General features: G+C 59.0%; 191 protein-coding genes (2 of these 191 cut by a window edge). 80 read left to right on the plus strand and 111 right to left on the minus strand.

What is annotated here, in order from left to right; genetic code table 11:
• The 3 genes from ubiA to phoR form a co-directional block, all read left to right on the plus strand.
• Positions 1 to 244, plus strand: partial view of a 4-hydroxybenzoate octaprenyltransferase gene (gene ubiA / locus FIV08_RS17590; protein WP_152439271.1) — the end only. Its footprint begins 641 nt before the window's first position; only the last 244 of its 885 coding nucleotides appear in the window; the start codon falls outside the window, past its left edge; the stop codon is at positions 242 to 244.
• A 104-nt stretch (positions 245 to 348) separates the two neighbouring features.
• Positions 349 to 1,041: a phosphate regulon transcriptional regulator PhoB gene (gene phoB / locus FIV08_RS17595; RefSeq protein ID WP_058091532.1), complete on the plus strand. Its 693-nt coding sequence runs from the start codon at positions 349 to 351 to the stop codon at positions 1,039 to 1,041.
• Between the two features lie 52 nt (positions 1,042 to 1,093).
• Positions 1,094 to 2,413 carry a phosphate regulon sensor histidine kinase PhoR gene (phoR, locus tag FIV08_RS17600; protein WP_061330846.1) on the plus strand — a complete coding sequence of 440 codons (1,320 nt, stop codon included), beginning with the start codon at positions 1,094 to 1,096 and terminating at the stop codon, positions 2,411 to 2,413.
• A gap of 28 nt (positions 2,414 to 2,441) precedes the next feature.
• Here phoR and FIV08_RS17605 read toward each other — a convergent pair whose 3' ends face one another.
• Complete coding sequence (locus FIV08_RS17605) at positions 2,442 to 3,332, minus strand: response regulator (RefSeq protein ID WP_152439272.1); 891 nt, start codon at positions 3,330 to 3,332, stop codon at positions 2,442 to 2,444.
• Positions 3,333 to 3,645: 313 nt separating this feature from the next.
• On the opposite strand from FIV08_RS17605, the gene FIV08_RS17610 reads away from it, so the two are divergent.
• From FIV08_RS17610 to FIV08_RS17625, 4 genes are all read left to right on the plus strand, one after another.
• The gene (locus tag FIV08_RS17610) at positions 3,646 to 4,782 is read left to right on the plus strand and encodes a lytic murein transglycosylase (RefSeq protein WP_416376925.1); all 1,137 of its coding nucleotides are present in this window, start codon (positions 3,646 to 3,648) and stop codon (positions 4,780 to 4,782) included.
• 158 nt (positions 4,783 to 4,940) lie between these two features.
• Complete coding sequence (locus FIV08_RS17615; RefSeq protein WP_152439274.1) at positions 4,941 to 5,678, plus strand: THxN family PEP-CTERM protein; 738 nt, start codon at positions 4,941 to 4,943, stop codon at positions 5,676 to 5,678.
• Positions 5,679 to 5,791: 113 nt separating this feature from the next.
• Entirely contained in the window at positions 5,792 to 6,820 is a 1,029-nt protein-coding gene (locus tag FIV08_RS17620) for a metal-dependent hydrolase (RefSeq protein ID WP_152439275.1), read from the plus strand.
• On the plus strand, positions 6,820 to 7,521 hold the full coding sequence (locus FIV08_RS17625) for a pseudouridine synthase (RefSeq protein ID WP_152439276.1): 702 nt from the start codon (positions 6,820 to 6,822) through the stop codon (positions 7,519 to 7,521). The genes FIV08_RS17620 and FIV08_RS17625 overlap by 1 nt, the downstream gene beginning before the upstream one ends.
• Here the strand turns inward: FIV08_RS17625 and FIV08_RS17630 are convergent.
• Both FIV08_RS17630 and pbpG read right to left on the minus strand, forming a co-directional pair.
• Positions 7,518 to 8,006, minus strand: a complete 489-nt coding sequence (locus tag FIV08_RS17630; protein ID WP_138435934.1) for an asparaginase domain-containing protein — start codon at positions 8,004 to 8,006, stop codon at positions 7,518 to 7,520. The genes FIV08_RS17625 and FIV08_RS17630 overlap by 4 nt on opposite strands.
• A 16-nt stretch (positions 8,007 to 8,022) precedes the next feature.
• Positions 8,023 to 8,952, minus strand: a complete 930-nt coding sequence (pbpG, locus tag FIV08_RS17635) for a D-alanyl-D-alanine endopeptidase (RefSeq protein ID WP_228715450.1) — start codon at positions 8,950 to 8,952, stop codon at positions 8,023 to 8,025.
• Between the two features lie 226 nt (positions 8,953 to 9,178).
• Between pbpG and FIV08_RS17640 the strand changes: the two genes are divergently transcribed.
• Positions 9,179 to 11,791: an EAL domain-containing protein gene (locus FIV08_RS17640; protein ID WP_152439277.1), complete on the plus strand. Its 2,613-nt coding sequence runs from the start codon at positions 9,179 to 9,181 to the stop codon at positions 11,789 to 11,791.
• On the opposite strand, the gene FIV08_RS17645 is transcribed toward FIV08_RS17640, so the two are convergent.
• A complete protein-coding gene (locus FIV08_RS17645) occupies positions 11,778 to 12,068 on the minus strand; it encodes a type VI secretion system PAAR protein (RefSeq protein ID WP_152439278.1) in 291 nt (96 codons plus the stop codon). The genes FIV08_RS17640 and FIV08_RS17645 overlap by 14 nt on opposite strands.
• A gap of 194 nt (positions 12,069 to 12,262) precedes the next feature.
• On the opposite strand from FIV08_RS17645, the gene FIV08_RS17650 reads away from it, so the two are divergent.
• Together FIV08_RS17650 and FIV08_RS17655 are read left to right on the plus strand one after the other, a co-directional pair.
• Positions 12,263 to 14,683, plus strand: coding sequence for a xylulose 5-phosphate 3-epimerase (locus tag FIV08_RS17650; RefSeq protein WP_152439279.1), 2,421 nt, complete (start codon positions 12,263 to 12,265; stop codon positions 14,681 to 14,683).
• Positions 14,684 to 14,795: 112 nt separating this feature from the next.
• The gene (locus FIV08_RS17655; RefSeq protein WP_152439280.1) at positions 14,796 to 17,558 is read left to right on the plus strand and encodes a cation-transporting P-type ATPase; all 2,763 of its coding nucleotides are present in this window, start codon (positions 14,796 to 14,798) and stop codon (positions 17,556 to 17,558) included.
• A gap of 34 nt (positions 17,559 to 17,592) precedes the next feature.
• Here the strand turns inward: FIV08_RS17655 and FIV08_RS17660 are convergent, their stop codons facing one another.
• Both FIV08_RS17660 and FIV08_RS17665 read right to left on the minus strand, forming a co-directional pair.
• Positions 17,593 to 19,335: an alkaline phosphatase D family protein gene (locus FIV08_RS17660; protein ID WP_152439281.1), complete on the minus strand. Its 1,743-nt coding sequence runs from the start codon at positions 19,333 to 19,335 to the stop codon at positions 17,593 to 17,595.
• Positions 19,336 to 19,552: 217 nt separating this feature from the next.
• Entirely contained in the window at positions 19,553 to 20,164 is a 612-nt protein-coding gene (locus FIV08_RS17665; protein ID WP_072676108.1) for a Yip1 family protein, read from the minus strand.
• Positions 20,165 to 20,408: 244 nt separating this feature from the next.
• Here FIV08_RS17665 and FIV08_RS17670 point away from each other — a divergent pair, with 244 nt between their 5' ends.
• On the plus strand, positions 20,409 to 21,212 hold the full coding sequence (locus tag FIV08_RS17670) for a dienelactone hydrolase family protein (protein ID WP_152439282.1): 804 nt from the start codon (positions 20,409 to 20,411) through the stop codon (positions 21,210 to 21,212).
• A gap of 90 nt (positions 21,213 to 21,302) precedes the next feature.
• Here FIV08_RS17670 and FIV08_RS17675 read toward each other — a convergent pair whose 3' ends face one another.
• The 5 genes from FIV08_RS17675 to cysZ form a co-directional block, all read right to left on the minus strand.
• The gene (locus tag FIV08_RS17675; RefSeq protein ID WP_152439283.1) at positions 21,303 to 21,509 is read right to left on the minus strand and encodes a cold-shock protein; all 207 of its coding nucleotides are present in this window, start codon (positions 21,507 to 21,509) and stop codon (positions 21,303 to 21,305) included.
• Positions 21,510 to 21,770: 261 nt separating this feature from the next.
• Complete coding sequence (crcB, locus tag FIV08_RS17680) at positions 21,771 to 22,151, minus strand: fluoride efflux transporter CrcB (protein ID WP_061330859.1); 381 nt, start codon at positions 22,149 to 22,151, stop codon at positions 21,771 to 21,773.
• A gap of 14 nt (positions 22,152 to 22,165) precedes the next feature.
• Positions 22,166 to 24,613, minus strand: a complete 2,448-nt coding sequence (locus FIV08_RS17685) for an acyl-CoA dehydrogenase (RefSeq protein ID WP_172972297.1) — start codon at positions 24,611 to 24,613, stop codon at positions 22,166 to 22,168.
• A gap of 137 nt (positions 24,614 to 24,750) precedes the next feature.
• A complete protein-coding gene (gene rapA / locus FIV08_RS17690; protein ID WP_152439285.1) occupies positions 24,751 to 27,612 on the minus strand; it encodes an RNA polymerase-associated protein RapA in 2,862 nt (953 codons plus the stop codon).
• Positions 27,613 to 27,630: 18 nt separating this feature from the next.
• The gene (gene cysZ, locus FIV08_RS17695) at positions 27,631 to 28,380 is read right to left on the minus strand and encodes a sulfate transporter CysZ (RefSeq protein ID WP_072676103.1); all 750 of its coding nucleotides are present in this window, start codon (positions 28,378 to 28,380) and stop codon (positions 27,631 to 27,633) included.
• Positions 28,381 to 28,475: 95 nt separating this feature from the next.
• Here cysZ and FIV08_RS17700 point away from each other — a divergent pair, with 95 nt between their 5' ends.
• Entirely contained in the window at positions 28,476 to 28,880 is a 405-nt protein-coding gene (locus FIV08_RS17700; RefSeq protein WP_152439286.1) for a VanZ family protein, read from the plus strand.
• Positions 28,881 to 29,352: 472 nt separating this feature from the next.
• On the opposite strand, the gene FIV08_RS17705 is transcribed toward FIV08_RS17700, so the two are convergent.
• Positions 29,353 to 30,012 carry a 50S ribosomal protein L11 methyltransferase gene (locus FIV08_RS17705; protein ID WP_152439287.1) on the minus strand — a complete coding sequence of 220 codons (660 nt, stop codon included), beginning with the start codon at positions 30,010 to 30,012 and terminating at the stop codon, positions 29,353 to 29,355.
• Positions 30,013 to 30,118: 106 nt separating this feature from the next.
• Between FIV08_RS17705 and mnmH the strand changes: the two genes are divergently transcribed.
• The 5 genes from mnmH (at position 30,119) to FIV08_RS17730 (ending at position 34,696) form a co-directional block, all read left to right on the plus strand.
• Entirely contained in the window at positions 30,119 to 31,228 is a 1,110-nt protein-coding gene (gene mnmH, locus FIV08_RS17710) for a tRNA 2-selenouridine(34) synthase MnmH (RefSeq protein ID WP_152439288.1), read from the plus strand.
• A gap of 136 nt (positions 31,229 to 31,364) precedes the next feature.
• Positions 31,365 to 32,198, plus strand: a complete 834-nt coding sequence (locus tag FIV08_RS17715) for a mechanosensitive ion channel family protein (RefSeq protein ID WP_072676100.1) — start codon at positions 31,365 to 31,367, stop codon at positions 32,196 to 32,198.
• Between the two features lie 160 nt (positions 32,199 to 32,358).
• Positions 32,359 to 32,916 carry an aminoacyl-tRNA deacylase gene (locus FIV08_RS17720; protein WP_152439289.1) on the plus strand — a complete coding sequence of 186 codons (558 nt, stop codon included), beginning with the start codon at positions 32,359 to 32,361 and terminating at the stop codon, positions 32,914 to 32,916.
• Positions 32,917 to 32,993: 77 nt separating this feature from the next.
• The gene (locus tag FIV08_RS17725) at positions 32,994 to 34,289 is read left to right on the plus strand and encodes an FAD-dependent monooxygenase (RefSeq protein WP_152439290.1); all 1,296 of its coding nucleotides are present in this window, start codon (positions 32,994 to 32,996) and stop codon (positions 34,287 to 34,289) included.
• A gap of 41 nt (positions 34,290 to 34,330) precedes the next feature.
• On the plus strand, positions 34,331 to 34,696 hold the full coding sequence (locus FIV08_RS17730) for a histidine triad nucleotide-binding protein (RefSeq protein ID WP_152439291.1): 366 nt from the start codon (positions 34,331 to 34,333) through the stop codon (positions 34,694 to 34,696).
• A gap of 375 nt (positions 34,697 to 35,071) precedes the next feature.
• Here FIV08_RS17730 and phoU read toward each other — a convergent pair whose 3' ends face one another.
• The 5 genes from phoU to FIV08_RS17755 form a co-directional block, all read right to left on the minus strand.
• Positions 35,072 to 35,794, minus strand: coding sequence for a phosphate signaling complex protein PhoU (gene phoU, locus FIV08_RS17735; protein WP_072676097.1), 723 nt, complete (start codon positions 35,792 to 35,794; stop codon positions 35,072 to 35,074).
• A gap of 30 nt (positions 35,795 to 35,824) precedes the next feature.
• Positions 35,825 to 36,712 (minus strand): phosphate ABC transporter ATP-binding protein PstB, encoded by an 888-nt coding sequence (gene pstB / locus FIV08_RS17740; RefSeq protein ID WP_152439292.1) that lies wholly within the window; start codon positions 36,710 to 36,712, stop codon positions 35,825 to 35,827.
• 11 nt (positions 36,713 to 36,723) lie between these two features.
• A complete protein-coding gene (gene pstA, locus FIV08_RS17745) occupies positions 36,724 to 38,001 on the minus strand; it encodes a phosphate ABC transporter permease PstA (protein WP_152439293.1) in 1,278 nt (425 codons plus the stop codon).
• Positions 37,994 to 39,382, minus strand: a complete 1,389-nt coding sequence (gene pstC, locus FIV08_RS17750) for a phosphate ABC transporter permease subunit PstC (protein ID WP_152439294.1) — start codon at positions 39,380 to 39,382, stop codon at positions 37,994 to 37,996. Before pstC ends, pstA begins: the two co-directional genes overlap by 8 nt.
• Positions 39,383 to 39,525: 143 nt before the next feature.
• A complete protein-coding gene (locus FIV08_RS17755) occupies positions 39,526 to 40,575 on the minus strand; it encodes a substrate-binding domain-containing protein (protein WP_152439295.1) in 1,050 nt (349 codons plus the stop codon).
• A gap of 191 nt (positions 40,576 to 40,766) precedes the next feature.
• On the opposite strand from FIV08_RS17755, the gene FIV08_RS17760 reads away from it, so the two are divergent.
• Positions 40,767 to 41,171, plus strand: coding sequence for an acyl-CoA thioesterase (locus FIV08_RS17760; protein ID WP_138435952.1), 405 nt, complete (start codon positions 40,767 to 40,769; stop codon positions 41,169 to 41,171).
• A 54-nt stretch (positions 41,172 to 41,225) separates the two neighbouring features.
• Here the strand turns inward: FIV08_RS17760 and FIV08_RS17765 are convergent, their stop codons facing one another.
• From FIV08_RS17765 to FIV08_RS17795, 7 genes are all read right to left on the minus strand, one after another.
• Positions 41,226 to 42,227: a dihydroorotate dehydrogenase-like protein gene (locus FIV08_RS17765; RefSeq protein WP_152439296.1), complete on the minus strand. Its 1,002-nt coding sequence runs from the start codon at positions 42,225 to 42,227 to the stop codon at positions 41,226 to 41,228.
• Positions 42,220 to 45,816 (minus strand): pyruvate:ferredoxin (flavodoxin) oxidoreductase, encoded by a 3,597-nt coding sequence (gene nifJ, locus FIV08_RS17770; protein WP_152439297.1) that lies wholly within the window; start codon positions 45,814 to 45,816, stop codon positions 42,220 to 42,222. Before nifJ ends, FIV08_RS17765 begins: the two co-directional genes overlap by 8 nt.
• 82 nt (positions 45,817 to 45,898) lie before the next feature.
• The gene (locus FIV08_RS17775; protein WP_152439298.1) at positions 45,899 to 46,990 is read right to left on the minus strand and encodes a tRNA-queuosine alpha-mannosyltransferase domain-containing protein; all 1,092 of its coding nucleotides are present in this window, start codon (positions 46,988 to 46,990) and stop codon (positions 45,899 to 45,901) included.
• A 43-nt stretch (positions 46,991 to 47,033) separates the two neighbouring features.
• Entirely contained in the window at positions 47,034 to 48,209 is a 1,176-nt protein-coding gene (locus FIV08_RS17780) for an MFS transporter (protein ID WP_152439299.1), read from the minus strand.
• Between the two features lie 78 nt (positions 48,210 to 48,287).
• Positions 48,288 to 49,085, minus strand: a complete 798-nt coding sequence (locus FIV08_RS17785; RefSeq protein WP_152439300.1) for an ABC transporter permease — start codon at positions 49,083 to 49,085, stop codon at positions 48,288 to 48,290.
• Positions 49,072 to 49,680, minus strand: a complete 609-nt coding sequence (locus FIV08_RS17790) for an ABC transporter ATP-binding protein (protein ID WP_152439301.1) — start codon at positions 49,678 to 49,680, stop codon at positions 49,072 to 49,074. The genes FIV08_RS17785 and FIV08_RS17790 overlap by 14 nt, the downstream gene beginning before the upstream one ends.
• A gap of 7 nt (positions 49,681 to 49,687) precedes the next feature.
• Positions 49,688 to 50,359, minus strand: a complete 672-nt coding sequence (locus FIV08_RS17795) for an SDR family oxidoreductase (protein WP_152439302.1) — start codon at positions 50,357 to 50,359, stop codon at positions 49,688 to 49,690.
• A 115-nt stretch (positions 50,360 to 50,474) separates the two neighbouring features.
• On the opposite strand from FIV08_RS17795, the gene FIV08_RS17800 reads away from it, so the two are divergent.
• Positions 50,475 to 51,101 (plus strand): outer membrane beta-barrel protein, encoded by a 627-nt coding sequence (locus tag FIV08_RS17800; protein ID WP_152439303.1) that lies wholly within the window; start codon positions 50,475 to 50,477, stop codon positions 51,099 to 51,101.
• A 7-nt stretch (positions 51,102 to 51,108) separates the two neighbouring features.
• Here FIV08_RS17800 and arsJ read toward each other — a convergent pair whose 3' ends face one another.
• The 3 genes from arsJ to FIV08_RS17815 are packed head-to-tail and all read right to left on the minus strand — an operon-like array spanning position 51,109 to position 54,118.
• Positions 51,109 to 52,302: an organoarsenical effux MFS transporter ArsJ gene (gene arsJ / locus FIV08_RS17805; RefSeq protein ID WP_072676089.1), complete on the minus strand. Its 1,194-nt coding sequence runs from the start codon at positions 52,300 to 52,302 to the stop codon at positions 51,109 to 51,111.
• Between the two features lies 1 nt (position 52,303).
• Entirely contained in the window at positions 52,304 to 53,308 is a 1,005-nt protein-coding gene (locus tag FIV08_RS17810) for an ArsJ-associated glyceraldehyde-3-phosphate dehydrogenase (RefSeq protein WP_152439304.1), read from the minus strand.
• A gap of 45 nt (positions 53,309 to 53,353) precedes the next feature.
• Positions 53,354 to 54,118: a metalloregulator ArsR/SmtB family transcription factor gene (locus tag FIV08_RS17815; RefSeq protein WP_152439305.1), complete on the minus strand. Its 765-nt coding sequence runs from the start codon at positions 54,116 to 54,118 to the stop codon at positions 53,354 to 53,356.
• A gap of 91 nt (positions 54,119 to 54,209) precedes the next feature.
• Between FIV08_RS17815 and arsH the strand changes: the two genes are divergently transcribed.
• The 3 genes from arsH (at position 54,210) to FIV08_RS17830 (ending at position 56,932) form a co-directional block, all read left to right on the plus strand.
• The gene (gene arsH, locus FIV08_RS17820) at positions 54,210 to 54,926 is read left to right on the plus strand and encodes an arsenical resistance protein ArsH (protein WP_152439306.1); all 717 of its coding nucleotides are present in this window, start codon (positions 54,210 to 54,212) and stop codon (positions 54,924 to 54,926) included.
• A gap of 9 nt (positions 54,927 to 54,935) precedes the next feature.
• Entirely contained in the window at positions 54,936 to 56,000 is a 1,065-nt protein-coding gene (arsB, locus tag FIV08_RS17825; protein ID WP_152439307.1) for an ACR3 family arsenite efflux transporter, read from the plus strand.
• Positions 56,001 to 56,134: 134 nt separating this feature from the next.
• On the plus strand, positions 56,135 to 56,932 hold the full coding sequence (locus tag FIV08_RS17830; protein ID WP_152439308.1) for an undecaprenyl-diphosphate phosphatase: 798 nt from the start codon (positions 56,135 to 56,137) through the stop codon (positions 56,930 to 56,932).
• 150 nt (positions 56,933 to 57,082) lie between these two features.
• Here FIV08_RS17830 and uvrD read toward each other — a convergent pair whose 3' ends face one another.
• A complete protein-coding gene (uvrD, locus tag FIV08_RS17835) occupies positions 57,083 to 59,248 on the minus strand; it encodes a DNA helicase II (protein WP_152439309.1) in 2,166 nt (721 codons plus the stop codon).
• A 254-nt stretch (positions 59,249 to 59,502) separates the two neighbouring features.
• On the opposite strand from uvrD, the gene FIV08_RS17840 reads away from it, so the two are divergent.
• The 3 genes from FIV08_RS17840 to FIV08_RS17850 are packed head-to-tail and all read left to right on the plus strand — an operon-like array spanning position 59,503 to position 62,773.
• Positions 59,503 to 61,116 (plus strand): methyl-accepting chemotaxis protein, encoded by a 1,614-nt coding sequence (locus FIV08_RS17840; protein WP_172972298.1) that lies wholly within the window; start codon positions 59,503 to 59,505, stop codon positions 61,114 to 61,116.
• Positions 61,117 to 61,144: 28 nt separating this feature from the next.
• Positions 61,145 to 62,350 carry a hypothetical protein gene (locus FIV08_RS17845; protein WP_152439310.1) on the plus strand — a complete coding sequence of 402 codons (1,206 nt, stop codon included), beginning with the start codon at positions 61,145 to 61,147 and terminating at the stop codon, positions 62,348 to 62,350.
• Positions 62,351 to 62,359: 9 nt separating this feature from the next.
• Complete coding sequence (locus tag FIV08_RS17850) at positions 62,360 to 62,773, plus strand: substrate-binding domain-containing protein (protein ID WP_152439311.1); 414 nt, start codon at positions 62,360 to 62,362, stop codon at positions 62,771 to 62,773.
• Between the two features lie 65 nt (positions 62,774 to 62,838).
• On the opposite strand, the gene FIV08_RS17855 is transcribed toward FIV08_RS17850, so the two are convergent.
• Positions 62,839 to 64,287 carry an NAD-dependent succinate-semialdehyde dehydrogenase gene (locus tag FIV08_RS17855; RefSeq protein ID WP_152439312.1) on the minus strand — a complete coding sequence of 483 codons (1,449 nt, stop codon included), beginning with the start codon at positions 64,285 to 64,287 and terminating at the stop codon, positions 62,839 to 62,841.
• A gap of 195 nt (positions 64,288 to 64,482) precedes the next feature.
• On the opposite strand from FIV08_RS17855, the gene FIV08_RS17860 reads away from it, so the two are divergent.
• Complete coding sequence (locus FIV08_RS17860; protein ID WP_152439313.1) at positions 64,483 to 65,496, plus strand: histone deacetylase family protein; 1,014 nt, start codon at positions 64,483 to 64,485, stop codon at positions 65,494 to 65,496.
• A 1-nt stretch (position 65,497) separates the two neighbouring features.
• Here the strand turns inward: FIV08_RS17860 and thiI are convergent, their stop codons facing one another.
• Positions 65,498 to 66,952, minus strand: a complete 1,455-nt coding sequence (gene thiI / locus FIV08_RS17865; RefSeq protein WP_152439314.1) for a tRNA uracil 4-sulfurtransferase ThiI — start codon at positions 66,950 to 66,952, stop codon at positions 65,498 to 65,500.
• Between the two features lie 121 nt (positions 66,953 to 67,073).
• Between thiI and ppnN the strand changes: the two genes are divergently transcribed.
• Positions 67,074 to 68,456, plus strand: a complete 1,383-nt coding sequence (gene ppnN, locus FIV08_RS17870) for a nucleotide 5'-monophosphate nucleosidase PpnN (protein ID WP_072676079.1) — start codon at positions 67,074 to 67,076, stop codon at positions 68,454 to 68,456.
• Between the two features lie 27 nt (positions 68,457 to 68,483).
• On the opposite strand, the gene FIV08_RS17875 is transcribed toward ppnN, so the two are convergent.
• The gene (locus tag FIV08_RS17875; protein WP_061330892.1) at positions 68,484 to 68,819 is read right to left on the minus strand and encodes a c-type cytochrome; all 336 of its coding nucleotides are present in this window, start codon (positions 68,817 to 68,819) and stop codon (positions 68,484 to 68,486) included.
• 225 nt (positions 68,820 to 69,044) lie between these two features.
• On the opposite strand from FIV08_RS17875, the gene FIV08_RS17880 reads away from it, so the two are divergent.
• A complete protein-coding gene (locus tag FIV08_RS17880) occupies positions 69,045 to 70,148 on the plus strand; it encodes an enoyl-CoA hydratase/isomerase family protein (RefSeq protein WP_152439315.1) in 1,104 nt (367 codons plus the stop codon).
• A 10-nt stretch (positions 70,149 to 70,158) separates the two neighbouring features.
• Here the strand turns inward: FIV08_RS17880 and FIV08_RS17885 are convergent, their stop codons facing one another.
• From FIV08_RS17885 to FIV08_RS17895, 3 genes are all read right to left on the minus strand, one after another.
• Entirely contained in the window at positions 70,159 to 70,746 is a 588-nt protein-coding gene (locus FIV08_RS17885) for an ankyrin repeat domain-containing protein (protein WP_152439316.1), read from the minus strand.
• 70 nt (positions 70,747 to 70,816) lie between these two features.
• The gene (locus FIV08_RS17890; protein ID WP_152439317.1) at positions 70,817 to 72,961 is read right to left on the minus strand and encodes a tRNA(Met) cytidine acetyltransferase TmcA; all 2,145 of its coding nucleotides are present in this window, start codon (positions 72,959 to 72,961) and stop codon (positions 70,817 to 70,819) included.
• Complete coding sequence (locus FIV08_RS17895; RefSeq protein WP_152439318.1) at positions 72,962 to 73,339, minus strand: DUF2237 family protein; 378 nt, start codon at positions 73,337 to 73,339, stop codon at positions 72,962 to 72,964. It abuts the gene before it with no gap.
• 190 nt (positions 73,340 to 73,529) lie between these two features.
• Here FIV08_RS17895 and FIV08_RS17900 point away from each other — a divergent pair, with 190 nt between their 5' ends.
• On the plus strand, positions 73,530 to 75,854 hold the full coding sequence (locus FIV08_RS17900; protein ID WP_152439319.1) for an ATP-dependent helicase: 2,325 nt from the start codon (positions 73,530 to 73,532) through the stop codon (positions 75,852 to 75,854).
• A 164-nt stretch (positions 75,855 to 76,018) separates the two neighbouring features.
• A complete protein-coding gene (locus FIV08_RS17905; RefSeq protein ID WP_106694031.1) occupies positions 76,019 to 77,155 on the plus strand; it encodes an OmpA family protein in 1,137 nt (378 codons plus the stop codon).
• 81 nt (positions 77,156 to 77,236) lie between these two features.
• Here the strand turns inward: FIV08_RS17905 and FIV08_RS17910 are convergent, their stop codons facing one another.
• On the minus strand, positions 77,237 to 78,481 hold the full coding sequence (locus FIV08_RS17910) for a methyltransferase (RefSeq protein WP_152439320.1): 1,245 nt from the start codon (positions 78,479 to 78,481) through the stop codon (positions 77,237 to 77,239).
• On the opposite strand from FIV08_RS17910, the gene FIV08_RS17915 reads away from it, so the two are divergent.
• Positions 78,480 to 79,160 (plus strand): tRNA/rRNA methyltransferase, encoded by a 681-nt coding sequence (locus tag FIV08_RS17915; RefSeq protein ID WP_152439321.1) that lies wholly within the window; start codon positions 78,480 to 78,482, stop codon positions 79,158 to 79,160. The two genes, FIV08_RS17910 and FIV08_RS17915, sit on opposite strands and share 2 nt — an antisense overlap.
• Before the next feature lie 2 nt (positions 79,161 to 79,162).
• Here FIV08_RS17915 and FIV08_RS17920 read toward each other — a convergent pair whose 3' ends face one another.
• Together FIV08_RS17920 and FIV08_RS17925 are read right to left on the minus strand one after the other, a co-directional pair.
• A complete protein-coding gene (locus FIV08_RS17920) occupies positions 79,163 to 80,434 on the minus strand; it encodes a D-amino acid dehydrogenase (protein ID WP_152439322.1) in 1,272 nt (423 codons plus the stop codon).
• Positions 80,435 to 80,446: 12 nt separating this feature from the next.
• Positions 80,447 to 81,277: a polyphosphate kinase 2 family protein gene (locus tag FIV08_RS17925; protein ID WP_152439323.1), complete on the minus strand. Its 831-nt coding sequence runs from the start codon at positions 81,275 to 81,277 to the stop codon at positions 80,447 to 80,449.
• A 119-nt stretch (positions 81,278 to 81,396) separates the two neighbouring features.
• Here FIV08_RS17925 and FIV08_RS17930 point away from each other — a divergent pair, with 119 nt between their 5' ends.
• From FIV08_RS17930 to FIV08_RS17940, 3 genes are all read left to right on the plus strand, one after another.
• Positions 81,397 to 82,206, plus strand: a complete 810-nt coding sequence (locus FIV08_RS17930; RefSeq protein WP_058091589.1) for a TatD family hydrolase — start codon at positions 81,397 to 81,399, stop codon at positions 82,204 to 82,206.
• Complete coding sequence (locus tag FIV08_RS17935) at positions 82,203 to 83,411, plus strand: HD-GYP domain-containing protein (protein ID WP_152439324.1); 1,209 nt, start codon at positions 82,203 to 82,205, stop codon at positions 83,409 to 83,411. The genes FIV08_RS17930 and FIV08_RS17935 overlap by 4 nt, the downstream gene beginning before the upstream one ends.
• Positions 83,412 to 83,477: 66 nt before the next feature.
• On the plus strand, positions 83,478 to 85,097 hold the full coding sequence (locus FIV08_RS17940; RefSeq protein ID WP_152439325.1) for a Na/Pi cotransporter family protein: 1,620 nt from the start codon (positions 83,478 to 83,480) through the stop codon (positions 85,095 to 85,097).
• Here FIV08_RS17940 and FIV08_RS17945 read toward each other — a convergent pair.
• The 7 genes from FIV08_RS17945 to FIV08_RS17975 form a co-directional block, all read right to left on the minus strand.
• Complete coding sequence (locus FIV08_RS17945; RefSeq protein ID WP_152439326.1) at positions 85,067 to 87,346, minus strand: diguanylate cyclase domain-containing protein; 2,280 nt, start codon at positions 87,344 to 87,346, stop codon at positions 85,067 to 85,069. The two genes, FIV08_RS17940 and FIV08_RS17945, sit on opposite strands and share 31 nt — an antisense overlap.
• On the minus strand, positions 87,343 to 88,299 hold the full coding sequence (locus FIV08_RS17950; RefSeq protein WP_152439327.1) for an ABC transporter substrate-binding protein: 957 nt from the start codon (positions 88,297 to 88,299) through the stop codon (positions 87,343 to 87,345). The genes FIV08_RS17945 and FIV08_RS17950 overlap by 4 nt, the downstream gene beginning before the upstream one ends.
• 121 nt (positions 88,300 to 88,420) lie before the next feature.
• Positions 88,421 to 89,329, minus strand: coding sequence for a lysine exporter LysO family protein (locus tag FIV08_RS17955; protein WP_152439328.1), 909 nt, complete (start codon positions 89,327 to 89,329; stop codon positions 88,421 to 88,423).
• A gap of 65 nt (positions 89,330 to 89,394) precedes the next feature.
• A complete protein-coding gene (locus FIV08_RS17960) occupies positions 89,395 to 89,715 on the minus strand; it encodes a DUF2288 domain-containing protein (RefSeq protein ID WP_061330908.1) in 321 nt (106 codons plus the stop codon).
• 86 nt (positions 89,716 to 89,801) lie between these two features.
• The gene (locus tag FIV08_RS17965; protein ID WP_152439329.1) at positions 89,802 to 90,209 is read right to left on the minus strand and encodes a response regulator; all 408 of its coding nucleotides are present in this window, start codon (positions 90,207 to 90,209) and stop codon (positions 89,802 to 89,804) included.
• Entirely contained in the window at positions 90,193 to 91,347 is a 1,155-nt protein-coding gene (locus tag FIV08_RS17970) for an HDOD domain-containing protein (RefSeq protein ID WP_152439330.1), read from the minus strand. The genes FIV08_RS17965 and FIV08_RS17970 overlap by 17 nt, the downstream gene beginning before the upstream one ends.
• A gap of 10 nt (positions 91,348 to 91,357) precedes the next feature.
• A complete protein-coding gene (locus tag FIV08_RS17975) occupies positions 91,358 to 93,076 on the minus strand; it encodes a diguanylate cyclase (RefSeq protein WP_152439331.1) in 1,719 nt (572 codons plus the stop codon).
• Between the two features lie 94 nt (positions 93,077 to 93,170).
• On the opposite strand from FIV08_RS17975, the gene FIV08_RS17980 reads away from it, so the two are divergent.
• Positions 93,171 to 94,946, plus strand: a complete 1,776-nt coding sequence (locus tag FIV08_RS17980; protein ID WP_152439332.1) for a sensor histidine kinase — start codon at positions 93,171 to 93,173, stop codon at positions 94,944 to 94,946.
• Positions 94,943 to 97,000 (plus strand): GAF domain-containing protein, encoded by a 2,058-nt coding sequence (locus FIV08_RS17985; protein WP_152439333.1) that lies wholly within the window; start codon positions 94,943 to 94,945, stop codon positions 96,998 to 97,000. Before FIV08_RS17980 ends, FIV08_RS17985 begins: the two co-directional genes overlap by 4 nt.
• 77 nt (positions 97,001 to 97,077) lie before the next feature.
• On the opposite strand, the gene acnA is transcribed toward FIV08_RS17985, so the two are convergent.
• The gene (gene acnA, locus FIV08_RS17990) at positions 97,078 to 99,840 is read right to left on the minus strand and encodes an aconitate hydratase AcnA (protein WP_152439334.1); all 2,763 of its coding nucleotides are present in this window, start codon (positions 99,838 to 99,840) and stop codon (positions 97,078 to 97,080) included.
• A 229-nt stretch (positions 99,841 to 100,069) separates the two neighbouring features.
• On the opposite strand from acnA, the gene FIV08_RS17995 reads away from it, so the two are divergent.
• Both FIV08_RS17995 and FIV08_RS18000 read left to right on the plus strand, forming a co-directional pair.
• A complete protein-coding gene (locus FIV08_RS17995) occupies positions 100,070 to 102,976 on the plus strand; it encodes an MHYT domain-containing protein (protein ID WP_152439335.1) in 2,907 nt (968 codons plus the stop codon).
• Entirely contained in the window at positions 102,973 to 103,968 is a 996-nt protein-coding gene (locus FIV08_RS18000) for a response regulator (protein WP_152439336.1), read from the plus strand. Before FIV08_RS17995 ends, FIV08_RS18000 begins: the two co-directional genes overlap by 4 nt.
• Before the next feature lie 36 nt (positions 103,969 to 104,004).
• Here FIV08_RS18000 and FIV08_RS18005 read toward each other — a convergent pair whose 3' ends face one another.
• The gene (locus FIV08_RS18005) at positions 104,005 to 105,528 is read right to left on the minus strand and encodes a methyl-accepting chemotaxis protein (RefSeq protein ID WP_152439337.1); all 1,524 of its coding nucleotides are present in this window, start codon (positions 105,526 to 105,528) and stop codon (positions 104,005 to 104,007) included.
• A 240-nt stretch (positions 105,529 to 105,768) separates the two neighbouring features.
• Between FIV08_RS18005 and FIV08_RS18010 the strand changes: the two genes are divergently transcribed.
• Positions 105,769 to 107,223: a hypothetical protein gene (locus FIV08_RS18010; protein ID WP_152439338.1), complete on the plus strand. Its 1,455-nt coding sequence runs from the start codon at positions 105,769 to 105,771 to the stop codon at positions 107,221 to 107,223.
• A gap of 50 nt (positions 107,224 to 107,273) precedes the next feature.
• On the opposite strand, the gene FIV08_RS18015 is transcribed toward FIV08_RS18010, so the two are convergent.
• Positions 107,274 to 108,725, minus strand: coding sequence for a rhomboid family intramembrane serine protease (locus tag FIV08_RS18015; RefSeq protein ID WP_152439339.1), 1,452 nt, complete (start codon positions 108,723 to 108,725; stop codon positions 107,274 to 107,276).
• Positions 108,726 to 109,020: 295 nt separating this feature from the next.
• Between FIV08_RS18015 and FIV08_RS18020 the strand changes: the two genes are divergently transcribed.
• Positions 109,021 to 109,461 carry an OmpA family protein gene (locus tag FIV08_RS18020; protein ID WP_058091607.1) on the plus strand — a complete coding sequence of 147 codons (441 nt, stop codon included), beginning with the start codon at positions 109,021 to 109,023 and terminating at the stop codon, positions 109,459 to 109,461.
• 64 nt (positions 109,462 to 109,525) lie between these two features.
• Here the strand turns inward: FIV08_RS18020 and FIV08_RS18025 are convergent, their stop codons facing one another.
• The 5 genes from FIV08_RS18025 to FIV08_RS18045 form a co-directional block, all read right to left on the minus strand.
• Positions 109,526 to 109,927 carry an MAPEG family protein gene (locus tag FIV08_RS18025; protein WP_058091608.1) on the minus strand — a complete coding sequence of 134 codons (402 nt, stop codon included), beginning with the start codon at positions 109,925 to 109,927 and terminating at the stop codon, positions 109,526 to 109,528.
• A gap of 1 nt (position 109,928) precedes the next feature.
• The gene (locus FIV08_RS18030) at positions 109,929 to 110,171 is read right to left on the minus strand and encodes a GlsB/YeaQ/YmgE family stress response membrane protein (RefSeq protein ID WP_061330921.1); all 243 of its coding nucleotides are present in this window, start codon (positions 110,169 to 110,171) and stop codon (positions 109,929 to 109,931) included.
• A gap of 74 nt (positions 110,172 to 110,245) precedes the next feature.
• Positions 110,246 to 110,965, minus strand: coding sequence for a lysophospholipid acyltransferase family protein (locus tag FIV08_RS18035; protein ID WP_152439340.1), 720 nt, complete (start codon positions 110,963 to 110,965; stop codon positions 110,246 to 110,248).
• Positions 110,966 to 111,012: 47 nt separating this feature from the next.
• Positions 111,013 to 111,594 carry a class GN sortase gene (locus tag FIV08_RS18040; protein WP_152439341.1) on the minus strand — a complete coding sequence of 194 codons (582 nt, stop codon included), beginning with the start codon at positions 111,592 to 111,594 and terminating at the stop codon, positions 111,013 to 111,015.
• Positions 111,591 to 113,630, minus strand: coding sequence for a marine proteobacterial sortase target protein (locus FIV08_RS18045; protein ID WP_228715452.1), 2,040 nt, complete (start codon positions 113,628 to 113,630; stop codon positions 111,591 to 111,593). The genes FIV08_RS18040 and FIV08_RS18045 overlap by 4 nt, the downstream gene beginning before the upstream one ends.
• Positions 113,631 to 113,910: 280 nt before the next feature.
• On the opposite strand from FIV08_RS18045, the gene pdsR reads away from it, so the two are divergent.
• Genes pdsR through FIV08_RS18060 form a run of 3 tightly spaced genes read left to right on the plus strand, consistent with a single transcriptional unit; the run spans position 113,911 to position 117,970 of the window.
• The gene (gene pdsR / locus FIV08_RS18050; protein ID WP_152439343.1) at positions 113,911 to 114,612 is read left to right on the plus strand and encodes a proteobacterial dedicated sortase system response regulator; all 702 of its coding nucleotides are present in this window, start codon (positions 113,911 to 113,913) and stop codon (positions 114,610 to 114,612) included.
• Between the two features lie 2 nt (positions 114,613 to 114,614).
• Positions 114,615 to 116,666 carry an ATP-binding protein gene (locus tag FIV08_RS18055; protein WP_152439344.1) on the plus strand — a complete coding sequence of 684 codons (2,052 nt, stop codon included), beginning with the start codon at positions 114,615 to 114,617 and terminating at the stop codon, positions 116,664 to 116,666.
• On the plus strand, positions 116,663 to 117,970 hold the full coding sequence (locus FIV08_RS18060) for a DUF3422 family protein (protein WP_152439345.1): 1,308 nt from the start codon (positions 116,663 to 116,665) through the stop codon (positions 117,968 to 117,970). The genes FIV08_RS18055 and FIV08_RS18060 overlap by 4 nt, the downstream gene beginning before the upstream one ends.
• A 6-nt stretch (positions 117,971 to 117,976) precedes the next feature.
• On the opposite strand, the gene FIV08_RS18065 is transcribed toward FIV08_RS18060, so the two are convergent.
• Positions 117,977 to 118,756: an ATP-binding protein gene (locus FIV08_RS18065; protein WP_152439346.1), complete on the minus strand. Its 780-nt coding sequence runs from the start codon at positions 118,754 to 118,756 to the stop codon at positions 117,977 to 117,979.
• A gap of 125 nt (positions 118,757 to 118,881) precedes the next feature.
• Here FIV08_RS18065 and FIV08_RS18070 point away from each other — a divergent pair, with 125 nt between their 5' ends.
• A complete protein-coding gene (locus FIV08_RS18070) occupies positions 118,882 to 121,845 on the plus strand; it encodes a transporter substrate-binding domain-containing protein (protein ID WP_228715453.1) in 2,964 nt (987 codons plus the stop codon).
• A 49-nt stretch (positions 121,846 to 121,894) separates the two neighbouring features.
• On the opposite strand, the gene FIV08_RS18075 is transcribed toward FIV08_RS18070, so the two are convergent.
• The 3 genes from FIV08_RS18075 to FIV08_RS18085 all read right to left on the minus strand — a co-directional run bounded on the left by FIV08_RS18075 (position 121,895) and on the right by FIV08_RS18085 (position 123,814).
• The gene (locus FIV08_RS18075) at positions 121,895 to 122,473 is read right to left on the minus strand and encodes an outer membrane beta-barrel protein (RefSeq protein WP_106694054.1); all 579 of its coding nucleotides are present in this window, start codon (positions 122,471 to 122,473) and stop codon (positions 121,895 to 121,897) included.
• A 130-nt stretch (positions 122,474 to 122,603) separates the two neighbouring features.
• Positions 122,604 to 122,906, minus strand: coding sequence for a hypothetical protein (locus FIV08_RS18080; protein WP_152439347.1), 303 nt, complete (start codon positions 122,904 to 122,906; stop codon positions 122,604 to 122,606).
• Positions 122,903 to 123,814 (minus strand): esterase/lipase family protein, encoded by a 912-nt coding sequence (locus FIV08_RS18085; protein WP_152439348.1) that lies wholly within the window; start codon positions 123,812 to 123,814, stop codon positions 122,903 to 122,905. The genes FIV08_RS18080 and FIV08_RS18085 overlap by 4 nt, the downstream gene beginning before the upstream one ends.
• A 234-nt stretch (positions 123,815 to 124,048) precedes the next feature.
• On the opposite strand from FIV08_RS18085, the gene FIV08_RS18090 reads away from it, so the two are divergent.
• Positions 124,049 to 124,642: an ATP-dependent zinc protease gene (locus tag FIV08_RS18090; protein ID WP_061330931.1), complete on the plus strand. Its 594-nt coding sequence runs from the start codon at positions 124,049 to 124,051 to the stop codon at positions 124,640 to 124,642.
• On the opposite strand, the gene FIV08_RS18095 is transcribed toward FIV08_RS18090, so the two are convergent.
• The 9 genes from FIV08_RS18095 to FIV08_RS18135 all read right to left on the minus strand — a co-directional run bounded on the left by FIV08_RS18095 (position 124,639) and on the right by FIV08_RS18135 (position 140,879).
• Positions 124,639 to 125,529 carry a DNA ligase gene (locus FIV08_RS18095; protein ID WP_152439349.1) on the minus strand — a complete coding sequence of 297 codons (891 nt, stop codon included), beginning with the start codon at positions 125,527 to 125,529 and terminating at the stop codon, positions 124,639 to 124,641. The genes FIV08_RS18090 and FIV08_RS18095 overlap by 4 nt on opposite strands.
• 52 nt (positions 125,530 to 125,581) lie before the next feature.
• Entirely contained in the window at positions 125,582 to 126,019 is a 438-nt protein-coding gene (locus FIV08_RS18100) for a YtoQ family protein (RefSeq protein WP_058091620.1), read from the minus strand.
• A gap of 113 nt (positions 126,020 to 126,132) precedes the next feature.
• Positions 126,133 to 127,452: a glycerophosphodiester phosphodiesterase family protein gene (locus FIV08_RS18105; RefSeq protein ID WP_152439350.1), complete on the minus strand. Its 1,320-nt coding sequence runs from the start codon at positions 127,450 to 127,452 to the stop codon at positions 126,133 to 126,135.
• A 166-nt stretch (positions 127,453 to 127,618) separates the two neighbouring features.
• Positions 127,619 to 129,310: an Hsp70 family protein gene (locus tag FIV08_RS18110; RefSeq protein WP_152439351.1), complete on the minus strand. Its 1,692-nt coding sequence runs from the start codon at positions 129,308 to 129,310 to the stop codon at positions 127,619 to 127,621.
• A 17-nt stretch (positions 129,311 to 129,327) separates the two neighbouring features.
• Positions 129,328 to 132,015, minus strand: coding sequence for a DUF805 domain-containing protein (locus FIV08_RS18115; RefSeq protein WP_152439352.1), 2,688 nt, complete (start codon positions 132,013 to 132,015; stop codon positions 129,328 to 129,330).
• A 50-nt stretch (positions 132,016 to 132,065) separates the two neighbouring features.
• Positions 132,066 to 132,806: a DUF1266 domain-containing protein gene (locus FIV08_RS18120; protein ID WP_152439353.1), complete on the minus strand. Its 741-nt coding sequence runs from the start codon at positions 132,804 to 132,806 to the stop codon at positions 132,066 to 132,068.
• 71 nt (positions 132,807 to 132,877) lie between these two features.
• Positions 132,878 to 138,127, minus strand: a complete 5,250-nt coding sequence (locus FIV08_RS18125) for a DNA repair ATPase (RefSeq protein ID WP_152439354.1) — start codon at positions 138,125 to 138,127, stop codon at positions 132,878 to 132,880.
• A 78-nt stretch (positions 138,128 to 138,205) separates the two neighbouring features.
• Positions 138,206 to 140,209 (minus strand): flotillin family protein, encoded by a 2,004-nt coding sequence (locus FIV08_RS18130; RefSeq protein WP_152439355.1) that lies wholly within the window; start codon positions 140,207 to 140,209, stop codon positions 138,206 to 138,208.
• 43 nt (positions 140,210 to 140,252) lie between these two features.
• Complete coding sequence (locus FIV08_RS18135) at positions 140,253 to 140,879, minus strand: hypothetical protein (protein ID WP_152439356.1); 627 nt, start codon at positions 140,877 to 140,879, stop codon at positions 140,253 to 140,255.
• 206 nt (positions 140,880 to 141,085) lie between these two features.
• Between FIV08_RS18135 and FIV08_RS18140 the strand changes: the two genes are divergently transcribed.
• From FIV08_RS18140 to FIV08_RS18150, 3 genes are read left to right on the plus strand one after another with little or no spacing between them, the layout of a single operon-like run.
• Positions 141,086 to 141,490 carry a YjfI family protein gene (locus FIV08_RS18140; RefSeq protein ID WP_058091627.1) on the plus strand — a complete coding sequence of 135 codons (405 nt, stop codon included), beginning with the start codon at positions 141,086 to 141,088 and terminating at the stop codon, positions 141,488 to 141,490.
• 14 nt (positions 141,491 to 141,504) lie between these two features.
• Positions 141,505 to 142,200, plus strand: coding sequence for a PspA/IM30 family protein (locus tag FIV08_RS18145; protein WP_152439357.1), 696 nt, complete (start codon positions 141,505 to 141,507; stop codon positions 142,198 to 142,200).
• Between the two features lie 46 nt (positions 142,201 to 142,246).
• The gene (locus FIV08_RS18150; protein ID WP_152439358.1) at positions 142,247 to 142,570 is read left to right on the plus strand and encodes a hypothetical protein; all 324 of its coding nucleotides are present in this window, start codon (positions 142,247 to 142,249) and stop codon (positions 142,568 to 142,570) included.
• Positions 142,571 to 142,579: 9 nt separating this feature from the next.
• On the opposite strand, the gene FIV08_RS18155 is transcribed toward FIV08_RS18150, so the two are convergent.
• On the minus strand, positions 142,580 to 143,743 hold the full coding sequence (locus tag FIV08_RS18155; protein WP_152439359.1) for a glutathionylspermidine synthase family protein: 1,164 nt from the start codon (positions 143,741 to 143,743) through the stop codon (positions 142,580 to 142,582).
• Positions 143,744 to 143,906: 163 nt separating this feature from the next.
• Here FIV08_RS18155 and FIV08_RS18160 point away from each other — a divergent pair, with 163 nt between their 5' ends.
• Genes FIV08_RS18160 through FIV08_RS18175 form a run of 4 tightly spaced genes read left to right on the plus strand, consistent with a single transcriptional unit; the run spans position 143,907 to position 147,370 of the window.
• The gene (locus FIV08_RS18160) at positions 143,907 to 144,641 is read left to right on the plus strand and encodes a DUF1190 domain-containing protein (protein WP_172972299.1); all 735 of its coding nucleotides are present in this window, start codon (positions 143,907 to 143,909) and stop codon (positions 144,639 to 144,641) included.
• A gap of 6 nt (positions 144,642 to 144,647) precedes the next feature.
• Positions 144,648 to 145,556, plus strand: a complete 909-nt coding sequence (locus FIV08_RS18165; RefSeq protein ID WP_152439361.1) for a hypothetical protein — start codon at positions 144,648 to 144,650, stop codon at positions 145,554 to 145,556.
• Positions 145,557 to 145,559: 3 nt separating this feature from the next.
• Positions 145,560 to 146,285 carry a hypothetical protein gene (locus FIV08_RS18170; RefSeq protein ID WP_152439362.1) on the plus strand — a complete coding sequence of 242 codons (726 nt, stop codon included), beginning with the start codon at positions 145,560 to 145,562 and terminating at the stop codon, positions 146,283 to 146,285.
• The gene (locus FIV08_RS18175) at positions 146,282 to 147,370 is read left to right on the plus strand and encodes a rhomboid family intramembrane serine protease (protein ID WP_152439363.1); all 1,089 of its coding nucleotides are present in this window, start codon (positions 146,282 to 146,284) and stop codon (positions 147,368 to 147,370) included. The genes FIV08_RS18170 and FIV08_RS18175 overlap by 4 nt, the downstream gene beginning before the upstream one ends.
• 51 nt (positions 147,371 to 147,421) lie before the next feature.
• On the opposite strand, the gene FIV08_RS18180 is transcribed toward FIV08_RS18175, so the two are convergent.
• From FIV08_RS18180 to tssB, 22 genes are all read right to left on the minus strand, one after another.
• Positions 147,422 to 149,071, minus strand: a complete 1,650-nt coding sequence (locus FIV08_RS18180; protein WP_152439364.1) for a hypothetical protein — start codon at positions 149,069 to 149,071, stop codon at positions 147,422 to 147,424.
• Positions 149,072 to 149,116: 45 nt separating this feature from the next.
• Positions 149,117 to 149,572 (minus strand): hypothetical protein, encoded by a 456-nt coding sequence (locus tag FIV08_RS18185; protein WP_152439365.1) that lies wholly within the window; start codon positions 149,570 to 149,572, stop codon positions 149,117 to 149,119.
• A gap of 121 nt (positions 149,573 to 149,693) precedes the next feature.
• Positions 149,694 to 149,936 (minus strand): hypothetical protein, encoded by a 243-nt coding sequence (locus tag FIV08_RS18190; protein WP_152439366.1) that lies wholly within the window; start codon positions 149,934 to 149,936, stop codon positions 149,694 to 149,696.
• A 122-nt stretch (positions 149,937 to 150,058) separates the two neighbouring features.
• Entirely contained in the window at positions 150,059 to 150,604 is a 546-nt protein-coding gene (locus tag FIV08_RS18195) for a hypothetical protein (RefSeq protein WP_152439367.1), read from the minus strand.
• 66 nt (positions 150,605 to 150,670) lie between these two features.
• Complete coding sequence (locus FIV08_RS18200) at positions 150,671 to 151,834, minus strand: hypothetical protein (protein ID WP_152439368.1); 1,164 nt, start codon at positions 151,832 to 151,834, stop codon at positions 150,671 to 150,673.
• A complete protein-coding gene (locus FIV08_RS18205) occupies positions 151,827 to 155,945 on the minus strand; it encodes a hypothetical protein (protein WP_152439369.1) in 4,119 nt (1,372 codons plus the stop codon). The genes FIV08_RS18200 and FIV08_RS18205 overlap by 8 nt, the downstream gene beginning before the upstream one ends.
• A gap of 39 nt (positions 155,946 to 155,984) precedes the next feature.
• Positions 155,985 to 156,524: a DUF4123 domain-containing protein gene (locus FIV08_RS18210; RefSeq protein ID WP_152439370.1), complete on the minus strand. Its 540-nt coding sequence runs from the start codon at positions 156,522 to 156,524 to the stop codon at positions 155,985 to 155,987.
• Positions 156,525 to 156,541: 17 nt separating this feature from the next.
• Positions 156,542 to 158,665 carry a type VI secretion system Vgr family protein gene (locus FIV08_RS18215; protein WP_152439371.1) on the minus strand — a complete coding sequence of 708 codons (2,124 nt, stop codon included), beginning with the start codon at positions 158,663 to 158,665 and terminating at the stop codon, positions 156,542 to 156,544.
• A 102-nt stretch (positions 158,666 to 158,767) separates the two neighbouring features.
• Positions 158,768 to 162,361: a type VI secretion system membrane subunit TssM gene (gene tssM / locus FIV08_RS18220; protein ID WP_152439372.1), complete on the minus strand. Its 3,594-nt coding sequence runs from the start codon at positions 162,359 to 162,361 to the stop codon at positions 158,768 to 158,770.
• Positions 162,362 to 162,385: 24 nt separating this feature from the next.
• Positions 162,386 to 163,828, minus strand: coding sequence for a type VI secretion system protein TssA (tssA, locus tag FIV08_RS18225; RefSeq protein WP_152439373.1), 1,443 nt, complete (start codon positions 163,826 to 163,828; stop codon positions 162,386 to 162,388).
• A gap of 10 nt (positions 163,829 to 163,838) precedes the next feature.
• A complete protein-coding gene (gene vasI / locus FIV08_RS18230) occupies positions 163,839 to 164,480 on the minus strand; it encodes a type VI secretion system-associated protein VasI (protein WP_152439374.1) in 642 nt (213 codons plus the stop codon).
• Positions 164,477 to 166,042, minus strand: a complete 1,566-nt coding sequence (locus tag FIV08_RS18235; protein WP_152439705.1) for a sigma-54 interaction domain-containing protein — start codon at positions 166,040 to 166,042, stop codon at positions 164,477 to 164,479. The genes vasI and FIV08_RS18235 overlap by 4 nt, the downstream gene beginning before the upstream one ends.
• Before the next feature lie 177 nt (positions 166,043 to 166,219).
• Positions 166,220 to 168,907 (minus strand): type VI secretion system ATPase TssH, encoded by a 2,688-nt coding sequence (tssH, locus tag FIV08_RS18240; RefSeq protein ID WP_152439375.1) that lies wholly within the window; start codon positions 168,905 to 168,907, stop codon positions 166,220 to 166,222.
• The gene (gene icmH, locus FIV08_RS18245) at positions 168,873 to 169,694 is read right to left on the minus strand and encodes a type IVB secretion system protein IcmH/DotU (RefSeq protein WP_058090740.1); all 822 of its coding nucleotides are present in this window, start codon (positions 169,692 to 169,694) and stop codon (positions 168,873 to 168,875) included. Before icmH ends, tssH begins: the two co-directional genes overlap by 35 nt.
• A 3-nt stretch (positions 169,695 to 169,697) precedes the next feature.
• The gene (gene tssK, locus FIV08_RS18250; RefSeq protein ID WP_061331933.1) at positions 169,698 to 171,032 is read right to left on the minus strand and encodes a type VI secretion system baseplate subunit TssK; all 1,335 of its coding nucleotides are present in this window, start codon (positions 171,030 to 171,032) and stop codon (positions 169,698 to 169,700) included.
• Entirely contained in the window at positions 171,032 to 171,565 is a 534-nt protein-coding gene (gene tssJ / locus FIV08_RS18255; protein ID WP_072676015.1) for a type VI secretion system lipoprotein TssJ, read from the minus strand. The genes tssK and tssJ overlap by 1 nt, the downstream gene beginning before the upstream one ends.
• Entirely contained in the window at positions 171,562 to 172,896 is a 1,335-nt protein-coding gene (gene tagH / locus FIV08_RS18260; RefSeq protein WP_152439376.1) for a type VI secretion system-associated FHA domain protein TagH, read from the minus strand. Before tagH ends, tssJ begins: the two co-directional genes overlap by 4 nt.
• 17 nt (positions 172,897 to 172,913) lie before the next feature.
• Positions 172,914 to 173,930 carry a type VI secretion system baseplate subunit TssG gene (gene tssG / locus FIV08_RS18265; protein WP_152439377.1) on the minus strand — a complete coding sequence of 339 codons (1,017 nt, stop codon included), beginning with the start codon at positions 173,928 to 173,930 and terminating at the stop codon, positions 172,914 to 172,916.
• Positions 173,894 to 175,666, minus strand: coding sequence for a type VI secretion system baseplate subunit TssF (gene tssF / locus FIV08_RS18270; protein WP_152439378.1), 1,773 nt, complete (start codon positions 175,664 to 175,666; stop codon positions 173,894 to 173,896). Before tssF ends, tssG begins: the two co-directional genes overlap by 37 nt.
• A 308-nt stretch (positions 175,667 to 175,974) precedes the next feature.
• Entirely contained in the window at positions 175,975 to 176,412 is a 438-nt protein-coding gene (gene tssE / locus FIV08_RS18275; RefSeq protein ID WP_152439379.1) for a type VI secretion system baseplate subunit TssE, read from the minus strand.
• A 3-nt stretch (positions 176,413 to 176,415) separates the two neighbouring features.
• A complete protein-coding gene (tssC, locus tag FIV08_RS18280; protein ID WP_058090747.1) occupies positions 176,416 to 177,897 on the minus strand; it encodes a type VI secretion system contractile sheath large subunit in 1,482 nt (493 codons plus the stop codon).
• Between the two features lie 61 nt (positions 177,898 to 177,958).
• Complete coding sequence (gene tssB, locus FIV08_RS18285) at positions 177,959 to 178,456, minus strand: type VI secretion system contractile sheath small subunit (RefSeq protein WP_058090748.1); 498 nt, start codon at positions 178,454 to 178,456, stop codon at positions 177,959 to 177,961.
• A gap of 271 nt (positions 178,457 to 178,727) precedes the next feature.
• Here tssB and FIV08_RS18290 point away from each other — a divergent pair, with 271 nt between their 5' ends.
• Positions 178,728 to 178,988: an acyl-CoA-binding protein gene (locus FIV08_RS18290; RefSeq protein ID WP_061331939.1), complete on the plus strand. Its 261-nt coding sequence runs from the start codon at positions 178,728 to 178,730 to the stop codon at positions 178,986 to 178,988.
• 141 nt (positions 178,989 to 179,129) lie between these two features.
• Complete coding sequence (locus FIV08_RS18295; protein WP_061331940.1) at positions 179,130 to 179,441, plus strand: site-specific integrase; 312 nt, start codon at positions 179,130 to 179,132, stop codon at positions 179,439 to 179,441.
• A gap of 26 nt (positions 179,442 to 179,467) precedes the next feature.
• On the opposite strand, the gene FIV08_RS18300 is transcribed toward FIV08_RS18295, so the two are convergent.
• Both FIV08_RS18300 and greB read right to left on the minus strand, forming a co-directional pair.
• A complete protein-coding gene (locus FIV08_RS18300; RefSeq protein ID WP_416376900.1) occupies positions 179,468 to 179,929 on the minus strand; it encodes a hypothetical protein in 462 nt (153 codons plus the stop codon).
• Positions 179,930 to 180,038: 109 nt separating this feature from the next.
• Positions 180,039 to 180,554, minus strand: a complete 516-nt coding sequence (gene greB / locus FIV08_RS18305; protein WP_152439380.1) for a transcription elongation factor GreB — start codon at positions 180,552 to 180,554, stop codon at positions 180,039 to 180,041.
• A 287-nt stretch (positions 180,555 to 180,841) separates the two neighbouring features.
• Between greB and FIV08_RS18310 the strand changes: the two genes are divergently transcribed.
• On the plus strand, positions 180,842 to 181,114 hold the full coding sequence (locus FIV08_RS18310; RefSeq protein ID WP_058090754.1) for a hypothetical protein: 273 nt from the start codon (positions 180,842 to 180,844) through the stop codon (positions 181,112 to 181,114).
• A 3-nt stretch (positions 181,115 to 181,117) separates the two neighbouring features.
• Here the strand turns inward: FIV08_RS18310 and FIV08_RS18315 are convergent, their stop codons facing one another.
• The 8 genes from FIV08_RS18315 to ftsY all read right to left on the minus strand — a co-directional run bounded on the left by FIV08_RS18315 (position 181,118) and on the right by ftsY (position 189,320).
• Positions 181,118 to 182,599 (minus strand): HAMP domain-containing sensor histidine kinase, encoded by a 1,482-nt coding sequence (locus FIV08_RS18315; RefSeq protein WP_152439381.1) that lies wholly within the window; start codon positions 182,597 to 182,599, stop codon positions 181,118 to 181,120.
• Positions 182,586 to 183,266 carry a response regulator transcription factor gene (locus FIV08_RS18320; protein ID WP_011787144.1) on the minus strand — a complete coding sequence of 227 codons (681 nt, stop codon included), beginning with the start codon at positions 183,264 to 183,266 and terminating at the stop codon, positions 182,586 to 182,588. Before FIV08_RS18320 ends, FIV08_RS18315 begins: the two co-directional genes overlap by 14 nt.
• Positions 183,267 to 183,369: 103 nt before the next feature.
• Complete coding sequence (hyi, locus tag FIV08_RS18325; protein WP_152439382.1) at positions 183,370 to 184,149, minus strand: hydroxypyruvate isomerase; 780 nt, start codon at positions 184,147 to 184,149, stop codon at positions 183,370 to 183,372.
• A gap of 10 nt (positions 184,150 to 184,159) precedes the next feature.
• The gene (locus tag FIV08_RS18330) at positions 184,160 to 185,092 is read right to left on the minus strand and encodes an NAD(P)-dependent oxidoreductase (protein ID WP_152439383.1); all 933 of its coding nucleotides are present in this window, start codon (positions 185,090 to 185,092) and stop codon (positions 184,160 to 184,162) included.
• Between the two features lie 233 nt (positions 185,093 to 185,325).
• Complete coding sequence (gene rpoH / locus FIV08_RS18335; protein ID WP_072676002.1) at positions 185,326 to 186,186, minus strand: RNA polymerase sigma factor RpoH; 861 nt, start codon at positions 186,184 to 186,186, stop codon at positions 185,326 to 185,328.
• Positions 186,187 to 186,378: 192 nt separating this feature from the next.
• Positions 186,379 to 187,386: a permease-like cell division protein FtsX gene (ftsX, locus tag FIV08_RS18340; RefSeq protein WP_072678098.1), complete on the minus strand. Its 1,008-nt coding sequence runs from the start codon at positions 187,384 to 187,386 to the stop codon at positions 186,379 to 186,381.
• Complete coding sequence (gene ftsE, locus FIV08_RS18345) at positions 187,376 to 188,068, minus strand: cell division ATP-binding protein FtsE (protein ID WP_058090759.1); 693 nt, start codon at positions 188,066 to 188,068, stop codon at positions 187,376 to 187,378. The genes ftsX and ftsE overlap by 11 nt, the downstream gene beginning before the upstream one ends.
• A gap of 28 nt (positions 188,069 to 188,096) precedes the next feature.
• Positions 188,097 to 189,320, minus strand: coding sequence for a signal recognition particle-docking protein FtsY (ftsY, locus tag FIV08_RS18350; RefSeq protein ID WP_072676000.1), 1,224 nt, complete (start codon positions 189,318 to 189,320; stop codon positions 188,097 to 188,099).
• Positions 189,321 to 189,479: 159 nt separating this feature from the next.
• Here ftsY and rsmD point away from each other — a divergent pair, with 159 nt between their 5' ends.
• On the plus strand, positions 189,480 to 190,112 hold the full coding sequence (rsmD, locus tag FIV08_RS18355) for a 16S rRNA (guanine(966)-N(2))-methyltransferase RsmD (protein ID WP_072675999.1): 633 nt from the start codon (positions 189,480 to 189,482) through the stop codon (positions 190,110 to 190,112).
• Between the two features lie 76 nt (positions 190,113 to 190,188).
• Here rsmD and FIV08_RS18360 read toward each other — a convergent pair whose 3' ends face one another.
• Positions 190,189 to 191,367, minus strand: a complete 1,179-nt coding sequence (locus FIV08_RS18360) for a fatty acid desaturase (RefSeq protein WP_152439384.1) — start codon at positions 191,365 to 191,367, stop codon at positions 190,189 to 190,191.
• Between the two features lie 185 nt (positions 191,368 to 191,552).
• Between FIV08_RS18360 and mutM the strand changes: the two genes are divergently transcribed.
• The 6 genes from mutM (at position 191,553) to FIV08_RS18390 (ending at position 196,713) form a co-directional block, all read left to right on the plus strand.
• The gene (gene mutM, locus FIV08_RS18365; protein ID WP_152439385.1) at positions 191,553 to 192,365 is read left to right on the plus strand and encodes a bifunctional DNA-formamidopyrimidine glycosylase/DNA-(apurinic or apyrimidinic site) lyase; all 813 of its coding nucleotides are present in this window, start codon (positions 191,553 to 191,555) and stop codon (positions 192,363 to 192,365) included.
• Positions 192,366 to 192,470: 105 nt separating this feature from the next.
• Entirely contained in the window at positions 192,471 to 192,803 is a 333-nt protein-coding gene (locus tag FIV08_RS18370) for a hypothetical protein (RefSeq protein ID WP_061331952.1), read from the plus strand.
• Positions 192,804 to 192,891: 88 nt separating this feature from the next.
• The gene (yrfG, locus tag FIV08_RS18375; protein ID WP_152439386.1) at positions 192,892 to 193,578 is read left to right on the plus strand and encodes a GMP/IMP nucleotidase; all 687 of its coding nucleotides are present in this window, start codon (positions 192,892 to 192,894) and stop codon (positions 193,576 to 193,578) included.
• 62 nt (positions 193,579 to 193,640) lie between these two features.
• Positions 193,641 to 194,048: a ribosome-associated heat shock protein Hsp15 gene (gene hslR / locus FIV08_RS18380; protein WP_058090766.1), complete on the plus strand. Its 408-nt coding sequence runs from the start codon at positions 193,641 to 193,643 to the stop codon at positions 194,046 to 194,048.
• 97 nt (positions 194,049 to 194,145) lie between these two features.
• Positions 194,146 to 195,000, plus strand: a complete 855-nt coding sequence (hslO, locus tag FIV08_RS18385) for an Hsp33 family molecular chaperone HslO (protein ID WP_072675993.1) — start codon at positions 194,146 to 194,148, stop codon at positions 194,998 to 195,000.
• A gap of 177 nt (positions 195,001 to 195,177) precedes the next feature.
• Positions 195,178 to 196,713 (plus strand): phosphoenolpyruvate carboxykinase, encoded by a 1,536-nt coding sequence (locus tag FIV08_RS18390; protein WP_152439387.1) that lies wholly within the window; start codon positions 195,178 to 195,180, stop codon positions 196,711 to 196,713.
• Positions 196,714 to 196,798: 85 nt separating this feature from the next.
• Here FIV08_RS18390 and FIV08_RS18395 read toward each other — a convergent pair whose 3' ends face one another.
• Together FIV08_RS18395 and FIV08_RS18400 are read right to left on the minus strand one after the other, a co-directional pair.
• Positions 196,799 to 198,865, minus strand: a complete 2,067-nt coding sequence (locus FIV08_RS18395; protein ID WP_152439388.1) for a TRAP transporter large permease subunit — start codon at positions 198,863 to 198,865, stop codon at positions 196,799 to 196,801.
• A 26-nt stretch (positions 198,866 to 198,891) separates the two neighbouring features.
• Entirely contained in the window at positions 198,892 to 199,935 is a 1,044-nt protein-coding gene (locus FIV08_RS18400) for a hypothetical protein (protein WP_152439389.1), read from the minus strand.
• A 273-nt stretch (positions 199,936 to 200,208) separates the two neighbouring features.
• On the opposite strand from FIV08_RS18400, the gene FIV08_RS18405 reads away from it, so the two are divergent.
• Entirely contained in the window at positions 200,209 to 200,481 is a 273-nt protein-coding gene (locus FIV08_RS18405; RefSeq protein ID WP_058090771.1) for an HU family DNA-binding protein, read from the plus strand.
• A gap of 65 nt (positions 200,482 to 200,546) precedes the next feature.
• Here the strand turns inward: FIV08_RS18405 and FIV08_RS18410 are convergent, their stop codons facing one another.
• The 8 genes from FIV08_RS18410 to gshB all read right to left on the minus strand — a co-directional run bounded on the left by FIV08_RS18410 (position 200,547) and on the right by gshB (position 207,492).
• The gene (locus tag FIV08_RS18410) at positions 200,547 to 201,566 is read right to left on the minus strand and encodes a putative solute-binding protein (protein ID WP_106696068.1); all 1,020 of its coding nucleotides are present in this window, start codon (positions 201,564 to 201,566) and stop codon (positions 200,547 to 200,549) included.
• Between the two features lie 206 nt (positions 201,567 to 201,772).
• Positions 201,773 to 203,068, minus strand: coding sequence for a dihydroorotase (locus tag FIV08_RS18415; protein ID WP_152439390.1), 1,296 nt, complete (start codon positions 203,066 to 203,068; stop codon positions 201,773 to 201,775).
• Positions 203,065 to 204,084 carry an aspartate carbamoyltransferase catalytic subunit gene (locus tag FIV08_RS18420; protein WP_061331960.1) on the minus strand — a complete coding sequence of 340 codons (1,020 nt, stop codon included), beginning with the start codon at positions 204,082 to 204,084 and terminating at the stop codon, positions 203,065 to 203,067. The genes FIV08_RS18415 and FIV08_RS18420 overlap by 4 nt, the downstream gene beginning before the upstream one ends.
• Before the next feature lie 25 nt (positions 204,085 to 204,109).
• On the minus strand, positions 204,110 to 204,619 hold the full coding sequence (gene pyrR / locus FIV08_RS18425) for a bifunctional pyr operon transcriptional regulator/uracil phosphoribosyltransferase PyrR (protein WP_152439391.1): 510 nt from the start codon (positions 204,617 to 204,619) through the stop codon (positions 204,110 to 204,112).
• A 19-nt stretch (positions 204,620 to 204,638) separates the two neighbouring features.
• Positions 204,639 to 205,070, minus strand: coding sequence for a Holliday junction resolvase RuvX (gene ruvX / locus FIV08_RS18430; protein WP_061331962.1), 432 nt, complete (start codon positions 205,068 to 205,070; stop codon positions 204,639 to 204,641).
• Positions 205,063 to 205,629, minus strand: a complete 567-nt coding sequence (locus FIV08_RS18435) for a YqgE/AlgH family protein (RefSeq protein WP_152439392.1) — start codon at positions 205,627 to 205,629, stop codon at positions 205,063 to 205,065. Before FIV08_RS18435 ends, ruvX begins: the two co-directional genes overlap by 8 nt.
• Positions 205,626 to 206,492: an energy transducer TonB gene (locus FIV08_RS18440; RefSeq protein ID WP_152439393.1), complete on the minus strand. Its 867-nt coding sequence runs from the start codon at positions 206,490 to 206,492 to the stop codon at positions 205,626 to 205,628. Before FIV08_RS18440 ends, FIV08_RS18435 begins: the two co-directional genes overlap by 4 nt.
• 46 nt (positions 206,493 to 206,538) lie before the next feature.
• Entirely contained in the window at positions 206,539 to 207,492 is a 954-nt protein-coding gene (gene gshB / locus FIV08_RS18445) for a glutathione synthase (protein ID WP_152439394.1), read from the minus strand.
• A gap of 291 nt (positions 207,493 to 207,783) precedes the next feature.
• Between gshB and pilG the strand changes: the two genes are divergently transcribed.
• The 12 genes from pilG to FIV08_RS18505 all read left to right on the plus strand — a co-directional run bounded on the left by pilG (position 207,784) and on the right by FIV08_RS18505 (position 224,608).
• Positions 207,784 to 208,176, plus strand: a complete 393-nt coding sequence (pilG, locus tag FIV08_RS18450) for a twitching motility response regulator PilG (protein ID WP_044388924.1) — start codon at positions 207,784 to 207,786, stop codon at positions 208,174 to 208,176.
• A 32-nt stretch (positions 208,177 to 208,208) separates the two neighbouring features.
• Positions 208,209 to 208,571: a twitching motility response regulator PilH gene (gene pilH / locus FIV08_RS18455; RefSeq protein ID WP_011787171.1), complete on the plus strand. Its 363-nt coding sequence runs from the start codon at positions 208,209 to 208,211 to the stop codon at positions 208,569 to 208,571.
• Positions 208,572 to 208,591: 20 nt separating this feature from the next.
• Positions 208,592 to 209,137, plus strand: coding sequence for a chemotaxis protein CheW (locus FIV08_RS18460; RefSeq protein WP_152439395.1), 546 nt, complete (start codon positions 208,592 to 208,594; stop codon positions 209,135 to 209,137).
• 94 nt (positions 209,138 to 209,231) lie between these two features.
• Entirely contained in the window at positions 209,232 to 211,307 is a 2,076-nt protein-coding gene (locus tag FIV08_RS18465; protein ID WP_172972302.1) for a methyl-accepting chemotaxis protein, read from the plus strand.
• A gap of 27 nt (positions 211,308 to 211,334) precedes the next feature.
• A complete protein-coding gene (locus tag FIV08_RS18470; RefSeq protein ID WP_152439396.1) occupies positions 211,335 to 212,234 on the plus strand; it encodes a CheR family methyltransferase in 900 nt (299 codons plus the stop codon).
• A gap of 11 nt (positions 212,235 to 212,245) precedes the next feature.
• Positions 212,246 to 219,853 carry an Hpt domain-containing protein gene (locus FIV08_RS18475; RefSeq protein WP_152439397.1) on the plus strand — a complete coding sequence of 2,536 codons (7,608 nt, stop codon included), beginning with the start codon at positions 212,246 to 212,248 and terminating at the stop codon, positions 219,851 to 219,853.
• Positions 219,853 to 220,905: a chemotaxis protein CheB gene (locus FIV08_RS18480; protein ID WP_152439398.1), complete on the plus strand. Its 1,053-nt coding sequence runs from the start codon at positions 219,853 to 219,855 to the stop codon at positions 220,903 to 220,905. Before FIV08_RS18475 ends, FIV08_RS18480 begins: the two co-directional genes overlap by 1 nt.
• Before the next feature lie 11 nt (positions 220,906 to 220,916).
• The gene (locus tag FIV08_RS18485) at positions 220,917 to 221,378 is read left to right on the plus strand and encodes a chemotaxis protein CheW (protein ID WP_152439399.1); all 462 of its coding nucleotides are present in this window, start codon (positions 220,917 to 220,919) and stop codon (positions 221,376 to 221,378) included.
• 74 nt (positions 221,379 to 221,452) lie between these two features.
• Positions 221,453 to 221,944 carry a Fur family transcriptional regulator gene (locus tag FIV08_RS18490; RefSeq protein WP_072675977.1) on the plus strand — a complete coding sequence of 164 codons (492 nt, stop codon included), beginning with the start codon at positions 221,453 to 221,455 and terminating at the stop codon, positions 221,942 to 221,944.
• Positions 221,937 to 222,710 (plus strand): zinc ABC transporter ATP-binding protein ZnuC, encoded by a 774-nt coding sequence (znuC, locus tag FIV08_RS18495; protein WP_072675976.1) that lies wholly within the window; start codon positions 221,937 to 221,939, stop codon positions 222,708 to 222,710. The genes FIV08_RS18490 and znuC overlap by 8 nt, the downstream gene beginning before the upstream one ends.
• Positions 222,697 to 223,509 carry a zinc ABC transporter permease subunit ZnuB gene (gene znuB / locus FIV08_RS18500; protein WP_152439400.1) on the plus strand — a complete coding sequence of 271 codons (813 nt, stop codon included), beginning with the start codon at positions 222,697 to 222,699 and terminating at the stop codon, positions 223,507 to 223,509. Before znuC ends, znuB begins: the two co-directional genes overlap by 14 nt.
• Positions 223,510 to 223,591: 82 nt before the next feature.
• Entirely contained in the window at positions 223,592 to 224,608 is a 1,017-nt protein-coding gene (locus FIV08_RS18505; protein ID WP_152439401.1) for a PAS domain-containing protein, read from the plus strand.
• Here FIV08_RS18505 and FIV08_RS18510 read toward each other — a convergent pair.
• A complete protein-coding gene (locus FIV08_RS18510; RefSeq protein WP_152439402.1) occupies positions 224,596 to 225,678 on the minus strand; it encodes a patatin-like phospholipase family protein in 1,083 nt (360 codons plus the stop codon). The two genes, FIV08_RS18505 and FIV08_RS18510, sit on opposite strands and share 13 nt — an antisense overlap.
• A 139-nt stretch (positions 225,679 to 225,817) precedes the next feature.
• Between FIV08_RS18510 and FIV08_RS18515 the strand changes: the two genes are divergently transcribed.
• Positions 225,818 to 226,897, plus strand: a complete 1,080-nt coding sequence (locus FIV08_RS18515) for a GGDEF domain-containing protein (protein ID WP_227513146.1) — start codon at positions 225,818 to 225,820, stop codon at positions 226,895 to 226,897.
• A gap of 6 nt (positions 226,898 to 226,903) precedes the next feature.
• Here FIV08_RS18515 and FIV08_RS18520 read toward each other — a convergent pair whose 3' ends face one another.
• On the minus strand, positions 226,904 to 227,824 hold the full coding sequence (locus tag FIV08_RS18520; protein ID WP_152439403.1) for an alpha/beta fold hydrolase: 921 nt from the start codon (positions 227,822 to 227,824) through the stop codon (positions 226,904 to 226,906).
• Positions 227,825 to 228,002: 178 nt separating this feature from the next.
• On the opposite strand from FIV08_RS18520, the gene folE reads away from it, so the two are divergent.
• From folE to FIV08_RS18540, 4 genes are all read left to right on the plus strand, one after another.
• Complete coding sequence (folE, locus tag FIV08_RS18525; protein WP_058090792.1) at positions 228,003 to 228,572, plus strand: GTP cyclohydrolase I FolE; 570 nt, start codon at positions 228,003 to 228,005, stop codon at positions 228,570 to 228,572.
• 25 nt (positions 228,573 to 228,597) lie between these two features.
• A complete protein-coding gene (folX, locus tag FIV08_RS18530; RefSeq protein WP_152439404.1) occupies positions 228,598 to 228,972 on the plus strand; it encodes a dihydroneopterin triphosphate 2'-epimerase in 375 nt (124 codons plus the stop codon).
• Between the two features lie 19 nt (positions 228,973 to 228,991).
• Positions 228,992 to 229,429 carry a CoA-binding protein gene (locus tag FIV08_RS18535; RefSeq protein ID WP_152439405.1) on the plus strand — a complete coding sequence of 146 codons (438 nt, stop codon included), beginning with the start codon at positions 228,992 to 228,994 and terminating at the stop codon, positions 229,427 to 229,429.
• 196 nt (positions 229,430 to 229,625) lie between these two features.
• On the plus strand, positions 229,626 to 230,686 hold the 5' end (the start) of the coding sequence (locus FIV08_RS18540) for an EAL domain-containing protein (protein WP_152439708.1). The gene runs 1,153 nt beyond the window's last position; the window shows 1,061 of its 2,214 coding nt (coding positions 1–1,061); the start codon lies at positions 229,626 to 229,628; the stop codon falls past the right edge of the window.

Genomic DNA, 230,686 nt, shown 5'->3' on the forward strand with positions numbered 1-230,686 from the left:
GGCCGACCGGGTCATTATCGGTGCCTTGCAGGCGATGGTGATTGTCATCCTGATCATGGTGGGCAACCAGGCCGAACTCGGCACCTTCTACTACCTGGGCGTTACGGCTATGGCCAGCCTGTTTGTCTACCACCAGTACCTGGCACGGGAACGCTCCCGGGACGGCTGCTTCAGGGCCTTTCTCAACAACAACTGGGCCGGCTTTGCGGTGTTCGCCGGTCTGGCCCTGGATTTGATGCTCTGACCATCCAGCCATGTCATATACTTGTAACAAAGACGCGTTGTAATGACCCAGCAACATTACTGGGGAGCCATTTTGCTCCCGGGGTCTGACACAGGTTAATGCTCATGACTGGAAAAACTGTCCTGATCGTCGATGACGAAGCACCTATCCGCGAGATGATCGCGGTCGCGCTCGAAATGGCTGATTATGACTATCTAGAGGCAGCGGATGCCCGCGAAGCGCATGCCCTGATCGTTGATAAACAGCCCGACCTGATTCTGCTGGACTGGATGCTGCCTGGCACCAGTGGCGTTGAACTGGCTCGAAGACTGAAAAAAGAAGAGGCCACGGCGGACATTCCGATCATCATGCTGACCGCCAAGGTTGAGGAAGACAACAAGATCCAGGGCCTTGAAGTGGGTGCCGACGATTACATCACCAAGCCTTTCAGCCCAAGGGAACTGGTGGCACGTCTGAAGGCCGTACTCCGCCGCGCAACGCCAGCCGGCGTCGACAGCCCTATTGAAGTGGAGGGCCTGACCCTGGACCCGGTCGGCCATCGGGTCACTTCCCCCGAGGGCGCACTGACCATGGGACCAACCGAATACCGGCTGCTGCAGTTTTTCATGACTCACCAGGAAAGGGTGTACACCCGCTCCCAATTACTGGACCAGGTCTGGGGCGGCAATGTGTATGTTGAGGAACGCACCGTTGACGTGCACATACGGCGCTTGCGCAAGGCGCTCGGCGACAAGTACGATCATCTGATTCAGACGGTACGGGGCACCGGTTACCGTTTCTCAACACGGGCCGCCTGATCCACACCGGCCGTCACGCATCAGCGCCGGACACACAACAAGGCAGACTTTGATGCAACACAACTGGTCAAGATATCTGCGGCTGATCATCGCCGGCCTTGCTGGCACCACCCTGGTGGGCTGGTATTTCGGCTACCCATTGTATGGCCTGCTTGCGGGACTGATGGCCTACCTCTGGTGGACGCTGGGCCAGGCACGCCACCTCTACCAATGGCTGGCCAACCCCAGCGCCACCGGCGAGCCACCCAAAAGTATCGGCCTGTGGGGTGACATCTTTGACAACCTGCACAAACTTCACCAGGGCCACCTGCTAACCCAGGACCGGCTGCGTGCCCGGATCAACCGGGTGCAGGAATCCACCAACGCCATGCGCGACGGGGTCATCATGACCGACGCCCGGGGCGCCATGGAGTGGTGGAACGGCTCAGCGGAATACCTGCTCGGTTTCAGGCGCAGCACCGACCAGGGGCAATACATCCACAACCTGATTCGCACACCGGCCTTCAAAGCCTACTTCGACGCCCGGGATTACCGGGAGCCGCTGGAAATTCACTCGCCTGCCCGGCCCCACATCCACCTGCAAATACAGATCAGCCTGTTCGGCGATGACGACCGGCTGATCGTCGCCAAGGACGTCACCCGGCTTTATCAACTGGAACAGATGCGCAGGGATTTTGTCGGCAACGTTTCCCATGAAATGCGCACCCCCCTGACCGTCATCAGCGGTTATCTGGAAACCCTGGTTGATCACGGTGACGAACTGCCCCCGAAGTGGCGACGGGCCATCAACACCATGGCGGCGCAGTCCTCACGCATGGAAGCCCTGATAACCGACTTGATCCTGCTGTCAAAGATTGAGACCGGAGAACACACCGGCGACGATGCCCTGACCGATGTCGAACATCTAATCAATCAAATCTGCCACGATGCCAGGGCGCTCAGTGGCGACAGAAATCACAAAATTCTGGTAGAGGTCACCGACCACCGGCTGTTACGGGGCGATGAGAGTCAGCTCAGAAGTGCCTTTTCAAACCTGATTTTCAATGCCGTGAAATACACCCCGGCCAACGGCAGCATCGAAGTCTCCTGGAGTACCAACCGGGACGGCGCGCACCTGCGGGTAAAGGACACAGGTATCGGCATTGACCCGGTTCATATTCCCCGACTGACCGAGCGCTTTTACCGGGCAGACCCGAGCCGACACAAAGATACTGGCGGTACTGGCCTGGGGCTGGCCATCGTCAAGCATGTACTGATCAATCACGACGGCAATCTCGAGATTCGCAGTAAGGTTGGCGAAGGCAGCGAATTTATTTGTCATTTCCCCAGGGAACGACTGGTGGAGCGGGTTCCGGAAACCAACGACAGCTGATTCGCCAGGCACCAGGATGCGCGAGCGACTACCTGCCGGCGCGGAACCGCGCCACAAACCGTGACAGATCTTCCAGTTTTTTCGGGTCCTCATCGACAAACCGGATGGTGACGCTGACAAAGTCGGTATCCTGGCGTTTATCGACTGCCTGCAACTGGTGCACATAACCATTCAGCCGAGCCATCTGCCCGTCGCCAATATCAATATCCACCACCGCCTGATCCAGAATGCCGGGAAACTCCTGGTCCCGCTTGGCAATCACCCGAACTTCCGTCAAGTTGACATCTTTCACCACAGATTTCAGCGTGCTGTCGGAAAACCTGACCGAGGCCAGGCTCATGGGCCCGCGAGCAGCCGGTCTGGACGAGGCTTCTCGCCGCCCCCCCGCCAACAGCGGGTTGTCCTGTTCCGCGGCAGCAGCGGCCGGGTCTTTTCGAGGCTCCGGAGCATCCCGTTTCTGGGTTAGCAGCGCCGCGGATTCCTTGAAGGCATCCGCCGGCCCCTCCATGGATTTGCCGCCTTTCTCCATGGCGTCTTTCAGGCGCCGCCCCATAACCTTGATAATCTTCTTGCTCAACCCTTCGGGACTGAACGGCTTGCCCAGGTACTCGGACACCCCTTCCTTGACCGCCTCAATCACATGGTCCTTATCGCCCCGGCTGGTAATCATGATGAATGGCACTTTCTCGTACTGAGGCTGCTGGCGCATCCACTGCAGCAGTTCCAGCCCGGACATCTCGGGCATTTCCCAGTCACACAGAACCAGATCAAAATTGCTCCGGGACATCAGCGACTGGGCCCGGCGACCATTCTGGGCGTCGGTAGTCTCGATCACCGGGAATCGCTGGCGTACGGTGCGCTTTACCAGATCCCTTACAAAACTGGCGTCGTCCACCACCAGCGCTTTCAGTGTTGCCATAAAACCATCCACTCCGGGCTTGCGTGCATCCGTAAACTATAGAACATCACGGGCTCAGCGTGACCCACCCGCAACAAAAAGACGACAAACACGACAGATGCCATCAGGCATTAAAGAATTGTCACACACCTGGCCCTCAGGCAGTGTTTTCCCGGCTGGAAAACAGGCTAACATGGCGACATCGATCGCTTACCTTCGTCCCGAGAGGTTTACTGTGGCTCATCTGATTACACGGCCGAACATCCGCCGTACCCTGGCTGCCCTGTCACTGTCGGCCCTGGCCTTTGGCGCTCAGGGCCAGAGCATACCGGTTATGACCGACGAGCAATTTGCCGAGTGCAAACAAACCCTCGAGGCCAAGGCCGTCGGTGCCGGCGTCAGCGAGGCTACCGCCCGGAACGTTCTGGCCAACGTTAACTATATTGAGCGGGTGATTGAGCTCGACCGTCGGCAACCGGAGTTCACCACCACGTTTGCCGATTACTTCAACCGCCGCGTGAATGAGTCCCGTATTACCAAAGGCCGGGAGTTACTCGAAACGCATCGGGATCTGCTCGACCGGGTTACCCGGGAAACCGGAGTTCCGGCGCCCTACCTGCTGGCGTTCTGGGGTCTTGAGACCAACTATGGCAGCTACTTCGGCAAGATGCCGGTGCCCAGCTCGCTGGCAACCCTGGCCTGCGACCAGCGTCGCAGCACATTTTTCACCGAGCAGTTCGTTGCGGCCCTGAAGATCATTGACGAAGGGGCCATTCCCGCGGAGCAGATGGAAGGCTCATGGGCCGGCGCCATGGGCCACGTCCAGTTCATGCCCACCGTGTTCCTGCAACATGCGGTCGATGCCGATGGCGACGGCCGCCGGGACCTATGGAACAGCCTGCCGGACGCCATGATGTCTGCGGGTAAGTTCCTCCAGTCCATGGGCTGGGACGGCGAGTATCGCTGGGGCCGGGAAGTCCTTCTGCCAGCCAACTTTGACTTCAGCCTGTCCGATGGCCGCCGCTTACCATTGGCTGAATGGCGTGGCATGGGCATCACCGATGCCTTTGGCAACGCCCTGGCAAGCGAACCGATTGAGGCGGCACTGGTGGTGCCCAGCGGCCATCGGGGCCCGGCGTTCCTGGTTTACAGCAACTTCCGGGTCATCATGGGCTGGAACCGTTCGGAGTTCTATGCCGTTTCCGTTGGCCACCTGGCCGATCGAATTGCTGGCGCCGGCGGGCTTCAGAATCCGCCGCCGGAAGATCAGCCCACCCTGTCCCGTGACCAGATCATCCAGCTTCAGGAGAACCTCAACACCAAGGGCTTTGCCAGCGGTAACCCTGATGGCATCCTCGGCTCAAACACCCGCAAGGCCATTCGCGAGTTCCAGAAATCCCAGGGCCTGATTGCCGACGGCATGCCGTCGGAACTCCTGCTCGAGAAACTGAACATGACCAGTGGAAGCTGACGCCCATTGCGTCGGCTTTTTTTACACACTCTTCATTAGCCAGACTACTAATCCTTTATTAACAGCCAGTTATACATCTGGCACAGATCTGGCTACATGTTCCAGCGATTCCCGGAGCCAACGGGAGAAACTGATTAGCTGGTAACAAGGTGAAGATCATGAACACATTGATGAAAGGACTCGTTGCAACTGCAGCCATGGGCTTTGCGGCGACAGCAGCAGCATTCCCGGTTGACCTGGAAAACGTAACCGGTGCCTGGGGAAGCCCCACTGGCGGCAGCAATATCCAGGGCGTGGGAACTGATAATTTGCGCTGGGGTGAAGGTCTGGTTACCTGTTCCGGCAAACTTTGGTGGAAAGAATGTTCACAAGGGCCGCAAAGCGGGTATGGGTTTGAGGGTGCCACCAACCTGCCTGAAACCATTACTTCCAGCGACCCGTTTGTTCTTGGCAGCTTCACCCACTTCAACAACCGGATTACCGGCGACAGCATCACTGCCGTAGATCTGGATGTTTACGCAACCTTCTCGACAACCCCGGATAACGGCACTGTCACTGGCCCCTATACGTTCCAGTTTTCCCATAACGAAACGCCCAATGTCTATTGTGGCCCACTGTCCTTTATCTTCGGTTGTTCAACCAAAGACGTTGATGACATTGTGCGCCTGGACAACATGATTGAAAGTTCAGAGTTCCAGTTCGGCTCCAGCATCTACTCGCTGACCCTGCTGGGCTTTGAGGGTGGCGTTGATGAGATTTATACCGCAGAAGGCAAGGCTACCTCGGTTAACCTGCTGGCGAAACTGAACGTTCGCTCCGTGCCAGAGCCCGGCACCCTCGCCTTACTCGGCCTTGGTCTGGCTGGTCTTGGCCTGGCCCGTCGCCGTAAAGTCTGATGCTCCCACACCGGCGGCCTGCCCGCCGGTGTCTTTCCTCCCAACCAGTGATCTGATTCCGGAATCAGCGCATAATATCTGCCATATCCCTCACGATATTGTCGCGGAGATTCATGGATTCCATTACCCAAGCCGCTCTCGGCGCCTCCATTGCCGGTGCGGTTGCCGGCAAGACACTCGGTCGCTCTGCCCTGCTCACCGGCGCACTGCTGGGCACCCTGCCTGACCTGGACGTGGTCATCGACTACGGCAGCGCTGTGGCCAATTTCACCCAGCACCGGGGCTTCAGCCATTCCCTGTTTATCCTTATCCCGCTGTCGTTTCTGATTGCCTGGGGCTTGTGGCGCTGGAAACCGCAGCTTTCCTATCAACGGTGGCTGGCCCTGGCAGGTTTGATTCTGGTCACTCACCCGCTGCTGGATGCCTTTACCACCTATGGCACCCAATTGTTCTGGCCCCTGGGAGACCCGGTTGCCCTCAACAGCATTTTTATCATTGACCCTTTGTATACCCTGCCCTTGTTGGCGGGTTGTCTGGTGTTCCTGATTCGCCCCCCGGCAACCAATGCCGTTGCCAGCGGCCTGGTGCTATCGACCCTGTACCTGGGCTGGACCCTGGTTGCCCAGCAGTGGATCACCGACAGGGTTCAACCCGCTCTGGCGGAGGTCGGTATGAACGAGGCATCCTTGCTGGTTCAGCCGATGCCATTCAACACGATTTTATGGCGGGTAACTGCCATCACTGACGAACACAGGGTTGAAATAGTAACCGGGTTTCTCGATGGCAGCGATGAACTGAATCTGGAGCATTTCCCCCGCCGGCCCGATCTGGCGCAATCGGTTGCCTCCTTGCCGGAGGCCCGACGTCTTGAATGGTTTACCCGAGGCTTTCTGGACTACCGGCTAGCCGGCAACCAGATCACCGCCACAGACATTCGCCTGGGCATTCCCGGTGCTCACCCCTTTACCTTCATTCTGGCGGAGACCTCCGAATCGGGTGTTACTCCCATCCCCAGCGGCCGGCTGCCGCGGCCATCGGTTAACCGGGACGCCCTGCCGCTGCTCTGGTCAAGACTGACAGGACGAACGCCGGTGCTGTGCCTGGCAACCCTGTCTGCACCTCCGCAAGGACACGGTTGCTGATGCGCCTGGATCAGTTTGTCGCCAACAGCAGCGGGCTTTCCCGCAAGGACAGCAAGCGAGCAATTTCCGCTGGGCGAGTGCAGGTGGATGGTAAAATGACCAAGGGTGCCAACAGCCAGGTTCCGGAGCACGCAAAGGTGACATTGGACAACCAGGCGCTGGCCCTGCCCGGTGGCCTGTACCTGATGATGAACAAGCCGGCCGGGGTTATCAGTGCCACCAACGACAGCAACCAGCCTACCGCTGTTGATCTTCTGCCACCTGAACTGGCCCGACAGGTTCATATCGCTGGCCGGCTCGACAAAGACACCACCGGATTGCTACTTCTGACCAGCGACGGCCAATGGTCTCATCAGATAACGTCACCACGCCGGGCTTGCCCGAAAACCTACCGGGTCACCCTGGCCGAACCGCTGGACGAACATGCCTGCCAGGCACTTGAGCAAGGTATTGAACTGAAGGGCGAGCAAAAACCGACGCTACCCGCCCAGGTGCTGCAACACTCGGCAACCGAGATCGAACTGATCATCCGCGAAGGCAAGTACCATCAGGTAAAGCGCATGCTGGCCGCGGTGGGCAACCACGTAAAGGCACTGCACCGGCAGAGCATTGGCGATATCGTTCTCGACCCGGCCCTGGCGCCCGGGCACTACCGCTCATTGACCGCGCAGGAAATCCAGTCCGTGGCAGAGCCCGATTAGTCAGTGGCAATACGCTCGAACTTCTGGGCTTCCAGGTTTTTGCGCACCGCGCCCGCCTCAAAGACTTCACCGTTCATGGCAATATAGACACCCGGTGGCAGAAGCTGTGCCGCCGCCCAGGCAAAACCGATGTTGAAGGTGGCATCGCTGCGGCGCATACGGGCGGGCTGCATGGCACCGGTCAGCACAATGGTGCGATCCGCCAGCGGCTTCAGCACCTGGGCGGTTTGGGCCATGGTATCGGTACCATGGGTAATCAGGATTCTGGAACAGTCCGAGGTACGAACAGCCTCCAGAATGGTCGCCCGGTCATCGTCAGTGAGTTCCAGGCTGTCCTTGCGCATCAGCTCGCGGATGATGTAGCCATCGTGGATATTGGACTCCCGGAGCAACTCCGGGAGCAGGCTCTCACCAATTTCAAACTTGCTGTTGGCATCAAAGTACACCTTGTCGATGGTGCCGCCGGTCGTCAGTATCTGGATCATCGTCAGCTGAAACCTGTTATTGGTTGATACGCGCGGTCTGGCTTCCCTCGGTCGCCGTCCAGGCCGCGTTTTTCTCCTGCTCGTAGCGTTTTGCCGCAGCCGCCACAGACCCGGGGTCGCCACTCGCCAGCCAACGTTTGATTCGGCCGGCATCGCCCATCGGCGATCGGGTGCCCAACGAATCCAGCAGCACCGTAATCACCGGCTTGCTGTCCATTTCGGACACCATGATCAGGCACCGGCCAGCCTCCGTCAGGTAGCCCGTCTTGCTCAGCCCTACTCCCCAGCTTTGACGATGCACCAAGGCGTTGGTGTTACCAAACGACAGGCTGTACCTGGGCCCCCTGAATTCAGCACGGTAATAGCCAGTGGTCGAGTATTCGCCAATCAGTGGATGCGCCAGTGCCGCATTGGCAAGCCGTACCAGATCAGAGGCGCTGGACACATTCTCGACAGACAGCCCGGTAGGATCAACAAACCGGGTGTTATCCATACCCAGTTCGACTGCCTTGGCGTTCATCGCCGCGACAAAGCCATCGAAACCATTGGGATAGGATCGCGCCAGGGTGTAGGCGGCAAAATTCTCTGACGACATCAGGGCAATTCTCAGCACGTCACTCCGCTTCAATCGCGAGCCCACGCGAATACGGGTCCAGGCATTTGCCGCTGCAGGCACGTGGCGCTCTTCGAAGGTCAGCCATTCATTCATGTCCTGGCCGGATTCCACAACCACCAGGGCAGTCATCAGCTTGGTGATTGACGCAATCGGAACCGGCCGATCGGCATTCTTGCCAAACAGCAGCGCGTCGTCTCCAGCAACCGCGGCGGCGGCATTGACCGATGCCAGTGCCGGCATTCCCTGACTGCTCGCCAGTACCGGGTTTGCCGACAACAACGTGACCGCCAGCAGCACCGGCATGATGAATAACCGCTTGATGAAAATCATACTGCGTTGCACTCCCGAACCTTATCCTGTCGCCTCGCCGAAACGCCTACTATACCAGCGCCAACCATCTGTTGCGCAGGTCTCATTTTAATCATGCGTTTTAAACAGCAAATGCAAAATACGATCAAATACATTAAAATTTGTTGAAATTCATATTGTTACAACGCGTTAACGGTTGTAATTTTAGGTAATCTTCAGCCGACCACGTTGCCAGGATGTTCACCGAATGGATTCCGAACCCGCAAACCAGACCAGCCGCCCCCCGCTGACCAGGCTGCCTTTTTTGCAATCACTGAATCGCTGGCTCCCCTTCCTCATCCTGTTTCTGGCCGCCGGCTACGGCCTAACCGCTGCGCTCCTCAATACACCTTCCGCCGCCCCCGACCAGACCCTGACGGCAACCATTGGCAGTGCTTCTCCAGTCAGGTTGCACCCGCAGTCCCACTACCTGCTCGCCCCACTGGCCGAGGTACTTGAACAGCAACGCTGGCATTCCGGGGACTGGGAACCACTGTCAAAGGACCGTGCCGGCATCGGCTATCCGAGAATGCCCGCCACTTTCCGGATGACACTGACAACCGAGGGACAAGAACCGGTCGACAGCCAACTGGTGGTACCGGCTCCCTATCTGGACCACCTCCAGCCGGCTCTGATTCATCCGGACGGTACCATCGAGACGCTCCCGGTGATGGGTGACCAATACCCGTTTGACAACCGCTATGTGGCGCTGCCCCAGTGGATCTGGCCAGTCACTCTTCAGCCCGGCGAAACCGTGTTGCTGATGGAGGTAAGGAACAGCGGCCCGGTGATGTTGCCGCTGTCTGTTGCAGGAGGCAATGAGGTCGTCAGCGAAGGTACCTTCAGCACCGCGTGGAAATCGTTTGTTACCGGATTACTGGTGTTCGCCCTTTTACTCAACCTAAGCATCGTCGCCAAGCTGAAACGCCCCGGGCTTGCCTGGCTCAGTGTGCTGATGATCGGCGTAATTTACAGCCAGCTGGTTATGGATGGCCTCGGGCTATGGTTATTCTGGCCAGGCATGCCAGAGCTCAACTCACTGCTCTCCGTCAGCCTGTCGCTGTGCCTGATCGCGCTGTGCGAATTCACCCCCCATTTCATGGCCATCCACCGCACGGGCCGCCGAATTCTCCGGGGCTTCAGCATGGCTGCCGGGCTGCATTTGCTGGCCGCCCCTTTACCACTGCCATTACTCGGACAGGACGTTTTTCTGATCATCAGCGCCGCCGGTGGCGCCTTCATCCTGGCCCTGGTCCTCAGCCAGCTTCGCAAACACGTTTACGCCCGCTATTACGCACTGTCGGTGCTTGCCATTGTCCTGGGTGCCGCCATTAGTTCACTGCGGACCATCGGCTGGTTCCCGGTCACACCGCTGACCGACTCCGCCTTCTTTTTGGGGGCAGCCGCCGGATCGCTGATACTGACCAGCGGTGTTGGCCGTCTGCTGCTGGAAGAGCGTAAGCGTCGCCTGAGTTCGGATATTCGGGTGCAGGAGGAACAGAAACTGCGCGCCCGCATCGAGCGGGATTATGACCGGGTACTGAAAACCCACCGGGTTACCGGCAAACCGAACCGGCCGATGCTGGAAGAAACCCTGGGCAACATCGACTGTCAGCAAACCCCCTACACGTTGTGTCTGATCCGCCTGGCGCGGTTCAACGAACTGGAACAGGCCCTGGGCTACCGGACAGCCGAAGACCTGCTCAAACAATACCTGCGTCGTTTGAACCGCTACCTCAAACGCACTCTCGGTGATCGGCTGATCATGATCAATGGCTACGGCATCGCCACACTCGACACCGTCAACCATGCCTTCGCCATGGTTCGCGGCAGTGACCCGGCACAGGACCGCGAATTACTGGAGACCGTCAGTCACTGGCTGTCAGAGAACTTCCGTGAGGGGCGATTTTCGTTCTCCTGGGCGGCATCGATGGGGGTTGCCTACGCTCCCGAGCATGGCACTGATGCCGCCAGTGTGCTCTCCTCCGCTGGCTTTGCATCACTGGATGAAACCCGCCCGATGGCGATCTACGACCCAGCCATTGCCGACTGGCAGTACCAACAGCAAATCCTGATGCTGGATGTTGAAGATGCCCTGCGCTGCGGCGACATGTGGCTGGAATACCAGCCCAAGGTGAGCATTCGGGATGGCAAGGTGCGCTCAACCGAGGCGCTGATTCGCTGGCAGCATCCGGAATTTGGCCGGATTCCCCCGGATCACTGGATTCCCCTGGCCGAACAGGTGGGCATCATCCATTCCGTGACCTTGTGGGTACTGGACCAGGCCTGCCAGGATTTTGCCCCATTGCAGCAGCGCTACGGGGAAAGCATCGGTGTTGCCGTCAACATCTCTGCCAAAGACGTTGCCCATCCATTGTTCCATGAGGAAGCCGGCGCCATCACCCGCCGGCACGGGGTCAGCCCGGACCGGGTCATTCTGGAAATCACAGAAACCGCCGCCATGGCCGACCCGGAAGTTGCCCGGCGCGCCATCCGGACCCTGAGCAGCATGGGGTTCCGCATTGCTCTGGACGACTTTGGTTCCGGGCACTCATCCCTGGGCAACCTGGCCAGCTTCCCGCTGGATGAACTGAAGATTGACCGCAGTTTCCTGCAAGACGTACTGCTCTACCCGGTCCGCCAGAAAATTCTGCGGGCAGCCCTGGAGCTAGGCGAGGCACTGGACCTTGATGTGGTTGTTGAAGGGGTAGAGGATGAAGCCATCGCCCTGTGGCTGCAGCAGTTCCCCGGCCTGCACGGCCAGGGTTACTACTGGGCACGACCCGAAAGGGTCAGAGCAGCGCTGGTCAGCCCCCGATAACAACAGAGCCGCTACCGATCGTCACCCCGCCGCAGGATACAGCGCTGCCAGTGATGGCAGCCGGCTTGCCATTGATCATTACCGAAGGTGACCCTTCTGCAATCACTCTGGGGTGGCTGGAGTGCTTGGGCTTGGAATGGGGCGCAAGGGGGTCGCCCAGACGGGCAACTGGCTTGCCATCCACGAGTACATCGGGAGAACCGGCGAGAACCGGGGTGGGCGGGAAACCCTGATGGTCTGAACCAAGATCTCCCAACAGCACAATAGCTTTACTCATTGTCTGATTCCTTTCAGGACAAGTTTGGAAAAAACATCCTATAACGTTTCTACCGATAACCCAACCCATCGGTCGCGGCTTTGTGACGCTTCCGAAAAGATGCAATTACGACTGACCTGAATCAAGGGCTCCCCGGGCCGGGCGTTTTACACTTCTTTCACACTCTCAAGCTCGAAAGCCATGGAGGCCGCACCATGCCATCGCCCAACGTACAAGCTCCATCGCCGGCTGCTGCATGCAACAGTGCAGCCTACCAACGCTGGCAGCAGGGCTATGGTGTTATCCGCCACTCGGAAGACACCGAAGCCAGGGTTCAGGTCCTGGCCCGAAAACTGGTGGCGGATGGCCTCCAGCCCGATACCGATACCGTCTACCAGAAACTAGCGTACCTCGACCGGCTAACCAGCGCAGGGCTCTGGTTGGTGGTGCACATGACCTACTGCAACCGGGTAGACATTTCCGGGGCGCCATTGGCTGCCCAGGATTTCAAAGCATCACCTGAGGGCCATACCGGTGGCGCCCTCAATATGGTGCCGGCCTACGCCGCTTATCTGGCCTTGAACAACCTGACCGGGCAAACCCGGAGCTGGCTGATGGGCCAGGGCCATTGCGTTGCCGCCGTCGACGCCCTCAACGTGTTGACGGGCAACCTGCATCCGGAACAGCGGGCGCGCTACCTGGCACCTGAAGGTTTGTCGCGGCTTGCCGCTGACTTCTACAGCTACCGCCAGAAGCCCGACGGTGCCATGGCCTCCCCCCTCGGCAGCCACGTCAATCCGCATACCGCCGGGGGCATCCTGGAGGGCGGCTACCTGGGCTTTGCCGAACTGCAGTACGCCCACATGCCGCTGCCGGGCGAATCGCTGGTGGCCTTCCTCTCGGATGGCGCCGCCGAGGAACAGAGAGGCAGCGACTGGATTCCGCGCTGGTGGCGGGCAGACGATTGCGGGCAGGTTCTGCCGATCATGATTGCCAATGGCCGAAGAATTGAACAGCGCACCGAGCTGGGCACCCGGGAAGGGCTGGAGCGCTTCGCCGAACTGCTTGAAGCACACGGATTTGAGCCAGTACGTTTCGATGGCAAAGATCCGGCGGCGTTCGTCTGCACTTTATTCGATATGGAACGGACACTGGCCGCCCACGGCGACGCCGCCAGCCGGGGTGAAGCCAGCTACCCTGTCCGTATTCCCTACGGTATCGCCGAAACCACCAAGGGTTTCGGGTTCTACGGTGCCGGCCAGAATTCCGCCCACAACCTGCCCCTGCCGGGCAACCCACGGCTGGACACGCGGGCCCGGGACCTGTTCAACGAGCACATCCAGCCTCTGTGGGTGTCACCGGAAGAACTTGAATGGGCCGTCGCAGCACTTAATGAGCACCGCCAGCAACAGCGCCCCCTTGAGCGGGATCACCCCCTGGCACTGCGCAACCCACGCGAACCCCAGGTTCCGGTATTGCCTTACAGTCAGGACAAGTCATCACCGATGACGGCAGTAGACGCCTTCTTCCGGGCACTGACCAAGAGCAATCCGGATCTTCGGCCCAGAGTAGGCAATCCGGATGAACTGGCAAGTAACCGGCTGACGGGTGTTCTCAAGGACCTCAGGCATCGGGTAAACGATCCGGAAAGCGATGACGAATCCATTCACGGCCATATCATCACTGCCCTCAACGAAGAGGCGGTGGTCTCCGCCTGCCTGGGGAACAAGGCAGGCCTGAATCTGGTCGCCAGTTATGAGGCCTTCTGCGTAAAAATGCTCGGTGCGGTGCGACAGGAGCTGATCTTTGCCAGGCACCAGAAAGAGGTGGGCAGGCCCGCCCGCTGGCTTGGCTTCCCGATCATAGCCACCTCCCACACCTGGGAAAACGGCAAGAACGAGCAGTCCCATCAGGACACCACATTCTGCGAGGCCATGCTGGGTGAAATGAGCGATGTATCCCGGGTGCTTTTCCCTGCCGACTACAACAGCGCCCTCGCGGTTCTGCCGTCGGTATTCACCGAACGCGGAAGAATCAGCTGCATGGTTATCCCGAAGCGCGACCGGCCCTGTGTGTTCAATGCCAACGAGGCTGAACGCCTGGCCAGGCACGGCGCCCTGGTGGTCGACGAAGACACCTCCGCCGGTGAGGAGCCCCTGCTGCTGATTGCCAATGGTGCCTATCAACTGTCAGAGGCCATTCGCGCCTGCGAACGTTTGCGGGAAACCGGAACGCCGTTCCGCCTGGTCTACCTGCAGGAACCGGGGCGGTTCCGCCAGCCCCGGGACCCCCTTGAAGCGGCCGCCTGCCTGACAGAGTTCGAGCGGGAACGGCTGTTCCCGCACCGGATGCAGCGGCGAGTGGCACTAACCCATATGCGCCCGGAAGTATTCCGGGGACACCTGCACACTCTGTTCCCCCAGCCCGCCCATTCACGGGTATTGGGATACATCAACCGCGGTGGCACCCTGAACGAAGCCGGCATGCTGTTCGCCAACCAGTGTTCCTGGGGCCACGCCCTGGCGGCCTGTGCCGACGTCATGGACAAACCACCGGGCGAGTGGCTGTCCAGCGCAGAGCTGGCAGCCGTGGAAGGTCGCGGAGATCCTTCAGTGATAACCCGGGGCTTGCCTTGAGCCCCCCGGGGGCTAGATCCCTGGCGCAAATTCCCACAAGAGGCGCTGATTTCCCATTTGATGCAGTGCAGAGTTTGGCATAATCAAGAAAATCTCGCCGGAGGGACCCCACATGAGCGATGTTCCGACTCAGCCATCATCGGTAGGAGCACCAGGCCACACCACTGACTTGAATCGTCCCTGGCATAGCATCGGGCCTGAAGAGGCCCTGATCGCCCTTGAAACCGATCATCGCGGCCTTGCGGAGTCCGAGGCCAGCCAACGCCTTGCCAGTTATGGCTATAACCGGCTGCCTGCGGTCGATGGCCCTGGCCCACTCATCCGCTTCTTACGTCAGTTTCACAACATTCTGATCTACATCCTGATTCTGGCTGCGGTCGGAACAGCCTTGCTTGGGCACTGGGTGGATACCGGTGTCATTCTCGGTGTCGTTCTGATCAATGCTCTGGTCGGTTTCTTCCAGGAAGGCAAAGCCGAGCGCGCCCTCGGCGCCATTCGTAACATGTTATCACCGACCGCCCAGGTCATTCGTGACGGCAAGCGCCAGGAAGTTGCCGCCGAAATGCTTGTGCCTGGCGACATTGTCAGACTCAAGGCCGGCGATCGTGTACCGGCGGACATTCGCCTGATCGAAAGTGCCGACCTGAGAATCGAAGAAGCAGCCCTGACCGGCGAATCCGAAGCGTCAGATAAAGAGGAGGCTGAACTGGAGGAAAAACTGCCCCTCGGGGATCGGGCGAATATGGCTTACTCCAGCACACTGGTCACCTTCGGCAATGGCTACGGCGTTGTGGTGGGCACCGGCCAGCAAACAGAGATTGGCCGCATAAGTGAGCTGATGGAGTCGGTAGAAGCTGTCACAACACCCTTGCTGCGCCAGGTCGCCATCTTCGGACGATGGTTGAGTGCTGTGATCGTGATGGTATCAGCCCTGACGTTTGCTATCGGCTACTGGGTTCGCCAAACCGAGCTCGCAGAGATGTTCCTTGCGGCGGCCAGCCTGGCCGTAGCGGCCATTCCAGAGGGGATGCCAGCTATCCTCACCATCACGCTTGCCATTGGCGTGCAGGAAATGGCGCGCCGAAACGCGATCATCCGACGATTGCCCGCGGTCGAAACCCTCGGTGCCGTAACCACAATCTGCTCGGACAAAACCGGCACGCTGACCCGCAATGAGATGAAAGTCGAGACGGTAGAAATGGCTCACCGGAGCCTGACCGTCAGCGGTGTCGGTTACGAACCCGTCGGGAAATTTGAGGAATCCGGCAAGCCGTTCGATCCAAACGACGACCCAGCCTTGATCCAGATGTTACGGGCAGGACTTCTTTGTAATGATGCCGAAATTGCAGAAAAGGCCGGCGACTGGATACTCAATGGAGAGCCGACAGAAGGCGCCCTGGTGGCAGTTGCGCGCAAGGCAGGGCTGAACCCTGACGACCTGAACCATCGTTGGCACCAACTGGATCGAATACCGTTTGCCTCAGAGCATAAGTTCATGGCCACCCTGAACAGGGACGACGAACATGGAACGGGAAACTGGATCTTTCTTAAAGGCGCACCCGAACGAGTTCTGGAAAGGTGCTCCACACAAATGGGCACCACTGAACCGGAGCCACTGGACAACGATTACTGGCATGATCGGATGCAGGCTATCGCCGATGAAGGCCAGCGAGTTCTGGCGGTGGCCTGCCGAAAAGTGCCAGGTGACCTGACTCATCTGGAATGGCACGAAGTCGAGTCTGACCTTGTACTGCTGGGCTTGTACGGCATCATGGATCCCCCAAGGCAGGAAGCCATTGAGGCGGTGTCACAGTGTCAGGCAGCGGGAATCCGGGTCGTGATGATCACCGGCGACCACAGTGGCACCGCGCAGGCTATCGGCCGCCAACTCGGAATCGCCGGGGAGGAACCGGCAATGACGGGGCAGCAGCTTGAGGCCCTATCGGAGCAAGAACTGGTCGAAGCCGTTTCCCGGGTAACCATTTTTGCCCGCACCAGTCCGGAGCACAAACTGCGGCTGGTCCGTGCGCTCCAGGCCCATGAAGATGTCGTGGCCATGACCGGTGATGGCGTAAACGACGCACCAGCGCTGAAACAGGCCGATGTCGGTGTAGCTATGGGCAAGAAAGGCACCGAAGCTGCCAAAGAGGCCTCCGAGATGGTGCTTGCCGATGACAACTTCGCCACCATCGCCCGCGCCGTGGAACAAGGCAGAACGGTTTACGACAATATTCGCAAAGCCATTCTTTACCTGTTGCCGACCAACGCGGGCCAGGGACTGACCATTTTCATGGCGGTCCTGCTTGCGATGCCATTACCACTGACTCCGGTTCAGGTACTCTGGGTCAATATGGTGACGGCTGTCACGCTGGCCATGGCTCTGGCCTTTGAACCCACCGAACCCGGCACCATGGCGCGCCCTCCCCGCAGTTCTCGCCAGGCCCTGATGTCCGGTGGGTTTCTATGGCGCATACCGTTTGTCGGGCTATTGCTGTGGGCAGGCACTTTCGGTCATTTCTACTGGCTCACCGGCCTGGGAGCGGACCTTGAACTGGCCCGTACGGCAGCCATCATGACGCTTGTAGCCGGGCAGATTTTCTACCTGTTCAATGTGCGCCACCTGTATTCCTCGGTGCTCAACTGGCGCGGCCTGTTTGGCAGTCGTCCTATCTGGATCGCCATCGGCATTCTGGTGATTTTGCAAGCCGCCTTTGCCTATGCGCCGCCCTTACAGTTGCTGTTTGGCACCACGGGGCCCGGTGCAACTAACCTGTTACTGAGCCTGACGTTCGGGATTTTTCTGCTCTTGGTGGTAGAGCTGGAGAAGTGGATTATCGCCCGCCTTTCCTCGGGCGCGAGCGACAACCGTGATTAAACTGACCCGGGCATTGCCCGGGCCCTTGGTGACATCACCCTGCCGGTTGCTCCAGGCGGCGCCCCTCGGAACCAGGCAATGTGCGCAGAGAGATCGTGGCGTGACTGAGGCTCTCATAGCTCCGGCTTTTCACGGTATCCAGAAAATGCCATTCTGAACGCGCCTCTGTCGGGGTAAACGTCACCAGCATATAGCCTCTTTGGCTGATATTGAGGCTCTCCAGATCATCAACCAGTAACGCGATGCCCTGCTCAGCTTGCGGAATCATCTCTGCCGGCAGCCCCAGATACCCCTCCAGCCCAGGCGAGGTCACCGAGGCCGTGGCAAACTCCACGCCTATCTGTCGCCCTTCAATATCCCGGAGGTTGTTGGCCCAGGCGTTGTGGGTATCACCGGCCAGCACGACCAGGTTCCTGTCCAGTTGGCGGGCGGTGGCGAGAACCACTTCCCGTTCGTACTGGTAGCCATCCCAGGCATCCAGGTTATAGGGTGCTGCCAGTTCAAGCCGCGCCAGCTCCTGTTCGGTAAGTGTGGGATCACCCTGCAGCGCCCGGGCTTTCAGCGTTGCCAGTTCGGCCAGTGATTCAGGCAGGTTTTCCAGATTCTGTGTCGCAATGGCCATCAGCAGCTCCGCGGGCAGGTTCATGCGCCCCATCAGCACCTGCTGGCCAAGCACCTGCCAGGTACCCGCCCCCTGCGCAAGTGCCGACTGCAACCACAAAAGCTGTTCGGCGCCCAAAAGGGTGCGGTTCGGATCCCCTACTGCCGCCCGGAAAGCATCTACATCCAGGCCGCCCTCCCCGAGGTAGTTCATGTAATCCAGCTGCTGGTCACGGCCAATAATGCGGGTATCCAGCATATGCAGATCAACCAGGTCACCAAACCGGAAACTCCGATAGATGGTTTCGTTACTACCCTCTATTACCGGGCGGATCGGCATCCACTCAAAGAAGGCCCGCAAGGCCGCTATTTTGCGTTCCCCAAAATCACCTTCGCCGAGCTCCGGGTTGTGGTTCTCTGCACCCTCGCGCCAGGTGTCGTTGGTGACCTCATGGTCGTCCCATACCACGATGAACGGCATAACGCGGTGCAATTCCTGAAGGTCATCGTCCTTGCGATAGATGCCGTAGCGTTGGCGGTAATCCTGCAGAGTAATCAACTCCAGATTATTGGCCTCCGGGAAGGTGCGCCCCAATGCCTCGGCATCTGCTGCTGCGTAGCTGTCGGCCTCACTGCTGTATTCGTAGATGTAGTCTCCCAAATGAACCAGGGCGTCCAGATCCTGTCGGGTGGCAATCTCCCGATAGACATTGAAATAGCCCGCTGGATAGTTGGAGCATGAGACAACAGCCAGCTTCACTTGATCAATGCTGCCCTCAGAGAGTGTTCGGGTAGTACCAACAGGCGATGTGCTGTTGGCGGAGCGGAAACGGTAGAAGTAGCGCTGGCCATCGGATAGGCCCCGGGCATCCACCTTCACCGTGTAATCATGCTCTGCGCTGGCCTCGGCGGTGCCGGAGTGTACGATCTCATCAAACTCGGCATCCCTGGCAATTTCCCAGCCCACGTCTACCGAGGTCCCCCTATCCGGCACCGCGCGCGTCCAGAGTATGACGCTATCCTGCAACGGGTCGCCACTGGCGACACCATGGGTAAACTCAACGCTGCGCTTATCGCTGCTGTCGAACACACAACCCGCCAATCCGGTTGAGACAGCTACTGCTCCCATCCCCAAGGCCGAGGCTTTCAGAAAATCCCTGCGTGTTAACCGTGCCATTCTGTTCCCCTTATTATTCATTCTGAGCTTGTCCTGTTGTGGGCGGCCGCCCGATTTGCGACCGCAGACCAAACGCTAGACTGCTCAGATGAAAACCGCGTTGCCGGATTGCGACATCCCTGTGGCAAATGCCGACAACTGGGGGAAGGCAGGCACCAGGTCACAAAAAAAGGGAGCCGAGGCTCCCCTTTGATGGCTGATGATTGGCAGGTTACGACTACCCGCTGACAAACACCGGGCCGACACCGAAGTTCCAGAGAATGACCGAGCCAACACGAGTAGAAACGAGAATCACCAGGGCAACGGTCAGCAGGGCCCCGCCGTACATTACCGCACGCTCTTTCTCGATCCCCATCACGATGGGCAGGCCGTCATACATCAGCCAGGCACCGTAACAGGCTGCCGCCAGAAACACAGCCGCGTTGAACCATGGCACCGGGTACAACAGCGCAAAGCCAGCCAGGAACAGCGGAGTGCAGGAATAAGCCGCCAGGGCAATACCGTTAGAAGGTACGTGTTCCTCTTTGGCACCGTAGGTTTTTGCCATCCAGTTAATGGCGTAGCCCAGGGCAAAGACGCCCACCAGCATGGCAATGTATGTCAGGACGCTCAGCTGCAACGCACTGATTTCCGTCAGCTTGATCAATCGCTCATTGCCGACGGACCAGCCGAAATGCGCGGTTGAGATGTAAGCACAGATCGGCGCTATAGCTGCCAGAATAACCACATAGGCAACATACAGCCGGGTTGGATGTTCGTGTTCTTTCTTTATGGATGCCCACTCTTGGTCCGGGTGGGTAAACAGACCAAACGCGTGTGACAGGAGCATAGACCACCCCCTCGTTATTGATGTTATTGGTATGGGTGGATACGGTGCCTGAACGAGTTCAGACTTATCACCGTTCCTGTTCTTAACTATAGTCAAGAACGGTCAGGTTGAAAGCAGCACCTGATGCCATTTTGTTCGCGAATCCGGTGCTCTCAGATCATTTGGTTCTGTAAGCAGTATTCATCGGGTATGTCTGAACACTCGTATGACAAGGAATCCAAAACCACACAAGGAGATGACCCACATGCCTGGAATCAGAAAAACAACTCACCTCACGGCGCTCGCCCTGGCCATTGCCGGCGCCAGTGCCAACGCGGAACTTCGCACCGAAACGGTCACCTATGAAGTGGATGGCCAGACCTTTAGCGGCTACATGGCCTGGGATGATGAAGACGAGGGCAAACGGCCCGGCGTTCTGGTGGTTCACGAGTGGTGGGGTCATAACGCCTTCGCCCGTGAGCAGGCAGAAAAGCTGGCTGCAGCAGGCTACACAGCCTTTGCCCTGGACATGTACGGTGACGGCAAGCTGGCTGAACACCCGGATACCGCCCAGGAATTCATGCAGGAAGCCACCAAAAACATAGATCAGGTGAAAGCCCGTTTCATGAAGGCCAAAGAACTGCTGCAGAACCACGAAAGCGTGGATGCCGGCCGTATTGCCGCCCAGGGTTACTGTTTCGGCGGTGCCGTGGTATTGAACATGGCTCGGCTTGGCGTTGATCTGGCAGGGGTGGTCAGCTACCACGGCGCGCTGTCCAGCCCGGTTCAGGCAGAAGCTGGCAAGGTAAAAGCCAAAGTGCAGGTTTACACCGGTGGTGCCGACCCGATGGTGCCTTCAGAGCAGGTGGCAAGCCTGGTTCGGGAGATGCAGAACGCGGAAGTGGACCTGACACTGGTGAGCTTCCCCGGAGTAACCCACTCTTTCACCAACCCTGGCGCAGACAAGGTTGCCGAACAGTTCGGGATGCCCATCGCCTACGATGAAACCGCTGCTGCCCGGTCCTGGAACGGCACCATGCAATTCTACAGTGAGATTTTCGCTCGCTGACCCGGTCGGGCCGGATTAACGGCCCGAAATGCCAACAAAAAAGGCAGCCGAGGCTGCCTTTTTCTTGGTTATTGCTGAATCCCGTTAGGATTACAGAGCAACAACGTTCTCCGCCTGAGGACCTTTCTGGCCCTGAGTTACGGTGAACTCGACCTTCTGGCCTTCGGCCAGGGTCTTGAAACCAGAGCCCTGAATGGCGCTGTAGTGAACAAATACGTCCGGGCCGCCTTCACGAGTGATAAAGCCAAAGCCTTTTGCTTCGTTGAAGAACTTAACAGTACCGGTAGTAGTAGACATACTTAAACTTCCTGAAATCAATCATATTATCTGCTGCCACACACCTTCATGGTGTTGGTCAGCGTTTGACGGAAAAACTGAACTCGCGGGATCAAAAACAGGACGGTCACTACTAACTGCGGAGGTACGTCTTATTCATGAACTGCTTGGCTAATCTTTCCTACACGAACCACTCTACTCTGGAATTCCCGGCTTGCCAAGGGGCTTTTCAATAATTTATGTAGGTAGTCATACCCAGTTCCGGCGGCGCCCACGTACCCTTCAGCCCTTGATCAGACTGAAGGTATAAAAGCCCAGGGCAGTCATAAGGATAGACCCCACCACGTGGGCGATAATACCGGTGAGTGCCATGGCCCACTTGCCTTCCTGCAGTGCACCGAACATTTCCAGCGAAAAAGTCGAGAAAGTGGTCAGCGCGCCGCACAAGCCTGTGATGGCAAACAAACGCCATTCCGGTGCCAGAGCATTACTCTGGGTAAAAAAACCAATCAGTAAGCCAACCAGCCAGCCGCCACTGAGATTGGCCACTAGAGTGCCCCAGGGCACCGCGTGGTAACTGGCATTCAGCCATAAGCCGAGCGCCCAACGAAGGTTGGCGCCGATCACGGCGCCAACGCTGACTGCAACCACTGAAAGCCACACCGCAACCTGCTCCGTCAGGCCGGGTTGTGGTCAATCAGGGTATCCTTGTTGCTGGCAAACTCATCAAACGGGAAGTCATCCACGGTGAGCATCTCCAGCACCACCTGCTCATACTGGCGCATGAAATCTGCTTCTTCCTTGGTGTAGATGCCCGCTTCCAGAGCCGCTTCAAAGCGCTCTTCCGGGTGCAATGCCGTCATCGGCAGTTCACCCTTGGCATAGGCCTTGGTGGCTTTGCGGTAGAGCTGCTCGGCCTTGTCGTAATCCTTGAGCAGACCGTTGTAGCGGGCTACCGGATTTTCCACGGTACCTTCGCCATCGGTGGTCCAGGCACCCGCCATCAGCTTGTTGCGGATGGGCGTATCGGTAGAGATCGCCCGCGCCAGCTTGCGCGCCAGATCATCGTGAGGCGTATCCCAGCGACATCCCAGCGGCAAGGTTACTGCCCGCAGGGCCAGGGCCACCGGACGATTCGGCAGGTTCTGCAGGAACTCATCCAGGGCCTGCTCAGTACGGTGTAGCAAAAATGCCAGGCTGTACTGCATCAGCTCTTTCTCGCCTTCCACTGGCTGGGTCTCATGCCAGTTTTTCAGCACCATGGATGCCAGATAAAGGTTGGACAGCATGTCGCCGAGACGGGCGGAGATCAGCTCACGCATTTTCAGCTCACCGCCCAGTGTGGTCATGGCGGCATCGGCACACAGCCCAAAGGCGGAGCTGAACCGTGCCAGGGCCTGGGCATACTTGCGCGAAGCGCTGTCAAACGGCACATCGGCCTTGCCGACGCCCAGGGCCTGGGTGAACGCACGGGCGGCGTTACCAAAGATCAGGCCGGCATGGCCAAAGAACGCCTCATCGAACGCCTTGATGTCGTCATTATCCTTGGCGGCCAGTTCTTTCAGGACGTACGGATGGCAACGGATCGCACCCTGCCCGAAGATCATCAGGCTGCGGGTCATAATGTTGGCACCTTCAACGGTGATTGACACCGCCGCACCGCTGAAACCGATCCCCAGATAGTTACGGGGGCCGAGGGTAACCGTTTTACCACCGTGAACATCCATGGCGTCGGTCAGGATTTCACGCTGGAACTCGGTCAGGTGGTACTTGAGGATCGCCGACGGTACCGCCGGTTTTTCACCCCGGTCGATCATGTTGGCGGTATGGTTCACCGCCGACTGGGCAATGTAGGTTTTCGCAGCAATGCGGGCCAGGGGCGCCTGCACACCCTCCATATCCGCCACCGGCGTATTGAACTGACGGCGAATGCGGGTGAAACCGCCAGCCGTGCCCACGGAGTAGGCGGCAGCACCAGCCGCACCAGACGGCAGGGTGATGCAGCGGCCGACAGACAGGCACTCAACCAGCATACGCCAGCCCTGGCCGGCCATTTCCTGGCCACCGATGATGTAATCCAGCGGGATAAACACGTCTTTGCCCTTGATGGGTCCGTTCATGAACGGAGTACCGATCGGGCAGTGGCGACGACCGATTTCCATGCCGTCGGTGTCCCGGGGAATCAGGGCACAGGTAATGCCGTAGTCTTTGGTGTCACCCAGCAGACCGTCCGGGTCAAACATCCGGAACGCCAGACCCACCACGGTGGCCACCGGCGCCAGGGTAATCCAGCGTTTCTCGAAGTTCAGGCGGATGCCCAGCACTTCCTTGCCATCCACTTTCTGTTTGCAGACGATGCCGGTATCCGGCAGCGACGTTGCATCCGAGCCTGCCCGCGGGCCAGTGAGACCAAAGCAAGGCACTTCACGGCCATCGGCCAGGCGTGGCAAATAGTAGTTTTTCTGTTCTTCGGTGCCGTATTTGACGAGCAGCTCGCCCGGGCCAAGGGAATTGGGTACACCCACGGTCACCATCAGCATTTCGTTGGCCGCCAGCTTCTGCAGCACGGCGGTTTGGGCTTTTGCCGAGAACTCCAGGCCACCGTATTCCTTCGGAATGATCATGCCGAAGAATTTCTCTTTCTTGAGGAAGTCCCACAGTTCTTTCGGCAGGTCAGCCCGCTCCACCGCCAGATCCCAGGCATTGCACATGGAGATCGCCTGGGTACATTGGTTATCAACGAATGCCTGTTCTTCGTCGCTCAACCCGGTATGACGGTTAATCAGCAGGTTATGCCAGTCCGGGCGACCGGTAAACAGCTCGCCGTCCCAGCCCACGGTGCCAGCCTCCAGCGCCACCTTTTCTGTCTCCGAGACCTTGGGCGCCACCTTCTTGAACATGGCGAACACCCGCGGGGTTAGCCAGTTGATCCGGAACTGCGGCAGCCCCGCCATCGCGGTAACGGCCGCACCAACAAATAACACCAGCGCGAGCCAGCCAGAGCCCGAGAAAAGGGCGATCACACCCACCACCGCCATAACACCAATAGCAGGCTTTGCACCGGATTCGCGGCGCAATACAAACAGCAGGCCGCCCAATGCGATCAGAAACAGTATCAACGTCATCACAGGTTCTCTCTGTCTTCCGTGGATTGGAGTCTTTGGACAATAACCAAAGCCTTATAACACTTCGTTACGTTCAACTTACTCTATCAGATGCCATGTTGCCAGATAACGCCCGCAACTCAGCCAGTTAGTCCACTTCAGGAGGTAACAATCACCCGAATACCTTCCAGCGCAAGACTGGCGTGCCCAACCGCTTCCCGGGCCGCGTCCAGCTGGCCGCGCAGAAAGTCGATCTCCTCACTGCGAATCGCCGGGTTTACCCTCTGCAATGCCTCCAGCCTGCGCACCTCCGGAACAAAGCCCGCCTCAACCTGCGCCAGCGCTTGCGCCTGCAGCTGCGCCAGATGCGGCTCTGCCAGTCGCTCAACGTGGTCCACCATGGTTTCCACCTCGGCCCGGATTTTCGGAACGATAGCCTGTGCCGTGCGCCGGCGAATGTTGGAACACAGCTCATTCAGGCGATCATGAGGTAACGCGTTGGACAGGTCCCGGCCATTCACATCCACCACCAGTCGCAGCGGTGAAACCGGCAGATAGCGGGTCAACTGCAGGGACTCCGGCGCCGGGCAGTGTACGGCAAACAAGGCTTCCAGCAGCAGGGTGCCGGGCGGCAGTGCCTTCACGGACAGATTGGCCAGCGCGGCCTTGCCCAGGCCCGAGCTGGTGACAGAATCCATCACGCCGGTCACCATCGGGTGCTCCCAGCTCATGAACGCCATGTCTTCCCGCTGCAGGGCCTGTTCACGCTCCCAGGTGACGGTCAGGCCGTCCTCCGGCAGCTCGGCAACATGGCCAGCCTGGTATTGTTCGCCAGGCTTGAGCACATCGGCATGCTCACTGTGGTCTTCAATATCCACACCCAGAATATCAAACGCCTGCACCATGTAATCACGGACCTGGGCCGAGCTTTCCTCCTGTTCGATACTGGCAATCAAGGCTTCGGCTTCATCCCGGCGGCAGGAGTTGAGCTCAATCAGGGCATCCCGGCCATTGTGCAGCAGGGTTTTCAGCCGCGCAGTTTCCTCGGCGCTGCTCGCCAGCATGGGTTCCAGAGCGGCGTCATCGCCCTCCAGCGCTTTCTGCCACTCGTCACCCACCTGATCGTGAACTGCCACACCTACGGCACAGCTCTCGGCAAAGGCATTCAACCCTTCCTGGAACCAGCGGTACTGCACTTCCTGACTGGTGCCCTGCAAGTAGGGTATGTGAATCCGGATGGCTTCGTTCTGACCGATACGGTCCAGCCGGCCAATTCGCTGTTCCAGCAGGTCCGCGTTGGCGGGCAAATCAAACAAAACCAGGTGATGGGCAAACTGGAAGTTGCGGCCTTCACTGCCGATTTCCGAGCAGATCAGCGCCTGGGCGCCCTGCTCGCTGTCGGCAAAATAGGCGGCGGCACGATCCCGCTCCAGCAGGCTCAGGTGCTCGTGGAAGGCGGCACTGCGAATGCCGGCCCGCAGCTGCAAGTAATGCTCCAGCGCCATGGCGGTATCAGCCCGGGCGCAGATCACCACCACTTTGGCTGGTCGCAGGCTGGCCAGTTTTTTCTCCAGCCAGGCCACTCTCGGATCGTCCGCCAGCCATTGTTCTTCCGGCACTGTCTGTTCAGGCGCCAGGCCAACATCGCCGTAGCGGCAGTCATCGTAAAGGGCAGGACACGGCAGAGGTTCCGGCAGCGGCTGGCGCTCCGGGAAGCCCTGAATCGCTGCCCGGGTGTTGCGGAACAGCACCCGGCCAGTGCCGTGCCGGTCCAGCAGCGCATCGATCACCGCCTGATGCGCATCATCCCGGGCCAGAAGCTCCTCCAGTTCATCACCCAGCCAGCCGGCAAGGGCCGTTTCGTCTTCAGGGCTGATGTGGTCCGGGGTTTCAAGCAGCCGGCGCACCACTTTGTTGATCGTCTCGTATTGCTGTTCCTCCTCCCGGAACGCGTCCAGGGAGTGGAACCGTGCGGGGTCCAGCAACCGCAAACGGGCGAAATGACTGGCCACACCCACCTGCTCCGGTGTGGCCGTCAGCAGCAGCAGGCCTTTGCTGGCCTCAGACAGGCTTTCAACCACCTGATATTCCGGGCTGGCCTGCTCCGGCGACCAGGCCAGGTGGTGGGCTTCGTCTACCACCATCAGATCCCAACCCGCCGCCAGGGCATGGTTGCGGGCCTGTTCGCTTTCAACCAGAAAATCGAGACTGCACAACACCAGCTGGTCTGCCTCGAACGGGTTGACGCTGTCGTCGTCACCGAAGATGTGGTTTACCAACGCGTCCACATCGTCTTCCTGGGCCTTGATGTCGTCGTAGCGGCTTTGATCCACAATAGAAAAACGCAGGTTGAAGCGGCGCAGCATTTCCACCAGCCACTGGTGAATCAGCGAATCCGGCACCACAATCAGCGCCCTTCGGGCCCGGCCGGTGTGCAGCTGATAGTGCAGGATCAGGCCAGCCTCTATGGTTTTGCCCAGCCCCACCTCATCGGCCAGCAACACTCTGGGGGCATGGCGGCGCGCCACTTCGTGGGCAATGTACAGCTGGTGCGGCAGATGCTGGGTGCGCGCACCAATTAATCCCTGGGCCGGGGAGGCCCGCAGGCGGTCCAGGTGCTGAAGGGTAGACACCCGCAACCGGAAAGCGCCGTTTCGGTCAAACTGACCGGCGAACAGACGCTGGTGCGGGGCCGAAAAATTGACCGAACCGGCCAGCTTTACCTCGGAGATCTGCTGGATATTTTCGCCGTCATCGGCGTGGTACATCAGAACACCGTGGAGATCCTCGACGGCACGAACAATGTAACGCTCGCCGTCAAAGGTCTCTATCTCCTCACCCAGCTGGTAGACAATGCGCGACAAAGGCGCATTATCGATGGCATAGGTGCGCTCTTCATCGGCCGCCGGAAACCCCAGGGTAACTCTGCGCCCCGAGATGTCGGTAACGATACCCAAACCCAAAGCGGTATCGCTGTGGCTCACCCAACGCTGACCGATGACAAATTCCGATGTTTCCAAGAAACCTCCGCAAGCAAGTTACTGTTGATTCGATGTATTTTCCCGCACCCAGTAGGCAGTTGCTCCGCACACTGCAGCCGGCACCACCACCAGATTAAGCACCGGCACCATGGCCGCCAGGGCCACCGGCAAGCCGAAACCCAGTGCTGACAGCCGCTGGGCCGCAAGATCCCGGCGCAAACGGGCAAAACTGACTTTATGGTTGTCCGCCGGATAATCCACGTACTGCAACGCCATCATCCAGCTGTTGAACAGGAACCAGAGTAAGGCCGCCACCAGGTTGACGACCGGAATCAGGCCTATGATGAACAGGCCCAGGGCGCGGGGAAGGTAATAGGCGATCTTCTGGACCTCGCGCCAGAGAATTCGCGGGGTATCCTTCAGCAGCGCCGCCCAGCCTTCGTCCGGATTGACTTCCTGGCCGGTCAGGTGCTTTTCGGTAAGTTCGGCCAGATAACCGTAGAACGGCGAGCCGATAAGATTGGCAACAATCACGAAACCGTAGGCCAGCATCAGCAGAATCACGACGCCGTAAAGTAACCAGAACAGCCAGTCCAGTGCCTGCAACCAGGCCCAATCCGGCAGCCAGGCCATGGCCCCGGCGATCAAGACTGAAAACAGCTCCGCCATGAAATAGAACATCACACCAAACAGGAGGATGTTGAGCACAAGGGGAATGATGACAAACAGGCGCAGGCCCGGCAGGCGGATCAGCCTGAAACCTTCACCCAGATAACCCAGTCCTCTGAAAAAGTTACCCTTGAGCATCACCGATGATCCTCCGCTGCCATGACAAAAACGGGGCGCAAAGCATATCATGTCAGGATCGTTCCCACAGCCTGCAACCACACCCGGATGACTTGATGCTCCCATTTCAGCAAACCGTCTCTACCCTTCTGCGCATGCGCCGGCTCTGGCAGGCAGTCTTGCTGATCTCGGTGGCCGCCATCCTGTACCTGGCCACAACCAGCTCCAGCTACCCCATCCCTGCAGCCGCCAACGACAAGGTCAACCACATTATTGCGTTTATTGAATTGACCATTGTCACCCGGCTGGCCTGGCCTCGCCTGAGTGCATTCTGGTACGCCCCTGCCCTGCTGGGCTTCGGCCTGGCACTCGAAGCGGTCCAGGCCAACCTCCCCTATCGGGATTTTTCCATGGCCGATGTTCTGGCGGATGCCCTGGGCATTGCAATCGGCATGCTGCCCTGGCCGGGCATCCGCAATGCCGGCGAAGTGGATTTGAGAAATTCGCCCGACTCTGTGTGAGACATTTCCTACAAGCATGTAAGAACATGTAGCCGCGTAGCGTGCGCAGACGCGAGCGCTCACCCAGAAAATTAATCTATGTTAATGATTTTGAACAAAAAATATTGATGCCCGCAGTTTCGTGTTCAACAAATCGTGCACAGTTCACACGTCTGTAAAGGTGGGATTGGTATGATGTTCAACGTCAAGGATGACAGGGAAAAGGACGACGCACCGGACGCACCCCTGCATGGATTGTGGGGAGAGGCAAGGACACAGGGACGCCTCGCTTAAGGGATAACGAATTGGATGGCTGGCTCGGACGCCGGCACCAGGGAACGGACGCAAGGACTGGCAACAAGGCAGTTGCCCACCGCGCACGGAGGCGCCAACCTGTTCCGAATCTGAACTGCTCAGGATGGCGGTTCAGTACCTGCAAAGGGCAGCCCGAGGGTTGCCCTTTATTTTTTCTGCCACGCCTGACGGCTTGCGGCTACACCCTGCCCCGCGCGAAATAAATGCGCACCTTGTTGAACTCCTCGAATTCATTCAGATCCGGCCAGGTTCTGGCCTCAATCACTGCCTGCTTTTTATAGGCCGGATTGGCCAGGTTCCTGATTCTGGAGTCTGCCAGCAACACCTGTTCAGCGGACGCACGAAAGGCCTCCAGCAACGGCCGGTTTTCCGGGTCGTACAACACATCAGCCGCGGTGATCAGGTCCAGATGCCCGGGCCGCTGCGCCCAGTCTGCGCACAGCTCCACCTGCACGCCGTTCAACTCAGCGTTGGCTGCAGCAGCATCCAGCGCTGCCGGATCAATATCGCAGGCAATGGCCCGCGCGGCCCCCGCCCGGGCTGCCGCTACCGCGACCACACCTGATCCGGAGCCGAAATCCAGAACCGTCTTGCCCGCCACCAGCATCGGGTGGTCCAGAATCCACTGGGCCAACACCTGGCCACTGGCCCAGCAAAACGACCAATAGGCCGGCTCCGCCACGACCGCCTGGGCTTCGTCATGACTTATTGGCCCCTCAAGCACAGACGGATCAAACAGGTAAAGCGGCAAACTCGGGCAGCCGGCCGGCGCCGATTGGGCCACCCGGCCGCGACTAAGGGTTTTGCGCAGGTGCAGATTGAGTGTTTCCGGATTCATCACTGGTCCTTTCAGGCCGTTTCCGAGGCGGCATTGTACCCTTTGGCCGGGATATCAACAGTCCGGTATACTGCCGCCTCACTCTGAGTAACAGCGACTCGTGGAAATGGCCAGCAGACCCGACACCGATGACTACCTCAACCTGTTCTTGAACGACATCCCGTTAATGGATGTGCGGGCACCGGTGGAGTTTGCCAAAGGCAGTTTTCCCTGTGCTGAAAATGCACCGCTGATGAACGATGACGAACGGCACCGGGTGGGTATCTGCTACAAGGAGAAAGGTCAGGACGAAGCCATCAAGCTGGGCCATCAACTGGTCTCAGGCGACATCAAGGCGCAGCGCATAGAAGCCTGGAACCGCTTCATCGCCAGACACCCCGAGGGATACCTTTTCTGCTTTCGTGGCGGGCTACGCTCACGGCTGACCCAGCAATGGATCAAAGACGCAGGCATTGACTACCCCCTGGTGAAGGGTGGCTACAAGGCGCTTCGGCGTTTCCTGATCGACAGCCTGGACCAACTGATTGCCAACGGTGATTACCGGATTCTCAGCGGACGCACCGGCACTGGCAAAACCCGCGTCCTGCTTGGCCTGCCCAATCCGGTCGACCTTGAAGGACTGGCCAACCACAGAGGCTCCAGTTTTGGCCGACAGGTTACGCCGCAACCTTCCCAGATAGACTTCGAGAACCGTGTGGCGGTTGCCATGCTGAAGGCGCATCACCTGACTGGTGGCTCAATCTACCTGGAAGATGAAAGCCGACTGATCGGCCGCTGCGCCCTGCCGGAGTCCCTGCGGGCACGAATGGCGGAATCGCCGTTGATGATTCTGGAACAACCCATGGAAGAGCGGGTTGCGATCATTCGCGCCGACTACGTAGAGGCCATGCTGCAGGACTACATTTCAAGAGACGGTGAAGAGGCCGGCTGGCTCAACTTCCGGGATTACCTGCTCAGCGCCCTGGACCGGATACGCCGGCGCCTGGGTGGTGAACGCTACCAGCAGCTCCGAGACCTGATGATCCAGGCGCTCGACCAGCAGCAGGCGAACGGCGCCCTGGACGGCCACGATGCCTGGATCGAAGCTCTGCTCAAAGACTACTACGACCCGATGTACGACTACCAGCTCAGCCAGAAACAGGGGCGGATTCTTGTACGCGGCAATCCGGAAACCATTCGCGACTACGCCAGAAACCACCACAAGCTCCTGAAATAAAGCGATTACAACATCTCTACGCAATGCAGGTTTAATCCATTTGTGCTCTATACTGCGTAGAGTCAGATTCCCTTGCGGCAATCGATTGTCCAGGCAGTTACACCTCAAAAAACACTAACGAACAAGGAGCTCCCCTATGGAAGACCTCTTCAGTGCCGACGGGCAGGCTACCCAATGGATGGATCAGGCAGTCGCCCTGACCATGGCCTATGCCCCCAAGGTGTTGCTGGCCATCATAACCCTGATCGTGGGTATGTGGCTGATCAACCGTTTTGTTTCGGTTCTTGACAAGAAACTGGGCCAAAAAGACCCCACCCTGAACAAATTCCTGTGCGGCCTGATTGGCGCCGTGCTCAAGATCATGCTGCTGATTTCGGTCGCCTCCATGATCGGCATTGCGACCACGTCGTTCATCGCGGTTATCGGTGCCGCCGGTCTGGCCATTGGCCTGGCGCTGCAAGGCAGCCTGGCGAACTTTGCCGGTGGTGTACTGATCCTGATCTTCAAGCCCTTCAAGGTAGGCGACACCATTGAAGCCCAGGGCTACCTTGGCGCCGTGGCGGAAATCCAGATTCTCTACACCGTGGTAAACACCTTCGACAACCGCCGTATCGTCATCCCTAACGGCAGCCTGTCCAACGCAACGCTGGTTAACGTCAGCATCTATGACAAACGCCGCTGCGACATGACCTTCGGCATTCACTATGACGACGACATCGACAAGGCCAAAGCCATTCTTCAACGCCTGTTTGACGAAGATGAGCGCTCACTGAAAGACCCGGCACCGCGAATTTGTGTTGGGGCCCTCGGTGACAGCTCTGTCGACCTCATGTTCCGTGCCTGGGTGGCCACTGACGACCTCTGGCCGTACTACTGGGACATGCAAGAGAAGGTGAAAAAGGCCTTTGACGCAGAAGGTATCACCATTCCGTTCCCTCAGCGCGATGTACACATGTACAAGGCCGAATGACGCGAACGGTTACACACAAATACAGATGGATACTCGCAAACAGCTCAACCTGGGCTAAGCTGACGGTAAGAAGGGGCGCCCGCCCCTCTTGCCATCGGGGCCAGGCCCGGGAAGGCGGATGGCTCCACAACACCGACCATGCTGTCAGGAGGTTGTGACTATGCCGGTGAAGCAGTTAACAGAGTTCCTGGACGAGGCAGGTGTGGAATACATGTGCCTCTCCCATCCCCCTGCCTTCACGGCCCAGCAGCTGGCTCATCACGTCAAGATCGCCGGCGACCGGGTTGTTAAAACCGTCATCATCGAACTCGATGGCAAAATGGCCATGCTGGTGATGCCCGCTACCTGGCGGGTGCGCTGGGATCGGCTCTCCCGAGTGCTGGACACCGATTTCGTGGATCTTGCCGACGAACAGGAATTCCAGGACCGATTTCCCGAGTGCGAGGTGGGCGCCATGCCACCGTTCGGCAACCTGTTCGGCATGACGGTCTATTGCGCCGAAGTGCTGACGGAGCAGCCGGAACTGGCCTTCGCCGCCGGCACCCACACCGAATCCATTCACATGAAAACCGCAGATTTCCTGCAACTGGTCCACCCCATGGTGATCAACCAGGGCTTCACCCGGCCAGGCGCCCAGAAACCGGCCTGGCTGACGAAAGGCCGTCAACGGCCGGAAACCGCTGAGGAAAAGACCGTCTCCAGACTCGCGGGGTACTGAAACCCGGCGGATTGATCCCGGTCGCTTGTCTGGCCCGTGGCATCGCCTAAACTGATGCCATCAGACAGGAACCGGATATGACCCAAGCATTTGACATCATCATCGTTGGCGCCGGCATGGTCGGCGCCGCCCTTGCCAATGGCCTTGGCCAGCAGGGCATCACGGTCGGCCTGATTGACAAGGCCGAGCCCTCGGACTTTGACGCGGATGCCAGCCCCGATATCCGGGTATCAGCGCTCAGTGCCGGCAGCGAGCGCTATCTGCAAAGCCTGGGCGCCTGGCGCCGCATTCAGGCCATGCGCGCCACACCCTATCGCCGCCTGGCGGCGTGGGACGAGACCCCGCACCCACTCAGCCGTCTGCTGCCCGGCTCGTTGACCGAAGTGGAATTCAGCGCGGCCGATCTCGGCGCAAGCCATCTGGGCCATATCGTCGAAAACTGCATCACCCAGAACGCCCTGTGGCAAACCTTACAGGACGAACCCAACGTCACGCTGATTACCGGCCAGGGGCTCAAGGCACTGACACAGAATGCCGAGCGTGCAACGATCACCCTGGACGATGGTACAGAACTGAGCGCCCAACTGATTGTCGGGGCCGACGGCGCCATGTCCAGAGTGCGGGAACTGGCCGGCATTGGCGTGACCCGTGATCAGTACGAACAACAAGCCATGGTGATTTCGGTCCGCTACCTGGGCCAGCCCGAGGACATTACCTGGCAGGGCTTTTACCCCAGCGGCCCCAGAGCCTTCCTGCCGTTACACAATGCAGGTGAGCAACACCCCGGCGAAACCTGGGGATCACTGGTGTGGTACGACAGCCCAGCCCGCCTTGCCGAACTGAAGGCCATGGACAACAGCACCCTGATGGCGGAAATTTACAGGGCTTTCCCGGCGCGCCTGCCGCCGCTGACCCACATCGACGCCAAAGCCAGCTTCCCCATCGCCCGACAGCACGCCAAACACTATTTCCTGAACCGCGTGGTACTGGCCGGCGACTCCGCCCACACCATCAACCCCCTGGCCGGCCAGGGGGTAAATCTCGGCTTTCAGGACGCCCAATGCCTGCAGGGCCTGCTGAAAGAGGCCCGGCGCAGCGGCGATGACCTGGCCGGTGAACGCTGGTTGGCACTTTATGAAAAGCAACGCCGACCCGCCAACCGCCGCATGATGCTGGCCATGGACCTGTTCTACCATCTGTTCAGCAACGCCATCCCGCCGGTACACCTGGCCCGCAACCTGGGGCTTGGCGCTGCCCGCGCTTTGCCCTTCGCCCGCAACGGTGTAGCTCGCTACGCCATGGGCCTGGACGAGGAGCTGCCGGCCGTGGTCAGGCAGATTACTTCCCGGATTCCGGGTCTGAATCAGCTTTAACACCGAACAATAACCCCAAGGACAACCGAAAAGGAGCCACCATGTCAGAGACGATTTTCACCAAGATCATCAACCGGGAAATCCCCGCCGACATTCTCTACGAGGATGACGTTGCCCTGGCGTTCAGCGACATCAATCCTCAGGCGCCGGTGCATTTCCTGGTTATCCCGAAGAAGGCCATTGCCACGATCAACGACATCACCGAGGATGATCGGGAAGTGGTGGGGCATCTGTATGTGGTGGCAGCGAAGATTGCCAAAGAGAAAGGGTTTGCCGACGATGGCTATCGGGTTGTGATGAACTGCGGGGAAAATTCGGGGCAGACAGTGTTCCATATCCACCTGCACGTTCTTGCCGGCAAACCGCTGGGCTGGCCGCCTTATACTGACAAGATGAAGCAGGCCTGATTCTTCTACCTTCTTTTCCGGCACGCGGCTTAGGAGTAGGCATCCGAGCCGGTAGTGCTGTTCGGGAGACGCTCAAGGCATCCATGCGCGCTTAGCTTTGGCCATCCATGGCCAAAGATACTCCCGAACAGCACTACCGGCCCGGCTGCACCAGGCCTGGTGCCAAGCCTTCCAAAGCATCGAGTCTCAGGCTAGGGAAACCCATGCCTTGGTTCGGCTGGCTGGTGTGCGGGTTGGCTTTACGGGACTATCTTTCGCCAGGGATGGCGAAAGCTAAGCGCCCACGGATGGCTTGAGCGTGTCCCGTAAAGCCAACCCGCATGCCAGCCCTCCTCCAAAGCCCGCCCCCACGACAACGGGAACGGGATTTTAACGTTAACGGCCAACCACCTTCTCGGCTTCTTCCACGGGCGTATGGCGAACATCCTCGCCTTTGACCATGAAGATGACGTTCTCGGCAATGTTACAGGCGTGATCACCCACCCGCTCCAATGCCCGCAGAACCCACATCACCGACATACAGCGTGAAATGTTGCGAGTATCTTCCATCATGAACGTCAGCAACGTACGAGCCGCTGCCTGATACTCCTCATCTACCCGCTTGTCTTCCTTCATCACCCGCAGCGCCTGCTCCGAATCCAGACGCGCAAACGCATCCAGCGCATCGTGCAGCATGCTCAGCACATGCGTGGTAATGTGGCGAATTTCAACATATCCACGGGGCGCCTGACCTTCCTCAGACAGCTTGATGGCCATCTTGGCGATCTTCTTGGCCTCATCGCCAACCCGCTCAAGATCCGCCACCATCTTGATCACCGCAATCACCAACCGTAAATCCCGAGCCGTGGGCTGGCGGCGGGCGATGATCAGCGTGGCCTCCTCATCCAGATCCACTTCCATCCGGTCAACCTTCTTGTCTCCCGCACGGACGTCTTCGGCCTGGTGACCATCACCGTCTACCAGCGCCTGAACTGCGCGCTCAACCTGGCTTTCAACCAGACCACCCATGTTCAGAAACTGGGTTTTCAGTTCGGTCAGCTCGTCATTGAACTTGTGGGAAATGTGATCCCCGTATACATCGTCCTTTTTATTCGGCATATCTGATATCTCCAGTGTTCCCCGGTGCCCTTAACCAAAGCGGCCAGTAATGTAGGATTCCGTCAGTTGGTGCTCCGGCGAGGTGAATACCTTGTCAGTCTCATTCACCTCCACCAGGTGGCCCAGATGGAAATAGGCTGTACGGTTAGAAACCCTGGCTGCCTGCTGCATGGAGTGGGTCACAATCACGATGGTGTAACTCTCCGACATCTCAGCAATCAGCTCTTCCACTTTTGCGGTGGCGATCGGGTCCAGGGCCGAGCATGGCTCGTCCATCAGGATCACTTCCGGACTAACAGCAATGGCCCGGGCGATACACAGGCGCTGCTGCTGGCCGCCAGACATACCGGTCGCGGTGGCACCCAGGCGATCTTTCACCTCATCCCAAAGACCGGCTTTGCGCAAGCTGTTTTCAACAATCTCATCAAGATCGGATTTTCGGTTGGCAAGACCATGAATTCGTGGGCCGTAGGCCACGTTGTCGTAGATCGACTTGGGGAACGGGTTCGGCTTCTGGAACACCATGCCCACCCGGGCTCGCAGTTCAACAACGTCCCGTTTCGGGTCATAAATATCGTGCTCGTCGATCATCAACTGACCTTTGACCCGGCAGATATCAATGCTGTCGTTCATCCGGTTCAGGCACCGCAGAAAGGTCGATTTGCCGCAGCCGGAGGGCCCGATAAAGGCAATGACTTCGTTGCGGCCAATGTCCAGGCTGACGTTCTTTATAGCCCGATCCTGACCATAAAACACTTCCACATTACGCAGCTTGAACTTGGGATCATCAGCGTAGGGGATCCCAACGGTCGCACCTTCTTCAATGACCGTTTCCGCTGGCCGCTCGTCTTTTACCGGGACAATGGTCTCTTCCGGCATGTCCGCCTCACTCGTGATTGTCGGATTCATGGTATTCATTAGTACTCTCCTTACCACCGGCGCTCAAGACGTTTACGCAGCCAAATGGCCAGTGCATTCATACTGATCATGAAGGTCAGCAGGATCATGATGCCCGCTGACGCCAATTCGATAAAACCCTGTTCCGCGCTGCTGGCCCACAGATAGATCTGTACCGGCAGTACCGTGGCGGAGCTGAAGAAGCCGTCCGGAATTTCCACGATAAATGCGACCATCCCGATCAGCAGCAACGGGGCGGTTTCACCCAACGCCTGCGCCATACCGATGATGGAGCCGGTCATCATGCCTGGCATCGCCAGGGGTACCACGTGGTGCATCACCACCTGCATTTTGGAGGCACCGATGCCCTCAGCTGCCTCGCGAATGGAGGGCGGCACACTCTTGATGGCGGCGCGGCTGGAGATGATGATGGTAGGCAAAGTCATCAATGCCAGCACCAAACCACCCACCACCGGCACCGAACGGGGCATGCCAAACAACCCGATGAACACCGCCAGGCCCAGCAGACCGAAGATGATCGACGGCACCGCCGCCAGGTTGTTGATGTTCACCTCGATGAAGTCGGTCAGCTTGTTCTGGGGCGCGAACTCTTCCAGATAGACCGCTGCGGCCACCCCGACAGGGAAGGCAATCAGCAGGGTCACCACCATGGTCAGCAATGAACCGATAATAGCGCCCAGAATACCGGCGTTAGACGGCTCCCGGGAATCGCCGGACTGGAAAAACACATCGTTGAAAGCGGTTTGAATAACACCACGTTCCACCAGGTAATCCACCCACTCGATCTGCTGGTCAGACAAGCGAACGCTGTAGTTGTCATTGTCCGCATGCTTCACATACACCGATACGCGGTCATGGGCCAGAAAGGTCAGGGTCTGGGTAGTGCCCAGCAGTTCCGGCTGACTGCGCAACAAGTCACGAATCTGGCTGGAACCGTAACTGCCCACCAGTCGGCTGAGCTCGCGCTGGGCGGCACGGTCCTCAACGCCTGGAATCAGGTCCCCGAGGGCGATGATGATCGGCGCATTGAAATCGGCCATGGAACGCTGGTCTGCATCGGTAGGATCGTCCAGATACATGGCTTCACCATCCAGATGCACATCCAGCGTAATGGTGGTTTTGATAAACCCGGTGTAGCCCTTGCCAATGATATCGGCAAACAGGATCACCAGGGCCGACAGGGCGATGGCAATGGCCAACATACCGTAGGCGCGGAACCGCCGTTCCTTGCGATACCGGCGTTTCAGGGACTGGCGGACAATCTCCGCCTGGGAGCGTTGATCAGTCATACTGTTCCCTATATTTACGCACAATCTTGAGAGCAATCACGTTCAGAATCAGTGTCACCACGAACAGCATCATGCCCAGGGCAAACGCTGCCAGGGTCTTGGCGCTGTCAAATTCCTGGTCGCCGGTCAGCAGGGTGACAATCTGTACGGTGACGGTAGTGACAGAATCCAGCGGGTTGGCGGTGAGATTAGCCGCCAGGCCCGCGGCCATCACCACAATCATGGTTTCACCGATGGCCCGGGAAGCTGCCAGAAGAATGCCACCCATAATACCGGGCAACGCCGCCGGGAAGATCACCTGTTTCATGGTTTCAGACTGGGTGGCGCCAAGGGCCAGAGAGCCATCGCGCAGGGTCTGGGGCACCGCATTGATCACGTCGTCAGACAACGAGGACACGAACGGGATAATCATCACACCCATCACCAGGCCAGCCGCCAGGGCGCTCTGGGATGAAGCATTGAGGCCTACGGTCTCGGCCAGGTCCCGGATAAACGGCGCCACGGTCAAGGCGGCGAAGAAGCCGTAAACCACTGTCGGAATACCCGCCAGCATTTCCATCAGCGGCTTGATCACAGAGCGGGCCTTTTTACCGGCGTATTCGGAAAGGAAGACCGCCGACAGCAAACCAACCGGCACGGCCACAATCAATGCAATGGCGGAAATCAACAGCGTACCGGTAAACAGCGGAATCATGCCGAAGGAACCGTCTGCACCTATCTGATCGGCGCGCAGCGCAGTCTGGGGACTCCAGTTTGCACCCAGGAAGAATTCCCAGAAAGGCACCTTGCCAAAGAACCGGATGGTCTCGAAGATCACCGAAAAAATGATGCCCACCGTCGTCATAACAGCTACTGCGGCGCACACAAAGAAGATTCTCCGCAGAGTGGTTTCAACACTCTCACGGGCGTTGATATGAGGCGCTACCCGGAACCAGGCAACAACAGCGCCCAGCACCGCAATCAACAGGACCAGAATCGTTTTAAAGTTCTTGCTCTGGTCTCGCAGCGTCTCCAGTAACGACGCGGCACCCGCAATATGCTCCGGTACGAACTCCGGGTTGAGTTTGCCCGCCGCGACATTGCCGATCTGGGAGACTACCAGGCTGGCCTGTCCGGCCGACTGGGGCATGGCCTCCGGAGGCAGGGACCCGATCACAATGTTCTGGATAACCTTGCCTTCAAAGCCCGCCCACAAACCGAGCGTAATCAGCGCGGGAATTCCGCACCACAGTGCTGCCCGTGCAGCATAGTAAAACGGCAGTGATTTGAGATTGCGTATACCACCGAGAGGCTCCGCCACGGCGCGCGACCGCATGTAGGCAAGGCTGTACGCCACCACTGCGAGCACCAGAACGATAGGCAACAAATTGGCCGATTGCATAACTGTCTCTTTCCTGGAAGGGTTTCAAGCTGACCTATTGTGCCAGCAAACCCGAAGGATCTTTACTGAATACAACAAAGGAACGCAGCCTGCCGGCTGCGTTCCTCTCTTTTCCGATCATCCTTGATCTGCCGCCGTAACGCTTACAGCTCGTTACCGGTCATGGTTTTCAGGGCCTTGGCATCCTTGGCCGCCTGCATGCGCACATTACGCGGGTTCGGGATCAGGCCTACGTCTACCAGATAGCCGTTGTCACCCCAGGCGCCTTCGCTGGTGAATTCGTTGACGTATTCCTGGATACCCGGAACCACACCCACGTGGGCTTTCTTCACGTAGAAGTACATTGAACGGGCAACCGGGTAGCTGTCATCACCGATGGTGTCCTGGGAAGGAGCTACGCCATCAACATTGGCAACCTGCAGCTGGTTACGGTTTTCTTCGTAGAAGCTGAAGCCGAACACACCGTAGATGCCGTTGTCACGCAGCAGGCGCTGAACGATCAGGTTATCGTTCTCACCGGCTTCGATGAAGGCACCGTCTTCACGGATGTTGTGGCAGATGGCGCGCATGTCGCCCTTGCTCTTGGACTTGATCCAGTCGTACTTCTTACAGCCACCTTCCATTGCGATTTCCACGAAGGCATCACGGGTACCGGAAGTAGGAGGCGGGCCCATAACACTGATGGCGATGTTGGGCAGGCCAGAGCTGATATCGCTCCACTTCTTGTATGGGTTCGGCACCAGGTTCTCGCCACCGTTCGGATTCGGAACGTCCTTGGCCAGAGCCAGGAACAGCTGCTGCAGAGACAGGTTCAGTTCCGGCGCATCGTTGCCAGCGGCAATTACAATACCGTCGCTACCAATACGCACCTCAGTGATATCCTTCACGCCGTTATTCTGGCAGTCCTGGAACTCACTGGTCTTCATGCGACGTGAAGCATTGGTGATGTCCGGGTGCTGGGTGCCAACACCGGCGCAGAACAGCTTCAGACCACCGCCGGAACCGGTAGATTCCAGTTTCGGGGTCGGGAAGTCGGTGTTACGACCAAAACGCTCGGCAACCACAGTGGCGAACGGGTAAACCGTGGAAGAACCCACGATGTTTACGGTATCACGGGCCATGGCCGGGGTAGATACCGCCGCAATGCTGCCAGCCAGGGCAACAGAGGCAAGAGCTGCTTTCAGTTTCATCACGTTGAGTCTCCAATATCGGTGGACGTTGTGTATGGATCTGCTTTACCGATGAGTGCATCCTAAGGAGTGTCTGTGACAACTTTGTTACAGCATTTGAAATATAGACGTCATTGTTCAAATTTTCTTGCAGCACGCCGCCAGCCCGTTACCATGCAGGGAAAACAACTCATAAGTATCTACAGGCGACTCCCATGACTGCATACGATGACGACAAACCCAAACCCCGCGGGGAACTCACCCTGCAAGTGGTGCCCCTGCCCTCAGACACCAACCCCAACGGCGATGTGTTCGCCGGGTGGCTGGTGAAACAGATGGACATAGCCGCCGCCACCATGGCCGGGCGTATTTCCCAGGGCCGCAATGCCACCGTGGCTATGGACCGGATGGAATTTCTCTCACCTTTGCGGGTGGGTTCCCAGGTGGGCTGTTATTGCGAGCTGGTGGATATTGGCCGCAGCTCGATGAAAATCAATGTGGAGGTGTGGACCCTCGATCGCGCCTCGAAAACCCCGCGCAAGGTCACAGAAGGCCTGTTCGTGTACGTCGCGATCGATGAGCACGGCCGGATTCGGGAAGTACCAGACCAGGCTCGCTAAGCGTTTCCGCTTCAGGGCCGGGATGATGCCCGGCCCGCTCCTTTGAGTACCCGACTACCGGGACGACTCCCATCCGTGCAATAACCGGGCATAGTTCAGTCGCTCCCAGGTGCCGGCATCCGGCGCGTTATCCATAGACAAAGCGCCTCTGGCCTCCTCCAGGGATTGATAGCCTATACTGGCCAGCCGCGTGGTCAGTTCACCGGCCAGCCGTTCGAAAGCCGCGGGGCCGTGTTGAAGCACCGTCGATACCAGCTGCACCACCGTGGCACCGGAGAGTATGGCCTTGGCGGCATCGTCACCGGTATGCACGCCGCCAGACGCTGCCATGTCCATGCCGGTGCGGTTATACAGCCTGGCCATGGCGTGCAGTCGCAATGGCAGCTCAGCACTGGTTGAAAGAACCACCTCCCGGCTCAACGCCAGCTGCTCCAGATCGATATCCGGTTGATAGAACCGGTTGAACAGCACCAGGCCCCTGGCCCCCGCCGCTTCAACGCCCGCCACAAACGCCGGCAATGCCGAGTAGAAAGGCGAGAGTTTAACGCTGACCGGCACCGACACCTGTTCCACGACAGAGCGAATCACCACCAGCTGGCGCTGTTCCAGAGTATCGGCGGTATCACCCGCATCAGTGGCCAGGTCGTAAAGGTTAAGCTCGATGGCATCAGCGCCGGCCTGCTCAAGTTCCGTGGCATGCTGGGTCCAGCCACCGGGGGAAATGCCGTTGAGGGAGGCAATCACCGGCACGCCCAGCTCCGCTTTCAGCTGCTGCAATCGTTGCAGGTAACTGCCGGAGCCCATCTCGAAGATCTCGGATTCCGGGAAAAACGAGCGGGCTTCAGCATCCATGTTGATACGGGAATCGATAAACTTGTGCGCGGCCATCTGCTCGGCCACCAGCTGCTCTTCAAACAGCGAGTGCATCACCACCGCCCCGGCTCCGGCCCGCACGCAGGCCTTAAGGGTATCCAGCTCATCGGTCAGCGGGCTCGCGCCCAGCACCAGGGGCGACTTCAGCTCCAGGCCCAGCCAGCGGGTTGTCAGGTCAGTCATGGTTGCCTCCATCCCTGGCGGGCTTCTCATTCCCGGCATCATGGGGTTCAAAATGAATACCCGCCAGCTGCATATACAGCTCCCGTTGTTCTTTCGCGGCATCACTGGCGGCAGCGACCAGCTGTTCGTAGCGCTGTGGGTCCCGCAATTCCAGCATCCGGAACCGGGCCTCCTCCTGCATGTAGGCTTTCATCGGTACTTTCTGGCGCACGGAATCCAGTTGCAATGGCGGCAGGCCTTCCTCGATCCGCCTTGGATCAAACCGGTACAGTGGCCAGGCCCAGCTGTCCACCGCCCGCTTCTGCTGGGCCGGAGAGTGCACCAGGTCGTAGCCGTGGGCAATGCAGGGGCTGTGGGCAATGATCAGCGCCGGGCCGTCAAAGCTTTCGGCTTCCTGCAGTGCCTTGGTGGCCTGGTTGCTGTGGGACTGCATGGCAATCTGGGCCACGTACACGTGGCCATAACTCATGGCCAGCAGGCCCAGGTCTTTCTTGCGGGTTTCCTTGCCGGCGGCGGCGAACTTGGCCACAGCGCCCATGGGCGTGGCCTTGGATTGCTGGCCACCGGTGTTGGAATAGACTTCCGTATCCAGCACCAGCAACTTGATGTTCTGGCCGGAAGCCAGGGCATGGTCCAGCCCGCCGTAGCCAATGTCGTAGGCCCAGCCGTCGCCACCAATCACCCAGACGCTCTTGGGACAAAGCTCATCCGCCAGGTTACCCAGCTCCTGCGCTTCGGAGCCTTGTTGGCCTACAAGCCAGTTACGCAGTTGCGCGACGGCTTCGCGCCGGGCCGCCATGGCGCTCTCGTCGAGAGTGACACAGGGGCCGGTCAGGGCCTGGTAGAGTTCAACAGGGAGCTGCGCTTTCATGTCTTCCAGCAATTGCCGGGCCCGGCCAGCCAGTTTGCTCAGCCCCATGCGCATACCCAGGCCCAGCTCCGCGGCATCCTCGAACAACGAGTTGTTCCAGGTAGGTCCCCGGCCATCGGCATTCACCGTGTAAGGCGTGGTGGGCAGGTTGCCGCCGTAGATCGAGGAGCAGCCGGTGGCGTTGGCAATCATCAGCCGGTCGCCCAGCAACTGGGTGAGCAATCGGATGTAAGGGGTTTCACCGCAGCCGGCACAGGCCCCCGAATACTCGAACAGGGGAATCAGTAACGGTAGGGATTTGAAGTCCCGGGGAATTCGGTCCCGAGGTACGTCCGGCAGGCTGCGCAGGAATGCCAGATTATGGGCCTCATCTTCCACATGCTCCTCAACGGGGCGCATGTTGATGGCCTTGCGCTTGGGCTGGGTGCGGTCTTTGGCCGGGCAGACTTCCACACACAAGCCGCAGCCGGTGCAATCCTCCGGGGCTACCTGAACCCGGTAGTCCAGCCCTTCCAGCTCGGGGGTGTGGGTTTCCGGTACCGCGCTGAAGCTTTCGGGGGCATCTTTCGCGCTGTCCGGCTCAAACACTTTGCTGATGATCGCCGTGTGGGGGCAGATCATGGTGCAGAAATTACACTGCACACACAGGTCCGATTCCCAGATCGGGATCTCCTGGGCAATGCTGCGTTTTTCATACTGGCTGGTGCCAGTGGGCCAGGTGCCATCCACCGGGAAGGCGCTGACCGGCAGTTTATCGCCCTGGCCATCCATCAGCAGCCGGGTAACTTTCTGGACAAAGTCCGGGGCATTTTCCGGCACTCTCGGGGGCCGGGTCCGGGAAGCCGTTACGGCAACGGGCACCGGCACTTCGTGGAGGTTGTCCAGGGCGGAATCCACTGCTTCCACATTACGCCGCACCACCTCCGGCCCGCGCCGGCCCCAGGTCTGGCTAATGGATTCCTTGATATGGTTTATGGCCTCGTCACGGGGCAGGATATCGGCCAGGGCAAAGAAGCACACCTGCATCACCGTGTTGATTCGCCGGTCCAGCCCGGCCTGTTCGGCTACGCTGGCGGCGTCGATCACGAACAATCTGGCTTTGCGCTCCACCAGCACCCGTTGAGCTTCCACCGACAATTGTTCCCAGCTCTGCTCCGCTGGCCAGGGCACATTCAAGAGCACCGTCGCCCCGGGCGCAGCGTGTTCCAGCACATCGAACTTCTCCAGAAACTGCGGCGCGTGCACCGCGACAAACTGGGCCTGATGAATCTGGTAACTGGAACGAATGGGATGCGGCCCGAAGCGCAGGTGGGAGACGGTGGTGGCACCGGATTTCTTGGAATCGTAAACAAAGTGCCCCTGGGCGAACAGGTCGGTGCCCTCGCCCAGAATCTTGATACTGGCCTTGTTGCTGCTGACGGTGCCATCGGCACCGAGGCCAAAAAACAGCGCCCGCCGGGTGTCTGGGGATTCAATATCCAGCTCGCTGTCCACGTCGAGGGACAGGTGGGTAACATCATCCCGCACCCCGACGGTAAAGCGGGTTTTTGGTGCCGGCTCCTGCAGTTGCTCAAACACCGCGCAGACCATAGCCGGGGTGAACTCCCGGGAGGACAAGCCATAACGCCCGCCGATCACACGGGGCAGATGGGGCCGATCACCCCGGCTGAATGCTTCCATCATGGCGCCGCTGACTTCCAGCAGCAGTGGCTCGCCCTGGGCGCCGGGCTCCTTGGTTCTGTCCAGTACCGCCAACTGCTTCACGGTATCTGGTAACGCCTCGAGGAAGCGCTCGGTGGCGAAGGGCCGGAACAGGCGCACCTTGAGCACGCCCACTTTCTCGCCCTTTGCCAGCAACCATTCGACGGTTTCATGGGCACACTCGGCGCCAGATCCCATCAGGATGATGACCCGCTCGGCCTGCGGGTGCCCGACATAGTCAAACAACCTGTACTGCCGGCCGGTGATGTCGGCAAAGCGGGACATCACCGCCTCCAGATGCTCCGGGAAGGCTTGATAAAACCGGTTGGCCGCTTCCCGGGACTGAAAAAAGGCGTCGGGATTCTGTGAGGTGCCCCGCAGCACCGGGTGGTCTGGCGTCATCCGGCGGTTACGATGTGCCTCGATGCCCTGATAAGGCACCAATCCTTTCAGTTCATCATCGCTGAGCGGAACAATCTTGGCGATTTCATGGGAGGTACGAAAGCCGTCGAAAAAGTGCATCACCGGTACCCGGCTTTCCAGCGTGACTGCGTGACCAATCGCGGCCATGTCCTGGGCTTCCTGCACTGAGCCAGAGGCCAGCAGGGCGAAGCCGGTGCCCCGGGCACTCATGACATCGGAGTGGTCACAAAAGATCGACAAGGCGTGGGTGGCCAGGCTGCGGGCGGCCACGTGCATGCAAAACGGCGTCAGCTCGCCGGCAATCTTGTACAGGTTGGGCAGCATCAGCAGCAGGCCCTGGGAGGCAGTGAACGTAGTCACCAGTGAGCCCGCCTGCAAAGCGCCGTGCATGGCGCCGGCCGCGCCGGCTTCGGACTGCATTTCCACCACACCCGGTACCTGGCCCCAAACGTTGGGTTTGCCCAGAGCCGCCCAGTCGTCGGCATGCTCCCCCATGACAGAGGCCGGAGTAATCGGGTAGATGGCGATGGTTTCACTCAACCGATAGGCCACTGAGGCAACGGCTTCATTGCCGTCGAGGGTGCGGAACTCCATGGATACCATCCTTGTTGAAACGGCGGGATAATATCCAGTCTAGGCAGGGCCTGTGAGGCCCGCAAGTTGGCGCCAGACCAACCTAACGGCCAGCTATCAGGTCACCCAGCAGCGCCCGGTAACGCCCCGCCAACCGAGACGCCCGCCAGGCATCAGGGGAAGCAGAAGCGGGTTTATCCATCATGATCTGTTCCAGGCAGCTAACGGCAGCCCTGGCTTCCGCTTCCGGGCTCGATTCATCACTCCGGTAACGACAAGGCTCGGGCACATATTCCCGGTACGCCAGCCGGTCCGGCACCAGGGCCACACAGCCCGACGCCATAGCTTCCAGCACCGCCAGGCCCTGGAAGTCGTGCAAGGCTGTGGACAAAACAACGTCTGCCTCGCGCAGCAACCGGTCGTACTCATCGCGACTGTCCATAAAACCCCAGTGCTCGATGTAACCGGCAAATTGCTGGTGGATCCGGTCAAATGCCTCCGGATAACGGCGGAAGCCCTCCCCCACCACACTCAAACGAAAGGGCATGGACCGGCCCGCCAGCGCTTGTAAAAACGCCAGCAAGCGATCTGGCCCCTTATCGTATTCCCATCGATGGTTCCAGAGCAGATGTGGGCACCGCCAGTTCAACGCGCGCCCCTGGTCGACAAACAGGCGGTCTTCAATCGGCACAGGCAGCACCCGGGATTTCTCTGTTAATGCCTGCACCACCCCCGGCGGCACCGCATCGGGCATTTTGTCCAGTAAGGCGTCAACGCCCCGCAAGAAACTGTCCCGGTTCCAGGCGCTGTTGAACGCCACCGCGTCTGCCGCCAGCGCGCTGTATAGATTCACCATCTGCGGCTCCAGCCGACCCTGCTGCTGTTCGCTCACCGGGAAGGCAAACTGGTTTTCATGCATGTAGAGCAGGCACGGAGTGGTTACCAGCTGGGGATGCAGGCCCCGCAGGGTGGCCAGATCCACCATGGACGTGGCGATTATCAGGTCCCAGGGTTGTGACAGGCATGGCTCGGCCAGCCAGCTTACCGGGTTACCGCGAATGCGCCACTGGAAGAACCGGGGAGGAAGCGTCAGGGTCTGCCAGTGATAGTCGGGACACATCGCCACCAGCTGGTTCCGCCAGCGCCGGTGGCTGGCGGCGTCATAGGCGGATAACAGAAGAATTCGCGGGTTCATGGCGGTCCATTACAGATGGGGCGGCTGGAATCGGGCTATTGTATCAGGCTGGCGCCTTGCCTCGGCCCAGCGACAGCAATCCGAACACCGGGCCCGGCAGCAACAGTAACGCCACCCACACACCCCAGGGGCTCCAGAGCCCGCTGGTGATCCAGATAGCGGGCAGCGTCAGACCAAACCCTACGGCATTCATCACCGCCAGTGAGGAACCAACCGTTTCTTTCGGTGCGGTAGCCGCCGCCAGAGCCGAGAACTGGGGCGAATCCGCCACCACGGCAATGCCCCAGATCATCAGTAACGCGATCAGCAGTGTTGGCGACAGGCCGTTCAACCAGGGGTACAGCAGGCACAGCGCCCCGGAGACCATCAGCGCCCGCCGCGCCACCCACTCACTGCCCCGGGTTCGACTGAGCCGGCCACCGCCGATACAGCCGGCCGCGCCGATACCGATGACCGCGAACGATAGCCAGGGCACCAGCGCCTCACCCTGCCCCAGGCGGTTTAACTCCCGGGCAATCAGTAACGGCACCAGAGTCCAGAACGCATAGAGCTCCCACATGTGGCCAAAGTAACCGCCGGCGACCGCCCGGAACCGGGGAATTCGCAGGGCGGCCAGCCCTTGGCTAATCGGCAACCCGCCATTGGCTTTGGGCAGGTGCGGTCCATCGCCGAGCAGGAACACCAGCAAACCGCCGGCCAGCGCCAGAACCGACGCCGCCAGCAACGGCCATTCCCACGGTAGGCCCAGCGTAGCACCCCGCATCAGATGAGGCAGTGCAGTCCCCAGCGTGAGCATGCCCACCAGCCACGCCAAAGCGGCGCCTGCGTGCTTGGGCGTCCAGGCAATGACCAGCTTCATGCCCAGGGGGTAGATACCAGCCAGGCACAGACCAGTGGCGAATCGCAACAGGCTGTCCACCGGAAACACCCCCGCAACCAGTACAAAACCGGCATTGGCCAGGGCGCCCAGCACACTGGAAACCAGAAAAATACGACTGGCGCCAAAACGGTCGGCCAGCCCGGTTACCGCCAGGGTCAGCGTACCGACAATAAAACCGGCCTGAACCGAGAGGGTAAGCCGGCCCAGATCCGATTCCGCCAGCCCCAGCTCACCAGCCAGTGACAACCACACCCCGTTGATGCTGAACCAGAGGGACGTGCCAAACAGTTGTGCCAGCACAATCACTGGCAGTGGATAACGTTGCAGTAGGCCGATCATCTTGTTGTCTTTGTTGCTGGTGAAGCCCCAAGCCTAGCCCCAAAGCCGCTCGGGTACCCATGCTACTTTGGTGCCCGGTCAGGGTTCTATCAAACGATCCAGCCGCAACCGCTCTCGTTCATCGAACAGCCGGCGACCACCCCAACCCACCGCCATCACCGCCCCAAAACCAGTACCGGCGGTGATGATCAGCATTACAAGAATCTGGTATTTCACCGCCACCGCCGGTGGGCTGCCCGCCAGAATCTGACCGGTCATCATGCCCGGCAGGCTGACAATCCCGGCCGCGGCCATGGCGTTGATGGACGGCATCATGCCACTGCGCATGGCTTCCCGGCGGATATCTTCCAGTGCCTGTTGCCAGGTCTGTCCCAACATCAGCCGGTTCTCGATCACCGCCCGTTGGCGCCATACCGAGTCATTAAGGCGATCCAGGGCCAGGCTAACCCCGGTCATGGTGTTGCCCAGCATCATCCCCAACAGCGGAATGGCGTACTGGGGCGCATACCAGGGGTCGGGGCCAATCACCACGGTCAGCGCGAGTACGGTCACGGTAAAAGACGACACAAACATGGCTCCGGTACCGATGCCAAACGCCCACCAGCCACGCAGGCGCCGGCCCTGTCGCGCCACCACCTCCCGACCCGCCACCAACAGCATGATCAACGCCAGCAGGGCAATCCAGTAGAACGCCGAAGAGGCAAAGAGCGCTTCCAGCACCAGCCCGATCAGGGCCAGTTGGATGACCGTGCGAACGGTGGCAATCAACAGACTGCGGGACACACCCAGCCGGGCCATATGACTGGTTAATGCCAAGGCCAGGATCAGCAGCGCCGCCAGCCCCAGCTTCCACCAGGCCAGATCAATCACTTCCATGTTCGGGCTCCAGTGCCGTTCCGCGAATCCGATAGTGGGCATCCGCCACGCGGTGAATCTGGGCGGGGTCGTGGGCTACCCATAAAGTTGCAATCTGCTGGCGTTGAATCTCGTCCAGCAGCCAGTTTTCGATGTTGAGGGTGCTGTCGCCATCAAGATTAGCCGTCGGCTCATCCAGCAACAGCGTCTGTGGCTCCAGGGCCAAAGCCCGCCAAAGCGCCAGCCGCTGCCGCTCACCGGATGACAACCGGCTGACCGACCAGCCCATCACGTCCGCAGGGAACCCCAAAGCGGCAGGCAAACGCTCACCTGCCCCTTTGGGAAAGTGGGCACTTACCTCGTCAAACCACCACTGGCTGTCCGCCGGCACCATCACCACCTGACGTCGCCATTGATGGGCCGGCACCGCACCCTGGCTGGTGCCATTCAGGGAAATCTCTCCATCGTGGGGTTCCAGGTCTGCCACTGCCCGCAATAACCGGCTTTTACCGCTGCCGGATGGCCCGGACAAACAGACTACCCGGCCAGCGGGTACTGCCAGTGACACGCCGGTAAGGGCACCAACGCCGACCTGATCCAGCAACAACCCTGTCAAAATCGGCTCACCAGGGCAGTTCCTCGCCGTTGCTGTGCCAGAACGAACCGGTGTTCTCCAGACTCAGGTTGGCAATCCGCTCGGCCAGTCCTTTGGCGGACTCTTCCGGAGTGATCAAACCACCAAAATTCACCATTCGGGTCTTCACATAACCCGGGTGCAACTGAGCCACCGCAATGCCCCTGGGTTTGAGGTCCACGGCTAGTGATTTACCGAAGGCATTGAGGGCCGCCTTGGAGGCGCGATAGCCGTAGCGGCCGCCGGAGTCGTTGTCGGCAATGGAACCCATGCGGCTGGTGATGTTGGCGATCTTGCCGCCTTCACGAATTTGCGGCACCAGGGCTTCGGTGACCCTCAGGGGTGCGTAGGCGTTGATTTCCATCTGGGTGCGGATGGAATCGAAATCGATGTTACCCAGTTGCTCATCCTGCAACAGCCCGGCGTTATTGATCAGCAGGCTGATGGACTTGCCCACAAGCGCCGACGTGAGTTTCTCAATACCGGCATCGGTGGTGACATCCACCCCTTCAATAACCTGCTTGGCCACTTCTGACAGTTCATCCGAGGACTGCCTGCACACCCCGATCACTTCGCAGCCCTGCCCCGCATAATGCCGGGCGAGCTCCAGGCCAATGCCTCGGTTGGCACCGGTAATCACAACCACTTGGGGTTCAGACATAACACCTCCCTTTTACACGGTTTGTTCAGCCCTATTGGCAGGATCTGCCGAATCTGTAATGGTTACACCATTGCACACCATCTTGCCAGTAACCCACGGTCGAGAAACAGCATCCATGAACCTTCGTACACTCACCGCCGTCGCGCTCACCCTGGCCCTGGCCTCATCGCCAGCGGCAGCGGACATCGGTCTATCACCGTTTGTCGGTTACCGCATGGGTGGCTCGGTGGATATCGAGACGGCCGGCGCCAGCACCGATGACCAGATTCGTTTTCGCGATTCCGTGAGCCATGGGCTGGTGGTCAACTTCGACCTGCCGGAAGCAGGCAAGCAGGGGGAGCTCTACTTTGGCCGACAAAACACCTCGGCCCGGCTAGACAACGGCCTGTTCGCCCCGGGCACCCGATCCATCGACCTGACCATCTACCAGCTACAATTCGGCGGGCTCTACTTTCCGGGCGGTAAAACCCATGGCGGGTTTGTCTCCGGCGTGCTGGGCGTTACCCGGCTGGAGCCGGACGATTCCCGCTACGACACCCACCACCGAGCCGCCCTGTCACTCGGCGGCGGCTACCAGTTTTTCCTGAGTGAACAATTGCGCTTGCGACTGGACCTGAGAGGTGTCTACACCGCTCTGAATTCGGGCGGCTCGGTGTTCTGCTCCGGGGGGTGTGAGCTCAAGTTCCGCAGCAGCGGATACCTGCAAGTGGAAGCCGGTGCTGGCCTGGTGGTGCGTTTTTAGCGCCCACTCAGGCCACCACCTGCCGCCGTTCAGGTAGCATGATTGATAGCAAAGCCGCCATGGCCACCAGCCCCGCCGAAATCCACAAACAGGCTTCCAATCCATACACCTGATACACCCAACCGGACAGGATGGTACCCAACAACCGGCCGGCGGCATTGGACATGTAATAGAACCCCACATCCAGTGAGACGCCATCGCCCCGGGCGTAGCTGACGATCAGGTAGCTGTGCAGGGAGGAGTTGATGGCAAACAGCACGCCGAACAGCAACAGCCCCCCGACAATGACCACCTGTGGGGACCAGCCCACCATCAGGCCACTGGCAATAGCTGCCGGGATAAGTGCCAGGAACGCCGCCCAGAGTACCGCCGGTTTCTTGCCTTCCATATTGCCGGTAATCCTGGGGGCGATGGTCTGGATAAAGCCATAGCCGATAATCCAGCTCGCCATAAAGCCGCCCACTTTCCAGTGGTCCCAGCCAAATACGGTGTGCAGGTATACCGGTAACGCCACCACAAACCACACATCCCGGGCGCCGAACAGGAACATCCGGGCGGCAGACAGTACGTTGATCGCCCGGCTCTTGGACAGGATGTCGGTAAACTTGGGCTTGGCCTTGCTCTTGCCCAGCTCCTGTTTGAGCAGGAACAGACTTGCCAGCCACACCAGCCCCAGAGCCACCGCCATGACTATGACCGCGCCCTTGAAGCCAGCCGCCATAAGCAGCACACCGCCAAGGAAGAAGCCCACCCCTTTCAGGGTATTCTTGGAGCCGGTGAGAATGGCCACCCACTTGTACAGGGTGCCCTGTTGCTCATCCGGCACCAGCAGCTTGATACCGCTCTTGGCGGACATCTTGTTCAGGTCTTTGGCGATGCCAGACAACGCCTGTGCCGCCATCACCCAGGGCACGGTCAGCATGGCCGCCGGCACTGCCAGCATGGCCAGCGCCACAATCTGCAGGAACAGCCCAATGTTCATGGTACGGTTCAGGCCCATACGGGCCCCCAGATAACCGCCCACCAGGTTGGTTACCACCCCGAAGAACTCGTAGAAGATGAACAACAGGGCAATTTCCAGGGGTGAATAACCCAGCTGGTGGAAATGCAGTACCACCAGCATCCGCAGGGCTCCATCCGTGAGAGTGAAGGCCCAGTAGTTGCCGGTGATAACCAGGTACTGGCGAATGGCGGCATTCATATCAAGCCAGGCCCACCTTGCGCGCCAGCTCGGCGGTACGGTTGGCATAACCCCACTCGTTGTCGTACCAGGCGTAGATCTTTACCTGGGTGCCGTTGATGACCAACGTGGACAGCGCATCAACGATGGATGAACGGGGGTCGGTTTTGTAATCGATGGACACCAGTGGACGTTCTTCATAGCCCAGAATGTCTTTCAGCTCGCCCTCGGCGGCTTCTTTCAGCAGCCGGTTAACCGTCTCCACATCTGTGGGCTTTTCCACCTCGAACACACAGTCAGTCAGTGATGCGTTGGTGAGCGGAATCCGCACCGCGTGGCCGTCCAGCCGGCCCTTGAGCTCCGGAAAGATCTCGATAATCGCGGTGGCAGAACCGGTACTGGTGGGAATCAGTGAACTGCCACAGGCCCGGGCCCGGCGCAGATCCTTGTGAGGCGCATCAATGATGGTCTGGGTGTTGGTCAGGCTGTGTATGGTAGTGATCGAACCGTGCTTGATGCCCAGTTTCTCATGGATCACTTTGACCACCGGGGCCAGGCAGTTGGTGGTGCAGGAGGCTGCGGTGATAATCCGATCGGTGGCCGGGTCGAAGATGTGTTCGTTCACCCCCATCACAATGTTCTTGGCGCCCGCTTCCTTTACTGGTGCGGTGACCACCACCCGCTTCACCCCCTGGTCCAGGTAAGCCTGCAAAGCCTCAACTTTCTTGTTCACGCCGCTGGCTTCAATCACCAGATCACAGCCAGACCAGTCGGTATCCGAAATGGCCCGATTTCGGGTAACGCGCAGGTGCTGACCGTCAATCACCATGTCGTCGCCATCGGCACTGGCTTCATGGCTCCAGCGGCCGTGGATACTGTCGAAATTCAGCAGGTGCGCGAGGCTTGCCGCGTCGGTTCCCGGGTCATTGATGGCAACGAACTCCAGTTCCGGCCAGCCCCAGGCAGCCCGCAGCGCCAGCCGGCCAATGCGTCCAAATCCGTTAATACCTACTTTGATCTTGCTCATGGTGATCTCCTTGCGACCTTCGCAATCCGTATACTCGTTAAGTGATCAGGGGCACTGCACAACCGGGCGATCCGCCATGGCCTGCAATTGCGCCAGGGGGCGTTCGATCAACGCCCCATTACTCAGGGCGGTCTCATCCAGAACCCGCGCCACCCAGGCCGGTAGCCGGGGGTTAAGGTAATAATAGACCCATTGGCCACGCCGCTCGGTTTCCAGAAGCCCGGCATCCCGCAGGCTCGCCAGGTGGCGGCTGACTTTTGGTTGCGACACCTCGAAGGCTTCGGTCAGTTCACATACGCACAGCTTTTCCTGATCCTTGATCAGTAACAGGGCGGCCAGGCGCAGGTCGTCGGCCATGGCCTTGAAGATCGCAACCGGGCTGTAGTCGGCGGGTTTCAGGCCGGTTTCTTTCTGATGCACCAGGGTAAACAGGCCGATGCGCTCCTTCAGCTCCTTCAACGTCAGGGCAAAGGTGGCGTGGCGATTGGTCTCTGCCGGGTCCGGAAAGTCCCAGGCAATCTGCTGGGCACCCTGACAAGCGGCTGTGCATTCCCGGGCGGCTTTTTCACAAAGGGTGATCACGTAGTCCCAGTACTGGCCCTTCAGCTCGGCCAGCTGTTTGCTAAACAGCCCTTCGGTGGCAATACCGGCCTCGGACAATACCTGCAACGCCAGCAGATGCGGCTCTGTGGGCTGGGTGCCGGCGCTGGCCACTTCAAACTGGTCTCCGGCCATGTGCCGCAGCAAGGCCTCTGCCATGATGGAACGGGCACTGTTTGCGGTACAGATAAACAGAACTCGGCGCTTCATATCCACATCCCCAAATATACGTTTTTACGAATATCTAATTTTATGCATAATAGTGTGACAAGACGATGTCGTAAAGGACCAAACCGGAATCATGAACCTCCAGAACCTTCCCAACGTTGACGCCGACCTGTTCGAGACCCCGACAACCGGCAGGGTATTCTCGGCGCCCCCTTCAGAGCACCCAGCCCGAATACTGTTGCTGTACGGCTCCCTGCGGGAACGATCCTTCAGCCGCCTTGCGGTGGAAGAAGCCGCCCGGTTGCTGGACGCCATGGGCGCGGAAACCCGCATCTTCAACCCGCGCGGCCTGCCCCTGGCCGACGCCGAAGACGCCAGCCACCCCAAAGTTCAGGAGCTGCGGGAACTGGTGCAATGGAGTGAAGGCATGGTGTGGTGCTCCCCGGAGCGGCACGGTGCCATGACCGGCATCATGAAAACCCAGATCGACTGGATTCCCCTGTCCCTGGGCGCTGTGCGCCCCACCCAGGGCAAAACCCTGGCCGTGATGCAGGTGTGCGGTGGCTCCCAGTCGTTCAACGCGGTGAACCAGTTGCGGGTGCTGGGCCGGTGGATGCGGATGCTGACCATTCCGAATCAGTCCTCGGTGCCCAAAGCATTCATGGAATTCGATGACAACGACCGCATGAAGCCGTCGGCTTACTACGACCGCATCGTGGATGTCATGGAAGAGCTGGTAAAGTTCACCCTGCTGGTGCGGGACCGCAGCGATTACCTGACCGATCGTTATTCCGAGCGCAGGGAAAGTGCAGAACAATTGTCCAAGCGCGTGAACCAACGTTCCATATAAGGAAGTGCAATGAGCAGTAACGAGCTGGCCGCGGAGGCTTCATCCGGCGGCATGGGTGTTTTCGAGCGCTACCTGTCTGTCTGGGTAGCCCTGGCGATTGTTGTCGGCGTAGCCCTGGGCCAAATGGCGCCCTCCGTGCCGGAAACCCTGTCCCGGTTTGAGTATGCCCAGGTGTCTATCCCCATCGCCATTCTGATCTGGGCGATGATTTTCCCGATGATGGCCCAGATTGATTTCAGTGCCATTGTCGGCGTGAGAAAAGAACCAAAAGGGTTGGCCATTACCACCACGGTGAACTGGCTGATCAAGCCCTTCACCATGTTTGCCATCGCCTGGTTCTTTTTGATGGTGGTGTTTGAGCCCTTCATCGCACCAGAACTGGCGAGTGAATACCTGGCCGGCGCCATATTGCTGGGTGCTGCTCCGTGCACTGCCATGGTGTTTGTCTGGAGTTACCTGACCCGTGGTGACGCCGCCTACACCTTGGTACAGGTGTCCCTGAACGACATCATCATGCTGTTTGCCTTTGCGCCGATTGTGGTGTTCCTGCTGGGGATTTCGGATATCCAGGTACCCTGGGATACCGTCCTGATATCGGTACTGCTGTATATTGTGATTCCGCTGACCGCCGGCTATTTCACACGCCGCATCCTGATTGCCCGCCACGGCCAGCGCTGGTACGACGACGTATTCATGAAACGCCTGGGGCCGGTAACCCCGGCAGCCCTGATCGTCACCCTGGTACTGCTGTTTGCCTTCCAGGGTGAAGTCATTCTGCAGAACCCGTTGCACATTGCCCTGATTGCCGTGCCGTTGATCATCCAGACGGTGCTGATCTTTTTCATCGCCTACGGTTGGGCAAAGCTTTGGAAGGTACGCCACTGCATTGCCGCGCCCGGCGCCATGATAGGTGCCAGCAATTTCTTTGAATTGGCGGTGGCGGCCGCGATTGCCCTGTTCGGCCTGCAATCGGGTGCCGCGCTGGCGACCGTTGTGGGGGTGCTGGTGGAAGTACCCTTGATGCTCATGCTGGTTCGCATCGCCAACAAGACCCGCGGCCACTTTCCTGCCTGAGCAAGATAAACATTACCCGCAAGGGCTCCTGTCCTGCGGGTAATCCACACCGCCTGTTCAGCCCCGCCCTCGCCTGATACTATCGCCCGCTGGCAAACCGGGAGAGATTTCTCCCACCAGACGGACAGGACCACATGGACTTTTTTCAGGCGTTTTTTCTCGGCATTCTTCAGGGGCTGACCGAGTTCCTACCCATCTCCAGCTCCGGCCACCTGATCCTTATCCCCGCCTTTTTCGAGTGGACTGACCAGGGTGTCGGCTTTGACCTGTCCGTTCACGTAGGCACCCTGCTGGCGGTGGTGCTTTATTTCCGCAAAGACGTTTTCGCCATCACCCGGGACGGACTGTTATCTCTGGGCAAGCGCCAGATGATTGGTCAGGGCAATATGGCCTGGTTCCTGGTGATCGGCACCATCCCTGCGGGCCTGGCCGGGCTGGCCTTGCTGGACATGATCGACAACGAACTGCGGGCGGTGGAAGTGATTTTCTTCACCACCCTGATCTTTGGCCTGCTCCTGGGCTGGGCCGACTGGCGCCCGAACAAAGGCCGGCCCCTGGATTCACTGACCTGGAAGGATGCCCTGCTGGTAGGCTGCGCACAGGCCCTGGCCCTCATCCCCGGCACCTCCCGCTCCGGCGCCACCATCACCGCCGGCCTGCTGCTGGGCATGAGCCGACAGACGGCATCCCGGTTTTCCTTTTTGCTGGCGATTCCGATTACCGCGCTGGCTTCGGCGGTGAAGCTTCTGGAGGCTGCGACGTCTGATATTACCGTGGACTGGACCGGGTTTCTGGTCGGTGGTGTAACGGCGTTTATCATGGCGATCACCGCCATTCATTTCTTCCTGAAGTGGCTGAACAAGGTAGGCATGTGGCCCTACGTTCTCTACCGCATCGCATTGGCGGGTGTGATTTACGCGGTTCTTATGTAACGGAGGCCAGCACATTACTTGGGGCGCAGGGTTGGGTAGGCCTTTCCAAAACTGTGCGGAGCCATGGATGGCGGAGCCCAAGCGTCACATGGATGTGCCGAAGGAGCGTGTTTTGGAAAGGCCTACCCAACCCTGTGCAAAACTCCTGAACTAGCAGGCTTCCAAAGGTGCATAGGCCAGAACCAGCCACTTGGCCCCCTCATCAAAGTTCACCTGCACGCGAGTGTGATGCCCGGTCCCCTCGGAGTTCATCACGATGCCCTCCCCAAACTTCGGATGACGCACCCGCTGCCCCAGACTGAAACCCGACTGCTGGGCGGAGTCCTGGCTGAACATGCTTTCATTGGGGCGGCCCACCATGGCCGGGCGCGTCACCGTATTGCGTAATCGGACTTCCTGCAGGCAATCCGCCGGGATCTCCCGCACAAACCGCGACAGCGCGTGGAACTTTTCCTGCCCGTACAAACGGCGCGATTCCGCGTAAGTGAGTACCAGCTTTTTCATCGCCCGGGTAATGCCCACGTAAGCCAGGCGCCGCTCTTCTTCCATGCGCCCAGGCTCTTCCAGTGACATGCTGTGGGGGAACAAACCTTCCTCCACGCCCGCCAGGAACACCAGCGGGAATTCCAGGCCCTTGGCCGAGTGCAGGGTCATCAACTGCACGCTGTCTTCATGGGCATCGGCCTGGGCTTCGCCGGCGTCCAGGGCTGCCTGGGCGATGAATTCCGCCAGCGGGTCGACACCTTCTTCCACCTCGAAATCCGACAATGCGTTCACCAGTTCTTCCAGGTTCTCTACCCTCGCCTGGCCCTTCTCGCCTTTTTCGCTGGCGTGGTAGTCCTTCAGACCACTGGCCTCGATGGCCTGCTTCATCAGGCCCTGCAATGACGCCTCACCGACCATTTCAGACAAGCCGTTGATGATGTCCATAAACGACTGCAACCCGGTTTTGGCCCGGCCTTTAACCTGGCCCGCCGCCAGCAGGCGCTCGGCGGACTCCCACAGGGAAATGCCTTGCTCGGTGGCGTATTCCCGCAACTCCGCCAGGCTCTTGGCGCCGATGCCCCGGGTGGGGATATTGACTACCCGTTCAAAGGCAGCGTCGTCCCGGTGGTACTGCACCAGGCGCAGGTAAGCCAGGGCGTTGCGGATTTCCTGGCGGTCGTAGAAGCGCAGGCCGCCATATACCCGGTAGGGAATGCCCTGGCGCATCAGCGCCTCTTCCAGCACCCGGGACTGGGCGTTGGAGCGGTACAGAATGGCCGATTCGCTGCGCAGGTTGCCGTCGCTGACCCAGGCATTGATGGAATCGGCAATGTAATTGGCTTCATCCTGCTCGTTGAACGCCGCGTACAGGCTGATCGGCTCGCCATCAGGGCCGTCGGTCCACAATTCCTTGCCCAAACGGCCCTGGTTGTTGGCGATCACAGAGTTGGCAGCCTTCAGGATCATCTGGGTGGAGCGGTAGTTCTGCTCCAGGCGCACCAGCCGGGCATTGGGAAAGTCCCGCTGGTACTGCTGGATGTTCTCAATCTTGGCGCCACGCCAGCCGTAAATCGACTGGTCGTCGTCACCCACCACGGTCAGCGGCACCCGGTTGCTGGCCAGCACCTGCAGCCAGGCGTATTGAATGGTGTTGGTGTCCTGGAACTCGTCCACCAGAATATGCTGAAAACGCTGCTGGTAATGCTTCAGCAGTTCCGGCCGGTGCAACCACAGTTCGTGGGAGCGCAGCAGCAGCTCGCCAAAATCCACCAGCCCGCCTTGTTGGCAGAGCTTTTCGTACTGGCGGTAGATTTTCAGCATGGTGCTGGTGAAGTGATCGCCCGGGTTTTCCTGGATGTGATCCGCCCGCAGGCCTTCGTCTTTCTGACTGTTGATAAACCACTGGGCCTGCTTGGGCGGCCACTGGCTTTCATCAATCTGGAACTCCCGCATCACCCGTTTGATCATGCGCAGCTGGTCGTCACTGTCCAGCACCTGGAAGTTCTCCGGCAGGCCGGCGTCTTTCCAGTGGGAGCGCAGCAGGCGGTGGGCAATGCCGTGAAAGGTACCGAACCATAACCCGCGGGAGGGAATGTTCATCATCTCCTCGATGCGGTAGCGCATCTCCTTGGCGGCCTTGTTGGTAAAGGTCACCGCCAGGATACCGGTGGGCGGTACCCGGTCTACCGTCATCAGCCAGGCAATGCGGTGCACCAGTACACGGGTTTTACCACTGCCCGCGCCGGCCAGCACCAGCAGGTGATCGTTCTGGGCAGTAACGGCCTCGCGCTGGGCGTCGTTCAGGGGGTCGATAATGTGGGAGACATCCATGGAGATAGACTTCATCACTGTTTAAATTTACAGGGCATTGTATCAGGCCTGATCAACTACGTCCTTTGTCCTGAGACCCTACCTATAAACGGGTATACCACCTGAAATTTCAACGAGTAACCTTCAAGAGAGTGGCGTTTCAGCCGATACACCCTTTAACACACTGACACATTAATTCTGTGTCAGGCGTTCAAAAAACAACCTAGAATGCCGGCCGACTAAAGTCTTAGGACTGACCAGCAGGGACTGACAACATGCTCTCATCACTCAAAATTTCTCACAAACTGGCCCTGCTGGTTGTGGTTGCCGTTACCGCCTTTGTGGTCAGCCAGACGTTTTCCATTATCACCGAACGCAACAACTCCGAGCGCTTGACCGAGGTGCGCGACCAGCTCTATCCATCTCTTGAGTTGTCCACCATCAATCAGGGGCGGTTACAGCTGATCGAAAATCAGATCAATAGTGCGGTCACCACCGGCGACGACCAACAACTGGCTGCCACCCGTAATCTGAAAGATGAGATTGCAGCCAATCTCCGCAAGATCGCTGCGCTCAACCCAGGCTTAAGCCAACAGGCAACCAGCCTGAGCAGAGACCTCGAGACCTATTACGGTAACGCAACGCGCATCGCCACGGCCATTATTGAGGGCACCGCCGATTTCAACCGAATCGGCCAGGAGGCATCCGCCAACGCCAATCGTCTGGAAAAGCTGCGGAATGACCTGGACTCCATGCGCAGCACCATGGAAGCACGCCTGATCCAGGCCATTGACAACACCACGGCCGCCTCCAGTGAGGCTGGCACAGTGTCCCTGGTCATTCTGGTGGTGGCATTGATTGCCCTGGTCACCCTGAGCCTGATTATCGGCCGCTCGATCTCAAACAGCCTGAACCAGATCATCAGCTCTCTGCGCAACATGGCCTCAGGCGAAGGAGACCTTACCTCCCGTATTCATTACGAGGGCAAGGATGAACTCCGGGCACTGGTGAACCAATTCAACAAGTTCGTTGAGAAACTTCACGGGTCTTTCGCAACGATCCAGCAGGATATTGGTGAACTTAACAACGTTGCCTCGCACCTGGCCGGCACCAGCCGGACCAACCTGGGGCGCATCAGCCAGCAGGCCCAGGCCATATCCTCAACCCGAAACTCCGTTGAAGAACTGGTCAAGAGCGTTGAAGAAGTGGCGGGCTTTGCCTCGTCCGCGTCTGACCAGACTCAAGACGCTGCAAAATTTGCCACTGCCGGTCAGCAAAAGGTCAACAGCAATATCAGCACCATCCGGGAACTGATGGCCGAGATCGAAAAAACCGCCAGCCTGGTAAACCAGTTTGATGAGTTCTCCGTGAAGGTGGGCGGCCTGCTGGAGACCATCCAGACCGTTGCCGAACAGACCAACCTGTTGGCACTGAATGCCGCCATTGAAGCTGCCCGCGCCGGCGAGCACGGTCGCGGCTTTGCAGTGGTAGCCGATGAAGTGCGAGGACTGGCCGTGCGCACCCATAAAGCGACCGAAGAAATCCAGCAAGTGATTTCAGAGTTGTCCAAGTTGTCAGGCAACGCCGTTACGTCGATGAAGGGCAGTGTGGAAATGGCCCGTGAGGGCGTTGATGCCACGACTGAGTCCGGCGAAGTCCTGAGCAAGATCCTTGAAAACGTTCAGCAGATCAGCGAGCTGAACGAGCAAATTGCCGCTGCCACCTATGAGCAGAGCACCACTTTCAGCGAAGTCACCGGCCATATGGGCGATATGCATCGCAACGCCGAGGCGGTGATGGAAAGTACCGATGAGCTGGACAACGTCAGCCGCAAGATCCAGGACGTCAGTAATGGATTGCAGAGCGTTGCCGGCCAGTTCCGCGTTTAATACCCAACCAAAGACTAGGATGTACCTGATGAAGAGACTGTTCTCCGTCGCGCCCCTGGCGTTGGCGATTACCGCCACGCCTGTCATGGCACAAGACACCGAGCAAACCCTCGAGCGCATGCAGCAACAGCTGAACGCCATGCAGCAGCAGCTGAACTCTGCCCGCAACACCGGCGTCCGGTTTAACGGCTTTTTCAGCACCGGTTATGCACGTGCCAGTAACGACGCAGGTTACGCCGGCATCACCGAAGAGTCCGAAGTAAAAGACCTGAGCCTGTTCGCGCTTCAGGGTACCTTTGACGTTACCCAGAAGAGCCAGATTGTGATGCAGCTGGTTGGCCGCGGCGCCGATGACTGGGAGCCCAAAGTGGAATGGGCCTACCTGAGCCACCGCCCCACCAACAACCTGCAACTGCGCGCCGGTAAGATGCGCCTGCCCTTCTTCATGTATTCCGACTCCCTGGAAGTCGGCTATGCTCAACCCTGGGCACGCCCTCCCCAGAGTGTTTACGGCCCGATTGCGGTGACCAGCTACGTGGGCGCCGATGCCAGTTACAACTGGAACTTCGATAACTCCTCACTGAACGCCAACTTCTTCACCGGCTTTACCGACGAAGACGGTAACTCGGGTGATGTGCAACTGCGCAACATTGCCGGCCTGAACCTGACCTGGACGGATTACGTCTGGACGGTTCGCGGTATTGCGGCAACCGCTGAGGCGGATATTGATGCGACAAGGCTAGCCGCTCAAGCACCCGCAGGCGCCGATGTAAATACTGTGCTTGCCGACGGTGATCGCGGCAACTTCTACGGTATTGGAGCCAGCTATGATAATGGCAACTGGCAAATCATCGGTGAACTGACCCGCGTAGAAGTTGATGGCAAGTTCGCTGACACTGATTCTGCTTACCTATCAATCGGCCACCGATTCGGCAGCTGGACGCCTTACATCGCTCTCGGCTGGGTAGAGAGCAAGGATGATGACGAGCGTCTTGGCTTTGTAACCACATCCGGCGGAACCATCCTGGCTCCCGAATCAATCCTGAACTTCCAGCGCGAAGATTACAGTGTTGGTACACGCTGGGACATCACTCCGGGCGTCGCAATCAAGGCTGACATCACTCATTCTCGCGGTTTTGATAAGGGCACTGGCAACCTGAACCCTAGCTACATTCTGACTTCCGGTACCAACAGTACCAATGTCTACACCCTGAAACTCGAATCGGCATTCTAAGGAGGCCCCATGAAAAAGCTAAGCCTGATTTTTGCGGCCAGCTTGCTGGCAAGCCCCCTGGCCCAAGCCGATGTTGTGGTAATTGGTCATCCCAGCGGCCCGGATAACATTGCCTCCAACGAGGTTCGCGACCTGTACCTGAACCGCAGCAAGGCCCTTCCCGATGGCCAGAACGCCAAGCCGTTCGAGCTACCGGAAGGAGACGCCACCCGCGCCGAGTTCCACAGCAAGGTCACTGGCCGCAACGATGCCCAGCTGAAGGCCTTCTGGTCTCAGCAGGTGTTCACCGGCCGCGGCCAACCGCCGGAAGAAGCGGGCAATGCCTCTGCCATGAAGGCCCAGGTCGCTTCCACGCCTGGCGCCATTGGCTACATCGACTCCGCCGATGTGGATGACAGCGTCAAGGTGATCCTGACGCCCTGAGGTCCGGCTCTGAAATGCAGAAAGGCGAGCCTCGGCTCGCCTTTCTGCCGTTTTGAGGTTGATGATCAGAAACCTCTGGGCACCGTCTGCGCTTCCACAAACTCGAACAGGCCTTCCAGACCACCTTCACGGCCAATACCGGAGGCTTTCATGCCACCAAAAGGCGCTTCCGGCGTGGGGCCAGTTCCAGTGTTCCAGCCAACGTGGCCAAAGCGCAGGCCAGCGGCGACCCGCTGGGCACGCTCGGCATCGGCGGTGAACACGTAGGACGCCAGGCCGAACTCGGTGTCATTACCGGCATCAATGACTTCTTCCTCAGTGCGGAACAGAGCCATGGGCACCAGCGGGCCGAAGGTTTCCTCCTGATAACAACACATCTCACGATTTACGCCCAATACCACTGTGGGCGGGAAAAACAGACCCTTGCCCAACTCCGCCGGCTGCTTGCCGGCCACCAGTTTGCCGCCTTTCTCCAGGGCATCTTCGAGGTGGCGTTTGACCTTGTCGAAACCGGCCTGGTTAACCAGCGGGCCAATGTCGACGCCGTCTTTCATGCCATCGCCAACGGTCATCTTGTTGACCCTCTCAGCCAGCTTCTGGCCAAACTCCTCCGCCACCTTTTCGTGCACGAAAATCCGGTTGGCACACACACAGGTCTGGCCACCACCACGGAATTTGTTGGCGATCAGGTTGTCGGCGGCAGCGTCCAGGTCGGCGTCATCAAAGACGATGAACGGTGCATTACCGCCCAGCTCCAGCGCCAGTTTTTTCACCTGCTCCGCCGTATCGAGAATCAACCGGCGCCCCACTTCGGTGGAACCGGTAAAGCTGAGCATCGGCACGTCTTTGTGCTCGCACAGCACCTTGCCGATCATGCTGGCCTTGCCCATGACCAGATTGACCATGCCATCCGGCAGCCCAAGCTTGTCCATCACGCTGAAGAAGGCCACCATCGTCAGCGGCGTTTCACTGGCCGGCTTGATCACAGACGGGCAGCCGGCCGCCAGGGCAGCCGAGAGCTTTTTGGCTATCATGCCAATGGGAAAATTCCAGGGCACGATCAGGCCGGTCACACCAACAGGCCGGTAATGAACGGTCCAGGTGCAATCCTTGGGCTTCTCCGGGATGGTATGGGCATCCAGGGCGTTGACGTGTTTGGCGCAGTAATCGAAGAAACCCGCAGCGTAGTCCACCTCGCCCTGGGCTTCCTTCAACGGCTTGCCGTGCTCCATGCACAGGATTCGGCCAATTTCCTCGCGATGCTCTTTTAAACCATCGCGAATGTCTTCCAGCCACTTGCGCCGGGTTTCGATGGGCCAGGGGTTGGTGAGCCGGAGCGCAGACTTGCCTGCTTCGACGGCATCCAGCACATCCTGCTCTGACATGGACGGCACTTTGGCAACCACTTCGCCGGTGGCTGGATTGAACACATCAAAGGTGTTACCGCCGGCACTGTCGGTCCAGCGCCCACCGATGTAGCCTGTCAGGTTTTTCAGCAGTGGTGACTCGATCATTTCGGCTCCTCTTCAATAACCTGGGTGCGCCCGGGTGCGACGGGGCGCGGGTGTATTGGAACGTCTTTCATAGTGGATGCTGATCGCCGGCCTGTAAAGGCAGCGTGTAAAAAACGCGGCCGGCGATTCGTTGACCCCTCAGTGTCACTGCCTATACTCGGAAGAGTATTTCCAGACTCCCGAGGAGGCGGTTCAATGAAGGCATTTTTTCATCCGGCGCAGGATCTGCATATTCCCAAAACGTATTTCACCCGTGGTCAGATGCGTCAGCCTCAGGAGGTTCCCGACCGCACCAGCCAGATGCTGGAAGGGCTAAAAGCCATGGGAATCCCGGTTCTGCAACCGGCGGATCAGGGCGCAGCGCCCATTTCAAAGGTCCATGACCTGGGCTACCTCCGGTTTCTGGAGTCTGCCCATCGTCGCTGGATGGAGAACGAGGACTGGGGCGATGAGGTGATGTCCAATATCTTCGTGCGTTCCCCAAATGCCATGCGCGGCATATTGGCGGAGGCCGCCTGCTATCTGGCGGACGGCAGTTGCCCGATTGGCGAGAACACCTGGAAAGCAGCTTACTGGTCAGCCCAGACTGCCCTGGGAGCAGCAGATGCCCTGATTGCCGGGGAACGCACATCCTATGCCGTGTGTCGCCCACCGGGCCACCATGCCCGTAAAGACGCAGCCGGGGGCTTCTGTTATCTGAACAACGCGGCCATCGCCGCCGAGCACATGAAAAGCCGGTTCCCACGCACGGTCATTCTCGATACCGACATGCACCACGGCCAGGGCATACAGGAGATTTTCTACGACCGCAGCGACGTGCTGTACATCTCCATTCATGGCGATCCCACCAACTTTTATCCGGTGGTCAGTGGTTTCGAGGATGAACGGGGTGAGGGCGACGGCTACGGTTACAACATCAATATGCCGATGCCCCACGGCGCCAGCGAAGACGATTTCTTTGCCAAGGTTGAAGAGGCCCTGGCCGCAATCCGGCTATACCAGCCGGATGTGCTGATCCTGACCCTGGGCTTTGACATCTACAAAAACGACCCCCAGGCCAAGGTGTCGGTATCCTCTGAAGGCTTCTGCCGGCTGAGCACCCACATACGCCAACTGGGGCTGCCAACGCTGGTGGTGCAGGAAGGCGGCTATGACCTGGACGCCCTCAGCGAGAACGTCCAGCAGTTTTTCAAAGGATTAGCGGGCTGAGTCAGGCGGCAGGCGTGTAGACTTTCACATTGCCGTGCCCTTCCGCCTTCAGGTGACCGGCGTGCATCCGGCTCATGGTGCCCCGGTCACAGTACAGCAGGTACTGGCGGTTGGCGGGCAGAACAGAAATCTGCTGGTTAAGTTCGTAGAACGGGATTTTCAGGATCTCGTTGTTGGTCAGTGTCAGTGGCGAACGTTCTTCTTCCGACGGGTGTCGCACATCGATGATCACGTCTTCCACCGCAGGGGTCTGCACCAGCTCCACTTCTTCCGGTGTGGTGATGGTGTCCAGCAACTGGCTGACCATGGTGCCCTGCTGATTGGCAATCGCCTGCGCCAGCACCTCCGGATTCATGTTGGCTTCTTCTTCCTCAACCCGGTGCAGCTTGGCACGGGTCACCGGCTTGCTGGAAATAACCCCGCAGTACTCCGGCATGGTCCGGGCGAAGGGCTCGGTGCCGATCTCTTTGGCAATGCGGATAATCTCCTGCTTGTCCATGGCAATCAGCGGGCGTAGCACCACCTCGTCACTGGCGCGGTCCACCACGTTCAGGTTGGTCAGGGTCTGGCTGGATACCTGCGCGACGGCATCGCCCATTACCAGGCCGGTGGCAGTGTAATCCCGGGCAATCTCAGCCGCAGCCCTGAGCATCTGGCGTTTCAGTACCACCCCCCAATGCCGGTGATTCACGGATTGCATGATCTCGGCCACCACGCCTTCAAAGGGTACCGAAATGAACTTCACGCCATGGGAGGCGCCGTAGCGTTGCCACAGGTAATGCACCACCTGGCGAACACCTACTTCGTGGGCGGTGCCGCCCAGATTGAAGAACAGGAAGTGGCTGCGAATGCCCCGGCGCATCATCAGGTAGGCCGCAACGGAAGAGTCATAGCCGCCAGATACCAGAGTCATCACCGTTTCCACAGTACCCAGCGGGTAGCCCCCCAGGCCTTCGTGGCGGCGATGGGCAATGTGGAACTGCTCCTCGTTGAGCTCGATGCGCACTTCCAGGTCCGGATTCTTCAGGTCAACGCCCCGGGCATCGGAAGCCTGGAGCAATGCGGCACCCACCGAGCGTTCAAGATCAATGGACCGGAACGAATGACTGCCATGGCGCCGGGCCCGCACAGCAAAGGTTTTGCCCGCAAGGCGTTCCGCGTAAGCGTGCACCGCCTTTTCGCCGACATCGTCCATGTCGACAAAGGGGAAGACGCCGATTTCCTGGATGGTGGAAATCCCCGGTATACGGGTCAGCTCATCGATCACCGTGCCGGCCAGGCTGCGGCCATCGGGAACCTCCACATCCACCCGGTCCCAACTGCCGTCCACCCGAATCTCAGGGTCCAGCCGGGACAGCAACTTACGAATATTCTGCCGCAACTGGCGCATTTGCTGCTGGCGAACGGGTTTACTCTTGATGGCCACTTCCGGGGCGGGACGAATAAGCAGTTTCATAAAAAAGTCTTTGATCGGAATAACGTCGGGTAGCGTAATAAGCAGAAAGGCCTTAGTGTACCCTTTTGCCAGAGCGGCTCAAAATCCGTCATTGCCGAAACCATCAGGAGCTCCATCAACGATGACCGAATCCACCATGAATGCCCTGGTTTCCCCGGAGGGCAGCCTCGAAATCCTCTCCAATCACGAGGTCAACCGGCTCAAGGATAAGAGCGAGGGTGGCTTGTACCGTCTTTTCCGCCAGTGCGCCCTGGCCGTGCTCAACACCGGCGTTGAAACCGACGATTGTAAGGAATTGATGGAGGCCCACGCCGATTTTGATGTTCGCCTGGTGCCCCAGCCCCGAGGCCTGAAACTGGAGCTGATCAACGCCCCCGGCCACGCTTTCGTGGATGGCGAAATGCTGCGGGCAATCCGTGAGCACCTGTTTTCAGTGTTGCGGGACATCGTATATAGCCATTCCATCCCCAACACCGTCGCGGGTTTCCGCCGGGACAACCCGGAAGATATCACCAACCTGGTGTTCCACATCCTGCGCAACGCCCGGGTGCTGGAGGCCGGTCGCCAGCCAGATCTGGTAGTGTGCTGGGGTGGCCACTCCATCAGCCACGATGAGTACCAGTACAGCAAAGACGTGGGCCATCAACTCGGCCTGCGCGGGCTCAGCATCTGTACCGGCTGTGGGCCTGGTGCCATGAAGGGGCCGATGAAGGGGGCCACCATCGGCCACGCCAAGCAACGGGTGAAGAACGGCCGCTACATCGGCATTACCGAACCGGGCATTATCGGCGCCGAAGCCCCAAACCCAATCGTGAACGAGCTGGTGATCATGCCAGACATTGAAAAACGCCTGGAGGCCTTTGTCCGCTGCGGCCACGGCGTGATCGTGTTCCCGGGTGGCGTAGGTACTGCGGAAGAAATTCTGTACCTGCTGGGCATCCTGCTACACCCGGACAACGCCGACCTGCCCTTCCCGGTTGTCTTCACCGGGCGCAAGGAGAATGCCGAGTATTTCGAGATGATCGACAAGTTCATCCGCAACGCACTGGGTGATGAGGCGGCCAACAAATACGAGATCATCATTGATGACCCTGGCCGGGTGGCACAAACCATGAAGCAGGGCATGAAAGACGTGGAAACCTTCCGGCGCGCCATGCAGGATGCCTATTACTTCAACTGGATGCTGAAGATCGATCCGGTGTTCCAGTTACCGTTTGAACCGAATCACGACAACATGCGGGCACTGGAACTGCACAGAGACCAGCCGGTGCACCTGCTGGCAGCAAATCTGCGCAAGGCGTTCAGCGGTATTGTGGCGGGGAACGTCAAAGAGAGTGGTATCCGGCAGATCCAGGAGAAGGGTCCGTTTGAGATCGCCGGTGATCCGACGCTGATCCGGCCCCTGGAGGCCATGCTGGAGCAGTTTGTTGAGCAGAACCGGATGAAACTGCCCGGTACGTCGGCCTATCGGCCCTGCTACCGGATTGTCAGTGGTGCGGCCTGAGCCGCACCACTTTCACAGCAGGAAGTCTTACTTGCCGCCGTCAGCCGGCAGGCTGGCGTAGTAGGCTGCCAGGTTGGCGATGTCTTCATCGCTCAGGCCAGTAGCCTGACCCTGCATCACCGGAGCCTGACCACCCTGGCGCTGGCCGTTCTTGTAAGCCTTCATGGAAGCAACCAAATACTGTTCTTTCTGACCGGCCAGGTTCGGGTACATCGGGATCTGAGAGATACCGTTTTGCCCGTGGCAGGCGGCGCAGACTGCAGCTTTGGCTTTGCCAGCAGCGGCATCGCCCGCAACAGCCGCAAACGGAGCGGCTGCGCCCAGCGCAAACAGACCAGCAACTGCGAAGTGCTTCAGATTCATTGTGTTCACCCTCTCATCGTTTTAACGTTCACTCACCGGCGATGATGCCGGACAGTAATTCAGGTTTCACTTATAGCACAGGCGGCCCCTGCCTCAAATGTGATAGATCAAGGACATTCGTGCGACCATGGTCCTCTTTTACTCTTGAACCGGGTCAAGGACAGTACGAACAAACCGCTAACTGCGCCCGATAACAGAACAACGTGATTGCCGGAGAGACACTTCATGCCTGTAGAGGTTCAGGAACTCCCATGCCGGGAAGGCCATATTGGCCTGCTGACACTGAATGCGCCCGACACCCTGAATGCATTGACCGAAGAGATGATTGTTCAGGCTCAGGAGGCCCTGGATGCCTGGGCCGAGGACGATCGGATCTGCCTGGTGGTGCTACGGGGGGCTGGTGACCGGGCATTCTGCGCCGGCGGTAACATCCGCACTCTCTACGATGCCCTCAAAGGGCAAGGTGACACAGAAGCCCCGGCCCGCTTCTTTACCCGTGAATACCGCCTGGATTATAGCGTTCACCGCTTCCCCAAGCCGGTGATCGGCCTGGCACATGGCATTGTCATGGGGGGCGGATTGGGCCTGCTGTCGGCCTGCCGCTATCGGCTGGTGACCCCGGATGTCACCCTGGCCATGCCCGAGATCAGCATTGGTTTGTTCCCGGACGTTGGTGCCAGCTGGTTTCTGAACCGCCTGCCGGGGCGCCTGGGCCTGTTTATGGGCCTGACCGGGGCTCGACTCAACGTCAGCGATGCACTTCGGGTGGGCCTGGCAGACCTGGTCATTGAGCCTGCACAGACCGACACCCTGCTGTCGCGGTTACAGGATGAACGTTGGACTGGTGAGGCCGCTGCAGACGACAACCGTCTGTTCCGGCTGCTCAACCAACTGGAAGCTCTGGATTATCGAGGTCTGGCGACCGGCCACCTGGAGCAACACGAACAGACCATTGCGCGCCTCAGCGCAGGAGATGAGCTGCCGGTGGTGGTGGACCAGCTGCTGGCTTCCGGTAGTGACGACCCCTGGTGGCAAGCGTGCCAGAAAACGCTCCGGCACGGCTGCCCGGTCACCGCCTGGCTGGTGTGGAATCAATTGCGCAAAGCTCAGCAAATGTCCCTGAAAGACGTTTTCCGAATGGAGCTGGCAATGGCACAGGAATGCACCCGTCAGCCCGATCTGGTGGAGGGCATCCGGGCGCTGCTGGTCGATAAGGACCGATCGCCGATATGGTCCTACCCGTCGGTAGCGGATGTGCCCGAAGACGTTATCGAGCGGCACTTCCAGCCGGAGTGGGATGATACCGACGACCCGATGGGTCTGGACTAACCCGGCCTGATTACCGGGCAGCGCCCGCCTGAACCAGCAACATTTCCAGGTCCTGGTTGTTGCTGGCCCGGGCCAGGTCCAGGGCGGTGCGACCATCGGCGCTCCGGAAGTGGACATCGGCCCCGGCCGCCAGCAGCATTTCTGCGGTCAGCAAGTCGCCGCTTTCCACCACTTTCATCAACAGGGATTGCCCGTCCTGGCTGACGTTTACATTGGCCCCGGCCGCCAGCAAGGCCCTGACTACCGCCAGGTGGCCGCTTTCCGCAGCGTGAATAACGGCAGTATAACCAAGGGCATCCCGAGCATTCACCTCTGCCCCCGCCGCCAGAAGCAGGCGCACAATCCGGCGATTACCGTTGGCAGAGGCCACCATCAGCGGGCTTTCCCCGGCATCGGCCTGAACGTTGGGGCTGACTCCCTGCGACAGCAGGTTGAGCACTGTCCGGTCTTCATCGGCCTTGACCGCTGCCATTAGCTGGCCCGGGTCTCCGGAGATGTCGGCTGCGCCTTTTCCAGCGCCCGTTGACGCGCAGCCGGACAGCATCGCCAATGTGACGGTGACTAACAGAACAACAACCTTGCCTGCTTCCCTGGCCATAATGAGCAATCTCTTGTGTGATTTTTGCAGCTATTCTGAGCAGCCAATGGCAAGAATTAAATCGAACCGTTCACAACTCGGGCCCGTTTTGCAGAAGTTGACAGGCCAACCCCCGGAGCCGCTGCTCTCCGTCCCGTTGACCGCTGCACAGTAACGCAGCCTGCAGTGCCGCCCACGACCAACCCTGAAGCACCGCCCGGCACCACAACGGAAAGTCCGCTTGCCGGCTCAGCCAGGCCATCACACCCGGGGCGACGCTCACTGCTTGCAGCATCGGCAGGGCCAGTTCAAACCCTCGAAAACCATGGGCAAAGCTCTGCAAATCCCGCCGATCGTCGTTATCCGGGCCAGCGTTTGGCGGCAAATCTGCGCCCAGGGTGCCCATCAGTATCGGCTCAAGCTGCGACCAGTGGCGAGGAACCAACACCTGCCAGTGGCGGGCAAACCGGGTTCTCAGTTGCGTCTCGAGACTGGCCCCGGCCTCAGAGAGGCCGCGCATCATCTGCACCGGAAACTCACCGGTGCTCGCTTCCTGGCGCAAACCCAGTCGTACCACCCGGAAATTGCAGGACTGCCAGAATCTGACCAACGGGTCGTTGCCACCAAAACTGGTGCCAATCGCATCCAGGCCCTGCTCCCGGCAAGCCGCGGCGGCAGCATCCACCAGTTGACGACCGATTCCCAGATGGCGGGCCTGTTCCACAACTGCAATGCGAACTACTCTCAGGGTTTTCAGGCTGGCGGCTTCCGGGAAGCCCCCATGGCTGGCCAGGGATTGTGCCAGCAGGTGCCCCCTTACCCGGCGGCGGCCCTGCACTATCTGCTCGGCCAATCCTGCTTCGATACCGCCTTCAACGGTGCCCCAAAGCACACCCACCGTTTGCCCCCGGTACACTGCGCGCCAGGATTGCGCGCCGGGGTCATCCAGCCATTGCCGCAAGTCTGCGGGCGTTGTCCGGTAGTGAGCATCCACCAGTAGACCGAAAGCCTGTGACAGCTCCTGCTCGCTGGCGTCAGCCGGCACCCAGGGCTGAATATCAACGCCAGCAACATCCGGCACGGGCTCTACCGCACCCTCGGCGGCCAGCAGAAACAGCCTGAACACCAGCTGCTCCAAAGGATCATCACCAGCCCAGCGTACCGGCTGGTGTAACGGGATTCCGCGCCAGTGAGGCGTTTCCTGGTCGAGAATCTCACGAAACCGGATAGCAAAACCACGCCCGGTGCCTTCATAGCCATGAACCGTGGTGGCAAAAGCCACCCGCGGCCAGCCCAACAGTATGTCGCGTAACCAGTGCGCTGGCAGTCCGGCAGCTTCGTCCACCAGAACCACTTCGGCGACCGGCCGGGCGGCCAGCAGCTCTGGCACCGGCATATAGCTCAGGCGGTGGCCTTCACGGGTCACAAGATCCGATTCCGACTGTTCAGCCAGTTCATCGCCAAGTTCGAGCACTGCGTGCCTGAACAGGGTGTCCACGTTATCCCGGGAAGGTGCCGTCACCAGCACCTGCTCGCGACCGGCCAGGAGCAGGCGGGCCGCGGCGATACCCATGGCGGCAGACTTGCCACGGCCCCGGTCGGCGGTGATCACCAGGGGGCGTCGGCGGCGGCCTTGGCCGAACCGCTCCAGGTGTTGCAGCAGTTGTTGCTGTTCGTCCGTGGTTTGCGGGGTGAAACCGGCAGTATTTGCCGGCAATTCCGGCCAGTTTATCAAGCCGGGGTCGTCTGCCTGTACCCGGATGATGGAGGTATCGCTACTGATCACCATCGCCAGCCTGGCGGCAAATGGATGCTCTTCGGCTTGATCAAGGCCGGTGCGGACATAGTCCGGATCGCCGTAGTGACGCCACCGAGTCAGGGGCGGCACCAGCCAGAACAGTAACCCTCCGGCCTGCAGTGTGCCTGCCAGTGCCGCAAAGGCATCGGGCGGGTTTCCTTGCCAGCCGTCCCAGACCAAAAGGCTGGTTTCCCGGCCCAGCCATTGCCGGTAATGGTTGGCCTGAAGGTGTGGCAGGCCCACGGCTTCGGCGTGTTCGGCCCGGCCAACCCACAGGCTGTGGCTGGTGTTCATCCGGGACAGTTGCCGGTGCATCCAGGTGCAGGTGTTTTCCTGCGAGCCTTCCACCAGAATCAGGCGGCGGTGGCCGATGGTCCTGAGCGTGGTTTGCAGGCTTTGCCAGTCTGCGGTCGGATGCTCCCGGCTTGTGTCAGTCATTCAGCTGAGATCCGCGGCATGGGCTTTGAGGTCAGCAAGTTCGCAAGCTTCAAGGGCTCTTTGGTGGGTGGCGCGCAGTTTGACCCGCGGGGCACTGTTGGCTTCGAAGGCTTGCTGCCAGCGGCCGGCGCAGAGGCACCAGCTGTCGCCGGGTTTCAGGCCGGGGAAGCCGAATTCGGGCCTGGGGGTGGAGAGGTCGTTGCCTTGGGCTTTGGAGTAGTCCAGGAAGTCGGCGGTGACGATGGCGCAGACGGTGTGGTTGCCCAGGTCATCGGGGCCGGTGTTGCAGCAGCCGTCGCGGTAGAAGCCGGTTGTCGGGTTGTTACCGCAGGTTTCCAGTTTTTCACCCAGTACGTTTAGCGATTGCTCAGTTTTCATCTTTCCCCATCTCTTCAGGTTTCGGAGGTGGCAAGGTGTTGGGTAAGCCTTTCAAAACACGCTCCTTCGGCCCATCCCTGGGGCGCTTGGGCTCCGCCATCCCTGGCTCCGCACAGTTTTGAAAGGCTTACCCAACCCCTTGCATTCAACAGGTGAGTAATATTCCCCCATAATCCAATCTTTTACGATTATGCGGGAGCGCTATTCCCGCTACCAGTTGGCCAGTACAATAGCCCGCATGCCTACCAAACCCCAAATCCCGGATACCTCTCACCTGCCCGAGTTTCTCACCGACGAGCAGCGGGCGATTATTACGGCCGGCTATGAGCATGCGGTGATCACCGCTGTGGCGGGCAGTGGCAAGACGTCGACGCTCGCCTGGCGGATTCGGTTTCTGCTGGAGCAAGGGCATGATCCGGACCGGATGCTGGTGTTGATGTTCAATCGCAGTGCCCGGGTGGATTTTGAGCGGAAGCTGCAGGAGGTGTGCGATCAGTCCGGGCTGGCCTTGCCGGAGATTCGGACGTATCACGCCATGGGGCTGCGGTTGTACAAGCGGTTTGTGCGTGAGGGGTATCTGCCGGGGTTTTCGGAGAAGATTCTGACCGAGCAGGAGATTGCGTTTCAGGCCTGGTTGTTGACCCGGCGGCTGGCGCCGGAGGATCTGGCGGATGAGATTCGGCGCAACAAGAAGGAGTTTGTGGAGACGGCCACCGGGTTTATTGATCTGGTGAAGACCGGGTTGTCGCCGGCGGAGGTGGTGTTTGAGGAGTTGGGGTATTCGGACAAGCATCGGTATCTGATCGATTTGTTCCACAGTTTCGAGCAGTGGCGTAAAGGCCAGGGGCGGATCAGTTACGCGGATATGTTGTATGAGCCGGTGATGGCGATTCATCAGAACCCGCCTCTGCAGCGTCTGGTGGGTAACAAGATGGATCTGATTCTGGTGGATGAGTACCAGGATACCAATGAGATTCAGCATCTGTTGTTGCGCTACGTGGCCGGTGACCGGGCGCGGGTGACGGTGGTGGGGGATCCGGACCAGACCATTTATGAGTTTCGCGGTGCCAAGCCGGAGTTCATTCTGCGCCGGTTCAGTGATGAGTTTGAAAGCCCGCTGGAGCAGACCCTGAGTTTCACCTTTCGTTATGGCCACCGGGTAGCGTTGCTGGCCAATCATCTGATCTGCCATAACACCGGCCGCAAGGATGTGATGTGTCATTCGCATCCGTCCACGCCGGCGACCACCGTGGACCTGCATCGGGCGGAGAATGACGGTGACCAGGTGCTGCGTATTCTGCAGCAGCAGGCGCCGGAGCAGAGCAGTCAGACCGCAATTCTGTTCCGGGTGTGGAGTCAGAGTGTACCGATTGAGCTGAAGTTACTGGCCCGGCAGGTGCCTTACCGGATTGACGCCGGCAAGGGGGCGCTGTTCAGTCGCGAGGTGCAGGCGATAACTGCCCTGCTGATGGTGGTGACCGGCCGGCTGAAGTTGCTGCCGGATACCGACCGGTTGGATCTGGCGCGGCTGCTGCTCCGGTTTCCCCATGTTGGCCTGAAAGAGCCTGAACTGGAGAACCTGGCACAGTTCCTGGCGGCGTTTGACGGGGCCTGGCATGAGCGGCTGCTTGCGATGGATTTTGACGCCCTGGCCCCGATGGCGGGCCGCAAACTTCGCAAGCTGGGCGAGGTGCTGGCGCAGCTTGAGCGATACAAGGGTCCGGTCGCGGGGCTGATCAGTGTGTATGCGGAGCACATGGAGCTCTACGAGGGCATTCGCAGCCTGGCGCTGACCCACGACAGTGCCGAGGAGCGCATTGATACGGTACAGGGCTTCCGGGATTACCTGAAGGGCCTGGATTTGACTGCTGAGGGCGCGCTGGATCATCTCAAGGCATTGAAGCAGCAAGCTGGAGAGCAGCAAGATCACGGGGTGCTGCTGTCCACCATCCATCGCACCAAGGGTCTCGAATGGCCAGTGGTGATTATTCCCGGCCTGCAGGAGAAATACCTGCCCTACAGCCCAAGGCCCCAGGACGATGCCAGGGCCCTGCTGGAAAGCGAGCGGCGGCTGCTCTACGTGGCCATGACGCGGGCTCGCCAGGCGCTGCACCTGATCACCCGGCCAGCCAGTCAACAGCCTCACCTTGAGGGCGATCAGGGTCCCAGCCGGTTTGTGGCCGAGTTGTGCTTTGAGCTGTCCAGGGAACTGGGTGCCGCACTGGAGGGGAACTATCCAACAGAAACAGGGTCACTGAGCCTTAGCGTCCCGCTGACACCGGTCAGCCTGCGTTATGCAGACCGGGAGGGGATTGTCATTGAAGGCCAGACTGCGCCTCAGGCTGATACCACGGAACCGGTTTGGCACCATGCGCGTGTTGTCCACGCCATCTTTGGAGCTGGCGACGTGACGTCAGAGGATGAAAGTTCGTTTGAAGTGCGCTTTGCCAATGGCGATACCCTGAACTTCAGCAAGAAGAGCGCTCATCTGTATTTCACGGCGACATCAGATTAAAACGACTCTGTCAGTGAACTGCGTACAATTCCCGACGTACCAACTACTGTCATTTTTTTGTTTTTTTTGGCTTACTGACCTAAATTCCGAGTAATACAGGTGTTTTTCGGAGTTTTCATTCCTGAGAGAACTGCAGGAAATAACAACTAAACAGGAGGTTCTGCATGAAGATCATGCGCCCGGTCGCTCTGGCCGCCCTTACAGCATCCCTTGCCACGCCCGCTCTGGCCGACCGCCAGGAAACCATTTACCTGAACCCGTTCGCCGGCTTCCAGCTGTTTGATGACAAACGGGATCTGAGCGAAACCGGCACCTTTGGTGTCGGTGTTGAGTACCGCTTCCTGCCGCGCTGGTCTGTTGAAGCGGTGTATTCACGCGCCGATGCTGACCGTAAGTACGTTGCAGGAGAGTCCGAGTTCCAGGAACTGAGAATCGACGGCACCTACTACTTTGCCGGCCCGGACGCGGCCTGGAACCCGTACGTATCACTGGGTGCCGGCCATGCGGAATTTGGTGTGGGTGATACTATTTCCTACACCACTGCAGGCACCGATCACGAAGAAACCCGCGTGAACGTGGGCGTGGGCTTCCGCTACAACGTCAGCGACAGCATCTCCATCCGTGGCGATCTCCGAGAGTTCCACGGTATTGATGAAAGCACCTTTGACACCATGGCCTCACTTGGCCTGAGTTGGGCCTTCACCCGCACTGTTGCTTCCTCGAAGCCCGCTCCTGCCCCCGCGCCAGCACCGGCTCCCGCAGATTCGGACGGTGATGGTGTGCCCGATAACCGCGATCAGTGCCCGAACACACCAGCCGGTGTTCAGGTAGACAGCCGGGGCTGCCCGGTGGACAGCGATGGTGACGGCGTGCCGGATTACCGCGACGAATGTCCGAATACCGCTGCCGGTGCCACCGTTGACGAGCGCGGCTGCGAAGGTGTGACTGAAACCGTGGAAACCATTGAGCTGAGGGTTCAGTTCCCCACGAACAGCTCCGTGATTGATGCCACGTTCGATAACGAAATTCGTCGCGTAGCGGACTTTATGGCCGAGTACCCGGAAACCACCGTGGAAATCGCGGGTCACTCCGACAGCATTGGTGACGCAGAGTACAACCGCTTCCTGTCCCAGCGTCGTGCCGAGGCCGTTGCTAACCGGCTGACCACTGTTCTGGGCGTTGACCCGGATCGCGTAAGCGCCATGGGTTATGGCGAAGCCGAGCCGATTGCCAGCAACGACACGGCCGCTGGCCGTGCCCAGAACCGCCGTGTTGAAGCACGCATTCAGGTTAGTCGCTAAGACCAACGCATATGGTAATGAGCAAACAAGGCGCCCTCCGGCGCCTTGTTTGTTTTCGGGCCAACGCTCTTCAGAAAGACATCAGTCCGACACCCTGACCGCATCCAGCAACAGGTTGCGCGGAGTCAGTGAGCGCTCACAAAAGGCCCCCAGCCGCACCCGATAGCCCTGCTCCTCCAGGAACACCGCATAATCAAACACCAGCCAGAGCTCCAGCGGCCGCCGGAACAGGTGCCGCAGCAGTTCGTGCCGGCGTACTTGCTGGAACCGGCGTTCCCCTTCCGCCAGCCAGTGCTGCCAGTCCAGGCTTTCCGGCAGCTCCAGGCGCTTTTTATCGGCCGCCCAGGCACAGAAGGTTCTGAAATCACCTGTATTCAAACGCCCGGGATGGGATGGTACTGGAAGGTAGCTATCTACGCCGCGAAGGTGCCGCTGAAGGGCATCAAAGCCCAGGCGCCAGATACTGATTTGTCGGGTTTGCTCGCGCACCCTGGCCGGGGCCGTAACGGTCTCCTGAACTGCAAGCCGAAGGCCGTTGCGGTCAATGCTCAATGCGCCAGCGTGGTGCCGTGCATGCTCAGACATCAACGGGTAGGTTTCATGTTCGGTAAGGTGATAACAGCAGGGCGAGAAACTCAGACGTGGTGTCTGTTCCGCGCTGCCTCGGCGAATCAATTGCCGGTGCAGGTCTCCGCAGGCATGCAAGGCAACACCATGAACACTGCCGGGCCAGGTCAGGGTTTCAGCCATGACATCCTGATGGCGCAGGGTGACAGGATCCTGGTAATGCTGCGCCAGGCGATTGCCATCCGCCACCAGTTCCGGATTCCATTCAAACCCCAGCACCGAAGGCGCCCCTTGCCCAACCAGAGTGCGGGCCAGATGGCCCTTGCCGCAGCACCAGTCCAGTACCGGCCCAGTCAGTGGCCGCACCGATGCTGAAAAGGCGCCCGCCTGCTCGCGCTTGCGCCCCGGCATATCCACCGCAGCCACTTCGGTCAGCGCCGCCGCCCGGCTGTCGTCTGTGGTGGTCAGGGCAGGCACCGCTATCAGGTTAGGGTAACCGGCCAGGTCCGGGACGAAGCTGGCGACGCTTTGTGAAAGTTCTGCCAGATTCTCTTCCAGATACTCACAGTCATGGTCATCCAGCGCTTCCAGCCAGGCCGCGAGTTCCGGATAATCCCGGCTCCACGCCGGTGCTGGTTCCATAAAGGGAATCGGGCGCCAGAGTGGCTCATGCCGGGCAAGCCAGTCGTTCACGGCCTGCCAGCGGTTGTAAAAAGTCACGGGCGACTGGTGTACACTCGCCGCCGGAGGTAACGTCATGAAACTGGCCTTTGTACTGGTTGAACCAAAAGTTCCGGAGAACGTCGGCGCGGCTGCCCGAGCCCTGTGCACCATGGGTTTTTCCGACCTGTGGCTGGTCAATTCCGACCTGCATACCCGGCCGGAAGCCCACTGGCTGGCCCATGGCAGTGATCACATTCTCGATAATGCGCGCATTTTCCCTGATCTGGCAGCGGTAAGAAACTCCGCGGATCTGCTGATGGGCACCTCGGCCAAGCCCCGGCATAACAGGCAGGACTGGCACGAGCCCGCCGCACTTCGCACGGTGCTCTCTAACAAGGGGGATACAGCGGCCACGGCTGCCCTGGTATTCGGGCGGGAAGACCGGGGCCTGGCCAACGAGGAGCTGGCCCTGTGCGATCTGTTGACCGGGTTCCCCATGGCGGTGACTTATCCCTCCCTGAACCTGGCCCAGGCGGTGATGCTTTACGCCTGGGAGCTGTCCGGGCTGCAAAAAGCCAGTGCACAGCCGGAAACCGCGGCCAGCACATCAGGCCTGGCGGCACTGCGCTCGCGGCTGGAGAGCCTGTTGCCAGAACTGGACGCTCCGGCAGACGAAAAGCTGTCCCAGTGGGTGTTCGAAAAACTGCCGCTGCTGTCTGACCGGGATATCGGCTTCGTTCACACCCTGTGTGGCAATATCGAGCGCAAACTCTGACGCTATTCCGCAAAGCGTCCGGGCCGGAAAGCATCCAGCACCACAGACGGCTCCTCGCCATCAATCACCTGGGCAATGACATCTGCACTGCCGGCAGACAGGGTCCAGCCGAAGGTACCGTGGCCGGTATTCAGGAACAGGTTGTCCCTGGGGCCTTTTCCGATGATCGCGGGGCCGTCCGGCGTCATCGGGCGGAACCCGGTCCACGTCTCTGCCGCCGCCAGGTCCGCACACCCCGGAAAACGGGATTCAACGGACCGTTTGATGGTATCAATCCGCGCTTGCGGAATGTCCCGGTTGAAGTCCGCCAGCTCGACAAATCCGGTTGCACGCAACCGGTCACCCAAGCGGGTAGACACCACCTTGAAGTTGTCATCGTGAATCGTGCTGACCGGGCCCTTGGCCGCATCATGCAGGGGTACGGTGATGCTGTAACCCTTGATCGGATAGATCGGCAAACTCAGCCCCAGTGGCTGCACCAGTTGCGGTGACCAGCAGCCGGCACAGATCACAAAGGCGTCTGCCTCCAGGGTTTCCAGCCGGCCGTCGGCGTTGGTCAGTTGCACCGCTTTCACGCGGGTATCGTCCGCGATCAGCCGCTCCACCTTCACCTCGTATCGAAAGTTCGCGCCCAGTTGCTCACACACGCTCGCCAGTGAGCGGGAAAACAGATGGCAGTCGCCAGTGCCATCTGTTTCATAGCTGATGGCACCGTACAGGGGGCCATCACCGGTCATACCCGGTTCCGTTTCCCTGACCTGTGCCGGCGTCAGTAGCCGGGAGGCAATGCCCATGTCATTCAGCAGTTCGTGAATAGCCCGGTAGTCATCCATGGCCTCCGGCTTGCTGGCCAGGTGCAGCAGCCCACGATGCTGGCCGTCGAAGGCCAGATCGTGTTCCTGCTCAAGGGCCAGGAAGCGCTCCCGGCTGTGCATGCCCAGGCGCAACATGGCCCGTTTGTTCAATCCGAACAGACCCGGCGACCAGGCATAACGAAGTGTGGCGAACATGAAACGCATGGCATCCAGTGACGGCGGCACTTTCAGTTTCAACGGGCCGGATTTCTGCAGAATCCAGGGCAAGGCCTTGAACACCATCGAGGGGTCGGCCCAGGGATAGACCACACCATAGGATCGCTGGGCCGCATTGCCTTTGCTGGTCTCGTTACCGGCCAGCGGATGGCGCTCTAGCACCGTCACCTGGTGGCCACGGCGCAGCAGCTCACGAGCCGTGGTAACGCCGACCACACCACCGCCTACAACCACGATATGCATAACTCGCCTCCGTTACTCCACGCCATTCTCAGCCAGCAGGGTCCGATACTCTTCCAGTACATCCGGATGCTCCTCCGGATAGTCTGGCGCCAGGCTTTTGAGCACTTCCGCCACCAGCGCCGCCACAATGGCCCTGGCCTCAGGTTTGCGATCTCCGGGCACAATAAACCAGGGCGCCTCATTGGTATGGGTGGCTGCCAGCGCTTCCTCCGCATACGCCTGGTATTTATCTCGCATTTTCCAGCCCTCGATATCGGAGCGGTCAAACTTCCACCGTTTACGAGGCTTGTCCAGGCGCTTTAGCAACCTTCGCTTGTGTTCGTCTTCGGACAGATTCAGCCAGACCTTCACCACACAGGTACCCTCACTGACCAGGTGCTGCTCGAAATCCCGAATCGCCCGGTACCGGGCTTGCCAGTTGTAACTTTCCTCGGCCCGCACCGGCCAAACCCGTTCCGCGATCACCGCTTCGTGGTGGCTGCGGTTGAATGCGACCATCTGCCCATAAGCCGGCAACAAAGGCGTGACACGCCAAAGGAAATCATGGGCAGATTCTGTTGCTGTGGGCCTGCTGAACGACCAGGCATGAAAGCCTGCAGGATCGGCATAGGTAGCAAGTGTTCGAATCAGGCTGTCTTTGCCACTGGTATCCGGGCCATGTATCACCAGCAACAGGGCTTTCCGACCATTGGCCCAAAGCCGGCGCTGGTACTCGCCGATATCTTCCAGGCTCGACTCCAGTGCCGGTGGTTTTTCGTCGTCATCCAGCAGACTGGGGTATCGACCCAGCGCCGGCTTTTTCGGGTCCAGAAACCATGTTCGTGCGAACGCCGTATACTCCATCAAGGAAACTCCCTATCAGCACGATGCAATGCAACGATCACCCAAGGTGATAAACTAGCGTGATCCAATTCTCAGAATAGCAGCCAAGCGACGGCTGTGATGGAGCATAGACCCCAGGCATGAGTAAGAAACGTCGTGAGATTCCCGTATTTGATCACCCGATCATCGAGACCCACTGCCATCTGGATTACCTGAAGGATCGGCCACTGGCCGAGACCCTGGAACAGAGCCGCAAGGTGAACATCGAACGGGTGATCACCATTGCCGTGTCTCCGGAAAACCTGGCCGCTGTGCGAGAACTCAGCCAGCTTGAGCCCTGGGTGTATGGCACCCAGGGCATTCACCCCCACGAAGCGGAAAGCTATTCCGATGAGGTAGAGGCTGAAATCCGCGAGCATGCCCGGGATGACAAAATCGTCGCCATCGGCGAGATCGGCCTGGACTATTACTACGACAATGCAGACCGGGGTGTGCAGCGGGAAGTATTCCGTCGCCAGCTGCAAATTGCCTGCGACAGTGACCGCCCCGTAGTGATCCACAGCAGAGAAGCAGACGACGACACCATCGCCATCCTGCAGGAGTTTGAGCAGACCCTGACCCGCCGGGGAGTGATTCACAGCTTTACCTCCGGCCCCGGGCTGGCCCGCTATGCGCTGGATCAAGGCTGGTGCCTTGGTTTTAACGGCATCACCAGCTTCAACAAGGCAGAGAACGTTCGGGATATCGTGCGCATGGCCCCGATTGAGCAGATTCTGCTGGAAACCGATGCACCTTTCCTGACGCCGGTACCCTACCGTGGCCGGGAAAACGCACCGTTCTATCTGCCGTTTGTTGCCGAGAAAATCGCCGAGGTGAAGGATCTCCCCCTCGACCAGGTCTTAGCTCAGACTTACCAGAACAGCCTGAGGACGTTCTTCCCACAACCATGATCAAACGCATCCCCATCGCTGCGTTGAAGGTCGGCATGTACATTTCCGACCTGAATAACGACTGGATTCCCCATAACACCCAACGCAAGAAAGGGGTGATCAAGCGGGAAGAGACCATCGAGAAAATCCGCAGGATGGGGGTCCAATACGTCTATATCGACGTTGAGAAAGGGCTGGACGCCCAGGACGCTGAGACCGCCCAGGAAGTGGATCAGCGCAATGAACAGGCCCTGCAGAATGCAGGTGAACAGCGCCCGGGCATCCAGCACAAGGTTGCCCTGACAGAAGAGATTGTCATCGCCCAGCGGATTCACAGCCAGGCCCAGGGCCTGGTGGGCAGTTTCATGAACAACGTCAAAATGGGTGCCGCCATTGATATCGCGCCCATTCACCAACTGGCCGACGAACTGCAAAACTCCGTTCTGAGAAACGCCAACGCCCTGAGTTGCCTCGGTCGCATCCGTGAGAAAGACAACTACCTGCTGGAACACTCCGTTAACCTCAGTGTGCTCATGTCACTGTTCGGCAACTACCGTAACCTGCCGGCAGACGTACTGCATCAAACCGTGGTGGGCGCCCTGCTCCATGATCTTGGCAAGATCCTCACCCCAGATGACATCCTGCATAAACCCGGCCGCCTGACGGCGGAAGAATTTGAAGTGATGAAACTGCACGCCCGGCACTCCAGGGACATCCTTGCCAGCACCGAAGGCATCGGCGAAATCGCCGTGATTACCGCCGCCCAGCACCATGAGAAACTGGATGGCAGTGGTTACCCGGAGGGTCTCAAGGGCGAAGAAATTACCGAATACGGGCGCATGGTGGCAATCACCGATGTGTACGATGCCATCACCTCCGACCGGGTGTATCACAAGGGTATGACGCCGTCCCAGGGGCTGAAAAAACTGCTCGAATGGAGTGGTGATCATCTGGACCCGGAACTGGTGAAACAGTTTATCCGTTGTATCGGCCTGTACCCGGTGGGCTCGCTGGTGCTCCTTGAGAGCGGACGGCTGGGGGTGGTGGTGGAAACCAACGATCAGGATCAGCGCCTGCCCGTGGTACGGGTGATGTACCACACCCGGTTTCGACTACCGATTACGGTGGAAACCATCGATCTATCCCGCGCCGGCAACCAGGACCGGATTGTCCGGGCGGTGGACCCGGAAGACTACAAACTGGATGTGCGCAAATTCCTGGCCTGAGGCATCGCGCCAGCCAACGTCTGCTACACTCGCTACTAATCCGCAAATCACAACGACAACCGAACCATGATCTCATCCGTGTTCCAGATTCTCGGTGGCCTGGCGCTGTTCATGCTCGCCATGGAAATGATGACCACCGGCCTGAAGAACGCCGCTGGCCACCAGTTACGACACCTGTTAGGCACCTGGACCAGAACCCCCCTGCGGGGCCTGATGGCCGGCTTTGCCATTACCGGTATTGTGCAGCACTCCGGGGCGGTTACCGTTGCCACCATTGGCTTTGTCAACGCCGGCCTGCTAACCCTGGCCCAGTCTCTCGGGGTGATTTTCGGTTCCAACATAGGCACCACCATGACCGCCTGGCTAGTCAGCCTGGTGGGCTTCGGGTTCAAGATCGAAGCCCTGGCGCTGCCGCTGCTGGCCGCCGGTGTCGGCTTCAAGATGATCAGCCGCAATCAGCGGAACCAGTTCCTGGGGGAGGCGCTGGCGGGCTTTGCGCTGTTTTTCCTCGGCCTGTCGATTCTCAAGACGGCACTGGAATCCCTGGCCGGGGGCTTTACCGACGGCGGTTTTATCAGCCCGGATTATGGCCTGTTTACATTTCTGGCCATCGGGTTTCTGGCCACGGTTCTGACGCAATCCTCCAGCGCCGCCCTGGCCATTGTTCTGACCGCTGCAGCCGGTGGATTGATCGGTCTGGATAATGCGGCAGCGGCGGTGATCGGCGCCAACCTGGGCTCCACTTCTACGGCTGCCCTGTCGGCCCTCAAAGCCACCGCCAATGCCCGCCGGCTGGCGATTGGCCATATCCTGTTCAACGTGTTTACCGGCGCCATCGCCCTGATGATCCTGCCGGTGATGCTGTGGACCGTGGCGATGCTGACCGACTGGCTGAACCTGGAAGCCAACCCCGCCGTGTCTCTGGCGCTGTTCCACACCCTGTTCAATGTCCTGGGGGCGGCCATTATGCTGCCATTTACCAAACCCTTTGCCCGGTTTCTGGGCCGGATGTTCCGAAGCAAGGAGGAAGATAACGCCGTGCCCCGTTATCTGGACGATACCCTGATCACCACGCCAGAACTGGCGATCGGGGCGGTGGACCAGGAAATGAAACGACTGATCGGCCATAGCCGGGGCCTGCTGAGGGTGTGTCTTGATCGGGAGAGCCTGACCGAAGCCGATATCCGGCCGAAAGCCGATGCCATCCGCAACCTGAACCGGGCGATCACTGACTATATCGGCCGGCTGAGGGCAGAAAAAATGCACCCGTCCGTGGTGGATGCCCTGACCATCAGTATCCGCACCTGCCGCTACCTGGCCGAAGCCACCGATCTGACCACCCGGCTATTGCAACTGCGGCAGCTAAGCCACCGGACCGAGTTTGCCGAACAAGCTGAGACACTGGAGCACTATCTGGATACCATCCGGGAGCTGGTCGCATCAGAAGGCCCGGCTGAGGCGCTGCTGGCCGAGGCAGAGGGCACTTACCACCGGTTGAAAAACACGATGTTGCAGATGATGGTACGGCGGGATTTCAGCACCACCCTGGGGGACCAGGCTCTGGATACCCTGAGTTCTGTACGGCGGCTCAATGACCAGTGGAGCAAGGCCCTGAAATGGCAACCGGCCACCCATTTACTCAATGGCGCCCAGCATCAGCTGCCTGAGTCAGAAAACCTGCAGTAGCGGTTTTTGCCCTCCCGTTTGGCGCGATACATGGCCTGGTCTGCCTGGCGTAACAGCTGGTCGCCATCCAGCTCCACGTTTTGCGGGTAAACGGTGTAACCCAGGCTGGCAGACACCTCAACACTGTGGTCCGCCACCCACACCGGGTCGCCAATCTTGGTTAATAAGCGCGCCAACAACGCCTCCAGGGTTTGCTGGTCAGCGACGTTCACCACAATGGCGGCAAATTCATCCCCCCCCAGCCGGGCCAGGGTGTCTTCCTCGCGCAGGGTTGAACGCATGCGGCGGGCAACTTCCACCAACAAACCATCCCCTGCGTCGTGCCCGAAGGCATCGTTGATGGGTTTGAAATGATCCAGATCGATGTAAATCACCGCCAACTGATAGTTCTGCCGGCGGGCCTGGGCCATGGATTGCTGCAGACGGTCCGAGAACAGCACCCGATTCGGCAAGCCGGTCAGTGAATCATAGTGCGCCATGGTGCGCAGCTGTTTCTCGGTTTCCTTGAGCTGGGTGACGTCACTGAACACCCCGACGAAATGACTGAGCTGCCCCTGCTCATCGAACACGCTGCTCAGGGTGAGGCTGAGCACGATGGCGTGACCATCCCGGTGCCTGCTGGAGAATTCGCCGGTCCAGACGCCGTGCTTGCGCGCCGCAATCAGGATGGCACTGCCCTCGTCCATGGGCATGGGTGGCAGGCTGCCCACCGCCACCTTGTGGTCCCGCCCGGTAATCAGTGAGTAGGCTTCGTTGATGTCCATGACAACACCGTGGGCATCGGTGATAAAAATTGCTTCACGGGCATTTTCAAACACTCTCAGGGCCAGTCGCTGGCGCTCCTCTGCGTACTTACGGCGGGTAATGTCGTACCAGGAACAGAGAATGGAAGGGCTCTCCTGATCGTGCTCATAGACCGGCGCCAGGGTCATATCCACCCAGACATCGGAACCGTCCGAACGCACGAACAGCCACTCAGACTGTGCCACTTCTCCGGTCGTTACCCGCCTGATCAGTGCATCCGCTTTTTGCAGGGAAGGCGTACCGTCCGGCTGCGCATGGGGCGAGAAAGTGGGCAAGCCCTTACCTAAAAGCGATGCCTCGGAGGTGTAACCCACCAGATCCACGGCCGCCCGGTTGCAATTGATCAGTTCCCCGTTACGGATCATCAGCATCGGCTGAGGCCAGCTGCCAATGAGCTCACGCTGGCGCCGTTCCTCGGTAGCCAGCTGGCGCTTCTTGCGGCTGAGCCAGAGACTGGTGACCACGAGCATTACAAAGAGAACCGCAACCGTCAGCACCCAGATCCGGTACTGGTTCAGCACATCCACCCAGGTGACTCTAGGCACCTGGTCATAGGGCGCCATTCTCAGGGTTCGGGCCAGGTCTTCGACCGACTGGTAGTCTGCGGGGGGTGAAAACCCCGCCAGGCCCGCCGCCCGGGCAGCGGGGTGACCAGGTTGCAGAGCAAACAGGGCAGACGCCACCTGACGCACAATCTGGCTATCGACATGGGGCAGAGATACCAGCGGCCACTCAGGGTAGAGGCGGGTAGACACCGCAAACGGAAAGCCGGCCAGCGACTGGACATGAATCATTTTAAGCTCGTCCGCCAACGCCGGATTTTCCCGGATGAGTTCCTCGTATACGCCGGTCCGGACAAACCCAACATCGGTATCGCCGGTCAATACCGCTCGAATGACTCGGTCATGATTACCCAGGTGCACCATCCGGTTGTGGCGGAGAATGTCCACACCCGCATCCCTCAGCTCCAGCGCCGCTGCCTGAAAGCCACCAAGGTAATGAATACCCGGGGTAGCTATGCTTTTGCCTCTGAGGTCTGCCAGGCGATTGATGTCACTGCGTTCGGCGCGGGTCAGGATAAGGCCACCAATACTGCCAGTGGAACGGCCTTGCCACTCTCGTTGCAGGGTGGCAAGCACCCCGGTCAGGCTGCGCTCGCTGCGGATCATCAGGAAGTGACTGGGGTTGGTCAGAAAGAAATCCACGCGGTTGGAGGCCAGCGCCCGGTTCATGTCATCCTGATTGAATACCCGCAGTCGCACCTCCAGTCCGGTTTCCTGGCTCAAATACTCTGCCAGCAGGCTATAACGTTCCTGGATCACCGGCTCTGGCCGGTAAGACAGAATCCCCAGAGTGACAGCCTCCTTGGCCACGGCCAGCGGTGCCCAGAGCCCGGCCAGCAGGCCTAGCACTAGAATAAGAGTGCAGGAACACAGCCGGTTCATGACAAACTCCGAGGCAGGAATGACGGGTCGCAAAGGCGTTCGTACACAGGATGGCTGGCCATCAACCCCTCGCGGACCAGAATGCCGGACAGTCGTTTCGCGACCACCTCAATCCGGCCATGATGAGCCAGGTATCGCTGGTTGGCTGCAAGCTCCGGAAGCATCACCGTGGCCAGGGAACGGCGCACCGAATCCGGCGTTATTCCCTGACGGGTGGCCACTCGATACACTGCATCATGCATGCTGCGCACCAGATGATGCTGGCCCCGGAAGTAGCCGTACACCAGATCACGCACCGCACCGGGTTTTCGGCGGGCGGCTGCCTCAGTGACGATCAGGGTATCAAAGATGGTATCTGGCACCTGACTGCTGTCGAATAACCGGGTACCTCCGGCCTGCTCCAGCACCGAGGCGGTCGGCTCGTAGCATACCGACGCTTCAATATCGCCATTTTGCCAGGCGGACAAATGGCGATTCACCGGCAGATCAACCAACGAAACCTGATCGGTACTCAAGCCGGCCCGCTCCAGAACAGAGAACAGCATAATCCCCGAGACGCCACCCAGTTCGACGGCGATGGGCCGGCCCCGGAGCCCGGCAAGACTGGTGATAGAGGGTTTGACCACCAGGACATCGGCACCGACAGACACGTTGGTAACCGTTACCACACGCAGGGGTACGCCCTCCGCGTATACCCGTAACGCTTCATCCAGGGTCAAGGCAGCGGCATCCAGCTCGCCGGCCAGCAGGCCCGCCATTGAATCGCTGGCTGCCGAATGTTTGACCAGCCGAACCGAATCCGGCAGCCAGCCAAACTCCTCCGCCAGGTAAAGGGGTTCGTAACCAATCCAGGGATGAATGCCAGTACGCAGCGGTGCGGATTTTGAACAACCGGCCAACCCCAGAGCCGAAAGGGCGGCAACGGACAGTTGCAGGAATTGGCGGCGGTTCATTCAGGCTCCGGAGCGGCATCGTTTATTCGGATACTAATACGTAGCCACTATAGCGGTAAATCTGACCAAAGCATTGCACCGGGTCAATTTCAGATTCTGAATGTCATCGGATTCCTGCCGCTCAACCCAAAGCCAGAAAGATCCCCATCAACACCGGCGACAGAAACGACAGTAAAAAGCCGGAGGCAATCGCTACCGGCACACAGGCAAGGCCGCCGCTGCTTCGAATAACGGGAAGGGTGAAATCCATGGCGGTTGCACCACCGTAACCGATGGCCATGGCCGGGCGCGCACCAATAACCAGCGGAATGATGGCAAGGGCGATGATCTCCCGCAGCACATCGTTCAGGAAGGCCACGCCACCCCAGGCGGGCCCCAGAGCATCGCCGATCACGATGCCAGACAACGAATACCAGCCAAATCCGGAGGCCAGAGCCAGGGACTGGTGCCAGGGCACATCCAGCCACGGAATCAGCAAAAGGCCCGCCAGCAGGGAACTCAACGCCATCGCCAGCGCAATGCCCAGGCCCTGGCGGTTCATCAGCAATTTGCGGAGCGACAACCCGGCATTACGCAACTGCAGCCCAATAAAGAACAGCAACAGCATCAGCGCCCAGGTAGCCACATCGTCAACCAGCGGCAGTTGCGGTAACAGAAAGTAGCCGGCCAGGGCCCCAGCGACAACCGCCAGTAGCGGTTTCAAGCCGGCAAGGAACAACCGGCGATAACTCGGCCTCTCCTGACCGGCTTCCTCTCCCGTGGACATGGGCTGCCAGCGGTGGAACAACCACAGGCCCACCATGTTGGCCACCAGCAGCACCATTACCAACCCCGCCACCTGAGCAGCCATGGTGCCTAACTGGTCCAGCAGGCCATCCATCTGACCAAGGCCAAGACCCAACAGCGCCAGAATGAAATAGACCAGGGCTTCCACGGTATAGTGTATTACCGTCATCAGACGGCGGTTAGAGAGCGCTATGGCAAAGCCCAGGAACAAAGGCGCCAGAACAAGCAATGCACCAGTCAGCATAAACCCCTCACGGGCAGGTTAGACAATATCGGAAACCGGCGTCGTGGGCCGGCAACAGCACTGGGTCAATGCAGGCCCTGGCCAGAACGATCCTGAACCAGCACCCAGGGGGCAATCACCACGGCCCAGAGTTCGGCATTGCGATCGTACCAGGCGCGGGCGAGATCGGGCGCGACCTCCCCTACCTGGCCGCCCGACATCCAGTGCTCGAACTGCGCCTTGTTATCGGCGGTCAGTTCGGCCGCCACGTTCAACAGATCCAGCTCCGGCGCTACTCGCACCACCTGGCCGCGGGCGTAATAGGTTTGCAGCTCATGCCAGTGAATTCGGGAGGTTTCCAGGTTCAGTCGTGCTTTGATTTCATCAGGGGATTCAGAAGAAGACATAACACCTCAACTAAGCAGCTACTCATTCAGGCGCGCCAGCCTAACGCAAATTGGCCAATCACGCACTCGTCAGGGCCAGCGCTGCATCATGCCCCCTGCGTATTGTCTTTCGCTATTCGATGAATATCATCCGCCAGCGTCATCGGGTCAAAGGGTTTGGGGATAACACCGATGGCCCCCAATGCCAGATATTCTTGAATTTCAGTGCTCTGAATACGGGCAGTCATAAAAATCACCGGAGTGGCTCGTGTCGCGTCCAGAGCCCTTAATCTCCGCATGGTCTCAGGACCGTCCATTTCGGGCATCATCACGTCCAGCAGAATCAGATCCGGCTCGAACTCAGGAGCCACTTCCAGGGCTTGTTGGCCAGAGCTGCAAAGTGCTGCGTTAAATCCACCCACATCCTGCAATGCCAGTTCGGCAATGGCCCGGATATCCGGATCATCTTCCACGTACAGGATTTTGTTCAGCGATGCCTCAGGAACGGACGCCATGCTGCGGCTCCTCGGTGGATGGTTTCAGATCCAGACCAATACGCCGCAAAAGTCGCTGACATTCATCACTATCCGACTGCCCCCCTGCAATTAATGCGGCGGCCCGCATCACGAGGCGATCTTCACGGGTACTGTCTTTCGGCAAGAAATGCACGGCGCCAATCATGTCTCTCAGGCTAAGGGGCAGTTTCCATTGTACTTTCAAACGATTGCCATAATCCTGAGACCACTGGCCAATGCACTGCTCTACCTCTGAACCGTTCAGCGAGCCTCCTTCTGCCGTGAACTGGTTCAGCACTTTCAGAACTGCCATCTCTCCCAAGCGGCTCAGAAGCCCCGCCTGTTGAAATAACGAGGGCGACTTCCCCAGCCTGATCGCAAGTTTCTGGGCCTCACGCGACACCTGCAATGCCATGTCGTGGAAAGCTCTGGCCTGAGCCTGCAGGTCCGAACTGTCTATCTTTCCGGCCACATCCAGTGCCAGCGCCAGAGCCTGATTCAACGCCATGGCCACGCCCATATTGCTGATGGCATCCCGGAGGGATTCAACCGGCTTGCCCGTGCGCCGGAACGAACTGCTATTGGCCACGTCCAACAGGCGGGCCGTCAGCGCCGCGTCCTCACGCCAGCGCTCCGCCAGCTGAGCCGGTGACAGTTCTTGCTGCCTGCCGATAAGGTCCAGAACATCGATTGGATCAATATCCGTCGGTAATTGAACCACCGAGTTTAACGACTCTTTCAGATACTCGTCTGCAGAGCCGTGACCAGAATCGCCGGCAGGGACAAGCTTGGTCAGACGTTCGTGCAACAGCTGTACATCCAGGGGCTTGGTAATATATCCGCTGATACCATGATGGGCTGCCCTGAGTACCGATTCCCGATCAGAACGCCCGGAAACCATCACGATAGGCACGTCACGATCACCAGCGCGTACTCGCTTGACCAGATCGAGCCCGGAACCGTCTGGCAGCTGCCAGTCAATAAGATACAAGTGGTAACGGCTATCACTGTCTAACAGTTGTTGGGCCTCGCTCAAAGATCGCGCAAGACTCACAGCAGCGCCTTGATGAATACCCGCGACGACCGTCTCAAGCAGCTCACCCACCAGCTCGTCGTCTTCCAGTATCAATGTTTTCAACAGGCACCCCTCAAGATTTCACCCCAACAGGAGACGGATCGTAGAGCGTCACACCATTACGCCCACCCCGTTTTCGTTGGTACAGTGCCTGATCAGCGGCCTCGATGGCTTGATCGGAAACAGGAAAATCATTGATTAACGCAACGCCAGCACTCAGGGTAACCTGAAAACTGACATCCCCTGCCCAGAAAACGAGTTCGGCAAAACTCTTACCAATAGCCTCGATGAGTTTCACCGCCACCGTCGGCTCACAATCGGGCAGAATCAACAGAAACTCTTCGCCACCATAACGCCCGATTACATCAGACTCACGCAGCCGGTTGCGCAGTAAATTTGCCAGGGTACGAATAACAATATCGCCCTGACCATGCCCCCAAGTATCATTTACTCGCTTGAAGTGATCCAAGTCCAACATGACTACACACGAAGTGTGACCGGCGCGGCGACAGCGGGACAACTCTCGGTCGACTTCCTGCTTGATCAGCGAGTGTTTGAGCAGCCCGGTGAGGCTGTCACGGTTCATCAGGTCCGATAACTGGCGGGCACGGTAACAGCGAATGCGTACAGACCGGACAAGGTAATCATCTGTGACCGGCTTCACCAGAAATTCATCGGCACCTTTGGACAACGCATCCAGCTGGTTTTCAGGATTATCTTCCGATGACAGATACACAATTGGTAAGCCCAGCCAGCGCGGCTCGTAACGTATCAGCCTGGCAAGCGTAACGCCTGAATAATCCCGTAACTGAACATCCATGAGAACCAGGTCAGGCTCAAACGCCGACAGTTCCGACATCAAGTCCGCCGGGTCAGAAACCAGGCGGGCAACAATGCCAGCCTGCTTGAGCACCAGACAGTAGTGCTCTCCCAGCTCCAGATCGTCATCAACGATCAACACCCGGCCCTGGGGACGCGAACCCCGCTCCAGGGCCAGTGATTCGATCCGCTCTGCCAGTTCAGGCAGGTCAAGCGGCTCACAGAAATAGGCCGTTGCCCCCTGCTGTGCTACCCGATACAGGCTGTCGAACGAGCTTTCATGGCCAATGCACACCACCGGGAACCGACGATGCTCGGCTTTCGGTAAATGCTGCTCACGAAAGTCCATAACGTCGCCCAACACTGAGTCCACACACAGCAAAATCGAGGCGTTGGCGCGCTCGCGGAGGCGCTCAGCAACGTCATCCGGGCGGTCAATAGAGCCAGATTCACAGACAAAACCGTAGACGGCTAATGACTTCACCAGGCCAGGCAGATAATCAAGACTGTGTCCGAGCGCCATGACATTGACCTGCATGCCATGGGCCCCGTCGTATGACTCCGCTGCGGCTGGGGCCTTGGCCTGAGAAACCTCTGCCGTGGTGACGACATCAGGGGCTTTTTCCAGCAACGTAGCGAGTTGCCTGATTTCACTGGCAACTTCAGCTGAAACAGAGACAAACTCATCACCGGCCACATCGGCACTGGCCGCCGACTCAAGAAGTGCCTTCAATTGCTTTTCTATCACCCTGGCCGACTGACCGAGCTCAGGCAAGCCAAATGTCCCGGCAGAGCCTGCCATTCGATGCAACAACTGATAACATTTTTCTAGCTCGGAATGCGGCAGCTGTTGCTGATCGATCAGACGGGCAAATCCTGAGAGTGTTTCAATATCGCCCCGGGCACGTTCAAAAAACCGTTCCTGCAGAAGCCTCAAACGTTCCTGCAATTGGTCAACGGCTATACTGTTCAAAAGGCATTCCTCACTATTTTATTCTCAGCATCTAGTGCACTATTCTCATCAAAGCATGTTTTATCTACAACAGCCATTCGCATAAGGGCCTTTCTTGCGAACTTTAAGCCTCAACGCCCGCATTGTCCTGATTGCCAGCTCAAGCATTGTTATCAGCGTAGCTCTGATTCTATTCATTGCCTACGACAGGCTGGTTCGCGATTTTGAGCAGGTACTCACGGAGCGCCAGGCATTACAAACGGCCGCAGTGGCCAGCAAGGTAAACGAGGAACTGAGTATTCGTCTGAATGCCTTGGAGGCATTTGCCAGCGTACTGACGGACGGCGACAACCTTCTACCGCTGTCTGAGCTCGAAGTGCTGCTCGGGCGCCAACCCACTCTGGAAAAGTTGTTTGGCGGCGGACTGCTGGTCTTCGACAACCAGAGCGTCGCAATCGCTGAAAATCGTTTTGTGCCTGATCGGCTGGGCACCTCCTATGCGGATCGACCTCACTTTAAACGAGCCATGCAATCCCGCACGGCTATTGTCAGCCGGCCAATTATAGGACGGACAACCGGTTTGCCACTGTTATCGTTTCTCGCGCCGGTTGAAAGTGATCATGGCGACTTACTGGGACTAGCCGGGGGCACCATCAACCTGGCAGAGGCAGGCATTCTTCCTGAAGAGATCAAGACTGATGAAGGCACCATTCTCAAGGTGTTGGACTCCGGAAACTTTATTCAGGTGGACGCCCTTCAGAAGGACCAACCGGCACCCGAGCTTCCCCACCCGGGCGAAGACCCTCTGATCGACGCGGCCCTATCCGGCGTCCCCTTCGGCGTGGTCACAGATCTCTCCGGGCAACGCTGGGTATACAGTACCCGACATCTGGAGCGACTCGGCTGGCTATTTTTGAGTGCAGCGCCTTATGAGCGCGCCATTCAGCCCGCTAGAGCTTCGTTTCGCAGTTTTCTCTGGATCAGCGTGCTGGCAATGCTCCCGCTATTGGTCATGACTTACTTTGTGTCCAGGGCTGCTACGCGACAACTGGGCGGGATGTCTCAAAAGATCACGAGAATGGCGGCAGACAGCTCTTCTGCTCAGCGGTTAACCACCGAAGGGCCCGCCGAAACCCGAAATCTGGCCAAAGCGTTCAATACCCTGATGGCGGAACGAGAAGCGCTGGATGTTTTGAAAAACCAGTTTGTGTCAAACGTCAGTCATGAACTGCGCACGCCGCTGACCTCTATCAACGGATCTCTCAGATTGCTGCAATCAGGCTCCGCCGGCGAGTTGCCGCCGAAAGCATCAGCTATGGTTGAGCTGGCCTTACGCAACGGCCAGCAGCTTCAGGCACTGATTACCGACCTTCTGGACTTTGAGAAGGCAGTAGCGGGAAAGCTCAACGTCCAGATGCGTGACATTGATCTGAGTGAAGCTATAGAGGCCGCCTGCGCCGGGAACCGGCCGATGGCCGGGCACTACTCCGTCAAACTTGTTGCCAAAACCGATAGCATGCTCAGCGTTTTTGCAGATCCTGACCGGCTTCGTCAAATACTGGATAACTTCATCAGTAATGCGATCAAACACTCCCCCAGCGATGGTGTTGTAGCCGTCAGCGCAAGCTCGACAGCCCCCGGGATTGTTCGCATCATGGTTTCAGATCAAGGCCAGGGCGTACCCGAGCACTTTTTACCCCACTTGTTCCAACGCTTTGCCCAGGCAGAGGCTGGTTCCAATCGGGCCAAAGCGGGAACCGGGTTAGGGCTTGCGATATGCCGGGAACTTGCCGGCCTGATGTCCGGAAAGGTCGGCTACGATTACTCAAACGGCGCCCACTTCTGGTTGGAACTGTGTGCGAAAGAACGCCAGGGCGAGGGCCATCTATGAGAACGCCTGACCACCCCAAAAACGAAACTTTGCGGCTGTCTGCCCTCGAGGCAGCTCAGCTTCTGGACACACCGCCGGAAGAGCGATTTGATCGAATTACCAGGCTCGCCGCCAGAACCTTTGACGTGCCCATTTGCCTGGTATCGCTGATAGACAAGGATCGCCAATGGTTCAAATCCTGCTACGGCCTGGGTGTACGGGAAACCGCCCGCGACATTTCCTTCTGTGGCCATGCCATTCTTGGCGCTGATACCTTTGTGGTTGAAAATGCGTTGCAAGACGAACGATTTGCAGACAATCCCCTGGTCACCGGCGAACCCGACATCCGCTTCTATGCGGGTGCACCACTGGAGGACCGGAATGGCTTTCGCTTGGGTACCTTGTGCCTGATCGACAAGAAGCCGAGAACCTTTTCCAGCGACGATCAAAAAACGCTCCGCGATTTTGCAGACCTGGTCGAGCGGGAGTTTCAATATCAGGAGCTCGGGACCTACTATTCGGGGAGAACGCAGGCGCTGAATATCCTGAATGACATTTCTCTGGATTCCAGCGGCAGCGTGTCTGAGAGAATCGAGCGCGCTTTGGCCATTGCGACTCAGTATCTCAAGTTGGAAACCGCCATTGTCAGCAATATCACCGGCGGCGTTTACACGATCCTTTGGCACCACGAGCGGCATCCGACGTCTCTGGAGAACGGCACCACATTCCCGCTTGAGCAGACCTACTGCTCACTCCTGGCGGCCCAGGGTAGCGTCCTTGCCATCAACCACATGGCGCGGTCACGCTTCAGCGAACACCCGTGTTATCGGCAATTCCGACTGGAGAGTTATCTGGCAGCGCCGGTGTGGATCGATGATGAGCTGTTCGGTACGCTGAACTTCTCCTCGCCCATCCCCCGTCGCCCAGTATTTACGGAAACGGAAAAGACATTCGTCAACCTTCTTGGCCGCTGGATCGCCGACATCATTCAGCAGCAAAAACACACGGAAGTACTCGACAAACTGGTCGCCAACGCGCCGGGCATGCTCTATCAATACCGCCTGTGGCCCGACGGCCATAGCACCTTTCCCTACACCAGTGGCGGGATTCAAGCCATTTACCGGGTCACCGCAGAGCAGGCGGCCAGGGATGCTTCGCCGGTTTTTGAGCGTATTCACCCGGATGACCTGCCCATTGTCGCCGATTCGATACAGTCATCGGCGGAGAATTTGACCCCATGGATACAGAAATACCGTATTCGCTGGAAGGACGATAGCTGGCACTGGGTTGAGGGAAAAGCTCGGCCCGAACGACTGCCTGATGACAGCGTGCTATGGCACGGATACATCGTCGACATCGATGAGCGCCACAAGATCGAGGAGATGAAAAGCCAGTTTATTTCCACCGTCAGCCATGAGCTTCGCACCCCCCTGACATCAATCGCAGGCTCACTGGGTCTTTTAAACAGCAGTTCCCTGGGCCCCTTACCTGAAAAGGCCGAACAGATGGTATCCATTGCTCTCAGAAATGCCGAGCAACTCAAACATCTGATCAATGACTTGCTCGACATTGAAAAACTGGTATCCGGCCGCATGGCCATGCACCCCGCCAGACAACCCGTCACCCCGGTTATTGAGGAATCGATCGAACGCATGGCGCCTTACCTGGAAAGCCGGCAGATACAGGTTGTCTACCAGCAGGATCACCCGGATATAACGGCCTGGTTCGATCCACAACGACTCAGCCAGGCGCTGAATAATCTGCTCTCTAACGCCGCAAAGTTTTCAGCGGAGGGTGCCAGCATAGCGGTTTCTACCAGACTGCTCCCTGATCACCTCAGAATCCTTGTTACAGACCAGGGCACCGGCATCCCCGACAGCTTTCGCTCTCGCATTTTCCAGAAATTCGCCCAGGCCGACAGCTCCAGTACGAGGGGTAGGCAAGGCACAGGCCTGGGGCTGGCCATCACTCGAGAGATCATGATTCAGATGGGTGGCAGTGTGGATTTCGAGTCCACAGAGGGCGAAGGGGCAACTTTCTGGCTGGAAATACCGTTGGAGCCTCCCGAACCCTGAGAACCGTCATGATCAGGCCGCCAAACAGATTCGAGAGCAAGGGAAACCGGATGCTAAGAACCGGTTTCCCTCCGTGATCAGGCGTTCTTCAGCATCTCCCGAACCACATAGTGCAGAATCCCACCATGCTGGAAATACACCGCCTCGTTAGCAGTATCAATCCGTGATTTCAGCTCACAGCTCTTGGTGGAGCCATCCTTGTAGGTCACCGTCATGGTCAGGGTCTGCCCCGGCTTGATGTCTCCAGACAGGCCTTCGATACTGATGGTTTCCTCACCGGTAAGTTTCAGGCTCTTGCGATCCGTCCCCTCCGGAAACTGCAGCGGCATCACGCCCATACCGATCAGGTTGGAGCGATGGATACGTTCGTAGGATTCCGCCACCACGGCTCTGACGCCCAGCAGCCGGGTACCCTTGGCCGCCCAATCGCGGCTTGAGCCCGTGCCATACTCTTTGCCAGCAATCACCACCAACGGCGTGCCCTGCTCCTGGTACTTCATGGCGGCATCGTAGATGGCCATCTGCTCGCCGGTGGGCACAAACTTGGTGAAACCGCCTTCCACACCATCGAGCATCTCGTTTCGGATGCGCACATTCGCGAAGGTGCCGCGCATCATCACTTCGTGGTTACCCCGGCGGGAGCCATAGGAGTTGAAGTCTTTCGGCTCCACACCGTGTGCCTGCAGGTATTTGCCAGCAGGAGTGTCGGCCTTGAAGGAACCGGCCGGGGAGATATGGTCGGTGGTGACCGAATCACCCAAAAGAGCCAGGATGTTGGCATCCTTAATGTTCTCGATGGCCTCGGGCTGCTCACCCATGCCTTCGAAAAACGGCGGATGCTGGATATAGGTGGAGTTGTCGCTCCACTCGTACACCTTGCTCTCGGGCACCTTGATGGACTTCCAGGTGGCGTCACCATCGAACACTTCCGCATACTCCTTGCGGAACATGTCGGTTTTCACCTTCTCCACAGCCTCGGCAATCTCCTGCTGGCTGGGCCAGAGGTCTTTCAGGTAGACAGGATTGCCAGCCTTGTCATTTCCGAGCGGCTCTTTCTCGAGATCGAGACGCACATTGCCCGCCAGGGCATAGGCCACCACCAAAGGCGGGGACGCCAGCCAGTTGGTTTTCACCAGCGGATGCACCCGGCCTTCGAAATTCCGGTTGCCCGAGAGCACCGAGGCAACGGTCAGGTCGCCGTCGGCAATGGCTTTTTCTACCTCCTCCGGAAGCGGGCCGGAGTTACCGATACAGGTGGTACAGCCGTAACCCACCAGGTTGAACCCCAATTTGTCCAGGTCGTCCTGGAAGCCACCGACGCGCAGGTAATCGGTGACCACTTTGGAACCCGGCGCCAGCGAGGTCTTCACCCAGGGTTTGGTGTTCAGACCCTTTTCCACGGCCTTCTGGGCAATCAGGCCTGCGGCCATCATCACACTTGGGTTCGAGGTGTTGGTGCAGGAGGTAATGGCGGCAATCACCACCGCCCCGGGGTCGAGCCGGGCCTGCTCGCCATTCATATGCAACGGCTGGCTCGACGGGTGCTCAAAATAGGCATCCTGGGCGCCCACGGCAGTGCCGCCACCCTCGGATTCCAGGTTGGCTTTGCGGTTTTCTCCCGGGCCTTCCGAGGTTTCCATCAGCAGTTCAAAGGACGACTTCATATTCTTCAGAGCCACGCGATCCTGGGGCCGCTTCGGGCCGGCCAGGCTGGCTTCGACATCGCCCATGTCCAATTCCAGGTTATCGGTATAGACCGGTTCATGGCCTGGCTCCCGCCAAAGCCCCTGGGCCCTTGCGTATGCTTCCACCAGCGCAAGCTGCTCCTCATCCCGGCCGGTCAGACGCATGTAATTGATGGTCTGCTCATCAACCGGGAAGAAACCGCAGGTAGCGCCGTACTCGGGCGCCATATTGGCGATGGTGGCCCGATCGGCCACCGGCATGTCCTTCAGACCGTCGCCGTAGAATTCAACGAATTTGCCCACCACGCCCTTCTTGCGCAGCATTTCAGTGACCGTCAGCACCAGGTCGGTGGCGGTGATGCCTTCCCGCAGCTTGCCGGTGATCTTGAAGCCAATCACCTCGGGTATGAGCATGGAAACCGGTTGGCCCAGCATCGCGGCTTCGGCCTCAATGCCACCGACACCCCAGCCGAGAATGCCCAGGCCGTTGATCATGGTAGTGTGGGAATCGGTGCCCACCAGAGTGTCTGGATAGGCCACGTTCTTGCCGTCGATCTCTTTCTGCCAGACGGTCTTACCCAAATACTCCAGGTTCACCTGATGACAAATGCCGGTGCCCGGCGGCACCACCCTGAAGTTATCAAAGGCCTGCTGGCCCCAGCGCAGGAATTCGTAGCGCTCCTGGTTGCGCTCCATCTCGATGGCCACGTTGTCTTTGAAGGCAGACGGATTGCCATACTTGTCGACCATTACCGAATGGTCAATTACCAGGTCTACCGGGGATAACGGGTTAATCAGGGCCGGGTCTTTGCCGGCCTGTTTTACCGCCTCGCGCATGGCCGCCAGGTCCACAACACCGGGTACGCCGGTGAAATCCTGCATCAATACCCGGGCCGGGCGAAACTGAATCTCAGTGTCGGAGCTTCGGTCTTTCAGCCACTGCACCATGGCATCGATATGGGAGCGGTCGACCGTGGTGTCATCTTCGTTGCGCAGCAGGTTCTCCAACAGGACCTTCAGGGAGAACGGCAGGCGGTTCAGGTCGCCCAGGGTGTCGGCCGCCTTGGGCAGACTGTAGTAGTGATAGGTTTTGCCACCCGCGTTCAGGGTGGAGAGGGTATTCAGGCTGTCTTTGCTCAGTGAGGTATTCGACATGCGGGGCCTCCTCTTGGTTTGATCTACACTAACTATTGCATCGAATGAACATAGTTCAACTCAACACCGATGAATGTTCGCTATTCCCCCGGTGAATAGCCCTGAAAGGCGTTGAAGAAGTGAGAAGCACGCCGTCCAAAAACTGTACAAAAAACGACACAAAAAGACCGTACATGCCCCGGATACGTACTGTTAACGTACTCTTTCAAATTTCCGACAGGTAATCCTTTTGCTGGCGCTTGATCATTTTTTCGTTCTGAACCCGACCACAGAGAAACTGGTCACCGGCCAATACGATGCCAGACTGGTTGTTCTATCGCTGTTGATTGCCGTTGGGGCATCCTACATGGCGCTGACTCTGGCGGCAGCGGCAAGGCGAAGCAGCACCGTGTTCGTTCATCGCATGCATCTTTTCAGCGGTTCGGCTTCACTCGGCTTTGGCATCTGGTCAATGCACTTTATTGGCATGCTGGCGTTTGAAGTGCCGACCCATGTGCACTATCACCCGTGGATCACTGCGTTGTCCTCCGCTCCCAGTCTGCTTGCCTCATGGGTTGCGCTCAGTCTGTTATCGAAGCAGGAGATCACCGCCCCAAGATTGCTCAGCGGCGGCGTGGTGGTAGGTGCCGGCATCGGTGCCATGCATTATCTGGGTATGGCCGCGATGGAAATCGGTCCTGCCCTGCGCTATGACCCGCTCTTGTTCGCTCTGTCCATTGTCGTTGCGGTGCTGCTGGGTACGCTCGCGTTATGGATCAGTTTCGGTTTACGCCAAAGAACCCGGATGCGCGGTTTCAGTCGCCGACTGCTGGCAGGCACCGTCATGGGACTGGCCATCGCCGGCATGCATTACACGGCCATGGAGGCTGCCCGATTTATCGGACAGCCCGACCCGGATTTTCTTCCCGGCAGCAACCAGCATACCGCTCTCGCTCTTGCCATTGCGTTCATTACTGTTGGGCTCAGCCTGATGGCTGCCGGTATAAATGCCATAGTCCGCTACCGGGCACTGATGAGGCGTAGTCTCGAAACCGCGAGTGAACTACAAGCCATCGTCGATGCGGCCGTCGACGGCATTGTCAAAATCTCCGACCGAGGCATCGTTTTATCGTTCAACGAATCCGCTGAGCGGATTTTCGGTTACCGTGCAAGCGAAGTGGTCGGCAAGAATGTGCGTATGCTGATGCCCAACCCCCATCAGGATGCCCACGACAGCTACCTCAAAAACTATCTGCACACCGGCGAACGTAAAATCATCGGCTCTGGCCGGGAAGTCTGGGCGCTCCACAAGGATGGTCACCAGATACCCGTGCGTCTGGCCATTGGCGAAGCCAGGCTTGGCGGCATCAGCACCTTCGTTGGCTTTATAAGTGACATTACCGAACGGCACCGGATGGAGACGGACCTTCGGCGGGCCAAGGAAGAGGCAGAGCAGGCCGCCGCCGCCAAAAGCGCCTTCCTGGCAAACATGAGCCACGAGATTCGCACCCCGATGAACGCCATCATCGGGTTCACCGATCTGGTGCTGGATACCCCGCTGAATGAGTCCCAGGCCAGGCATCTGGGCGTGGTAAAAACTTCAGCCCGGTCACTGCTCAACCTGCTCAATGATATTCTGGATACTGCCAAACTGGACGGCGGCCACACCGAACTGGAGCACCGGGATTTCAGCCTGCGGGCGCTGTGCGAACAAATCATCGCAACCCAGTCGCTGAATGCCAGGCGCAAAGGGCTATTCCTGAAGCTGGATTACCAGGCACAGGAACACTTCAAGGGCGACCCGCTCAGAATCCAGCAGGTACTGCTTAACCTGCTCAGTAATGCCGTCAAATTCACCCAAACCGGCGGCGTTACCCTGACGGTTCAGCAACTGGAGCCCGAAGAAGTGGCCATCCTGATCGAAGATACCGGCATCGGTATTGCTGCCGACAGAATCGATACGATATTCGAGCCTTTTACCCAGGCCGACGCCAGCATGACCCGGCGATTTGGAGGTACCGGCCTTGGCACCACCATTGCCCGGCAACTGGCAGAGCTGATGGGTGGCCAGATCGCGGTGACCAGCGCGCTCGGCCAGGGCTCGACCTTTCGGGTGAGCCTGCCACTGCAACCGGGGCAACCGGTGGCGGAGGAACACCATTCTGATCATGAAACCAGCCTGCCACCGCTTCGTATTCTGGTGGCCGACGATGTACCCCAGAACCTGGAGCTGCTTTCAACCCTACTGGCGCAACGCAAACACATGGTTACCACGGCCAGTGATGGTCGCGAAGCCCTTGAGCGATCCTACCGCCAGGCCTTTGATCTGATCCTGATGGATGTCCAGATGCCGGAGATGAACGGGCACGAGGCCACCCGAGCAATCCGGCAGCGTGAGGCGGCCGAGAACCGCCATTACACCCCGGTGATAGCATTGACTGCCAGCGTTCTGGAGGACGACCGCAGGCAGGCTCTCGAATCCGGCATGGACGGCTTTGCCATCAAGCCCATTGATATATCGGAACTGACCCGGGAAATTGCGCGAGTATTGGGTATTAAGGCCGGCCCCGCTGTTGACCGGCAAGCGATCCACGAACTGACCGTGGTTGATGATAACGTGGTCTCCCAGCTCTGGCCCGATGCAATCGCCCACCAGCAGGCAGTCGCCCGTTTTCTGAACTCAGAGGATAACCAGCCCGATACGCTTCGCCAACAAACCCATGGGACGGATGCCGCTAGCCTGACCCATCGCCTGCGTGGTGTTGCAGGCAATCTGGGGCTCAAAGCTCTGGTTAACACCCTCGAATCCCTTGAGTCTGCCTTGTCCCACAACCAGCCGGTTGCTGATCACCTGTGGCAATCTCTGGACCATCGCTACTCAGATATCCGGGCCTGGCTCGAAACCCACCCGGCCATGGGCCAGCCCGACACAAAACTCGAAAACATATCGGCAGAACAGCCAAGCAGCGCCGCTCTGAACGAAGTCATTGATCGCTTGCAGCACGGCGAGCTGCCCGACCGTCTGTTCGCACACTTGAAACCCGGACTACCAGAGCCGCTTGCCAGCGATGTTGCCGATGCCATGGCGGAGTTTGAGCCAGAGAAAGCCGCAGACCTGTTACAGCAGTATCGAGATGCCCTCGAGGAGCATTCATGATCAAAGACACCCGCACCCTGTTGGTGGTGGATGACGAACCGGCCAACCTCCAGGTCATTCGAAATATTCTTTCTGACAATTACCGGACGCTGTTCGCAAAAGACGGCGAGCGAGCGCTGGAGCTGGCTTCGGCAGAGAAACCAGACCTGATCCTGCTGGATGTGATGATGCCCGGAATGACTGGCCATCAGGTTTGTCAGCGACTGAAAGCAAACCCGGAGACTCGAAACATCCCCGTGATTTTCGTCACTGCACTGGCCGATACAGACGACGAGGCAAAAGGATTTGAGCTGGGCGCGGTGGACTACATCACCAAACCGGTGAGCGCATCAATAGTCCTGGCCAGGGTTAAAACCCACCTGTCTCTGGTACGCATGGACGAGCTGGTGGAAACCCGGCTCGCGGTGGTTCAGATGCTGGGGCGCGCTGCCGAATACAAGGACAACGAAACCGGCCTGCACGTTATCCGCATGAGCCACTTTTCCCGGCTGATTGCCCTGGAAACCGGAATGAGTGAGGCCTGGTCCGACACCCTACTCAACGCAGCGCCCATGCACGACGTCGGTAAGATCGGCATCCCCGACGCCATTCTGCAAAAACCCGGAAAACTCGACCCGGATGAATGGGCCGTGATGCAACGCCATGCCGAGATCGGCGCAGAAATCATTGGTGAGGATGGCTCAGACCTGCTTAACATGGCGCGGGAAGTTGCCCTTAACCACCATGAGAAGTGGGACGGAAGCGGCTACCCAAGAGGTCTGAAAGGAAACGCCATTCCTGTCTCTGCAAGAATTGTCGCACTCGCCGATGTATTCGATGCGCTGACCAGCGAGCGCCCCTATAAAAAAGCCTGGCCCATTGACCAGGCGACCAATCTGATTCGCGAGCAAAGCGGCCAGCATTTTGACCCACAACTAGTTGAAGCCTTTTTTCGCTGCCTGCCGGCGATACTGGAGGTCCGCAACAGATGGCAAGAGGACCGTGCAGACTAACCCAACACTTTAAGCCGGTGCCGCTTTGGGCTCTGGTCAGGGCAGCCGGTACCGCGCTATCAATCCGTCTACACTTGCCACGCTGGAATCAATCTCGCTCGCCAGGCCCTGTACCCGCTCAGCCTCTTTTGCCACGTCGGTGGTGCGACTGGCAACAGTGTGAATGTTTTCGTTAATTTGCAACGAGGTCGCCGCCTGCTGTTCGCAGGCGGCGGCGATCTGGTTGTTCATGCTGCTGACGGCGTCTATCGCTTGCTCAATGCGGCTGATGGCTTCGGCAGCTTCCTGAATAGCCCGGTTCGATTCGGTTGACCGGGTTTGCCCCATTTGCATGGCAGCCGTTGTCGCTTCCGACAGGTCTTTCAGTTCATCTACCGTGGTACGGATTTCATCGGTGAATTCCTGGGTACGGCGCGACAGGGACCGCACCTCGTCAGCGACCACGGCGAAGCCCCGGCCATGCTCGCCTGCTCTTGCTGCCTCAATGGCCGCGTTCAGTGCCAGCAGGTTGGTCTGGTCAGAAATGTCGTGTATCGAGCCCGTTACCCGGGCAATGGATTCCACCTTGTCGGTCAACTGAGCCACCATGCTCGCACTGTCCGCCAGAGCTTTGTTGGTAGCGTCTGTCATGGCGCGTGCGCTGGCCATGGCCTGACTGCCAGCCGAAGCAGAACCTGCCGCATCGGTAGCGGCTTCAGAAGCCAACTGAGCATTATGGGCCACCTCCTGCACACTGGCAGACATCTGATTGGTCGCTGTGGCCACCTGATCAGCCTGCTGCTGTTGCTCCTCAACGTACTGACGGGTGCTTTTACTGGCTTGCACCAGTTGCACTGTGTTGCTCTGAAGCTCATCAGAGAAACCGCGCATCTGCCGGATCAACTCGCAGAACTTCTCCATCATGTCGTTGAAGGATTCTGCGCTGACACTGTGGTCCCCAACGGGCAAACGGCCGGACAGATCATGTTCCCGGTCAAACGCCTGAACAATCGACATCATACGGAACGCCTGGTTACGCTCCTGCTTCATTTGTACGGCAAAGAACACAAGGATACCGGCCTCGAAAACCACAAAGGCGGCATGGACCATGGCGGTGTCCCAGCCATGCCCGTGGTCGTATATCATCAGCGGCATCGAGCCTATCTGCGTGCCGGCATGTTGAAGTGCCGTGAACAACAGGTGATGTAAGGCGATCGTGACCGCTGCAACCACCACAGGCAGCCAGTCCCGGTAGATAATCGTCAGGGCAAGCGCCGAAAAAATGTGAAAATGCATTTCGATTCGCCCCATCTGGGCCTGAATCATGATGGCTGAGAACAACATCAAACAGACGGCAAACAGGCTCGAACTGGCGCGACTTCCCCGCAACAGGAAGTAACCTCCAGCTGCCAAGCCTCCCACAAGCATTGACGCCACAAGTGCGAAAGCGTGAGTGCCATAACCAACGGGCACCAGCAAGCCGACCACAGGCACGTGGGCCAGCAATATGAGCAGCATTTGCCGGTCGGTGACCAGAGTTTGCTCTCGGGTTAGATCGCTGACGCTAACAACGGTTGTCATTGGAATTACTCTCTTGGGTTTATCGCGCGGGAATTGTCTGGTGGGTTGCACTATCAGGATGCATTGGATCTGGTAATTACGAACCTGAATTGTTGCAGATCACAGACAACACAGCTGGTTCGTACTTTCACTTAACGGATGTTTCTCGTGTTCACGGTAGGGATGTGTGAACAGATCAGCTGCGGCCCGAGGCCAGTTCTGTCATCATTGGCGCTGTTTTCTGACGGATCAGGATCTACCGTGAAACACGATTGTCATTACCACCCGGGCGACCCGGCCAAGTGGCACTGTGGCGAGTGCCAGATGCACTATTGCAACCGCTGCATGCCCGATGCAGACACCCGCCAGCGCCGCGCCCTGTGCCCACGCTGCAGCAAGGCCATGCGGTATCTCGGGGCGGCAACCGAGGTGGTGCCCTTCTGGCACCGCATCGGCGCTTTCTTCCGCTACCCGTTCCACACCGATCCATTGATGGTAATCGCCATCTGTACGCTGGTGCCCATCGTTGCACCGGCAAACATTGTTGGCCTGATCATCTGGCTGGTGCTGGCGCTGGCGCTGTTCAAATACACCTATGCCGTGATCAGCCACACCGCAGAAGGCCATCTGAAACCGCCACCGGTGTCGGTTGCGTTCACGGGCAGCGGGTTTGACATCGTCATCCTGCAGTTTCTGGTGTTCGTGCTGATGGGCGGCCTGGTCGCTGCCGCGGCAATGGTCGGCGGGCCGATTCTGATGCTGCTGGCCCTGGCCTTTGTGATCCTGGCGCTGCCCGCCAGCATCATGGTGCTGGCGATGGAGCGATCGGTAGGTGCGGCGGTTAACCCGATGAATCTGGCGGTACTGATTTCCCGCATCGGTACCCCCTACTTCCTGCTGTATGGCTACCTGATTTTGCTCACCCTGGCTTCCGGAGCGGCCCAGGATTTTGCCGTTGATCACTTCCCGATGTGGGTGGCACAGCCCCTGGCGGGCTTCCTCAACAGTACGTTTACCCTGATTCTGTTCCATATGCTGGGTTACCTGCTGTTCCAGTATCAGGAAGAACTGGGCTTTGCCTCGGACGTTCAGGGGGAAGACAGCGATGCAGACCAGCAGAACCGGGACCGGAGCACCCGCTTTGATGCCGACCTGGACATGAACCTGAAAGACGGCAACTACGACCGGGTTCAGAGCATGCTGATCGAGTCCCTCAAGAAAGACCGGGACAATCCGAAACGCATCGGGCAGCTCTATCAGATTCTGACCGCCCGGCAGGCAACGACCGAGCTGTACCGGTATCACCCGCGCCTGATGGCGTGGTTGGCCCAGCGGCATGACGGTGACGGGCTGAACCAGCTGATGCAGACCCTGCAAGCGGCTGAGCCCGGCTTTCAGCTGGATGACCCGGAGCTGGCCGTGCAGTGTGCCAGCGCGCTGTATCACCGGGGCCACTTCAAGCCGGCGTTGCGATTACTACAGGATTTCCACAAACGGTTCCCGGACAGCGACCAGCTGGCGCCGGCCTATTTACTGGCCGCCCAGGCACTGGCCAATGGCCTGCAACAGTGGGAGAAAGCCAGTGCGTTTCTCGCGTTTATCAAGAAACGCTGTGTCACCCACCCCTTGCATGGGCAGATCGACACCTGGCTGGACCAGGCCCGCAATCAGCAACCGCTGAAAGGCCCGAAAGCGAGTTTTGAGATACCGGAGTAATCAGAAAGCGCCGGCACAGGGCAAGCTGCGCTGTGCCGGCATTTAAGGCTTCAGAGAGTGTTCTGGAGCAGTTGGCGGTAATGGCGGGCTTTTGGCTCCATCTGGTGCTTCTCGAACTCCGCCAGCAACAACCGGCAGGCCTCGTTGACCATTTCCACATCCGCCGTTGAGCGCATGCGTTCAAAAGCCTTTTCCGCTGATTTCAAATCGTGGTGCTTGAGACTGGCAAACATTACCCGGTTATGGTCTTCCACCGCCAGCGGATGATGGGCCTCACCCTTGCTCAGATATTCCTGCCATACTGAGATCATTTGCTCTGGCTGCCGTCGGGCCATGGCATCGGCCATCAGTTCCCGGGACAGGTCCCGGTAGGCTGGCAGGTCTGGCCGCAGTTTGGCCAGCTGGTACAGATGTTCCAACACGATGGTGCGCTCGGGGTAGCGCTCCCGCAACGCGTCGAACTGGCGCCGGGCCAGGTCAAACTCCATCCGCCCAAGGCTGGCCATGGCCTGGGCATACGCCGAGGTAAAGCGGGCGTCCTGCTCATCTTCTTCGGGTTCAAAAAACTCTTCTTTTACCTGCAGCCAGCTTTTACCCAACAGCCAGACCAGTCCAGCGCCGGCAAGTAGCCCGCCAGCGTGGGCCATATAGGCAATACCGGTAGAACCGGCGTACCAGTAATCGTAGATTTCCTTGCCTACCCACACCGGCAACAGGGCGATGGCCGGGGCCCGGAAGTAATTGAAATAGACCACCAGAAAGTAGAAAAACCGGATTCTCTGCAAGCCGTATATGGCCACATACATCCCCATCAACCCGGAAATGGAGCCAGACGCGCCCACCAGAGGAATCTGACTGCCCATGGAGAAGCCGGTGTACATCAGACCAGATAACGCACCGCAGGCCAGGTAGGCCATCAGGTAACGGCCCGGCCCCAGGGCTTTCTCGACGGTAAAGCCAAGCAGGAACAGGAACAGCAGGTTACCGATGATATGGCCCCAGCCACCGTGCAGAAACTGGTAGGTAATCAGGCTGTAAAGCGACAATTCCGCCGGGATAAGCCCCAACTGATAGGCACTCATGCGAGACAGCCACTGTTCGTCGATGGCAACCCGCTGTTCCAGCCAGTGACTTCGCTCAGCCGGCGCCCAGATCAGGTCCCGGTTTTCTTGCAGATACTGGTAGAACTCCCGGTCCACCAACAGGGTGGCTGCCAGCCAGAAGGTCTCGTTGTCCTCCTGCAGTTGCTGGAATTCCTGAAGCTCCAGCACACTCTGGGCATCACCAGAAAACCGGATTTCCCGTTGCAGGTAGTCTTCATAGGCCGGTGCTTCGAGCGTCAGCAGGTCGGCATCCAGATACTGTTCCAGGGCGGCTTCAAACTTGCGGTCGTCACCACCCTGATAAAACAGGAAGACCAGCAGGCAAACCATCATCAGGCTGAGGGTTACCCAGGGCGGGCGTTTCCAGTTAACGGCGTTCTCGGCAGGAATAATCAGCATGGGCGGTCACAATTCATCACAATCTGTCCCTGAAAAGCTGCTTTTTACCACAGCAGCGACTTCTTTTCCCGGTGTAATGACACCTGGCGAGCAGAAATCAAAGGTCTGCAACGGGAAATGTGGCGCAGCACACAACCATGGGTGTCATCACACAGTCACACAAATGCCATTCAATCGGTAACCACTCACTTCCGGTGCCTATCGACCATTCGCCAATTGCCGTTATTGCTTCAACCAACAATATTGGGGAAGCGATAACAACAAAAACCGGATTCTGGACTCGAGGATACTGCACATGACCGTACTAGTTCTGGACAACCCTGACCTGCTGGCGAAGGCCGCACTGGCCTTCGGTGGCATGGCAGGCCAGCCTTCGCAAGACGGAAACCGTCCTCACCGCACCCGCTTTCACTATGGCTTCAACAAACACACCCCGGATGCCGGTGACATCGAGGTTCTGAAGCAACATGCAACCTACCTGAAGAACCACCCGGGCGTGCGGGTAAGAATCCATGGCCACGCCGACCGCTTTGGCTCGGAAGAATATAACCGGTTCCTGGCTCGCCTGAGGGCCAACTCCGTTGCACGCCTGCTCATGCGCGAAGGTGTTCACCAGTCCGCCATTGTGCTGGCCACCTGGGGGTCAGATCGCCCCCTGGCCCGGCCGGAAGACCACGCGGCCAACCGCCGGGTGGAACTGGAATACCTGACTCTGGATATTGCCCGGGCTCTCTGAGTACCCGGTACCGAAAAACAAACGGGGCCAACAGGCCCCGTTTTCGTGACAGCATCAGGCTTGATCAGCCGTACACCTGCCATACGTTCCATAACAGCAGCAGCGCCGCCACCAGAATCGCCAGCCAGGTCAGCAGGATACCCGCCATCCGGGCCTTGTGGGGGCCACCCTTGCCGTTGATCATGCCCCAGGCATGGAGAATGCGGCCCACGACCAGCGCCATGCCGGTCCAGTAGATCAAACCCGAAGCAACACCGTTCAGCTCGGCAATCGCCAGCATGATCAGGCCAATGGGAGCATATTCGACCAGGTTAGCGTGGGCGCGCACCGCTGCCTCAAACTCCACATCATCGTTCACGCCCAGACCTTTCCGGTACTTCAGCCGGTATTTCACCACCTGGCCGGACAACACCAGCAACAACAAACCGAGGACGGCCGCGAACACAGCGGTTACGGGTACAATCATGTCAGCCCTGCTTGATCTTGTTAACCACCGCCAACAGCAGTACCGCACCGACCGTCGCTGTGACCAGCTCACCGACCATGCTCTTTACCGCCAGCCCCAGCACGCCAAACAGCACGCCGCCAATCACCGAACCGACAATACCGATACCGATATTGGCCAGTACACCAAAGCCCTTGCCTTTCATAATCAGGCCGGCTAGCCAGCCGGCAAGACCACCGATGATCAGAAACCAGATCAGGCTCATCTCCGCGTTCTCCCAAGGTTTACCAGTTCAGAATGTAATCCTGTTCAGAAGACTGCCCTGTTTTTCACGGCCATTCAAGCAGTTCCGGGAGTTCGTGCCAGCCCTGCGATGGCCTCCGACATCTGTTGGTGGCACCGGGCGATCAGCTCGGGTACATCGGCAGAGGTCAGCCCCTGGGTTTCGACAGGAGGAAGAATCCGCATCGGGACGGGCTCCCTGCGACCAGACCAGCCTCGTGTTTTGCCGTGATACTCACCGGCACACACCATGGTAATGGGGGCACCGGCGGCAATGGCAGTGTGAAACGCACCTTTCTTGAAGCTTCCCAGGCCACGGCCACGGCTACGGGTGCCTTCCGGGAATACCCAGATACTTTTACGCTGCTGGTTGATCGCCTCACTGGTGGCCTCCATCACCGCCACCGCTTTTCGGGACCGACCGCGGTTCAGAATGATGTTGCCACCCAGCCAGAATACCTGGCCAAAGAACGGCACCCAGACCAATGAGGACTTACCTACCGCCACCGTGCGCGGCGGTAGCAAGTCACCCATCAGGAACAGGTCGTCGTTCTGTTGGTGGTTAGCAATGATCACCGTTGGCCTGTCCTGCGGCATGTTCTCAGCCCCGTACAGGGGGCGCTTCATGCCCAGCAAACAACGCCCTACCCGGGCGACAATCCAGCCCAGCAGACGGTTGTTATCCGGGTTGAACGGCCGGGCCAGGTATAACACCAATGCCAGAAGGCACAAGACTGGCACGCTGATCCACGCCAGGATTTTTCTTACCACTGCCATACTGCTTTTCCGTTGAGACTCACTTGGCGCACAAGTGTACGCCAAACCTAAAGCGCGGCAACAGTATCCTTTTGTTCGAGTGCGTAAACGGGATGGGCTTCAACCACATAGCGCAGAGGGCCACGGGCATCCATGGAATTGAAGGGATAGCAGGTAACCAACAGCAGGGTGCCGGCCGCCAACGCGTGAGTGTTAATTAGCTCCTTACGACTGTCCACTACCCGGATACTGGTCACCCGATAGTCCCGCCAATGCTGATCCTGGCCTTGCAATCTGACCGGGTTGCCCGGAGCGAGATGTTGGAGGTGGCTGAAGTGGGTGTCCCGGTGTCCGGCCAGAATCACCGGCCCGTCGGCACCGGCCACCACCCGGCCCGGCCCGAAGGCCAGGCTTTCGCCATGCAGGCCATCCAACACGATCATCGACACGTCCAATTCAGGCATTTCCAGCCTGGCCACCGGCCAGGTATCCGCCCAGGGCCAGGGCCGGGCCTGAACCTGACGGGCCTGGGTTTCCGCCCAGGCAAGTGCCAGCAGCTCCTGTGCCACCAGCGCCTTGAAGGGAATCCACAGCCCAAACATGAGCACCGTGGCGGAACAGCCGAACAGTAACAGCAGCAGGCGGCTCACAGGGATGGCCTCCGGTTCAGCATGGCAATCGCCAGGGAAAACATCAGCCCCAGCAAACCCAGCGCAGTGAACAACGGTGCGAATGTGGCTGTCTGGGGGTACCTGAGCATACCGGGCTGGCTACCTGCCGGCAGCAGGGTGGGTATGCTCTGCGACCCTGCGCTTTCGGTTTCCGGACGAGCCTGGCGCTGCTCCACCACCACAAAGCTGGTGAATGGAGAAATCACGCTATGGCGAACCGACAGCTCAGTGATCTGCTGCTCAGCCGGCGTCTGGCCCTGAAGCCGGGCGGCATCGGTCAGCTCATCAATCCGGCCGCGGGCCCAGTGACGATTCAAACCACTGGCGGGCGCCGCCTGGGCCAGGTCCAGAGATGTGGACCAGCGACGGCCTCCGGGCAACTGGCCGGAAACCTGCAACTGCCCTGCTGCCGGCAGCCCCCGGACTACCTGGACCAACGGCGTGCCGCGAAACAGATCCCCGGGCCTGGCCGGTACTGGCTCCAAAGGCTGCCCCTGATCCGGCCAGCGGACGTCCAGATTGGTCAGCACCGGTGCCTCCATGGCGGCAAACAGACGGTTCAGGGCCCGGTCTACCTCGGCGCCTGAGTGAATTGCAGTAAACTCACCCCGGCCCCACCGGGCCGCCTCCCGCAAAAAGTGCATATTGGGAGCAGAGCCAATCCCCACGGTAAACAGTCTTCGGTCAGTCAAACCCGAGCGGATCTGGTTAAACAGGGCAGACTCATTGCCCACGGCACCGTCGGTGATAAACACCACCTGGCGCACCCGTTCACCACCCGGGCCAGAGTCCATTCCCAGCGCCAGCGACAGGGCACCCGCCATTTCGGTACCGCCATTGGCCCGCAAATCCTGGACATAACGCCGGGCCCGGGCCAGATAATGGCCTTCTGCCGGCACAGGCTGGGCGAACAGGGCATGGGCCTGGCTGTTAAACTGGATCACATTGAACGAATCACCGGGGCGCAGGGTTTCCAGCCCCTTCAGCAGGGCAGAACGGGCCTGGGCGATTGAATCCCCCGCCATGGAACCCGAGGTATCAATAACGAACACAAGCTCCCGGCGCAGCACTGGCCCGACCGTTTCCGGCGGCAGCACCATGGCCATCAGATAATCCTCACCCTGCCAAGTCTGGTGAAACACCGCCGCTTTTGGCTCACTGCCAGCCACCGGGCGCCACCTGACGATCACATCGCGGTCCATGAGCACCTTTTCCTGTTCCGGCCTCACCGTCGCCCTGGCACCGTCCAGCTCGGTATGCAGTCGATGGCTTGGGCTGGAGACATCCGACAGGGCCAGGCCGCTTTCGATCTCTATTCCGATTCTGGCCCGGTGGCTGCCGCCATCAACGTCCTGGGGGCGAACGGTAAACGGACTGATTTCATGGGCATCTGCAACCTCTGTGGTGGCCAGCGCCCAACCGGACTGCCACGGACCTTGCGTTTCCGCCAGCGGTTCGCCTGGCATATAACGGGGAGTCAATGTAGTGGGCAACCGAAGTTCGAATTCACCGTGCTTGTAGGCCACCGGTTGCTGATAACGGATTTCCACCTGCACACTTTCGCCTGGCGGGATATTGGCTACCCGGCTGGTGAACAGGTTCGGGCGATGCTGCTCCAGCGTGGCCGCATGCTGCCCGGCCTGCCTGGCCCGTTCATAGGTTTGGCGGGCCTTGGCTTTGGGCTCGATGTGGCCCACGATTTCACGCTCGCCAATGGTCATGCGTAGCCCGAACACCGTGGCCTTGTCGGGTAACGGGAACACGAAAATGCCCTCCTGCCACTGGTCGCTGGTATTACGAAAAACCCTGGTCAGCCTGGTCTCCGCCAGCAGGCCAGACACATGAACCTGGAAGTCACTGTCGAGAATCAGGGCCGGCTGCTGCCGGGCACTTTGATCATTCATCAGGTACAGTTGACCCGGCTGTTCCATGTCCATCTGACGCGCCTCCGCATACAGGGGGTGGACAAACAACATCAGCAGAACCGCCAACCAGAGGCTGATACCCTCGGCCATCCGCAACCACCTGGATTGTTTAGCGGCTGGCTTCGCCCGGCGGGCAGTGAACAGGTCGGGCCGTACGGCCGGATTGGCAAGCAGCGATAGCAACATCATCACGACATCCTTTTTGTGGAAGTTAGTGATGCCATTGCAACAGGCTGAATGGGCCCTGCCGTGGCAGAAACGGGCAGGCTGGCGATAGAAAATGATGAATTATGGCAATCCCGCGGCATCGACTTGTGCCGCACAAGGAGCATGGTTTAATGGCAACACATCTTGCTGAACAGCATCACTCATGAAAAAACACATTGTTCTGATTGAAGACGAAGCAGGCATTCGCGATAACTACCGGGCGGCGTTCGAGCGCCGGGGTTACCGGGTATCTGCCTATGGCGACCGGCCATCGGCCTGGCAGGTGCTGCGCCAGGCGTTGCCAGACCTGGCCATTATCGATGTCGGGCTCGGAGACGAGCCGGAAGGCGGCTTTGCTCTGTGCCAGGACCTTCGGTCACAGTCTGCCACCTTGCCGATTATCTTCCTGACCGCCCGGGACAGCGATATCGATTCGGTGCACGGCCTGCGCCTGGGCGCAGACGATTACGTCACCAAAGACATGAGCCTGGACCACCTGCTGGCCCGGATTACTGCCCTGCTGCGCCGGGCCGATGCCTGGGCCGAGGCGCTGCAGAAGCCGGATGAGCTGCTGCACCGGGGCCGGCTGTCGCTCAACGTCGACCGCATGACCGTGTCCTGGGACAACCAGCCGGTGGACTTGACGGTAACCGAATTCTGGATGCTGCACAGCCTGGTTCAGCATCCCGGCCACGTTCGCAGCCGGGACCAGCTGATGGAAGCCGCCAGCACGGTACTGGATGACAACACGGTGACCTCCCATATCAAACGCATCCGGCGTAAATTCAGCCAGCTGGACAGCAGCTTTGATGGCATTCAGACCGCCTACGGCATGGGTTACCGCTGGAATGCCCGTGAGGTCTGACCTTGAGCCTTAAACGCCAACTGTTTCTCGCCAGCCTGCTGATGCTGCTGATCCCCTGGGCCGGGCTGAAGTTTGTGCTGGAACTGGATGACGCCCTGCGCCAACAGGCCCTGCAACAGCTCCAGGAGCGGGGCCAGCGGATGGCAAACCTGGCCGGCGACCTGCTGCTGGGGCAACCCACCATCGCCACCCCGAACGCGCTCTACGCCAGCCCGGCAGAAACACCGATCAAACCCGACGGCCATGCCGACGACTGGCCCGGTTACGATGAGCCCGATCACCTGCAGCCCTGGCAATCGGCTGAGCCCCTGCCCGTGCCCGGCGCACCCCATCTGCGATGGCAGGCCGCCAGTGATGGCCGACACCTGTTCCTGCTGGTCCAGATGCAGAACCAGGCCATGCAACTGTTTCAGCAGAACCGGCCTGACCAACCCCACGATCGCTTTGAGCTGGTGCTGCAACCGCCGGTCACCGACCTGCAACAGCCGGTGCCACGGCAACGCTGGACACTACGAACCTCAGCACCGGGCAGCGTGAATGCCATTCGGGAAGATCGCCAGCAAACTCCGGATTATCGGGTTCAGGGTGCCTGGCGGGATCGGGGGGCTGGCTGGCAGCTGGAGCTGCAGATGCCGCAGCCTGCGCGGGGCAGCTTGCTGGGCTTCCAGGTGACCCAGGGAGGCCAGGAGTCGTCAGTACCCGGCACCGGTACTGAGCCACCACCCCCACTGGTGCAACGAATCCCGGAGCTGGAACGGGCCTTGGCGGACCAGCTCGGTGACGGCCAGCAAGTCACCGTGGTTGAGCCGGCGGGTTGGATAGTTGCCCATCACCGGCATCCGGCCACGGGCCAAGGCCCGGATTTTGATGACCTGTCCCCCGTGCAAGTGCTTGAGAAAATCACACTGAACGCTTTGCGAGCGCTGATTCAGCTCTACCAGCCAGAGCCGACACCGCTGGCAGAAACGGGCCATCGGCTGATCACCGGTGGTCTGCCAGACAACCATCTGGTCGGGCGAAATGACGGCTCGGTCTGGCTGGCCACCGAGCATGATCTGTTTGGCGGTCGCTCGCTGGTACTGGAACAATCCCTCGACCAACTGCTCACCGTCTCCGGCTCGGCCCTTGGCAGTGTCCTGGCCCGCAGCCTTCTGATCATTCTCGCGCTAACCCTGGTATTGCTGGGTTACGCCAGTTGGCTGTCCTGGCGAATTGCCCGCCTGCAGCGCCTGGTCAGCGCCAGTGTGGACGAAGATGGCCGGATTCTCAGCCAGGTGCCCTCGGCCAGAACCCGGGATGAACTGGGGCAACTGCAACAGCATTTCAGCCAGATGGTGGAACGGCTGCAGAGTTACAACCACTATCTGGAGAGTTTCTCCCGCCGTCTGTCCCATGAGCTGAAAACCCCCGTGGCGGTGGTCAGATCGTCCCTCGAGAACCTCGCTCATAACAGCTCCGAGCAGGAACGGCAGCAATACCTGGAACGGGCCGCCGGGGCCACCGAGCGGCTGCGCAGGATACTGAACAGCATGAGCGAAGCGGCGCGGCTGGAACAAAGCTTCGACCAGGCCGACAAAGAACGGTTCGACCTGTCCGAGGTGGTCGCGCAAGCCACCGCGGCGTACCAGCAGCTGGATGCCGACCACCAGATCCGTTACCAAACGCCCGATGCTGAATGTCCGCTACTGGGCTCACCGGAAATGCTGGTGCAAATGCTCGACAAGCTTGTGGATAACGCCCGGGATTTTACCCCCGAAGGCGGCACCATAGAGGTCAGCCTGCAACGCCATTCGGACCATTACCAACTGAGTGTTTTCAACGAAGGCTCACAATTGCCAGAACAGGCCGGTGTGGACATTTTTGGTGCCTTTGTCTCCCAGCGCCAGGGTCAGAGCGAGGGGCACCTGGGGCAGGGATTGCTGATCGTACGTCTTATTGCCGACTACCATGGTGGCCATGTGGAGGCCCGAAACACCCGCCAAAGTGGCATTGACGGGGTGAGCTTCCGGGTTATCATCCCGGTATACCGCCCGGAAACAGGATCAACATTGTGAGTGCCGAAACGTCATCCCTGGATTTTCACCCCTTACGGGCAGATCTTTACCAGGAACTGCATTCGCGCCCCTTCCAGGTGATTCCCTCCACCGCCCGGGTGACCCACATTGCCGTGCTGGTCACCCCGGAGCAGCGCCGAACACAATTCGCGCATCTGCAGCGCCTGCACCGACTGCTGGGCGAGCCCTGGCCGGAACAGGAAGTCAGTTGCTATGAGCACAATTTCGGCAAGCTGCGAGTCCGACGTGAAGTGCATATGGAGTTTGCCTCTTACACCTTCACCAACCTGGACGTTTCCAGTGCCGACCCGTTTGCCGAGACCGGCATCAGCTCATTACCTGAGGGTTGGCTGGAACAGCTGGACGGCACCATTGTTGGCGCCTTTCACATTGAAGTGCGCCCGTCAGAAGAGGACGCCCGCAGCGAACTGGCGTTCATGCGCAAGTATTTTGAAGGTATGCGCCTGATTGGTAGCAGCCCACAGGAAGGCGCTGCCCGGGTGTTGGGCTCGTTCCAGTTGCACAGCGACCATTTCGGCCGGTTCATGGTACTCAATCACAAGATGTCCAATAGCCAGCTGGGCCGACTGGTACAACGCCTGATGGAGATTGAAACCTACCGTTTGATGTCTTTGCTGGCGCTGCCACTGGCCAGGGAAATGACGCCCAGTCTGAACGACATGGACCACAAACTGGCCACCATCACCCAGTCCCTGGCGGATAACGAATCCCTGGACGAACAACAGATACTGGCCGAATTGACCCACATTGCCGCCCGGATCGAAGCCTACCGGGCCCATTCCACCTTCCGCTTTGCCGCCACCCGGGCCTACCACGAACTGGTACTGACCCGGTTGGAAGAACTGCGGGAAGACGAAGTCTCCGGCCACCTGACCATCAGCGAATTCATGACCCGCCGGCTGACACCTGCCGTGAAAACCTGCGAAGCCGTGGGAGAACGCCTTGAAGACCTGTCCCGCCGGGTGGACCGCGCCTCCGACATGATGCGTACCCGGGTGGAACTGGCGATCCAGAGCCAGAACCAGCAGTTGCTGAGTTCCATGGACCGCCGTTCCCGCATTCAATTAATGATGCAGCACACGGTAGAAGGTTTCTCGGTGGTGGCGATCTCCTACTACCTGATCAGCCTACTGAAGCTCGGCCTGGACGTGCTGCAGGACAGCGGCCTGGCGTTCAATAAATCCCTGGTACTGGGCGTGGCCATCCCGGTGATCATGGTGCTGGTGTTCCTGGGCATCCGGACCATCCACCACCGGTTTATCCGCATGGCCCGCCGGCAATAGCCGGCGTCAGCGGAATCTGGGGTCACCGGCAAACTGCCGGTAGAACTGCTGGGCTGTGCGGCCGTTGCGGACGCCTTTGCCGGTGGCAAACCGGACGGCCTCCTGGTGCAGTTGCGAGCGGTCTGCCACCTCCGGAAACAGCGCGTCCACCGCCTGCAGATAGATATCCTGGGAAAACGGATAGAACGACAGCTGCAACCCGAACCGGTCTGCCAGTGAGACCTGTTCTTCAATGGCTTCCGCCGGGTGCAGCTCGCCGTCGCGCACCTCGCTTTTCAGGTTGTCATTCATAAACTCTGGCATCAGGTGCCGGCGGTTGGAGGTGGCATACACCCGCACGTTCTCCGGGGGCAGCTCCAGCGATCCCTCCAGCACGCTCTTCAGCGCCTTATAGCCGGTTTCCCCCACATCAAACGACAGGTCATCACAGAAGATCACAAAGCGGTACGGCAGCTCGCAGATGTCGTCGACAATCTCCGGCAGGTTGACCAGATCATCCTTGTCCACTTCAATCATGCGCAGGCCATCAGCCTGGTAACGGTTCAGCAACGCCTTGATCAGGGACGACTTGCCGGTGCCCCGGGAACCCCAAAGTAACGCATTATTCGAGGGCTGCCCCGCCAGAAAGCGTTCGGTGTTGCGGGCCAGCGCCTGTTTCTGCCGGTCAATACCCGTGAGATCAGCCCATCTGACCGGATCCAGCCGGCGAATGGCCCTCAGGCCGGAGCGGTGCCGGCGCCATACCGCGGCCGGAACCTGCTGCCAGTCAAAACCCGTTTCTGTCATTCCCCTACTCCATCAAAGGCGTGCCGTTTCATAGCCTGAATCTGTATTCAATATAGCCACACACCACTGTCAAAGGTTACGATCTGCAACTACACTGGCACTGTTATTCACAGGGAAGGTATACCTTGCAAAGCCGCCTGCCTCAACCGCCCCAGCGAAAATTCTGCGCTGCCTGGCTAACGCTGGCCACACTGATGATTGCGGTGCTGACGTTCGCAGCCCGGGCGGAAGAGCCGGAGAGCCTTTCTCCCGTGGTCACAATTGGCGTGGTGGCCGACAACGAACCCTACACTTTTTTTGAAGGTCGCAATCCAGCCGGGTTCTCCATTGACGTCCTTCGGGAAGTGGCCAGCAACAGCAACCTGGTCTTTGATTTTCGTGCCGGTAGCTGGCCAGACATCTATGCGGCCTTCCTGCGCGGAGATCTGGATGCGATAGACGGTATTTCCTGGCGTCCGGACCGTGCTGAAAAGGTCCTGTTCTCCGAACCTTATCACTACCGCGAAATTTACCTGATGCATGACAGCGCCCGCCCGACTCCCACGATTGAGGCGCTGGACGACTTACAAGGCCTTCGCGTTGGTATGGTAGAGGACATTTTCTACCGCACTGAATTCGCCGACGCCGGCATTTCACTGACCACCTACGACTCCCTGACGAGCGTTGTTCGGGCACTGGCCTTTGGCTGGATCGATATTGCTGTGGGCCCCAAACTCACTATGGAGTATCTCGCCAACCAGGCCGGTTTCCGTTTTCTGGAACTGCTTGGCCCGGCGCCGCTGCAACAATACTCCGGGGAGGATTTCCGTATTGGTGTTCTCACCGACAACTTGAACCTGTTCAATCAGATTCAGGCCGGGCTGAATGCCGTACCGGAGGAAAAACTGCAGCACCTGCTGCAGCGTTGGCAGGAGTTTGGCGGTTTGACCGGCTCCGCAGGTACAGAGCTGGCCCTCAGCTCGCAACAACGACAGTACCTGGCGAGTCTGGGGCCGGTTCGGATCGGATTCATGGATGATTATGCGCCGTTCAGTTTCACCGACGGCGGGCGGGTCAGAGGTCTGAGCGTTGATATTATGAACCGGCTGGTTGACCTGACTGGCCTGCAGGCTATTCCTGTCAGCGGCCAGTGGGACGAACTGATTCCCATGCTCAAGAACGGCGACATTGATGTCATGGCCAACATGTCCCATCGCCCGGAACGGGAGTCCTTCGCCCACTTCACCTCGCCCTATCACATCATTCCCAACGTCATCTTTACCCGGGATGAGAGTCTCAACTACCGAAATCTTGAGGACCTGAAGCACTATCGGGTTGGACTGGGCGCGGGCATCTACTATGAGGAAACGCTTCGGCAATTGCTGAGTAACGGCACATTGCTCAGCTTCCACTCACAGCAACCCATGTTCCAGGCGTTGGCGAGCGGCGATGTGGATGTCGTTATCGGAGCCCTGCATTCGGGCAATTACTGGATCCGGCAACTGGGTATCAGTGGCACCCGAATCGCCGGAGAACTTCAGCTCCCGGGCTTCAGTGGCGAGGACCTTCGCTTCGGGGTGAGACCGGCCCTGGCGCCGCTGGCAGACATCCTGAATCAGGCACTGACCAGCATTACGCCAACGGAACAACAGGTGATCGAAACCCGCTGGCTCGGCGCCAGCAACCAGCCCTCGCTGAACACAGCGGAACTGGTGCACTGGACAGACACCGAATCCCTATGGCTGGAACAACGGAACCGGGAAATTCGCATCTGCGCAGACCCGGACTGGATGCCCCTCGAAGGTGTGAGGGATGGCAAACACACCGGCCTGGCCGCAGATGTGCTTGAGCTGTTCAGCCAACGAGGTAACCTGCGTTTCCGGCTGGTGCCCACCAGCAACTGGCAGGAAGCCATCGCCGCGGCGAAGGATCGGCGTTGCGACATGTTCCCGATGGCCATGCGTACACCCGAAAGGTCCGTTTATCTGGACTTCACCTCACCCTATCTGGAAGTACCGAACGTGGTGATTGGCCGTATTGAGGCCCCGTTCATTCAGCGTCTCAACGAGCTGGAGGGCGGCCGCGTTGGCATTGTGGAAGGCTACGCGTTTGCCGAATTGCTGCGCAAACGCAATCCATCCTTGCAACTGGTTACCGTAGAGTCAGAGCAAGAGGGCCTGAGAAAACTTCAGAACCGGGAGCTGATCGGCTATGTCACTACACTGGCCACCGCCAGTTACTACATGCAGTCAATGGGCCTGGCGGACCTGAAGGTGATTGGCCGGGTACCGGCCGACTGGTCACTGGCGATCGGCACCCGCAATGACGAACCCACGTTACACGGAATCATGCAGAAACTGGTGTTGAGCCTGACACCTGCAGAGCGCACTCAGCTTGAAAGCACCTGGCGCAACCTGCGAATCGAGGAACGCGTGGACTATACCCGGTTCTGGCAAATACTTTCGCTGGGCCTGCTGGCCACCGCCCTGCTGGTCTACTGGAACCGGAAACTCGGCCGTCTCAATCGGGAACTTGCCGAGGCCAATACCGCTCTGTCCCGTCTGAGTGTGACCGATAACCTCACAGGCCTGGGCAACCGCACCTACTTCGACCGGGAGTTCTCCAACAGCTTTCAATGGTGCCTGCGGCACCAGACCGGCTTTGCGGTTGCCATGGTCGACGCGGACCATTTCAAGAAAATTAATGATAATTGGGGGCATGAGGCTGGTGACCGGTGCCTGGAATCTCTGGCAAATACCATGCGCGAACATTTCCGCCGCGACACTGACCGTCTGGCACGGTTTGGTGGAGAAGAGTTTGTGATTTTTGCCAGTTATCAGGATGCAGATGACATAAAGGCTCGGCTGAACCGGTTCCGCGAGGAAGTCGCAACCCGGCGCTGTGATACCTGCAAGGATAAAGGGATTGATCTGACCGTCAGCATTGGCCTGGCATTGGGGTTTCCAACACCAGAGCACACATCTGCGGAATATCTCCGGCTGGCCGACCAGGCGCTATACACCGCCAAGCGTAACGGCCGGAACCGCCTGGAGGTTATTCCAGCAGGGCAAACATCGGGGCCAGACGAAGCCGAACACCCTAAGGCGTAAAGAAAGGGGCGCCGGCCTGCTACAGCCGGCGCCCCAAACCCGCAACGAGTCAGAACTGGTACTTCAAGCCAACCCGGCCGGTGTCGAAATCCGGACCATTATTGGTAATCTGGCCATTGAAATCGTCTTCATCGATATCCACGTTGTAGCGGGCATACTCGGCGAAGGCGGTCAGGCTATTGGTCACCCGGAAATCCACACCGGCGCCAATAAACGGATTGACCTCGTCATAGGTTTCACTCTCATCGAAGGCATCCACATCAAAGGCCGAAGCGAATGCACCGGCCTTCGCATACACCCCGAAACTCTGAGTGAGAGGCAAACGGCCAACAGCGCTCAGGCCAACCCCTTTGAGCTTGGCTTTAACGTCGTCATCGCCGAACTTGCCGAAATCAATGTATTCCGCTTCCAGGGCAAAGAACTCATTGAACTGGTAACCCAGCGCCGCACCCAGCAGATCGTTTTCATCCTTGAATTCACCGCCGTGGGATTTGTAGCCCCCGTAACTACCACTGATGTATGGCCCTGAGTTATCCCGGCTCACTTTATCCTGTGCCCAGACGGCAGGGGCTGTCAGTACAGCAGCAGACAGAACCGTGGCACACGCAAAACTGGCTTTGTAGCTCATAACGCGTTTCCTCTGTGGTTGGGTTTTCCATTCGTCGAAACGAACAATCCGGATGTCTCTATCCCGATTGCATGCGTTTACCCTACAGAGATAACGGCTGGTTGGGGGTTAAAACCCTACTAAGAATCATTCATGTTTCAGTCATGTCTTGCCGACGCATCGCCAAACGGGCACCGGCAGACGCCGCCCCTTCGGCAATCACACGACCGGCCAGCGACACGCTGTCGTAACTGACTCTGGCGATACCATGGTGGCACACCCGAACAAGCCGGCTACCGGGCCGAGTGGCCGGAATGGCGTCCAGCACCCGAAAACTCTCGTCTGCAATGGAAAGGTGCACACGTTTCAGCTTAACCGCGCCGTGATGCATGCCTTGGGCCACCAGCTCCGTCACACCCAGCCACCATTGCGTGTTGTTGTCCGGTCCTTTCATGCCAGCCACTCCTGCAGTTGCTGGCTCACCAAGGGGTGGTGGGCCAGGCGAATATGGTCAACACCGGGAAAATTGGCGATGCCCGCCAGCTCCCAGCCTTCACGACGATCACCACGGGCGCTGGATTGATGCACCAGGGCATCGCCAAACAGAACGTTTACAGGGTGCCGTTCGCCCTTGGCGAGCAGTCCGCTGATCACGTAATGCCGGGCACCGTGCAACAGCGGTTGATCTGAGGTACCCGGTTCAAAAGCATCCCCCCGGGATAAGTTGCGGATACCCTCGCTGCGAAGGTCAATCACCTCGCCCACCACTTTCAGATAATCCCGGGGCACCCGATTCAGCCAGCCTGCCGCTTTATGGGCGCCCACCGCCAGCCAGGAGCCGTCGTGGGGTGAGCCGATGTACACACAATCCGGGTTCAGGCTGACCCAGCGGTGATCATTCGCAGCCCCATAATGACAGGCACTGCGAATCAGCAAGCCTCCCATACTGTGGCCGATCAGAACAATCCGCTTGACCGGTGCCGGCCAGTTACTCACCAGCCGCTCCAGCAACGCGGCAAGATCCTGGCCGTTACGGTAAATGGGCCGGCCGGTATTGAAACGGAGCTTGAGGGCCGACGTATCGCCCAACGTGTTGGCGAGGTGGGTGCCGTAGTGTTCATCGGGCCTGGCCGGAAAATCCCACACCGATTCCAGCTCCATCAGCCCATGGATGGACAGGCAAAGCACGCTCCCCGGCGCTGCGGGCTGGGGATTCTGCAGATCCAGCGCTTCGCCATCGGCAAACACCGTCATCGGCACCGCCAGCGGATTGCCCCGGTGCTCCAGCCAGTCACCCAGAAAGCCGCTGGCAATGGCGGAAATGTGCTGCTGGACTCGCCCAGCGGAAGGAACAGACACCATGGTTAGTCTCCCGAGTATTTTTTCAGTGTACGCCCTTTGCAGTGCATTACACTGGCCATTTTCGGGCCAGAGTGGCGGCCCCGGAGCAAATCCGGCAAGACAGGCTCACGGTTTGTTAATCTGCCCGAAAGGGCTACAGGCGACCGACCCTGATAACCTTGCTGGAATTGCACAAAAACGGACCGGCCCGTGCCGCTCCACCTTTTCAGATTGACCAGCCAAAGGAAGCATCCAATGCGATCTGCTGTCATCGCCCTGACCAGCCTCTTGTTCTCTGCCAACCCGGCCACGGCCGAGACTCAGTCACAAGCATCGGCGGAGCCGGAAGTGATGGGCTTTGTGGAGTGGGTGGTGATGGGCGAGACCGGCATCCGGTTAAAAGCACGCCTGGATACCGGCGCCAAGACCTCGTCCCTGCATGCTGTGAATGTGGAATCTTTCGAGAAGGACAACGAGGAATGGGTGCGCTTCCAGCTCCCGCTGGGTGACCACGAAGACCAGCCCAGCGAGGGTGATCTGAAACACGACGAAGTGATTCTGGAATTTGAGCGGCCGGTCTATCGCACCGTACTGATCAAACGCAAGGGCGCCCCCTCACAGCGGCGCTATGTGGTCGAAATGGACTTCTGTCTCGGCGGCAAGGTCCATGAAACCCAGTTTTCCCTCACCGACCGGGGCAAATTTTCCTACCCGGTACTTTTGGGCCGCCGACTACTCCGGGATGACAACATCCTGACCGATTCCGGCCGCACCTTCATCGCTGAACTGGAGTGTGAATACAGCACGCTGGAGGAGCTGGCCCAGAGCAGCAAGGCCATCTCGCCCTAATCGGCCTTCGGCACCGGTTCATCATTCCGGACCCGAAGAAAGCTGGCAAATCTCGGCAAGCCGGTGGCGGTCAAACCACGGTAGCGGAAGGTAATGATTGAGCCAATCGCCGGCGGGTTGCGCCTGTCCGCATCGGTAAACCCGGTTCCGATGCGAAACTGCCGGCCATCGTACAGCTCCACTTCCAAAGCCCCCATCAGCCCCTCGTACTTGCCCTTGCCCGGCAGGTGACCAACGACTTTCGCTTCCGCATCCTCATGGGTTTTCACTTTAAGCAGATCATCGGAACGACCGGCCTGATACCGGCTGTTTCTTCGCTTTAGCATCAACCCTTCAGCACCGGCAGCCACCACCTGTTCAAGCTTTGCCATCAGTTCTGAATGGCTGGCAACCGGGCGCTGCGCCACCAATTCCAGATACTCAGAGCCAGAGGCTGCAACCAGCTGTTCCAACTGACGGTAACGCTGCTCGAACACGGTTTCAGGCTGTGGCAGATCAAACACATGAAACCTCACCTGACGCCACTCATGATCCACCGGCTGCACTTTGCGCACCACCCCGGACAGCTCAGCAAAGCGCCCGCGACCACTCCAGAGTTCACCATCCAACGGCTGCCGGGGAAACTGCGCCGTAAACCAGTCCGGCGCCGCGTATACATGCCCGCCCCGGGACCAGAGCTGCTCGCCATCCCAATAGGCCCGGACGCCGTCCAGTTTTTCGCTGACCCAGTATTCCTCGAGGTTTACACCCGAGTGATAGACATTGGCCAGAGGGATGGCAGGCGGCCGTGCATTGGCCTGAATGGGATCAATGGCAAGTAACGAGAGAAAAAGCAGGCAAAGTGTCAGGGCTGTTGCCCTAACACTGCCGGTAGTGAAGAGTGGCATGTTCCTTTGCCCTTTTTACATCCTGTTGATGGTGTTACGGAAAACGCTGTACTCAGGCCGTTACATACTTCAGCAGCTCAACCACCTGTTCCGGCGTCTGCGCCCAGGCCATGGCGGCCGCGTCCACTTCCTTGAGCGGGTGCACGATGTCTTCATCATGCAGGGTGATATAAGGCGTTCCCATGGCGGCGCAGTAGCCGGCATCGAAGGCCGCGTTCCACTGCTTGTACTTGTCGCCAAAGCGGATAACAGCCAGGTCGCACTGCTCAAGCAAAGTCTTGGTGCGGATGGCATTCACCTTGGAAGACTGGTGATCACGCCAGAAATTGCTCTCCGGCTTACCCAGGAAATCGCCCGCGGCGTCGCTGGATTCGTGGTCGGTGTTGGCAGAGGTGAACTCAACCGGCAGGCCCGCCGCCTCGGCACCCGCAGCAATCTGCTCACGCCAGTCGGTGTGGATTTCGCCGGATAAATAAACGGTCCAGATCATATTGGGCTCCTGTGGGGCTCGTCAAAAGTTGAGGTGGAGATCATACGCCAAAGAAGGCGCAGGTTCACGGCAGGTCAGCGCGCTTCACACACCCTGACCCACCGTCGCTCAACTTACCGACCGCTGTTCACGTTCATGCAGTTTGCGTAATAGGTCGTGGTCGCCGGCCAGTCGGAGAATATCCCGATTACGCCAACATCCCGGGCCAACACATCAATCACGTTGAACACATCGCCGTCGTTATTGATGGCGTCTGTGACGGTCTGATAATACCAACCACCACCGGTGGCCAGCGGACCGCTCCGTTCAACCGTCCAGGCGATCATATCCAGTCCCGCCGCGCGGGCATTCTCCGCATACTCGGAAGGCACAATCTCGCCATGGCCATCCAATGTCAGCATTTTCCAGATTGCGGGCGCCAGGATATTCACACCACGGGCTTTCAGGTTCTCCATGAAGGCCAGGGACATGTTGTCTGGGGTAATCGGTTCCTGATCAAGGAACACCGCTTGCTTGCCAAAGCGGGGTGTTTCGTTAACCCAGTAGAGCACATCGCCCAGGTTGAAGGATTGCGGCCAAACGTCTCTCGGAGGCACGCCGGCATCAATGTAATCCTGGATCATCTGGCGGGCATAATCCTGCTGACTGTAATCGCCCTCAAACGGCATATCCACCACCGGGAACTTCAGCTCCGGAGTGAACTTGACCCCCAGCGCCTTAAACAGCTCAATGCTTTCACGATGACTTGCCAGAGTGCCGCGGGCGGTGTAGAGGTCCGTCCGCCAGTCGGCCGTCCCGCCAAGGTATTCCTCCGGCGTAGTTGCCTCCGAGTTGTAGGCATCCATCTTGCCCTTCAGGGTTTTGAACTCCGCAAGTGTGATGTCACTGGTACGGCATTCGGCCTGCGCAGGCGCGCCGGAAGCCGGATCGGCCGGCACGAAGGGCTGCGTGCATTTCGCGTTCAGCTCAGGAATGGTAACGATGTTGGTGGTGGTGTGCAGATCGTTCTGGGCATGGCGGCAAACCAGCTCCCGGTCCTTGGTAAAGGCTACGTCACATTCGACAATGCCCGCCCCCATTTTGGCCGCAGCAATGTAGGATTCCCGCGTGTGCTCCGGAAACTGTAGCGGCGCGCCTCGATGGCCGATGGAGAAGTCCGAGGGTTTGAACGAACGGGCACTGCAGGACTGAAGCCGCTCCTTCAACGGTCCCTCGTCCATATCCTGTACCAGCCAGAACGGGCGCGGCCCAAGCTGCACCGATTCCTGCCCCTTGAACTTCCCGTGGTGGTGCTTACCCCAATCCGATGAATCCTGCCACTTGGCAAGGCCCGGCGGCAACCAATTCTGCCCATCCTGATTCTTCGGCCCGGCGTGGGCGACGGCGATAGAGATCGAACACAACACGATGCCCGCCAACGTGAGTAACTTCATAACCAGCTCCTTGTTTAATGAATGATACTGCGGAGCCAGTGTTCACAAACAGGGTTACCTGTGCGTGAAACTTTTTTGACCAAGGCTGATGAATTTCAGGAGCTGAAGGACGCCGCCATCGTCATGCCAGACTGCTGCGTGGATGGTGAGGCTGAAGGTCATTCTTTCAACTGAACTGTATCGACTCCGCAAGAGCGCTCTCAAGCCGCTCCCGCACACGCCGGATTTCGTGGTCATCCTGCCCGGCAAGCACCGCGTCAAATTGATTCAACCAGTGCATGACCTCTTCACGTTCTCGGCCCAGAGTCTGGGCATAGGCACTTTCCAGCCTGGCTCGAAGCGTACGGTTGGGCATCTCATCCCTAGGATGAATTTTCATGGCCCTCAGTCGCTCTCGCGATGCCTGCTTTTGGGTTTCACTCAGCCCATTCGGGCTACGATCAATCAGGCGCTCAATTTTCTCGCCGGTGCTCTGCACGGTCACGTCCACTTCCAGCAGACCATCCACGTTATAACTGAAACGCACAACAATGCACTCTGCACCGGCCGGCGCCGGCGGAACAGGCACCGTAATATCGCCAATAAAGACATTATCCCGCACTCTCGGGCGTTCGCCCTGAAAGACCAGCACATTAACCGATGTCTGATCGTCTGCTGTCGTGTAGTAGTGCTGCTCGCGGGACGCGGGTATCGTCGTATTTCGCTCGATGATCGGTGACATCAAGCCATTCATGCGCTCACCATTGACCTCACTTGAGATCGCGATGCCCAAGGTGTACGGGCACACATCCGTCATGATGATTTCCTGAACGGCCTCATCCCGAAGGCGGCAAGCAGCCTGCACCGAAGCGCCCTGAGCCACAACGGTGTCCGGGTCCAGGTGACGCAGGGGCATTTTTCCGAACAGTTGGCTCACCAGTTGCTGCGCCTCCCACAAGAGGGTGCTGCCACCCACCATAACCACGTTATCTAGCTCACGGGGGTTTATTCTCGAGTCTCTCAAGGCGCGCTCAACAGGTTGCCTCAGCCGGTCGATCAATGGCTGCCATGCCCGGGCAAGGGCCTCTGGCGTAAACCACTCAAATTCCTTGCCCTGCCAGGCCCAGCAAAGCTTGCCACGCTCGCGGACCGGCCTGCATTTCAGCTGTTCGGCTTTTGCGAGCAAGAGCGCCATAGATGCAGAATCAACTTCGCTTGCCTTCAGGCCCCAAGAGTCGAGGCAGGCATCGGCAATCGCCCTGGTAAAGTCTTCCCCACCCAGAAAGTTGTCGCCGGCAGAAGAGCGCACCTCGATCACCGGACCCACGTACTCCAGCAGAGTAACATCGAAGGTTCCGCCACCGAGGTCAAACACCAGGGACAACCGGTCCGAGTTTTCGTGCAGGCCGTAGGCCAACGCGGCGGCGGTCGGTTCGTTGATCAACCTGACGACGTTCAAACCCGCCAATTCTGCCGCAAAGGCCGCATGCTTGCGTTGTTCATCGTTGAAATAAGCGGGGACCGAGATCACCACATCGTTTATTTCCTGGCCAAGAAAGCTCTCTGCATCCTGCTTCAGGCTTGCCAAAACAAACGACGATAACTCCGTCGGTGTATAACTGTGGCCATCACCAAGTTCGAACCGGTGCTCCGAGCCCATAAAACGCTTGAAAGCCACAGCTGTGCGCTGCGGGTGTGTGACACGTCGTGCTGCGGCTGCCGCTCCAACAAGCAGCGAACCGTCTTCATCAAGGCTGACCGCTGAAGGGGTCATTATTTGGCCAAGGCTGTTAGGAATCAGCTTTGACTTACCATCCTGCCAAACCGCTATCAGGCTGTTCGTGGTACCAAGGTCGATACCTATGGCAAGTGATTTCATCGCACTGTCCTTATGCTTTACGGTTTCCGACCGGCTTCGCCATAGCCCGACATTGCCGACAATAAGCCACTGGCTTCGTCAGGCTGGTCGGAATGGCTGTGAACCGAGGGTTTGAATATCAGTACAGTGGCTATCACCAGGCCAATGACAGGCATAGCGACGCTCACAAGTGCAGCCAGAGTCATCCTTACCTTACCCAGGCCAGCGTCTCTCATCCGACGCACGAGACTGCTCAACATCGTTGTCGTCATGGCCGCAAGAAAGAGTAAAAACACACCGAATGGCGGCGTGGCCGGGTAGTACAGCCAGGCCAAACCCGCGGCAAAGTAGCAAAGCAGATGAAGTGCAAAACCGCGGCGGCTCAGCAGACCCCCGAACCAGAATGGGTAGAGGGTCGTGTCTTTGGGCGGTTTAGCCTGCTCACGCGTATCGATGAGTCGTTTTTTTAGACTACCCAGAATCAGTCCGCACAGCAGCCTGCCGGCGATTTCCTGATGCTCACTTTCCCCGGCATAGGTCTCATACACCCGTCGAACCAGGTCTTGTGAAGGCTGCTCATGGGGTTGGTGCCGATTCAGGACTGCCAGTATGTCGACCGCCCCTTCAACAAAGTCCGGGAAGCCGTCACCCCAGTTATTAACCTTGGCACGGTCACCAGGCGCCATGGAGATGGCCTCGGCAAACCTGACACCGCCTGGTATTTTGAGACGGTGCAATGCGGGTGCCTCTCGAGCTGCCAGCCGATCAGAGAAGGTTTGCCCGAGATCTTTATCAATGGTGAGGAGCGCGTAGAACAACATGTTATCGACGAAGCTGGCCTGACACGCACCCAACACCGCAGCCAGAACAGGCACCCAGCTGGCGTCAGGGAGCTGTTCTTTTTCAAACCCATTCTGCAGAAGGATGTAACTCATCCGAGAGGCACAGAGCAGCCGTGCAAAAGTGGGGCTAAATCCAGAGCAGTCCATAAGGTTCACGTTGGCCCGGCAGAACTCTTTAATGTCCTCGATACCCTTCGAGCCATCGCTCAGCCCTAACAGCAGGCCTGACAAGCGCCGGAACAGCGTGTTCTCCTGCTGATGAGAAACACGCTCCAGCAAATCCCTCCAGGAAGCCTCCCAAAGGCAGCCCGGATGACAATCCAGGAGAAATCCAAAACGAATACAGTCGCTGATGTCATCATCGCTTAGCGGAAAATCAGCACAGTCGACCCAATGCTCTCCTGCAAGGTTCAGGCGCAGCTCCGCCCACTCGACAGCTGTCCGTGGTATCAAAGTCTGGTTTGCGGTCTCCACGTCCATGCCTGCGGCATCGGCAAGCCGCTGCAGGGCCTCGATGGACATGTCTGGCTGGCGACTGATTGCACTCAACAAGGTAAACCGTGATGCGGCCGGCAAGGTGCCTTTCTTCGCGGCTTCGATCAGCTCATCAAACTCGTAACTCAAGATCTTTTGACGAGAGCTGTGTGCTTCCACGAGGTCTAACGCAATCTGGAATGACACTTCAAAATTTGCCGGGCCACAATGCTGTTTGCAACGGTGCGCGAACTCATTCTGCAAGAACGACGGCGCGCCTTGTAATTGCATTACCCATCCATAGAGTGACGCGAGCCCATCGCCATCGCCAATGGGAACCATGTCAGCAATGACAGCGGAAGCCGAAGGTGAAAGTCTGGCATCAATAAACCGCCGCACCTGCTTGCTCAAGGGGCTGTCGACACCGGCCAAGGCGTACTTCGACATAACCAGGACCATACAATCCGCGGCATTCGGCATGTCCCGCAAATCCGGGTTCAGCAATACCGTCCACAGAGGGACCCACTCCTGACCACAACGGCGATGCAGTTCAATCACAAAACTCTTTACCGCAGGAGCCGCATCTACCGAAATCATCGGCCGAATAGCGGTCATGGCGGCTGCATAATCCTTTCTGTGGAAATGCAGGTGTGCAAAAAGCCAGGCCGCGTCATCCGGCCGCTGGTTGGCAAGCGCCGGCAGTATCCGCTCAGCGCAACTCAACCAGACATCAGGCACACGTTTTTCTATCGCGACATGGCAACGTAGCAGCAGTATCGCCAATTCCCGGCATGCCGGAATCACCGTGACCCCATGCTCGTTCAGCAACCGGTCGATCTCACGCAGATTGCCGCGCCCAAATGCCGATACCAAGGCAGAAAAATAGCTCAGTGCGGCACTTTGAGCATGGGTCGGAAATGGTGCGAGCGTGGACAGGTCGAATACGTCCGCTGCATCCAGCCCGTCGAGAAACCCCTCAAGCTGTGCGCTCTGCTCCGACGAATACCGGAGCAACAGGCTTCGCCAATCCAGGAAATCCCTTAACCTGGCTAACACCTGATTTGGCAGCCAGCCGTTATCGAGAGCCCAGTTGAAGGTTGGCTGGGCCAGTAAATAACGGACCTGCAGTGAACAGGCCGTCAGCTCCTGGAGGACAGTTTCATACGATGCCTCCAGAAAGCGCTGTTCAGGATCATTCGCTATAGAGATCAGCTGATCCATCCATCGCTGCGCGTCGATCAGCTCTGGATCTTCAATCGTTGCCTGCGGCTCATCATCTCCGTCCAAAAGATCGTTCTGCCGGGCACTTTCGAGAGCAAACTCATAGGCCTCCCGCAGTGCCCTGAATCCGTCCGGGTCCTCCTCTGGATGCACTCCCGGCAGGAGCGATAGGTAGGCCTTTCGGATCACCCGTTCATCCTCTGTCGGTGTCAGCCCCAGAACGCCCCAATACGCCTCGTTCATAACCCCTCCTCACCGAGAGAGTTCGGGCGCTCGATCTGGTCAAGAGCCATTGCCCAGGGTAAATAAGTGGCCGGGTTGTCGGGATCGGTCAAAACTTCATTAAAAATGCGGCTCAACCAGGGCGGGGCTTCATCGAACAAAAATGCCTTTAATTCATCCGGGGACTCGATTTCCAGTGCCATCCAGAGCATCCGACCACTGAAGTAACCGCACAGGTATTGATCCCAGGATCGATACCAGTAAAGCGCGCGATATCCCAGTTGTAGATGAAGATACTGGCATTCCTGCTCGCTGATGTACCCGAGGTACAATCCGTTGCGCAGAAGATAACTCATGCGCCCCAAATCCCAGGCACGAATGCCCCCGGGGCCTGTAAGCAGGGCTGTTCTATCCAGAAACAGATCCCGTAGGCGGTTCAATTCAGGCATCTCTGATCGAGCACTTTCCCGGTCGCTGGGCAAAACCTGATGCCAGGCCCAATAGTTCGCTCCGATCGAAACCGCGTGGCCACGGTCAGCCATGCGTGAGACGGTCTCAAGCAGGCCCTCTCGATCTTCAATGCCCCAGGCGGAGCTGAGTAAGTCGCCTTGTTCAGTGCCTGCATCTGCTGCCCAGAACGAAGGGACATCGTATCTAGCCCCCGCTTTGCGGTTCAAAGCGACCAAGGGGCCGCTCAACGCCAAAAGCCAAAGCTGTTGCTCTCCAGGTGGCATGTCTTTCATCCTTGAAGCTTTCATTCCTGCTCAGTTCAAGGTCAGACGCCAGATGATCTCCAGCGGCCTGCCTGTATACCATCAACATTTACCGACTACTGGGTCAGCAGCCGCTCCTGCAACTCCCGAATCACCCTCAACACCCGGCTCATTTCCTGCTGGGTTTTCAGATCCAGGTCCAGCTTGCCATCCATGGTTTTCACAAGCGGCACAATGGACTCCTCGAAGATCCTCGCAAACGCCATCAGGGCATCGCCCACCTGGGGTGGGCTGTCCAGGTTGACGGTGACCGCCGGGTTGAGCTGCACCGATTGCAGGCCTTCGGTGAGGCCGGTTTCCAGCGAGCGGGACAACTCGCTCAAGGCCTTGTCGAGATCTGGTTCGGACTCCCTTCGGCTGTCCATTCCGGCCACCAATTGCTGTCCCAACTGCTGCATGTGCTCGGAAATCAGGCCCAGCTGGCGCACTACTTTCACGCCGGTTTCTTCATCACCACCGGCCTGTTGGCGGCGGCGGTATTCTTCGCAGATCGACTGCCAGCGGGCGGCTTCTGCCTCGCTCAGGGTGCCGCGCATCTGTTTGAGTTTCAGCAGGTTTTCTTCCGCGCCCTGGGTCAGCAGCTGGGATTCACCCTGGTAGTGGTCATCAATCAGGGCTTCCAGTTCCTCCTCACTCATGATCGGCGACAGCTTCTCTGCCAGCTTGTTCATGTTCCGGTAACTGCCCTGCAGCTTGAACGTCGGCTCGGTGCGATAGGCCTCGGCCTGGGCACTGGAGGCTATGTAGGCCTGATTCACTCGCAGCACGGTTTCCCGCACCCGGATCATTTTTTTCAGCAGGGAGACAATTTCGTCCCGCTCGGCGGCGCTGTAATCGTGTTCAAAATCGGAGTCCGCCACCGACTTGCCTTCGGCCAGGTCGGCAAAGCGGTAGAAATCCGCCATGCCACGGGTGGCCAGGGGCGCCAGCACCGGGTTGGAGCTCAGGCTGTTCTCGATGTAGGACAGTGCAAAGGCGTGCTCCATACCTGAGAGCACGTCACCCAGGTTGTAGATATCGGCCCGGTTGGCGAGCATGTCGGGCACTTTGAACACTTCACCGCTCTCGGTGTAGGGGTTACCGGCCATGACCACACAGAAGCGTTTACCGCGCATGTCGTAGGTGCGAGTGCGGCCGCGCCAGACCCCCTCAATGCGCCGGGTGCCGTCACACAGGGAGATGAATTTCTGCAGGAACTCCGGATGGGTGTGCTGGATATCATCCAGATACAGCATCACGTTGTTACCCATTTCCAGGGCCAGGTTCAGTTTGATCAGCTCTGCCTCGGCGGTGGAGTGCGGCGCTTTTTCCGGGTCCAGGGAGGTGACATCGTGGCCCAGGCTCGGGCAGTTGATCTTCATGAAGATCAGGCCCAGGCGGTTTGCCACGTATTCCATCAGGGTGGTCTTGCCGTAGCCGGGTGGCGAAATCATCATCAACAGGCCGGACTGGTCTGTGCGCCGGTCTTCACCGGCGGTACCCATCTGCTTGGCCAGGTTGTCGCCGATGATCGGCAGATAACTTTCGCTGATCAATTTGTTGCGCACAAAAGACGACAGCGGCCGGGGCCGGAACTCCTCAAGGCGCAGCTGATCGCGCCAGCGCTCCAGGACTTTGTGGCGGACTTCCTGCAATTGCTGCCAGCCGGGAATGATTTCCTGCCGGTGGTAGCGCAGGCGCTCATCGAACTCGTCCAGCTGCAGGCTCAGGGCGCGCTCGTTGATGCGGCTGTGCTGGCCCAGCAGGCCTTCCACATGAAAGGCCAGCTCAACGCTGCGAACGCCGGTCTTGATGGCATCGCCCACATTGAGGACGGCCACCACTTCCGGCAGGTAATGCATCAGGTGTTGCTGGTCGGTTTTGCCCATCCAGGCCTTCAGCCAATGCTGGGCAATGGTCCAGCGAGCCGCCGGCTGGCCGCTCACCACATCCAGTGCTTGCTGGTACTGCGCAAACTGGTTATCCCGTTTCAGGGATTCGGTGAAACCGGCCGCCAGCTCACCCGCATAACGGGTGATATCAAACTGCTCGTTTTCCTCCGCCAGCTGCTGCACTAAATACTGGGCCGCCGACTCAATCAGGGTACGCTCGGCACTGCCTTTTTCCGCTAGCGCCAGCTGATGATGGGCGACAAACTCCGACATCTGCGGAGCAAGTTCCTGCTCCAGGGAGTACAACAATTCATTCGACTGCATCATCCGGCTGAGAATACCGGCAGACAGGCAGCGTGAACGCAACTGTTGTGCCGCCAGATCCTGCCGGGCCACCTCGGCCCAGTACAGCATGGCGAGGGCACGGGCCTTGGGGCTGAATCGAAGCAATCCGGCGCTCTGGATAGCCGGCCAGAGGGTACTGACGATCAAGGCGGCATCGTGGTCGTGAATGCCTTTTTCATAGCCCTCACGGTAGCGGGGGGAGGCGAATTTGCGGATGTAGTCGGTCAGCTCATCCAGATCGGCCACGTTGACGGGCAGATCAGATGCCTGCCGGAATTCCTCAATCACCAGTGCCGCAAGGTACTCGGCCCGGTAGACCTTGTCTGACTCCGACGGCTGGCTCATGTTCCAGTAGCCGCGCAGGCGGTCCAGCTCTGGCTCGTCCAGGCGCTCATAATACTGGGTACCGGTCAGGTGGAGCAGCACGTGGTCGTCTCGCGGGATTAGCGTCAGGTCCAGCTCCTGCTGGTTGACACTGAACCGGTGCTTGCCCAAACGGATCACGGCGCCGCCATCTTCAAAGATATCGGCTTTATCACGAACACTTCTGAGCGCGGTGTCCTGGGCGGCCTTGAGCTGCCCCAGGCAGTCATCCGCTTCCATGGCCGCGCCCAGCTCCCGCAGCTCTTTGGCCATGCTGCGCAGGCGCGCCACCATGGCATCGGAGGCGAAGAAGGCGTGCAGTTCTTCCGGGCTGGCGAACCGCTCGGTCCGCCGGGTGACGTTCCGGAGTATGCGTTCGGCGGCATCGGTGAGTGTCGTTACCCGGCGCTGCTGCTGATCCTGCAGTTGCTGGCGCCGGGCCTCAATGCTTTCGTGGGCGTTCTCACGCTGCTCCAGAATGGCGGCAAGAAACTCATCGTATTCGCCAAACTGGCTTTCCAGTTCCTGCAACTGGTCGAGCATACGGGTCATCAGGCCATCGCATTCCCGCACATCGGTCAGGGAACTCACGCCGTTGGCCAGGCTCTGCTCAAACAACCGCAGCCGGGCGGCAAACTGGGCCCGGGCCTCGGCACTGCCCTGCTCTTTCAGGCGCAGTTCCGCTTCCGAGCGCTGCTGGTTGATGGTGGCGTAGATGCCGGAGATGTTATCGGTGATGGCGGTTTCCAGGGCGGCATCGTCACCGGCCATGGACGCCAGCATGCCCTGAATCATATCCAGCCCGGAAGTCAGCTCCCGGTAGCGGTCTACAATCTTGCGCAGGGTATCCCGGGTGTCGGCCTCGGCCAGGTCGGTCTGCAATTCGGTCAGGGTCTTGCGGTAACCATCCAGCGCCTCCGGTGAGGCCAGAAAACGGAAGGTTCGCTCCGTCAGCCGCTCCTCAGCCTCGGCCAGATCGCTTTCCAGCGTTTCGATACGGGCCTTATCGGCATACCGCCGATCATTCAGGGTGCGCACCCGCCCCCGATGTTCGCGCAGGCGGGCCAGGTAACTGACGAACTGATCCGGCGCTTTCCAGCTGTCCGGCTTCAGGTCTCGCATCAAAATGCCCTGAGCCTCAGCCACATCATTAATGGCGGTTTCCGTCTGCGCCCGGATGCTCTGAACTTTCTCATACTCATCCAGTACCAGTTCCGCAGTGCCACGGATGGTTGTCAGGTGCTGATGAAGCCCAGAGAACAGAACCTCTTCCTGCCTGCCAGACAGCCAGAAGAACTGGTCGAGCACCCGGTCAACGGTGCGAATCAGGCTGGTGAAGTGGCGCTCACTGGCGCTGGAGGAGTCCACCAGCGTCACTACCGTGTTTAATTCGGCAATGCCCCGCACCAGTTCCGGATTGCCAATCCGAGCCAGTTCCGAATCGTTTGCCACGCTGGCCTGGGCATGGAAGCTCTCGGAGGTAAACGGGGTTTCCCATACCTGCAGCGGGTGCACCAGGGTCGGTTCGTTATCGGCATTGAAGACCACCAGATGACCGTTCTCGAACAGTGCGAAGCCATGGCCAATCAGGGGCACATCCGCCTGTTTCCGGATCAGGTTGTATCGGAACAGAATCACCTGCCCGGTGAGTTGCTCGTAGAACACATACAGCATGTCCTCACCGTTCGGTGAGCGCAGGGTGCGCTTGAGCCGGAAATCCCCTTCCGGAATCTGGAAGGTTTTCAGTTCACCGGTGGTGAGGTAATAGCCGGAGGGGAATATGAGGCCATGATTGTCCGGCAACGACGCCACCGAGCCGGCCATGGCATCCACCCGTTCAACCTTGCGCTGGGTGCGATTGAACAGGTAGTAGCGCCAGTGTTTTTCGTTGAACGGCAGAATCCGCACCAGCAGAATCTCGCCGAGGTCAGCGTAGTCAAAGCTGGCGTCGTCCAGGGACTGGGAGTCAGACTCCACCGCGTCCTGATAGATGCCCTCGCCGGTGGCGGTGTTGTTCTCCACCTTGAAAGTGATGTTGCCCCGAAGGTTGTCAACAAACAGGGTGTCGGCAATGTTCAGATGCGGCGAACGGCCCTGTACCTGGCTGTCACGGCCAACGGTTTTCCAGGGGAAGCTGAAACGGTCCGGGAAGGTCAGGTCGCGCTCGCCCCGGTTGTCCACGTATCGGTTTACGTTGCCATCCGGCTTCAGTTCCCAGCGGAACACCCTCAGGTCGTCCAGCTTGTCCCCAATACGGAACGCCATCAGCAACATGCCCTTGAGGATGACAAGCTGAGACAGGGTGGCGGTGTTGTAGTACTGCTGCAGTTCCCGGAAGTCTGTGGCGAAGCGGGCATCGGTCAGGAAAGAGCCTTCGATGGCGGCTTCGGTCATTTCGAAACCGCTGTCGCCGTCATTCAGGTGGTACAGCCGGAACACATCCTCAACCGCCAGAGACTTGCGCAAGCCGAGCTGGAGATTGAAGCCGAACAGCAGTTTGTCCCCAAGACGAACCACATCGCGTGCAATGGCATTGTTTTCGGTTCTGACCCGGGCCCGGCCAAGTACGTTCATGCCGGCACTGCCGAAAACCTCTTCCCGGGCCTGATTCAACCCGGACACCTGCTCCCGGAGCTGCCCGCCCTGCTCTTTCAGCCGCCGCTGGATGGTTTCGAAGGCAGAGCCTTCCTGAACAATGCTTTCAAGGCCGGTGCGATCCGTCGACATACCAAATCATCCTGAACTGAAGGGAAATCTGAAAGGGAACAGTGACCGCCGAAGCTAAGTCCGGCGGTCACTGGAGCTTCAGGCGGTTTCCGAAGTCCGGCTGGACTTCTCACCGGAAACCCGTCCGGCGATGCCGGCCAGGGCTGCCTGCAGCGAGGGCGACTTATCCAGAACGCCCTGCACACTTTTGCCGTAACCCAGCCCCTGGGCAAACTTCTCGAAGATGCCGCCGTCGCCGCCAATCATTTCAAACTTGGCGTCTTTCAGGGCCGCCGCCATCACGCGACCATTTTCCAGCAGGCCGGTTTTCTGGGCTTCGATCTGCGCCATCACTTCCTTCTCATGAACTTCCAGGTTCATGCGGAACTCTTCAAAGTGACGTGCCTCTTCAGACATGTTGTCGTAGGCTTTGAGCTTCTCGACCAGGCCAGATGCTTCGGCCTTGGCCATGGCTTCGCGGGCATCGGCCTTGGCCAGACCCATGCGCTGCTCGCCTTCCGCATCCGCCAGTACCATGGCTTTACGGGCATCCGCTTTGGCCAGACCCAGCTTCTCTTCGCCCATGGCTTCGGTTTCAAGGCGTTGCTCCAGCACGCGTACTTCGGCCAGGCCGGCTTCTTCGTCAGCCTTCGCGGTGGCCGATTTAACTTCAGCACGGGCCAGACCATCCGCACGGATCGCGGTTGCCTGAGCTTCCTTGACCTGGGCATCGGCCAGGCCATCGGCCGCTGCCATCGCCTGACGACCACGGGCCAGCTTCTCATCCGCCACCGATTTCTTCTCGGCCGCGTCCATATCTGCCTGTGCTTTAACACGCACCTGCTCGGCTTCCAGCTTGGAACGTTCAAACGCTGCTTCCGCAGCCTTCACATCCATCAGCTTCAGCTCTTCGGCGTCGGCTTCGGCCGCAACCACTTTCTTCACCTTCAAACGCTCAGCTTCGGAACGGTTACGAACATCCTTGATGTTCTCTTCCTCTTCCGCCACGTTTCGCTCAACCGCAATACGCTGGCTGGTGATGTCGGCAATTTCCTTGCGCTCTTCTTCCAGCGCTTTTTCCATGCCGATGCGCTCGATTTCCACCGCACGCTCACGGTTTACATCTTCCAGCTCACGGGCCTGGCGAATGCGCACTTCCTCAATCTGCACCGCACGCTCACGGGCCTTCATGGCCATCTCGATCTGGCGCTGTTTGTTTTCTTCGGCAATGGCCAGCTCTTCATCGGTCTTGATGCGAGCCGCTTCAGCGCGGGCGCGCTCCTGCTCACGAACCTGCTCGGTTTCCGAGGTTTCGCGGGCCTGCAACGTCTCGATTTCGCGGCGCTGGCGGGCTTCGGCATCCGCCTGACTGCGTTCCAGCTCCAGAGAAGCCTCACGAGCGGACACATTCTTGCGCTGGATTTCCAGCTCCTGGTCACGCTCCAGGCGGTTGGTTTCTACGTTGTGCAGCGCAGTGATTTCAGTGATGCGCTTGATACCCTCGGAATCCAGAATGTTGTTCGGATCCAGAGAGGTTTTCGGCGTTTGCTCCAGGTAATCGATGGCCACGTCTTCGAGGATGTAGCCATTCAAATCTTCGCCGATGGTTTCAACAATGGAATCCCGGAACCGCTGCCGTTCTTCGAACAGCTGCATGAACTCCAACTTCTTACCAACCGTTTTCAGCGCTTCACTGAACTTGGCATTGAACAGTTCGTTGACCGCATCGCGGTCAGAGGCACGGCCAACCCCAACCGATTTGGCAACCCGCAAGACATCATCTGCGGTTTCGTTGACCCGCAGGTAGAAAGCAACGGTGATATCCGCCCGCAGGTTGTCCTTACAGATCAACCCTTCCTTACCGGTGCGGTTCAGCTCCAGGGTAATGACCGAGATTTTCATGGTCTCGGAACGGTGAATAACCGGCAGAACCATGGCGCCGGTGAAGTACACCTTCGGGGTGGGCGACAGATCGTTCACGATCAGGGCTTGCCCCTGATCAACCTTGCGATAGAAAGCCTTGAACAGGGCCAGAATGCCCAGTATCAACAAGACCAGAACGCCGACAGTCATGAAGACCGGGATGATCCAAGATAAATCCATTTACGCTTTCTCCTGAGCTGATTGGAAGGACGCTTGTGCAGGGTTAACCGGCGGAGTCGCCGGACAGAAATTCAGCTTCCGGCACCACCCACCAGGCGTTGGCATCCGGAATATGTTCAATGAGGATGGCCCGCTCCCGATGGGACAACGGGGAATGGCTACGCACCTGCAACACCAGGTGGGCACCGTCCAGATGGGCTTCTGCCCGCCCGAATGTTTCAGAAACCGAGGAGGAAATCACCACGCAGGGTGTTCCGATAATGCGTTTTTGCAGAGGCGGCAGATAGGCACGGCGAAACAGGGGCCGAAGGGGACGAACGACAATGGACGTGACCAACAGGCCGGCAACCAGGGCTGTGAACAGCACCGCCAGCGCGTACAACCAGTGCAGAATGCCCGACGGCACCAGTGCGCCCAAGGCCAGAACAATGAAATAACTGGTCAACCAGCCAGCCAGGAACAACAGGGTGAGCACCAGCGGCAGGGGCACACCTTGCAACCCGAGGGTCACCATCAGACCACTGAAATCACCGGCAACATCAAGATCACCCTCGGCATCGACATCGCCCATACCAGAGAGCGAAATCAGCCAATAGATGATGGCCACGCAAAGCAGTACGGAGAAAACCACCGTCGGGAAGGAGAACGCAACTGCGAAGAATGTTTCCATACGCGACCAGACATCCGTTCCGGTAAATCCAAGGGGTGACAGTTCATGTCAACAATTAGGCGTTGTTTATAACGCAAACAAACTATTTCTTGCAAATATTTAATTGCGGAGTATAGACTCGGCTTATTGACATAAAATGTCAAGCGACAGGACAAGGTTCGTCCGGATCGGCCGAACCGATTCAATGCCACAGGAAGGAGCTATTCGTGGACACTCAATCCCTCACCCTGGCCTTGGGTGATGCTACCCATGCAGGCCGTACCTTTGATGTGATGCCCGTAGCCGGTGACGAGCCGGTACTGCAAGTGGTCGTTTCCGGCGCTGAAGAAACGCCGGTGTACGTTACCGTAACCGACACCCAGATTCTGTGCCTTGCGTACCTTTTTGACGAACAGGAACTGAACCCGGAACGCCTGAACGAACTGCATGAAAACATGCTCCGGCTGAGCGTACCCATGCCCCTCAGCGCACTGGGAAGAACCGGCGATCATTACGTGGTGTATGGCGCCTTGAGCCCCACCTCCGGTACGACCGAAATCATGCAGGAACTGGTCACGCTTGCCGAGAATGCCATCGACCTGTTACAGACTTTTGAAGACTACCTGGCTTGAGTGAGGGCTGAACCATGAGAACCGTACTGAAGAAAATTCTGACCGCCATGCGCGGTGGCGTTAACGAACTGGGTGAAGCCGTTGTGGATGGCCAGGGCAACCGCATTCTGGAGCAGGAACTGCGAGACGCCGAACAGGAACTGAAACAGGCCAAGCAGGAACTGGCTGCCCTGATGGCCGAATCCGCATCGCTGGCCCGGCAGATCCGCGTTGAGCAGGACAGCGCCAGCAAACGCGAACAGGACGCCAGCAAGGCATTGGCCGCCGGCCAGGAAGACCTGGCCCGGGAAGTGGCAGAACGCATTGTGGGCCACGAACGCCGCGCCGGGGAACTGACCCAGACCCGCGAATTGCTGCAACAGCGCATCAGCGGCCTGAAAGAGCGCGTACAGCGGGCAGAAAAGCAGCTGGCCGACTACCGCCGGGAACTGCAGGTGGTGAAAACCAACGAGCGAGTACTGCGCACCACCGCCCAGATCGACACCAATATCAACAGCAACCAGTCGTCCCTGAGCACTGCCAAGGAAACGCTGGAGCGAATCCGCGATCGCCAGGCCCGGGAAGAAGACCGGCAAACCGCCAGCGCTACGCTTGAGAAAGAACTCACCGGGGCAGACCTGGATGAGAAACTGAAGGCCGCTGGCATTGATAGCGAGCAAGACGCGGTAAACGATGTCCTTGCCCGCCTGAAAGGCAACCAGGCTCAGTAACACGTTGCGCGCCCCCAACACGGGGGCGCCTATCCAGGCTAAGCCAATGGCAAAGAAACCGGACTGGTCAAAAGAAGAGCAAGCGGTTCAGGCGGTACAACTGGCCTTTGATCTCTCCAACGACATCCAGCGCGCCTTCCGGGTATCTGCCGCCCTGCAGGACATGACCACCGCTGATATGGTGCGCAAAGTCCTGCAACTGCCTTACCGTAAGAATCGCGCCAGGCCCCGGTTGACCATCACCCTGAGGGATGAGGATTTTGAGGTACTGGCGAAGAAGTACGGGCTAGATCCCAACGACCGCGCCGCGATTCGGCAGCGGGTGGCGGGGGAATTGCAGGCGTTTGCGAGCAACTACCTGGCAGGATAGCGGCGCTCGTCAGCCGTCTATGAAATGCGGGACGAACCGCGACGTGTCGCGCGTGATAGCCGTATTGTCTTCACGGATACCCATCCCGACAGCCTCGTTACCCACAACCCAGCTCCCGATTAGGCAATAGTGTCCGGAGAAACGGGGAGGCGGACACCAACCCTGAATGATGGTTGGCCCATCGCCATATGGCCCCTCAACCTGAGCCTCCACTCCGGCGCCGGTTTCAATCGCAATGTTTGCACCTTCTCTGGAGAACAACGGCTTGCGAACCCAGCGTTCGAGGCCCGGATCACATCGCTTATCGCTTTCAAACCAGGCTGGCAAAAGATTCGGATGGCCCTCATGGCGCTCCCACAACAAAGGCAGGATACCTTTGTTCGACAGGATCAGCTTCCATGGCGGTTCGACAAACTGGGTGCCACTGGCACCCACATAATCGGAAAAAGATTCCTGCCACATCCATTCCCAAGGGTATAGCTTGAACAATTGATCAACAGGCTCATCATCAAGGCCAACAAATCGCTGACGCTCTCCAAGGCCAATTTCATCAATAAACAGGGTCTTGGGACTGAGCCCGGCCTGATCCGCGCAGTCGGCAAGATACTCAATGGTACCGGCATCCTCGGGATGGTCCCGGCAGCAGGCCAGGTGAAACGACTGCCCTGCACGACCAATCATTGCCAACCGCTCGATCAGGGCCTCCTGCAAACGATTGAACTGATCGGCGCCTGCCGGCAGCTGCCCTCGCTCAATCTGTTGTTCAAGCCACAACCATTGGAAGAACCCGGTTTCATAGAGAGAGGTTGGGGTGTCAGCGTTGTATTCATAGAACTTCGCAGGCCCCGTGCCATCGAATGAGAAGTCCATTCGCCCATAGAGTGACGGTTCAGAGAACTTCCAGCTTTCGGCGATCAGGTCCCAAGCTTTCTCGGGTATCGCCAATTGATCCATCAAGCGCTCGCTTGCGACCACCTCACCCACCAGATCGAGGCACATTGCGTGAAGTTCCTCGGTGGGTGACTCAATACCGTCTTCAATCTCGGCAAGCGTAAACCGATAACAAGCGGTTTCATCCCAATAGGGTTCGCCCTCCAGGGTATGAAAATGGAATCCATAGGATTCCGCCTGAGAGCACCAATCCGGGCGGGGAGCCATTTGTATGCGTTCCATGGAGCGTCCTTCTCCTGAGGCGGGCCAGTCTATTACTTTCCTGAAGCGCGGGAGTCTACCGGTATTTCCACACCCGGGAAAGTCGCCAAATCCAACCGGATTGACCTTTCCTTTCGCTTGCTATAAATTCCCGCCCAAACTGCATACAGGAGAAGGACACTCCATGGCCACTCAGGACGAGGCAAACGCCATACTGCCAACCCGTACCCGTCGTCAGAAACGCTCCCAGACCGCAACGCTGGTGCTGATGGGTGCTACGCCCTTCGTCGTGCTTGGCCTGGACCCACTGCATTCGGAGGTCCGGGTTTTTCGGGACCTGCAGGCATGCCAGACCGCCTTGCCAGGCGCGCAGGACTATTGCGAGACACTGAACGCAGAGGCAGCAAACCGGCATCCGTCACTCGCCCCAAAGTACACCTCTCGCCACCAATGTGAGTCGGACTTTGCTCACGTAACCGTCAACAATTCGTGTGAAAATGGCTGGTGCGGTATTGACGATCTCTCCATCTGCGAGCGCACAGCAGATGGCTACTATCGCCCTCCCTTTTCGGGCTTTCTGGTCGATCAATCCATCCTTGATGGCACCTATGAGGGAAGCAAGCCCGCGCCGGAAACTCTGGATGACAGGCAATTGCAGCCGGTGTACAGCATTTCCGACGAGACCCTGAGCAGCAGTGGTGATGAAGGCCAGGGCTCGACTTATCGCAGCCACACGCCCTTCCTCTGGCACTATGTGATGGCCAACGGCCAGTACCTTGGCAACCAGAATCTTCGTGATCCCGTAACACGAACAAAAAGCCAACTGGCAGCCAGCACCAGCAGAACCTTCACCGGCACCAGCCAGCGTGGCGGCTTTGGCTCCACCGCCAGGCAAACCATGCAGGCTGCAAGGAGCTGATCGATCATGGTTAAACCCACTTTCAGCGCCTTGGCAATGGTAGCCTGCCTGTTCACCACCGTAACAACGCAAGCAGAAACAACAATATCGGCACTCGCCGAAGACCTTCAGCAGCGGCTAACGCAAACACCGGAGACCCTGCGCTGGCTGAAGCCCAACAAAGACGAACCGCTAGCGCACACAGACCTCGGCATTGACCCGGAAACCTGCGAAGCCCCAGTGCTCGCCCGGGCAGGAACTCATCCCCGCTTTCTGGTCCGCTGCGTCAACCGCGCCTTGGTCAATTTTCGCGTTACGGACATTCAAACGCTGACATCCTGGGCCTACGCCGACGGCGATTGGGGCACAGGGCAAATCATCGCCATTCGCGGTATCGACAATTCTCCTACAAGCCGGTACAGCTCAAGGAAAGTGGAGTACGAAACCGTGTGGCATAAAGGCGAGCCGGCCGGACCGTACGAACGCAGCCTTACCGTCTTGTCAGAGACCGATCTCCGCAAGTTGGCTAAGTTCTGGAATGGCTTTGACACCGGGGAACTGCCGGTACTGGAATCCCTGGAACGATGGCGCCAACTGACGTGGCCCGATGCGGTGGTCGGGCTCCGTCGCAATGGCCAACTTCTGCTTCAACATGGAACGCTGGCAGGCACCAGCGACCTGCTGGAAAAACTGTCCTCAAAGGACGCGCTACCACCTTTTGCCAGAGGCTTGATCCGCCCGGTGAAAAAAGTCTGGCGCGGCACCACGCCTCCCGGTGAGCCGATGTTTCTTCTGCACAGCCTGCGAGCGAACGGCACAGATTACGCTTTAGCACTTTCCGATGTGACTGGCGGGACCGGCTCCCAGAACATACAACGGCTCAGTGCCGGTTTGCCCTATGAATTGGTATTTCTTCCGATAGAAAGGAATCTGTAAGTCATGACGACCGCCAGCATGGAACCGTCTCAGGCGGTTACTAACCCGCTAGATAGCCTGAAACAAATCCGAAACCACAACCGTTATGCAGGGCAACTTCTGCTTGCCGGCAACCGGTCGGCCTTGACCAGTTTGCTCGTGGTTTGGTTCCCGGTAATCGCCGTGCTGACTTACGGCTTTGTGGTGCCGTTTACCTACACAGCATGGGGCGAGAACAACCTGTTACTGATTCTGTATTGCTGGGCGGGCCTCTGGCTGGCTCTAACGGCAGCAAGCGTTTCCTTCGGCACCGGGCGGCACGTGTATTCTGTTGATCTGGCCAATCGCACCATCAGTCATCTGAACTCAGAGCAAAGCACGTCCCTGGCACTCGAGCTTCGCCAAGGATCAGAGGGCAGTTACCTTGACCTGAAGACCCCCCTGGCTAGTGGCTGGCATCTGGACGTGGATTCCCGGATTGTGGCGGAATTAACCCCGGCGGAAGTGCAGTCGATCCAGCGGTGGCAACCGGCCAAACTCAAGGACCACATCCGAAAAAAGGTCAAAGATGGCTCGCTCACAATCCTGTTTGTCGTCGCGAATATCCCGCTAGTCGTTATACATCTTGTTTCCGGAACCTTCGGCCTTCTGATCATGTGCCAGATTTACATGCTTGCGGCCTGGACCCTCACCCAAACTCTTGACTGGTTCCTGGAAAAGCGTGATCAGCAAGTTATGGAGCAACTGTGAAATCCTACTGTCCTGCCTGCGGCACCCGCACCCTGAGGCCACTCCAGGGAGGCGACCAACGAATTGCTGAATGCCGGCATTGCCATGGGGTGTGGTTTGAGGATGGCAGCCTGAACTGCGCCATAACCGGCCACCACGATCATATTGAGCACTACGATCATGAACAGCACCTGGGGCCGAAACTGGGCGTAAGCAATCGCCAGTGCACCAGGTGCAGGGTTCCCATGACGCACTACCAGTTACTGGCCGATTACAGCGTGGAGATCGACTGCTGCCCGACCTGCGACGGTGTCTGGCTCGACCAGCATGAAGTGGATCAAGTCATTCACTCCCCGTTGCTTAAGGATGCCTTGGCGGAACTGAACAAAAAGGTCACCTGGAAATCCTGGGTGTTCCAGTTCTTCACGGCCATGCCTGTTGAATACAACATCCAGCCTCATCGCACACCCTGGATGACATGGTTACTCATCGCACTATGCACACTAGTCTTCTTCAGCGGCGTCTATGACGCCGGCTCCAACGAATGGATCTTTCTGAACCTTGGCCTTAACTCAGATTCCCCGAGTGCAGCCCATGTAGCCATGCAACTGTTTACCTACCAGTTTGTTCACGGTGGGCTGATGCACCTTGTCGGCAACATGTATTTTCTGTGGATTATCGGCGACAACCTGGAAGACGCATTGGGCCACTGGACTTTTCTAGGCCTGTATCTGCTGTCTGGGGTGGTCGCCGCACTGGCAGAGCTTATGCTGTTTGATGCCTCTCAAGGACCGTTGCTACTGGTAGGCGCCAGCGGCTCCATCGCGGCCCTGTTCGGCCTCTATCTCATGTGGTTCCGCCATGCCAGCCTGACATTCATGATCGTCATCTACCAGAAGAAACTGGCCCCTCACTGGTATTTCCTGATCTGGAGCCTGATCAATCTGTTCGGGATGTTTACCGCCCAGGGCGGCGTGGCCTGGGCTGCTCATCTTGGCGGGTTCGTATTGGGTCTATTGATCGGATACCTGATGCGAGACTATGTTCTTGCAAAGAATCCGCTGATCGCCATGCTGAACCAGCCAGAGGCAGCCATCAGCCGGTAGGTAAGCGTTCACCGGCTGACGGGTTACACAATCGCCCAAGCCAACGCAGACTCAGTAGCCAACCAGAATCATGACGAAAACAAAGACAATGGCGGCTGCTCCCATCCACTTCAGCAGCAATTTGCCGTCGGAAGCGTTGTCACGATTCTCGGAAACGGCTGGCCCTGAGGTGTCGTCGTCCTGAGAGGCAAAACTCAGAAGCGCAAGACTCCTGATGGTTTGCGACACGGTTTGGTCCAGCGACATCCGAACACCGTTATACCAGGGTTCCGGATATTCAATCAGCGCTGGCGGCACAACAATCGAGCCCAGCGCGTCCCAAAGAGTCATAACACCATCGACAACGACTAATTCCCGTTGCTGCAGCTCCGTGGCAACCTGCTCTTCATCCAACTCAACGTCTTGCTGAGGCCTACAGACATAGCTGCCATCCTGCATCCCGAGAACCAACACCGGCACCAGATTCTCACCGCAACGAAAACCAGCCAGAAAGGGAAACCGCTCGTCCTCCGGATCACTGAAAAAGCGTGAATCCGAGTTGTCGGGCTGAGCTGAAAGCAGGTCCTGCAGATGCCCACCCAAGAAAAACAAACCGTCTTCCAACCTGCGAGAAAGCACGCACAGCCTCCAGCTAATGTGCCGCAGGAACAACCCACGCAGGGCGTCTGGAAGTGGATGAAGCCCCGGCGCCTGCGGCAGCCGATACGGCATGCGTTCAACCTCTTCAACCCTCAGTGTTTCTTCATACAGTTTGAGCGACGTTATACCGGCACCAAAGCGGCTTTGCTGCATGTACTGAACCGCAAATCGAATGGCTCCGACAGGTTCTTCCTCATATTCGTTACCATCGTCGTCAACGGCGATTGGAGTAATCGTCGTGGGTGCCACTTCGAGTTTCAGGCCCGAACTCTGGTTGAACAACCGCTCCTCCAGCAACTCGTAAAACTGCTGTGCCGTGGCCAGGAGTGCCGGAGGCATTGTCTCAACGGCGGATAACCGGGGCTGATGACTGGCGTTCTGATCCCGCGTCAACGGCACGTGCCGGCCAAGCACCGGCTTTGCCCAACGATCAAATATCCGGCGCTCACCGTCTGACAGAGATGAGCGTGGCACTGCTGACTCCGGCAAATCCGGCAGCATGGGATTACCCTGCCAATCAACGGTGTCATCGTAAATCAGTCGCAAAGTATCGGTGTCGGCGTCTTCACCTTCGTCGTTCCAGTGCTGCAGGCAGCCCGGAGCCAGCTCCTCAGCGCCCTCACCCTCAAGGGGCAAAGTCGTTATCTTGTAATAGCGATCGCCGCCCTCTTCACTTGTGGCCAGCGCCATATGCCCCAGTGCTGCCAGGGGCCCACCTTCAAGAACGGTGCCTTGTTGGTGCCATGTCACGATGCCCCCATCTGAATGGGCCAAACGAGCTATTTCCCAAAGGGGCAAGGTTTTGATGAAGGGTTTGGCTGATGGGTTATGCTCAGCAACCGCCGAGACCAGATCCTCAGCCTCCTGCTGGTCCAATGTAACGATAGCAGCCTGATCCGGCCCGTACTGGACAAAGGCCACACGCTCGATACCCGAATGGTCCGTCGCAAAAAGTGTAAAAAAGGATTGCTCTGCCCAGCGAGTCAACAATTCCTTGGTATTGTTCTGGTCCAGCGCTTTCTTCAGCGAAGCAGACGGTGACGATTCTACAACTGCGCCCATAGCTACGATCCCTGTTGTAACTGATTTTCTTGAAACGAGCCTTGCTCAGCTCTGCTGCTCGGCTTCTGATAACTCCGCCAACGAAACAAATACAAGATCAAGGTGCCCGCCCGGGACAATCTGCCAGGTCATCACTCCCTCTTCAGCCGGGACGCCCGGTTCATTAACCAGCACGAAATGCTCGTCGACGTATGTTTGAACTTCCTGAATCACGGAAGGCGTGATCTGAGAACCGGCTACCAGGAGCATGACGCCAATGGAAAAAATGGGCCCGGGATTCAGAAGAATCATTTCCCAAAGGGTTGGGCCATTCCAACCAACACGGATAGAGCTCGGCCCACCGATCAGGATCAGGCCACCGATTACGGCAATCGCGATACCGAGCACAGTTAGAATATTACTGATGTTCTGCCTGGACTCGAGTTTCTGAGCAAGCGGGAAATTTTCAATACGGTGAGGTAATTCGTCGGCGGTAAGCCGGCGCTTTGAGGAAGATTCCATTCCTAACGTTCCTTGTATTCGAGTCCATTTGAGCGGCGTATGGTAAGCAGCTCCACTTCAGGATTCAACCGGTGCGATGCACTCTGTGTGCATCATGGTTAACTCCCAACTTTTAGGATAATCATCCTGCCGAAATCTTGCGTTCAATTTCCTGCAAGCGGCGGCGCATGGCGTCATCCACCTCTTCCGGTTTGATCCTGGAAATGATGTTCCGAAGTACCCGGATTTCGTTCTCATCAATCACACCATCGCGCTCGGCGATACGAACGATTGATCCTAGTTCTTCGGCATCCAACTTGCCGTCATCGGCAAAGCACTGGATTGACATGAATGACATTTCGAGATGATCGCGACTTCCTGACATGGTGTTCTCCTTGTGGTGACACGTTATTGATGGTTCTAATGATTAATGCATCAACCCTGGCAGTTTACCCGACCAAGCGTTCGGGCAACTTGACCCTGGCATGAAATGCGCCAATTACATACTCAATGTTGAGAGCGATTCCACAAAACAAACTGACCGCTTTCTCGCGCCTCACAGAGACTATTGAAGATGTCCTTATAATCGCCGGCATAGTTATACAGATTCGTAGCGACAATCCCTCCGTCCGATCGATGACGGGATAGGATTCGCCCAGGTTCTGGCAGGTCGTATGAATGATTGTTCTTCAGGTAAACGATCAGAAGTGCAGACCGTTTGATGCCCTTGCTGAAATGGCTTTCCAGCTTGAGGTGAGCGACATCCTGCCAGGCAATCTCTTTCACTATACAGTCATCAATTCTCAAGAATTGGGGCGTCACCTCAATCATGTGATTGATCTTGCCAAAATCCAGCCGCAACAAACCTAGCATGACAATGCTTATAAATATGACGAAGCCAAATGCAAACGCGGCAGATGCTTCCAGATAAAACAGATATCCGAAGCCCAAGGCCGTTCCGAACAATAGAACGCCGGTTGCATACATCAAGGCCCTGTTTTTCAGGTAAACCTGATGCTTGACGGTTGATACTTTTGAGTACGTTGAACCCATCGGAGTTAGTCCATTAACGGATGCTTTTAGAATTGATAAGTACAGGTACGGCAAGCCGTAATTGGTCTATTTCCAATCCCTTTGCGCATGTCCAACTGACGGCCTGGGTGCACGAGCCCCATTACGACCCTGACGGGAACCACGCCCATAGGCGAGCATGTCCTCTGGGGTCATGTGCGCATAGCGAACTTTCTTTGCCATCAGGTTCGGGCGTTGCTCGGTGTCAATGCTCAGGACCCGGCTAAGCATCTCATCCTCTTTTTGCTTGAAGGTTTTATCGTCCATATCCCGCCAGTAACGTTCCGGGCGTCCTGATTTCCTGTCGTGTTCGGCTGTTACCGGGTCTTTGTGCCTATGAGGCTCCAGCACCGGAAACTCCGGCAGGGCGCAGCTCACATCCATGTAGTTCTGGAGGAAATCCCAGAGCGCGTAGCAGGGGCGGGGATTGTGGTGCCAGCCTAAAAGGCTATCACCAATGTGCACCTTCAACTTGCTATAGCGGTGGCACAGGACGAAATCGAACCGTGCCCCATACCGGGCGACTCCACCGGCCACAAAGCCGTCAAACTCATAAAACGGTGCCTCGAAGACCGTTATTGTGCGCCGCCCAATGAAAGGTATTCTACGACGGTAGCGCCACACTCGGACCATCCCTTTGCGGCGGTCGAGCTCCCATTCAGGACCTCGTCCGGCCTTTACGCTCCATCGGGGAAAGAGGGTGAAGACAAGTGTTGAGGACAACCACATCAGGCCAGGAACTCCTGCAAGCACAAAGAAAAGTGGCCACAATTCAAAGAATGCCGACCGCCAGGTTGTATTAGGACCAAGCTCAAACACCCCTGTGACATACATGAAAATCGAAACGGCCAACCCGACACAAAAGAACCCTTTACCATAGACTTCAAACACATGGATCAACTTCGACCGGAATGCCAGAGGAGCATAACAAATACTTTCCTGGTCCAGCTGCCCCTGATCGCCGGCCTCGGCAAGCAGATCTTCGCGCTTTTCCATTCTTCTCAAATCTTTCGGCCGCCAGCGGGCAAATAAATTCGACGGCATTACATCCTGCGCGCCACCCCAAGGCAGCCGAAAGCCCGCTGAGCGCCCAAGTTTCGAGTGATTGAAATCCCGATTCTGAACGGGTTGCTCTGGAATCGAGTTCGGGCTGTAGGCTGCGGTGCCATAATACCCACCGAATTCATCCCCTACATTTGCCGGCTTATCCATAGTAACGGACCTGTTCCTCATACCAGAATGGGCGCCCCTTTTTACTGAAATCCGGTTGAACATGTTTAGGATCGTCCTTGTTGTAGGTCAATGGGTCCTCCGGATCTGGCGCGGGGAAAACCATGGGAGCCTTGCCTTCTTCAGCGTGAATTTGCACCTGAATGCGGACATTCCATTGATAGGTCCAGGTTTCTTTCAGGTCCACCGCTCCCAACCACCGCTCCGATTCCTCACTGCGGGTAGGAGGTGTTTTCAGATACACATAAGTCCCCCCATCGAACTCTTCCTCCAGAAGTACATGTTCCTTCAACTTGGGTTTTGCGAATGGCGTAACCGTCGTTCTGGACATGTCACTCACACCAAATAAATACCCCCGCTCGGACTTTGTCTCAACCAATTGAAGGTGTGGCTTCACAGCCACCATCTCAGCTCCCTTGAATAAACCAGGGAAAGCGCTTTCGATCCGCAAACGGGTGTTTGCCTCTCGGAGTACCGCCAGGCGATCCTCGTCCTCCTCAGCCAACTCCCCCCGGAGCGCCCGCCCACGCAGAGGGTTGGGTTCGATCACGACACTCACACCCATTAATAGACTCGCCAGGCGGTAATAAGCTTCCTGCGGCTCTTTCAGAAAGGGTTTCTCGGCCATCGACCCGAAAGGACCATGGCGCATCCAGATCTCAATGGGCTTCTCGTTGAACCAGGCCATCACTGCCGTACCCGAAATTGCCAGCGCCACACCCAAGGCCAGCCACCCAGCCGGCCCCAGAAACAAGAACCCTGCAGACCCGGCCACACTGGCAAATGTCAATGCCAGACCCCCAGCAGCGACTATTCCCGCACCAACCGACGCGCCAGCATTTCCCATACGGAACAAATAATTCGCGTCATGGGCATAGTCGAGGGCCATCAGGACGCCGCCCACTCCTCCCAAGACCTTTCCCCACGTTAGGGGACCACCGAGAACTTTAGCTAGCTCCCGTGCATACCGGCCACTCCACTCTCGTGATAGGAACTGGGTCGATATCCGCTCCACAATCGCAACATTTTGCAGAAATCGCTCCGTCAGCATGATGGAGGCATAGGCGATATCATATCGAGCACTTAACAATCCAATTGAAGCATGACGGCTACCAGTTGTTCTCACATCTCGTTCGTGCGCAGCCGTGATCTCCGTCACGTTATGCAGCTCCATCAACATCACCGCAACCGGTACAAGCGGAGAATTCAGAACCCGATAAAGGCGCCTTTTCTCCGTCTTAGTCACCGTTTCTTCGAGCTCGCGGACTTTGGCCCCAAGGGTATTTCTGTTGGCTTCCAGATCGCCAACAGCATCGTTGGCCGCTCGCAGGTTACCATCGACCTTCTCGAACTGGCTCAATGCCTTGTCTAGTTTGAGCTCTGCCTCTGCCACCCGCCGGGCCACCACAGCAGTCGCTGCCGCCGACAAGTTCGAGGATTGGGCCGCATAGCGCTCCCATATGCCCAGCTCCTTCAACGCCCCGGAGTATTGTCTTTGTGCCGCATCTAGGTGTTTCAGAATTTTCGCCATTCGCTCGTTCTCCGGCACAACCAGCAACAAGACTTCGCTCGCTTTACCGGAAGGCAACCCTTGTGCACGGGCACGAGACTTGTTCGTGGAGGCTCTATGGTGAACCTTTCCCTCGGTCAGTTCGGTAATATCACCAAACATCTGAATGGCCCTCATTCCTTCGGGAAGCTCCTCCAAGCCCGTGATCCCGAGCACGAGGAAGCGTTTTTGCTTCGCCTTTGAAAAGCGCTCCAGCCGGATGCTGCCCATGAGGGAAGGCAGGGATGCCCTGAGTTGCTCAATTGACCCTGAATACAGCTTCATTCGCGCTTGGATCAAGCCTGCGTATAACAGTTGTCTTTGTCCTGCCAGATTCTTTGAGCGTAGATCAATTTCAGACTCCTGTGCAGCTATACGCGCAAGGTTTGCCCGCGCTTTCTGCCTGGCCTGTTCGGCCTGTCGGTGACCTTCATTCCGCTCATCAGCCGCGTTATCCCTTGCCTCCGTACTCGCTCTCTCGGCGTCTGCCCTTTCCTGCCGCAACCGATCCATTTCCGTTTCGATTGCCTTGAGTTGGGCGTCAAGATCTTTAAGTTTCTGGTTATTGCTGATCAAGGGCTGACTGGCACTTTGAATTGCCGACCAAAGATTGCCATGGATGCTCAACAGTGTCTGGGTGCCTATCCGCATGCTTGAAGCAAAGACCGTTGAGAAAATCCCTGTCTCGGCCGCGGCGGCCAATTCCAGGCCATCCCGCGTCTTGACAAGATCTATTTCTGGGAGATCTTCATCCTCCAGCGATGCCAACTCGCTGGCCCGGAATTGACCGTCGCCTGTGTTTTCGTCCGGTTCGGCCGGAGTAACATAGGGCTGCCTCAGGTCCTCGATAGTAACGCTGGGAAACAGCAGTGTGTACAGTAATTGGCCGCGCCCTGCGCGACAGATGTCCAGAAGCCACTCTTTTCCTTTACCGGTCATCGGGCCGTCTGTTCTAGCCGCCAAAACGTCACATTCGGCAGGCTCCTTGATCACTTCTTGGATTAATGACACCAGAAAATGAAAAGCACCCGCATAGTCGTAACCATCATGCGTAAACAGATCCACCAAACTATGTTGGACCCAGCTACGCTGCAACAGATCCAGAAGATCAGTTTGCAGGTTAGCCCCATACTCCACTGCAAGCCTTCTCTCAGACACGGCGATGGAACGTTCAAGCTCCTTCCGCCCCTCATCATTTAGTTCAGACATGTACTTGTGCAGAGGGTTTAATCTCCCACCAATATTGCTGGGCACAACTGCGGCATTCATTAACAGGGCGGACTCAAAATAAGGCCGGGCCTTAGCCCGTCGCACTGCAGCATTAGAGAACCAGGCCGCTACCTGACGACGCTGCTGCAGATAACGTAGCCTTCCAACCGGGTCATCCAGCTGGACAGCTCCAATCAGCCGATCGCGTACGTCCTTAATACAATCTCCGACAGTTTGTATATTTTCAGGCCAATCCAGTATCCCGAGCCCTTCTTCATTACTCGTTGGCTCATCAGCCACTTCCACTTCTTTCAATGTTCGATAAAGACATTTGGCTAGCACCGACATCTCCGGACGCTCATCCTCATGTATCAGGTCCTCGGGGTCTGGGTCCTCCTGGCGTTGGTGGATTCCGACTGCCGCTTCCGCAGCCGACGCAGCATAGCTACCCTTGAGGTCAAAGAGGTAGTTCTCCGGGCGATCAAAATGCCACTCGATTAAAGGGTTTCGGCTCCTTTGGGGTGCGAGATGGCTAGCCAGGAACGCATTGGTAAGGCCTGGGTTGATTGTGTAGGTCTCGCCGTCTTGATGCTTCGGATCCGCAAGCTCCATTTTAATGGTGCTGCAGCGATCCACTCTGACCAGAGGCTTACCCTGTAAATAGTTAACTCGGGCCCCTGGCCACTGAGACTCACTGTACGCGGCGTCGATGCTGATCCAGTTGCCATCAATTCGTGCCGGCACCCAGATTTCACTAAGGGCGGCACCTGTCACAGCTCGATAGCCAGGCTCAAACTCACCACCGGTCTGCCTATAGTTCTCAAGCGCCACATCATGGTAACTCGTAACCCCTTGCTCGTTCATTCGTACTTCAAGTTCACGCCAAAGTTTCCCCTCGTGGAACAGATAGATAAAACCGGGACGCGACACTACGCGGTGGGCGGGGTTGTTACCTTTCAGGGTTACACCCGAGATCAGCGTGGTCGGAATGATGGGAAGTATGACATGATGCTGGCGCTCCGATTCACGTTGCACAGCAGTTGCACTTTTAAGAAACGGTACATGGATCGGAGCACCCTCATCTGCATCAATCTCCAGCCATAGGCTACGGTTCGGTTCCCCTTGCCACGGCCAGATATGAAGAAGCGAATCGCCAAGATCCTCCACAGCCACCCGGCTTTCCAGTTTTTCTTGCCGCTCGACATTTTGCTCATCAGAGATCCGGAAGGCATGCCCTTTCGGGTGATCCCTACCCATCACCTCAATAATCAGTGATTCGCCCTCACAGGCGGGGCCACAGCTTCCGGCAACCTGGTTCGAGTTGTTCTCAGACATCCCTGTCATTCCTTGCTTTATCTAGCGGTGAATTCATTCTCAGGCAATAACGGTGTTCAATGCCTGCCATTGGCTTTCGTTCAGTGTGGGCACAGGTAACATGTTAAACGGGCTTGGTTTTTCGGTGGTTAGCCAGCGGGCCTCACCGGAATCACCATGCCAGTAGATAACGCGCTCCACCACATCCGCTTGGTCCTGGACCACGGGAGATAGCCGATGCCAAACATTCGGGTCGTAGAAGCGCAAAAGGCCCTGTCGTTGCCCATCGAAGCGTACTTTCAGACGCGTTCTTAACCATTTCGTGACGGACTCGAGTCCTTCTGACGACTCCAGAATCAGGCCCGTTAATCGTCCCTCTTTCAGTCCTTTCAGCGCCCACTGGTATTCAGGGCTACTCTGGTTTGCTTCCAGGACAACGGGGCTTTCAGCCAGGTATTGCTGCCAGTCTGTTTCAGCAAACAGGTACACCCACTTCGGGTTGTCTGCCTGCTCATACAAAGACCGCACAACCGGTGGATTCTGGCGGACTTCCAACACCAGGTAACGCACTTTGTCAGATGAAGACTTTGGTAATGCCATGGACCGTCTCCCTCCTATTATGCCGACTGACTCTTGCCACAGGGGCAGTTCCCAAGCGGACATGAACCATCAGGTTGTTGCTGGCACTGTTCAACAATGGCCGTTCCCTGCATGCGTGCCTGCTTGAGGCGATGGGCAACGATGGCTTTCGGCTGAGCATCCAGACGTTGATCGACTTCCGCCAACGCCACCGGCGCCACAACCCCGCCTGCAGCGGTCACCAACCCAGGCCTCTCCGGCACCTGCACTTTCTGCCCACTGCCCTTGCCGCCAGCGCCACCAGCGTTCATCTTGATGCTCGCGCCACCCAAGGCCACGCCGCTGGGGTCGATCTTTACGAAGCTGCCGCCGGCCTTGAGGGTGATTTCAGCGCCGGCTTCGATCACCGCTTTCTGGCCGGCTTTGATATGCAGTTCGGTGCCCGAGTCACTGAGCCAGGCGGTGCCCGCTTTCAGGTGCAGGGTGCCGGTGACGTTGAAGCTGTGGTCTTTGCCGGTTTGTTCGCGCTTTTCGCCGTCCACGGTATGGTGGCTGTTGCCTTTGGTGTGGCTGAAGCGGTTGTTTTCCACCGTCAGGTGACTGTCGTTCTTGATGACTTCGGTGCGGTTGTTTTCGGTCAGCAGGTCCAGGTCTTTCTGGGCATGGACGTAGATCTGTTCCTGGTCCGCTTCGTCTTCGAAGCGCAGTTCGTTGCTGCCTTCACCCTTATGGGTCTTGGTTTTCAGGGTGGTTCTGGTTTTGTGTTCCGGCAGCGCGTACGGCGGTGTGTTGGTGGCGTGGTAAGTCCTGCCGGTAATAATGGGCTGGTCCGGGTCGCCGTCCAGGAAGGAAACTATTACTTCATTGCCGATTCTGGGCAGGGCCATAAAGCCGTATTGGCCGCCAGCCCAGCCTTGGGCTACGCGTAGCCAGGCGCTGGAGTGTTCGTCGTTCTTTGAATAGCGGTCCCAGGGGAATCTCACTTTCACTCGGCCGTACTGGTCACAGTGGATCTCTTCACCCTCGGGGCCGGTGACGATGGCCATCTGGGGGCCGTCCATCATGGGTTTGTGTTCGCACAGGGGCCGCCAGATTTTATCGGCCGGGATGGCGGTGAAGTCGTTGTGGTAGCTGGTGGGTTCGCTGCCACCCTCTTCTTCCATGGCCTGGGGCTGTTTGCCGGTGTGGGTGATGGCGGTCAGCAGCCATTCCCGGTTCAGGCTCTGGCTGTCGTGGTCCTGCAGTTCCACTTTGGCGCCGGGGGTAAAGTCCGGGCGGTTGCTTTCGCCCTTGGCCAGGGAGGCGTCGTTTCTCAGGGCGTCCAGTCTGGCCTGGGTGAAAGGCTGGCCACTGGCGTCGACTTTGTAGCGGCCGGGGTAGTCGTAGTGCTGGTAATCTTCACGGTGACTTACCTCACCTGCACTGTGCTCGTGCATCAGGGCGTAGGCGGGGTTCTTGAAGGTGTAGTCCTTCATGGCCACGGAGGAGGCTTTGATGCGTTCTTCGTAGGCGAAGCTGAATACACAGGCCTGTTTGCTGCTGCCGCCGGCCTGGGTGTTGCAGGGCACCGGGTCCAGTTTCGGGGCATCGCCGTGGTGGTCGGCGATGATTAACGCCGGTTGTTCTTCGCCGTCCACGCTGCCGTGCTGGTAACGGTAATGCCAGCCTTCTTCGGCGGCCAGGCGGTTGATGAACTGCAGGTCGCTTTCCCGGTGCTGGACGCAGTATTCCCGTTCTTCAGGAGGGCGTTTGAAGTCAAAGACCGTATCAATGATGCCCCGCTCTTCCAGCAGGGTGCGCACGATGGCATCGGTGGTCTGGGTCTGGAAGATGCGGCTGTTGTGCATCAGGCCCAAACGCCAGGCCGGGGGCTGGATCACTACTTCGTAGGCGGTGCGGCGATGGCCGGTGTTGCCCCGGACGAATTCATTGACCACGCCGGTGAAACGCCGCAGGGGTTGGCCGTCTTGCCACACCACCAGATCCACCGGTTGTTCCAGAACGTCAGCAGCGGCCACTTCGGGGTCGGTGCTCGCCAGTTCTAACCGGCCATGAAACAAGGAAGACAGCTCTTCGGCCAGTTTAAAGCCAACTACCGAAAAGTGATCTGAGGGGAATTCGCCTACACGGGCGGTGAACTGCAATCCGCTTGCCTGGGGCATGACTTCGGTCCCTGAAGAATGAACATTTCCGTTTCAGCTAGCACCATCCAGGTGCAAGCTCCGGTCAACCCGGGCATTCAAGCCCGGGCGACGGGACACAGTTTAATACAAGCTGCGGGGTATGCGGTACCCCGAGAGCAGCTGCTGTGTGAACGGGTTGGTATTACTGGCCGCATGCAGGCGATATCGCATCTCGCCATCGTCCACAGTGAACTTCACATCCACTGCATTGCTGCTGACGCCGGCAATCTCGGCTTTATCGAGCAACCGGAACAGCGCCCAGGGGCCGCTTTCCGAGATACTTCGGGGCGAACGGTTCACCTGAATCGGCACCAGCGTAATGCGGCTTTCCACCGAATCCCGCAGGGTGTTGGGCCACACCAGCGGAATGCTCTGGCGCGGGCCGTGGGAGAACTCCACCAGCTGGCCGTCGATATTCACCACCGCCCGGCGCTTGTTGTTGGTCAGGTTCAGGGGTTCCAGGGCAAACTCCACATCCAGCGTGCCGCTGCGAGTGAAGAAGGCCTGGCGAATCTGCCTTGCGCGATCCAGAGACGCCACCACGTCGCGGCGCACCAGGCTGGCCCGGCGGGCGTCGCCTACATGCTCCGGATGGTCTTCCAGGAACAGCTTCAGGTTGTCGTTGTAGAAGGTTTCCAGAATGCCGTCCGGCGCAAAGAAGCGCTCAAAATCCTGCAATGCGGCATCGCGACCGGCACCGGCGGTGAACGGGTAGTGCCGGGCCAGGTTCTGCTGAAACGGCTGGTAAACTTCCCGGTACCACTCTCGCTCCAACTGAGCCACTGCACGGTCCAGCACCACCCGCCAGCTTTCCGTGGCCAGCCGGTTGAGTACGCGGTTCAGTGGCTCAGGCTGGTGGTTGGCCATGCGCTGCAGTGTGAAGATGGGGTCTGCCCCCTGCAGGCCCATGCGGGCACGGGCGGCGCTGAGCGCGGCTTTACCGGCATCCGGGGACTCCTGGATGTTGCGCAGGTATTCATGAAGTTCACCCACCACCTGCATGATTTCATCCAGGCCAGAGGGCTGATCACCCTGTTTGCGGGTTAGCCGGTTCAGGTCGGCGAACTGGCGCTCGATATCCTGCAACATACGGAAATGCGGCGACTGCTCCAGCAGTTTGCGGGCTGCTTCAGCTTCACCGTCACCCACCGGGATCAGGCGGGTATTACTCTGGACCTGGCCAAGGAACCGGGCCAGGGGTTCGTGGCCGCTGGTCAGGCTTTCCAGAATGCGCACGCCGTGGTTCAGGTCTTCAAACCGGTGCACATCCAGCCGGCTGACGGCGGTGCGCCAGGCTTCGGCATAATTCTCGGCATACAGCGTTTGCAGGCTGGCCAGCAACTCCGCTTCGTCCGCCTTGCTGAAATCCACATCATTGCGCCGGCCCAATACCCAGGCATCCACCAACGCCAGTTCGGTTACCGAACCGGATTTGCGCAGGAACCACTTCTCCAGGCCTTCGCGGGTCAGCAAGGCAGGGATGGACAACGGATCGTCTGCGGACGGTAATTCATCACCCAGCGGTTCGCCGTAGGCGTCCATGCGGGTGAACACGGTGGAGAAGGCCGGCCCGGAGCTGCGCGCCAGCTCCAGCGGCGCCTGGAATTCCCGGTTGGCTTCCACCTCCAGATCACGGTAGACACGATCTGGCGTGCTGATCCGGCCCAGCTCATGCTGCGCCCACTGCACGCTGCTGCGGAACGGTGCCAGTGCCATGGTGGCGGTCTGGTCGCCCTCCGCTGCCATGCCCGCCAGGTTGGTGTGGGCCATGGCGTATTGCAGGTGGCCATAGAGGCGGTTCTGCACCTCCCGCTGGCCGGGGAAACGGTTCTGCCAGTAGCTGCGCATGTAAGCGGCGACAAGGTCGCTGCGGCGGCCGCTGGCGTCGTACAGCATACGCAGCACCCGCAGGTGTTCCAGGCGTTCGGTGCTGTTGTCCGGTGCCCGGCCCATTTCTTCCATCACGCCAAACATCAATGCAGGCAGGTACTGGTAGGCCAACATGTCGAGGTACGCCGCATCCACTTCCGGCCCCACTTTGTGGCCCTGATACAGGCCCATATCGGCCACCAGGCTCCACTCGTTACGGTAGTCACCAAAGGCCATGGTGGCCTCGCGCAATTCATCCAGTGGTTGCAGCAGGTTACGGCCGGTGCTGTCAGGCTCGTAGCCCACCGGCTGCCAGTTGTTGATAAAGGCGTTTACCCGGTTTTCCACCTGGGCGGCGGCGTCTGCGTTCTTGATAAAATAGTGCTGCCAGCCGGCGGTCATGCCGGCACCGGCGCACACTGCCACGGCGGCGGCCACGGCCACTTTGCGACGGCGTTTGCTGACCACCTTGCGGTTATCGCCCGCCAGGCCCGCCTCCGGATAGATCACCTCCGGGAACAGCCCTTTGGTAAACAGGCTGACCGACTGACCGCCTCGCTGGGCCGGCTGGATTGGGCTGGTCATCTGGTAATTGTGGGCAGCGGCAGAAACAAAGGCATCTTCCGGCACACCTTCCTGCAGCACCGAGGTGAAATAGGTCCCACGGACCAGGGCCGGTGTGGAGAAGGCATCGGCCGACAGCAGGTCGGTCAGGAACTGCTCCATGGTGGTTTTCAGGCCCGCCAGCTGGCGAGTGAACGAATAGGCCGCAGCCCGCTCTTCGTTGTCGCGGGTGTCCGCCAGGACATCCGGCAGGCGCTGGCTCAGCTCATCCACCATGTCGTTGTAGCGGTCTGCGAACTGTTCCAGCCACTGATCGTGATCCTGAAGGCCATCCAGTCGGAAGGTGAAGCCCAGCGCCTTGTCTTTCTCGGCTTTTGACAGGGTACGCACGAACGGTGCGAAGCCGTACATCAGGTCCATTTTGGTAAAGGTGACATACACCGGCAGCCGGGAGCCCAGCTGTTCCATCAGTTCCCGCAGGCGGGTGCGCAGCAGGATGGCGTGGGCTTCCCGCTGCTGGTCACTGGCGGTGCTCAGGCGGGCCAGATCCACGGCCAGAATCACGCCGTTCAGCGGGCGCTGGGGACGGCTGCGCTCGAGCCAGCCGATAAAATGGTTCCACAGCCGGTTCTGGATTTCGCCGGTAGCGCCCTCGCCCTGGTTCTGGCTCAGCAGTTCGCCGTCCGGGTCGATCAGTACACCGTTATCGCCAATCCACCAGTCAAAACCGAAGGGATTGCGGTCGCCCCGGTTATTTCGGGTAACGTTGGTAAGGGTGTAGGTTTGCCCTGCCCGCTGAATCAGGCTGGTCTTACCGGCATCTTCCAGGCCCATCACCAGGTACCAGGGCAGGCGGTACAGGCCTTTGCGGCCGGGCAGATTGCTTTTCAGGGCCTGCAACTGGCGGTCCAGCAAGCGCTGCTGCCGGCGCTCCATAGGCAGGATCGGATCTTCCTGTTCCTGTTGCTCCTCGGCCTTGGCTTTATTCACCTTGCCCAGCCGGCGGGCCAGGGCCATACCCCAGAACACCACCACCAGCAAAATCACACCCAGGGTCACCAGGGCCCGCATCTGCCAGGCCATCAACGGGTACTCTCCACCAATTTCCAGGCGGGGGCCTAGCCACCAGGTTGCCACCAGCAAGGCGATGACCGCCAGCGCCAGGGTGACCGGTGCGGCGTTACGAAGATGAGGCAGTAGCCAACGACCAATGAGTAAGGCTTTTCTCCACATGGTTTCCATTCCTGCGTTTGATGCGTGCGGGCGTTACGCCAGTCGTTCCAGTTGTTTGATCAGGCCGGGTTCCCAGTCTTCCAGAACCAGGCCACGGACCTGCCCCTGCAGGTCCTGAATCTGTTGCGCGGCCATGGCTTTCAGGCCGGTTTCTTTCAGCAGCTTGGCACTGGCCAGGCGCCAGTACAGCCGTTCCCGGGGCTCCCGGGCATCGGCCAGGCCTTGTTCAAGCAGCTCCAGTGCCGCCGGCAGTTTGCTCTGCCGTGCCAGTTCCACCGCGCTGTCCAGCGCCTGCTCCCAGGGGTTGGCGCCACTTCCGTTGCCTTTGACTGTCGCGGGTGCGGTGTGCATCCAGTCCGCGGCATCGTCACTGAGAAAGGCGGTGCCGTCGTTGAAGGTCAGCTCTGCCAATTCCGGCAGCCTTTCCACAAAGGCTTTCAGGGCTTCCCGGATGGCTTCGGCGCAATCGCTATGGCCCAACGCCATCGCCGCCCGGGCACTGAGCCAGTGGCCATCCAGCCAGAACGGGCTGACCGACAGGCTCTGTTCGATGCGCTGCCAGAGTTCGTTATCCGGGGTTCTATCCAGACTTTCCCTGTACTCTGCCACCCGGTCTGCACTCACAGCAGCCAGGTCTGTTCGCTTGCCATCCCGGGTGGGCGGCAGGCTGGTGATGCTTTGCCAGATGGCATGGCGGCGCATCTGATAACCCAAGGGGTTGTCCGGCTCAGTGCCGGTGAGCAGTTCAGCCACTTTTAGCAGGCTCTGGCGGGTTGCCCGCTCATTACTCGGGTCCAGGGTCAGGTTGCCCAGTGAGGCGCTTGCGGGAGTCGTTGTTGCCGGCCGGTTCGGTGCCGCCGCCGCTGGCTGGCTCGAAGCGGCTTGCGGCTCCCCGGCACTGGCCTGGCTGCCAGGCTGGTCTGGTTTAGGCAGTTTCTCTGCCGCCCGCTTCAGATCAAACAAGGCGTCACCCGGCAGGTCTTTGGCTTTGGCCTGGTCATCCAGCTTGTCGATCAGGTCCAGGCAGTACTGACGGCCATCACCCACGCTGGCATCAAAACTCAGGCTCTCCACACCTTTGAGGGCCCGTTGCAGCATCTGGGTAAACAGCATTTTTCGGGCACGCTGGCCCTTGGCGCCGGGGTAGGGCCAGGCGTTCTCCCACCAGCCATCCAACACCCGATGCAACAGGTACAGTGACAAGGCAAAGCGTTCGCCGTCGCCACTGCGCTGCAAGCTCAGCATCAGGAAACCCAGCACCTTGATGTCTTTGCTGCGGTCTGCCAACAGCTTGAGGGCCTCGCTCTCAACCTTGTTCCAGTCGATGTCGTTGTGGGCCAGAGAACCCACTTTCATCACTTCGTCTTCCAGGAACTCCAAGATCGGGTCCTCGGCCAGGCTGTCGCCGGTGCCGCTTTCCCCCGGAATCGCACCGAGTACCTGTTCAACGTATGGGTGTTGTTCAATAACCTGCATCGTTGCCTCCTTACCAGCCACAGGCCTGACGCAGTGGCCGGATCGCTTCTGCATAACCGGAAAGATCAAACAGCAAACCATCCAGCTCCTCGGCTTCGGCGTGAATGCGGGCGTCCGGCTGCCCGACGATTTGCTGCACTATGCGGATTGCCGGCAAGCCCCGGCCGGCACTGACCACCAGGCCTTCATCCCGTACCCGCCAGTAGGCTCGCTCGGTGCCCAGTGCCACCTCGACCCGTTCCCGGTTAATGGGTTCCGGCAGCATGACGGTCAGTTCGGTGATGTTGTTGTGGCACTGCAGCACCAGCACCGGTCGTGGCGGTTGAACCCCTAATGCAGAGACAGTGACCAGGTGGCCAGCTGCCGCACCGGTATCCCGATAGGTCACCCCGGACGCATCCTCACCACTGGCCTGGGCAAAGGCCCGGCGCCAGCGTTCGGACTGGTTGATCTCCGGCACCCGCCGACCCTGTTCATAACGGGCCAGTGGAGTAGCGAATACTTCATCAAAGCAGGCGAGCCGTTCCAGCCGGTTGGCTTCTGCCGTGCAGGCCTCGGCTTCCGCCAAGCGGGTGTCGGCGAGCGTGACGGTGCCGGCCAGCAGCATGGCCAGGCCGAACAGTCCGGGTTGGATTCGGTCTTTCAGGGTCATACGTCAGTTACCTGATACTTCAGACATTTATGGGCCAGGGTACGTTTGGGCAGACCCAGGCTTTCAGCAGCTTGGGCACGGTTGCCGCCGTACTGGCGCAGTCGTTCACGAATAATGGCGGCCTCGAAGGCCTGGGCGGCGGCTTTCAGGTCGCGGATGTCATCCGCCACCGGCACCCCCGCCATGGCTTTCGGCTCAACACTGGCATCCATGGCCGGGCCCGCATCGGCAAACAGGTCATCCAGGCGTAACACTTCCGGCTGGATGTCATCGCCGGCCGGGGTTTGCAGGCAGGCCAGCTCGACGATGTTGCGCAGTTCGCGCACGTTGCCGGGAAAGTTGTAGCCGGCCAGGGTGTGCAGAGCATGGCTGCTGATGCCCAGAGGCCCACTGCCTTCGCGTTCGGTGTACAGGCGAATGAAGTGCCGGCTCAGGGCTTCCAGATCTTCCGTGCGTTCGCGCAGCGGAATAACCCGCAATGGAAACTGGCTGAGGCGATAGAACAGATCACGGCGAAAACGGCCGTCTTCGATCCCTTCCTGCAGGGGTTGGTGGGTAGCCGCCACCAGCCGGAAGTCGGAGTGCTGTTCATCCCGGGCGCCCAGGGGGCGGAACTGGCGGCTTTCCAGTACCCGCAGCAGCTTGGATTGCAGGGCCATGGGCATGTCACCGATTTCATCCAGGAACAGGGTGCCGCCATTGGCCTGTGCCAGCAGGCCTTCTTTGGCCTGGTCCGCGCCGGAGAAAGCGCCTTTGGTATGGCCGAACAGTTCGCTTTCCAGCAGGGTGTCTGGGATGGCGGCGCAGTTGACCACCACCATAGGGCCACTCGCCCGGTCAGACATGTCGTGGATGCCGCGGGCGACCACGTCTTTGCCGCAGCCGGTTTCGCCCTGGATCAGCACAGACAGCTGGCTGCCGGCGGCACGCACCACCTGGGCCCGGAGGTTTACCATGGCTTCGGAGTTGCCGACCAGGGTGTGGGCCAGTTGTTCACAGCGCTGGCGCAGGGTTTCGGCGTCGTGCAGGTGGTCCAGGGAGCGTTTGAGCATGCGCCGCTGCCAGACCTGGTCGCGGGTTTGCAGTTGGCTGATCCACTGATGCACCAACAGTTGTTTGATGCCGGCGTACAGGGGCTGGCCGACGATGCCTTGCCAGTCGGGGTGGTCGCCGCAGAGAACGAGGATGCCGAGGGTGCGGCCGTCTTCACCTGCGAGGGGTTCAAGCCAGAGGCTTCTGGGGCGGTCGCTGGCGTCGAACAGGGTCTGGAAGCCGGGGTGATCCAGGCGGTAGCTGGCGGCCCGGGTAAGCTCTCTGGGCTGGCCAGTTTGCAGCACGTGGGCGAAGGGGTGGCTGAAGTCGCCGCAGTCGAATTCGCTGGTGTCGCCCAGTTGGCCACAGTGGAGGGTTCGGCCGCTGAGGTCGAGTTCTAGGGCCCAGCATTTGGTGAGGCCGAAGGCTTTTTGGAGCTGGCTGGTGGCGGTGTTCAGCAACGCAGGCAGGGTGTCCTGTTTGATGAGTGCCACCGCCAGGTCTATGCCGGTGTGCAGTTCCTTCTGCATTCTTCCCATGCTTTCATTCCCAGAATAATGACTTAGGAGGTCGTCGCCCGCGCATCCTGCGGGGTGGCTTTCCAAAACACGCTGTGAATACATCCTTGTACGCTCCGCTCCGCCATCCATGGCTCCGCAGGGTTTTGGAAAGCCACCCCGCAGGCTACGCTCCGTTCGAGTTAGATGTCAGTCAACTATGCCTGTGAACTTGTTGTCGCTCACACCCAAGGTGACCTTGGCCACCGGCTCCCTTGCCGCCAGTTTTTCCAGCAGCGCCAGGGACACCGGTGGCAACAGCTCGCCTTCGATGATCGACTCCAGCATCCTTGCGCCGTTTTCACTTCTTGTGGCGCGGCTGCGGATGGCTTCTACCAGGCCGTCTTCCAGTTCCACGTCGGTGTGGTAACGGGCTTTGATCTGGTCGGCCAGGCGCTGGAGTTTGTCGCCGACGATGCGGTTGAGGGTGTCTTCTCCCAGCGGCAGGTAGGGCACCACTTCCATTCGCGCCAGCAACGCGGGTTTGAAGAAGTTGGCCAGTTCCGGGTACAGGGCTTCTTCGATCTTTTCCGGTGCTTCGGCGTGGTTGACGATGGTCTGGTAGCCGAGGTTGGAGGTGAGGAAGAAGACGACGTTTTTGCAGTCGATCAACCGCCCCTCGCCGTCCGCCAGTTCGCCTTTGTCGAAGGCCTGGTAGAACAGGTTGAGGACTTCCGGGTGGGCTTTTTCGACTTCGTCGAGCAGCACAACCGAGTAGGGCTTCTGGCGGATGGCTTCGGTGAGGATGCCGCCTTCGCCGAAGCCGACGTAGCCTGGGGGTGAACCGATCAGGCGGGAGACGGTGTGCTTCTCCTGGTATTCGGACATGTTGATGGTGGTGAGGAACTGGCGGCCGCCGTAGAGCAGTTCGGCCAGTTGCACCACGGTTTCGGTTTTGCCAACGCCGCTGGGGCCTACCAGCAGGAAGGCCCCCATGGGGCGGCCCGGCCGGCGCAGGTCAGCGCGTGCGGTGAGCAGATGCTGGTGCAGGCAGTCAATGGCGGTGTCCTGGCCTTTGATGTGGGCCTGCAGGTACGCCGGCAAGTGGGTGATTTTCTCCAGCTCGTCGGTGGTCATGCGATTGACAGGAATGCCTGTCCAGTCGGCGATGACTTCGGCCACCTGGCGGGCATCAACGCGGGCATGCACCAGTGGTTCATCAGCTTGCAGCTCGGCCAGTTCCTGTTCGATGGCAACGGCTTCGCTTTTCAGGTCCGGGCGTTCTTCGTGCTCGGTCTCGGCCAACTCAACAGCAGCGTCATCGGCGGTTTCGGCTTCGGCATCACCCAGCAGCAATTGTTCGCGGATGTCGACGAGCCGGGCCACCAGGTCGCGCTGGTCGTTCCAGCTTTGTTCCAGGGCTTCGGATTCAGCGGTCAGGTCAGCAATCTGCTGTTCCAGCGCCTGTTCACGTTCGGCGTCGACGTTCTGGCCCAGGGTGTGTTCCCGACTCAGCAGGTCCTGCTCCATGGCCAGTTGGTGCAACTCGCTGCGCACGTGGCTGAGACGGCGCGGCGGTGTGCTCAGGTTCAGACTGACCCGGGCGCAGGCGGTGTCCAGTACGTCGATGGCTTTGTCCGGCAGCTGGCGGCCGGCCAGGTATCGCGCGGACATTTCCGAGGCGGCTTTCAGGGCGCTGTCGGCGACCAGTACCTGATGGGCTTTTTCGTAGACGGTGCGCAGGCCACGGAGGATGTGGACGGCTTCGCCCGGGGTCGGCTCGTCCAGGGCGACCGGCTGGAAGCGGCGGCTGAGGGCCGGGTCTTTTTCGAAGTATTTCTTGTACTCGCGCCAGGTGGTGGCGGCGATGGTGCGCAGCTCGCCCCGGGCCAGTGCCGGTTTCAACAGGTTGGCAGCGTCGGAGCCGCCTTCGCTGTTGCCAGCACCGATCAGGGTGTGGGCTTCGTCGATGAACAGGATGATTGGCGTAACAGAACCTTTAACGGCTTCGATCACGCCCTTCAGGCGCTTCTCGAATTCACCTTTGACCGAGGCACCGGCCTGCAAGGCACCCATGTCCAGGGTCCAGAGTTCAACGGTTTTCAGGCGGTCCGGCACGTCACCGTTGACGATGCGCAGGGCCAGGCCTTCCACCAGGGCGCTTTTGCCCACGCCGGCATCACCCACCACAATAGGGTTGTTCTTGCGGCGGCGGCAGAGGATGTCGATCATCTGGTCGATTTCGGCATCCCGGCACACCACCGGGTCCAGCTTTTCTTCCCGGGCCAGCTTGGTGAAGTCGGTGGCGTAGCGTTTGAGCGGGTCCATATCGGCTTCGACGGCAGGCTTGGTGGCGCCGTTCTCGGTCAGCTGCGGGCGCTCGACGGAACCTTCGGTGAGGCGGTCGAATTGTTTGCGCAGCTGTTCCCGGTTGATGTCCACCAGGGCCTGGGCCACCCGGGGCATCAGGTAGCGGTCAGCGTTCATCAGCAGGGCCAGGAACACGGCGCCGGAGCGCAGTTCGGTGTGGCCCAGCTCGGTGGAGGCCAGCAGCCAGGCGTCCTGCATCAGCTCTACCAACAGCGGCGAGAACGAAGGGTAAGGCTCGGCGGTTTGCGGCTCGCCGTTCAGGCTGTCGCCCACCAGTGGCTGCAGTTGCTGATGATTGATGCCGGTGTGTTCCAGAATCTGGCGCACGTCAGAGAACGGCGTTTCCAGCAGTTTGAACAGCAAATGGGCCGGGGTAATCTCGGCGCCCTGGCGGCTGATGCACAGGGCGGCGGAGGCTTCCAGGGCCTGGCGTGAAATGTCGTTAAGGCGCCCGATCAGCGCCGGCAGTTCTACCCGAATCACAGTGATGTCCTTATTTCGGTAGTTGGTCCAGTACGCTGAGCACATCCCTGATGCGTTCGTTCAGCGCGACGTTGTACAAGTGGTAAATGCCCGCCATGGCGGCAATAAACAGGCCGCCAATACCCCACAGGGGCAGGCCGCTGCGCAGTCGGTTGCGGGCTGGAGCTACGTTCTCCGTGGCATCGGCCAGCGGCTGCGGGTCCCGGTCGGCGCGCAGTTCACGGAGTTGCTCATAGAGGCCGCGAACAATCCGGTCGTACTCATCCCGGCCGTTCTCCATTACCTTGTAACGGCCTTCAAAACCGAGGCACAGGCACAGGTAAATGAAGCCCAGCATATCGCGGTAGCGGGCTGGCTCCTTTTCCATGCGGGCGAGGATGGCGAACACCTTTTCCCCGCCCCAGGTTTCATTGTGGAAGCGAGACAGCAGGGAGTGCTGGGACCACACGCTGTGGGCGCCCCAGTCGGTACCCAGCACCGCTTCGTCGATAAACGCGCAGAGCACGTAGCGATAGGCCACCACCGTCGGGCGCTCATAGCCCTGCTCGATCAGCTCCCGGTCGATGGCCGCCACTTCGTCGACCACTTGCTGGTACAGGTTTTCCACGTCCCGGAAATCCGCCAGCCGGCGTACCCGGATCACCAGGCCCAGCAGTGGCGTGGCGGCGTCGATCAGGCGGTTTTCTTCCAGCCCTCGCAGCTGGAAGCCGGCGTTGTCGAATTCGGTTCGGGAGCCACTGTTGCCGGCGTCCGCAAACAGAAGGTCACTGAATGCACTGTCACCCGAATCCCTGGTGTTGTCTGGTCTGTCCATTACCGGTGCATCTGCCATGGTTTAGCTCCTGATTGCCCAGAATTGCATTTCCAGCCCGGGGAAGCTGCCGGCCACGTGGAAGGCAAAGCCACTGGCGTTGTCGAGCATTTGCCAGGCCTGGCTCTGGTCGTCCAGCCGGAAGTAGACAAAGCCGGCGTGGTACGGCAGCTGGCGCGGCGCCACCGGCAGGGCCGACAACGGAATACCCGGCAACTGCAGGCTGATGAGGTCGCGAATCTTCTCCACCGACGCCACTTTGCACTGCTGGGTGAACTGCTTGCGCAGGTCGTCCAGCGGCATGTCGGCCTTCACCGCCAGGATGAATTCGGCATCCTTGATGATCTGTCCATCCTGCACCGGTGCCACCGTCAGGCCGTACTGGCGCTGCTGCAGCGTGATCGACAGGGCTCTCGGTTCCAGCACGGTACTCAGGGCCTGACGCAGCACCTGCATCAGCGGGCTGAAGCAGGCTTCCGGCAGGTCGTGGTCATAGGGGGTGAATTCCTTGGGCAGCCGGCTTTCGTCGGTAAAGGTCACCAGCTCACCACACAGTTCCAGCAGGGCTTCGTACAGGCGCTCCGGATGCAGCTGGCGCAGCCGGGCCAGGTGCATGAACTTCGGGTGCGCCCGGTTCAGCATCTGCAGCAGCATGAAGTCAGACACATCCGCCACACCGCCCTGCCCTGGCGCACCTACGCGCTCGGCGATGTTGCGGGCCCGTTCCTGCATCAGGCCAGCCATTTCGCCGACGAACCGCTGCAAGCGCGGGGCTGAACGGACGCTGAGCATGGTGGGCAGGAAGTTGGGGTCCATCACCAGGCTGCCATCCGGGCGTTTTTCCAGAATCCGGCCGATGGCCACCGAAGCATAGGCACTGCGATCGTCCCGCTCCAGCATCAGGCGCGGCGCAACCCGGCCCACATCAATGCTGTGGGCGTCGCCATCAATGGAATGCAGATCCCGGATTTCCACGGTCTGGGCACGAAAACGCCCGGCCACCGGGGCATCCGGCCACTCCACTTCCGCCAGGGTGTCACTGCCCAGCGGCAGCGCCAGATACACCACCTGATTGGCCACCGACGCATCGGTGATTTCCAGGGGCTCCGGCATCACATCGTCCTGGGGCAGATTGAACCGGGTACCGTCCGGAAACAGTCCGGAAGCCCGCACCAGGCCAACCCGGCCAAAGCTCAGGTACTCGGCGTTCAGCTCCAGGTCACTGAAGCCATACAGGTAGTCCGAGACCGCCAGCGCCCGCTCGTTGATCTGGTGTTCCAGATATCGTTGCTGCTGCTGGAAGTGCTGAGGCTTGATAAACAGCCCGTCACTCCAGACGACTCGATTGGTAGCTGCCATCAGGTATCTTCCGAACGTCTGAGTTGTACTTCCCGCTCACGCAGGTTGACCAGCAGGTGGTAGGTGTCGCCGATCGGATCCACCCGGATGACCTTTTTCCACTGGGACAGGTTCGGGTACGCATAGAAGGCGATAACGCCGATAAACCGGGTGTCCTTGCTGATCTCGAACGGCGCTACGTACTTGAACTGGCCCGGCACCAGGGTGTAATCGCTGTGGTCCACGTAGTTGCGGCCCAGGGATTTTTCCAGGTCGTTCAACAGTTGATCAAAGTCGCCGGCCATCAGCAGGGAGCTGTCCCGCAGCTCGATGATCTGATAGGCAATCGGCGTGGGCGCCAGGGATTCGTTGGGGTTCACATCCGGCTCGGCCAGCATGGTCAGCGCCACTTTGCTAGGCAGCTCTTCCGGATAGCCCACGGGAATATCGGGGTCCCACAACACCTTGGCGGTTTTGGTCACCGCGTTGTACGGGGTGCTGCACCCCACCATCAGCATGACAATAGCCAGCAAGCTCCATTTGCAGTACTTCATGAAAGGCTCTCCCTCTGTAATTGGCGCAAGTGTTGGTCGTAGGCCTGGTCGAACACCTCCTGAAAGAGGCGTTCAAATCCCTGCTGACGACTGGATCTGAGTTCCTGGTAATAGTGTTGGTACATGTTCCAGGCCCAACGGCCTTCGTCTTCGTTGTCTTGCAGGCCACGGCGGTAGCCGTGGAACCGGCGTAACAGGGCCTCCGGTGAGAAGGCATAAAGAATTGCTTCCAAAGCTTCCCGAATGGCTTCGCGAGTGGCCTGCTGGTGATGGTTCAGGCTCTCCAGGCTTTCCCGAACCGCAGCCGGGGCAGACAGATGCACCGGGCTGCGCTCGGCGGCAAACAGGGTCTGCATGGTGCCGGTGTAGTCGTCACCCAAGCGCAACGGGTTGTCTTCAATCGGCTGCAGGCGGGTGCGCAGGGCACGGTGCCGTGAATCTTCACTCTGATGCAGGGCCAGCAGGCCTTCGACCGTGGCTTTCAGGGTCTGTCCGGCTTCCTCCAGGAACAGACGCATTTCATCGCTGTCTGCAAAATCGATGTCGGCTTCCATACCACGCATCAGGGGGGCACCGCTGATGTGTTGCCGGCTGGTGTCTTTGGCTTCCCGGCTGTGTTCCCTGAACTCTGACATTCCCTGTCGCTCCTGTGTGTCGTGCCCGTGCTTGCGGGCGTTACGGTTCATTGGCAGGCCCATGGCCACATCCCGGTTTTCCCGGTATTCATCGCTGACCTCGGCCGAGCGGGCAAACCAGGACTGGTCACTCGCCAACAGCTCGGCGGCTTCTTCCGCAGGCTGACGGGCCGTTTCCTGCCAGGGCGCCAGCGGGTCGTCGCTCATCGGTTCTCCCGCCGGAGTATGCAGTCCCTCGAGGGGCTCCCGGCCATCCGGCATCCTCTGTCCGGTTTCTGCCCGCAACAGTGACTCTTCTTCCACATCCACCAGCTGCCGGTCCTGCCCGGAGCCTTCTTCCAGCTCTGAGCGGTCAACCGCGTCACCATTCAGCTCTGCCCGCATCCGGTAACGGCCGATGGTGAGGGTGTCACCATGATTCAGCCGCGCCCTGCGGCCCCGGCCCACAGGCTGGCTGCTGCTGTTGATGTAGGTGCGGCCACTGCGGTCAATCAGGCAGAAGCCACCATCCAGGAAGCGAACCTCGGCATGGCCGGCTACGGCGCCGGTGCGATGGGGCGACAACCGCCAGGTGTCGTTGGCCGCCGTGCCAATCGACCCGCCACCGGTACCAAAACTGTGTTCAATGCTGGCACCACCGCCGGTTTCGGTCGGGTTGATGATCACCAAGGTTAATGCTGCTGTCCGGTTTGACACCTGTCTGGCTCCTTGCCTTATCGTCGTATCTGGATGCGCACCGCCGGCCGCTCACGGGCCCGGTCCGGTGTCACAAAGGAATTCCAGCCCAGGCGCACATCCTCACCCAGCTGCATGGGCCGGATATCCTTGGGCCGCATTTGCAGCTCCAGGTCGTAGGCCAGTTGCTCCCGGGTGGTGAATTCCACCAGCTTCACCAGTCGCTCATGGTCCCGGCCGTTGGGCAGGAAATCCGCAAAGCGCTGCCGGCTCAGGTTGCGCAGGCGCAGGATGAACTTGCCGCTGCGGTCCCGGATGCTGGAACCAACCAGGGTGTCCTGGCCCAGGCTGGCATTAGCCTGGCCCAACCGCGTTTGCTGGTCTTGCCCGATGGCCACCTTGCGCAACACCCACTGCTCGATGCTGACGTCTTCCAGGTCGAAACAGTGTGCGACAATGCCACTGACTACTTCCGGCGACCGGCTGCGGCCCGCCATCTGGCCGGCGTAGGCCAACATCTTGGACCAGTTGACCGGCGTGGCTTCCCGCAGGCGGCTGTCACCCAGGCCGACCAGGGAAAACACCAGTTCGGAAAAACCGTCGCTGGCGCCGGGCTGAAACCGCACGTAGTACCGGTACTTGCGCCAGGCCCGGTGGAACAGGGTGACCAGCCGGTGATTGAAAAAATCCAGAAAGTGCCGGCGCACCCCCAGGTTCTGGCCCGCTTCCCAGGCCAGATCCTCCAGGTAGTAACCAGGCAGCGGCGACTGGGAGCCGTGCAGGCCCAGAAAGCTAACTTCCATCTGGTAAGGCGCGTGCTCATGTTCCGGCGACAGGGCAGAGACCACATCGCTGCCCGGAAAGCCCAAGCCGGCCGAGGCCGAAAACCGGATACGCTCCTGCCGGGGCTCGCCACTGCCGGAGCTCTCCAGATCGTCACCATGGTGCCGGTGAATCAGATCCACCAGCTGGAAAAAACTGTAACGCCGCGCGTTGACGAGGACAGGTTCCAGCCCGGCTACATCAGCGGCTGCTGACCTTGCTGTAACGTCCATGTATACCGTTCCTGATTGTCTGTATTCACCACTTCCAGCTGGTGAAAGGCATTGATACTCGCGTATAGCGCAAAAAACTGACTCAGTACCGTGCCGAACAGGTACAGATCCCCTTCACTGCCGAAATTCTGCTGATCCAGCTTCAGCACCGAACGAATGCCACGCACCGGTAAGCCGCGAACCATGCGGTCCACCGGCTGAGTAGTGATCTCACTGATGCCCGCCAACCGTTTCTGGGACACCCGCTCGGCCTGCCGGTCAACCAGCGCACGGAAGTCGTATACCCGCAGCACGGTGCGCAGGGCATCCACATCCAGCATCGACAGGTAGTTCAGAGACAGATTGGAAATCAGCGTCCACAACAGGCTGCCGTCCAGCGTTGGCCGCAGCGTGGCCGTGGGCCGGGTAATGTTGCTGAACGAGGCAAACGCCGGCGTGGTCTCGGTGGCCATGCAGATCTCGCCCACCGCCAGCTGCTGGGGCAGTTGCCGGTTGGTGCAGGTCAGTGTCAGCGACACCGCTTCCTGGCGGTTCATGCATTCGGATTCGTCGCCCCGGACAAACGAGATGTAGTGATCAAAGCCATCACCGCGAACGCTTTCACGGGTCCGCACCCGGTAATACAGCGCCGTGCGGCCACGGTCCCGCTCCACCTCGTGCTGGAAACTCTCGAACGCGGTGTACAGCCGCGGCTCCCCCCGCCCGGAACGCCCCTCCAGCCAGCCTTCCACCTGTTCGATACTGAACACTTCAAAATGCTCCGGACAGCGGCTGGAGGGCGAAATACGATACTCGGTCTGCCGGCCGTTCAGGTCCACCGGCTCGCCTTCGTGGCTGAACAGGTTGACCGCCGGGGTGCAGTACAACTGCAGGGAGTCCCGGGTAACCCGAACATCCGGCGGCAGAATCCGGCTGAAATGGAAACGCAGGCTGATCTCATCGGCCTGCACCGCCGGCAACCGGGACTTGAGGCCGGCGATATCGATAAACCGGAAGGCTTCGGGAAAGCTCAGGTATTCCTGGATGATGCGGTACCCGGCGTAGGCGTTTTTCGGATACGGCAAAATCGCTTCATCGGCGGCAAAACCCACCGGCTGCAACAGCGACGACGGCAGGTTGTATACATTGTCGCCCACCACCAGTTCCATGCGGGTGAGGTAGTGGTTCAGCCACAGGTACAGGGTTTCGGCGGTGTGGTTATCACCCCCCAGATAAAACCGCAGGCTGTCCAGACCCAGGGCATTCAGCGGCTGGTCCGTGTGCAGTCCCAGGTCGACGGTGACGGAAGACACTTCCCGGGAATGCTCGGCATGGGCATCGGCCACGCTGACCGGGAAGATATCGACCGCCCGGCAGGTACGGAACCGGCACTGGGTCTGGCGGCTAGCTTCGCCAAGGGGGCGGCTTTTGATTTCAGTATGGCGCTCAACGGTTTGACGCTCGCTGATGGCGTGCAGTTGCGGGTCGAATCGCATGATGGTGCAGCTGGGTACTGGCCGCAGGTAGTTGGGCCAGAGCATGTTCAGCAGCGAATGGGTCAGCTCCGGAAACTCGTCCTCAACCTTTTCCCGCAATTTGCCGGTCAGGAAGGCAAAGCCTTCCAGCAGCCGTTCCACATCCGGGTCGGTGCTTTGTTCGGACAAAAAGCGGGTAAGCTGCGGGTGTGCCTCGGCAAATTCCCTGCCTTGCAACCGCAGAAAGCTCAACTCATCCCTGTAGAACCTGTTCAACTTCATTTTTACTGCACCTTATCTGGCTCCGAGCAAGGGTGTGGTTGGTCTTTCCAAAAGACGCTTCGAGCCCGTCCGTGGGGCGCTTGAGCTCCGCCATCCATGGCTCCGCACACTTTTGGAAAGACCAACCACACCCTCGCTCTCATCCGTGCCTGCAAAAAACATCCAGACGGCATACACCTGGGTTTGACGGAGGGGGTAGGGGACCATTTTCTGGCGGGAAAAAAGATGTCTGAGCGAAGCGAGTTGTTTTTTCCCAGAAGAAAATGGTCCCCTACCCCCTCCAGCCCCATAGGCTCAGGCAACCAAGCCTAAACCACCCGGTAATACCGCTTGTCATCCAAAACCAGGTCAATGGTGGTCCGGTCGTCACTCCCGGCTACCTGCAAGTAAACCGTCACCTGAAACTTCAACTGCAGCGGGTCCGGGCCCGGCGGCAAGGCCACCACATCCACCCGTTTGACCCGCGGCTCAAACTTCTCGATGCACTGACGAATCGCCCCGCGAATCTGGATACTCAAATCCTGAGTACCCAGGGTGGCATCGTTGAAATCCAGCAGGCCAAGGTCCGGTACGCTGGCGCTGTTGCCCGGATGGGCATTCAGCAGGCGTACCAGGTGGCGCTTGATGGATTCCACCACATGGGTCACTTCACCCATGCTCTGCCCCGCGGGGGCGGCGGCCTGTTCGAGCCGTTCAAACAGGCTGCCGGTATTGCGAACGCCGTCAGTGCCGGTGTCGCCGAACACGGATTAATCCTTGTCCAGGCGGCCAACCAGCGAGAGTTCGAAGTTGGCACCCATGTACTTGAAGTGCGGGCGCACGGCCAGGGAGACCTGGTACCAGCCCGGATCGCCTTCCACTTCCGACACTTCCACCTTGGCTGCACGCAACGGGCGACGGCTGCGAACTTCCGCCGGCGGGTTTTCCTGGTCGGCCACGTACTGGCGAATCCAGGTGTTCAGTTCCCGCTCCAGATCCTGGCGCTCTTTCCAGGAGCCGATCTGTTCGCGCTGCAGCACTTTGATGTAGTGAGCCAGGCGGTTCACGATCATCATGTACGGCAACTGGGTACCCAACTTGTAGTTGGTTTCCGCTTCCTTGCCTTCTTTGGTGTTCGGGAACTGCTTGGGCTTCTGCACCGAGTTGGCGGAGAAGAACGCGGCGTTGTCGCTGCCCTTGCGCATGGTCAGGGCGATGAAGCCCTCTTCCGCCAGCTCGTATTCCCGGCGGTCGGTGATCAGCACTTCTGTGGGAATCTTGGCTTCCAGCTGGCCGAAGGACTCAAAGGTGTGCACCGGCAGGTCTTCCACTGCGCCACCGCTCTGCGGGCCGATGATGTTCGGGCACCAGCGGTACTTGGCGAAGCTCTCGGTCAGGCGCGTGGCCAGCAGGTAGGCGGTGTTGCCCCACAGGTAGTGCTCGTGGTCGCCGGACACTTCTTCCTTGTAGTTGAAGCTGCGCACCGGGTTCTCGGTGGGATCGTAGGGTACCCGCAGCAGGAAGCGCGGTGCGGTCAGGCCCAGGTAACGGGCGTCTTCGGATTCCCGAAGGGAGCGCCACTTGGCGTATTTCGGGCCTTCGAATACGGCGCTCAGTTCCTTGATCGCCGGCAGTTCCTGATAGCTGTCGACACCAAAGAATGACGGTGCAACCGAGGACAGGAACGGCGCGTGGGACATGGCGCCTACAGAGGACACGTACTGCAGCAGCTTCATGTCTGGCGTTGATGGACTGAAGGCGTAGTTGCCGACAATGGCACCCACCGGCTCACCACCGAACTGGCCGTATTCTGCGGCATAGATGTGCTTGTAGAAGCCGGTCTGGGTAACATCCGGTGCAAACTCGAAGTCTTCCAGCAACTCCTGCTTCGTGGCGTGCAGGATGTCGACTTTGATGTTCTCGCGGAATTCAGTGCGGTCGACCATCAGCTTCAGGCCGCGCCAGGACGATTCCAGTTCCTGCAGCTTGGGTGCGTGCAGGATTTCATCCATCTGGGCGCTGATCTTGCGGTCCAGCTCGACCACCATCTGGTCCACCAGGGCCTTATTGACCGGCTGGCCTTTTTCGTCGCTTTTCAGCAAGTTGGCGATAAACGTAGCTACCCCTTTACGGGCAACATCGTAACCTTCGTCGGCCGGCGCCATACGGCTATTGGCCATGACCTGGTCCAGCAAGGACCCTTCTGCTACGGATTCGGAGGCAGCAGATTGCTGCACAGCAGTATCAGACATACCACATCCCTTCAGTACGTGATTGATAATCGGTGTTGGTTACCGGATTCCGGTGGTGCGCTTACTCGCCGCCTTCGGTGGCCAGTTCTAGCTCGGCCAGCAGTTTTTCCCGGGCGCTGTCGTTGTCCAGCAGTTCCTGCAGCTTGGAACGGAACGAAGGCACGTTGCCCAGCGGGCCCTTGAGGGCAACCAGGGCTTCACGCAGCTCGATCAGTTTTTTCAGCTCGGGTACCTGGCGGGCAATGCTGTCCGGAGAAAAGTCGTCCAAACCCTGGAATTCCAGATTGACCGGCAGGTCATCGGCATTCTCTTCGAGCTTGTTGGAGACCGAGGTAGACAAGGTCAGACCGGCTTCCTTCATGACAGAACGGAAGTTGTTCTTATCAACGGAAATGGCTTTGCGGTCTTCGATGGGGGTTTCTTCAGCATGACCCTTGAAATCGCCAACCACAAACATCTTCAGCGGCAGCTCGGTTTCAGCCTGCTGGTCGCCGGTGGCGGGGACATACTTGATATTGATGCGCTCTTTCGGCGCGACGGAACCGTCTTTGGCAGACATGGCGTGCTCCCTGTGCAATTCATTTGCAGTGTTGTTCAGTCCTTGATGCCTGCCGTCCTGGCAGACAACGCGTCAAACTGTACACAGGTGACCTGGCATTCTCAAGCAAAAACTGGCCAGCAATGGCCCAAACTGTGCTGTCGGGCAAACTTTTGCCAGATAGCCCTGTTGCCGGACCGAATGCAGTTTCAGTCAATGACGGCACTCCCGGCCAAGGCTATACTCGCAATATCCTTTGAGGAGACAACCATTTACACCAAGGAGACACACCATGAGCGACCTGAAGGCGAAGTTTGATGAAGCGGTAAACTATATCCAGACCGCCGAGGGCGATTTCAAACCGTCCAACGAGCTGAAACTGGAGTTCTACGCCCTGTACAAACAGGCTACTGAAGGCGACGTGTCCGGCAAGCGCCCGGGCATGATGGATTTCGTGGGCCGCGCCAAATACGACGCCTGGGAGAAGCTGAAAGGCACCTCCAGCGATCAGGCTATGCAGCAGTACATCGATAAGCTCGACTCACTGAAGTAATACCCCTGGGCTGTGCCCGCCCCTTTGGCGCGTGCAGCCCTCAGCCGCAGGAAAATACCGCCTTCGGTTTTGCGCCGTTCAAACGTTTGTCATATGATGCGCGCAACATAACAACAACAAGCTTTCCGAAGAGTACACACCATGGATATTACCCAGGCGCTCGAGCAGTCACGGCCCGGTATGGTCGGAGATGTACAGGCCGCCATCCGCAAACGCCAGCTGAATCAGCGGGCCGAGCAAACCTACCTGCACTGGATCAGCCGCTTTGTGCTGTTTCACGATCTAAAAGACCCGGCTCATCTGGCGGCAGAAGATCAACTGCTGTTTCTGGATTATCTGAGCAACAAGATCCGCGTATCTCGGGCGAGGCTTAACCAGGCCACCCAGGCGCTGACCTTCTTTTACGAGGATGTACTTGGTAAGACGGCCACCCCGAACGCAGCAGTGGCCTGAACGGGCTCGAAGTGGCGCCGGGGGAATCAGCGCCCGGTCATATTGACGTTCAGAGTATCGTAGGTGCGATTCTCCGGTGGCCGGATCGAGTAGGTGTTGCTGTGGGTCTGGCCCGGAATGAGCTTGGGATTGCTGAACCGGATATCCACCGGAATTTCGGAGCGCCCGAGATCGGTGCGGCTGTCTCTGGGCTGCAACGCCAGAGGATCAAGATAGAAATCGTCGTCACTGGCGGTTTGCACGGGAACGCCTGCGGCCGGCGCTTCCAGCCCGCCCTCAATGACCGTATTGGCCAGGGCTTCCTCTTCGATGGAGCGGAACGGAATGGTATCAATGGTGGAGCGCTGCTCCAGTTCAAACGCCGGTGCCGTGTTGCTGGCGCTTTGCCCCTGAGCGCTGGCAGACATCAGCCCCAGCGATAGCACCACGGTAAACATGGCGACCAGGCCTGCCCATTTTGAACCGGTGTGAGACTCTGACGAATTCATCGCATCAACCCTGAATGATCTTCCATTGCCCTTTCGGGTGACAATTTTTGATCAGTCTATCGCCATTGGTGACGCTTTGCTCAACCAAAAGACGATTCTGTGACGATTTTCACTTGCCAGTGTCTGCCGGCTGATACCGAATCCCGGTGATGACCACTGTCTTCCAGCCCTCCGGCGTTTTCACTGATACCTCATCGTCCAGATACTTGCCGATCAATGCCCTGGCAAGCGGGGCATTGATACTGAGATAGCCTTTGGCCAGGTCAAATTCATCCGCACCCACCAACCTGTAGGTCTGTTCGTCTCCGTCATCGTCCTCGATGGTAACCCAGGCCCCGAAAAATACCCGGCTTTGATCGTCCGGCAGCCGGTCGACCACGGTAAGTTCATCCAGGCGCTTGCTCAGGAACCTTACCCGCCGGTCGATTTCCCGTAGCTGCTTTTTGCCATAGATGTATTCAGCGTTCTCAGAGCGATCCCCCAAGGCGGCAGCCTCGCGCACGGCCTGGGTGACTTCGGGGCGCTTCACTTTCCACAGGTACTGCAACTCCTCCCGTAACGCCTGCTCGCCGTCCGGTGTGATATAGCGCGGTCTTGGAGCCGTCGAACCTTCGGTCTTGCTCATCAGATCAGGGATTCCGGGTTAAACAGAAAATTCAGGGCAAAAAAAACCCCGTGGGTCACGGGGTATAAGGCTAGCGCTGTGCTGGAGGGAGAAGCAAGCAACTTTCTACCTGCTTCTGCATCTACAATTTCCATTCTACAGAGCGGGCATTACCCGGCGGTGGCCACGGAATTACCTTTTCGCAAGGCTGAAACCTGGCTGATCGGCTGAAATTAGGTTGTACACTCTAGGCGCCGGAGATAGCGTGCGAGGTAATCAACACTGACTTTTCGTTTGGAGACAAATCCATGAACACCAAGAAACTGATGAACCTGGCCCTTGAAGGTGTCGATAGCCTGGGCTTTCGCCTGGACAGCCTGGGCATCACCAGCAAACTGAATCGCCACAACATCGCGGCCTTTCTGATGGCTGAGCAGAAGCATCTGGAAGGGGAATGGGACAGCATTCAGGCCAAAGTGGACCGCCGCCGCTCCCAGTTCGAGCATATCAGCGGCCTGGTCGAAGCCCGCGCTGGTGCACTGATCAGTCCGGTGGTTAACCGTTTTCGCGCCAGTCAGTAAGACTCAGGCGCTACTGGTTTCGGTAGAGGACGACCTATCGTTCTGGGTTTCCTCTGCCTGCTCGGCCGGTGCTGCCTTGATCCGCTTGCGGATCCCGGTATAGGCGGGCATCCGCACGGTGACCGTCAAGCCAGGCGGCTCCTCTCCCTCATGGGTATCACTGAGCAAAATCTGGCCCTGGTGGATTTCCGCCACCGCACTGACCAGGCTCAATCCCAGGCCGTTGCCCGGCAGTGACCGACTCTTGCCCACCCGATAGAAGCGCTGGAACACCTGGCCTTTTTCGTCGTCCGGTATACCGATACCGGAATCCTGCACCTCAAACACCGCGCCCGCGCCATCGCGGCGAACCACAACCTGAATGGAACCGTGCTCCGGTGTGTATTTGATCGCATTGTCGATCAGGTTACTGATCATCTGGAACAGCAGGTCCCGATCTCCCTCGATCATCACGCCCTGCTCCAGCGACTGGGCGAAGGATTGCTCCTTGTCTTCCGCCAGGGCTTCGTATAATTCACAGGCATCACTGACCAGCTCGTCCAGGGACACCACTTTCATATCCGCCGAATTCCCCCGGGTTTCCAGCCGGGCAATGCGCAACAATGCATTGAAGGTTGCCAGCAGCTGGTCCGCCTCAGCCACTGCCCTGCCTACCTGTTCCCGGGCCTCATCGTTGTCCACGGCAATCAGGGTGTTCTCAAGCTGGTTGCGCAGGCGGGTCAGCGGGGTGCGAAGGTCGTGGGCAATGCTGTCTGACACATGGCGAATACCTTCCATCAGGTAAACAATGCGGTCGAGCATCTGGTTCAGGTTTTCGGCGAGCTGATCAAAGTCGTCTTCGGTACCCCGGGTGGGTATGCGCAGTGACAGATGGCCATTCATGATTCGCCGGGAAGTGTTATTGATGACTTCGATTCGGCGCGTGGTGCCACGGCTCATCAAAAAGCCACCCAGTAACGCCAGTGCCAGGGTGATGCCCATACCCCAGTTGATGGCGGTTTCGATCACCCGCTTGAGGTTAGTGAGCTCTTCAACATCCCGCCCCACCAGTAATTTCAACCCGCCCTGGACCTCAAAAATCCGGGCACGGGCAAGCCGCTCCGGCCCCTGCCAGCCCACGGAGGAATCCAGGGTAAAGTTGATCCAGCCGGTGTCAGACGAGCGACTGCCCCCTGGCCAGGTTTCAATGTTACCTGCCAGTTTGAGGAAGTCGTCTGTGGTGAGAAGGTAGATGGATTTGGCGTTGGGGTCGCGGGCGACGCGCTCACGGATGATGGTGATCAGTCCGTTCACGCCACGCCCACGGTACTGCTCCGCCAGACCGGCAATTTCCGCTTCGATGGTTTCATCGGTCTGGGCGGTCATGAAGCCGGCCGTGCGCCAGTAGATGAATGCCAGCAACAGGAATACCGATGTGGCAAACACCACCATGTACAGCAGGGCCAGCTGAAAAGAGGATGTCCTGAGCTGACTAAGCAGTTTCACGCAGCATGTATCCCGCACCCCGAACCGTCTGCAGCAGGGGCGTGTCGAATTCCTTATCGATCTTGGCCCGCAGGCGGCTGATGTGCACGTCAATCACGTTGGTCTGGGGGTCAAAGTGATAGTCCCAGACTTTTTCCAGCAGCATGGTCCGGGTGACCACCTGGCCGGCGTTACGCATGAGATATTCCAGCAGACGGAATTCCCGCGGCTGAACATCAATGTTCTGACCGGCACGCTTGACGGTCCTGGCCAGCAGGTCCATCTCCAGATCGGCAACCTTCAGCACGGTTTCCGTTTCCGCCGCCTGGCGATTGCGTCGAATCAGAGATTCGATACGGGCCAGCAGTTCGGTAAACGAAAAGGGTTTGGTGAGGTAGTCGTCACCGCCGCCACGCAGCCCTTCTACCCGGTCATCCACATCGCCCAGGGCGCTGAGGATAAGTACCGGGGTCTGATTTCCCGTTGCCCGCACCGTCTTGATGATGGACAGGCCATCCATGCCAGGCAGCATGCGGTCCACAATCATGATGTCGTACTCTTCACTGGCCGCCATCATCATGCCTTCCTTGCCGTCGGCCGCATGATCCACCACGAAGTCGGATTCTCTCAGTCCCTTCAGCAGATAATTTGCCACATCCCGATCGTCTTCGATTACCAGCGCTTTCACCGGTGCTCCTCCTGATAGCGGATTACATTAACTCTTAGGGTACGAAGAACTCCGGAAACCAGCCAGTTACCATCTTGTAAGAGGGTGTCGCCTATGACGACGGTCAATTTGCCGACCTGAACCAGCTCAGAGTGTCCTCCGTTTCCAACGATGGCCGGTATTCCGCACTCACCCAGCCCTGATAGCCCATTCGATCCAGCGCTGCGAAAACATTCGAAAAGTTAATCTCTCCGGTACCGGGCTCATGCCGGCCCGGATTATCGGCAAACTGGATGTGGCCAATCCACGGCAGCAGGCACTCCATGGTACGAATCACATCGCCTTCCATAATCTGCATATGATAGACGTCATACTGCAACCGCACATTGTCCGCATCGAGTTCTTCAATCAATGCCATCACCTTGCCTGTGGTGTCCAGCATGAACCCCGGCATATCCACCCGGCTGTTAATCGCCTCCAGGCACAGGGTCAGGCCCGCCTCGGCAAAGCGATCAGCGGCATACCGCACGTTCGCCACCAGCGTCTCCCAGGCGGTCTGCTCATCAAGATCTGCCGGTTTCAACCCTGCCAGGCAGTTCAGCTGCCGGTTGCCCAGCACCCGCGCATAGGCAATGCCCTGATCCACCCCGGCACGAAACTCCTCAACCCGGTCCGGCAAACAGGCAATGCCCCGCTCCCCGGCCTGCCAGCCACCCGGCGGCAGGTTGAACAACACCTGCGTCAGGCCCTGCTCCCGTAACTGCTCCGCCAGCTGCTCTGCCGGCCAGTCATAGGGAAACAGGTACTCCACCGCGGTGAACCCTGCGGCCCGGGCCCGGGCAAAGCGCTCCAGAAACGGAACCTCGGTAAACAACATCGACAGATTGGCAGCAAACCGTGGCATCGCCCGCTCCTTAGTTCTTTGAATTTGAAGAGTCTTCCTTCGGGCCACGGCCCAGCGACCCCAACAGAGTGCCGTTCAGGTGCTCCAGCTCCAGCAACAGGCCACTGTGGTCCACATCACTGTGGCCATTCGCCACCAGTGACAAATACTCGTTATGGGTCTGCTGCGCCAACGGCAGCGTCAGCCCCTCGGCCCGGGCCTCGTCCAGAATCATCCGCATATCCTTCAACTGAATCCGCGCCGGCGCCCCGGGCGCAAAATCCCGGTCAATCATCCGCTGGCCATGCAGCTCCAGAATCCGACTACCGGCAAACCCACCCATCAGCGCCTCCCGCACCGCCGCTGGGTCTGCGCCACCCTTGGCCGCCAGCAACAACGCCTCGGAAACCGCACCAATGGTAATGCCCACAATCGCCTGATTCGCCAACTTCGCCAACTGCCCGGCCCCCACCGGCCCAATGTGGGTACACTTGCCCAACACCTCAAACACCGGCCGGGCCCGCTCAACATCCGCCTCAGACCCGCCCGCCATAATACTCAAGCGAGCCTCAGCCGCGCCCAGAGTACCCCCCGACACCGGCGCATCCACAAACCCCGCCCCCTGCTCCGCCGCCAACCCGGCCAACCGCCGCGCCAGCGACGGCTGCACCGAACTCATATCAATCACCAACGCCCCCGATCTCAGCGCCGTCAGAGCGCCCTGAGCCACCAGCACGTCCTCAACCACCGAGCCATTTTCCAGCATGGTGATCACCACGTCAGCACCGGCAACTGCCTCAGCCGGAGTCCCGGCAATCGTTGCCTCGCCGGCAAAAGACTCACACTTGCTCGCGGTGCGGTTCCACAGGGTCATGGGGTAACCGGCCGTCAGCAGGTTACGGGTCATCGGTGCGCCCATTAGGCCGATGCCGAGGAAGGCGATGTGAGGAAGTCTGCTCGTCATTTTTCTGATCCCGCTCCAAAAGTAGGAGAAGCGGCTGGGTGGACCTTTCCAAAACTGTGCGGAGCCATGGATGGCGGAGCCCAAGCGTCACATGGATGTGCCGAAGGAGCGTGTTTTGGAAAGGTCCACCCAGTTGCTTCTGCCCGGAAGTCTGGATTCTATAAGGTATACAAACAAAAACGCCACCAACCGCGAACGGTGGTGGCGTTTCAAGCCAAGCCAGATGGTAGTAATCAAGCCGCCTCGATCATCTGCGCCTTGATCTTCTTCATGGCATTCTTCTCCAACTGCCGAATCCGCTCAGCCGACACACCATACTTGTCTGCCAACTCATGCAGCGTCGACTTACCATCCGTCAGCCAGCGCTCGCGCAGAATATCCTGGCTGCGCTCATCCAGCGCCGACAACGCCTGCATCAACCGGCCATTGGAGTCTTCAGACCAATCGGCGTTCTCCAGCTGCACCGCAGGATCACTGCGACGATCTTCCAGGTAGTAAGCAGGCGCCTGGTAGCTGCTGTCATCGTCGTCATCCATCGGCCCTTCGAACGAAGTGTCGTGGGACGCCAGCCGGCCTTCCATCTCGCGCACCACCCGGGGCTCTACCCCCAGATCCTTGGCGACCGCGTTCAACTCATCGTGGTTCAGCCAAGCCAGCTTCTTCTTCTGACTGCGAAGGTTGAAAAACAGCTTACGCTGGGCCTTGGTCGTAGCGACCTTCACAATACGCCAGTTGCGCAGAATGAACTCATGGATCTCGGCTTTTATCCAGTGCACCGCAAACGACACCAGACGCACGCCATACTCAGGATTGAAGCGCTTGACGGCCTTCATCAGGCCCACATTACCTTCCTGGATCAAATCCGCCTGAGCCAGGCCATAGCCGGAATAGCTCCGGGCAATGTGAATCACAAAGCGCAGGTGAGACAACACCAACTGACGGGCGGCTTCCACATCGCCATCGTAATGGAGTCGTTCCGCCAGCTTACGCTCCTCATCCACTGAGAGAACCGGAATGCGACTCGCCGCCTGAATATAAGACTCGAGATTGGCACCCGGAACCAGTCTGTCAGCCAGCTGTAAACTCGTACCCATGCATTAACCTCCGAACCTGACAGCCGTAAAATATAACAACTTTTAATTAGACCGCCAAGAACTTGATTAGTTCCCGAACTTTCCAGTAAAACGTTACAAAACAACAACCTGAAAAATCCGCCGTGGCTTTTCTGACTCCCAAACTACGCCAGAACAAGCTCTTTTTTCAATACGGTTTTCCCGTTACCCGGATCACCCGCCAGCAATATCGCCCGGTTCAATGTCATCCAGATGACGCTTCACCGCAAGCCAGGCGCCTAGCCAGCCTAGCAGCATTGCGATGATAATCAATGCCAATGCACCGTCAAAGCCCGGCCCCTGCAGCGAGAATTCGCTGCGGTAAAGGCCTGCCAGGCGCTCAATGGGCCCGTTCAGCCACCACAAAGAGAGCTGGATCAACAACCAGGCAACCACCCCACCTCCGAGGCCAAACCAGGCCCCGGTGTACAGGAACGGCCGGCGGACAAAGGCATCGGTTCCACCCACCAGCTTGGCTACCAGAATTTCATCCCGCCGGTTTTCAATCGCCAGGCGCACGGTATTGCCAATCACCAGAATGACCGCCGAGCCAAGCAACAGTGCCAGGGCCCATACCGCCCGGGCCAGAATGTCGGTCATGGCATTGAGCCGCTGCAACCAGCCAAGATCCACCTGCACCTGCTCAATGCCATCCATTCCATCAACAAACCGCACCAAAGCCTGCACGCCATCAGCGGAGCGGGCACTATCCTGGGGGGTGATCAACAAGGTATGGGGCAGCGGATTGTCATCCAGAAAATCCAGGGCATCGTCCAGACCGGACGATGCGCGAAACTCCTCCAGGGCCTGATCCCGGTCCACCAGCTGAACCGACAGCACCCGGCCATCGTCCCGAGCCTCTTCCGCCAGCTCCCCGGCTCGCTCCAGTGAGACATCCATAGCCAGGTAGGCGGTAATCCTGGCGCTGCTCTCCCAGCCGGCACTGACACCCTGCAAGCTGCCCAGCAGCAGCAACAGTGCGACGGGCAGGGCAAGGGCCACGCCCATCACGGTCCAGGTCATCATACTGGCCACCGGTGTTTGCCAAAGACGCCGGGCGGAATCCCGCGCCACCTTCCGGTGATGCTCCAGATAGCTGCGGGCCTGGGCGTTCACCGGAGACTTCCCCCGATTGGCAGCCCCGCGCCGGTTATCCTGCTTGTGCCGGGGTTCAGTAGCCACTGGCACCTCCCGCTGCCGGGGCATGCCCACCGGCAATCAGCTGGCCATGATCCAGGGTCAGCTTTCGCCGTCCCATCTCATTGATCAGGGCAATGTCGTGGGTGGCGATCAGCACGGTCACGCCCACCTGGCTGAACTCGGTGAAGAGGTGCATGATGTCTGCGGATAGCTCCGGGTCCAGGTTACCGGTGGGCTCATCCGCCAGCAACACGGGCGGTTTGTTCACCACTGCCCTGGCAATGCCGACACGCTGTTGTTCACCGCCGGATAACTGCAGCGGGTTCATTTTCTCCTTGTTCAGCAGCCCCACCTTATCCAACGCCGCCCGCACCCGACGGCCGATATCATTGGGCGAGGCGCCCATCACTTCCAGTGGCATCGCGACGTTATCGAACACCGTGCGATCAAACAGCAATTGGTGATTCTGGAACACCACGCCGATATGCCGGCGGATGTAGGGGATCTGGCGCCGTGGCAAACTATTCAGGCGCTGGCCACCGACGATCAGCTCACCGGCCGTCGGCCGCTCCATGACCATGATCAGCTTCAGCAGGGTACTTTTGCCCGCGCCGGAGTGCCCGGTCAGAAACGCCAGCTCCCCCCGGTCCAGGTGAAAATTCACCTGGCGCAAAGCGGTGTGGTCGCTGTCATAGCGTTTGGTAACTTGGCGAAACTCGATCATTTCGGGCGCGGGCTCCGTAGCCGGTGCTTCAGTCGTCGAACAGGGCGTCGACAAAGGTTTCCGCATCAAAACTGCGCAGGTCTTCGGCCTGCTCGCCCACTCCGATAAAGCGGATAGGCAGCTGCAGCTGGCGGGCAATGGCAAATACAATACCGCCTTTTGCGGTGCCGTCCAGTTTCGTCAAGGTAATACCGCTGACGCCCACCGCCTGCTGGAAGACCTGGGCCTGGCTCAGGGCATTCTGGCCGGTACCGGCGTCCAGCACCAGCATCACTTCGTGGGGCGCCGATTCATCGAGCTTTTTCATCACCCGGACAACCTTGGTCAATTCGTTCATCAGGTTGTCTTTGTTCTGCAGGCGGCCGGCAGTGTCGGCAATCACCACATCGGTACCCCGGGCCTGGGCGGACTGGATGGCGTCAAAAATCACCGAAGCACTGTCGGCACCGGTATGCTGGGCCACCACCGGCACGTTATTGCGCTCTCCCCACACCTGCAACTGCTCCACCGCCGCCGCACGGAAGGTATCACCGGCCGCGAGCATGACGGATTTGCCTTCCGCCTGGAACTTCCGGGTGAGTTTGCCAATGGTGGTGGTCTTGCCAACGCCGTTCACCCCTACCATCAGGATGACGTACGGCTTGTTGTCGGTGGCGATATCTAACGGTTTGGTGACGTCCTTCAGCAGGCCATGCAATTCGTCTCGTAATGCCTTGCGCAAAGCCGCACCGTCCTTGAGTTGGTTGCGCTCAAGTTTGTCGGTGAGCGACTCAATGATCTCGGAAGTGGCGGTAACACCCACATCGGCCATCAACAGGGTGGTTTCGATTTCTTCCAGCAAGTCCTCATCGATCTTCTTGCCCACCGAGAACAAGTCGGCCAGGCCGCCGGTCAGGCTGGCACGGGTTTTACCAAGGCCCTTCCTGATTCGCTCAAAAACACTGACCTGGGCTTCCGACTCTGGAGCCGGTTCTGGCTCCGGGGCTAAGTCGGCCGCCGGTACTTCCTTGGCGGGCTCTGCCTCCGCAGCGGGTGCCTCGGGTTGCGCCTCGGCCACCGGCGCTTCTTGCGCGGCTTCCGGCTCTTCCCGGGCTGGCTCCGGTGCCACTGGAGCCGGGCCCCGAGCTACCTCAGGTTTGCGCTGAACCACCGCTTTCGGCCGAGGGGCACGCTTACGGTTACCGGCGATATCCAGTACAAAGAACAGAACCAGAAGGGCCAACAGGCCGATTGAAATCCACTCTGCCGTCATAGTCTTACCATCAGTCTGAAAGGGGCGGGCGAAAATAAAGCGCACATTCTAACAGACCTGCTGGCCTAAGTGAGGGGCTGGCCCATTATCCCCTGTCGGCTGCTTTCCGGTAACATAATCGCCCACGATTCAACCTGTTCAGAACTCCGGAGCACAGCCATGGCCAGACGCAAACCGGCAAACCGCAAACCCGGCCCGACGCCTGTGGGGCGTGCGCCTTCCGGCGGTACCGGGGAGCTGCGCATTATCGGCGGCGACTGGCGCAGCCGAAAGCTGAGATTTCCGGATGCCGGCGGTGTTCGCCCCAGCCCTGCACGTACCCGCGAAACCCTGTTTAACTGGCTCAACTTCCAGATTGCCGGCAGCGATTGTCTGGACCTGTTTGCCGGCTCCGGGGCCCTGGGCCTGGAGGCGCTTTCCCGCGGTGCTGCCAGCACCACGCTGGTCGACCATACCCCGGCACTGGCCAGCGCCCTGCGAGACAATCTCCGGTTATTGAAATCTGACAAGGGAGTGGTGGTGTGTCAGGACGCAGAAAGTTTTCTGGCCAATCGGCAGCGCCCACCCTTCGACATCGTGTTCATGGACCCTCCGTTCCGACAGGACTGGCTGGAACGATTATTTCCGCTTCTGGAATCCGGCCAATGGATCAAACCGGGTGGCTGGGTGTACGTGGAACATGAGAGCGAACGGGCAACACCGCCGGTGCCCACCGGCTGGTTGCTGCATCGGCAGAAGACCGCGGGCCAGGTAACCTACAGCCTGTACCGGGTTAACCCGGAAACGGATTAGTGCTGTCGCGACAAAACAAAAAAGCCAGATGAGCGAACCCATCTGGCTTTTTTGGTACCTAAACGGCGGGGGCGCGTCAGGCAACCGGGCGCAGGGAGTAGGCCCGCAGGTGCGCCGCGAACTCCTCCAGGTAGCGAATGCCGCTGGCTTCCGCCTCTTTGCACCACTCCATCAGCGCCTGCAGTTTTTCCTGGGGCTTCAGCCCACGCTGACGCCACAGCTGTTGCAGCTCGTGGCTCTTCTCGTAGATTTGGCGCAGGATTTCGTGGCGCTCCAAAACCGTTTCCAGCTGTTCTTTGTCCTTGGGCTTGATCAGCGTAGCTTCCCGGGATAACAGCTGCTTCAGCTTTCGGTAGCGGGGACGAATTTCGTCGTCCATCAGAGAACGCTGTTGGCGCAAGACCGGTTCCATGACCCGTTTGCGGTACTGACGCATGATGTCGAAGCGGCTGTTGGTAATGGCCTGAACGGTTTCCACATCCACCTCCTGCTTGCCCGGAACGTAATGAGCAATCGGCCGGTAGCCCTTCGGCTTGGCAAGACCAAACAACTGGAACAGGCGAATATAGCCCCAGCCGATGTCCACCTCGTACCAGCGGCGGGACAGCTTGGCCGAGTTTGGATAGGTGTGGTGGTTGTTGTGGAGTTCTTCACCGCCGATCAGGATGCCCCAGGGCGAGATATTGCGGGCATTATCGGCACATTCGAAATTGCGGTAACCCAGATAGTGGCCAACGCCATTGACCACCCCTGCGGCCCATACCGGAATCCACATCATCTGTACCGCCCAGATCCAGATCCCGTGGACCCCAAACAGTGCCAGATTGAGTACCGCCATCAGCATGATGCCCAGCATCTTGTATCGGCTATAGACGTTGCGCTCGACCCAGTCCTCCGGGGTGCGCTGACCATAGCGCTCGAGGGTTTCCGGGGTGGCCGCCTCGGCGTAAAGCTCTGCGCCTTCCAGCAGAACCTTGCGGATACCCAGGACCACCGGGCTATGGGGGTCTTCCTCGGTTTCACACTTGGCGTGGTGTTTGCGGTGGATCGCGGTCCACTCTTTGGTGTTCTGCGCAGTGGTCATCCACAGCCAGAAGCGAAAAAAGTGCTTGAGCACCGGATGCAGATCCAGGGCGTTATGGGCCGAGTGACGGTGCAGATAGAGCGTAACACTGACAATGGTGATATGGGTGAGTACCAGGGTGACCGCTATCAACTGCCATACCGAGAGGTCAAGGAGACCGTTAAACCACATAAATTATCCTCAAGAATTCATCAACTTCGAAAGGCGATACTGCGGAGGGAGATTCGCAAACACTCGAAGGGAATGTACTTGACCAACTTTAGCGTACAGCTGTACGCGTCAACAACACCGTTTGGTGGCTTTTTTGTTACTGTTTACACTTATGGCCCCAGAATACGTTTGCCAGCGGAGGCTTCGTGCCCGAATTACCCGAAGTAGAAACCACTCGTCAGGGCATTGCGCCCCACTGTGAAGGCCAGAAGATAAACGGGGTAGTGATTCGTAATGCCCGGCTGCGCTGGCCGATTCCCGGGGATTTACCGGAGCGCCTGCAGGGTCAGGTTATCCGGTCCGTAGACCGCCGGGCGAAATATCTCTTTCTGCACCTGGATGGCGGCACTGTTATTGTGCACCTGGGCATGTCCGGCAGCCTGCGGGTGATCACCGACGGCAGCCCGGCCGCCGCCCATGACCACGTTGATGTCTGTCTCGCCAACGGCCGCACCCTGCGCTTCAACGATCCCCGGCGCTTTGGCTGCTGGCTGTGGGCCGACGACTGCACCCTGCACCCGCTAATACGGGATCTTGGCCCGGAACCGCTGTCGCCGGAATTTGGTGGTGCCTGGCTGTTCCGGCTGTCCCGGGGCAAACAGAGCCCGATCAAATCCTTCATCATGGACAATCATGTGGTGGTCGGGGTTGGCAACATCTACGCCAACGAAGCCCTGTTCAAAGCCGGCATACACCCGAAACGGAAGGCGGGCCGAATCAGCCTGGACCGCTATCACCGGCTGGCTGAAGCCATAAAGGAAACCCTGAGCGCAGCCATCCTGATGGGCGGCACCACCTTGCGGGATTTCGTTAACAGCGACGGAAAGCCGGGGTATTTTGCCCAGTCATTACTGGTATACGGGCGTGGTGGTGCCCCCTGCCCGGAATGTAACACCGTGCTGAAGGAAATCCGGATGAACAATCGCTCCACCGTGTACTGCCCTCGTTGCCAGCGTTGAAACTGCAAACCAACATCACACAACTCACACAATACAAACAAAAACCGTTTGAAATTCAGGCAATATGATTCATAGTTAACAGAGAATTAACAGGAGAGAATCGTCATGACCCGCAAGATTTCCCGCACTCTGGTTGCAACGGTGGCAGCCTGTCTGCTGGCTTTTTCATCATTGGGCCACGCCAGAGCAGTCGATGAGAGCCCCTCGGCGCTGGCCATGACGGCCGATGCGGTTCTGCTGCGACCTGCCCTGCTGGCCACCACCATTGTTGGCAGTGCCGTCTATCTGGTATCTCTGCCATTCTCTGCCCTCGGCGGCAACGCCGGTGAGGCTGGCGAGGTGCTGGTTGTTGGCCCGGCCAAGGCGACCTTCGTTCGCTGCCTGGGCTGCTCACGCACCGGCCGCAAGTCCGAAACGGTTGAACAAGCTGCTGACTGAGCCTACTCCGGCGATCAGTAGAATCCCGGCTTGCCAGCCGCCGGAATCTGAGGCAGCCTGAAGGAAACCCTTCAGGCTGTTTTTGTTTATGGTGGATTGGTCAACCCTCGATACCGTGTTCCTGGATATGGATGGAACACTGCTGGATCTTCACTTCGACTCGCACTTCTGGCTTGAGCACTTGCCCAGACGTTACGCCGAGCAGTACGACCTGCACCCCCAACAGGCGAAAGATACCCTGCTGGCCATGATCATGGCGGAACGGGGCTCACTGAACTGGTACTGCACCGACTACTGGAGCGAACGACTCTCGGTGAATATCAACCAACTGAAGGCGGAAGTCAGTGATCGCATCGGCTACCGCCCGCACGTGCCCGACTTTCTGTCTTCGTTGCGCCAAGCCGGCCTGCGCTCGGTGATTGTGACCAACTGCCACCCGGACCCCCTGGCACTGAAACTGGAACGCACCGGACTGGACAAACACGTGGATGCCATCGTTTCCAGCCATGAATTCGGCAAACCCAAGGAAGATCGTGATTTCTGGCGAGACCTCGGCAGAAAAATCCCGTACCGGCAAGACAAAACCCTGATGGTGGACGACAGTTTTCCCGTGCTGGAGAGTGCCCGCCAGGCAGGCATCGGCCAATGCCTGGCCATTCTTGAGCCCGACAGCACCCAGGCACCCAATGCCCAACACCCTGAGATCCCCGGCATTCGCCATTTTGATGAAGTGCTGCCATCACTGCGTTCGCAACAGCCCCTGCCATCCCGATGACGAGCCGGTTATAATCTGGTTAACACAATGCCCGACGGCAGGTGCCAACCCGGTGAGGAGATATGACGGCAACCAGCGCTGACGAACAAAAGGTGCGGCTCGACAAATGGCTCTGGGCCGCGCGCTTCTACAAGACCCGTTCCCTGGCGAAAGAAGCCATCGAAGGCGGCAAGGTGCATTACAATAGCCAGCGAACAAAGCCCGGCAAGATTGTCGAAGCTGGCGCCAGGGTTACCTTGCGCCTGGGCTGGCAGGAAAAAATCGTGATCGTGGATGAGATAAGCGACCGGCGCAGGGGCGCTCCAGAGGCCCAGAAGCTTTACCACGAAACCAGTGACAGCGTGAAAAAACGCGAAGAACTGGCTTGGCAGCGCAAGACCATGCAGGCCGCCCAATTGCCACCCGCCCGCCGGCCGAGCAAGAAAGACCGCCGGGACATTCAGCGGTTCCGGGACCAGAACGGCCTGTAAAACCGGATCACACCAAAGCTCGTAAAGAGTACGCCCGCCTCAATTACCCTCCGCGCGGGCAGCACCATCAACCCCACAGACAGCGTCAGGAGACACCATGGCATCCCGAGATCAATTCCAGCGTTTTATTTTCGAACACAGCCAGGTTCGGGGTGCCTGGGTTCAACTGGGTAACAGTTTCAGCGACATCAGCACCCAGGCCCCTTACCCCGAATCCGTTCGCCGTTTACTGGGCGAATCGCTGGTGGCCAGCGTGTTGATGAGCAGCAGCCTGAAGTTCAAGGGTACCCTGTCCTTGCAGGCGGCCGGCGAAGGCTCGTTGCGCACACTGATGGCCGAATGCAGCCACGACCGTCATATCCGGGGCCTGGCCCGCCATGACGATCAGGCCGTTACCGGCGATACCCTGAACGAACTTCTGGGCACCGGCCGCATGGCCATCACCATCACCCCGGACCAGGGCCAACGCTATCAGGGCGTGGTGCCCAGGGAAGCCGATACCCTGGCCGGCTGCCTGGAAGAGTATTTCGAGCGGTCCGAGCAGATTGCCACCAGCCTGTTCCTGTTCGCCAACGAAGACACCGCCGCCGGCCTGATGCTGCAGCGGTTGCCGGGGCATACCGAAGAAGACGATGATTTGTGGAACCGGGTCAATCACCTGGCGCGCACTGTCGAGGCCGAAGAGTTGCTGACGCTCGACAGCGAAACCCTGCTGCACCGGCTGTTCCACGAGGAAACCGTGCGGCTGTTCGACCCCGAACCGGTGGCCTTTCGCTGCAGCTGCTCCCGGGAGCGCACCCTCGCCGCCCTCGAGGCCATCGGCAAAGACGAGTGTTACAGCATCCTCGACGAGCAGGGCAGCATCAACATGGACTGCCAGTTCTGTCACGCAAACTATCGCTTCAATAGAAATGACATTGATCACCTTTTCACCGGTCATACGTTACACTAAGCAGTCACTCAACTTGCCCGGAAGCCGCATCTGGCGCGGCTTTCAGGGCAGTCGTTTTTTACCGGCGTCTCTGGCATAATAGCGCGCCTGAATTGACCCGATTGCTCAGATTTCCGTCAATTTTTTTCGGGGGGACGGCCTGAGCAATCACGAAGACATCCCGAGGGCGAGGTCGAAGTGAGCAACACTTATAATGATCTGAGTACAGCAAGACTGGTTGAAGTGGCACTGGCCAGAAATGAGGGACAACTGGCAGCCAACGGTTCCCTGGTGGTCACCACCGGCGAACGTACCGGCCGGTCTCCCATGGACCGTTTTATCGTCGAGGAGCCCAGCACCGCTGACGACATCCATTGGGGCCCGATCAACCGCCCGTTCGACGCCGACAAGTTCGACGCCCTCTGGGATCGTGTTGAAGCCTACATTGCTGAAAAAGACAGTTTTGTCTCCCACGTTCACGTCGGCTCTGACCCCGAACACTATCTGCCGGTCAAAATGACCACGGAAACCGCCTGGCAGAACCTGTTTGGCCGCAACCTGTTTATCCGCCCGGATGACTACAACCCGGCCGACAAACAGGAATGGCAGATCCTCAACGCCGCCAACTTCGAGTGTGTGCCCGAGCGTGACGGCACCAACTCCAACGGCTGCGTGATCATCAACTTTGCCAAGCGCAAAGTATTGCTGGCAGGCATGCACTATGCCGGCGAAATGAAAAAAGCCATGTTTTCTGTACAGAACTTCCTGCTGCCGGAAAAAGACGTACTGCCGATGCACTGCTCCGCCAACGTCAGCGAGAATGGCGAAACCTGTCTGTTCTTCGGCCTGTCCGGCACCGGCAAGACCACCCTGTCTGCCGATCCGCACCGCTTCCTGATCGGTGACGACGAGCACGGCTGGGGCCCCGGCACCGTATTCAACATTGAAGGTGGCTGCTACGCCAAGTGCATCGACCTGAGCCAGAAGAACGAGCCGATCATCTGGGACGCCATCCGTTTTGGTGCCATCGTTGAAAACGTGATGATCGATCCGGAAACCCGTGAGCCGGATTACACCGACGTATCCCTCACCGAAAACTCCCGCTGCGCCTACCCGCTGGAGCACGTGGAGAAGCGGGTTCTGGAGAACCGCGCCGGCGAGCCGTCGCACATTATCTTCCTGACCTGCGACATGACTGGCGTTCTGCCCCCGGTATCCATCCTGAGCCGTGAAGCAGCCGCTTACCACTTCCTGAGTGGTTACACCGCGCTGGTTGGCTCAACCGAGATGGGCTCGTCGTCCAAGCTGAAGTCCACCTTCTCAACCTGCTTTGGTGCCCCCTTCTTCCCGCGTCCGGCCGGCGTATACGCCGAACTGCTGATGAAGCGGATCGACGAGTTCGGCAGCAAGGTATTCCTGGTCAATACTGGTTGGACCGGCGGCCCCTACGGCGAAGGCAAGCGTTTCAGCATTCCGACCACGCGCGCCATCATTGCCGCCATCCAGAATGGCGACCTGGACGACGTGGAAACCGAGCATCTGGACACCCTGAACCTGGACGTGCCCAAGCACATCCCTGGTGTCGACACCGAGCTGCTGAACCCACGCAACACCTGGACCAGCCCGGAATACTATGACGGCAAGGCCCAGGAGCTGATTGCCCAGTTCGTGGAAAACTTCAAGAAGTTCGATGTGGCAGATGCCATCGTCGAGGCCGGCCCGAAACTGAGCTGAGCCTGACCCGACAAAAAAAGCGCCCTGCGAGAGCACGGCGCTTTTTTTGTTGTCTGATACTGGCAGGGGCCGAAGCCCCTCGGGATCAGGTGGCGTAGAACAACAGCGGCACGAAGGCCACCAGCAGCAGGGAAATACCCATGGCAATCAACGGCATGATGATACGCTCATGGCGCTGGTAGAAGGTGCCACCCTCACGCTGGGCAGCCAGCACCTCGGCCTCACCCACCACCTGACGGGTCAGCAGGTGATTGAGCGCCACCGGCGGGCTCAGGTAACCCAGTTCGAAGGCCACCAGCGTCACCATCCAGAAGTGTATCGGGTGAATACCACTGGAATAGGCAATGGTGGCTACGGTAGCAGTGACCAGAATCACGGCACCGAAAGCATCCATGATCATGCCCAGGATCACCAGAATCACCACCATCAGCAACATCGCGGACCAGGCGCTATCGAAGGCCTGCGGGAAGGCTTCCATGATGTGGGAACGCTCGATGACACCACCAATGCTGACCGACAGGCCAAGGAGTAACAGCAGTGCTCCGATTTCGGCGGTGGTGTCGTTGGTTGCGCCACGGATGCTGCGCTCCAGTCCCGGGTGGCGAGCCTGCCCCGGTTCCGGGCTGGTCCGCTTCTTCAGACTGACATGCTCATAGACCAGAATCGCCAACATGATCACCGGCAGCAACCGGGGCGCGGAGAACTCATCCATCTTCACGTCCAGGGCGAAGCGGTATAGCAGAACGACACCGGCGATCACCAGGGCGTAGGGCAACAGCGGCCGGAGCGCCCGGAATGAGGCCGGGAAAGCCTGAGCGGTCGGCGCCAGGTCGAATTTGCTCTGCCGGTTGACCGACATCGCCACCAGACCAAACATGGTCGCGGTCAGGACAAATACCCAGATACCCCAACCGAACAGTTCGTCGGTCGTCACTTCCCGGTTCAGGTAGGCGATCACCACCACCAGCAGACATGGCCTCAGAACCACGCCCAACGAACCGGACATGGCCGTCGCCGCCAGGGCCAGGTGTCGCCTGGCGCCCGCGGCCCTCAGTTCGCTGTAAATCACAGCACCGGCGGCGATAACAAAGATCCCTGAAGCACCGGTATAGGCCGTCGGCACAGCAGCCACCAATACGGCAACAACCGCCAGCATTTCCGGGGGCATTCGCCAGGGCCGGAACACATTGAACACGAGGGTCGCCAGACGAGTCTGCTTGAGCATCATGCCAACCCAAACGTACAGGCCGACGTTCAGAAACATGTCCGACAGCTCCATCATCTTACCCAGGTAGATACCAATACCCGAGGAGTGGCCGATCATCGCAAAGTAAGTGCCGGAGATCAGGCACATGACGGTATACAATGGCACCGCAAGGAAGGCCTGCCCGAGCCGACCACCCTCCTGTAGATTGGAGGGCACCCGGAACAGCCGATACAGGCTGGCCAGGGTGAGACAGGCAAAACCAACAATCCACAAGTTGTGGAGCATCAGCTCCTCGCCGGAAACCGCGGTACTGCTGCCCAGGCTGGATTGCCGGAAGATGGCACTGGAGCCCAGCAGCATGGCGTTGGCAATGGTCTGCAGGGTATGGGAAACGATGTAATCCAGCCGGGTTTCCATCGCCCGCATGGCGATGTGGTGTCGGGTCAGGGTTGCGGTAACCGCACACAGCATCACCAGAATCACCAGGATATAACGCTGGCCCGCCAAGCCGAAGGCGATCAGATCGGCCACGAACAATTCCACCGCACGATAGGCTTTCACCCCGGGCGTCAATTGATCCTGCAACTCCAGATAGCTGGCATGGGCCGTCTGGCACTCACCAACCGATCGCTCGATGGCCAGCCGGACATCCGCCGGATTTTTCTCATGGGCACCAAGTAAAGCCGCCATGGGATCGTCGTCCGGAGGTGCCGCAGCCATTTCCTCAGCCACGGCTGCCTCGATATCCCGGTCGGGATTACACTCCGGTTGCACCGGATCCATGCGGAGTTTGTAGTAACCACTCCAGAGCTGCTCACCGCCGCGCAGCATCTGGTTATGGATATCACTACTGGTCGAGAACAACACCACAGCCAGCAGCAACAGACACGCCGGCAAGGAAGAGAACCATTCCAGCCCGGAACGTTGCAGACCACCCTTAGTCATAAAACCTACCCTGGAATTTGAAGGAGTTACAGCAGATCATCCAGATCCATGGTTTCGACCGGCGCCCGCTGATCATCCCAGAAGCTGCCGAATTGACCGATGGGGGTTCGGTGGCCGGTGTTCTCAACCCACAAACGATCAGAAATGGCCACCAGCATGTTGCTGGCCATGGCATCAACAAACCGCCATTGTTCGCTGGACGCGTCATTCTTCAACGATTCGCCGTGGTCCCGGATCACCGATTTGATCAAAGCTTCGTCGTTCTTGTTTACTGCGGCGATCGCGTGGAAAACGTGGCCGAGCCTGACGCCCGCCTCTTCGCCCTGCTTGCTGGCGATAGCCAGTCGTTCAAAGGCGTCTTCACCTTCCGGCTGGGTGCCCGGAATCATGGCCCAGACCGTTGCCCGCAGCCCCATCGGTGCGCCCCACCATTTCTTGTTGTCCAGGCATTGGGTCGCCCGGCCAACCACGGAACCGGTGTTGAACGGCACACCAATTGAGGACGATGCCTGTATCTGGGCATTCAATGCCTGCAACCCGGACAACAAGCCGGCCAGGTAAATGAATTCATCCAGATCGTCTTTAAATTTGGGGCATTCCCCGCCATCCGGATCACCGTAATGGGCGTGGTGATGCTGCCAGCCCTTCAGGTAACGCTTCGCCGCCTGGGTATGGGCCCGTTTCTGCCGGATCATTGCATCCTGGGCCTCACCGGCGTTCATGGAATACATTGCCCGCGCCGCAGCCAGTTCATGCTCCCGGGCCTGCTCCTCCGCACAACCGCCCGCCGAGAGGTACAACATAACCGCCAGCTGGTCCGGTTCGCGGGTCACGCGGCCAAACGACATCAGCAGTGGGGCTGTCGCCTCACTCATGGAGCAACCCATGGCCAGGTCATCCGATTCCAGCAGGTAAGGCACCGTGTGATTGCGCGAGAACCCTTGCATCACATCACCGGTGGTTTTGTAGATCATGTGGTTGACGGCACCACAACCGGTGAGCACCAGGCTGGCACCAACAGCGGCCACCAGCCCACGAATTCCGGAACCGGCTTTGCGGAAATCATTCATAGCATCAACACCCTTTTATTCTTGTGTTATTCAGAAAACATCAGCGCCTGGCGCCGCCAGAATCGTTTTGTTACATCCTGTAACCGGCCATGCATTATGACCAAACCGGGCTCCGGTTTATGAGACCAACCCCGCAAATGACGCCTGCGGCCACAGTTCGTAACCGAACAGGGTTTGCACATTTCGGCCAAAGCCACTATAGATTGCTTCAACCGCAGGGTCTGCCTTGCGGTCAAACACAATAATCAGAACGAAATCAAACAGGAGTATCCGATGCGCAAACCAGAGCTTGCCGCCGCCATTGCCGATAAAACCGGCCTGACCCGGGAAAAAGCCAGCGAAGTTATCAACGCCTTTACCGATCAGCTGTCTGCGGCAGCGGCCCGGGGTGAAGACACAACGCTCATTGGCTTCGGCACCTTCAGCATTCGCTCCCGCGAGGCTCGCACCGGCCGCAACCCGCAAACCGGCGCCACCATCCAGATCCCCGCCAGCAAGACCGTCGGGTTCAAGGCCGGCAAGGCCCTGAAAGACGCGATCCGTTAACCGGATCCGGCCCGCCAACCGGCGGGCCAGCTCCTGCCTGACAGGCCCAGCAACGCCCTTCAGACTTAAGACGCACACTCCGAACGCGAACCGTCCACCCGGCAACGAATGGCACGCATCAGTTTGATCGCACGCTCGTCATACACGCCATCCTCCAGCAGAGACAGCCTCACCTGGCGCAGCATCCGGTCGTACTCCGCCACATCTTCCTGGGGCGGGTGCATCCATACCTCTTCGGGAATGCCAGCTTCTGCCTCGGCGATGATCTCGTAGGCCTGATCAATCCGCTTGATCGATTCATCGCGCACCATCTGGCCCGCATCATCCGGGAACCGGTCTCGATGGATGATGACCTGGAAGTTCATGTACCCCAGAGCATATTTGAACACGCCACCCTTGGTGTTAACGCCCTTGTACAATTCCAGTGGCTGATAGGCCACCGCCGGGGCGTAGGCCAGATCCACGCTGCCATTGTTGAACTTGCCGGCAAAGTTGGCGGAATTGGAGCCCACCACTGACGCGCCTACATGGCGAACCATGCGCACCGACGCACTGTCATAATCCAGGGTGGCGATGCGCTTGCCCTGGAGCTTTTCAACCGAGTCGACGTTGCGATCACGGGTGTGGAGGTAGATGGCACCACCGGGGAATACACCGGCCACCTCGTAGGGTCCTTCAACCAGGAACTGGCGCGCCTGGGGTTGGCTCAGGGTGTTGTACAGCAGGCGCATTTCCTGCTCGCCAGGGACGGCACCCATGGCCTCCAGGCTGCCGGTAAATTTATTGAACTCTCGGGCGCGAGTGCCCGTGAGCAGCACCGCGTCGCACTGGCCTGCCTTGAAGTCTTCGGCGGCAACCTTTTCATCGGTGTAAGCCCGCAGGTTCAGCCTGATGCCTCGCTGCATGGCGACCGGCTGGAACTCTTTGGTAATGGCAAACAGCGGGCCGTTGGCGCCCACGGGATCGAACACGCAAAAGCTGCGCTCGAGAATCTCGGTTTCGGCTTTCGCCAGAGCAGGGGTTACCAGGGTGGCGCACAAAGCAGCCGCCATGGCAATACGGCGGGATAGACTGACTGATTTCACGGGATGACTCCTGAATTATTATTGTCGGACACCGGCACAGCAGGCCGCCGGCATTTTCCGTCGTCCTTTTGATGACCATAAGTGGCCGAGCCATAGAATACGTTGGCTCAGGTGCCTCTCTTCAAGGGTTTTTCAGCAAAAACAGGGTAATCTGTGATGGCGTCGACAGAGGTTGGCTAACCTCTGCCGCATTTTCCGCAGTGTCACTACTGCCAGGCGGTCCGTCCGCCAACCAGCGTCAGCTTCATTAACCCCGGCAGCTCACATCCGAATCGGGGGGCATGGTGTCCGGCTGACACCAGGGTAGATGGGGACGGCACCCAATGGCCTTTGGGGTCGAAAATGCACAGGTCTGCAGCCAAACCCTCAGCCAGCTCCCATTCCCGGCCCAAAACCCGGGATGGACCAAGGGTCAGCGCAGACAGCAGATCCGTCATCTCAAGTTCACCAGCCGCCACCAACCCCAACCCCAGGGACAATACGCTCTCGATACCGGACAGACCAGGTTCGGTCGCCGGCAGTGGCGCCTGCTTGGCGGCGCTGTCGTGGGGCTGATGCTGGCTGACGATGGCATCAATCACACCCTCGCGAACGCCTGCCAGCAGCGCCCGGCGATCAGTCTCGGAACGCAGCGGCGGGCGCACGTGAAAACGGCTATCAAAGCCCGCCAGTGCGTCTTCGGTATAAACCAGCTGATGCATGGCGACATCGGCAGTCACCTGGATTCCCCTTTTCCGGGCCTCCGCCAGCATCTCGACGCTGCGGCCACAGGACAACTGGCTCAGGTGCAGTCGTACCCCGGTCTCCTCCGCCAGCAACAGCATTTCCATAACCGCAGCCGTCTCCGCTACTTCCGGGATGCCCAGCAGGCCCAGGCGAGTCGCTACCTGACCATCGTGAGCGTAGCCGTCCGCGGCCAGAGCCTGGTTCTCCGGACTGAACATCACTGTCAGGTCAAAGGTCTGGGCATAGGCCATGCACCGGCGCAGAATCCGGGCGTTGCGCACCCCACGGGAACCGTTCCCCACTGCCACGCAACCGGCGTTCTTCAGGCCCGCCATATCACTGAGCAAGTCACCTTCCAGGCCACGGGTAATCGCTCCAACGGGCAACACATTCACCACACCACGGGTTGCAGCACCTTCACGAATCAGATGGGTCACGGCGCTGGAATCATTGACCGGAGAGGTTTCCGGGCTGGCGCAAACCGTGGTGAAACCACCGTGGGCGGCTGCCCGGGTTTCCGAGGCAATATTGCCCTTCTGACCATTACCGGGTTCCCGAAGGTTGCAACACAAATCCACAAACCCCGGGGAAATCACACAGCCACTGGCGTCAACACTCCGGGCTGCATCGGCCTGCTGCGCCTCAGAGCCGACGGCGGCAATTTTTCCGTCGCGAACCAACAGCCCGGGGTTGTCGGTCAATTGCCCATGAGCATTGAACAGGGTGCCACCGGTAATCACCAGGCTGGTGCTGTTATCTTGCTGGCTGCCACTCATGCCCGGTGTCCCTCGCTGTCTGTCTGTTTTTGCTGTCGCTCTGCCATTTGCCCACCCATCGCCATGGACATGACCGCCATCCGGATGGCGATGCCGTTGGTCACCTGGTTCAGAATCACCGATTGGGGACCATCCGCCACCGCCGACTCGATCTCGACACCGCGGTTGATGGGACCCGGGTGCATCACAATGCAGTCCGGCCTGGCCAGCGCCAGCTTCTCCTGATTCAAGCCATACAGGCGGTAGAACTCCCGCTCGCTGGGCAGCAGTGCCCCTTCCATACGTTCCTTTTGCAGCCTCAGCATGATCACCACGTCCAGGTCTTTCATGCCACGGGCCATGTCATATTCCACGGTGCAGCCGAGATCTTCCACATCCCTGGGCAACAGGGTACCGGGGGCAATCACCCGCACCTCTTCTGCGCCCAGTTCGTTCAGGGCTCGAATCTGGGAGCGGGCCACCCGGGAGTGTAATACGTCGCCAACAATCGCCACTTTCAGGCCTTCAAAACGCCCCTTGTGCTGACGAATGGTGAGCATGTCGAGCATCGCCTGGGTTGGGTGGGCATGCCTGCCATCGCCCGCATTGATGATGGCCACGCCCGGGGTCACGCTTTCGGCAATAAAGTGCGGCGCCCCGCTCTGGGAATGCCGCACCACGAACATGTCGCTGGCCATGGCCTCCAGATTGAGCAGGGTGTCAGACAGGGATTCCCCCTTGGAGGTGGCCGAGGTGTTGATGTCCAGGTTCAGCACATCAGCAGACAGCCGCTTGGCGGCAAGCTCGAAGGTGCTGCGGGTGCGGGTACTGGATTCGAAGAACAGGTTAACGACCGTGCGGCCCCGCAACAGCGGTACCTTCTTGATACTGCGTTCGCCCACCTCGATGAAGGAATCGGCGGTATCCAATATGTCGGTCAGCAGCTCCCGGCCCAGGCCGTCCAGGGTGAGGAAATGCCGCAACTGACCATCCCGGGTCAGCTGCAAGTGGTTCGGGGAGGGATCGTTTGCGGTCATGGCTCGCCTGTCGTCAATTGGGGTGTTACTGCCCGGAGTCCTGAAGTTCGATACGCAACGGGTCGGGGCCGCGCAACTTGATGCGCTGATGCGCTTCCAGCGCCAGGGAGTGGCCGACCACATCGGGCTGAATCGGCAGTTCCCGGGCACCCAGGTCAATCAAGGTGGCCAGTATGATACTGGCAGGACGGCCGTAATCGAAGATCTCATTCATCGCGGCACGAATGGTCCGCCCGCTCATGATCACATCATCGATCAGGATGATGTCACGGCCTTCGGTGTCAAAAGGCAGGCTGGAGGGCTTCACTTTCGGGTTCAGGCCAATGCGACTGAAGTCGTCCCGATAAAAGGAAATATCCAGTTCACCAAACGGCTGTTCTATACCCAGGCGTTTGCCAATGACATCGGCCAGCCAGACGCCACCGGTGCGAATGCCAATCAGCACAGGGTTGTCGATACCACGTTGCTCCAGAATCCGGCGTAACCCGGTTTCCAGTTCATCCAGCAACTGGTTGATATCCATCAATGCGGTCATCAGAGCCTCATCAGTCAGATCAGCCGGCCTGTTCCCGGCACCAGGTTTCCAATATCAGTACTGCGGCACGGTCATCCACCCCGTGGCGACCAAAATCACGGCTGCCACCGGCAGCCATCACATCGCCCTTGGCTTCAAAGCTGGTCAGTCGCTCATCCACCATCTCTACCGGCACATGAAAACGACCGTGCAGGCGCTTGCCAAATTTGCGGGCCCGGGCACACATGTCATTCTCGGTATCATCCATATTCAGTGGTAACCCGACCAGTACGACATCCGGCTGCCATTCCGCCAGAAGTTTCTCGACCTGCTGCCAGTCCGGGATACCGTCCCTCGCCGGGATCATGGCCAGGGGCTGGCCGGTGCCGAGCAGTTCCTGACCGGAAGCGACACCGATGCGACGGGTTCCGAAATCAAAGGCCAGCAGCCTGCGGTTACCTTGTTCAGGCATGGCCCACCGAATCGCTGAGCTGGTTCAGATCAACCCCAATCAACCTGAGTACCGCTTCATAACGCTGGCTGACCGGCGTCCGGAACAGGATATCGGTGCTGGCCGGGCAGGTCAGCCAGGCGTTGCTGCCGAGTTCTTCTTCCAACTGCCCTTCACCCCAGCCCGAATAACCCAGAGCCACCAGAAACTCGTCCGGTCCCTCATCGCGACCAATACTTTCCAGAATATCCCGGGAGGTGGTGAGCAGAACGTCATCGGTCACCAGTGCGGTACTTTGCCATTGCCGGCCAGGTGAGTGGAGCACAAAACCCCGTTCCGGCTGCACCGGGCCACCGGTGAACACCGGCAGATCCAGCTCACCGCCATGCATGTCCAGCTGCTCGAGGATTTCTCCCAGATGGATATCCAGCGGCTGATTGATCATCAGCCCCAGGGCCCCTTCTTCGGAATGCTCACAGAGGTAAATAACGCCGCCATGGAAACGGGGGTCGGCGAGCCACGGTGACGCCACCAGAAAGTGGTGCCTGAGATTACCGTCGGTTTGCTTGGACGCTGTCATCCGGATGTAAGCCCCCGCTGCTGGAACGACCAGGTACGTATGATCTCCAGTTCGTCCACTTCCTGCTGCATCTCTTCCGGGAAGGGTGCAAAGGGCGCGGCCATGCGCACAATGCGAATGGCGGCATCATCAAGTACCGTGCTGCCGGACGACTGGAGTATCGCCACTTCCTTGATTGTGCCATCTTTGCGCAGAGAAACCAGCATACGCAGATTTCCGTAGATTCCGGCCTGCCTCGCTTCAGTCGGATAATTGATGTTGCCCACCCGGGTAACCTTGTTTACCCAGTTCTGAACGTACCAGGCATTGCTTGACCTGAGGGTGGAGGCCGCCGTCACCCGCATGACCCTGGGCTTGCGGGCATAGGCTTGCTGCTGGGCATCAAACCGGGCTTCCAGGCTGGCAATTTCCAGGCTCCGCTCCATCAGGCTTTTGCGCTCACTGCGCGGCAGCGGTTCCGGCTCGGGTTCCGACCGGTCCTCGGGCTGCTCTACCCGCCGACTGGCCGTGGCTTCAGTCTGGACCACCGCGCGCTCTTCCCTGGGTTGAGGTTGCGTGGTGGTCTGGGGCTCCGGCTGCACCTGGGCCATTTCGGGCTGGCTGATTTCCGCCGGTTCCGGCGTGGTCATCTCCATCGCCTCTTCTTCTGTCCCGCTGCCCTGCTGGCTGGTCTGGGCCAGAAAATCCGCCTGCTCGGGCGCCTGTTCATCATCAAATTGAGAGAGCGTAATCTCCATGGTCTGGGCAGACGAACGGGGAGACTCCGGAGCAAAGGTAATGCCCAGAACCACAATGGCATGCACCGCCAACGCCATGAACAGCGTGAAGGACAACCGGTCGAAATCGCTTACCTGAACTGCCATTACCTTTCCCGAAAGTTTATCTGCAACTGCCTGGAGGAAGCCTGACTCAGCTCTGGCCCAGGCGCCGATCAATGGCATCCATCAGCATGCCGGCAATGTCGATGCCAAAGGCCGCATCCAGTTCGCGGATACAGGTTGGACTGGTGACATTGATCTCGGTGAGGTAATCGCCGATCACATCCAGCCCGACAAACATCAGCCCCTTCTCCTTGATCACCGGGGCTACCCGGGCACAGATTTCCCGATCCCGCGCGGTCAGCTCACGCCCCTCACCGCGTCCGCCGGCCGCCAGGTTGCCGCGATTTTCACCCTGGGATGGAATTCGCGCAAGGGCGTAAGGCACCGGCTCGCCCTCAATCAGCAGAATCCGCTTGTCGCCGTCGGTGATTTCCGGAATGAATTTCTGCGCCATCGCCTGGTGGGCGCCATGGTTGGTCAGGGTTTCAATGATCACCCCAAGGTTCGCATCGTTTTCCCTGACCCGGAAAATCGACCGGCCGCCCATGCCATCTACCGGTTTCATAATGATGTCACCATGCTCGGCATAGAACTCCCGGAAACGCTGGGAGGAACGGGTGACGATCAACGGCGGAGTAAGATCCTCGAACTGGGTAGCAAACAGCTTCTCGTTACAATCCCGCAGCGTGGCCGCCGGATTGACCACCAGCGCACCCTGCTGTTCAGCAGCCCCCAATATATAGGTGGCCATCAGAAACTCACGATCCACCGGCGGATCCTTGCGCATCAGAATCACATCCAGATCGCCCAGGGCCCGGTCCTGGCTGGAGCCAAAGCTGAACCAGTTTTCCGGGTCCAGATGCACGGTGAGATTGCGGGTGTGGGCACGGGCCTGGCCACCCGCCAGGTACAGATCGTGCTGCTCCATGTACTCGATCTGCCAACCCCGTTTCTGGGCCGCCAGCAACATCGCCAGCGAACTGTCTTTCTTGAAGCTGATGTCTTCTATGGGATCCATTACGATCCCGAGCCGGACTGTCATCAGAGTCTCCTGGAATTTCGATGTGAAAACACGAACCGGTCAGCAGAGCGAACCAGCCATAAAGTGCTATGCTAAAAATGGTATTGTACCCGAGCCTTGATTGCACCCGGTGAAAATCACAGTTAAATCCGTGACGGCACAGGCAGAAGTACATTTGGTCACAAACTAATACTTTTTATCCGGTCATCAATACTCTATAAATGAGCGGGGTTTATAGAACAACCTTAAGGTTTGTGTTAAAACCCCCGTTTGAAAATAACGACAGTCGCTAGAGCGCAAGGCAGTTGGACAATGGATGACAACTTCGAGAATCTGAAGATCATGGTGATTGACGACAGCAAGACCATTCGTCGCACCGCAGAAACCCTTCTCAAAAAGGTCGGTTGTGAGGTCATCACCGCCACTGACGGCTTTGACGCTCTGGCCAAGATTGCCGATTCCCAGCCGGACATCATTTTTGTTGATATCATGATGCCCCGACTGGATGGCTACCAGACCTGCGCACTTATCAAGAACAATTCCTCTTTCAAAAAGACGCCGGTTATCATGCTCTCGAGCAAGGACGGCCTTTTCGACAAGGCAAAAGGCCGAATCGTTGGCTCGGACCAGTATCTGACCAAACCGTTCAGCAAGGATGAACTGCTTAATACTATTCGCCAGTACGTCCCACAGGCGCAACAGTAAACCTGCTGACACCAGTAATTATCGAGGAAAACATGGCCCGCATCCTGATTGTTGACGACTCGCCAACAGAAGTTAAGAAGATTTCCACCATCCTGGAAAAACACAAGCACGAAGTGCTGACCGCCGACAACGGTGCAGACGGCGTGGCCAAAGCCCGCGCGGAAACTCCGGATCTGGTGCTGATGGACGTGGTCATGCCTGGCCTGAACGGCTTTCAGGCCACTCGCCAGCTCACTCGCGCGCCAGAAACGGCGTCCATTCCGGTTGTGATTGTCACCACCAAGGATCAGGAAACCGACCGCGTGTGGGGAACCCGCCAGGGTGCCAAGGGTTACCTGGTCAAGCCGGTTAACGAAGACGACCTGATCAAAACAATCAACAGCCTGATTGCCTGATCCCTAACCGTGGAGTAAGCATGTCCGCCCAGGCCGCCCCTTTTGCCGTTCTGACGGATATCGCCCAGCGCAGCCGGTCATTAGCCGCCGGCCTTCCGGAACAACAGGAAGCCGTTGAACTGTGGAACGGCATCGGTTTTATTCTGGCGGGTGAGCGTTATGTCGCACCCATGGGTGAAGTCACCGAAATCCTGCACGTCCCCCGGTTTACCCACATTCCGGGGGTTCGCTCGTTTTTGATGGGTGCCGCCAATGTCCGCGGCCGCCTTCTGCCCCTGGTTGACCTCGCCGGCTTCTTCGACGTTCCCCGATCCTCCCGCAGTATGCGCGAGCGTCGTGTATTGGTGATCGAAGAAGGCGATGTGTTCAGCGGCCTGGTGGTCGATTCCGTGCTGGGCATGCAGTACTTTGCAAAAGACAGTTTCAGGGCCACTCCCGAGGGGGTGGCCGACAGCATTCGTCCGTTCGTGACCGGTGGTTATGAGCGTAACGAGGAGGTCTGGAAAGTGTTCTCTGCCGCCGACCTGGTGGAAGATGAGCGTTTTCTCGATGTCGCACAGTGGTAGGGGTGAGAGTACTGGCAGGAACATCACCCTGACCGTCTGAAACCCGTTACAACAACTTGCCATTTCCAGAAAGAAAGAGGCCGGGAGCCAGAAAATGAAAAACAGAGCCGGAAGACTCAGCATGGGACAGGGAGGCAACAGACTGGTTGCTGGCCTGATCGCTGCGCTGATTGCACTCACCGTCCTGCTCGTTGTGGTCCTGTTCATTATCAATACGGACAGCCAGAACGATCAGGAATACATCGCCAACACCGCCGAAATGCGGGTGCTCTCCCAGGAGATCGCGAAGAACGCTACTGAAGCCGCCGGCGGTACCGCCGAAGCCTTCAACCAGCTTCGTCGCTCCAGGGATGACTTCCAGCAGCTCTGGTCATTCGTCTCAGAAGGTAATCCGGCCACCGGCCTGCCTGCCAGTGAAATGGCGCAAGGCAGCGGTGTTCAGCAGAACTGGAACACAGTTCGGGATAACGCCGACAGCATCCTGTCTACCCGGGATGCCGTACTTGGCCTGCATGAAGTAGCCCGTACCCTGAACGAAACCATTCCCCAGTTGCAGGTGGAGTACGATGACATCGTACAGATCCTGCTCGACAACAACGCACCGGCGGAGCAGATCGCCCTGGCACAGCGCCAGTCGCTGCTGGCGGAACGTATCGTGCGTTCGGTCAACAACGTACTGTCCGGTGACGAAGATGCCGTTATCGCTGCTGACCGCTTCGGCCGTGACGCCAGCCTGTTCGGCCGGGTACTGGACGGCCAGCTCAATGGCAACCCGGCCATGGGCATCTCCCGAGTCGCCGATGAAGACGCCATCTATGGTCTGGAGGCCGTAGACGAGCTGTTCGAATTCGTTTCCCAGAACGTAGATGCGATCCTTGAAGCCTCTCCCGACCTCTTCAAGGTTCGTACCGCTGCCAGCGACATCTTCCAGAACTCAGAGATCCTGCTTTCCGAGCTCTCCGTTCTTGCCGACGGTTTTGCCCGTCAGTCCAGCTCCCGATTCATCAGCCCGACTCTGGCCTTCTTCCTGCTGGCTGCCATGGTAGCCATCGTAGTGGTCATCGGTGTGGCCCTGTATCGCGATGCCCAGGCCCGCCTGTCTGCGACCCAGGAACAGAACGAACAGAACCAGAACGCGATCCTGCGACTGCTGGACGAACTGGCCGACCTGGCTGACGGTGACTTGACCACCGAAGCCACAGTAACCGAGGACTTCACCGGTGCCATCGCTGACTCTATCAACTACGCGATCGACCAGATGCGCGGACTGGTACAGGCGATTCGTGGCACGGCGGTACGGGTAGCCTCAGCCGCCCAGGAAACCCAGGCCACGGCCATGCACCTGGCCGATGCATCCGAGCACCAGGCCCAGGAAATTGCCGGCGCCTCCGCTGCGGTTAACGAGATGGCGGTGTCCATCGACCAGGTATCTTCCAACGCTGCGGAATCCTCAGCGGTTGCGGAGCGGTCGGTTGCGATCGCCAAGAAAGGCGCGGAAGTGGTACAGAACACCATCCGCGGCATGGACAACATCCGTGAGCAGATCCAGGAAACCTCCAAGCGGATCAAGCGACTGGGTGAATCCTCCCAGGAAATCGGTGACATCGTATCGCTGATCAACGACATCGCCGACCAGACCAACATCCTGTCTCTGAACGCTGCGATCCAGGCCTCCATGGCCGGTGACGCGGGCCGGGGCTTCGCGGTGGTTGCGGACGAAGTTCAGCGACTGGCGGAACGCTCCTCTGCAGCTACCAAGCAGATCGAAGCGCTGGTTAAGACGATCCAGTCGGATACCAACGAAGCCGTTATCTCCATGGAACACACCACCGCCGAGGTGGTCCGTGGTGCTCGCCTGGCACAGGATGCGGGTATCGCCCTCGAGGAAATCGAGAACGTATCCATGTCTCTGGCGGAACTGATCCAGAATATCTCCAACGCGGCACGTCAGCAGTCGTCCTCTGCGGCGCACATTTCCAACACGATGAACGTCATCCAGGAAATCACCTCGCAGACCTCGTCCGGTACCAACGCCACCGCGAAGTCTATCGGTAACCTGGCTGAGATGGCCTCTGAACTGCGGTCCTCCGTTGCCGGCTTCACCCTGCCAGACGAAGAGCTTGCGGATCAGGAGCAAGAGGAAGACAACGACGTTCCGGTGGTCAGCTGATCACCGGCCCGGGGCGAATGACGGTTTATGGCTCAGATGCATAACCAGCTGTCACCCGCCGAAGGTATTTGGGCACTGCGCCGACTCCCGGATATGGACGAGGCGCAGTTTAGCCAGTGGCAAACCCTGCTGGAGCATCGCACCGGCATCACCCTGACGGCCGAACGCCGTTCGTTCCTGGAAACCAATCTGGGCATACGAATGCGGGAAATCGGCTGCAGCAGCTACCAGGCCTACTACGAGAAAATCGTCAACGGCCCGGATGCTGTCAGGGAATGGGCAACACTGGTTGATCGTCTGACGGTTCAGGAAACCCGGTTTTTCCGGGACCCTGACGCCTTCCGGCTGGTAGCAGACTACGTTCTGACCCGCCCCAGGGAACAGTTCAGAAAACGTGCCCTGGAAGCCTGGAGTGTTGGCTGCTCAACCGGCGAAGAGCCCTACACCCTGGCGATGATCCTGAACGAATGCATGGGGCAACTGGCACTGCAGCCCCTGTTTGGCGTCACCGGCTCCGACATCAGCCTGCCCGCCATCGAAAAGGCACGGCAGGGCCAGTTCAATGCCCGCAAGTTGCTGGGCATGGAAGAAGACATGAAGGCCCGGTATTTCCGTCCATCAGAACGGAATACCGTTGAGATTGTGAACAGCATCCGTGACCGCGTCTGTTTTACCAGGCTCAATGTCCTGGACCTGGACAAGGCACCGATGCACGGCATGAACATTATCTTCTGCCAGAACCTGCTGATCTACTTCCGCCGCTGGCGCCGGCGGGAAATTGTCAAACGGCTCGCAGAGCGTCTGGCACCGGGGGGATTACTGGTCCTTGGCCAGGGTGAACTGACCGACTGGCAGCCACCGGGCCTGCAGAGGGTTCCCTCGGAACATGTGCTGGCGTGGATCAAACGTCAGTCCGACGAAGAATAACCGGAGTGGTTATGGGCAATCACCATGACAGTATCGCCCTCGACTGGGTTCGGGGCGAAATACAGGACACGCTGACCCAAGGCCAGCATGCACTTGAAGCGTACGTCGATAATCGTGACGATACCGCGCGCCTGCGCTTCTGCCTGAACTACCTCCATCAGGTACACGGTACCCTGCAGATGGTGGAGCTCTACGGTGCGGCATTGCTCACCGAAGAGATGGAAAAGCTGACCCAGGCCGTCCTGAACGAAACCGTCACCAATGTTGACGAAGCCGTTGATGTACTGATGCAGGCCATCCTGCAGTTGCCCCAGTACCTCGAACACCTCGGCAGCAGCCGTGATGATTTTCCGATGGTGTTGCTGCCGCTACTGAACGATCTCCGGGCCGCCCGTGGCGAAGCCCTTCTGTCGGACACCTCACTGTTCAAGCCAGACCTCAGCCCCTCCCGAATCCGGGTAGGCAGCAAGGTCTCCGAGCGGCTGCACGACCCCAAGGTTCTCGGCCATCTGCGCAAGCTGCGGCAGATGTACCAGTTTGCCCTTGCCGGCGTGGTTCGGGAGGCCGACCTGGCCGCCCATTTTGATTACATGCAGAAGGTCATCCAGCGGCTGATTCGCCTGTGCCAGAAAACACCGCGCGGTGAACTCTGGAAAGCCGCCAGCGCCTTTGTGGAAACCCTTCGGGCCAACGTGAACCCGGTCAATACCGCGGTCAAATCCTTGTTGCGGGAACTCGACGCCGAGATTCGCCGGCTGACCGACGAGCACGCCGACATCTTGCAACAGCCGGTACCGGAAGCCCTGTTCAAGCACCTGCTGTATTACGTTGCCCGGGCTCGCGACCTGGACAGCCCGCAGGTCAACGCACTCCGGGACGCCTATCAGCTGAACAGCGCGTTGCCGTCCGAAGACGACGTTGACGCAGCCCGTACCCGCGTGTCCGGGCCAGGCCGTGATGCCATTCATTCCGTTGTCAGCGCCCTGAACGAAGAACTGGCCCGCCTGAAAGACCAGCTCGATCTGTTCGTGCGCGCCGAACTGCGCCAGAACACCGAGCTTGACGAGCTGCTGCCAGGCCTGCGCCAGGTTGCCAATACCCTCGCCGTTCTGGGCCTTGGCATTCCCCGCAAGGTGGTGACCGAACAGGTTGAACTGGTCGAAAAGCTCTGTGGCCAGGCAGAGCCCGCCGACGATGGCACCCTGATGGACATTGCCGGAGCCCTGCTTTACGTCGAAGCCAGCCTTGCTGGTCTGGACAGCGACCGGCGAACTGACGTCGAGGCCAGCAGTCAGGATGGCGAACGCCCCAACATGGGCAGTCTCGAGTTGGGCGACGCCAGTGAAGCCCTGCTCCGGGAGTCTCGCAACACCCTCGAGCAGGTCAAGTCGGCCATCGTCAACTTCATCGCCTCGCAATGGGATACCCGGGAAATCGACCATGTTCCCGGCCTGTTGCACAGCATTCGCGGCGGGCTGAGCCTGGTACCGCTGGATCGCGTGGCAGACATGCTGGCCTCGGCTGAGCGCTACGTTTCCGATGTCTTGCTGAGCAACAAACAGGTGCCTGACTGGAAACAGCTGGACACCCTGGCCGATGCCGTCACCAGTATCGAATACTACCTGGAGCGCCTGGCGGAAGGCATCAGCGACAACGATTCCATTCTGAGGGTGGCCGAAGACAGCCTGGCCGGACTTGGCTTCCCGGTTGGCCAGGAGCCAACCTGGAACCTCGACCAGCAAGAGAGCGAGCCTCTCGCCGTGCCGGAGGTGGATGTTCAGGAACCGGCCGAAGCACCGGAGGCCGCCAAGGCTTCGGATGATGAACTGGTCGATGACGAAATTCTGGGTATCTTCGTGGAGGAAGCCGAAGAGGTTCTCCAGACCATCCATGAATTCTATCCACGACTGCGCCAGAGCCACGACGATCGCGAGGCGTTAACCGAAGTGCGCCGGGCGTTCCACACCCTCAAAGGCAGTGGCCGCCTGGTAGGCGCTTCCAGCCTTGGCGAACTGGCCTGGTCGGTAGAGAACCTGCTCAACAGGGTGATTGATCAGACCATCAAACCAAGCGACGAACTGTTTGCACTGGTGGATGAAGTCAACAGCCGGATTCCGTCACTGATTAACGAGTTCCGGGATGGCCATAGCAGCGGTGATGTCGCGGAGCTGATCGAACGGGCCGAAGCCCTGGCCACCACACGCCGGGCCGAGGCAGAGGAAGCCCCTGAACCAGCTGAATCACCAGAAACTGCCGAAGCCAGTGCCGGCCCTGAAACGGCACAACCGGATGAGCCGCTGACGGAAGAGTTTGCAGAGCCCGCCGCCACCGAGGCCGATGACAGTGATGACCTGATCGACGATGAGATTCTGGAAATCTTCATCGAAGAAGCCGGAGAAGTGCTCGACACCATCCGCGAATACCTGCCGATGCTGCTGCGCCAGCACGACGACCGTACCGCCCTGGCGGAAGTGCGCCGCGCCTACCACACCCTGAAGGGCAGTGGCCGGATGGTTGGCGCCGAGGTGATCGGTGAACTGGCCTGGTCTGTGGAAAACATGCTCAACCGGGTTATCGACGGCAGCATTTTCATGAACGACGACGTGGCCCAACTGGTACAGGACGTGACCGATGCCGTCCCGGCGCTGGTTACTGACTTCGAGCAACGTCGCCCCGCCAGCGTCGATACCTCGGTCATGCAGGCCCGGGCAACCGCCCTGGCCAACGGCGAGATTCCGGACGCCACCTCCATGCCCCCGGCGGAAGCCGAGATAGGTGATGAAGGCCAGACAGCCCAGGATACCGGTCTGGAACACGCCGAGCCAGAATTCGATGCGGTCGCCGGTGAACCAGATCAGGACGTCGATCCCGTTCTTCTTGAGATTTTCGAGAACGAGACCGAAACCCATCTGCAAACCCTCAAGGATTATCTGGTCGCAGCCGGTGACAAGACTTCGGCTGCCTACACCGATGACCTTTCCCGGGCCCTCCACACCCTCAAGGGCAGCGCCCATACCGCCGGTATCGGCCCGATTGCCGAGGTTATTACGCCGCTGGAACGCTTTGTTAAAGAGTCCAGGGCCCAGAACAAACGTGCGGACCGGGACGTTCTGGAGCTGATCGAACAGGCCAGCCGCTACCTGACCGAGGGCCTGGCCCAACTCAGAAGCAACCCGCAAGGGTCGCTCGAGGGTACCGATGAATATCTGGCAAGACTGCAACAGATCAGCCAGCAAACCCTGCTTTCACATGCCATGTCTGACCACGAGCAGCAGTCTGAGCAGGCGCCGACGCAACTGGTTCAGCTGTTCCTCGGTGAAGGTCTGGACATTGTTCTGGACGCAGAATCGATCCTCGACGACTGGGCACAGCACCCGGAGCGCACAGACTCACTGGCCACCTTGCGTGAGGAACTGGAACAACTGACCCGGGGAGCCTCGGATGCCGGTCTGACAGACGTAGCCAACCTGGCCGCTGCCCTGACCCGCACCTACACCGCGGTCGCAGAAAACCAGCTGACACCGGGCGATGACTTCTTCGCCACCGTTCGCCCAGCCCAGGAACAACTGATCAACCTGATGGATCAAGTGGCTGCCGGTCTCGCCACCGAACCCAGCGACGGTTTGATCGAAGAGCTCGACGAACTGGCCAGCGCATCATCGCAAGCCAGTCAGGAACCAAGCGAATTCGATCAGCAGTTCACCGAGGATCTGGAAGAAATCGACCTCAGCCTCGAACTGGAAGAGCTGGACCAGGGCGCGCCCGAATCCACCGGGAGCGAGCAGCCACCGATGCCGGAACTGTCCTCGGATGACAGCGATATTGACGAGGAACTGGCGGAAATCTTCCTCGAGGAAGCCCGCGATCTGATCAACAGCACCGCCGATGCCTTGCAGAGCTGGAGCGAAGATACCGGCAACCTGGACATCCTGCGACTGCTGCAGCGTGACCTGCATACCCTTAAGGGCGGAGCACGGCTTGCCGACATCCCCTCGGTAGGCGACCTGTCCCATGAACTTGAAAACCTGTTCGAGGGGCTGACCGAGCAGAAGTTTGCCGTCACCGACACACTGTCTGATCTGCTGTTCCGTTGCCATGACCGTCTGGCAGGCATGGTAGAAGCCCTGGAAACCCAGGAGCCACCACGGCCGGCACCGGATCTGATTTCCGAGATCCACGCCTACATCGATACCGCGCGGGGCTCACGGCCGGTCACCGACGTCAGCCTCTCTGACACCGCAGAGGTGTCCGAAGACCAGGAGTTGCCGCTGCCGGAGGCTGACGAGGCACCCGAAGAGACCACTGCGGAAGACGAATTACAGGCCACAGACCTTTCACACCTTGATCCTGAGTTGGTAGGCATTTTCCTCGAGGAAGCCTATGACCTGATCAACTCCACCGGCAGCTCGTTACATGCCTGGAGCGAAGATCCATCGGATCGTGAGGTTGCCGCTGTCCTGCAACGGGAAGTACACACCCTCAAGGGTGGCGCCCGCATGGCCGGTGTCGATGCCATCGGTGACCTGACTCACGTGCTGGAAGATCTTTTCGAGAAAGTGGCGGAAGGCCAGCTCGACGCCAGCGGCGAAATGACTGACCTGCTGTTTGCCTGCCACGATCGTCTGGCTCAGATGGTTGAGCAGGTCGCCACCCAGAAGCCCTGCCCGCCGGCCGATGAATTGGTTCAGCAGGTGGAAGCGATTCTGCGGGGCGAGACCCCGGCGCCAGTACAAACCTTACCTGCCGAAGAGGTGGAGGAGACGGAAGAGCCAGGCGCCGAGGACTGGAGTCCTGAAGCCATCGCCGAGCCCGGCACTGATAACCATGAAGATCCTACAGGTGCGCTGGCAGCGGCCTCCGACGACGACCTGATTGGCATTTTCCTGGACGAAGGCCTGGAGATCCACGAAGCCATCACCGAATGCCTCGACCAGTGGCGTGAAGAACCGGACGAACTGGCCGGCATCACCCGATTGCAGCAGGAACTGCATACCCTCAAGGGTGGCGCCCGCCTGTCTGATGTCGACCCGATTGCCGACCTTGCCGAGGCCTGGTCGGACGCGCTGGATACGCTGGTCTCCGGCGGTAACGATCAACCAGGTCTGCTGACGCTTAGCGACCGGGCCCTGGCCAGCCTCAAGTCCATGCTGGATACCATTGAAGCAGGCCAGAAACCGAAGTCTGCCAGCGACCTGATTGCCGACTTCCAGGCCGCCGGCCAGGTTTCCGACGACCTGGCGGAGGCCCCGGAGGCATCCACAGAGGCCGACTCGGAAGTGGTCGATCCGGAAGTGTTGGAGATCTTCCTGGAGGAAGCCGGCGAGATCATGGACCAGCTTGAGCAGCTGCTGGATGACTGGCGCAAAGAGCCGGCCAACCATCATTTCAACCAGGAAGCGCAGCGCGCCCTGCACACCCTCAAGGGTGGTGCCAGGTTGTCGCAGCTCAGCGAATTGGGAGACAAGGCCCACGCCTTTGAAACCCGTCTGATTGACCTGGGTGGAAATGCTCCGGACGACAGCCAGTGGCAGGCGATTACCGAAGACCACGATGCTATTATTGGTTTGGTGTCGGCTATCCGCACTCGCTTTGAGTCGGGTGCACCGGTTATTACACCGTCACAGACACAGCCTGATTCAACGCAGCCAGAGCCGGCATCTGAGCCGCCAGCCGAGGTACCGGCCCCGCAACCAGAAACGCCGGCCAAACCGACCCCGGAGCAGCCCAAGCCAGCAAAAGCAGCGGCCAAGATCCGTAACAAGGCGGCCGAAGCCCAGCGAGCGGCCCAGGAAACCATCCGGGTGTCTGCGCCATTGCTGGACGAACTGGTTAACCTGGCCGGCGAGACCAGTATTACCCGGGGCCGCCTGGAGCAGCAGACCAGCGATTTCAGCCACACCCTGGATGAAATGGCCGCCACCATCGAACGTTTGCGTGAACAGCTGCGCCGGATGGATATCGAAACCGAGGCCCAGATTCTGTTCCGGGCCGAACAGGAACACGGCCCAGACTACGGCGACGACTTCGATCCGCTGGAGATGGACCGTTACTCCTCCATCCAACAGCTGTCCCGGGCACTGTCCGAGTCATCCTCTGACCTTGCCGACCTGAGGGAAACCCTGGCCGACCGGGTACGGGATACCGAAACCCTGCTGGTGCAGCAGTCCCGGATCAACACGGAACTCCAGGAAGGTCTGATGAAGACCCGGATGATTCCGTTCGCCTCGATGGTGCCACGCCTGCGTCGTATCGTGCGCCAGATCAGCGGCGAGCTGGGCAAAAAAGTGGACTTTGACGTTCGCAACGCCGAAGGCGAAATGGACCGCAATATCCTGGAGCGCATGATTGCGCCCCTGGAGCATATGCTGCGTAACGCCCTGGACCACGGCATCGAAACTCCGGAAGAGCGCAAGAAAGCCGGCAAGCCTGCCACCGGTGAAGTAACATTGTCACTGACCCGGGAAGGCGGCGATGTGGTTCTTAGGATGATCGATGACGGCAAGGGCATCCCGGCCGATGTGATCCGCGATAAAGCCGTTCGGCAGGGATTGATGCGGGCCGATGAAGACCTGTCAGAGCGGGAAATCCTGCAGTTTATCCTGCAGCCCGGCTTCTCCACCGCCCAACAAGTTACCCAGATCTCTGGCCGTGGTGTGGGTATGGATGTGGTCGGCAGCGAGATCAAGCAACTGGGCGGCAGCCTGGATATTGACTCGGCCCTGGGCCGCGGCACCACCTTTACCGTGCGCCTGCCGTTTACCGTGTCGGTGAACCGCGCCCTGATGGTCGCCACGGGTGAGGACTTCTATGCCATCCCGCTCAACACCATTGAAGGTATCGTGCGGGTCAGCACCTACGAGCTGGAAGAGTATTACAAGCCGGATGCCCCCATGTACGAATACGCCGGCCAGCAATACCGCCTGCAGTATCTGGGCAGCCTGCTGAACAGTGACCATCATCCGAAACTGCAGGGCCAGGCCTTGCCGTTACCGGTGATTCTGGTGCGCGGTGCCGAACAGCCCATGGCCTTGCAGGTAGACCACCTGATGGGCAGCCGGGAAATCGTTGTTAAATCCCTGGGGCCGCAGTTCAGTACCGTTCGCGGTGTGTCCGGCGCCACCATTCTGGGTGATGGTAACGTGGTGGTGATTCTTGACCTGCCAGCGATGATCCGTTCCGACATTCTGTCCGAACGGCAACGCCTGGCGAACCTCGAAAAAGCCCGGGAAACCAGCCGCTACGAAGAGAAAATCACCACGGTTATGGTGGTGGACGACTCGGTGACCGTGCGCAAGGTTACCTCTCGATTGCTGGAACGAAACGGCATGGAAGTCATCACCGCGAAGGACGGTCTGGATGCAGTGGCCCAGCTTCAGGATCATCGCCCGGACATCATTCTACTGGACATCGAAATGCCGCGGATGGACGGTTTCGAAGTGGCCAGTTTCGTGCGCCACGACGACAACCTGAAGGAAACGCCGATCTGCATGATCACCTCCCGGACCGGCGAGAAACACCGCGAGCGGGCATTGTCGATCGGGGTCAACGAGTATCTGGGCAAACCGTTCCAGGAAGCCGAGCTGCTTGACACCATCAAGCGGCTGACCGGGAATCAGTGATGGCCGGCCAATCTGGCCGGCCCGGGGTCGGGATTGTTTCCGATGTGGTCCTGCAACGCCACCGGTTGCAGGCCGCCACCGGTAAATTCGGCCTGGAAGTGTCATTTTCCGGCGATCCGTCCCGACTGATGGACTATCCGGAATTCCCGGATGCGTGCCTGTGGCTGGTCACTCTGGAAGACGAGGCAGACCATCCAACGCTGTTTGATCATTTGCTGGAAAATACCGACGCTCCGGTACTCTTCGGGGTTGATCAGGCGCCCAAACCCGGCAGTACCGACTATTTCCGTTGGGAACGACGGCTTGTGGACAAGCTGGAGCAGCAACTTGGCCACCTGGAGGCACTGGACACCGCCAGCGATCTGGAAGAATTGGTGGAGACCACACCGGCGCCTCATTCGGCACCGGAACTGCCTCGTTGGATTGCCCCGGCGGCGCCAGGCTCATTGGCAGAGGATGTCTGGGTGCTGGGCGCTTCCCTGGGCGGACCCGCTGCCGTCAAAACGTTTCTGGACAATCTGCCACCGGGATTGCCGGTGGGCTTTGTGTACGCGCAGCATATTGATGGCAACTTCACCGAGGTACTGACCCGGGTTCTTGGGCGACATGCCCACTACCAGCTCAAACGGGCGGAACAAGGCTACCGGGTACGAAACGGTGATGTGGTGCTGTTGCCGGTTGAGCGGGAATGGGCGTTCGACACCCAGGGCCAACTGACAGAACGCAACACTCCCTGGCCTGGTCCCTATGGCCCGTCCATCGACCAGGTCTTGCTTAACGTCGCCGATTACTACGGCAAGCGTTGCCACGCCATCCTGTTTTCCGGCATGGGCAACGATGGCGCCATTGCAGCGCCCATGCTTAAAGCCTACGGCAGTCGCATCTGGGTGCAGGAAAGCAAGAGTTGTGGCAACAGTTCGATGCCGGATTCGGTCGCCGCTACCGGCTGCAGCAGCTTCTGCGGCACACCGGAGCAACTGGCGAAGGAACTGGTGAAAACCATTGAGAACAACTGCCTGCTCAAAGGCCGGCAGAAACGGGATTCCGCCTGAGGTAACACGTCATGAAAGAGAACAGCCAGTCCCTCTCCTGTGTCATGATTCCGGTCAGTGACCGGCAACTATTGCTACCCAACGTGTCGATCGCGGAAGTGGTGGACTTTTACAGCACCGACGCCGGCGCCAGTACCCCGGAATGGCTGGTAGGCTTTCTGGACTGGCGTGGCCTTACCCTGCCGGTCATATCCTATGACGCGGCCAACGGCGGGATCCTGACCGTACCCGGAGACAACCGGGGCAGAATCATTGTGCTCAACACCATCGGTGATGGCCATCAGCAGGCCCCGTTCATGGCGTTGGTCACCCAGGGCATTCCCAGCCAGGCCCGACTGGTGGAAGAGCAAGTCCGGAAACTGGACGGCGAAGCCGGACCGGCCGACCTCATGCAGGTGGAAGTCGACGGCGAAGCCGCCTGGATTCCCAACCTCGAGTACCTGGAGTCACTGGCGCTAACCGCCAGACACTGATGACCACCTGGTCACAGCCGTAGCAGTACAGCCTGCAAGTGTTATAATGTTGCAAACTTTGCAGGATCCAGACTATGCCCGAACGCGCGCTTCCTTATCGCCCGCACAACCACGAGGCCTGTGTCAGCCAGGCCCTGGCGGATGCCCGGGCCATTTGCCGACAGCAGAATGCCCGCCTTACTCCCATTCGTGAGCGGGTTCTGGAACTGATCTGGCAATCTCACAAGCCCCTCGGGGCCTATGACATTCTTGCCATGCTGGGTACTGAGGGCCACAACGCAGCCCCGCCCACCGTGTATCGGGCTCTGGATTTTCTGTTGCAGTATGGCCTGGTGCACCGAATTGCCTCCCTCAACGCCTTTACCGGCTGCACCCATGCTGGCGAACACCACCGGGGTACCTTCCTGATCTGCCGGCAATGCAGCAATGTGCTTGAACTCGATGTCCCGGAGGTCATGGGGGCGGTAGAGGCGGCAGCGGCTGCCGTCGCCTTCCGGCCCGAAGAAGTCACTCTGGAAATCGCTGGTCTGTGCCCCCGGTGCCAAGGGGGTTCTGGCCATGCCTGATGCCCTGGTACAGCTGAATCAGCTGACCGTGCAGTTCGATGACCGCCCGGTGGTGGACCGGGTTGAAATGACGGTTCGCAGGGGCGACATCATCACCATTATTGGCCCCAATGGCGCCGGAAAGACCACCCTGATCAAAGCCGTTCTGGGCATCCAGAAACCCAGTTCCGGCAAGGTCTCACTCGCTAAGGAGCTGGTCATTGGCTATGTACCCCAGCATCTGTCACTGGAGGCGACCCTGCCCCTGAGCGTACGCCGGTTCATGCTGTTGAGCGGCCGTTCCGGGGCCGAATGCGAGGCCGCCCTGGAGCGCACCGGTGTGCGGCACCTGCTGGATGCCTCGGTGCATCACCTGTCAGGCGGCGAAAAGCAGCGTTTGTTGCTGGCTCGGGCACTGGCACGGCGACCGGACCTTCTGGTGCTGGACGAACCCGCCCAGGGCGTCGATATCAACGGCCAGGCGGCCCTGTATGACCTGATCCGCCAACTGCGGGATGAGCTCAATTGCGGCGTGATCATGATTTCCCATGACTTGCACCTGGTCATGGCGGCCACCGACAAGGTTATCTGCCTGAACCAGCACGTGTGTTGCAGCGGTTACCCGGCCGACATTTCTCACGATCCGGCGTTTATCGAGACCTTTGGCCACCAGGTGGCAGAATCTCTCGCGGTCTATCACCACCATCACAACCACCGCCATAACCTGCACGGTGACATTGTGACCAGCACAGACGTTCAGGGAGCCTGTGACCATGAGCATCATTGATTCTGTGCTCGGGGATTTTTTCTGGCGGGCACTGCTGGGTGGACTGGGTGTTGCACTGGTGGCCGGCCCCCTGGGCTGCTTCGTAGTCTGGCGGCGAATGGCGTATTTTGGCGACACCCTTGCCCATTCCGCGTTACTCGGCATCGCCCTGAGTTTCCTGATCAGTATCCCACTGAACCTTGGGGTGATCATTACCTGCGTCACCATTGCTGTCGCTCTGGTCTTGCTCTCGCGCACTCGGGCCTTGGCCACCGACACCTTGCTGGGCATTCTCGCCCACAGTGCACTGGCCATCGGCCTGGTTACCCTGAGTTTCATGCCAGATGTGCGGGTTGACCTGACTGGCCTGCTGTTCGGTGACCTGCTGGCCATGAGCCGCCAGGACCTGCTGTGGATCTACGGCGGCGCGGCTTTCGTGTTGACCCTGCTGGCAATACTCTGGCGCGGGCTGTTGATGAGCACCATCCACGAGGAGTTGGCCCGGGTGGAGGGAATACCCGTGGAGCGTTTGCGGTTGGCGCTGATGCTGATGTTCTCCCTGGTGATTGCGGTGGCGATGAAGATTGTCGGGGTGCTGCTGATTACTGCCCTGTTAATCATTCCTGCGGCCACCGCCAGACGCCTGGCCAGAAATCCCGAACACATGATGGCGCTGGCGGTGGTATTCGGCTTTATCGCTGTGACCGGCGGCCTGACGCTGTCCTGGCACCTGGACTCTCCAGCCGGGCCATCGGTGGTGGTGACAGCCTTCCTGGCTTTTTTGCTGGTGTACGGTACCGCCCGGAGTGCCAGCCGATAAACGATTCTGTCTTTCGAAAGCACCGGAGCTGGTCTAGAGTAATCTGGGCACACTTTCGGTAACAGCTCCAGAGGCTTTCAGCATGGACAGCGACCTCTCTGACATCCCTGATCCGGGCCCACGCCGGCCAGTCCTCTGGCCCGGGCTCTGGGGCCCGGCGGTCATTCTGGTCTGCGGCGTTATTCTGAGCCTCCTGACGGCCCGCCTTGCCTCAGACATGGCTCATCAGCTTGCCCACCAGCATTATCAGGCCCTGCACCAATCCCTGGTCAGCCAGGTGGTCGTCCATCTTGCCCGGCAATCGCAGGCAGACGACCAGCTTCAAGAGCTCCGGGATACCCTGGCAACCGGACTTCATGACGGCATCAGTCTCAGGATCGATACCCTGGAGCGCCACACCAAGAAACCACTGATACAGCTGGGCAGCGCCCGACATCCGGCGGGTAATGACGCCCTGAGAACCGAATTGCAGACCAATGGCCGGCACTGGATGGTGACCACCTGGCCGGATTCCCGGTTGCTGGCGTCGCCGGCACGGCGTATGGGGTGGCTCGTTGGCGCCAGTGGCGGGATGATTACCGCCGTAGCAACGCTGCTCGCCCTGGCCCTCTGCCGGCAGGCTGCCCGGAAAGACGACAACGGTCATCGGTTGGCCGGGCTGAACAGGATCGCTGATCAACGGATCACCAACTTGCAGGTCGAGAAAAACGTGCTGCGCCAGGCACTGAATGACAGCGAATCCCGCAGTCGGGACCTGGTCGCGCTGTCGGGAGCCATTGTCAGCGAACTGGATGAACAGGGGCAGATAGGATTCGTATCGGCACAGGTAGCGGATGTGCTGGGACTGGCGCCGTCAGATCTTATCAACCGGCCGTTCAGCGAACTTTTAGCCGAGCCCGACCGTGAACGGTTCTACCAGTGCCTGGCCGCAGCCCGGCAAGAAACCACCCTGGCCAGGGTAGATGTGAATTTGTTGCACCGCAGCGCCGAGCGGACGGTCCCGGCGGTGGTGCGGGTGATGGTACTGAAGGACCCGATCCACGGAGTGACAGGCTTCAGACTGAGCGCACTCAATATTGCCAATGGCTACAATGGCTGAACCTGATCCAGCAGGCGCCCGCTCTCCACAAGTTCGAGAAACTCGTCCCCCAGCCGGTCACTCTCAGCAATGGATGCGCGCCAGGATCGTTCACGGCCTGAATCGTCGCCAAGGTACTTTTCGAAGTCTTTACGGTCTGGCAGTTTGCGGTCCGGCAGGCTGTCCAGATACGCCCGGGACGGAGAGACCAGCAGCACATCCTGCAATCGGGTGGCATCGCCCCGGCGCCACGGCAAGGTCTTGTCAAACCAACCCGGCACTACCTTGTCGGTAAAGTGCGGGTACAGGATGATGCCCGGTTGCTCGTAGGGCAGATCCAGGTGGTAGTCCAGCAACCCGCCATCCCGGTAGACGCCATCCGGGGCTCCGGGAATATTCCGAACACCGGACATAACCAGCGGAATCGAAGCTGAGGCCAGTAGCGCAGGCAGCAGATTGTCCGCGGACAGCGCCACTTCATGGCTGGGAAAATCCACCAGCTTGGACACCGGCGTCCTGATGCGGGCATCGTGCACGATACCTCGCTCCATGAATCGGCCAAGGTGGCGACGACTGACCATATTGGCGCTGATTGCACTCATCAGGCCCAGACCCAGGCGGCCCCTGGCGTCGTGTTCCAGCAAGCCCAGGCTGCGCACAACCACCACATTAAGCCGGTACCAGGGGTGGTTGAGGATGAACTCCTCCCGACCGCCCAGCAACTCTTCCAGAAAAAGAACGCTTTTTCGAGATACCTCGGCGGCACTGACACCTTTGGCAAAACGCTGGCTGGTATAGAGTTCCGCCAGCCTGGCCAGTTGGCCTTTCGGATCGTCGGATGAAGCAATCGCCGCGAACCGCCAGCTGCCGATGGACGAGCCAATCAGCACCCGCTCTTGCGGTGCCCGGGGTAACCAGTCACCGAAGATGGCCTTGTCCAGACCGCTGATTCCCAGGGCTTTCGGGCCACCGGCGGCACCGGGTATCACGTGGACATCAGCCGGTGTTAACGGCTTGTCCCTCAGGCGCTGAAGGGCCCGTCGCCCAGCCCGGATGGTCAGCGCCGGTGTTCGGATCTGGATTGCGGTCATCTCGTGTTCCTGCTTACGGTTCTGGTCGAAGTCCCGGGAGTTTATCGAAACCTGCAGTGGCCAGCCAATAACTCCGTGCTAGACTTGAGCCATCAGTGTTTCAGGGAAGTATGCCAGCCATGAGCTGCAGGAGTAGGCTGTGAACCTTTTTGCCTCGCCGGATACCATGGCGACCAATCCAACCCTTGCAGTATTGGGCTTCAAACGTCAGCTGGTGTATCACCTGCACATCTGGGCCTTTATCGCCGTGGCACCGCTGGTGATGGTGCAATGGCAACACGGTAACTTTCTGCTGTCTGCCCTGCTGATTCTGTTCTGTGTCAACGCAGCGCTGGTGATTCTGTTCCTGCGCTTGCGCAGCGTCTATTTTCTGAAAGGGCGACTGTTTCCGATTCTGGCCGTGGTCTGCGCGGCCTACTCGACGTCCATTAACGGTCACGCCGGTCTTTACTGGGCCTATCCGGCAGCTATCGCACTGTTTTTCCTGTTACCGCTGAAAGAAGCCATTGTCTGCAATATCATTTTTGTCAGCGTCATGGCCGTGGTGTCATTCCTTCAGTTTCCCGAAGCCGATTTCTGGCGGATCACCTTCTCCCTGGGGCTGAGTTGCCTGTTTGCCATGATCTTCGCCTGGCTGGTGGGCAGGCTCCAGCAGGAGCTGACCCGACTGGCCACGACTGACCCGCTCACCGGCTGCCTGAACCGCTCTCAGCTGGCCGACATTCTGAACAGCCAGATTCAGCTGCGGGAGCGCTATGAGAGGGTGTCCAGCCTGGTGCTGATTGATCTGGATTATTTCAAGACCATCAATGACCGCTGGGGGCACCTGGCCGGCGACCGGGTGCTTAAGGAAATGACCATCCGGCTGCGCAAGCGACTGCGGGAAAGTGATCAGCTGTTCCGCATTGGCGGCGAAGAGTTCATGGTCGTGTTGCCGGAAACCCGCCAGAAAGATGCCGACACCCTGGCCCATCAGTTACTGACCAGCATCAGTGCCAGGCCGTTCCTGGATGACATAAAGCTGACCGCCAGTGCCAGCGTAGCGGAAGTGTGCCGTGGCGAGACCTGGTCGGTTTGGCTGAACCGTGCGGATCAGGCGCTGTATGACGCCAAGGCAAAGGGCCGCAATCAGGTGGTCAATGCGGCCCGGCCATCCAATGAACCAGCGCACACCGCGGGGCCATCAACCCCGGCCAGTGATACCAGCGCGGCGATTTGAACAAGATCAGGACTCAAGCCCGGCGCGGAAATCCCGGTAAGCACTGAATACATCCCAGGGCGATTCGAAGTGCGGGTAGTGGCCGATATTCCGGAGACTGATGACGTCCGGATTCCGGATCAACTCCCGGTAGCGCCGCACCGTGGCCGCGCCCGAAACCGGATCTGCAGCGCCGGAGATCAGGCGCATCGGCTGTTGAGCATTCTGCAGAGCCCCCACCCAGCGATTTCGATGGCAACGACGTTCCTCCATAAACTGAATCAGTTCATGCAGGATCCCACGGCCATTGTTGTAAGTGAGAAGATGCCAGAAATCCTCCAGATCCTGCTGGGCCGGAGGATTCCGGTCACCAAACAACCGGCGGAAATTCCGTTCGAAGCTACCCCGGGTAAGCCCCCGGCTGATCAGTCCACCAAGGGGACTCTTCAGAACTTTCTGGATAAACAGCGGGCTGTGCACCTCGGGAAACAGACCACCGTTCAGCAAACACACGCTGGTGATGTCGAAAGACAAAGCCCCTTCCTGGTCCCTGGCCAACAGCTCCTGGGCAACCGAAGAGCCGTAGTCGTGGGCGAACAGGTGCAACGAATCCAACCCCAGACCTTCTATCCAGCCCTGGATCAGATCCGCCTGGTCCTCAATACTGTAAACATAGTTGCGGGGCTTGTCGGAAAACCCGAAGCCGAGCATATCGACAGCCAGTAGTTGGTGGCCGGACGCCAGCATCGGCCATAACCGGCTCCAGTCCCAGCTGGCGGTCGGAAAACCGTGCAGAAGCACCAGCGGCGAGCCCTTGCCGGCCATGCGACTGAAGATGGCGTGGCCATCGTAGCTGAACCATTTACCGGCCTGCTGCCAGGCCTCGAGGGTATAGGTATCCTGGCGGCTGTCTGCCCTGATTTGTGAACCGGGTATTACCTGCTCCATTTGTTCGTCCCAACATACCTGCGGAACCTCCACTTTAGTCCAAAGCCGTACAGGCTGCCATATCACTAAACGCTGCCCGTGAACTGGTCCATAATGGGCAAACCGGCGTAAACCGTGGAGATGGCCTGAAAATTCCCTTAAGCTTGCGCCCTTTATCAGACACAAACCGGAAACGATTATGACCTTACCTCTGGACGACCTTGCTGGTCACTACCGCGCCATCATTGAAGGCCTCGGCGAAAATGCCGACCGCGAAGGTCTTCAGGACACTCCGATGCGGGCCGCCAAGGCCATGCAGTTCCTGACCCGGGGTTACCAGCAGGATCTTGCCGACCTGGTCAATAATGCGGTGTTTGAATCCGCCATGGACGAAATGGTGGTGGTCCAGGACATCGAGCTGTACAGCATGTGTGAACACCACATGCTGCCGTTCATCGGAAAATGCCACATCGCCTATCTGCCCCAGGGCAGGGTACTGGGCCTGTCCAAGTTTGCTCGCATTGTGGACATGTATGCCCGCCGCCTGCAGATTCAGGAGAACCTGACCCGCCAGATCGCGGAAGCGGTGGAAAGCGTTACCAATGCCAAAGGTGTCGCCGTGGTTATCGAGGCCCAGCACATGTGCATGATGATGCGGGGCGTGGAGAAACAGAACTCCCGCATGAAAACCTCGATGATGCTGGGACAGTTCCGGAAATCACAGGCCACACGTACCGAATTTCTTACCCTGATTGGCAACAATCGCTGAACCAGACGCCGAAAACGGAGGCATCATGACAACCATGACTGGTGATCACCTGGCCCGTGTCAGGATCAAGAACCTTCTGCTGCGTGCCTTCATTGGCATCAAGGAAGAAGAGATCAACAATCAGCAGGATGTGGTGATCAACGTCACCCTTCGCTACGATGCCTCCGCCGCCATTGACCAGAACGAAATCTCCGCTGCCCTGAATTACCGCACCATCACCAAGCAAATCATCGGGCATGTGGACGGCAACAGTTTTGCTCTACTGGAACGGCTGACCCACGAAGTTCTCGAAATTGTGATGGAGCATCAGGCCGTGCAGTGGGCACAGGTAGAAATCGACAAGCCGCACGCGTTACGCTATGCGGAATCGGTCTCTGTCTGTCTTGAGGCCCATCGTTAATTCTTCGAGGTCAGCCCCGATGCCCAGCAATGCCCCTGACCAGATCCGGGAAATTCTCGAATCTGTGCGTACCATTGCGTTGGTTGGTGCCAGCGAGAAAACCAACCGCCCCTCCCACGAAGTGATGGAATACCTGCAGCGCCAGGGCTACCGTGTGATCCCGGTAAATCCGCGCCTGGCCGGCCAGCAAGTGCTCGGTGAGACAGTGTACGCTGACCTGGCATCACTCCCGGAACCAGTAGACATGGCTGAGCTGTTCCTGGCCCCGCAACGTACCGATGCAGTGATTGACCAGGCTATTGAACAGAAGATTCCTGTACTCTGGCTGCAGATCGGCGTGATTAATGAGTCCGGTGCCGCCCGCGCCGAAGCCGCCGGGCTGAAGGTGGTCATGGACCGCTGCCCGAAACAGGAGATCCCGAAGCTTGGTATCAGGCCCATCGTCGAACAGGCCTGACTCCGTGTATCTGCAATCATCACTGCTCCAACCCGCTTCCGGAGTACCAGACTCAATGGGGCATGGCCAAACAGGATAACTATGGCTCATAATCAAGCGCGATTGGCCGTTAAACCTGTTCAGCCTGTCTTTTAACGATCTGGAGTACACTGTGGCAAAACCCGAAACCGGTACCAGCCTTGTTGTCCGATGGCTTATGAGCCCGGTGTTTGTACTGGTCATTTTTCTGGTTTTTCTTGCCATTGCCGCAGGCCTCCGGGAAGGGCTTATCCAGCAGGATAACCGTCAGATCGAAGCCAACCTCCGTAATGAAGCCAGGGCGCTGACGGATAACCTGGAGCGGGAATTCCTGGTGCACGTTCAGGCCATCGGGCGCATGGCCTATCGACTGTATACCCAGCCCGACACCCCGGAATCTCGCTGGCGCGTGGACGCACGTAACTACCTGGAAGATTTTGGTGTTTACCAGGCCATCGAGTGGATTGATTCCAACTACATCATCCGATGGCTGGAACCGCTGGCTGGCAATCAGGACGTGGTGGGTTATAACGTGGCGTTCAACGACCAGCGCCGCGAAGCACTGGATAAAGCAGCAGCCACCGGTGACTATGACCTGTCCGGTATCATCGATCTTCGCCAAGGCGGCAAGGGCATGGTGATTTATTACCCCGTGGGCGCTGGAGACACCAATAACGGCTACATGGCGGGTGTGTTCAGGATGGAAGTTCTGGCCGAGCAGTTGCTGACCAGCCGGGTACTGGAACACTTCCAGATAGAAATCCGGGACTCCGGAGAGCCTGCCTACGTTCTCAATTCAGATACCGAGATTGCCCGGAGCTTCAGTTTCACCGTGCCCGTGCAGTTCCCCACTCTGGATTGGACCCTGACGCTGCGCCCCAATCAATCCTGGGTAGACAGCCAACGCAGCTCCTGGCCGATGCTTACCTTCGCAAGCCTGGTGTTTATGGGCCTGCTTACCAGCCTGACCACGTTGCTTGTCCAGTTGATCCTCAAGCGTAACCAGGCGCTTTTGAAAACCCGTAGGGAGCTGGAGCGGGAGATTGATCAGCGTATCGCCATGCAGGTGGACCTGGAGCGACTGGAATCCACCGACACCCTCACTGGCCTGGCCAATCGCCGGTTCTTTATGGAAGACCTGGCCCATACCCTGAACATTGCGGACCGGCAAATGCGCCAGGTGGGGCTGGTCATGATTGACCTGGACCGGTTCCAGATGCTCAACGATTCCCTCGGCCA

It is taken from the genome of Marinobacter sp. THAF197a (assembly GCF_009363275.1).
Lineage (GTDB): Bacteria > Pseudomonadota > Gammaproteobacteria > Pseudomonadales > Oleiphilaceae > Marinobacter.

Coding starts and splice junctions, on each gene's coding strand:
- phoB (WP_058091532.1), top strand. CDS start 349: ATGACTGGAAAAACTGTCCTGATCGTCGATGACGAAGCACCTATCCGC.
- phoR (WP_061330846.1), top strand. CDS start 1,094: ATGCAACACAACTGGTCAAGATATCTGCGGCTGATCATCGCCGGCCTT.
- FIV08_RS17605 (WP_152439272.1), bottom strand. CDS start 3,332: ATGGCAACACTGAAAGCGCTGGTGGTGGACGACGCCAGTTTTGTAAGG.
- FIV08_RS17610 (WP_416376925.1), top strand. CDS start 3,646: ATGACCGACGAGCAATTTGCCGAGTGCAAACAAACCCTCGAGGCCAAG.
- FIV08_RS17615 (WP_152439274.1), top strand. CDS start 4,941: ATGAACACATTGATGAAAGGACTCGTTGCAACTGCAGCCATGGGCTTT.
- FIV08_RS17620 (WP_152439275.1), top strand. CDS start 5,792: ATGGATTCCATTACCCAAGCCGCTCTCGGCGCCTCCATTGCCGGTGCG.
- FIV08_RS17625 (WP_152439276.1), top strand. CDS start 6,820: ATGCGCCTGGATCAGTTTGTCGCCAACAGCAGCGGGCTTTCCCGCAAG.
- FIV08_RS17630 (WP_138435934.1), bottom strand. CDS start 8,006: ATGATCCAGATACTGACGACCGGCGGCACCATCGACAAGGTGTACTTT.
- pbpG (WP_228715450.1), bottom strand. CDS start 8,952: ATGATTTTCATCAAGCGGTTATTCATCATGCCGGTGCTGCTGGCGGTC.
- FIV08_RS17640 (WP_152439277.1), top strand. CDS start 9,179: ATGGATTCCGAACCCGCAAACCAGACCAGCCGCCCCCCGCTGACCAGG.
- FIV08_RS17645 (WP_152439278.1), bottom strand. CDS start 12,068: ATGAGTAAAGCTATTGTGCTGTTGGGAGATCTTGGTTCAGACCATCAG.
- FIV08_RS17650 (WP_152439279.1), top strand. CDS start 12,263: ATGCCATCGCCCAACGTACAAGCTCCATCGCCGGCTGCTGCATGCAAC.
- FIV08_RS17655 (WP_152439280.1), top strand. CDS start 14,796: ATGAGCGATGTTCCGACTCAGCCATCATCGGTAGGAGCACCAGGCCAC.
- FIV08_RS17660 (WP_152439281.1), bottom strand. CDS start 19,335: ATGGCACGGTTAACACGCAGGGATTTTCTGAAAGCCTCGGCCTTGGGG.
- FIV08_RS17665 (WP_072676108.1), bottom strand. CDS start 20,164: ATGCTCCTGTCACACGCGTTTGGTCTGTTTACCCACCCGGACCAAGAG.
- FIV08_RS17670 (WP_152439282.1), top strand. CDS start 20,409: ATGCCTGGAATCAGAAAAACAACTCACCTCACGGCGCTCGCCCTGGCC.
- FIV08_RS17675 (WP_152439283.1), bottom strand. CDS start 21,509: ATGTCTACTACTACCGGTACTGTTAAGTTCTTCAACGAAGCAAAAGGC.
- FIV08_RS17685 (WP_172972297.1), bottom strand. CDS start 24,613: ATGACGTTGATACTGTTTCTGATCGCATTGGGCGGCCTGCTGTTTGTA.
- cysZ (WP_072676103.1), bottom strand. CDS start 28,380: ATGCTCAAGGGTAACTTTTTCAGAGGACTGGGTTATCTGGGTGAAGGT.
- FIV08_RS17700 (WP_152439286.1), top strand. CDS start 28,476: ATGCTCCCATTTCAGCAAACCGTCTCTACCCTTCTGCGCATGCGCCGG.
- FIV08_RS17705 (WP_152439287.1), bottom strand. CDS start 30,012: ATGAATCCGGAAACACTCAATCTGCACCTGCGCAAAACCCTTAGTCGC.
- mnmH (WP_152439288.1), top strand. CDS start 30,119: ATGGCCAGCAGACCCGACACCGATGACTACCTCAACCTGTTCTTGAAC.
- FIV08_RS17715 (WP_072676100.1), top strand. CDS start 31,365: ATGGAAGACCTCTTCAGTGCCGACGGGCAGGCTACCCAATGGATGGAT.
- FIV08_RS17720 (WP_152439289.1), top strand. CDS start 32,359: ATGCCGGTGAAGCAGTTAACAGAGTTCCTGGACGAGGCAGGTGTGGAA.
- FIV08_RS17725 (WP_152439290.1), top strand. CDS start 32,994: ATGACCCAAGCATTTGACATCATCATCGTTGGCGCCGGCATGGTCGGC.
- FIV08_RS17730 (WP_152439291.1), top strand. CDS start 34,331: ATGTCAGAGACGATTTTCACCAAGATCATCAACCGGGAAATCCCCGCC.
- phoU (WP_072676097.1), bottom strand. CDS start 35,794: ATGCCGAATAAAAAGGACGATGTATACGGGGATCACATTTCCCACAAG.
- pstB (WP_152439292.1), bottom strand. CDS start 36,712: ATGAATACCATGAATCCGACAATCACGAGTGAGGCGGACATGCCGGAA.
- pstA (WP_152439293.1), bottom strand. CDS start 38,001: ATGACTGATCAACGCTCCCAGGCGGAGATTGTCCGCCAGTCCCTGAAA.
- pstC (WP_152439294.1), bottom strand. CDS start 39,382: ATGCAATCGGCCAATTTGTTGCCTATCGTTCTGGTGCTCGCAGTGGTG.
- FIV08_RS17760 (WP_138435952.1), top strand. CDS start 40,767: ATGACTGCATACGATGACGACAAACCCAAACCCCGCGGGGAACTCACC.
- FIV08_RS17765 (WP_152439296.1), bottom strand. CDS start 42,227: ATGACTGACCTGACAACCCGCTGGCTGGGCCTGGAGCTGAAGTCGCCC.
- nifJ (WP_152439297.1), bottom strand. CDS start 45,816: ATGGAGTTCCGCACCCTCGACGGCAATGAAGCCGTTGCCTCAGTGGCC.
- FIV08_RS17775 (WP_152439298.1), bottom strand. CDS start 46,990: ATGAACCCGCGAATTCTTCTGTTATCCGCCTATGACGCCGCCAGCCAC.
- FIV08_RS17780 (WP_152439299.1), bottom strand. CDS start 48,209: ATGATCGGCCTACTGCAACGTTATCCACTGCCAGTGATTGTGCTGGCA.
- FIV08_RS17785 (WP_152439300.1), bottom strand. CDS start 49,085: ATGGAAGTGATTGATCTGGCCTGGTGGAAGCTGGGGCTGGCGGCGCTG.
- FIV08_RS17795 (WP_152439302.1), bottom strand. CDS start 50,359: ATGTCTGAACCCCAAGTGGTTGTGATTACCGGTGCCAACCGAGGCATT.
- FIV08_RS17800 (WP_152439303.1), top strand. CDS start 50,475: ATGAACCTTCGTACACTCACCGCCGTCGCGCTCACCCTGGCCCTGGCC.
- arsJ (WP_072676089.1), bottom strand. CDS start 52,302: ATGAATGCCGCCATTCGCCAGTACCTGGTTATCACCGGCAACTACTGG.
- FIV08_RS17810 (WP_152439304.1), bottom strand. CDS start 53,308: ATGAGCAAGATCAAAGTAGGTATTAACGGATTTGGACGCATTGGCCGG.
- FIV08_RS17815 (WP_152439305.1), bottom strand. CDS start 54,118: ATGAAGCGCCGAGTTCTGTTTATCTGTACCGCAAACAGTGCCCGTTCC.
- arsH (WP_152439306.1), top strand. CDS start 54,210: ATGAACCTCCAGAACCTTCCCAACGTTGACGCCGACCTGTTCGAGACC.
- arsB (WP_152439307.1), top strand. CDS start 54,936: ATGAGCAGTAACGAGCTGGCCGCGGAGGCTTCATCCGGCGGCATGGGT.
- FIV08_RS17830 (WP_152439308.1), top strand. CDS start 56,135: ATGGACTTTTTTCAGGCGTTTTTTCTCGGCATTCTTCAGGGGCTGACC.
- uvrD (WP_152439309.1), bottom strand. CDS start 59,248: ATGGATGTCTCCCACATTATCGACCCCCTGAACGACGCCCAGCGCGAG.
- FIV08_RS17840 (WP_172972298.1), top strand. CDS start 59,503: ATGCTCTCATCACTCAAAATTTCTCACAAACTGGCCCTGCTGGTTGTG.
- FIV08_RS17845 (WP_152439310.1), top strand. CDS start 61,145: ATGAAGAGACTGTTCTCCGTCGCGCCCCTGGCGTTGGCGATTACCGCC.
- FIV08_RS17850 (WP_152439311.1), top strand. CDS start 62,360: ATGAAAAAGCTAAGCCTGATTTTTGCGGCCAGCTTGCTGGCAAGCCCC.
- FIV08_RS17855 (WP_152439312.1), bottom strand. CDS start 64,287: ATGATCGAGTCACCACTGCTGAAAAACCTGACAGGCTACATCGGTGGG.
- FIV08_RS17860 (WP_152439313.1), top strand. CDS start 64,483: ATGAAGGCATTTTTTCATCCGGCGCAGGATCTGCATATTCCCAAAACG.
- thiI (WP_152439314.1), bottom strand. CDS start 66,952: ATGAAACTGCTTATTCGTCCCGCCCCGGAAGTGGCCATCAAGAGTAAA.
- ppnN (WP_072676079.1), top strand. CDS start 67,074: ATGACCGAATCCACCATGAATGCCCTGGTTTCCCCGGAGGGCAGCCTC.
- FIV08_RS17875 (WP_061330892.1), bottom strand. CDS start 68,819: ATGAATCTGAAGCACTTCGCAGTTGCTGGTCTGTTTGCGCTGGGCGCA.
- FIV08_RS17880 (WP_152439315.1), top strand. CDS start 69,045: ATGCCTGTAGAGGTTCAGGAACTCCCATGCCGGGAAGGCCATATTGGC.
- FIV08_RS17885 (WP_152439316.1), bottom strand. CDS start 70,746: ATGGCCAGGGAAGCAGGCAAGGTTGTTGTTCTGTTAGTCACCGTCACA.
- FIV08_RS17890 (WP_152439317.1), bottom strand. CDS start 72,961: ATGACTGACACAAGCCGGGAGCATCCGACCGCAGACTGGCAAAGCCTG.
- FIV08_RS17895 (WP_152439318.1), bottom strand. CDS start 73,339: ATGAAAACTGAGCAATCGCTAAACGTACTGGGTGAAAAACTGGAAACC.
- FIV08_RS17900 (WP_152439319.1), top strand. CDS start 73,530: ATGCGGGAGCGCTATTCCCGCTACCAGTTGGCCAGTACAATAGCCCGC.
- FIV08_RS17905 (WP_106694031.1), top strand. CDS start 76,019: ATGAAGATCATGCGCCCGGTCGCTCTGGCCGCCCTTACAGCATCCCTT.
- FIV08_RS17915 (WP_152439321.1), top strand. CDS start 78,480: ATGAAACTGGCCTTTGTACTGGTTGAACCAAAAGTTCCGGAGAACGTC.
- FIV08_RS17910 (WP_152439320.1), bottom strand. CDS start 78,481: ATGACGTTACCTCCGGCGGCGAGTGTACACCAGTCGCCCGTGACTTTT.
- FIV08_RS17920 (WP_152439322.1), bottom strand. CDS start 80,434: ATGCATATCGTGGTTGTAGGCGGTGGTGTGGTCGGCGTTACCACGGCT.
- FIV08_RS17925 (WP_152439323.1), bottom strand. CDS start 81,277: ATGGAGTATACGGCGTTCGCACGAACATGGTTTCTGGACCCGAAAAAG.
- FIV08_RS17930 (WP_058091589.1), top strand. CDS start 81,397: ATGAGTAAGAAACGTCGTGAGATTCCCGTATTTGATCACCCGATCATC.
- FIV08_RS17935 (WP_152439324.1), top strand. CDS start 82,203: ATGATCAAACGCATCCCCATCGCTGCGTTGAAGGTCGGCATGTACATT.
- FIV08_RS17940 (WP_152439325.1), top strand. CDS start 83,478: ATGATCTCATCCGTGTTCCAGATTCTCGGTGGCCTGGCGCTGTTCATG.
- FIV08_RS17945 (WP_152439326.1), bottom strand. CDS start 87,346: ATGAACCGGCTGTGTTCCTGCACTCTTATTCTAGTGCTAGGCCTGCTG.
- FIV08_RS17950 (WP_152439327.1), bottom strand. CDS start 88,299: ATGAACCGCCGCCAATTCCTGCAACTGTCCGTTGCCGCCCTTTCGGCT.
- FIV08_RS17955 (WP_152439328.1), bottom strand. CDS start 89,329: ATGCTGACTGGTGCATTGCTTGTTCTGGCGCCTTTGTTCCTGGGCTTT.
- FIV08_RS17960 (WP_061330908.1), bottom strand. CDS start 89,715: ATGTCTTCTTCTGAATCCCCTGATGAAATCAAAGCACGACTGAACCTG.
- FIV08_RS17965 (WP_152439329.1), bottom strand. CDS start 90,209: ATGGCGTCCGTTCCTGAGGCATCGCTGAACAAAATCCTGTACGTGGAA.
- FIV08_RS17985 (WP_152439333.1), top strand. CDS start 94,943: ATGAGAACGCCTGACCACCCCAAAAACGAAACTTTGCGGCTGTCTGCC.
- acnA (WP_152439334.1), bottom strand. CDS start 99,840: ATGTCGAATACCTCACTGAGCAAAGACAGCCTGAATACCCTCTCCACC.
- FIV08_RS18000 (WP_152439336.1), top strand. CDS start 102,973: ATGATCAAAGACACCCGCACCCTGTTGGTGGTGGATGACGAACCGGCC.
- FIV08_RS18005 (WP_152439337.1), bottom strand. CDS start 105,528: ATGACAACCGTTGTTAGCGTCAGCGATCTAACCCGAGAGCAAACTCTG.
- FIV08_RS18015 (WP_152439339.1), bottom strand. CDS start 108,725: ATGCTGATTATTCCTGCCGAGAACGCCGTTAACTGGAAACGCCCGCCC.
- FIV08_RS18020 (WP_058091607.1), top strand. CDS start 109,021: ATGACCGTACTAGTTCTGGACAACCCTGACCTGCTGGCGAAGGCCGCA.
- FIV08_RS18025 (WP_058091608.1), bottom strand. CDS start 109,927: ATGATTGTACCCGTAACCGCTGTGTTCGCGGCCGTCCTCGGTTTGTTG.
- FIV08_RS18030 (WP_061330921.1), bottom strand. CDS start 110,171: ATGAGCCTGATCTGGTTTCTGATCATCGGTGGTCTTGCCGGCTGGCTA.
- FIV08_RS18035 (WP_152439340.1), bottom strand. CDS start 110,965: ATGGCAGTGGTAAGAAAAATCCTGGCGTGGATCAGCGTGCCAGTCTTG.
- FIV08_RS18045 (WP_228715452.1), bottom strand. CDS start 113,630: ATGGCCGAGGGTATCAGCCTCTGGTTGGCGGTTCTGCTGATGTTGTTT.
- pdsR (WP_152439343.1), top strand. CDS start 113,911: ATGAAAAAACACATTGTTCTGATTGAAGACGAAGCAGGCATTCGCGAT.
- FIV08_RS18065 (WP_152439346.1), bottom strand. CDS start 118,756: ATGACAGAAACGGGTTTTGACTGGCAGCAGGTTCCGGCCGCGGTATGG.
- FIV08_RS18075 (WP_106694054.1), bottom strand. CDS start 122,473: ATGAGCTACAAAGCCAGTTTTGCGTGTGCCACGGTTCTGTCTGCTGCT.
- FIV08_RS18080 (WP_152439347.1), bottom strand. CDS start 122,906: ATGAAAGGACCGGACAACAACACGCAATGGTGGCTGGGTGTGACGGAG.
- FIV08_RS18085 (WP_152439348.1), bottom strand. CDS start 123,814: ATGGTGTCTGTTCCTTCCGCTGGGCGAGTCCAGCAGCACATTTCCGCC.
- FIV08_RS18090 (WP_061330931.1), top strand. CDS start 124,049: ATGCGATCTGCTGTCATCGCCCTGACCAGCCTCTTGTTCTCTGCCAAC.
- FIV08_RS18095 (WP_152439349.1), bottom strand. CDS start 125,529: ATGCCACTCTTCACTACCGGCAGTGTTAGGGCAACAGCCCTGACACTT.
- FIV08_RS18100 (WP_058091620.1), bottom strand. CDS start 126,019: ATGATCTGGACCGTTTATTTATCCGGCGAAATCCACACCGACTGGCGT.
- FIV08_RS18105 (WP_152439350.1), bottom strand. CDS start 127,452: ATGAAGTTACTCACGTTGGCGGGCATCGTGTTGTGTTCGATCTCTATC.
- FIV08_RS18110 (WP_152439351.1), bottom strand. CDS start 129,310: ATGAAATCACTTGCCATAGGTATCGACCTTGGTACCACGAACAGCCTG.
- FIV08_RS18120 (WP_152439353.1), bottom strand. CDS start 132,806: ATGAAAGCTTCAAGGATGAAAGACATGCCACCTGGAGAGCAACAGCTT.
- FIV08_RS18125 (WP_152439354.1), bottom strand. CDS start 138,127: ATGTCGACGGATCGCACCGGCCTTGAAAGCATTGTTCAGGAAGGCTCT.
- FIV08_RS18130 (WP_152439355.1), bottom strand. CDS start 140,209: ATGGATTTATCTTGGATCATCCCGGTCTTCATGACTGTCGGCGTTCTG.
- FIV08_RS18135 (WP_152439356.1), bottom strand. CDS start 140,879: ATGGAAACATTCTTCGCAGTTGCGTTCTCCTTCCCGACGGTGGTTTTC.
- FIV08_RS18145 (WP_152439357.1), top strand. CDS start 141,505: ATGAGAACCGTACTGAAGAAAATTCTGACCGCCATGCGCGGTGGCGTT.
- FIV08_RS18150 (WP_152439358.1), top strand. CDS start 142,247: ATGGCAAAGAAACCGGACTGGTCAAAAGAAGAGCAAGCGGTTCAGGCG.
- FIV08_RS18155 (WP_152439359.1), bottom strand. CDS start 143,743: ATGGAACGCATACAAATGGCTCCCCGCCCGGATTGGTGCTCTCAGGCG.
- FIV08_RS18160 (WP_172972299.1), top strand. CDS start 143,907: ATGGCCACTCAGGACGAGGCAAACGCCATACTGCCAACCCGTACCCGT.
- FIV08_RS18165 (WP_152439361.1), top strand. CDS start 144,648: ATGGTTAAACCCACTTTCAGCGCCTTGGCAATGGTAGCCTGCCTGTTC.
- FIV08_RS18170 (WP_152439362.1), top strand. CDS start 145,560: ATGACGACCGCCAGCATGGAACCGTCTCAGGCGGTTACTAACCCGCTA.
- FIV08_RS18180 (WP_152439364.1), bottom strand. CDS start 149,071: ATGGGCGCAGTTGTAGAATCGTCACCGTCTGCTTCGCTGAAGAAAGCG.
- FIV08_RS18185 (WP_152439365.1), bottom strand. CDS start 149,572: ATGGAATCTTCCTCAAAGCGCCGGCTTACCGCCGACGAATTACCTCAC.
- FIV08_RS18190 (WP_152439366.1), bottom strand. CDS start 149,936: ATGTCAGGAAGTCGCGATCATCTCGAAATGTCATTCATGTCAATCCAG.
- FIV08_RS18195 (WP_152439367.1), bottom strand. CDS start 150,604: ATGGGTTCAACGTACTCAAAAGTATCAACCGTCAAGCATCAGGTTTAC.
- FIV08_RS18200 (WP_152439368.1), bottom strand. CDS start 151,834: ATGGATAAGCCGGCAAATGTAGGGGATGAATTCGGTGGGTATTATGGC.
- FIV08_RS18205 (WP_152439369.1), bottom strand. CDS start 155,945: ATGTCTGAGAACAACTCGAACCAGGTTGCCGGAAGCTGTGGCCCCGCC.
- FIV08_RS18210 (WP_152439370.1), bottom strand. CDS start 156,524: ATGGCATTACCAAAGTCTTCATCTGACAAAGTGCGTTACCTGGTGTTG.
- FIV08_RS18215 (WP_152439371.1), bottom strand. CDS start 158,665: ATGCCCCAGGCAAGCGGATTGCAGTTCACCGCCCGTGTAGGCGAATTC.
- tssM (WP_152439372.1), bottom strand. CDS start 162,361: ATGGAAACCATGTGGAGAAAAGCCTTACTCATTGGTCGTTGGCTACTG.
- tssA (WP_152439373.1), bottom strand. CDS start 163,828: ATGCAGGTTATTGAACAACACCCATACGTTGAACAGGTACTCGGTGCG.
- vasI (WP_152439374.1), bottom strand. CDS start 164,480: ATGACCCTGAAAGACCGAATCCAACCCGGACTGTTCGGCCTGGCCATG.
- FIV08_RS18235 (WP_152439705.1), bottom strand. CDS start 166,042: ATGCAGAAGGAACTGCACACCGGCATAGACCTGGCGGTGGCACTCATC.
- tssH (WP_152439375.1), bottom strand. CDS start 168,907: ATGTGCTCAGCGTACTGGACCAACTACCGAAATAAGGACATCACTGTG.
- icmH (WP_058090740.1), bottom strand. CDS start 169,694: ATGGCAGATGCACCGGTAATGGACAGACCAGACAACACCAGGGATTCG.
- tssK (WP_061331933.1), bottom strand. CDS start 171,032: ATGGCAGCTACCAATCGAGTCGTCTGGAGTGACGGGCTGTTTATCAAG.
- tssJ (WP_072676015.1), bottom strand. CDS start 171,565: ATGAAGTACTGCAAATGGAGCTTGCTGGCTATTGTCATGCTGATGGTG.
- tssG (WP_152439377.1), bottom strand. CDS start 173,930: ATGGACGTTACAGCAAGGTCAGCAGCCGCTGATGTAGCCGGGCTGGAA.
- tssF (WP_152439378.1), bottom strand. CDS start 175,666: ATGAAGTTGAACAGGTTCTACAGGGATGAGTTGAGCTTTCTGCGGTTG.
- tssC (WP_058090747.1), bottom strand. CDS start 177,897: ATGTCTGATACTGCTGTGCAGCAATCTGCTGCCTCCGAATCCGTAGCA.
- tssB (WP_058090748.1), bottom strand. CDS start 178,456: ATGTCTGCCAAAGACGGTTCCGTCGCGCCGAAAGAGCGCATCAATATC.
- FIV08_RS18290 (WP_061331939.1), top strand. CDS start 178,728: ATGAGCGACCTGAAGGCGAAGTTTGATGAAGCGGTAAACTATATCCAG.
- FIV08_RS18295 (WP_061331940.1), top strand. CDS start 179,130: ATGGATATTACCCAGGCGCTCGAGCAGTCACGGCCCGGTATGGTCGGA.
- FIV08_RS18300 (WP_416376900.1), bottom strand. CDS start 179,929: ATGAATTCGTCAGAGTCTCACACCGGTTCAAAATGGGCAGGCCTGGTC.
- greB (WP_152439380.1), bottom strand. CDS start 180,554: ATGAGCAAGACCGAAGGTTCGACGGCTCCAAGACCGCGCTATATCACA.
- FIV08_RS18310 (WP_058090754.1), top strand. CDS start 180,842: ATGAACACCAAGAAACTGATGAACCTGGCCCTTGAAGGTGTCGATAGC.
- hyi (WP_152439382.1), bottom strand. CDS start 184,149: ATGCCACGGTTTGCTGCCAATCTGTCGATGTTGTTTACCGAGGTTCCG.
- FIV08_RS18330 (WP_152439383.1), bottom strand. CDS start 185,092: ATGACGAGCAGACTTCCTCACATCGCCTTCCTCGGCATCGGCCTAATG.
- rpoH (WP_072676002.1), bottom strand. CDS start 186,186: ATGGGTACGAGTTTACAGCTGGCTGACAGACTGGTTCCGGGTGCCAAT.
- ftsE (WP_058090759.1), bottom strand. CDS start 188,068: ATGATCGAGTTTCGCCAAGTTACCAAACGCTATGACAGCGACCACACC.
- ftsY (WP_072676000.1), bottom strand. CDS start 189,320: ATGACGGCAGAGTGGATTTCAATCGGCCTGTTGGCCCTTCTGGTTCTG.
- rsmD (WP_072675999.1), top strand. CDS start 189,480: ATGGCCAGACGCAAACCGGCAAACCGCAAACCCGGCCCGACGCCTGTG.
- FIV08_RS18360 (WP_152439384.1), bottom strand. CDS start 191,367: ATGTGGTTTAACGGTCTCCTTGACCTCTCGGTATGGCAGTTGATAGCG.
- FIV08_RS18370 (WP_061331952.1), top strand. CDS start 192,471: ATGACCCGCAAGATTTCCCGCACTCTGGTTGCAACGGTGGCAGCCTGT.
- yrfG (WP_152439386.1), top strand. CDS start 192,892: ATGGTGGATTGGTCAACCCTCGATACCGTGTTCCTGGATATGGATGGA.
- hslR (WP_058090766.1), top strand. CDS start 193,641: ATGACGGCAACCAGCGCTGACGAACAAAAGGTGCGGCTCGACAAATGG.
- hslO (WP_072675993.1), top strand. CDS start 194,146: ATGGCATCCCGAGATCAATTCCAGCGTTTTATTTTCGAACACAGCCAG.
- FIV08_RS18395 (WP_152439388.1), bottom strand. CDS start 198,865: ATGACTAAGGGTGGTCTGCAACGTTCCGGGCTGGAATGGTTCTCTTCC.
- FIV08_RS18400 (WP_152439389.1), bottom strand. CDS start 199,935: ATGAATGATTTCCGCAAAGCCGGTTCCGGAATTCGTGGGCTGGTGGCC.
- FIV08_RS18405 (WP_058090771.1), top strand. CDS start 200,209: ATGCGCAAACCAGAGCTTGCCGCCGCCATTGCCGATAAAACCGGCCTG.
- FIV08_RS18415 (WP_152439390.1), bottom strand. CDS start 203,068: ATGAGTGGCAGCCAGCAAGATAACAGCACCAGCCTGGTGATTACCGGT.
- FIV08_RS18420 (WP_061331960.1), bottom strand. CDS start 204,084: ATGACCGCAAACGATCCCTCCCCGAACCACTTGCAGCTGACCCGGGAT.
- pyrR (WP_152439391.1), bottom strand. CDS start 204,619: ATGACCGCATTGATGGATATCAACCAGTTGCTGGATGAACTGGAAACC.
- ruvX (WP_061331962.1), bottom strand. CDS start 205,070: ATGCCTGAACAAGGTAACCGCAGGCTGCTGGCCTTTGATTTCGGAACC.
- FIV08_RS18435 (WP_152439392.1), bottom strand. CDS start 205,629: ATGACAGCGTCCAAGCAAACCGACGGTAATCTCAGGCACCACTTTCTG.
- FIV08_RS18440 (WP_152439393.1), bottom strand. CDS start 206,492: ATGGCAGTTCAGGTAAGCGATTTCGACCGGTTGTCCTTCACGCTGTTC.
- gshB (WP_152439394.1), bottom strand. CDS start 207,492: ATGACAGTCCGGCTCGGGATCGTAATGGATCCCATAGAAGACATCAGC.
- pilG (WP_044388924.1), top strand. CDS start 207,784: ATGGATGACAACTTCGAGAATCTGAAGATCATGGTGATTGACGACAGC.
- pilH (WP_011787171.1), top strand. CDS start 208,209: ATGGCCCGCATCCTGATTGTTGACGACTCGCCAACAGAAGTTAAGAAG.
- FIV08_RS18460 (WP_152439395.1), top strand. CDS start 208,592: ATGTCCGCCCAGGCCGCCCCTTTTGCCGTTCTGACGGATATCGCCCAG.
- FIV08_RS18465 (WP_172972302.1), top strand. CDS start 209,232: ATGAAAAACAGAGCCGGAAGACTCAGCATGGGACAGGGAGGCAACAGA.
- FIV08_RS18470 (WP_152439396.1), top strand. CDS start 211,335: ATGGCTCAGATGCATAACCAGCTGTCACCCGCCGAAGGTATTTGGGCA.
- FIV08_RS18475 (WP_152439397.1), top strand. CDS start 212,246: ATGGGCAATCACCATGACAGTATCGCCCTCGACTGGGTTCGGGGCGAA.
- FIV08_RS18480 (WP_152439398.1), top strand. CDS start 219,853: ATGGCCGGCCAATCTGGCCGGCCCGGGGTCGGGATTGTTTCCGATGTG.
- FIV08_RS18485 (WP_152439399.1), top strand. CDS start 220,917: ATGAAAGAGAACAGCCAGTCCCTCTCCTGTGTCATGATTCCGGTCAGT.
- FIV08_RS18490 (WP_072675977.1), top strand. CDS start 221,453: ATGCCCGAACGCGCGCTTCCTTATCGCCCGCACAACCACGAGGCCTGT.
- znuC (WP_072675976.1), top strand. CDS start 221,937: ATGCCTGATGCCCTGGTACAGCTGAATCAGCTGACCGTGCAGTTCGAT.
- znuB (WP_152439400.1), top strand. CDS start 222,697: ATGAGCATCATTGATTCTGTGCTCGGGGATTTTTTCTGGCGGGCACTG.
- FIV08_RS18505 (WP_152439401.1), top strand. CDS start 223,592: ATGGACAGCGACCTCTCTGACATCCCTGATCCGGGCCCACGCCGGCCA.
- FIV08_RS18510 (WP_152439402.1), bottom strand. CDS start 225,678: ATGACCGCAATCCAGATCCGAACACCGGCGCTGACCATCCGGGCTGGG.
- FIV08_RS18520 (WP_152439403.1), bottom strand. CDS start 227,824: ATGGAGCAGGTAATACCCGGTTCACAAATCAGGGCAGACAGCCGCCAG.
- folE (WP_058090792.1), top strand. CDS start 228,003: ATGACCTTACCTCTGGACGACCTTGCTGGTCACTACCGCGCCATCATT.
- folX (WP_152439404.1), top strand. CDS start 228,598: ATGACAACCATGACTGGTGATCACCTGGCCCGTGTCAGGATCAAGAAC.
- FIV08_RS18535 (WP_152439405.1), top strand. CDS start 228,992: ATGCCCAGCAATGCCCCTGACCAGATCCGGGAAATTCTCGAATCTGTG.